Genomic DNA, 205480 nt, shown 5'->3' with positions numbered 1-205480 from the left:
TTGTTGAAATATATGAGGATAATTAGCCATTTATGCGAAAACCCACATAATGCGCCAAATCCCGCGAGCGTTTTGCTGCGCACCTGCCATCTGCGCCTTTTAAAACGTCCGAGCCTTCCCGCGGCGACCGCCATTTTGCCGGTGGCATATCTTCGAAAGCCGCGTGGCCGGCTGTCAAACCATCGTGTCGTGCTTTAAAACAACAAGAAGACGCTCATATGCTACCCTAATACCAGGCTCCTTTGCATGACCAGAACACCAGCGCCAATAAAGACCGACTTACCTGAACTTCCCGTCAGCGCCGTTCTCGCGGAAATCGCAGGTGCCTTGTCGGGGGCGAGACGTGCGGTTCTCTCGGCCCCTCCCGGGGCGGGCAAAACGACGCTGGTGCCGCTTTATCTCCTACAGCAGAGGTGGCGGGGCGACGGAAAGATCATTCTTCTCGAGCCACGCCGGCTTGCGGCCCGCGCAGCGGCTGGACGCATGGCCGATCTCCTGCATGAAGATGTCGGTGACACCGTCGGATACCGCATGCGGCTCGACAATCGTATTTCATCAAAAACCCGGATCGAGGTGGTAACGGAAGGCGTATTTGCCCGGATGGTTCTGGATGATCCCGAGCTTTCCGATGTCTCGACGGTGATATTCGACGAATTTCATGAGCGCTCGCTCGACGGAGATTTCGGGCTGGCGCTGGCCCTCGATGTCCAGACCGGTTTGCGTGAGGACCTGCGGATCCTCGTCATGTCCGCAACTCTCGACGTTGAACGCATCAGCGCGCTTATGGGTGGCGCTCCGGTCATTCAAAGTCTTGGAAGGACCTTTCCGATCGACATTCGTTACGAGGAACGCTGGCAGGGCATGCCGGTCGATGAAAAGGTGGCAAGGGCGATTAGGGAAGCCCATGCATCGGAAACAGGGTCCATTCTGGCCTTCTTGCCCGGACAGTCGGAAATTACCCGGACGGCTGCAAGGCTGGAAGGACATTTCCCCGACGATACGGATATCATCCCGCTTTACGGCAATCTTTCTCAGAAGGAGCAGGACGCCGCGATCAAGCCGGCAGCCTCCGGGCGACGGAAGATTGTCCTTGCAACATCGATAGCGGAGACCTCGATAACCATCGATGGTGTGAGAGTCGTGGTCGATAGCGGTCTGCAGCGGTTGCCGGTTTTCGAACCGGCGACCGGCATCACCAGGCTTGAGACCGTGCGAGCATCACGCGCCTCGGCCGATCAGCGCGCCGGCCGCGCCGGCCGAACCGAGCCCGGTGTTGCCATTCGCCTCTGGCATCAGGGGCAGACGGCAGCACTCAGTGCATTTACGCCGCCGCAAATTTTGGCGAGCGATCTTGCCAGCCTTGCGCTCGATCTTGCCCATTGGGGTGTTCATGACCCCTCGTCTCTCGCCTTTCTGGACGCGCCACCTGAGGCTGCCCTCAAAGAATCGGTCGCACTCCTGAAAAATCTTGGCGCCCTTGATGAAAGCGGCGCACTGACGCCGCAGGGCCGCCTGATGCGAGGCCTCTCCCTGCCGCCGAGGCTCGCAGCGATGGTGATTGCAGCCGCAGGCGAAGGCTCGGGAAAAAAGGCGGCGATGCTTGCGGTCATGCTGACGGAACAGGGCCTGGGCGGAAATGATATCGATCTCGATGACAGACTGCGGCGCTTTCTTGCCGATAGAGGTGAAAGGGCGCAGGCCGCGCGCAAGCTGGCTTTCCGCCTTCTCGACACAGTCGGTGATATGCCGGCGGCAAACGACCTGCCGAGCGAGGCGGGACCGCTTCTGCTGCACGCATATCCGGACAGGATCGCGCTTCAGCGCGGCGCGCGCGGCCGGTATGTCATGGCGAATGGCCGCGGGGCTGAACTGGCTGAAACGGAGCGGCTGGCGGCGAGCCGAATGCTTGTTGTCGCTGACATTACGGGACGGGCCGCGCAGCCGCGCATCCTTGCGGCGGCCGGCATCGACAGGGCCGATATAGAAGAGCGTATGCCGCATCTTATCGTTCAGCAGGATCAGCTGCTGTTCGACAGGGCGAGCGGACAGGCGCGGGCGCGCCGGGTAGTGCGTCTGGGCGCCATCATTCTGGACGAAACGCCCCTGCCCCGTCCCGACGGTGAGCAGGCAGCGCAAGCGCTCGCCAACGGCGTTCGGCATTTCGGCATCGGCATACTTCCTTTTTCGAAAGAGACCGCGCAATTGCGCGATCGGATCGGATTTCTGAATGCCAGCATCGGAGAGCCCTGGCCGGATGTCAGCGACGAGGCGTTGCTTTCGCGGCTGGACGAATGGTTCATCCCTTTTCAGCATGGCGTCCGGAGCCTTCAGGACATCCGGCCCGGCAGTCTTTCCGAAGGGATTCTGTCCCTGGTGCCACATGAGGTCGCCCGAGATCTCGGCAGGCTGGCGCCGACCCATTTCGAAGCGCCGACGGGCCAGCGGCATCCCATCCGCTATGACGCCAGCGAGCCGACGCTTTCCATTCGCGTGCAGGAGCTTTTCGGGCTGAAGGCGCACCCGGCCATTGCGCAGGGGCGGTTGCCGCTGCTCCTGGAATTGACGTCGCCGGCGCACAGGCCGATACAGACGACGCGTGATCTTCCCGGCTTCTGGGCGGGATCGTGGAAGGACGTGCGGGCAGATATGCGTGGTCGCTATCCGCGTCATCCGTGGCCGGAGGATCCCGCCGATGCCCTGCCGACCAGCCGTGCGAAACCGCGCGGAACGTGATGATGACAAGGGTAAAGGAGACGAAGGTGGCTGGCCATCCGATCGAAACCACCAGGCTTGGCCGCGCCAGCCGCAGGATAAGGTTGCAGACCATTGTGTGGCTTCGCTGGCTGGCGGTTGCGGGACAGACGGCGACGATCCTGCTTGTCGCCTTCGGGCTGAATTTTCCGCTGCCACTTTTGGCCTGCGGCCTTTTGATCGCGGCGCTGGCGCTCGCCAACCTTTTTCTCACCGCCCGTTTTCCCTCCACCTACCGGCTGGAGCCGTGGGAAGCGACATTGCTGCTGGCCTTTGACCTTTTGCAATTGGCGGCGCTGATCTATATCACAGGCGGACTTTCCAATCCTTTCGCGCCGCTGATCTGCGTGCAGGTCATCATTGCCTTTGCCTCCCAACCGTTGCGGCATTCCCTCATTCTCCTCGGCTTTGCCGTCATCTGCTCGACGGCGATCGCCTTTTCGCCCTTTCCGGTTCCCTGGTATCCCGGTGAGGTCTTGCCGATCCAGCTTCTGCTGCATGTCGGCACCTGGGTGGCGATCATTGCCACCACGTCTTTCGCAGCTTTTTATGCCTATCGCGTTTCCCACGAAGCAAATCAGCTCGCGGATGCGCTGGCTGCGACCGAACTGGTGCTGGAACGGGAAAAACATCTTTCACAGCTCGACGGCCTGGCGGCCGCCGCAGCGCACGAGCTGGGTACGCCCCTTGCGACGATCAGCGTCGTCGCCAAGGAGATGGAGCGGGAACTTGGGGATGATGAGAAATATGGCGAGGACATAGCGCTGCTGCGCAGCCAGAGCGAAAGATGCCGCGACATTCTGCGTCGTCTCACCTCCCTGTCCGCCGACAATGAGGAGCACATGCGCCGCCTGCCGCTTTCATCGCTGATCGAGGAGGTAATGGCGCCGCATCGCGAATTCGGCATTCGTCTGGAACTGGTTGAAAAGAACAATCGCGCCGACGAGCCGGTCGGAATCCGCAATGCCGGCATCATCTACGGCCTTGGCAACGTCATTGAAAATGGCGTGGATTATGCGCGCGAAAAAGTCACCGTAACGGTGGATTACGATCATCAGAACGTCGCAGTCATCATTGAAGACGATGGGCCAGGTTATGCCCATGACGTGCTTGCCCGTATCGGCGAGCCCTATGTGACCGAACGTCACAATGACACACGTGCAGGTGGGCTCGGGCTCGGGCTCTTTATCGCCAAGACCTTGCTGGAGCGCTCCGGCGCCACCGTCGCGTTCGAAAATCGCGGCACAACCGGAACCGGCGCGCGGGTCACAATCGTCTGGCCTCGGGCGCTCATGGAGGATAAAAGAAGCCGTTGACTTTACCATTGACGCTGAAGCGGCAATAAGAACAAGAAAAGCCGATGACGTTGCCGGAAGGCCGGAGACATGAAGACAGAAGACCAGACCTCATCCACAAGCGCGCCGGCGGACGATATCGATCCTATCGGACCTGACAAATCTCTGCTGATCGTTGATGACGATGGCCCTTTCCTGCGGCGGCTTGCCCGGGCCATGGAGACACGTGGCTTTATTGTCGACACTGCCGAGACCGTGAGCGAAGGCATCGCGCGTTCCAAGGCTGCGCCGCCGAAATATGCGGTTGTCGATCTGCGGCTTGCGGATGGCAACGGGCTGGAGGTGATCGAAGCCATCAGGCAGAACCGCGACGACACGCAGATCGTCGTTCTGACCGGCTACGGCAATATCGCCACCGCTGTTACCGCCGTAAAGCTGGGGGCGCTGGACTATCTGGCCAAGCCTGCCGATGCAGACGACGTGTTCAACGCCCTGACGCAGCGCAAGGGTGAAAAGACGGAAGTGCCCGAAAACCCGATGTCAGCCGACCGGGTTCGGTGGGAGCACATTCAGCGCGTTTATGAGATGTGCGAGCGCAACGTCTCGGAAACGGCGCGGCGACTGAACATGCACCGAAGGACGCTGCAGCGTATTCTCGCGAAGCGCGCGCCCAAATAAGCGCCTATTCGCCAAAGCTGCGCCCGGTGGTCCATTCCGCCAGCATAAGCCGGGTCGCAGCGGTTCTGGAAAAATCCAGCATGACAGATTTGCGGGTCGCCGGCGGCAATTTATGTTCCGGCGCGTCGCGAAGCATGTGAGCGCCATACCCATCCGACAGTATCAACCCGCATTCCTCCGGGAATATATCGGTTGGAACTTCCGGATGGGTGGCAAAAAACAATCGATCGCAATGCAGGCGGTATTCCGGCCATTTGCGATCGACGCGGAAATCCTCGATCGAGGATTTGATCTCGATGATCCAGATTTCACCCTTGACCGACAGGCTGATGAGATCTGCCCTTCGCCCGCTTGCAAGCGGCAGTTCCGGCAAGACCGAGTGGCGCATTTCGTGCAACAGCACCTGCACGCCGCGGCGCACCAGCATCGCCTTGTCCGACTGGCGGCCGTCGATTAACGGATTATTGTTGGTAACGGAAAGAATAGTCATGGATAAAGGCTGCTGAAGCGTTTGGCCTATTGTTGCAAAAAAGGCAATCAACCGGCAATTTTAAATGCGGTGCCGTTTCGCGGCTGCACAACGGCTTGCCAAGAGCGGCTGAATGGAAAATAACCGATTTATCCTATTAAGCCTACTCCTTCGCACAATTTGGCGAATTTTCCGCGAGAACGACATGCGCATCCGTACCCCATTGACCATACTCGGTCTGACGGCAGCACTGGCACTGGCCGGCTGCGCCGAAACTACCTCCCAATCCGCCACTCCAACATCAGGCAAGATCGCAGCCTCCGTACCGGTTGCTGATCCCGTTCCGGCGAAAGTCGAGACGGTGCAGATCTTCAATGATGTTTATGGTCCGGTGACCGATGCGGGCTATGCGCTGCCGGCCATTCCGATCAACCGTGTGAATGAGAAGTACCGTCGCCAGATCGTCGAGTTCCAGACCAACGAGCGTCCCGGCACGATCATCGTCAATACGCGCGATCGTTTCCTTTATTATATCCTCTCCGGCAACCGCGCCGTGCGTTACGGCATCGGCGTCGGCAAGGCTGGTTTCGCCTGGGCCGGTGAAGCCTATGTGGCCTGGAAGCAGGAATGGCCGATGTGGCATCCGCCAAAGGAAATGGCAGACCGCAAGCCGGAAGTGGCGAAATATGTCGAGGCCGGCATGGGCCCCGGCCTTTCCAACCCGCTCGGCGCGCGCGCCATGTATCTCTTTAACGAAAAGGGACAGGATACGCTGTTCCGTATCCACGGTTCGCCCGAATGGGCCTCGATCGGCACTGCTGCTTCTTCCGGCTGCATCCGCATGATCAACCAGGATGTGATCGACCTTTACAGCCGCGTCCGCCCAGGCCGCAGCACCAAGGTCGTCGTGATCCAGTAAGGGCCGCAACAGCAGATCAAGAAAAAGCCGCCGGGAAACGTCCCGGCGGCTTTTTTATTGATGAAAAGGGCGGAGATTACGCCGCCTGCTTTGCCTTCAGCTCGAGGCGGCGGCGGTGCAGGACCGGTTCAGTGTAGCCGTTCGGTTGCTCCCGGCCCTTCAACACCAGTTCGATAGCAGCCTGAAAGGCTACCGATCCTTCAAAGTCGGACGCCATCGGCAGATAGGCCGGATCGCCTGCATTCTGCGCGTCGACCACAGCGGCCATGCGCTTCATGGTCTCGACGATCTGCGCCTCTGTCACGACGCCGTGGCGCAGCCAGTTCGCCATGTGCTGCGCTGAAATGCGAAGCGTCGCGCGATCCTCCATCAGACCGATATTGTTGATGTCTGGTACCTTGGAGCAGCCGACACCCTGATCGACCCAGCGCACCACGTAGCCGAGAATGCCCTGCGCATTGTTGTCGAGTTCACGCTGGATTTCTTCCGGCGTCCAGTTGGGACGCGGCGCAACCGGCACTGACAGAATGTCGGAAAGCTTCGCACGGCCGCGGCTTTTCAGCTCTTCCTGAACAGCGGCGACATCAACCTTGTGATAATGCGTGGCATGCAGCGTCGCCGCCGTCGGCGACGGCACCCATGCCGTGTTGGCACCGGCCTTTGGATGCGCAATCTTCTGCTCCAGCATCGCCGCCATCAGGTCGGGCATGGCCCACATGCCTTTGCCGATCTGCGCATGGCCGGAAAGACCGCATTCTAGCCCGATATCGACGTTCCAGTTTTCATAAGCGGCGATCCAGGCGGCCTGCTTCATGTCGCCCTTGCGGATCATCGGACCCGCTTCCATGGAGGTATGGATTTCGTCGCCGGTACGGTCGAGGAAGCCTGTATTGATGAAGACCACACGATCCTTCGCTGCGCGAATGCTTTCCTTGAGGTTAACAGTGGTGCGGCGCTCCTCATCCATGATGCCCATCTTCATGGTGTTTGGCTGCATGCCGACAAGCTCTTCGACCCGCGTGAAAATCTCGTTGGCGAAGGCCACTTCTTCCGGCCCATGCATCTTCGGCTTCACCACATACATGGAGCCGGCCCGAGAGTTCTGGCGTCGCCCGGAAGGGCCGACGTCATAAAGTGCAATGAGCGCCGTGACGACAGCATCCATGATGCCCTCGGGTACTTCACGCCCATCCCGGTCAAGGATTGCCGGATTGGTCATGAGATGACCGACATTGCGCACCAGCATCAGCGACCGGCCCGGCAGCGTCAGCGCGGAGCCATTGGGCGCTGTATAATAGCGATCCGGGTTGAGGCGGCGCGTGAAAGTGTGGCCGCCCTTGGAGACCTCTTCCGCCAGGTCTCCACGCATCAGGCCGAGCCAGTTACCGTAAACCAGAACCTTGTCCTCGGCATCGACGGCGGCAACCGAATCTTCGCAATCCATGATGGTCGTCAGGGCAGATTCAAGAATGACATCAGAGATGCCCGCCCTGTCGCCCTTGCCGATTTCGGTCGAGGGATCGATCACGATTTCGGTATGCAGACCGTTCTTGCCGAGCAGGATTGTCGCGGGCTTTGCCGCTTCCCCGGTGAAACCCTTGAATTGCGTTTCGTCCTTGAGACCGGTTCCGCCATTGCTGGCAACAAGCTGCAGAAGCCCATCGACGATCTCGAAACCGGTGACATCAGACCAGCTGCCGCTCAAAAGCGGAGCGGTTTCATCGAGGAAGTTGCGCGCCCAGGCGATGACCTTTTCACCGCGCTTCGGGTTATAGGCCCTGCCCTTCTCGGCACCATCGGCATCGGAAATGGCATCCGTGCCGTAAAGTGCATCGTAAAGCGAACCCCAACGGGCATTGGCGGCGTTCAGCGCATAACGGGCATTCATGACGGGAACAACGAGCTGCGGACCGGCGACGGCAGCAATTTCCGGATCGACGTTGTTGGTTTCCACCTTGAAATCAGGACCTTCCGGCAAAAGGTATCCGATTTCCCTCAGGAATGCCTCGTATACATCGAAATCCGAGGGGGCACCGTTCTCTCGGTACCAGCCGTCGATTTTTTCCTGCAGCGCATCGCGCTTGGCGAGCAGTTCACGGTTCTTCGGAGAAAGCTCGTGAACAATGGCCGAAAAGCCTTCGAAGAACGCCTCGCTGTTTAGACCCGTGCCCGGCAGGACATCTTCAGTCAAAAAGGCATAAAGCCTGTCATCGATGGAAAGGCCGAATTTATTCGTGCGGCTCACATGCGCCTCCTCTATTCTGGAAACACAGATTGGACGCGGAGGCGGGCGCTCGTCAATTGTGGCAGCCAGCCAAATATTATTTCCTTTTTGGAAACAATGCAGCCGATAGTCGCCGTTTTCTACAAAAGCGCCTGGAGATCCTTGATGCGGTCATTCACCAGCCAGCCGTAATAATTTTCCTCCGGCAACAGTGGCTGTTCCCCGCCTGCGGCGCGCTGGCGGTTCTTTTGGGCCAGAATGGCAGCGCGCTGTTGCGACCCACCGACATTATAAAGCGTGGAGGTCACGCCCGGATTCTTCGAAATGTCCATATCGGCAATCGACCGGTAATCATCGATCGATTTGCGGATAGAGGCCGCCATGAAAGCCAGCGAGCGGTCGGGGTCCATGATGGCGGTGTAGACCGCGGTGGCGTCGTTCTCATCCAACTTCTCATAACCCGACGTTCTCGCCACCATGTCGGACAGCATCAGCGCCGTCAGCGGATTTATCTGGCCGAGGCCGAAGGTCTGGCCGGCATAAAAGGGCTGGAAGAACACAGCACTGAAACGGTTGTTCGGATAGGTCACGCCATCGACGGTCTTGCCGCGGAAACTGTCATCCCATACATCTTCCCGGCAGTTCCAGAGACTGTAAGAATCCCTCTTCGACTGGCATTTGGAAAATTGCGAATGCGTCAGAAACTGCGCAATCGTTTCATCCTTATAGCCGAAACGGAAGCTGCTACCCGCGTAAGAAGCTGCCTTGACGTAATAAGACTGCAGCCGGTCATAGGCATCGACATTATAAGTGTGTTCGCCAACGATCGCGCCGATCATATGGATCGGATCAATCCCGTAACGCCCGGCCGTCGACTTGATCTTGGCGATCAGCGCCTTGTCGGAAGACAAAAGATCGATGACCTTCTGGTATTTGCGCTCAAAAGACGTGTTGGACGCCTTGGTTCTTTTTGCGGAAGCACCGGGAACACCCGGTTGCTCGGCATTGCGATTGCCCGGCGGCACGACCGTTGCGGCCTGCACATAAGAAGACGCGGTGACGGTAAACGTCAAAGCAGCGGCAAATGCCAGAAGAGTTTTGCGCACGAGCGAATGCCTTTTCTCAAGCCTGCGGCTTCTGCCAGCGAAAGGTGCTGGAAAACCTGATCATTCCACTAAAACGGTTCCAACCGGAATGCAGCCCTTCCCATAAACAAAATGCGGGCTGAATGCGAGATGAGGCAGATAAAATAAAAGAGTGCGGCAAATATGGCCGCACTCTTCTTTCCTCGATCCCTGAAGTCTTCAGAGAATATAGCGCGAGAGGTCCGTATCGGCGGCGAGGTCGCCGACGTGTTTACGGACATATTCCTGGTCAATCTTGACGGCGGAACCGCCACGATCCGGCGCGTTGAAGGAAATTTCGTCCAAAACACGCTCCATTACCGTCTGCAGACGGCGGGCACCGATATTTTCGACCGACGAGTTGAGATGAACGGCCACATCAGCCAGAGCATCGATGGCATCGTCGGTGAAGTCGAGATCCAGTTCTTCCGTCGCCATCAGCGCCTTGTACTGGCGGATGAGGCTTGCTTCCGTCTCCGTCAGGATACGGCGGAAATCTTCCCTCGTCAGTGGCTTCAGCTCAACGCGGATCGGCAGGCGGCCCTGAAGCTCCGGCAAAAGGTCCGACGGCTTCGCCACATGGAAGGCGCCCGATGCGATGAACAGGATATGGTCGGTCTTGACCGGCCCATATTTGGTCGAAACCGTCGTGCCTTCGACGAGCGGCAGCAGGTCGCGCTGCACGCCTTCGCGCGAGACGCCGGCGCCCATGCCGCCATCGCGGGCGGCAATCTTGTCGATCTCGTCAAGGAAGACGATGCCGTCATTTTCCACCGACTTGACCGCTTCGCGCTGGATCATGTCATTGTCCAGCAGCTTGTCGGATTCGTCGCGGATAAGGTCGGCATAGGATTTCGACACCGTCGTGCGCACCTTCTTGGTGCGTCCGCCCATGGCTTTGCCGAACATTTCCGACAAGTTGAGCACGCCAATATTGGCGCCCGGCATGCCCGGGATTTCGAAACCGGGCATGCCCGATCCGCTATCGGCCACCTCGATGTCAATTTCCTTGTCGTCCAATTCACCATCGCGCAGCTTCTTGCGGAAGCTCTCGCGCGTGCCTGGTGACGCGGTTGAGCCGACCAACGCGTCGAGCACGCGCTCTTCCGCGCTCTGATGCGCCTTGGCCTGCACTTCGGCGCGCTTCTTTTCGCGCACGAGGCCGATACCAATCTCTACAAGGTCACGAATGATCTGCTCGACATCGCGGCCCACATAACCGACTTCGGTGAACTTGGTGGCTTCAACCTTGATGAAAGGCGCGCCGGCCAACTTGGCGAGGCGGCGCGAGATTTCCGTCTTGCCGACACCGGTCGGCCCGATCATGAGAATATTTTTTGGCATGACTTCGTCGCGCAGGCTCTCATCGAGCTGCTGGCGACGCCAGCGATTGCGCAGCGCAATCGCGACCGCCCGTTTTGCATCGTGCTGACCGATGATGTGGCGGTCCAGTTCCGAGACGATTTCCCGGGGAGAAAAAGTGGTCATTCTGTCCTCTCGGCTTTCCTGCTCCGGCCGGCCATTCGGCCCGGCCCACAGGACCCATTGGTGAGAAATACGCTTACTCGGCGTCGAGCGTTTCCACGACGAGATTGTGGTTGGTATAAACGCAGATATCGGCGGCGATATCGAGCGCCTGCCGGGCCACGTCTTCGGCCGACTTGTCGGTATCCATCATGGCGCGGGCGGCGGCGAAAGCATAATTGCCGCCGGAACCGATGGCGATTGCGCCGTGTTCGGGCTCCAGCACATCGCCATTGCCGGTAATGGCAAGCGTGGTGGATTTATCGGCGACCAGCATCATCGCTTCGAGATTGCGCAGATATTTATCCGTGCGCCAGTCTTTTGCGAGTTCCACGGCGGCGCGCATGAGCTGGCCGGGATATTGCTCGAGTTTCTTCTCGAGGCGGTCAAGCAAAGTAAAAGCATCGGCCGTCGCGCCTGCGAAACCGGCAATCACTTCACCCTTGCCGATGCGGCGAACCTTGCGGGCGTTGCCCTTCATGACGGTCTGGCCGAGGCTCACCTGCCCGTCGCCAGCCATGACGACCTTGCCGCCCTTTCTGACTGTAATGATTGTTGTCATCAAACACCTGTCTGCCCTGCCGGGCCTGGAGTTAACGGACCGGGTTGCGGCCCTTTTCGGGTTCTATGTAAGTCTGGTTTTTGCGATTGCAATCATCGGGATCACACCGGGTTTTCCGCAGGTCAGCCAAGACGATGGAACAACTGGATATTTGTGTCCCGTGCTGATAAGGAACGGCGACATTTTCACGGAGCGGCCAAAATGGCAGAACGTAAAGGCGAGATTATCCGCAAGACCAACGAAACCTCGGTTTCGGTGCGTGTGGATATCGACGGCACCGGCAAATCGAAAATTTCCACCGGCGTGGGATTTTTCGACCATATGCTGGACCAGCTGAGCCGCCATTCGCTGATCGACATGGAGATCGAGGTTCAGGGCGACCTGCACATCGATGATCATCACACCGTGGAAGATACCGGTATCGCCATTGGCCAGGCGATCGCGAAGGCGCTTGGCGACCGGCGCGGTATTACCCGCTACGCCTCGCTCGACCTTGCCATGGACGAGACGATGACCAAGGCCGCCATCGATATTTCCGGCCGGCCGTTCCTCGTCTGGAACGTCAATTTTTCCGCGCCAAAGATCGGCACCTTCGACACGGAACTGGTGCGCGAATTCTTTCAGGCGCTCGCCCAGAATGCCGGCATCACGCTGCATATCCTGAACCATTACGGCGCCAACAACCATCATATCGCCGAAACATGCTTCAAGGCCGTTGCCCGCGTTCTTCGCACGGCAACCGAGATCGACCCCCGGCAGGCAGGCCGCGTTCCCTCGACAAAGGGCATGCTGGCCTGACGCCAAAGCTGTCAGGAAGCCCATGACAAGCTATCTCGTTCTGGAAGCCCCCAACGGGCCGGACAGGGACCACAAGACGACCCGATTCATTGCCGATCGTTTCGTCTGGCTGGCTCTCTTTGCGCCATGGTTATGGCTTGCGATCAACCGGCTGTGGCTGGCGACGGCTATCGTTGTCATCGCACTCGTTGCGGCCGGACAAGTCTCGATGTTAGCCGGATTCGAACCTGCTGGAATTCTTGTTGGTTTCACGATTGGGCTCATAACAGCGCTGGAGGGACGCAATTTTCTCGTCCGGCACCTGATCCGCAAAGGTTGGACGCTGAAGTCAGTCGTTTCCGCCCCTGATCTTTCGAGCGCCGAAGACATATATTTCTCCGGTCTCTCCGAAAACGCTGACGCTGAAGAACAGCTGTCACACCCGGTCTGGACCCCTTCGCCGCAAAAGAGCGGCGGCAAAAACTTCGTCAACGATCCCGCCGGATCGTTTCTTTTCGACTTGAATGGAAGGCGCTGACATGCGTGTCGCGATCATCGACTACGGTTCGGGCAATCTGCGTTCGGCCACCAAAGCTTTCGAGCGTGCCGCGCGTGAAGCCGGCATCAACGCAACCATCGATTTGACCGACAAGCCGGATCACGTCGCCTCGGCAGACCGCATCGTGCTGCCTGGTGTCGGCGCTTATGCCGACTGCCGCGCCGGTCTGGATGCCGTTCCCGGAATGCATGAGGCGCTCCTTGAAGCCGTCGAGAAAAAGGCGCATCCATTCCTCGGTATCTGCGTCGGCATGCAGCTCATGTCCTCGCGCGGGCTGGAAAAGACTGTTAGCACCGGGCTCGGCTGGATCGAGGGTGACGTCGTGGAAATGACGCCTGCCGATAAGGACCTGAAGATTCCGCAGATCGGCTGGAACACGCTGGAGATTCGTCACGCGCATCCGCTGTTCGACGGCATCAAGACTGGCGCGGATGGCTTGCACGCCTATTTCGTGCATTCCTATCATCTGGCGGCAAAGCATTCTACGGATGTCATCGCCACCACAAATTACGGTGGCGCGATGACGGCTTTCGTCGGTCGCGACAATATGGCCGGCGCGCAATTCCACCCGGAAAAAAGCCAGACGCTCGGCCTTGCCCTGATTTCCAATTTCCTGCGCTGGAAGCCCTGACATGATTCTTTTTCCCGCAATCGACCTTAAAGACGGCCAGTGCGTTCGCCTGAAACTCGGCGATATGGACCAGGCCACCGTCTATAATACAGACCCCGGCGCACAGGCGAAGGCTTTCGAGGATCAAGGCTTTGAATGGCTGCATGTCGTTGATCTCAACGGTGCGTTCGCCGGCCAGACGGTCAATGGCGCGGCGGTTGATGCCATTCTGAAGGCGACGAAAAACCCGGTGCAGCTGGGCGGCGGCATCCGCACGCTCGATCATATCGAGGCCTGGCTGAGCCGTGGGCTTGCTCGCGTCATTCTCGGCACCGTGGCGGTGCGCGATCCGGTTCTGGTCATTGAAGCCTGCAAGCGTTTTCCCGGACAGGTCGCCGTCGGCATTGATGCCAAGGGCGGCAAGGTTGCGGTGGAGGGCTGGGCGGAAGCCTCCGAACTCGGCGTGATCGAGCTTGCCAAACGTTTCGAAGGCGCTGGTGTTGCCGCGATCATCTATACCGATATCGATCGTGACGGCATTCTGGCCGGTATAAATTGGGCCTCAACGCTGGAACTGGCCGACGCCGTCTCCATCCCGGTCATCGCGTCCGGTGGTCTCGCCTCCATCGACGACATCAAGCGCATGTTGCAGCCGGATGCGGTAAAGCTCGAAGGCGCGATTTCCGGCCGCGCGCTTTATGACGGCCGTATCGATCCGGCCGAGGCGCTCGCCCTCATCAAGGCCGCAAGGGAGGTACGCGTATGACCCTAAAAGCCCGCGTTATTCCCTGCCTGGACGTGAAAGACGGCCGTGTCGTCAAGGGCGTGAACTTCGTCGACCTGATCGACGCCGGCGACCCGGTCGAGGCAGCGAAAGCCTACGATGCGGCGGGAGCGGACGAACTCTGCTTCCTCGACATCACCGCCTCTTCGGATAATCGCGACACGATATTCGATGTGGTTTCGCGCACGGCCGATCATTGCTTCATGCCACTGACCGTCGGTGGCGGAGTTCGCGCCGTCGCCGACATCCGCAAGCTGCTTCTGTGCGGGGCCGACAAGGTCTCGATCAATTCCGCAGCCGTCAAGGATCCGGATTTCGTGGCGCAGGCGGCCGACAAGTTCGGCAACCAGTGCATCGTCGTTTCCATAGACGCCAAGCGGGTTTCGAAGGATGGGGAAGAAGGCCGCTGGGAAATATTCACCCATGGCGGACGCCAGCCGACCGGGATTGACGCCGTGGAATTCGCCATCAAGATGGTCGAACGCGGCGCCGGCGAATTGCTTGTCACCTCGATGGACCGCGACGGCACAAAGAGCGGTTACGATATCGGCCTGACGCGCAGCATTGCCGATCAGGTTCGAGTCCCCGTCATCGCCTCGGGGGGCGTCGGCACGCTGGATGATCTGGTGGCAGGCGTTCGTGATGGCCATGCGACTGCGGTGCTTGCCGCTTCGATCTTCCACTTCGGCACTTATTCGATTGGTGAAGCCAAGAACTACATGGCCGAGCATGGCATCGCCATGCGTCTCGACTGATTGCAGGATTCCCCCATGAGCGCATTTTCCCTTTCCGATCTGGAGCGCATCGTCGCAACCCGCGCCGCTGCCTCTCCTGACGAATCCTGGACGGCCAAGCTGGTTGCGGCCGGCCAGGAGCGTGCGGCGAAGAAACTCGGCGAAGAAGCCGTGGAAGCCGTCATTGCGGCCATCGCAAAAGACCGCGACGGGCTGAAGAACGAAGCGGCGGACCTGCTTTACCATCTGCTGGTGGTTTTGAAGATCGCCGACATCCCGCTGAATGAGGTTTTCGCCGAGCTGGAGCGCAGGACCGGGCAAACCGGTCTTGCGGAAAAGGCAGCGAGGCCGACATCATGAAGATCGAGGCAGGCAGCGGGGAGAGAGGCATGCCGAGCACACTCGATCATTTCCGACCGGATGAATATTCGCCCTACCACTTCTTCAGTTCGGAAGAATGGTCGAAGTTTCGTGCCGACACGCCATTGACGCTTTCTGCCGACGAGGTCAAACGGCTGCGTTCGCTGGATGATCCGATCGATCTGGATGAGGTGCGGCGCATCTACCTGTCTCTGTCGCGCCTGCTGTCTTCCCATGTGGAAGCATCGCAGCTGCTGTTTGAGCAGCGCAACCGCTTCCTCAACATGGCTGACGTCAACAAGACGCCCTTCGTCATCGGCATCGCCGGCTCCGTTGCCGTTGGCAAATCCACGACGGCACGTATTCTGAAAGAGCTTCTGGCGCGCTGGCCTTCCAGTCCCAAGGTCGACCTCATCACCACTGACGGATTTCTCTATCCGAACGAGGTATTGCGGCGCGAGAATCTGATGGAGCGCAAAGGCTTCCCGGAGAGCTACGATATCGGCGCGCTCCTGCGTTTCCTGTCGGCCATCAAGGCGGGCCAGCCCAATGTCAAGGCGCCGCGTTATTCGCACCTGACCTATGACGTTCTGCCGAACGAGTTCACTGTCATCGACCAGCCGGATATTCTCATCTTCGAAGGCATCAACGTGCTGCAATCGCGCGACCTGCCGGCAGGCGGGAGGATCGTGCCGATCGTTTCCGACTTCTTCGATTTCTCGATCTATATCGACGCTGATGAAGGCCTTATTCACAACTGGTATGTGAACCGGTTCATGAATCTGAGAAAAACCGCCTTCCGCGATCCCAATTCATTCTTCAACCGTTATGCCTCGATCAGCGAAGAAGCGGCGCTCAGCATTGCTGAAGGCCTCTGGCAGAACATCAACCTGAAGAACCTGCGGCAGAACATCGTGCCGACCCGCCCGCGCGCCGACCTTATTTTGCGCAAGGGCAAAAACCACCTGATCGACACGGTCGCGCTTCGCAAATTGTGAAAGATGCCGCGAAGGCGGCATCTCCGTCGCAGCGATTACAAGGCGTTATCAGGCAAGGTCTGGAATGCGCAGAACCTGGCCGGGATAAATCTTGTCGGGGTGCGTCAGCATCGGCTTGTTGGCTTCGAAGATGATGTTGTTCTTCGCGCCATTGGCCTTGCCATATTGCGCTTCCGCAATCTTCCAGAGATTGTCACCTTTTTTGACCGTATAGAAGACCGGTTCTTTCGCCGGCGCTTCGGCCACTTTTAACTCGCCGGCCTCGACCTTGGAAATGCCGAGCGTGTTGCCGACCGCGATGACCGCCTTTTCGAAAATCGATTGATCAGCCACTTCGCCCTTCAGGACAACCTTGTCATCCACCACCTCGACCTGAACCTTATCGGTGCCGAGATCGTGGGAAGCGAGTTCCTTCTTGACCGCTTCGACATCCGGCGCGTCGTCGCCGCCGATACCAAGCTTCTTTCCCGCTTCCTTGATGAAATTGAACAGACCCATAGCACCCTCCTTGGTTGTAGGGAGGCTTACCAGACGATATTTGAAGCTCTATGACAAGGGCGAGAGATTCGTCGTCTGATCGTCGCTTATTCGCCCGAAGGTTTGCCGCGCATCTTCTTGATATCGGAGCGACCGGACTTCGCCTTGAGGCGGCGCTCGACGGAGCCCTTGGTGGGTTTGGTAGCCTTGCGCACCGGCGGCGGGGGGGCGGCGGCTTCGAGGATCAGTTCCTTCAGGCGCTCGCGCGCATCCTCACGATTGCGCTCCTGGCTGCGAAACCGGCTCGCTTCGATCATCAGCACGCCTTCTTTTGATACGCGCCTGCCACCGAGCCGCAACGCATTGACCTTCACCCTTTCCGGAAGGGAGGGTGAATTCGCAATGTCGAAAAATAGCTGAACCGCTGTCGAAACCTTGTTGACGTTCTGGCCGCCCGGCCCGCCGGCCAGCACGAATTGCTCCGTCAGCTCCCAGCCGGCAATGGTGATGCGGTTATTGATGTAAAGCGGGTCGCTGGCCATGTTTTCTCTCCGCGCCGGTGATGCCACAGATCGTGAAAAATGAAAACAAGGACAAAACGAAAGAACCCGGCAAAAAGAAACCCGGCACTTGGGCCGGGTTCCCCTCCTCCTCATAAACGAGGCTTATTCATTCTGCCGCGAGCAAAAGGCCCGGCGCTGCGTCACGAACCTTGCTGTCGACGTGGTCTTCGAACTTGGTGAAGTTCGTGACGAACATCGACACCAGCTTCTTGGCTTGCGCGTCATAAGCTGCGCCATCGGCCCAGGTGGAACGCGGATCGAGGATCGCGCTGTCAACACCTTCAAGCGACTGAGGGACGGCGAAGCCGAAATTCGCGTCGGTGCGGAACTGTGCGTTCTTCAGATCCCCAGTGAGAGCGGCGGTCAGAAGCGCGCGGGTGGCCTTGATGGGCATACGTTTGCCGATGCCGTAAGCGCCGCCGGTCCAGCCGGTATTGACCAGCCAGCAATCCACACCGTGCTTGCCGATCAGCTCACGCAGCAGGTTGCCATATTCGGCTGGATGGCGCGGCATGAAGGGGGCGCCAAAGCAGGTAGAGAATGTCGCTTCCGGCTCGGTCACGCCCTTTTCCGTACCGGCGACCTTGGCGGTGTAACCGGAGAGGAAGTGGTACATGGCCTGCTCCGGTGTCAGCCGGGCAATTGGCGGCAGCACGCCGAAGGCGTCAGCCGTCAGCATGATGATCGTCTTCGGATGACCGGCAATGCCCGTCTCCGATGCATTCGGAATGAAGTGCAGCGGATACGCACTGCGGGTGTTTTCCGTCAGCGAATTGTCGTTGAAATCAGGAACGCGGTTTTCATCCAGCACGACGTTCTCGAGAACCGTGCCGAAACGGCGGGTTGCGGCGTAGATTTCCGGCTCGGCCTCGGCCGAAAGCTTGATCGCCTTGGCGTAGCAGCCGCCTTCGAAATTGAAGATGCCGTGTTCGCCCCAGCCATGTTCGTCATCGCCGATCAGCGTGCGCGACGGATCAGCCGACAGCGTGGTCTTGCCGGTGCCGGAGAGGCCGAAGAAAACGGCGGAATCACCTTGCGGACCGACATTGGCCGAGCAATGCATGGGCATGACACCCTTGGCCGGCAGCAGGTAGTTCAGCACCGTGAAGACCGATTTCTTGTTTTCACCGGCATAGGACGTGCCGCCGATGAGAACGAGGCCGTTAGTAAGGTCGCAGGCGATGACTGTTTCCGAACGGACACCATGACGGGCCGGATCTGCCTTGAAGCTCGGCAGATTGATGATGGTGAGCTTCTGCTTGAAGCCCGCCAGTTTTTCCTGCTTCGGACGGATCAGCAGATTGCGGATGAACAGCGAATGCCAGGCAAGCTCGGTGACGACGCGTGTCGGCAGAGCGTTTTCCTCATCGGCGCCGCCGATCAGGTCCTGAACATAGAGCGTCTTTCCGGCGGCATGGGCCAACATGTCCTGGCGCAACAACTCGAAGTTTTCCGGCGACAGCGGCTTGTTGTTGTCCCACCAGATGGTGTTCTCGGTGGACGCGTCGCGCACGACGAATTTGTCCTTCGGAGAACGGCCCGTGTGCTGGCCGGTGACGGCGCGCAGCGCACCATCGATGGTCAGCTCGGCCTCGCCGTTGCGGATTGCCTCTTCGTATAGTTCGCTCTCATTGAGGTTATAAAAGACGCGGGAAGCCTTGCCCAATCCGAGTTCTGCAACTCCGTTGGCAGGATTATGAACCCCAATCTCGGTCATGACGCGTTCCTTGTTAATGACGATAAGGCCGTTGAAATTTTCACGGAAAATACGTGGCACCTCTTGGAAACGCAAGAGCCGAAGTTTTAAAAACTTAGTAATTTCAATATATTAATCGATTTAAAAGATTTTATTTCTTTTTAAATCGGTTGAAGACGCATTAAAATTCAGCTGCGGCGTCTCTACGAAATCTCCTCGTCCTACCCTTGCGATTTTGGGGTGAGTTTTCCTTTGCCACAATTTGTTCCACCTTTATACTCAAGAGAGTGGCTCGCGGCGCACAACCTGGCTGGGTGAATGTCGGGAGTTACGAGAAAATGACGATGGAGACCAACTACATGCAGACGATCGCGCTTGTCGACGATGACCGGAATATTCTCACTTCGGTATCGATCGCGCTCGAAGCCGAAGGCTACCGGGTCGAAACGTATACGGACGGCGCTTCCGCGCTTGACGGGTTGATCGCCCGTCCGCCGCAGCTCGCCATTTTCGATATTAAGATGCCCCGCATGGATGGCATGGAGCTTTTGCGGCGCCTTCGCCAGAAGTCGGATCTGCCGGTCATCTTCCTCACCTCGAAGGATGAAGAGATCGACGAATTGTTCGGCCTGAAGATGGGCGCGGACGACTTCATCACCAAGCCGTTCTCGCAACGCCTTCTGGTGGAACGCGTCAAAGCCATCCTGCGCCGCGCCAGCAGCCGCGAAGCATCCGCCGCAACCGGCAACGTTCTGAAGCCGACGGCAGACCAACAGGCGCGCACACTGGAGCGCGGGCAGCTCGCCATGGATCAGGAACGCCACACCTGCACCTGGAAGGGCGAACCGGTAACACTGACGGTGACCGAATTCCTCATCCTGCATTCGCTGGCACAACGTCCAGGTGTCGTGAAAAGCCGCGACGCGCTGATGGATGCCGCTTATGACGAGCAGGTCTATGTGGACGACCGCACCATCGACAGCCACATCAAGCGTCTTCGCAAGAAGTTCAAACTGGTCGATGGCGACTTCGATATGATTGAAACGCTTTATGGCGTAGGATATCGCTTCCGCGAAGCGGCTTGAACGAGCCGACTCACGCAGAAGGGACCGCCCGGTATGGGGTGGTAAGGACTTGAATACGTGTTGAAAAAAACGCCGGAAACCGTCTCGGACAGTGACGATGCCGAAGAACGCGGCAGCGAACGCCGCCATCGTATCCATCCGCTGACGATCATCCGGCGCATTTTCGGCAATGCGGTGTTTTCCAGCCTCACGCGCCGCATCCTGTTCTTCAACGTCGCCGCGACGGTGGTTCTGGTCGGCGGCATTCTCTATCTCAACCAGTTCCGTGAGGGGCTGATCGATGCGCGCGTGGAAAGCCTGCTGACGCAGGGCGAAATCATAGCCGGCGCGGTTTCCGCTTCCGCCTCTGTCGATACCAACTCGATCACCATCAATCCGGAAAAGCTGCTCGAGTTGCAGGCGGGCCAGAGCATCACGCCCGCACCAAACGATGAGGATTTGAGTTTCCCGATCAATCCCGAACGGGTGGCACCAGTGCTGCGGCGGCTGATTTCGCCGACGCGCACCCGCGCGCGGCTGTTCGATGCCGATGCCAATCTGCTGCTCGATTCCCGCCATCTTTATTCGCGCGGGCAGGTGCTGCGCTTCGACCTGCCGCCAGTAACGCCCGAGACGCAGACCTGGGGCGACTGGTTCACCAGCATGTTCAACCGCATGCTGCAGCCGAGCAGCCTGCCGCAATACAAGGAAGCGCCTGGCGGCGATGGCTCTATCTATCCGGAAGTGATGAACGCGCTGACCGGCGTGCGCGGCGCGGTCGTTCGTGTCACCGAAAAGGGCGAGCTGATTGTTTCCGTGGCCGTACCGGTACAGCGTTTCCGGGCCGTGCTCGGCGTTCTGCTGCTTTCGACACAAGCGGGCGATATCGACAAGATCGTGCATGCCGAGCGCCTCGCCATCATGCGCGTCTTCGGCATCGCGACGCTGGTCAACATCGTGCTGTCGCTGCTCCTCTCCTCCACCATCGCCACGCCGCTGCGGCGGCTGTCGGCGGCCGCGATCCGCGTGCGCCGCGGGGCGAGAACCCGTGAGGAAATACCGGATTTCTCGGCGCGCCAGGATGAGATCGGCAACCTCTCTATTGCGCTGCGTGAAATGACGACGGCGCTTTACGACCGTATCGATGCGATCGAAAGTTTCGCCGCAGATGTCAGCCACGAGCTCAAGAACCCGCTGACCTCGCTGCGCAGCGCCGTGGAAACTCTGCCGCGCGCCAAGACCGAAGAGTCCAAACAGCGCCTGACGGAGATCATCTTCCACGATGTGCGCCGTCTCGACCGCCTGATCAGCGATATTTCGGACGCCTCACGGCTTGACGCCGAACTGGCGCGCGCCGACGCCGCGCCGCTCGATCTTGATGTGCTGATGAAGGGTCTGGTGGATATATCCCGCCAGATAAGCACCAAGAAGAAAAGCGTGACGATCGACTATGTTGTCGACCGGAAAGCGGGCGCAAAGACCTCCTTCGTGGTGAATGGCCACGATCTGCGTATCGGCCAGATCGTCACCAACCTCATCGAGAATGCGCGCTCCTTCGTTGCCGAAGAAAGCGGCCGCATCACGGTACGCCTCTCCCGTCACAAGGATCGTTGCATCGTGCAGGTGGAGGACAACGGGCCCGGCATTCAGGCCGAAGATATCGACCGGATTTTTGAGCGTTTCTACACCGACCGGCCGGCGAGCGAAGGTTTCGGACAGAACTCCGGCCTTGGCCTTTCCATCAGCCGCCAGATCGCGGAAGCCCATGGCGGCAGCCTGCGGGCAGAGAACGTCGTCGACAAATATGGCGTGATATCAGGCGCGCGCTTCACTCTGTCGCTGCCGGCGGCTGAAACCCATGAACGCTGAACGCTTCAACCTGCACGCAACCGCGATCGTTGTTCAAAACACCGGCATCCTTTTCACGGGGCCGTCGGGCAGCGGCAAAAGCGAACTCGCCTTCAGCTTCCTGACGGAGGCGGAACGGTGCGGATTGCCGGCCGCATTGATCGCGGACGATCAGATTTTCGTGTATCGCGATGGCGAGACCATCATCGCCGAACGGCCGAAAGCCATCGCCGGCCTGTTGGAATTACGCGGCAGCGGCATTGTTTCACTTAAAAGCATTGCGCGCGCGCCACTACATTTCGCCGTCACGACAGTTGTTTCACCCGAAAATCCAAGACTTCCCGAAGATGACGAGATGTTATCGCTGCCGTGCGGCGGGCATCTTCCGCTTCTGCGTATTCCGCTTTCAAGTCTCACGCCCTATGGAAAATTTGCTGCACTTGCTCAGAATCTTTTCAAAACGAATGTGAAGTGACGATGATTCGGGCGATTTTAGGCTTGCGATTCGCATTTTCCTCATCAAGATGAAATCCCACCGATGGACAGGATTGCCGCGTTGCGATAGTCGGCAATGAGAGTGCGTGTGCAAGGGAGCATTTCATGATCGGACTAGTGCTTGTCACCCATGGCAAGCTGGCTGAGGAGTTTCGTCATGCGTTGGAGCATGTCGTCGGTCCCCAGAAATTGATCGAGACGGTCTGTATCGGTCCCGAAGACGACATGGATCAGCGCCGGCAGGATATCATCGACGCTGTCGCGCGCGCCAATGACGGCAATGGCGTCATCATTCTGACGGACATGTTTGGCGGCACGCCTTCCAATCTTGCGATTTCGGTCATGAATAACGGCAATGTCGAAGTCATCGCCGGGGTTAACCTGCCGATGCTGATCAAACTTGCCGGCGTTCGCAGCGAAGACAATATGGACAAGGCCCTTCAGGACGCATCCGATGCCGGCCGCAAATATATCAACGTCGCCAGCCGCGTTTTAAGCGGCAAATAAGAAGTCAGCCCATGTCGCCACTCTCCCGGGAACTACCGATCATCAACAAACGCGGTCTCCATGCCCGGGCATCAGCGAAATTCGTTCAGATGGTTGAAGGCTTCGACGCGACCATCACGGTTTCGAAAGACGGCATGACCGTCGGCGGCACCTCGATCATGGGTCTCATGATGCTGGCGGCCAGCCCCGGATGCAGTGTCTATGTCGAGGCGAGCGGCAATCAGGCCGAAGAGGCGCTCGCCGCACTTGAGGCCCTGGTCGCCGACCGGTTCGGCGAAGAAGCCTGAGCCAGCACCATATAAAGACATAAAGACTTCTTTATATCATTATTGCCAGATCGTTCGTGGCCTGCTAAACCGCTGCTACGTAAAAAGCCGGGCCGCAATGTGCGGCGTTTCTGATCTGGAGAATCTCATGAGCCTTGAGAAGGACTACATCGTCGCCGATATCAACCTTGCCGCATTCGGCCGCAAGGAACTCGACATCGCCGAAACCGAAATGCCGGGCCTGATGTCCTGCCGCAAGGAGTTCGGTGAAAGCAAGCCGCTGAAGGGCGCCCGCATTTCCGGTTCGCTTCACATGACGATCCAGACTGGCGTTCTCATCGAGACGCTGAAGGAACTCGGTGCAGACATTCGCTGGGCCTCCTGCAACATCTTCTCAACCCAGGACCATGCTGCAGCGGCCATTGCGGCAGCCGGCATTCCGGTCTTTGCCGTCAAGGGTGAGAGCCTGACGGAATATTGGGAATATACCGACAAGATCTTCCAGTGGACCGACGGCGGTCTCTCCAACATGATCCTCGACGATGGCGGCGATGCCACCATGTACATCCTGCTGGGCGCACGCGCGGAAGCGGGCGAAGACGTGCTCTCCAATCCCGGCTCCGAAGAAGAAGAAATTCTCTTCGCGCAGATCAACAAGCGCCTCAAGGCTTCGCCCGGCTGGTTCACCAAGCAGCGCGACGCGCTGAAGGGTGTCACCGAAGAAACGACGACCGGCGTGCACCGCCTCTACGACCTCAGCAAGAAGGGCCTGCTGCCTTTCCCGGCGATCAACGTCAATGACAGCGTCACCAAGTCCAAGTTCGATAACAAATACGGTTGCAAAGAATCGCTGGTTGACGGCATTCGCCGTGCAACCGACGTGATGATGGCCGGCAAGGTTGCCGTGGTCTGCGGATACGGCGATGTTGGTAAGGGTTCGGCCGCTTCGCTGCAAGGCGCCGGCGCCCGCGTGAAGGTGACCGAAATCGACCCGATCTGCGCACTGCAGGCCGCCATGGACGGTTTCGAAGTCGTTCGCCTGGAGGACGTTGTTTCCTCCGCCGATATCTTCATCACCACGACAGGCAACAAGGACGTCATCCGCATCGAGCACATGCGCGAGATGAAGGACATGGCGATCGTCGGCAATATCGGCCACTTCGACAACGAGATTCAGGTCGCATCGCTGCGTAACCTGAAGTGGACGAACATCAAGCCGCAGGTCGACATGATCGAGTTCCCGAAGGGCAACCGCATCATCCTGCTGTCCGAAGGCCGTCTTCTGAACCTAGGCAACGCCACCGGTCACCCCTCTTTCGTCATGTCGGCCTCCTTCACCAACCAGGTTTTGGGCCAGATCGAACTCTTCACCAAGCAGGGCGAATACAAGAACGACGTTTACGTGCTGCCGAAGCACCTCGACGAGAAGGTCGCACGCCTCCATCTCGAGAAGCTTGGTGTGCGCCTGACTGAACTTTCCGACGTTCAGGCAGATTATATCGGCGTCTCGAAGCAGGGCCCGTTCAAGGCGGACCACTACAGATATTAATTTCATAGTTAATATCCACTGAAATTACACAATATCTAGATGCCGCGCGCTTGACAAAGCGCGCGGCATCTTTTTTGCGCGCTCCCTTTTCGCAGATTTATGAAGGCGGTATTGTCATCAGACTTGATTCGGACGCACCACAGGGCGGTGCGGACGAAATGGGATGTCTTGTCGAAGATGCGGCACATAGGACGGAGACAGACCGGGGATGTCGGTTCAAAATTCGGATCTGCGCAAGCAGACAGTTCAACGCGTTGAAAACACGCAAGCGGGCGTGGCATTGAGCGCACAGACTCTGGTGCGTTTTGGCGCATCTGCGGACGGCAAACCGGTGTTCACTTTTCTTGGAAACGCTCTGGCACGTTGCCGGCTGGCAATCCGTGCGATCCGGACCGGCTTTTCACGGCTTCCCTTCCTGCTTTCCGGCACGTTTTTGGCCGGTTCAGCCACCGTGGCGCTGGCGCAGGATGGACTTGCGGCCAAAGCCGGCGCTCGGCTGTTTTCATCAGGTGAAACCATAACCTATTCGCTTTTCGTGGGTATGCTTTCCGCGACGCTGTTTTCAGTCGTCTGGCTGGTGCGCCAGCGCGGCAATATAGAGGCGGAGAGCAGCGAATTTCGCCAGGCGCTTGCCCAGTCTCACCACAAGATCGCCAAATACGAGGCGCTGATTTCCGACAAGAGCCGCCGCATCGTCATCTGGGATGGCGCAGAAAACCGTCCGGAATTTCTGGGGCAGCTGCCGGCCGAGACAGGCGTGCCGCAGGCGGACCAGGATTTTCTGGCCTTTGGCCGCTGGCTGAAACCGGCATCCGCCAGCCAGCTTGAGAAATCCATTGAGAAACTTCGTAGCCACGCACAGAGTTTCGATCTCACCATCGAAACGCATCGCGGCGAAGTTATCGAGGTTCAGGGCCGGGTTTCCGGCGGCAATGCCTTTGCACGCTTCATCGCCCTCAACAATCTGCGTGCGGAGCTCGCCGAACTGCAGGTGGAGCGTGAACGGCTGATCGCTTCCGTCTCGACTTTTCAGGAACTTCTCGATTCCATCGAGCAGCCCGTCTGGCGTCGCAATGGCGAAGGCGAACTAATCTGGGTGAACCATGCCTATGCACAGGCAGTGGATGCGCGGAATGCGGAACAGGCCATTCAGGAGAACCGAGAACTTCTGAACACGGTTACCCGGCAGAAGATACGGGCGGCCGCGACCCCGGAATCGCCCTATCACGACCGTATTTCCACGGTGGTTGCGGGTAATCGCAGCTTCTTCGATGTCGTCGACATCAAAACGGCGGGCGGGTCTGCCGGTATCGCCATCGATGCCACCGAGGCCGAAACCATCAGCGAGGAACTGAAGCGGGTTCTGAAGAGCCACGCTGAAACGCTGGATCATCTGGCAACGCCCGTCGCCATTTTCGATGGCCGGCAGCGGCTGCAATTCTATAATCAGGCTTTTGCGACCCTGTGGGGCCTCGACCTGGTGTTCCTCGAATCCGGGCCTGACAATTCAGAGCTTCTCGACAGGTTGCGCACCGCCGGCAAATTGCCCGAGCAGCTCAACTGGAAGAACTGGAAGGAGATGGCGCTCTCCGTATACCGTTCGCTCGATACCAAGACCGATCTCTGGCACCTGCCCAACGGCCAGACACTGCGGGTGATTGCGACGGCCCATCCGCAGGGTGGCGCAACCTGGGTTTTCGAAAACCTGACCGAGCAGGTCGATCTGCAAATGCGCTACAACACATTGGTGAAAGTGCAGGGCGAAACCATCGACCATCTGGCCGAGGGGGTCGCCGTGTTCGGTGCGGACGGTCGTATTCGCCTGTCGAACCCGGCATTCCGGGCGCTGTGGGGCGTGACTGCCGAACAGGCCGAAACCGGAACGCACATCCGCGCCATCGAAACCGCCTGCGCACCATCCTACGACGGGCCGGACGGCTGGCGCGCCTTCAGCCAGTTCATAACCAGTTTCGATGATGAGCGGCCATCCCGGCAAGGCACACTGGAACTGCTTTCCGGCCTCGTCCTCGATTATGCGATCATTCCGTTGCCGGATGCGCAGACCATGCTGACCTTTGTCAACATGACGGACAGCGTACGGGCTGAGCGCGCCCTTATGGAAAAGAACGACGCTCTTCTCAAGGCAGATGAGCTGAAGAATGATTTTGTGCAGCATGTTTCCTATGAGCTGCGTTCGCCGCTGACAAACATTATCGGCTTCACCGATCTCCTGAAGACCCCGGGCCTTGGGGAATTGACGGAGCGGCAGGCGGAATATCTCGACCATATTTCCACATCCTCCTCGGTCCTTCTGACGATCGTCAATGATATTCTCGATCTTGCGACTGTCGATGCCGGCATCATGCAACTCAATTATTCGGATAATGACCTGAACGAATTGCTGGAAGATGTTTCGGTGCAGATCGCGGACCGGCTGCAGGAAAGCGGCATTTCACTTCAGATCGTCGCCCCGGCTCATCTCGGCAGCCTGGTGGCAGACCACCAGCGCCTGAAGCAGATCCTCATCAAGCTCCTGACCAATGCGATCAATTTCGCGCCGGAAGGGTCTTCAGTTACGCTTTCCTGCCAGCGCAGCGAAGGTGACTTCATATTCTCTGTGGCGGACAAGGGACCGGGCATCCCGGAAGACATGCTGAAAACGGTCTTCGATCGTTTTTCGACCCGCGGCAATGGCGGCCGGCGAACCGGCGCCGGGCTTGGCCTTTCCATTGTCGAAAGTTTCGTCAGTCTCCACCACGGAACGGTTAGCATAGACAGCCGGCCCGGCAACGGCACCACTGTCACCTGCCGCATTCCTTCCGCCACGCGTCCGCACTCCATTGCCGCAGAATGAGCGAAAATGTCTTGCCGATCACCATTCCTCTTGCGGGGGAAAAGGACACCATCAGGCTCGGTGAAGACCTCGCGCTGGCGCTGAAGCCCGGCGATTGTCTGGCGTTGGTCGGCGACCTTGGCGCCGGTAAATCGACGCTTGCCCGCGCCTTCATCCGGGCGATGGCGGACGAGCCGGATCTTGAGGTTCCGAGCCCCACCTTCACTATCATCCAAACCTATGCCACCCGCATTCCGGTCGCCCATCTCGACCTCTACCGGCTTTCGGATGTTTCCGAACTGGATGAGCTCGGCATCGATGAGATGCTGGAGGATGGCATCTGCCTGATCGAATGGCCGGATATAGCAGGAGAGATTCTGCCACCCGGCCAGACCGTAACCCTGACGCTGACACATTCCGGCGAAGGGCGGATCGCCTCCATCGAGGCTCCGGCAAAACCGAAAGCGCGGCTTGAGCGGGTTTTTGCCATCCGGGAATTCCTCGCCAGAAATGGCAGAGGTGACGCGGTCCGCCGCTTTCTGAGCGGCGATGCTTCCACCCGTGCCTATGAGACCATTTCCACCGATGGCCCGGACCTTATCCTGATGGATTGGCGGCGCCCCTTGAAAGGCGCCATCGTCGCCGACGGCAAGACCTATGCGGAGATTGCCCATCTCGCCCAGGATGCCCGTTCCTTCGTGGCGATCGGTAATTATCTGCGGAATCGCGGCTTTTGCGCGCCGGAGATCATCGCGGCGGACATCGACCAAGGCATTCTCCTGTTGCAGGATCTGGGGCGAGATGGAGTGTTAGCCGCCGATGGCGCCCCGATCGAGGAGCGCTATTTGGAAAGCGTTGCCTTTCTGGCGGCACTTCATCAAGCGTCACAACCCGGTCCCCTGCCCGTGGGTGATGGCAGCACCTATGAGGTTCCACCCTTTGACCGGCAGGCGATGAAGATCGAGGTCTCGCTGCTGGTGGAATGGTATCTGCCCTATAAGCGCGGCAGGCCACTGTCCGATGGCGAGAAGCAGGAATATTACGCCATCTGGGACGCTCTGATCGACTCGCTTGCGGATTGCGAAAACGGGCTGCTGTTGCGCGACTTCCATTCGCCAAATATCCTCTGGCAACAGCAGAACGCCGGCATACGACACGTCGGCCTGATCGATTTTCAGGACGCGATGATTGGCCCGACCGCCTATGATCTCGCTTCCATTGTTCAGGATGCCCGGGTTACAATCGAGCCCGGATTGCAGGCACGCCTGCTTTCGCATTATCTCGAGAGCAGGCGACACACGCCTTCTTTCGATGAGGCTGCTTTTCTCAAGGCCTTCTCCATCATGTCGGCGCAGCGCAACTGCAAGCTTGCCGGTATCTGGGTCAGGCTGATGGAACGGGATGGCAAACCCGGTTATATGAAGCATATGCCGCGGACGTTCCGCTATCTCGCCGCAGCGCTTTCGCATCCGGAACTTGCGCCGCTCAGAGACTGGTGCCTGCGCATGGGCATGGACTTTAACGACTGAAAGACGGTTGACCACGATGACGATCACAAACGCGATGGTGCTGGCCGCCGGGCTCGGTACTCGGATGCGCCCGATCACCGATACGATCCCGAAGCCACTCGTACAGATCGCCGGCAAGCCAATGATCGATTATGTGCTCGACGCTCTTGTGGAAGCCGGTGCCGAAAGAATTGTCGTCAATGTGCACCACCACGCCGAGCAGATGGTCGCCCATCTTCAGCGCCGCGCCGATGCCGAAATCCTGATTTCCGACGAACGCTCCCAGCTGATGAATTCCGGCGGCGGTCTCGCCAAGGGTCTGAAGCTTCTGGAACCCGGCCCGGTCTTCGTCATGAATGCCGATCTCTTCTGGATCGGTGAGCAGCTGCACGTGGCCAGCAATCTGCGCAAGCTCGCACAGTTCTTCGATCCCGGTCGGATGGATATGGCGCTGCTCTGCGTCGACATGCATCGGACCACCGGCCACAATGGCAAGAGGGATTTCAACCTCGCCGCGGACGGAAGACTGACCCGCCATCGCGAGGGCGACACGAACCCCGTCGTCTATGCCGGCGCCATCGCCATGGACTCGCGGCTGCTTGACGACGCACCCGCGGACGCTTTCAACCTGAATATTTACTTCGATCGCGCGATTGAAAAGGCCCGGCTTTACGGGCTGCCGCTGGATGGTCACTGGATTACCGTCGGCACGCCGGACGCCATAGACGATGCTGAGAACATCATCCGGCAATTCAGGGAAAAACGCTCTGCATGACGGGCTCCCACCACGCAAAGCGCGTTCTGACGATCGCCGCGGGAACACCGTTCCTCAAAACGCTTGCGGAAACGCTGTGCGACGGAAGACTGGCGGCAGGCTATCGATATGACCCGGCCGATCCCCTGTCGCTTGCCAAGGTGACGATATATGTGCCGACGCGGCGTTCGGCCCGCGTGCTGCGCTCGGAATTCGTCGATCTTCTTGGCGGCCGTTCCGCCATTCTGCCGCTCATCCGGCCCCTTGGCGAAACGGATGACGACAGCGGTTTCTTCGATGTCGAAAACCCTGAAGTATTGGATCTCGCGCCGCCGATTTCCGGCACCGGCCGACTGATCGAACTCGCGCGTCTCATCCTTGCATGGCGCAACAGCCTGCCGGACGCCATCCGGGCGATCCATTCCGATTCGCCGCTGGTCGCCCCCGCCAGCCCGGCCGACGCGATATGGCTCGCGCGTGCGCTGGCAGAGGTGATCGACGCAATGGATACGGAAGAAAAAGATTGGGAAGCGCTTCAGCATCTCGATACCGGTGATCACGCTCAATGGTGGCAGCTCACGGCCGATTTTCTAAAGATCGCCAGCATCTTCTGGCCCGCCCGGCTCGCCGAACTCAACAGATCTTCGGCCGGACGGCACCGCAACGCCATCCTCCGGGCAGAAGCGAACCGAATTGCCACATTGCCGGACACCGGTCCGATCATCGTCGCTGGCTCGACAGGCTCCATTCCCGCCGCCGCCGATCTCATCGCCGCCGTTGCAGCTTTACCGCAAGGCGTGGTGGTGCTTCCGGGGCTTGATCTTGCCATGCCGGAAGAGCAATGGCAGGCGATCGCCGAGGACCCCACCGATCCTTCGAGCCGCACTCACTCGCAATACGGGCTTTATGTCCTGCTGCAGAAACTGGGCATCCTGCGTGACGATGTGGTTCCGATCGGTGTCCTCGATAACGATCTGGAAAAGCGCGCCGCGGTATTTTCGGCAGCGCTCGCGCCGGCCAAATCCACCAGTGACTGGAACCGATGGCGTGAAGACCGGGATTCCGCAATTTTTGACGATGCCTTTGCAGCGGCCACGCTGATTGAAGCTGCCAACGAGCGCGAAGAGGCCACCGCCATCGCAGTGGCACTCAGGCTTGCGCTCGAAGCACCAGCCTCGGGACGGCCTTCGCAGGCGGCCCTGATAACACCCGACCGCGGGCTGGCGCGGCGCGTGGCAACGGAGTTGCAACGCTTCGGCATCGAAGCCGACGATTCCGCCGGCACGCCGCTTTCGGCAACCGCCCAGGCCGGCCTCACGCAACTCGCGCTGGAGGCGATCCTGAGACCCGGAGACCCGGTGCCGATTATCTCCCTTCTGAAACACCCGCTCGCCCGTTTCGGGCTCTCGAGCGAAGCTTTCACCAGAGCTTCGAAGGCGCTTGAGCTGATTGCGCTGCGAGGCGGCCGCGTCGAAACTGAAGTGGGCAATCTGGAAACGGTTCTTGACACCCAACTCCTTGCGCAACGCGAGGACAGACATCCGCCCGCCTGGCGGCTGGCCCTGCCTGACGGAAGCGTTGACGCCGCGCGCGATCTGGCGCGACGGATTGCAATGGCCACAGAGCCGCTGCGCTCCGCCTTCGTCCGCCGCGACCGATCTGGCCGGGCCTTTACCGACAGGTTGCCTCTTTCCGACTGGGCGGAACGGACCGGCCGCGTGATGGAAGCCATCTGTGGGGATGAAAATACAGATCTTGCCGCTCTCTGGTCTGGCGAGGCCGGAGACAAGCTTTCCAGCCTCTTTGCCGAACTGATGGAAAGCGGAGATATTCTCGACGCGGACGGTCCGCAATGGATCGATATATTCGCGGCGCTTGTGGCAGGGGAATCAATCAAGCCAAGATCGATGCGTCATCCGCGCATCTTCATTTTCGGCGCGCTGGAAGCGCGGCTGCAAAGTGTCGATACGGTCATCATCGGCGGTCTCAATGAAGGCCTCTGGCCGGGCCAAACGGCGAATAATCCGTTTCTTTCCCGCACCATGAAGACTGCGATCGGGCTGGAGCCGCCGGAACGGCGTATCGGCCAGCTCGCGCATGACTTTGAGATGGCCAACGGCACGCGACACATTTTCTACACCCGGGCGCTCAGGCAGGGCTCCACGCCTGCCGTCGCCTCACGCTGGCTACAAAGGCTGCTGGCCTTGGGCGGCGAGGATTTTGCCAAGGTCCTTAAAAAACGTGGCGAGACATATCGCCATTGGGCGGGTCTGATGGATGAGAGCATCGAGCAGGAGGCGGCAAAGCGCCCTTCCCCGAAACCGCCGGCTGAATTGCAGCCGACGCGTTACTCCTTCAGCGAAGTGGGCCGCCTGCGCCGCGACCCCTATTCGATCTATGCGCGGCGCATTCTGAAGCTCGACGCGCTTGACCCGTTCAACCGCGACCCGAACGCAGCCGATCGTGGCACGCTCTACCACACGATCATCGAGCGCTATTCCCGTGAGGGGCACATTCCCGGTACGTCGGCCTCGCTTTCGGCCATGCAGCGCATTCTCGACGAATGTTTCGATGCTGAAAACCTGCCTCCCCATGTGGATGTGATCTGGCGGCCACGTTTTGCAGCGGTGGCGCGCGCCTTCATCGACTGGGAAAAAGAACGTCATCCATCCATTCGTCACAGCTTTTTCGAGGCGCGCGCGGGCCAGGAAATCGTCGAAGCAGGCATAAGGCTCACCGGCGTCGCCGACCGCATCGACATCAAGACAAACGGACAGGCGGATATTATCGACTACAAGACGGGGCTCGCGCCTTCCGTCAATCAGGCGCGCGCTCTGCTTGATCCACAGCTTGCGCTGGAGGCGGCGGCCTTGATGCGCGGCGCCTTCCGCGAAGCCGGTTCACCCACGCCTGAAAACCTCATCTATGTTCGCCTGCGGCCGGGCGAGCGTTTTTTCGCCGATCAGGTCAATAACGAACATTCCAGCCGAAGCGGGAAAAGACCGCCAAAATCGGCAATTGAGCTCGCGACGGAATCGATAGAACAGCTCACCAAATTCGTTCATTCGCTGCGCAACGGGGAAAACGGCTTCGCCTCGCGGCTGGTGCCGGAAGAACAGCAATCCTACGGCGGGGAATATGATCACCTCGCCCGCGTTTCGGAATGGTCGACGGCAGAACCGGGAGACGGCGATGACGATTGATCCCTTCGACGCCGGCCCCGCCGCCGACACACCTGAAAGCTGGATCGACTGGACCAGCGCCCGGCAGCGGCTTGCTTCCGATCCCGCCAGTTCCGCCTGGGTGTCGGCCAATGCCGGTTCCGGCAAGACCCACGTACTGACCCAGCGCGTCATCCGCCTGCTTCTGGCTGGCTGCCGGCCTTCGGCGATCCTCTGCCTCACCTATACCAAGGCTGCAGCGTCGGAAATGTCGAGCCGCGTCTTCGACCGTCTGGCGGAATGGGCTACTTTGCCGGATTCCGATCTCAGCGACCGCATCGCCGCCATCGAAGGCAAGGCGCCGGATCGCATCAAGCTCGCCGAAGCGCGCAGGCTCTTCGCCAAGGCGCTGGAAACGCCCGGCGGTTTGAAAATCCAGACGATCCACGCCTTCTGCGAGGCGCTGCTGCATCAGTTCCCGCTGGAAGCCAATGTCGCCGGCCATTTCTCCGTTCTCGACGACCGCGCCGCAACCACGCTGCTGGCTGAGGCGCGCCGTTCGCTCCTGACCGCTGTTTCGACGGAAAGCGATGCGGACCTGGCGCAGGCGCTGGCCTATGTTCTCGATCTCGCCGATGAAAGCGGGTTGGAAGCGCTGCTCTCCGCCATCATCGCCAATCGCAGTGCCTTGCGGGCCTTCCTTCTGAACGCCAAACAGTCAGGCGGCATCAATGCCCGGTTGCGGCAGGCGATGCAGATTGCAGATGGAGAGACCGAAGAAACTGCCGCGGCCGCTTTCTGGCCTCTGCCCGGCCTCTCCGGCCTCGCGCTCGATACGTATCTCACCCTTGCCGACGAGGTGGGTGGATCACGCGTCATTGATGTCGCCTATGCACTCAGGGAAGCAAAACGACAACCAGACCCCGTGCGGCGGATGGAATTCATCGAAGCCGCCCTGCTGACGGCCAAGGGTGAAAAGAAATCGGATGCCTATGTCATCAACAAGGGCATGCAGAAATCCGCCCCCGAACTTCTCGATGCGCTGACGCTGGCGCGGGACCATGTCGTTTCCTGCCGCAACCGTTATCGTCTGGTGCGAATGCTGGCGGCGACCAAATGCGCCCTTGTTCTGGCGGAAAGGCTGATCGGTGATTTCGAAGACCTGAAGAAACAGCGAAGCCAGCTCGATTTCGAAGACCTGATCGAGCGCGCGGCCAACCTCCTCAACCGCGATACGGCGGGTGCGTGGGTGCATTACAAGCTGGATCAGGGCATCGACCATATTCTGGTGGACGAAGCGCAGGATACGAGCCCCGTGCAATGGTCGATCATCCAGTCGCTTGCGGCGGATTTCTTCACTGGCGAGAGCGCCCGCATGGGGCGGCGTACGCTGTTTGCCGTGGGCGATGAAAAACAGTCGATCTATTCATTCCAGGGCGCGCGGCCGGAACGGTTTTCGCAGGAGCGCGAAGAGACCAAGAGACGGGTCGACTCGGTCGAACAGGCCTTTCACCGCATTCGCCTGCCGCTATCCTTCCGATCCACGGAGGATGTGCTGGCGGCTGTCGACCAGGTGTTTTCGGACCCGAATAACGCAAGCGGCCTCAGTGCCGATAACGAGCCGGTGGAGCACCGGTCCAACCGCGCTGGCCATCCCGGCACCGTGGAAGTGTGGGATATGGTGGCACCGGAAACCACCGAGGACGAAGAGGATTGGACAGCGCCCTTCGATGCGCTGCGGGAAAGCGCGCCGGCCACCATAATTGCCCACCGGATCGCCGCGCGCATCGCCGCTATGATCGGACGCGAGACCATCATCGAAAAAGGCGTGGAGCGCGCCATCGAACCGGGCGACATTCTGGTGCTCGTCAGAAAACGTCATGCCTTCGTCAATGCACTGACCCGGGAGCTGAAACGGCGCAAGAACATACCCGTCGCCGGCGCTGACCGCCTTCGTTTGACCGACCACATTGCCGTGCAGGACCTTCTGGCGCTCGGTCATTTCGTCGTCCTGCCCGAAGACGACCTTTCCCTTGCCGCACTTTTGAAAAGTCCACTCTTCAACCTGACGGAAGACGATGTTTTCGAAATTGCCGCCATGCGATCGGAAACGGAGAGCGTCTGGAAACGGCTGCAAATCATTGCGCAGGAAGAGAATAGCCATCTTTCCAGCGTTACCGCCAAGCTGGAAGGTTTTATCGCGCTTTCTAAAACGGCCACCGTGCATGATTTCTTCGCAGCGGTGCTTACACTGCATGACGGACGCAAAAAATTTCTCGGCAGGCTTGGCAACGAGGCAAGCGACGTTCTGGATGAATTCCTGTCCTTCGCGCTGGATCACGAAAGGACCGGCCTGCCCGGCCTGCAGGCCTTTCTCTCCGTTCTGGAAACTGACTCACCGGAGGTGAAGCGGGAGCAGGATAAGGATCGCGGCGAAGTGCGCATCATGACCGTGCACGCCTCCAAAGGGTTGGAAGCACCGGTCGTTTTTGTCGTCGATGGAGGTTCGAAGGCCTTCAATCACAGCCATGTGCCTAAACTGCGTTTTGTCGAAGCGGGTGAAGACGCCTTCCCGGTCTGGTTGCCCGGCAGCGGATTTTCAAACCACCTTATCCGATCAGATGAAGAGCGGCTGAAGACCGCCGCAGAAGATGAATATCGGCGGCTGCTTTATGTGGCCATGACGCGCGCCGCCGATCACCTCGTCGTCTGCGGTTATCGCGGCCAGAAGGAAAATCCCGAATGCTGGCATGCCATCGTCAAAAAGGCGCTTGCCAACAACGAAGACCATTGCAAGCCCCAGCTTTTCACGGCGGATGGTGAGGAATGGCAGGGGCTTGTCTGGCGCAAATCCGAACCGCGCTCGACACCTGTCCCACAAAGGCCGTCGGAAACGCCGCAGCAGGAAGACTATGCCCTTCCAGCGGGACTTCTTACCCCTTTGCCGGTCCTGCCCTCTCTACCGAGACCACTCAGCCCTTCCGGCGCGGGCACCATCATCGATGACGGTGCGGATGATCTCGCCGTGCGCTCACCACTGTTCGGGGAGAAAGCCGAGGTCTCTTCATTGGCGCTGCAGCGCGGACGGTTGGTGCATCGCATGCTTCAGGCGCTGCCCGATTTTCCGGAGGTCGAACGGGAAGAGGCGGCGCGCCGTTATGCTGAACGCGCGGCGCGGTTCTGGCCTGTTACCGAGCGCGAGCAATTGGTACGGGCCGTTTTGCGTGTCATGTCCGAACCCGCTGTGCAGCCGGCCTTCTCTGCCAACAGTCGCGCGGAAGTGTCGATCATGGGTACGATGGCCCTCGGCCGGCAGCAATATGCAGTCTCCGGCCGCATCGACCGGCTGGCGGTCGAAGGAGATCGCGTCATCCTGATCGATTACAAGACTAACCGAGTGCCGCCTCGTGAAGCGCGTGAAATTCCCTTCTCCCATACGGCGCAGCTCGCCATTTATCGTGAAATTCTGGCACCTCTTTATCCCGGCAAGGAATTTGTCTGTGCGCTGATTTATACGGAAAATGCTGCCTTTATAACGGTTGGCGACGATGCGATGAGAGAGGCCCTTGCCGCAATAAAGACAAAGTGAGATACCGGGGGCATTGAAATTTCGACGCGCCCGCATCACATCGATAGTGGAAAAGATTTACTGAAAGGAGAGCCAGATATGGCTACCGTAAAAGTCGATGCCGCCAACTTCCAGTCCGAAGTCCTTGAATCCTCCGAACCCGTCGTGGTGGATTTCTGGGCCGAATGGTGCGGCCCGTGCAAGATGATCGCGCCGAGCCTTGAGGAAATTTCCTCCGAGCTGGCCGGCAAGGTCAAGGTCGCAAAGCTGAATATCGACGAAAACCCGGAACTGGCCGCTCAGTTCGGCGTTCGCTCCATCCCGACGCTCGCCATTTTCAAAAGCGGTGAAGTGGCTGACATCAAGGTTGGCGCTGCTCCCAAGACAGCGCTTTCGGCCTGGATTTCCGGCGCCGCATAAGCAATATCAACGGAATGAAAAAAGCCCGGCATCGCTGCCGGGCTTTTTTATTGCGGAACCGTGCCGTTGAGGGCAAGTGCATTGCCAGCAAGGTAAAGCGAACCGCCGATCAGGATGCGCGGCGCCGGTCCTTCAGGGTCGAAGCGGCGCGACAACTCTTCCAGGGCATGTGTCAGAGACGATGTTGGCGCTGCAACGAGGCCAGCATCGAAGGCGGCATGGGCGAGTACCACAGGGTCGATCGCGGCATCCGTGCCACCGATCGGCACGGTAAAGACATATTCGGCGATATCGGCGAAGGCCTTGAAATAGCCCACCGGATCCTTGGTGTTGATGAGGCCGGCAATGATGAAGAGCGGCCGCGGCGTCTTTTCCTCAAAGCCCGCCATTGCCTCTGCAATCACTTCACCCGCACCGGGGTTATGGCCACCGTCGATCCAGATTTCCGCATCTTTCGGTGCCATTTCAGCGATTTTTCCAGTCAGGATGCGCTGAAGACGACCGGGCCATTCCACCGTGGTCATGGCCTTTTCGATCATCCGCTCCGTCACCTCAAAACCGGCAGCCTTGACGGCGCGGATCGCGGCGGCGGCATTTGCAAGCTGGTGACGGCCCGGGAGCCGTGGCAGCGGCGCATCCGTCAGTCCGAACTCGTCCTGATAGACCATGCGGCCGAATTCTTCATGGGCGGAAAAATCCTGGCCATAGACGGACGCCGGGCAACCGAGACGCTCCGCCGTGGCGACAAGTGTTTCGAGCGCCGCATCATATTCCTGATGGCCAATGACGACGGGTGAGCCCTTTTTCATGATTCCCGCCTTTTCGGCGGCAATCAGTTCCACGCGATCGCCGAGATAAGCCTGGTGATCAAGCGAAATCGGCATGATGACGGAAACCGCCGGGTTATTGATGACATTGGTCGCATCGAAACGGCCGCCCAAGCCAACCTCAACGATCGCGGCATCGGCGGGCTGTTCCGCAAAAAGCACGAACATAGCCGCAGTCAGGATTTCGAAAACCGTGATTGTCTGACCTGCGTTGGCAGTTTCAATGCGGCGCAGCGCGTCCGCAAATATCTCGTCTTTGACGTAACGGCCTTTATCGCCCGCCACGCCTATACGGTATCGTTCGTGCCAATTTACCAGATGCGGTGAGGTGTGAACGTGGACGGAGAGTCCTGCAGCCTCGAGGAGGGCACGGCAAAAGGCAGTAACCGAACCCTTGCCATTGGTGCCGGCTACATGGATCACCGGTGGCATTCTGTTTTGTGGATTGCCGAGTTTTTCGAGAAGACGGGAAATTCTGTCGAGTGAAAGATCAAAGCCCTTGGGGTGGAGCTGCATCAGCTCTTCAATGATCTTTTCTGCCTCACCGATCGCGGGCTTCGTCATGTCTTCCGTTCGCCTTTCAGGCGTTTTGCTTGTCATTTGTCCGCCGCCCCAAAAATGAAATCAGGCAACGTATAACATCATCCCGGAGGCAATTTATGCCTCCGGGCGACATATTTTTTTTCTCAGGCCGAAACGGCCAGGGGGACGACGGCGTTTGCGTTGTCAGCGGGCGCCTTGGTCATGATTTTGAGCAGATTAGCCAGCGTGTCCGGGATTTCGCGACGATCAATGACCATATCCACCATGCCGTGCTCCAGCAGGTATTCCGAGGTCTGGAAGCCTTCCGGCAGCTTTTCGCGAATGGTCTGCTCGATGACGCGCTTGCCGGCGAAGCAGATTTCAGCGCCCGGTTCGGCAATATGCACGTCGCCGAGCATGGCATAGGAGGCCGTGACACCGCCTGTGGTCGGGTTCGTCAGAACCACGATGTAAGGCATGCCAGCTTCCTTCAGCATGTTTACCGCAACCGTGGTGCGGGGCAGCTGCATCAGAGAAAGAATGCCTTCCTGCATGCGGGCGCCACCGGAGGCCGGGAACATGACAAGCGGGCAGCGCTCGGAAATGGCGCGCTCAAAGGCCTTGACGATGGCTTCACCGGCGGCGATGCCGAGCGAACCGCCCATGAACTGGAATTCATGCACGACGGCGACGATCTTCAGACCCTTCAGCAGGCCAACGCCGGCGAGGATCGTATCTTCCTGCTCGGTCTTCGCGCGGCTATCACGCAGGCGATCGGTGTATTTCTTGGAATCGCGGAACTTCAGTGGGTCCTGCGCCACCTTCGGCTGCGGCAGAGCCTCATAAACGCCGCCATCGAAAAGATCCGCAAGACGCGCCTTGGCCGGCATCTTCATATGATAGCCGGAGGCCGGAATGACCCACTTGTTGTCTTCCAGATCCTTGTGGAAGACCATTTCGCCCGTTTCCGGGCACTTGATCCACAGGTTTTCCGGAACCTCCGGGCGGCGGCCGAGCATGGAATTGATCCGCGGCCGAACGTAATTGGTGATCCAGTTCAACTGTCTACTCCTGACTGGGCCGCGCGCTTATTCTGCAGCGGCGAGGCGCGATGCACGTACGCCCGTTGAAAGTCCTTTTACCAGCGTCGTAACCGCCGGCACGGTGTCTGCGGTTGCCTGTCCATCCTTGGTCAGGCTGCCGGCAATCTGGTTGACGATGGCGGAACCCACCACCACACCGTCCGCCACGGCACCGATTGCCTTGGCATGATCAGCCGTCTTGACACCGAAACCGACACAGACCGGCAGTTCCGTATGCGCCTTGATACGACCGACAGCGCCCGAGATCAACGACGGATCGGGAAGCGCTGAACCGGTGATACCATTCATCGAGACGTAATACACGAAACCTGAGGTATTTTTAAGGACGGTCGGCAGGCGTTTGCCATCGGTGGTCGGCGTTGCAAGACGGATGAAGTTGATGCCGCGCGCAAGCGCCGGAATGCAGAGCTCATCATCCATTTCCGGTGGCAGATCGACCACGATCAGGCCATCGATGCCTGCCGCCAGTGCGTCGTCGAGAAATTTTTCGACACCATATATGTAAATCGGGTTGTAGTAGCCCATCATCACAATCGGCGTTGCATCGTCTTCCTTGCGGAACTCCCGAGCAAGATCGAGCGTGGTTTTCAGCGTCTGTCCGCCCTTCAGCGCGCGCTGGCCAGCGAGCTGAATGGCCGGGCCGTCCGCCATGGGGTCGGAAAACGGCATACCGAGTTCGATAACGTCGGCACCGGCTTCCGGCAGCGCCTTCATGATGCCAAGCGAGGTCTGGAAATCCGGGTCGCCGCCCATGAAATAGGTAATCAGGGCCGGGCGATTTTCCGCGCGCAGATCGGCGAAGCGCTTGTCCATACGTGCAGTCATGATCTTATACATCCATTCCAAGGAACTTGCTGACGGTGTGGACATCCTTGTCGCCGCGGCCGGAGAGATTCATCAGGATGATCTCGTCCTTGCCCATTTTCGGCGCACGCTTGATGACCTCGGCCAATGCATGGCTCGGCTCCAGAGCCGGAATGATGCCTTCAAGGCGGGTCAGCATCTGGAAGGCATCCAGCGCCTCATGGTCCATGATCGGCACATATTCGACGCGGCCGATGTCGTTCAGCCAGGAATGTTCAGGGCCGATACCGGGATAATCGAGGCCTGCGGAGATCGAATGGCCTTCCTTGATCTGACCATCCGCATCCTGCAGCAGATAGGTGCGGTTGCCGTGCAGCACGCCCGGCGAACCGGCAGTGATTGAAGCGCAATGCTCTTCGCCCGAAAGGCCCTTTCCACCCGCCTCGACGCCGACGATGCGGACGCTCTTGTCATCAAGGAAAGGATGGAAGATGCCGATGGCGTTCGAGCCGCCGCCAACTGCCGCAATGACCATATCCGGCAGACGGCCTTCCGCTTCCAGCATCTGCGCCTTGGCTTCCTCGCCGATAACGGCCTGGAAATCGCGGACCATTTCCGGATAGGGGTGTGGGCCAGCGGCAGTACCGATCAGGTAATAAGTGTCGTCGACATTGGTGACCCAGTCACGCAGTGCCTCGTTCATGGCATCCTTCAGCGTGCCGTGGCCGGCCGTGACCGGCTTTACCTCGGCACCGAGAAGCTTCATACGGAACACGTTCGGGGCCTGACGCGCAACGTCCGTCGCGCCCATGTAAACGACGCACGGCAGGCCGAAGCGCGCCGCAACGGTCGCCGAGGCAACGCCGTGCTGGCCGGCACCGGTCTCCGCGATGATGCGGGTCTTTCCCATGCGCTTGGCAAGCAGGATCTGGCCGAGGCAATTGTTGATCTTGTGTGAACCCGTGTGGTTCAGTTCTTCGCGCTTGAAATAAATCTTCGCGCCGCCGAGTTCCGCCGTCAGGCGCTCCGCGAAATAAAGCGGGCTTGGACGACCGGTATAGTGTGCGCCGAGATGCTTGAGTTCAGCCTGAAACTCGGGATCGGTCTTGGCCTTGTCCCATTCCGCCTGCAAATCCAGAATGAGTGGCATCAGCGTTTCAGCAACGAAGCGACCTCCGTAAATGCCGAAACGTCCGTCCTCATCAGGACCAGCGCGAAAAGAATTGGGTGTTGGCGCGTCGTTCACTTCAAGCTCCCTTTGGGCCTTTCGACCAATCATTCACCACATCGAAAAAAGCGTCGATCATGGACAGATCCTTGACGCCCGGCGCGCTTTCGACGCCAGATGACAAATCTAGTCCGCTCGCCCGGGTTTCTGCCAGAGCCTCGGCGACATTGTCCTTGTTCAGCCCCCCGGAAAGCATGTAATCGATGCTTCCGTCAAGGGAGCGCAGGATGGTCCAGTCGAAGGAAACACCGTTGCCGCCCGGAAGCTCCGAACCAGCGGGCGCCTTGGCATCCAGCAGAAAACGATCGGCTATCCCGTTATAAGGACCAATTTTGGCAAGATCAGCGGCATCGCGAATGGAAATCGCCTTCATGACCGGCAGGCCGTAAAGCGCCTTGATGGTCAACAGCCGCTCCGGGCTTTCACTGCCGTGCAGCTGCAGAATGTCAGGTTTTACAAGATCGACGATTTCATCGAGATAATCATTATCGGCATTGACGGTGACGGCGACCACCTTGGCTGCGCCACGGGCGGCTTCGGCCAGCTTACCGGCTAAATCGGGCTCGATGTTGCGTGGACTTTTTTCAAAGAAAATAAAACCGACATGCGACGCGCCGCGCCTGATGGCGCGCTCCAGCGCTTCCGGTGTCTTCAATCCGCAAATCTTGATATCCGGTTTCATATCCGCGACCTGACACGAAATGCGACGAGAGTCGAGCCAAATCGCATCCGTTATTGATGGAATGTTTCACGTGAATCCAGATGGCGATCGACGCCCTAAGTTTCAATCGAAATCGATGGCGTGGAGTTTGGAGCCATTATGTTTCAGCCAGTCCTTGGCTTCATCGGTGTGCAGGCAGAGTTTTTCGCACAAAGCCCAGAATTTCGGTCCGTGGTTCATTTCCCTCAAATGCGCGACCTCGTGGGCGGCGAGATAATCGATGACCTTTTCCGGAGCCATGACTATGCGCCAGGAAAAGCTCAGGTTTCCATCATGGGAACAGGAACCCCAGCGGCTGCGTGTATCCTTCATGCTGATCGATCGCACCGGCCGGCCGGCCGCTCTGGCATGAACGGCCACAAGCCGCTCCAGGTCGGCCTTCGCCTCCTTTTTCAGGAAGGCCGCTATCCGCCGTCTCAGATGCTCGGGCGCGCCGCTGACTTTTAGAACGGGCGTGCCATCAGCGTCTTTCGCGACATGCGTCAGGCCGCGCAGGCTGCCCGTATGGTCAATACGGTGGGCTATGCCCCTGATATCGATGGTCGTGCCGGAACGCAGACCGTCATCAGGACTGAACTTCGGAAGTTTGCCTTCCAGCCAGCCCTGATGTCTCTCGAGAAAATCATCCACCTGGCGATGATGCAGACCCATCGGGATCGTCAGCTTCAGCGCCCGGCCGCCCGGCTCGATGCGCAAGGTAATGCGCGTCGCCCGCGGGTTCTCCCTGACCGTGATCGGCACCTGCCGGCCTGCCACCGAGACGGTGCGCTGGCTCGGCACGACCTTCTTTGGCGCCGGGGACTTCAGGGATTTTCTGAGAAGCGAAAACATGAAGCCTTCATAACCGATTCGTCCATCCCTTGGCCACGCAAATGCGCGGCGTCACCTACCGTTCTGCCGTTAGGTCGTCTTGTGTTTGGCAATGAAATCCAGCATACGCGGCACGATTTCCTTGCGGAAGCGCGAACCGTTGAAGACACCGTAATGCCCTACATCCGGCTGCATGTAGTGCGCGCGTTTATCTTCAGGGATGTTACGGCAGAGATCGTGCGCTGCCTTTGTCTGGCCGACACCGGAAATATCGTCATTCTCCCCTTCGACAGTGAATAATGCGACCTTGCGGATGGCCGCGGGATCGACCGCCCTGCCCCGATGCAGCATTTTTCCCTTTGGAAGCGCATGGTCGATGAAGACGGTTTCCACCGTCTGCAGATAAAATTCCGCCGTCAGGTCCATGACGGCCAGATATTCATCGTAAAATTCGCGGTGTTTTTCGGCGGAATCGCCATCATTCTTGACCAGGTTCAGGTAAAAATCCTTGTGCGCCGTCATGTGCTTGTCGAGGTTCATGGACATGAAGCCCGACAGCTGCAGAAAACCCGGATAGACGTTGCGCCCAAAGGCCGGCTGCGGCCACGGCACCTGCATGACCACATTGTCGCGGAACCATTCGATCGGCTTGGCCTTCGCGAGACCGTTGACGGCGGTGGGGTTGATGCGCGTATCGATCGGTCCGCCCATCAGCGTCATGGAAGCGGGTGCAAACGCATCACCATCCGCCTCCATTAGCGAAACGGCGGCCAAAACCGGCACGGATGGCTGACAGACAGCAACCACATGTGCGCCCGGCCCGATCTCGTGCAGCATCTCGATGATATAGCTGATATAATCGTCGAGATCGAAAGTTCCTTCGCTCACCGGCACCGTACGGGCATCGGCCCAATCGGTGATATAGATATCCGCAGATGGCAGCAGGGCCTCCACTGTCCCCCGCAACAGGGTGGCGTAGTGACCGGACATCGGAGCCACCAGCAGTATCTTCGGATCGGACTGACGGGGCGTATCGAACTCTCTTTCGAAATGAAGAAGATTGCAAAACGGACGAGACCAGACGACCTCTTGAACAACATTTATGCTCTGGCCATCGACAATCGTGTTGCCGAGACCGAATTCCGGCTTCGCATAACGGCGCGTCAGCCGTTCGAAAACCTCGAAACCGGCATCGAGGCTTCTGCCGAAGGCCGTACTGGACAGCGGATTAAGAGGATTGTTGCAGGCCTGGCGCATCATATCGGCACCGGCACGCAGCGGTGCCATGGCCGCATGGTTCATTTCATAGAGGTGGTAGAACACTGATGACGCCTCCCTCGCGATCACGCTCTTTTTTTCAACCATAGCAGCTTTTCGCAGGTGCACAAAATCGAAGGCGCCGGCGGTTTCCCGCCAGCGCCTCACTTTCCGTTGAACGCCGTTTAATCAGATGTCGGCGACGAAGGTCTGCTTCTGGGAACCGAGACCCTCGATACCGAGTTCCACGACATCGCCAGCCTTCAGGTAACGCGGCGGCTTCAGGCCCATGCCGACGCCGGGAGGCGTGCCGGTGGAAATGACATCGCCGGGGTGCAGCGACATGAACTGGCTGAGATAGGAGACAACGTGGGCCACGCCGTAAACCATGGTCTTGCTGGAACCGTCCTGCATGGTCTGGCCGTTGACCTGCAGCCACATGCCGAGGTTCTGCGGATCGGTGATTTCGTCCTTCGTCACCAGCCACGGGCCGATGGGGCCGAAAGTGTCGCAGGACTTGCCCTTGGTCCACTGGCCCGCGCGCTCCGTCTGGAAGGCGCGCTCGGAAACATCGTGCGAAACGCAATAACCGGCGACATAATCGAGAGCATCCGCTTCGGAGACATATTTGGCGGTCTTGCCGATGACGACGCCAAGCTCGACTTCCCAGTCGGTCTTTTCCGAACCGCGCGGAATGGTGACGTTGTCGTTCGGACCAACAATGGCCGAGGTGGCCTTCATGAAAATGACCGGTTCCGGCGGTACGGTGGCACCCGTTTCAGCGGCATGGTCGGAGAAGTTAAGGCCGATGCAGATGAATTTCCCGGTTCCCGCAACGCAGGCGCCGATGCGCTCTTCGTTCAGCACCGGAAGTGTGCCGACATCGATCGCGGCGATCTTCTTGAGGCCCTCGGGAGAAATGGCTTCGCCGCCGATATCTTTGACATGGGCGGACAGATCGCGGACTTTTCCTTCCGCGTCGAGGATTGCAGGTTTTTCCTGGCCGGGTTGGCCGACACGCATCAATTTCATGGAACTCTCTCCCGGTTGTCAGACAAGGTGATGCATATATGAACGATGCATTCATACTTGTCACCCCTTGACTGTGCCAAGTTTCGAAAAATACCTTTTCCTTCCCGTCAATCAAAAGGACATGGCCCGTGACGAACAGCAATAACCGGCAATCAGAATACCCCGTTGATCCCCTCTTCCTCGATCGCTGGTCTCCGCGCGCCTTCGATGGTCACGCCATGCCGGCGCAGCATCTGATGACCATTCTGGATGCGGCGCACTGGGCGCCCTCCGCCTCCAATCATCAGCCGTGGCGGTTTGTCTATGCACACAAGGATAGTAAAGACTGGCCGCTCTTCGTGGAACTGCTGATGGAGGGAAACCAGCGCTGGGCAAAAAACGCCTCCGTGCTGCTTTTCGTCATTTCCCGAGACCACAATATCTCGCACGACGGCGAGAAGAAACCGTCAACAACCCATTCCTTCGATGCCGGCGCCGCCTGGTTTTCACTTGCCATGCAGGCGCACCTGCTCGGTTACCATGCGCACGGCATGGCCGGCATATTCAAGGACAAGATCGTCGAAAAACTGAATATACCGGAAGGCTACAAGGTGGAGGCAGGGGTCGCCATCGGCACGCTCACCGACAAGTCCGTTCTTCCTGATGATCTGGCGGAACGGGAGGTGCCAAGCAAACGCCTGCCCCTTTCCGATGTTGCCTTTGAAGGTCGCTTCACCGGCAAGGCTGACTGATCTCCATTATCCGCATAAAATCAAAAGGCCCGGCGGAGATTACCGCCGGGCCTTTTGTTAAAGTTTCGTTTCACGTGAATCGTTACGCGAAACATTCCCCAAATTTAAATATCCAGGTTAGCGACGCTGAGTGCATTTTCCTGGATGAAGTCGCGGCGTGGTTCGACTTCGTCACCCATGAGGCGGGCAAACAGGCCGTCGGCATCAGTCGCGTCACTTACTCTTACCTGCAGCAGCGAGCGAACGTTGGCATCGAGTGTGGTTTCCCAAAGCTGCTCGGCATTCATTTCGCCAAGACCCTTGTAGCGCTGCATGGAGAGACCCTTGCGTCCGGCAGCGAAAATCGCATCCAGAAGCGCGCGCGGGCCGGCCAGCTCCATCGTGCCATCCTTGCGTTGCAGAACCGGTGGCGTGGCGTAGATATCACGCGTGCGGGATGCAAGCTGGTCGATGTGCCGGGCATCGGCAGAACCGAGCAGGCCCATATCCAGCGTCGAGACTTCCTTGACGCCGCGCACCATGCGTTCGAAGCGCAAACCGCCGTCTTGCAGCACAGTGCCGGACCAGCCGCGTTCGGTCTCTTCAGCAATCATGTCGAGACGCCGGGCCACTTCGGCAACAGTTTCCTCCGCACGCGCTGCGTCGGCGGAAAGCTCCGGGTTGAGTGCGCCGGCAATGGCCGCCTGCTCCACGATGGAACGGCTGTAGCGGGAATGCAGCCCGTCGATCAACGAGCGCATGCGCAGCGCATCCAGAATGACTTCGCGAAGATCGGCGCCAACACGCACTTCGCCAGAGCCGAGCGTCAAAGATGCTTCCTCGATACCCATGGAAATCAGGTACTCTTCCAGAGCTTTCTCGTCCTTCAGGTACTGAACGGATTTACCGCGCGTCACCTTATAAAGCGGCGGCTGGGCGATATAGAGATGGCCGCGTTCGATCAGTTCCGGCATCTGGCGGAAGAAGAAGGTCAACAGCAGTGTACGGATGTGGGCGCCATCGACGTCAGCATCCGTCATGATGATGATCTTATGGTAACGCAGCTTATCGGCGTTGAACTCGTCCTTGCCGATGGAGGTGCCGAGCGCCGTAATCAGCGTGCCGATTTCCTGGCTGGACAACATCTTGTCGAAACGGGCGCGTTCGACATTGAGGATCTTGCCGCGCAGTGGCAGGATCGCCTGGGTTTCGCGCGAGCGGCCCTGCTTGGCCGAACCGCCGGCGGAGTCACCCTCGACGAGGAACAGTTCTGATTTTGCCGGATCGCGCTCGGAGCAGTCGGCGAGCTTGCCGGGCAGAGAGGCAATATCGAGCGCACCTTTGCGGCGTGTCAATTCGCGCGCCTTGCGGGCGGCTTCTCGGGCGACAGCGGCTTCAACCACCTTGCCGACAAGGATTCTCGCGTCGGATGGATGTTCTTCGAGCCAGGTGGAGAGTGCTTCGTTGACGAGGCTTTCGACAACCGGACGCACTTCAGACGACACAAGCTTGTCTTTCGTCTGCGACGAAAACTTGGGGTCTGGCACCTTGACGGAAAGGATGGCCGTCAGACCTTCACGGCAGTCCTCACCCTGAAGGCTTACCTTTTCCTTTTTCAGGATGCCGGAGGTTTCGGCATAGGAGGTGACCTGGCGGGTCAGCGCGGCGCGGAAACCTGCCATATGGGTGCCACCATCGCGCTGCGGAATGTTGTTGGTGAAGCAAAGCACGTTCTCGTGGTAGCTGTCGTTCCACCAGAGTGCGACCTCAACCGTAATGCCGTCCTTTTCACCCTTGATGGCGACCGGCTTATCAACCAGCGGCTTCTTGGCGCGGTCGAGATAACGGACGAAGGCCTCGAGGCCACCATCATACAGCAGTTCTTCCTGCTTGACGTCGGAATGGCGCTTGTCGGTGAGCAGGATGCGCACGCCGGAGTTCAGGAATGCGAGTTCGCGCAGGCGATGCTCCAGCGTTCCATAATCATAGTCGGTCATGGTGAAGGTTTCAGGGCTTGCTAGGAAGGTGACTTCCGTGCCCGAACGGCCTTCATATTCGCCGATAACGGAAAGCGGCGCGTCGGCGATACCATGAGTAAAGCCAATCTCGTGCACCTTGCCATTGCGGCGGATGCGGAGCTTCAGCCAGACGGAGAGCGCGTTGACCACCGAAACGCCGACACCGTGCAGACCGCCCGACACCTTGTAAGAATTCTGGTCGAACTTCCCGCCCGCATGCAGCTGGGTCATGATGACCTCGGCGGCAGAAACGCCCTCGGAGGAATGGATGTCAGTCGGAATGCCGCGTCCGTTATCGGTCACCGTCACGGAGCCGTCGGCATTCAGGGTCACCGTCACCAGGTCGGCGTGGCCCGCAAGCGCCTCATCGATGGCGTTGTCGACGACTTCGTAGACCATGTGATGTAGGCCGGAACCGTCATCGGTATCGCCGATATACATGCCGGGCCGTTTGCGCACGGCATCAAGGCCCTTGAGGACCTTGATCGAATCGGCTCCATATTCCGCGTTCGCGCCGACTTCGCTTGACGATGTTTCGGTCATAAGTACTCTTTCCAAAGTTTTCCTGGCCAGGTTTCCAGTGAGAGGGCCTGAAGCCAGCGAATCACTCAAATCCGACATGCGACTATAGAAATTCTATACCCAATCCCAAAGGCCGCATGCTTCAGGATGCTGCATAAAGCAGGGGATAGAGGGGTTTCAATCGCAAGAACGGCTTTTTTGCAGCACGGCTGACAGTTCCTCTACCACACTCGGCGGCAGCTTGCGAATATCCCGTGCCAACCGGTTGGCGAAAGCCGTATATTGCGGCGGCAGGCCGACTGTGTCGATCACCACCTTCGGGTCGGATGAGCCGGCAAGGAAGAACAGTTCCTCGGCCTCGTCCCAGATGATGTTGAAATATCCGGCAATGCGCTGGAGGAGATCGAAGCTCGGCTTGCCGCGCTTGCCATGCTCAAGCGCTGAAAGGTAGGCCGGAGAGACGCCAATGGCGGCGGCCATTTGCTTCTGCGTCACACCCTTGCGCTCACGAAGCTGCCGCACGGCCAGCGCAAAGGGCGTCATGACTTTTCACCTCGCCGGCGCGAAAGCCGCACATAAAGCGCGCCATCGCCGCCGTGATTGGCCGACGCATCCTCATAGGAGGAAATCAGGTGGCGATATTCGGGTTTGGAAAACCACATGGGCACCGCCCTTTTCAAAGCCCCGTCACTGCCAATCGATCGACCTTTGCCGGTAATGACCAGCACATGTCTTAGACCCCGCTCATGTGCGCGCAACAGAAAATCGAGCAGTACGGCGTGGGCCTCGCTCTGGAACATGCCATGCAGATCGATCCGTCCTTCCAATGGCAGGCGGCCGCGGGTCAGCTTACGCTTGACCGGTTTTTCCATCGGCTGGTGGATTTTCGGCTTTTTATCCGGAGCTGGAGGTGGCGGCTCAGCCGGCTCCGCAAGGATGCGCGGAAAGGTGTCTTTACCGGTCAGAGAAACATCTGGTTCCCCCGCAGGGTCCTCCACGTCATCGAAAGCCAGCAAGTCTTCGAGCCTGCCGGAGATCGGCCGCGTGGTTTTTGCGACCTTTCCCCACAGAACGCGTTCTTCCTTGCCGAGCTTGCGACTGTTCTTCATCGCCGATACCTCTGCGCAGCAACCCGCGGTATCAGTATATAAAAATCTGCCTCATTGCGCACCGTGCCGGCAAGTTCTCCGGCTTCGAAACTCGAACCGGTAAAGATATCGCCGCGGGCGGGGCCAATGATGGCCGACCCGGTATCGAGCGCCAGCATCAGCCGCGCAAAAGGCTTTCCATCATCGAGATGGGTAAGCGACGGCGAATGGATGAAAAAGGGAAGCCCGAACGTGTGGATGAGCCTGTCCACAGCAAGCGAGCGCCCAGCGACGAGCGGTACTTTTGCGGCGGCGACCGGTCCCATATCCTCGTCGGCAACATCCGCCTCCCGGAAAAAAATGTAGGAGCGGTTATGCCATAGTACTCCATCCACCTGGTCGGGATGGTCAGCGAGCCACTTGCGGATCGTCTGCATCGACACGGTTTTCGGATCGAGTTCTCCGCGATCGAGAAGCAGACGTCCGATCGGTGAAAAAGCATGGCCTGCCTTGGCCGCATAGGTAATGCGCTTTATCGCACCACCGGGAAAAACCAGACGTGCCGCGCCCTGCACATGGACAAAAAACAGATCTACCTTCGATTTCGCCCAGGCGATCTCAAGTCCCCTGCCCTCCAGATAGCCTTCATCGATCGCGCGGCGATCGGGGAAGCAAGAAATCCCGTCTTCATCCTGCCTGCCGAAAGCATAGGATGTATCGAAGCCGACGGGCCGATTGGTATCGTCGATATCCACCAATTCGGGTGGTCGGCGGTAAATGGGATAACGCCAGATGTCGTCAGGTTCAGACGAGACTTCCAGTTCAGGCTCGTAGAAGGCGGTCACAAAACCGCTTTTTCCCTGCGACGGAAAAATCCTGAAAGGCACACAGTTGGTTTCAAAGAACCGGCGCGCCTGTTCGGGACTGTCTGCCTCGCATTTCTCAGCGACCTCCAGCAGCGAAACCAGTTCCGCCGCCGTGACGCCGAGTGCGCCAGTGCGATAGGGTTTTGCGCTCCGAAGATGCGACAGAATTGCGGTCATCGCCGGAAAAAGGCTAGCGGGATCGTCTTGCCGCCACCCCGGCAGGTCGCTGAAAGAAACTTCTTCGATCGAAAAGGGCGCGGTCATTGCTCGGATTCGGTGGCGATCAGCTTCCAGTTCGGATCGCGTGAGCGGATATCGCGCGAGAAGGTCCAGATGTCATCCACCTCCGCAACCGCATCCGGATCACCATCGACCAGCTTGCCATCCTTGTCATAGGTCGCCGAGATGAGCTGGCTGACGATCCGGAGCGTTATCTGCACCTCGGAATCGCGAATACCCGCCTGGGTGATATCGGCTTTCTCAATGCCAACAAAAGTCGATTTCACCACCTCGCCGCGGCCTTCCCTTTCGGAAATCGCTGCGTCGAAACCTTCAAACACCTCTTTGGACAGCAGGTTCTTGAGCGTCTTGCGGTCGCCATCGGCAAAACCCATCACGATCATCTCGTAGGCCATGCGGGCACCGTTCAGGAATTCCTTCGGGCGGAAGGACGGATCCTTCGTCATCACCTCACGCAGGGAGGCATTGAGTGCGCTGTCTGCAGGCGCCAGTGCATCCACCTCGGCGAAGCGGTTTTCATCTTCCGCCTCGGCGCGCTTCGGCAGTGTCACGACCTTGTTATCATCCGTGACGGGACCCTTCGCGACATCGCGCGGGCTATAAGGATCAAAAGGCGGCTTTTCATTGCCCGTGCGACGACCAAGGACGCTGCGCAGCTGAAAGAAGATCAGCACCGCTGCAACGAGAAAAAACAATGTGATAAAGTCGCTGAAGCCCATCTTTTACCAAAACCGCCATTTAAATTCGAAAACCACACCATCATATAGTCTGCATCTTACCATCATTCAAATATGCAGATTCAATCATCGGTGTCCCGGGAACCGGCAATCTGCCAGAGATGCACACGCAAGGCTAGAAGATGCGTTTTTCCTTTCTCCCAATCATCGTCCTGATGATGCCCATCCTTGAAATTGCCGGTTTCATTATTGTCGGCAAGGCAATAGGCCTGTGGCTGACACTGGCTCTCGTCCTGTTCACGTCTTTCCTGGGATTGCTCATATTGCGCCTGGGCGGTCTCGGCATGGTGAGAAATCTTCAGGATGCGGGCCGCACGGGCGCACAGCCTGCGGACGAACTCGTCAATGGCGCGATGCGCGTCGTGGCGGGCATCCTGTTGTTCATTCCGGGTTTCATCACCGACATTCTTGGCCTCCTGCTTCTGTCGCCGGCCATTCGCCGGTTCTTCTGGAAAGCCTTCGGACCGCGCGTCGTCGTGGCTGGTTCATTCAGACAGCCCGGCGCCCGGCCGGGCGATTATTCCGGTTTCAGCAATGGCCCGGGATCTCATGGCAATTCGAAGGTGGTGGATCTGGATGAAGAGGAGTTTCACCGCGACGGGCCGAAAGACTCTCCCTGGTCGAACAGGCCCGATGATCGCGACCTGCCCAAGCCCTGACGCCGCGTCAATTGCATGGCGACGACCCGATCACGAAGGGTTGTAAGCCCGGAGTCGAAATGATAGACCGCCTTCCACGAATTCACGCCGCGAGGAACCGTAATGACCGCTGAAAATGGCGCACAGGGCGCAGTTAGCCCTTCTCTCAACATTCTTGCCCAGTACATCAAGGACCTTTCCTTTGAAAATCCGGGTGCTCCTCGTTCGCTGCAGGCCCGTGAGAATGCGCCGTCGATCAACATCAATGTCAACGTCAATGCAAATCCGATTTCCGGTTCGGATTTTGATGTCGTGCTGACACTGAATGCCGAAGCCAAGGATGGCGATAAGGTTCTGTTTGCGGCCGAGCTGGTCTATGGCGGTGTCTTCCGCATCGCCGGCTTCCCGCAGGAACACATGCTGCCGGTGCTGTTCATCGAGTGCCCGCGCCTGCTCTTCCCCTTCGCCCGCCAGATCATTGCCGACGTTACCCGCAACGGCGGTTTCCCGCCGCTCATGATCGATCCGATCGATTTTGCGCAGATGTTTGCGCAGCGCGTTGCCGAGGAACAGGCAAAAGCTCAGGTTCAGGCTGTCCCGAACTAAGCAGCGGCCATCTTCCATTACAGACAAACAAAACCCGGGTTCTTGGCCCGGGTTTTTCTTTACGCAGATTTGCGATTTAAGTATCTGAGCAGGCTTCAGTTCTGGTACCGGTTCCAGATCGCCTTGTCCCCCATGCCGAGAACGAGTTTGCCGTGGGCGGCGACCGTCTCCGCATCCAGCCGCGACGGCAGGGGGCGGGGCCGTCGCAGGGGCTCCAGCGGAATGTCTTCCTCAATGACAATGGTTTCCTGCCTGGCGGCAGAGCCGAAGCCGAGCGCGGTCTGGCGGCCGCCGATCATTTCGATATAGACTTCGGCCAGAAGCTCGGAGTCAAGAAGCGCGCCATGCTTGGTGCGATGGGAATTGTCTATTCCATAACGGCGGCAAAGCGCGTCCAGCGAATTCGGTCCCATCGGGTGCTTGCGGCGGGCAAGCGACAGCGTATCCGTCACCAGATCAGCGGCGACCGGTTCGATCCCGAGACGGGCGAATTCCGCGTTGATGAACCCCATATCGAATGTTGCATTGTGCGCCACCCAGCGCGCACCTTCGAAGAAATCCCGAATCTGGTCGACAACTTCAGCGAATTTGGGCTTATCCTGCAGGAACTCGTCGGTAATGCCGTGAACGGCAAGCGCATCGGGATGAACCTTGCGATCTTCGGGATTGATATAAAGATGCAGGGTGCGGCCAGTCGGGAAGTGGTTGATCAGTTCCACGCCGCCGATTTCGATGATCCGGTCCAGCTTCGACTCCAGACCTGTGGTTTCCGTATCGAAAATGATCTCACGCATGCATCTCTCCACGGCGCGACTCAGCGGTCAGCTTCTGCAAAATGTCTCTTACCTGATCCCGGGCCGCTTCGACACCATTTCCGGAATCGATGATAAAATCGGCACGTCTACGCTTCTCCGCATCGGGCATCTGCCGGGCAAGGATCATTTCGAATTTTTCTTCGGTCATTCCTGGTCGTGACAGGACTCTTTCGCGCTGGATCTCTGGTGCACAACTCACCACAACGACTTTATCGACACGTTTTTCCGCACCCGTTTCGAACAGCAGCGGAATATCCAGAAGCGCAAATTTCCGGCTGTTTTTCCTTGCTTTCGACAGAAAGGTTTCCTGTTTTTTCCGAACCAGTGGATGGACGATTTCTTCAAGCCTTCTGAAATTAGCCGGATTCTTTCTCAAGATGTCACCGAGTTTTTCCCGGTCTACGACACCGGAAACGGTGGTGCCCGGAAAAGCTGCCTCGATCTGAGCTACGGCCTCCGCCCGATAAAGACCATGAACGACCTCGTCCGAGTCCAGAACCGGAACGCCTTCTTCGGCAAACAATTTCGCGGTTGTCGTTTTTCCCATTCCAATCGAGCCGGTGAGACCGATCACAATCATCAATGTTTCTCCATGTCCGCGATGATCAGAGAACGCAGGGTCTCATCCACCTCCGGCATTTTGCCGAACCATCGCCTGAACCCTGGTTTTGCCTGATGAAGCAACATGCCGAGACCATCGACGGTCGTGATACCCTGCTCTTCCGCCATTTGAAGGATCGGTGTTCGTAATGGCACGTAGACGATATCGGTCACCACCGCCTTGGCAGCGAGCTGCGAAAAATCGAGATGCGGCGCCTCAGCGCCATCCATACCGAGCGATGTCGTATTCACGAACAGCCCGGCGCCCTGCATGACCTCCTGCAGCGCTGCCTGGGGATGGGAAAAGACGCGTGGGCCAAAACGATCAGCCAGTTCGCGAGCACGTTCGAGGGTCCTGTTCAGGACGTGGATTTCCGCGATGCCCCGGTCGCGCAGCGACTGAATGACGGCACGGCTTGCGCCGCCGGCACCAAAAACGACCGCCCGGTCCGTTTTGTCCCAACCGGGATGCCGCTCATCCAGGTTAGACACGAACCCGTAACCATCGGTATTGGTGGCATGGAGTTTACCCTCCTCCATCCAGATGGTGTTGGCGGCACCCAGTTCTTCCGCCAGAGCATCAGGACGATCCGCCAACCGGTAAGCGGCCTCCTTGTGAGGGATGGTGACGTTGCCGCCCACGGCCGTACCGGGCTTACCTTCCTTCACGGTTGCAATGAAATTCGCAAAATCGTCCGATGCGACCTCGACTGCCTCATAGTTACCGGTGATACCGAATTTCTTGAGCCAGTATGAATGAATGATCGGCGACCGGGAATGCTTGATCGGGTAACCAACAACGAAAGCGTTTATGGTTAATGTTTCACGTGAATCAGCCATCGATGACACCCAGGTCGCGCAGTTTCGATAAAAGCGGCAGAAGCGGCAGGCCGAGGATCGTGAAATAATCGCCTTCAATCGAAGTGAATAGCTGGATTCCCTCTCCCTCGAGCTGATAGGCGCCCACGCTGCTTAGAGCTTTTTCACCCACTCTCTGGAGGTGACGGGAGACAAATTCGGGGCTCAATGTTCGCACGGCAAGTTCAGCACTGGAAACCACCTTCCATATCACCTCCCCGCCGCGAACGAGGACAGCCGCGCTGTTCAAGCGGTGAACCTTACCGGACAATGACAGCAGATGTGCTTCGGCCTCGGACATGGTCTTCGGCTTGTGATAGACCCGCGCACCGAGTGCCATGGTCTGATCGCAGCCCAGAACCAGTGCGTCCGGATGAAGCGAACCGACGGCGAGAGCCTTGGCAGTCGCGAGTTGTTGTGCAACTTCCTCCGGGCTGGCGCCCGTACGTTCCAGCCGCTCATCGAGCGCGCGCTCATCAATATCCGCTGGTATCGCCGAAAATGTCAGCCCCGCATTGCGCATCAGCATCTGGCGGGATGCGCTGGACGAGGCGAGGATCAACTCTTGTTTCATCGACTGTCTGCTCCTGATGGTGCGATCCGGATTATCGCGTCCTCGGGCGAAGGGCAAGGATGGCAGCAGCCGTTTCCTCAATGGAACGGCGTGTGACGTCAATCAGAGGCCAATTGTTGCGGGCGCAGAGCGCACGCGCATATTTCAGCTCTTCCATGATCGTGGTGCGATCCGTGTAACGGCGGCTGTCAAATCCGCCGGTTGCGCCCAGTTCGCGGTTCTCGCGAACCTGCGATATGCGATCCGACGTCGCCACGAGACCGACGATCAGAGGCCGGGTGGCGGCATAGAGGCTTTCGGGCAAAGGCACGTTGGGTACAACCGGAATGTTTGCGGTCTTTATACCCCTGTTGGCGAGATAGATGCTGGTCGGAGTTTTCGACGTGCGGCTGATGCCGATGATAACGACATCCGCCTCGTCATAGGTCTCCGGCATCTGACCGTCATCGTGATCCATTGCAAAATTGAGCGCTTCGATCCGCGCGAAATAATCCGCATTGAGGGCGTGTTGCGCACCGACCCGCCGTCTTGATGGCGCGCCTAGATAAGTCTGAAAGATGCCGATAATGGGTTCAAGCACGTTGACACAGGGCACGCCGATCGCGTGACAGCGCAAATCCAGGAATTCTGCCAGTTGCTGATCGACGATGGTGTAGAGGACAATGCCCGGTTCCTTGTCGATGAGGTCAATGACCTGCGCGAGCTGCTTCTGGTTGCGGATCATCGGATAGACGTGTTCCACCGGCATGGATGCGTGAAACTGTGCCGAGACCGCGCGGCCGGCAGACATGAGAGTCTCGCCTGTTGAGTCCGAAATCAGGTGCAGATGGAAGAAGCTTTTTTTGTTCTCCACGCTGTTTTTCTCCCGCTGTTGATAACCCGGGACAAATGTCCGAACGAGCCTGCGGGTCGAACCGCGCCGTGAATAAAGTGGTGTTTTTCCACAATCCGCAAGTGGCTTTCACCATGCTCCGGGCAGCCTGTGAATTGCTGGAAGAGTTGACACTTGTCCAACCCGATTCACAGCCTGTCCACAGGTCAAGAACTTTCCAATAAGAACATAATCCATTGAAAATTCGAGATAAATTACGATTTTTCCAGGTTGTTCAAGATCGCTGCCGAAATTTATCCGACCACCGTGCTGAAAAGATGCGGCTGCGGCATTTCGACTGGAATGATTTTAATCCTTGCTACCCACAGACTCTAAGAAATAGAAAATCTTTTAAATCTCTTTGATTTTATTTTTTTAGAAGCTGGGTGTGATGAGCGAACGCAAGGTTATGACTGTTTTGAACGGGAAGACGGTCACGCCGCCGCCCATATGGCTGATGCGTCAGGCTGGACGCTATCTTCCGGAGTACCGGGAAACGCGGAAGAGCGCCGGAAGTTTCCTGGATCTCTGTTATAATCCCGAGTTGGCAACCGAGGTGACGCTTCAGCCCATTCGCAGGTTCGGGCTGGATGCAGCGATTCTTTTTTCCGACATTCTGGTGATACCCGACGCGCTTCACCGCAATGTGTCCTTCACCGAAGGCAGGGGCCCCGCCATGGACCCGATCGATGTCAGCGGTATTGAAGAACTCGATGCGTCTGATGTCATGGCGCATCTTTCGCCTGTCTTCGAAACGGTGTCGCGCCTACGCAGTTCATTGCCGGATGAAACGACGCTTCTTGGCTTTTGTGGCGCACCGTGGACGGTCGCGACCTATATGATTGCCGGTCACGGAACGCCCGATCAGGCGCCGGCGCGGCTATTCGGTTATCAGGAGCCCGCCGCGATGGAAAAGCTTTTGGCTTTTCTCGCTGAGGTTTCTGCGGATTATCTTGTGGCGCAGATCGATGCAGGGGCAGATGCCGTGCAGATTTTCGATTCCTGGGCGGGCGTGCTCGGCGAAAAGGAGTTCGAGAATTACGCGATAAAACCGGTTGCCCGTATCATTGCTTCGGTGCGCGCGCGGCGTCCCTCCGCGAAAATAATCGCTTTCGCGAAGGGGGCGGGTTATCTTCTCAAGGACTATCGTCGTAAGACCGGTGCCGACGCGATCGGGCTGGATTGGTCCGTGCCGCTCAGCTTCGCCACGGATTTGCAGAAGGAAGGGCCCGTGCAGGGCAATCTCGACCCAATGCTGATGGTGGCGGGCGGGAGGGCTCTGCAGGATGGTATCGACGCCGTGCTGCAGGCCCTTGGGCAGGGTCCGTTGATCTTCAATCTCGGTCACGGAATCACGCCGCAGGCTGATCCGGACAATGTCACCCGGCTGGTCGAGCGGGTGCGTGCGGGTGGGACCGTGCCATGAATGACGAAAAACAGACTTCTGCGCGATCAGGAAACAGGGCCGCCCTGCGGGCTGGCGTCGGGCTGGGCGTTTTCATCGCAGTCGTCGCCCTGTTCTTTTACGTGGATCCTGCCGATCTCTATCTCTGGATCAAGGCGTTTCACATTATTGCTGTGATCTCATGGATGGCGGCGATCTTTTATCTGCCAAGGCTCTTCATCTATCATACCGATGCGCCGGCAGGTTCGCAGCAATCCGAAACTTTCAAGGTAATGGAGCAGCGGCTGATCAAGGTCATCATGAACCCGGCGATGATGATAAGCTGGGTGCTCGGACTTTATCTCGCCTGGTCGGCCTACGGTTTTTCTGGTGGCTGGCTGCACGCAAAAATCGCTATGGTCGTGCTTCTGACTGCGACCCATGTTTATTTCACGCGTAGTGCGAAACGTTTCGCCCGAGATGAAAATACCAGGCCTGCCCGTCACTGGCGGTTGATGAATGAGGTTCCAACGTTGCTGATGATCCTCATCGTCATACTTGTGGTTGTGAAACCCTTCGGTTAGAGCGGTGTAACGATAAATTTCGCGGAATTCGTGCTTTCCTCTTGCAGCAGCGATGTTCAATCGCTATTTTCGTGCCACTCATCTTCGTGGCATGTGAATTATTCAGTCATCTGCGGTCTTTCCCACAGCATCTGATTCGCGAACACGCCCTCCCCCGACATTACATTATTAAACGGTCTTCTCTTCATGGCTGAAATGAAGCTTCAGGAACTTAAGAGCAAATCGCCTACCGACTTGCTGACTTTTGCCGAATCCCTGGAAGTTGAAAATGCGAGCACCATGCGCAAGCAGGAGCTCATGTTCGCAATCCTCAAGGTTCTCGCGAGCCAGGACATCGAAATCATCGGCGAAGGCGTCGTTGAAGTCCTGCAGGACGGTTTCGGGTTCCTGCGATCCGCAAACGCAAACTATCTGCCGGGTCCGGACGATATTTACATCTCTCCCTCGCAGATCCGTCGGTTTTCGCTGAAGACCGGCGATACGGTTGAAGGACCGATCCGCGGTCCCAAGGAAGGTGAGCGCTACTTCGCCCTTCTGAAGGTCAACACGATCAATTTCGACGATCCCGAAAAGATCCGCCACAAGGTCCATTTCGATAATCTGACGCCGCTCTATCCGAACGAGCGGTTCAAGATGGAGCTTGATGTTCCGACATCCAAGGATCTGTCGTCGCGGGTTATCGATCTCGTCGCACCGCTCGGCAAGGGCCAGCGTGGCTTGATCGTTGCACCGCCACGTACCGGTAAAACGGTTCTGCTGCAGAACATTGCCCATTCGATCACGGCAAATCACCCGGAATGTTACCTCATCGTTCTTTTGATCGACGAGCGTCCGGAAGAAGTCACCGACATGCAGCGTTCGGTCAAGGGAGAGGTTGTATCCTCCACCTTCGATGAACCAGCGGTACGCCACGTACAGGTCGCTGAAATGGTCATCGAAAAGGCGAAGCGCCTCGTTGAACATGGCCGCGACGTCGTCATTCTGCTTGATTCCATAACCCGTCTTGGTCGCGCCTATAACACCGTCGTTCCCTCTTCCGGCAAGGTTCTGACCGGTGGTGTGGACGCCAACGCCCTGCAGCGGCCGAAGCGCTTCTTTGGCGCCGCCCGCAATATCGAAGAAGGCGGCTCGCTGACGATCATTGCGACGGCGCTGATCGACACCGGCAGCCGGATGGATGAGGTCATCTTCGAAGAGTTCAAGGGTACGGGTAACTCGGAAATCGTGCTTGACCGGAAGGTAGCAGACAAGCGTATCTTCCCGGCGCTGGATATTCTGAAATCTGGTACCCGTAAGGAAGACCTTCTGGTGCCGCGCCAGGATTTGCAGAAGATTTTTGTTCTTCGCCGTATTCTCGCGCCGATGGGAACGATGGACGCCATCGAGTTCCTCATCGATAAGCTGAAGCAGACTAAAAACAATTCGGATTTCTTTGAATCGATGAACACCTGAACCGGAAATTAGCCGGATTCATCTGAGATCGTTAAAGCCGCATTCGTTTATTCGAATGCGGCTTGACTGTTTTGATCGAGGTGCGCCATGCCTTCCCCTGATACGATATATGCACTTTCGAGCGGTGCCCTCCCGGCCGGGGTGGCCGTCGTGAGGATCAGCGGACCCATGTCTTTCGCCATGCTGACAGAATTGACCGGACGAGAGCTTCCGGCACCACGAAAAGCCAGGCTGAGTTTGGTTCGGAAACGAAACAATGAGACCATCGACCAGGCGCTCGTAATGTCTTTCCCTGCACCACATTCCTTCACAGGTGAGGACTGCGTTGAAATCCAATGCCATGGAAGCCGGGCAGTAATTGCCTCGATTTTTGCTGAGTTCGAGCGGTTCCCGGATGTACGTCCCGCGGAGGCCGGGGAGTTTTCGCGCAGAGCCTTCGAGAATGGCAAGATGGACCTGCTTGAAGTCGAAGGTTTGGCTGACCTGCTCCAGGCTGAAACAGAGATGCAGCGTCGCTTGGCTGTCGAACAGAGTACAGGCAATCTCTCGGCTCTTTATGATGGCTGGGCTCAGCGGCTGACCCGTGCGCGTGCGTTGATCGAGGCGGAGCTCGACTTCGCCGACGAGGAGGACGTCCCAGATTCCGTATCTGGACAGGTATGGGAGGCGATGAGACAGCTGAGAGCGGAAATTGCCTCCCATCTAGAGGCCGGCGGAAACGGCGAGATTATTCGGGATGGTTTCAAGGTGGCGCTCATCGGAGAACCCAATGCCGGGAAATCCACCCTGCTGAATTCGTTAGCTGGCCGGGATATCGCCATCGTCACCGACATTGCCGGTACGACCAGGGACGTATTGAGCGTGGACATTAACCTTGAGGGCTATCTGGTACGAGTATTCGATACGGCGGGCCTGAGGGAAACCTATGATGTGGTGGAACAGGAGGGTGTGCGGCGCGCTGTTTTGACAGCGGAGACTGCGGATCTCATTCTGGTGCTGCAGGATAACGATTCGTTTCCGAAACAAACCATCGCATCACTGTCTGCAAAGACGCATCTGCGCGTCAGGACCAAGGCGGCGTTGTCGTCGTCGACGCCTAGAGCTGAGTTCGATCTGTCGATCTCGGCGAAAGAAGGGATTGGTCTCGATGAATTGCGGTTCTTGATAAAGCGGGAGATTGAATCGCGATTGCAAGGGGTCCAGACTTTGATGCCCGCCCGGGCGCGCCATAAAAAACGACTTGAAGAGACGCTTAACTATGTTAGTGATGCGCTCGATTCTGAAGCCATGGACCTTGCTATAAGGTCGGAATATTTGCGGCTCGCAGCGACATCGCTTGGTCGTATTACAGGACGCGTCGATGTTGAAGATTTGCTGGGCGTCATCTTTTCAGAATTCTGCATAGGAAAATGATTCACGTGAAACATGGGCCGTGGACGCGCGGTTAGATCAGAACAGAGCGCAGATAGATGCACCAGTCATTTGATGTCGTTATTATAGGTGGTGGACATGCCGGTAGTGAAGCGGCCGCGGCTGCGGCTCGCCATGGTGCAAAAACCGCACTCGTGACCCATAAACGCGACACCATCGGTGTCATGTCCTGCAATCCAGCAATTGGCGGGCTTGGAAAAGGCCATCTCGTTCGCGAGATCGACGCCCTGGATGGTCTGATGGGGCGGGTGGCTGACGCTTCCGGTATTCAGTTTCGCATGCTCAATCGCAAAAAGGGTCCGGCAGTGCGCGGTCCCCGCACCCAGGCGGATCGCCGTCTTTACCGTGAAGCGATGCAGGGTGAAATTGCAAATATCGAGAATCTTACCATTATTGAGGGCGACGCTTTTGATATTGAGATGACGAATGAGCGAGTGGCTGCTGTCGTCATGGCGAATGGTAGCCGGATTCTCTGCGGTGCCGTGGTACTGACAAGTGGTACCTTCTTGCGTGGCCTTATTCATATCGGCTCCGAAAAGGTACCGGCCGGCCGTGTGGGTGAGGAACCGTCAATCGGCCTTTCCAACACTCTATCGCGGCTTGGCCTTCGCATGGGGAGACTTAAGACCGGCACGCCTGCCCGTCTGGACGGCCGTACAATCGACTGGAGCGGTGTTGATCGACAAGGCGCAGACGAAGATCCTGTGCCCTTCTCCTTCATGACCGACAATATCGTGAATCCGCAAATCGAATGTGGAGTTACCAGAACCACATCAGCCGGGCACAGGGTCATTCAAGAGAATATCCATCTTTCAGCAATGTATTCGGGTCAGATCGAAGGCGTCGGTCCGCGTTATTGTCCGTCGATTGAAGACAAGATTACCCGATTTGGCGAGCGTGATGGTCATCAGATATTTCTGGAGCCCGAGGGACTGGACGATCATACGATCTACCCTAACGGAATTTCAACGTCACTTCCGGCGTCTGTTCAGGAACAGTTCATCCACACCATACCGGGTCTCGAGCGGGTTGCGATCTTGCAGCCGGGTTACGCGATCGAGTACGACTATGTCGACCCGCGAGAACTCAAGCCCTCCCTCGAGTGTCGCAAGATTGCGGGACTATTCCTTGCGGGGCAGATCAACGGCACAACCGGTTATGAAGAAGCAGCTGCTCAGGGGCTCGTCGCCGGCCTCAATGCCTCTCTTTATGCAAGCAACAGCGATCCGCATTATTTCAGCCGGACGGAATCCTACATCGGCGTCATGATCGATGATCTGACATCCAAGGGTGTCAGCGAACCCTACCGAATGTTTACGTCAAGAGCGGAATATAGGCTGTCGTTACGGGTCGATAATGCCGATCTGCGGCTAACGCCAGTCGGTCAGCGGGCGGGAATCATCGGTTATCACCGTCAAAAGCGATTCGATAATTTTATAGAAGAACTCGGTCGGGGTCGTGACTTGCTGAAGACCCTCACGATCAGCCCTTCGCAGGCAGCAAAGCAGGGATTAAAGCTCAATCAGGACGGACAACGCCGCTCCGTTTATGAATTGCTTGCCTATCCTGATATGTCGCTTGATGTCCTCAAACAGCACTGGCCCGAGTTAGGTACGCTTCCCGAGAAAATTGCGGATGTGCTGCAAATCGAGGCTGGTTACGCTGTGTATATGCAGCGCCAGAGCGCCGACATCGTGGACATCAAACGCGACGAAGATCGAAAGATTCCTGACGATTTCGATTTTCAAAGCCTGTCCGGCCTTTCCAATGAGTTGAAACAAAAGTTGGAAAAGGCCCGTCCAGAAAACATCGCCCAGGCCGCACGTGTTGACGGTATGACGCCGGCTGCGATATCGCTGCTTCTCGCGCTTCTGCGGAAAAACTCTTCTACGCAGAATGAAAAATTGCGTCTGCACCAATAGCGAGTCGGATTATGAAGATAAACGGCCAGAGTGTTTCACGTGAAACACAGGAGAAGCTCGAGCATTTTGTCGAGCTCTTCAAGAAGTGGAATAACACCACCAATCTTGTGGCTCCCTCCACTCTTACAGAACTCTGGAGCCGCCACATCGCCGACAGTGCCCAGATATTTAATCTCTCTCCTCATCCGCAAAGATGGGTGGATCTGGGCAGCGGTGGGGGTTTTCCCGGTGTCGTCACTGCCATATTCCTCTCTGAAATTGGCGGCGGCTGGGTCGATCTGGTGGAAAGTAACAATAAGAAGGCCGCATTTCTCCGGATAGCGCTAAAGGACACCGGTGCGCGTGGAGCGGTTCATCCCGTGCGAATTGAGAAAGCACCTGCCATTCTCGAGACGTGCGATTCTGTGTCGGCCCGCGCACTGGCGGAGCTGGATTTGCTTTTCGACTATATTCATCCCTGGGCCACAAAAAATCCGGATCTCAAGGCATATTTCAATAAAGGCCGGGATTATGAATCCGAAGTGCAGAAAGCACATGGTCGCTGGCAATTTGATCTGGTAAAACATCGGAGTGCCATTGAGGCAGATTCTGTTGTTCTTGAAATCAGCAACCTCGCTCTGAGGCGCTGACAAGCTGGCCAGGTGCGGCATGACTTTGGAAAAAAACCGGATTATCGCAGTAGCAAACCAGAAGGGTGGTGTCGGTAAAACAACGACTGCTATCAATCTGGCCACAGCGCTGGCAGCCATTGGTGAGCGGGTATTGATAGTTGATCTGGACCCGCAGGGTAACGCCAGTACCGGGCTGGGGATTGACCGGCGAGAGCGGAAGCTCTCCTCTTATGATCTCCTGGTCGGTGATCACAATATTGCGGAAGTCGCTGTCCCAACCGCCGTTCCAAATCTCGATATCGTGCCGTCGACGATGGATCTGCTTGGTTTCGAGATGCAGGTTGCTACCGTTGCCAATCGAGTCTTTCTTCTGCGTGAAGCGATGGAGACGACAGAGGCTAGAGGCTATTCTTATATTCTTGTCGACTGCCCCCCGTCCTTCAACCTCCTGACGATGAACGCAATGACGGCCGCGCACTCCGTGCTGGTGCCATTGCAATGCGAGTTTTTTGCGCTGGAAGGCCTTAGCCAGTTGCTCGATACGGTCAGCCAGATAAGAGGGTCGGTCAATCCGCAGCTCGATATCCAAGGGATTGTTCTGACGATGTTCGATGCGCGCAATAATCTGGCGCAACAGGTTGTCTCGGATGTCAGGACGCATCTCGGAGAAAAGGTTTACCATACGCTCATTCCGCGCAATGTTCGCGTTTCCGAGGCCCCATCTTATGGTAAGCCGGCAATTCTTTATGATTTGAAATGTGCTGGTAGTCAGGCCTATCTGCAACTCGCATCGGAAGTGATCCAGAGAGAGCGTTTGCGTAAAGCCGCCTGACGTCTGCCGCAATCTACGGAGTGATATCTTATGAGTGATGATCTTTCCAAGCGCCGGCTGGGACGTGGTCTCGCGGCCTTGATCGGTGAAATGGACCAGCCTGTGCCCGTGGGTGAACCCCAGCGTACTGTCAGCGCTGATCGCACCATTCCGATAGAGTTCATTGCTCGTAGCCAACGGAACCCACGTCGTCACTTCGATGAAAATGAGTTGCAGGATTTGGCCGCGTCCATTCGGCAGCATGGCATTGTTCAGCCTGTGGTGGTGCGGACGGTCGGGGTGAATCGATACGAGATTATTGCCGGTGAAAGGCGCTGGCGCGCTGCGCAGTTGGCTGGTTTTACCGACGTGCCTGTTATCGTTCGTGATGTGGATGATCGAACGGCGCTCGAGTTGGCCATCGTTGAGAACGTCCAGCGCTCAGACCTCAATCCGCTGGAAGAGGCGATGGGTTATGAGCAGCTGATCGCGGAACACGGTTACACTCAGAACGATCTCGGTGAGATTATCGGCAAGAGCCGAAGCCACGTCGCCAACAGCCTTCGGCTATTGAAACTTCCGGACCCGGTACGCGACATGCTCGCGGATGGGTCGCTTTCCGCAGGTCATGCGCGGGCGCTTGTTTCCACTTCCGATCCGGCGAATCTCGCACGCATGATTGTTTCCAAGGGCTTGTCGGTCCGTGATGCCGAGAGGTTGGCTCAGAACGACATCAAATCGCAGGGCGAAGCTACGGAAAAGCGCCCTGCCGCGGAAAAAGATTCAGATACAGTCGCACTGGAGCGCAGTCTTTCTGATGCCCTCGGTCTCGACGTAAAGATTAACCACAAGGGGGGATCCGGGCAAATCCGTATCGCTTACCGCACGCTCGAGCAACTTGAGGCAGTGTGTCGCTTGTTGGAAAATAAACAATAAGTACTTGTTTTAGTTGAAAAATACCCGCCTTTGGCGGGTATTATCGTTATGGCGACCGCCTAAAAATCTATTGCGCGGCCCTTTATTTCGTAGTCGCCGAAACGAACCGGTTCGGCGCCGCCGCGGCCACCGGTTTCCGGCGGTAACTGTAGATCTGCCTGTTGTTTGCGCCGTTCTTCTGCTTCTTTCAGGGCCCGCTCAGCCGCGGGCGATAGCCGCCTCCGCTGCTCCGCGCCGTTGTCGTTATCCGCATCCTGCATGAGAAACCCTCCCTATAACGGGATATTGAAATATGTTTGCCGTTTCCCAGATTATATACCCATAGGGATTTTTTAAACCCCGGAATAATCCGGCGATGAGAATTCCGGCCACGACAGGGAGATTTCAGCGGATGAACATGATGCGCACGGCAATGCTTCTGGCCTTCATGACGGCATTGTTCATGGGCGTCGGTTTTCTGATCGGGGGCAAGGGCGGCATGATGATTGCTCTCGTCATGGCTGCCGGCATGAATCTTTTTTCCTACTGGAATTCAGATAAGATGGTTCTCTCGGCCTATCATGCCCGGGAAATCGATGAGGCGAATGCGCCTGAGTTCTTCCACATGATCCGCGATCTCTCACATAATGCCGGCCTGCCGATGCCGAAAGTCTATATTTATGACAGCCCGCAGCCAAACGCCTTTGCGACGGGAAGGAACCCGCAAAACGCCGCTGTTGCTGCTTCAACGGGTCTGCTGGAGCGTTTGACGCCCGAGGAAGTGGCAGGTGTGATGGCACATGAACTGGCGCATGTGCAAAACCGGGATACGCTGACAATGACAATTACCGCTACGCTGGCGGGTGCGATTTCCATGCTCGGCAATTTTGCGTTCTTCTTTGGCGGCAATCGGGAAAACAATAATAACCCTCTCGGATTCATCGGCGTCCTGGTTGCGATGATCGTCGCACCGCTTGCCGCAATGCTGGTCCAGATGGCGATCAGCCGAACTCGCGAATATTCCGCCGACCGGCGTGGCGCTGAAATCTGTGGCAATCCTCTCTGGCTTGCATCGGCGCTGCAAAAGATTTCCGGCATGGCGCAGCGTATCCACAATGACGACGCGGAGCGCAATCCGGCAACAGCGCATATGTTCATCATCAACCCGCTCTCGGGTGAACGTATGGACAATCTCTTTTCCACGCACCCGAATACGGAAAACCGGGTGGCGGCGTTGCATGCGATGGCACAGGAGTTTTCCCCGCGAGGATCGACGCCGCCGCCATCGGGTGATAGACCTCAGCGCAAATCGGGTTCGGTTCCCAAGACAGGCTGGGGACGGGGCAATGAAAATGAGCGCAAGGGACCTTGGTCTTGACATCAGATATTCAAAATAGGCCGTCACGGTCCAAAAAACCGAGGTTGGCGCAAGGCAGGGGCCGTGAAGACGGCCCTTCGTCTTTCCAGGACAAACCCGGACTTCCTGCGCGCATAGCTGCCGCCCGCATATTGGCCGCCGTTCTGGAAAAGAAAACCTCGCTGGACGGTATGCTGGACAGCGAAAATGGCAATCCTGTTTATCGCGCGCTGTCGCCCGCGGACAGAGCGCTGGTGAGAGCCATCGTCAATAGCGCGCTTCGTCACCTCCCTCGGATCGAAACGGCGCTGTCAATGCTGCTGGATGGCCCGTTGCCACAGGGTGCGCGGTCATTGCACCACATTCTCGTCGTTGGCGCGGCGCAGATGCTCTACCTTGATGTCCCTGATCACTCGGCCGTCGATCTCGCTGTCGAGCAGGCGCATCGTGATCCACGCAACAGGCGCTTCGTAAAGCTGGTCAACGCGGTTCTGCGAAGGCTGGGTCGTGAGAAGGCCGAAATCGAAAAGGCCGTCGCCAGTGTGTCGGTCCTGCCGGACTGGTTCTACGCAAGGCTGGTTTCGGCCTATGGGCATGAGGTGGCGCAACGCATCTCTCACGCGCAGCTCACACCTTCTTCCATCGACCTTACCGTCAAGGCCGATCCTGCCCTCTGGGCTGAGAAGCTGGGCGGAACCGTCATGCCGAATGGCAGCGTGCGCCTGGGTGAATTTGAAGGCCAGATACCTTCTCTTGAAGGTTTTGCGGAAGGTGCCTGGTGGGTGCAGGATCTTGCAGCCAGCATGCCCGTGCGATTAATGGGAGATATCTCAGGCAAGCGTGTCGCCGATCTCTGCGCCGCTCCGGGCGGCAAGACGGCCCAGCTTGCACTTGCGGGTGCGAAAGTGACGGCGCTGGATCAGTCTGGCAATCGTCTTCGTCGCCTGAGGGAAAATCTCGACCGGCTTGGCCTTCAGGCTGAAACGGTTGAGGTCAATATGTTGAAGTATCAGCCGGAGCAGCTTTTTGACGCTGTTCTTCTCGACGCACCCTGCTCTTCAACCGGGACATTGCGCAAACATCCCGATGTTTGCTGGACGAAGGACGAGGCCGATATTGCCAAGCTGGCTGCCCTGCAGGGCCAGATGTTGCGGCACGCGCTGACGCTGGTTGCACCAGGCGGTATTGTGGTGTTTTCCAATTGCTCGCTCGATCCTTCCGAAGGTGAGGCGATGATTGCCGAAGTCCTGGCGGAAAATCCCGATGTAGAACGTCTCGCCGTCCACCGTGAGGATTGGCCGGGAATGGAAGCGGCGATCAACGCCGAGGGTGACTTTCGCACCACGCCCGACATGTTCGGGGGGGTCGATGGGTTTTTTAGCAGTGTCTTGCGTAAGAAGTAGAAAAAAGCCAAGCTTTCGCGAATCATTGGATAATTGTCGATAACGTTCCGGTCATCACGGTTCACTGATAAAAACAAAACATGTGAAACGGGAAACACAGCTTGTTAGGGTCCTTTGCAGGCAGCATGAATGCCGCCGGTCTTCTTTCGCGGATGGCGTATCGCCATCTGTGTGTCGGCCTCACGCCGCTACGTCTGCATGTTTCACGTTTTGCTAATCGTGCGCCGGAGGGGCTGGTTGCGGCACCGACGGATCTTCGGGCAATCGATCCCTATTTTGCCGAGGAGTTGCTGCGCGGCCGTATCGCGCTTGCCGGCCGTGTCATGGAAACCGGTGGCCACTCGCCTTTTCAGGTGGAATATCCTTCGCTTGTTTTTGAAGAGCGGCTGCATGCGTTTAGCTGGCTGCGCCACATCCGTTCCGACAGATCGAGCGAGGCATGCAGGAAGGCCCGCCGTATCGTCGCCGAATGGATGGCCATCCATGGCAAAAAGCTTGCGGGGGTTGCGTGGGCTCCGGAAATCGCGGCGCAGAGATTGATCGCCTGGCTTTCCCACTCGCCCGTGGTCCTGTACGAAGCAGATGCGGGGTTTTATCGCCGGTTTCTGAAAAGCCTGGTCTTTCACGTGCGTTACCTCGAGAAAATCGTCAGGCACGCGCCGGATGGGGAGGTGAGACTGCGGATCAGGATCGCGCTTGCCATGGCTTCTATCGCCATGCCCACCCGGATGTCGCGGATCGCGCGGCACGGAATGAAGCTGGCTCAGGAAATGGAGCGGCAGATCCTGCCCGATGGCGGGCATGTGTCCCGCAATCCGCGCGTGATGCTGGATCTGCTGCTCGACCTTTTGCCCCTTCGACAAAGCTATATCAATCTCGGCCATGACCTGCCGTCCGGGTTGGTTCCTGCGATAGACCGCATGTTTCCGGCGATACGGTTTTTTCGGCACCAGGGCGGCGATCTCGCCTTGTTCAACGGCGCGACGGCCACGCTCGCCAATGAGCTTGTTTCGGTGCTCCGTTATGATGAGACAGCGGGCCGGCCTTCAAAGGTGTTGCCGGATGTGAATTATCACCGCCTTGCCGCGGGCGAAACGGTGGTTATCGTGGATACGGGCTATCCTGGCTCGGCCGAGCTTTCACGTAACGCGCATTCGGGCTGCCTCTCTTTCGAAATGTCATGCGGAAAAAACCGCTTCATCGTCAATTCCGGGTTTCCGCGAAACGCGGCGCCTGAATATCAACGGGCTAGCCGGTCGACCGCTGCTCATTCCACCGTCACGCTCGCCGACACATCTTCATGCAGACTGTCGCGGTCCAGATTGCTCGGACCGATCATGGTTTCGGGTGTCAGCCAGGTCGATAGCCGGCGCGAAACGGGTGCAAACGGCAATGATGTCCTGTGGGCGGCGCATGACGGATATCTTCACAACTTCGGCTGTTATCACGAACGGGAGATGGAGCTGAATGCCGCTGGCACCAAGATAAAGGGTCGTGACCTGCTAAGGGCCGATCACAATGCCGCAAACGCGCAGACCCAGTCGGTCTCGGCGGTTTCGCGTTTCCACATCCACCCCCATATCCAGCTGCACCAGCGGGATGATGAGTCAATTTATCTTGAGGCCGCGGACGGAACCACTTGGCTGTTGACGGCACCGGGGTTGGAGCTTTTCGTGACCGAGGACGTGTTCATGGCCGATGCGTCCGGCATGCGGCCATCGCAGCAGATCGAGCTACCGTTCAATCTCGCCAACACGCGGGAGATTCGTTGGCTTATCGAGCGTCAGGCCTGAGCGTTTCCCCTGGAATTCGGCAAAAATACCCTAGTTTTTATCCTTCGACGTCCCCGCTGTTTATTCTTGCGGTAAGCTGTGTTAACGCGGCGGCAATTGCTGGAAAACCCGTTCCAGCCTGTCCTCCCCGTTTAACGGAGTATATTCGATGGCCGTCGTATCCAAAAAAATTCCCGCTCCCGACAAGGTCAAAATTCGCACGGCGCTGCTCTCCGTGTCCGACAAGACCGACATTATCGAGCTGGCGACAGTTCTGTCCAAACTCGGCGTCAAGCTGCTCTCGACGGGCGGAACGGCAAAGGCTATTGCCGATGCGGGTCTGCCGGTGACGGATGTCTCCGAGGTCACCAATTTTCCCGAGATCATGGATGGCCGCGTCAAGACCCTGCATCCCAACGTGCATGGTGGGCTTCTGGCAATCCGGGATGATGCCGAACATGTGGATGCGATGAAGGCTCACGGTATTGAGGCGATCGATCTTTCTGTCATCAATCTTTATCCGTTCGAGGACGTTCGCGCCAAGGGCGGCGATTATCCGACCACGGTGGAAAACATTGACATTGGTGGTCCGGCCATGATCCGGGCATCGGCGAAGAATCATGCCTATGTGACCGTGGTGACCGATCCGTCCGATTATCCTGATCTGGTTGAAGCCCTGCAGGCCGATGACGGACAGACAAGCTATGCGCTGCGCCAGCGCTTCGCCGCCAAGGCCTATGCCCGCACGGCTGCTTATGACGCAATGATTTCCAACTGGTTTGCCGAGGCGCTCGCTATCGAAACCCCTGACTACCGCGCCATTGGCGGCGTGCTGAAGGAAAAGATGCGTTATGGCGAAAACCCGCACCAGAGCGCCGGTTTTTATCTGACCGGAGAAAAGCGGCCTGGCGTGGCAACAGCGACGCTTCTTCAGGGCAAGCAACTGTCCTACAATAATATCAACGACACCGACGCCGCCTACGAACTGGTTGCGGAGTTCCTGCCGGAAAATGCGCCGGCCGTTGCAATCATCAAGCACGCCAATCCCTGTGGCGTCGCGACCGGTCCGACGCTTGCAGAAGCCTACCGGCGAGCGCTGGCATGCGATTCCGTCTCGGCCTTCGGTGGCGTCATCGCTCTCAACCGCACGCTTGATGCGGAAACGGCGGAAGAGATCGTCAAGCTTTTCACTGAAGTCATTATCGCACCTGATGTTACAGAAGAAGCAAAATCGATCATTGCCCGCAAACCTAACCTGCGACTTCTGGCAGCCGGCGGCCTGCCTGACCCGCGCGCGGCCGGCATTACCGCAAAGACGGTTTCGGGCGGCCTTCTGGTCCAAAGTCGCGATAATGGCATGGTCGAAGATCTGGATCTCAAGGTCGTCACCAAGCGCGCGCCGACGGCGCAGGAACTTGAAGACATGAAGTTTGCCTTCAAGATCGCCAAGCACGTGAAATCCAACGCCGTCATCTACGCCAAGGACGGTCAGACAGCGGGTATCGGCGCCGGCCAGATGAGCCGTGTCGACTCAGCCCGTATCGCGGCTCAGAAGGCCGAAGATGCCGCCAGGGCTCTCGGTCTGGCTGAACCGCTGACCCGTGGCTCTGCCGTCGCTTCGGAAGCCTTTTATCCCTTTGCCGATGGCCTGCTTGCGGCGATTGCCGCTGGTGCGACTGCCGTTATTCAGCCCGGCGGTTCCATGCGCGATCAGGAAGTGATCGACGCAGCCAATGAGCACGATGTTGCGATGGTCTTTACTGGCATGCGTCACTTCCGCCATTAAGCGCAATATGATCAGAAATGAACAAGGCCCGAAGAATCGCTCTTCGGGCCTTTTTTGTTTCACGTGGGACAGTGGGGTGAGGGCTCAGGTCACTGCGCCGACCTGCCAGGGCACGAATTCATTATCGCCATAGTCGTAGATCTCGCTGACAGTCTTGTTGCCGGAGGCCACCGCTATGATGTGTTCGAAAATTCTTTCGCCGGATTCTTCGATTGTTTCGTTCCCGGTAACGATCTCGCCGCAGTTCAAATCCATATCTTCCTTCATGTGTTCATACATTTCGGAATTTGTGGCGATCTTGATGCATGGTGCAGGCTTGAAGCCGGAAACCGAGCCGCGGCCGGTGGTGAAACAGATGACGTTACAGCCGCCGGCAACCTGCCCTGTCACGGCAACAGGGTCGTAACCGGGTGTGTCCATGAAGACGAAACCCTGCTCCGTTACTGTCTCCGCAAATTCGTACACCGCCTTCAACGGCATGGATCCGCCCTTGGCGACCGCGCCCAGCGATTTCTCCAGAATGGTTGTCAGGCCGCCAAGCTTGTTGCCGTGAGAGGGGTTGTTGTTGAGTTCATCGCCGTTACGAGCCGTGTAATCACGCCACCAGTCGATGCGCTGCAAAAGCTTTTCGGCGACGGCAGGGGTGATGGCGCGCTTGGTCAAAAGATGTTCGGCGCCGTAAATCTCCGGCGTTTCGGAGAGAACTGTGGTGCCGCCATTGCGGACGATGAGGTCGGAGGCATATCCGAGGGCCGGGTTGGCGGAAATGCCGGAGTATCCGTCGGAACCGCCGCATTCCAGCGCCACTTTCAGCTTTGAAAGAGGCTGTTCAGTACGGCGTGCGGCATTGACCATCGGCAGCATGGCCTTAATCTCTGCAATTGCCGCGTCGATCGTTTTGCGGGTGCCGCCATGCTGCTGGATTGTCATGGTGCGCAGCCGGTCGCCCTCCTCCATCTTGTAATGTTCGAGGATAGGCGCGATCTGGTTGGTCTCACAGCCCAAGCCGATCAACAGGATGCCACCAAAATTGGGATGGCGGGCATAGCCCTGGATGGTGCGGATCAGCAGACGGTAGCCTTCCGATTTTGTATTCAGCGCGCAGCCGCCGCCGTGGGTCAGCGCCACGACGCCATCGACGTTGTCGAAACCATCAAGGCCGCCCTGCTTGTTGAAATAATCGGCGATATAGCGCGACACCGTGGCGGAACAGTTCACAGAAGCGATGACGCCGATATAGTTTCTCGTTCCGACACCGCCGAGGCCACGGTCATATCCCATGAAGGTACGGCGCTCGGCCTCCGGCACCATGCCCTTCTCCTCAATGTCGACGCTGAACTGATGCGCGTGTTCGGAAGGCACCATGGCAAGATTGTGCAGGTGCACGTGCCGGCCAGGTTCGATGTCCTGGGTGGCAATGCCAATCACCTGCCCGTATTTCAGCACCTCATCTCCGGATCTGATGAATTTAAGGGCCACCTTGTGCCCGCGCCCAATCAACTCCAGCGCCGCCAGATCGCCCCTGCCCGTCGCGCCGCCCGCCGGGATGGACCGACGCGCCACCGCAACGTTGTCGTTGGCGTTCAGCAAAATGGTTGCCTCGGAATTCTTACTCACGGATGTTCCTCCTCCCGGTATATTGCCTGCTATGTTCCTGAATTAGTTTTCGACCCAGCGTCTCTTAGAACCTTCCAGATGGGTATGCATGGCGGCCTGCGCCAACAGCGGGTCTTTCAGTTCAAGCGCGGCGAGAATGGCCTCGTGTTCCTGAAGAGCATGGGTCCAGGTATCGCGGTCTTCAAACTTCACGCGGAGCTGGGCCGAAATGGGGCTATGGCGCTCATCGAAAAGGTTGGCCACCATTCGGGCTAAAACGCTGTTACCGGATTGCTCGGCTATTGTGACGTGAAACAGCCGGTCCTGATCCAGCGGCTTGCGACCGGCCTCTATTTCCCTCCGCATGGTGTTGAGTATCTGGCGCAGGGTCGCGATCGTTTCATCGGTCATCCAGCTTGCCGCCAGCACGATGGTGGCACCCTCCAATGCGGCGCGCGCCTGCATCAGTTCGGAGGGGCTGTCGCCAAGCGATTTGGTATGGTGGGTCGTCTGCAGCGCTTCCGCCGAAACATAGACGCCGGAACCCATACGAATTTCTACTGTGTTGTCGATCTCAAGCGCAATCAGGGCCTCGCGCAGCGAAGGCCTCGATACACCGAGCTTCTGAGCCAGTTCCCGCTCAGCGGGAAGCCGCGTACCGGGCAGGAATTCACCCAGATCGATGAGTTCGCGTATCTGGTCTGCAATCTGCTGATAAAGCCTGCGCGGCTCCGCTATTTTGGCCTGACCACTCATGAGTTTTACGACAAGTCCTGTCTGAAGATCATATTTGGCCTTACCGTAGCGCCAAGCGTATCAATACGCAAGGAATTACTTAAATACTTGTAATTAAATATTTTTTTCCGATATAGTTTAGATATAATATTTTCGCTCTGGGTCTAGATTCGCAAATTGTCAGCTAATTGGCTTGACCATTTTAAAAAACCGGCCTAACCATTTGACCTGTTCATGACCCCGGTGGAGCGGGGATACGGGTGGGAGGTTTCCAGATGTCGCAGGGCGCATCGACAATTCGGGGCGGGTACTCGCCTGAGGAGATGGCGCGCGCGGAGCGTTCGGCCCTTCTGCGTCTCGAAAATATCAGCAAGGAATTCCCGGGCGTCAAAGCCTTGTCGAATGTGCATTTCGATCTGCGCAGCGGCGAGGTGCATGCTGTCTGTGGTGAGAACGGGGCGGGAAAATCGACGCTGATGAAAATCATCAGCGGTGTGTACCAGCCAAGTGATGGCACCATCCTACACAAGGGCGTGAAGGTACAATACGCCTCCCCGCTCGAGTCCGAAGCTGCCGGCATCGCCATCATCCACCAGGAACTCAATCTCGTTCCGCATCTTTCTGTCGCCGAAAACATCTATCTTGCGCGCGAACCGCGTCGCGGTTTCCTGGTTGACCGCAAGAAGCTGCGCCTCGATGCCAAGCGCTGTCTTGACCGGCTAGGTGTCGATATCGATCCGGATCAGATCGTCCGCGGCCTCTCCGTCGCCCAATGCCAGATGGTGGAAATCGCCAAGGCGCTCTCTCTTGATGCTGAAGTGCTCATCATGGATGAGCCGACTTCTTCTCTGACGGAGCAGGAAACCCGCCTTCTCTTCAAGGTCATCAGAGACCTCAAGGCTTCCGGCGTTGGCATCGTCTATATTTCTCATCGTCTCGACGAAATGGCCGAGATCGTCGATCGTGTGACGGTCTTGCGCGACGGACGTTATATTTCGACCGACGACTTCGCCTCCATCACCGTTGATGACATCGTCACGCGTATGGTCGGGCGTTCGCTGGAGGATAAATTCCCCGAGCGCACGTCGCGCCCGACGGAGGATATCATCTTCTCCGTTGAAAGGCTGACCCGCAATGGCGTGTTCAGCGATGTCAGTTTTTCGCTTCGGCGCGGCGAAATCCTGGGTTTTGCCGGCCTTATGGGCGCAGGTCGAACAGAAGTCGCGCGGGCGATTTTTGGGGCGGATCCGCTCGATGCCGGCAAGATCACCTTCAATGGGCGCGAGCTTTCGATCAGCTCACCGCAGGATGCGATTGAAGAAGGCATCGCCTATCTCTCGGAAGACCGGAAAAGCGACGGCCTCGCCATCAAGATGTCGGTGGCGGCCAATACGACGCTCGCCAATCTCGGCGAACTTTCCAACCGTTTTGGGCTGATCGACTTCAGGAAACACGACGAGGTCACCAAGCGATACGTCGACCTCTTGAATATCCGCACGCCTTCCATCGAGCAGACCGTGCGCCTGCTATCGGGGGGGAATCAGCAAAAGATCATCATCGGCAAGTGGTTGTTCCGCCAATCCCGTATCCTGTTCTTCGATGAGCCTACACGTGGCATCGATGTCGGTGCGAAATTCGCGATCTACAAGATCATGGATGAGCTGGCCGCTCAGGGCATCGGCGTCATTCTCATCAGTTCGGAGCTGCCGGAAATTCTGGGGCTGACGGATCGCATCGCGGTTTTCCACCAGGGCCGGATTACGGGCGTGCTCGAAACCGCCAAGACCAATCAGGAAGAAATCATGCGGTATGCGTCCGGTTACGGCCGGGCCGCGCAGTGAGGAACGACATGGCCAATATTGCAGAACCCAAAAAGGGCTTCGCTGTCAGCGATCGCCAGAAGGACATCATCCAGAAATTTGCCGCGCTCGGCAGCCTGTTCGCCCTTGTCGCGGTGTTCTCCGCCACCAGCAGCGCCTTTTTTACCGTCAATAACGGCATGACGATCGCGTTGCAGGTCACGTCCATCGCTCTGCTCGGCATTGGCGCCACCTGTGTCATCATCACCGGCGGCATCGACCTTTCCGTCGGTTCGGTGCTGGCTCTTGCAGGGGTTGTTGCCGCTCTTGCGGTGAAGGAACTCGGCATGCCGGTGCCGGTCGGCATGTTGCTCGGCATTCTGACGGGTTCGCTCTGCGGGCTGATCAACGGGCTGCTGGTCACGCGCTTCAAGCTGCCGCCCTTCATCGCCACGCTCGGCATGATGTTGATTGCCCGCGGTGTGGCGTTGCAGATCACCGGTGCGCGCGCCGTGTCCGGCCTCGGCGAATCCTTCGGCGAACTTGGCAACGGCGCCCTTTTCCGCATCGTCAATATCGGTGATGACGGCTTTCCGAATGTCGTATTTCCAGGCATCCCCTACCCTGTCATCCTGATGGTGGTGATTGCGCTTGCGGTGTCCTTCATGCTCAACCGCTCGATCCTCGGCCGCCACATCTATGCCGTGGGCTCCAATGCAGATGCCGCACGTCTTTCCGGCGTCAACGTCGCCCGCGTCACCAACTTCACATACATCCTCTCCGGTACGCTTGCCGGGTTGACGGGCTGCGTTTTGATGTCGCGCCTCGTTACCGCCCAGCCCAACGAAGGTGTGATGTATGAGCTGGATGCCATTGCCAGCGCGGTTATCGGCGGCACATCGCTGATCGGCGGCGTGGGCACGATTTCAGGCACGGCCATCGGCGCCTTCGTCATCGGCATCCTGCGCAACGGTCTTAATATGAATGGCGTCTCTGCCTTCACGCAACAGATCATCATCGGCCTCGTCATTCTGGTCACCGTCTGGATAGACCAGTTGCGCAACCGCCGCTGATCAAAGGGCTGCGGACCCTTTCCGCAAAAAAGATCGGCAGGGGAGGCCCGGTATGCCGACATCACGGAGGAAGAAATGAAGAAAATTGCGACTGCCCTTCTGACATCCGCAATCGCGCTGTGGAGCGTCTCCACCGTGCAGGCCGGTGAAATCGCCGTCATCGTCAAGACCGTCAATTCGACCTTCTGGCAGAACGTCCAGAAGGGCGCCGATGCGGCCATGAAGAATTCTTCAGGCAACACCATGACCTTCCAGGGTCCGGCTGCGGAATCGGCCATTGCCGACCAGGTTAACATGGTTGAGAACGCCATCAACCGTAAGGTCGCCGGCATCGTGCTTGCACCTTCCGATCCGGACGCGCTGGTGCCTGCTGTCAAGAAGGCCTGGGAAGCCCGTATCCCCGTCGTTCTCATCGACTCGCAGCTCGCCAAGGGCTCTGAGCAATATTACCAGTCGTTCCTCGCGACCGATAACAAGAAAGCCGGCGAACTGGCAGCGCAGGCGTTGATCGACAAGGTGGGCAAGGAAGGCAAGATCGCCGTCATGTCCTATGTCGCCGGGGCTGGTTCTGAAATCGGCCGTGTCGGCGGTTTCACCGATTACATCCAGATGAACTCAAACCTGAAGATCGTCGGCCCGTTCTACTCGCAGTCGCAGATGGCGACCGCGCTGAACCAGACGACCGACGTTCTGGCCGCCAATTCGGACCTGAAGGGCATTTTCGGCGCCAATGAGCCGACGGCCATCGGCGTTGGCCGTGCGCTCGCCCAGTCAGGCAAGGCCGGCAAGGTCGTCGCCATCGGCTTCGACGGCAACCAGGATCTGCAGAACTTCGTGAAGGACGGCACGCTCGCCGGAATCGTGGTTCAGGGCTCCTATCAGATGGGTGAAAAGGGCGTCGAAACCGTCACCAAGCTCATCAACAAGGAAAAGGTCGAGAAGTTCGTCGACACCGGCGTCGTTGTTGTCACCAAGGACAATATCGAAAAGCCGGAAGCAAAGAACGTTCTTTACTGATCAAGCGATGACGCGCCGCTTCACCGGCGGCGCGTCTTTCCAAAGGCAAGCTGGAAAGTCTCCGCGATGAAAGTCTCCGATACACGTAAATTGCCGCGCCGCGCCGTCGACGTTACCGTCATGGGTCTCGGTTGCGCCCAGATGGGCAATCTCTACCGCGTTACGCCCTATGGAGAGTCCAAGGGTGCGTTTGACAAGGCATGGGAAAGCGGCATGCGTTATTTCGATACCGCGCCGTTTTATGGATATACGCGGTCGGAGCGTCGCCTGGGGACCATGGTGACGGAGCATGACCGGAGCGAATATTCGCTGAGCACCAAGGTCGGTCGCGTCATGGTTCCCGATGAGACCGTCGGCCCGGAAGAGGATGCCTATATTGCGCCGCTACCCTTCCGCCCGTTCTATGATTATTCCTATGATGGCATTCTACGCTCTTTCGAGGCCAGCCAGCAGAGGCTCGGCGTTCTGAAGCCGGATATTCTTTATGTGCACGATATCGGCTCCTACACCCATGGCGAAAAGCACCAGCATTACTGGGAGCAGCTGACCGCTGGCGGCGGCTTCCGGGCGCTTGGCAAGCTGCGTGAGGAAGGTTCAACTGGCGCTATCGGCCTTGGCGTCAACGAGTGGGAAATTGTCAACGACGCCATGGATGTCTTTGACATCGACGTCGCCATGCTTGCCGGCCGCTATACGCTGCTGGAGCAGCAGAGCCTTGCTTTCATGAACCGCTGCGCCGAAAGCGGTGTCGGCATCGTTGTCGCCGGTGCTTTCAATTCCGGCATTCTCGCGGGCAACCGCAAATTCAATTATGCCGATGCGCCTGCCGATATCCTTACGCGGGTTGATGCGCTGCAGGGTATCTGCGAAGAAGTCGGTGTGTCGCTGCAGGCGGCTGCATTGCAATTTCCGCTGGCCCATCCGGCTTCGGTCACCGTCGTCTCGGGCGCGCGGAATGCGCAGCAGCTCGCTTCCAATATCGAATGGTTCGAACAATCTATTCCGGATGAGTTCTGGGCGGAACTGCACAGACGCGGTCTGATCGCCGAAGGTGCGCCGGTGCCGGGCGGAGAGGCCTGAGGCAATGCTTATCGACGCCCACCAGCATTTCTGGTTAATGAAGGACCGTGCCGGCCAATGGCCGCCGCCGTCGCTCGCCGTCATCTACCGGGATTTTCTTCCAGCGGATCTGTCGCCATTGCTGGCCGCGGCCGGAATTTCCGGCACCGTGCTGGTCCAGACGATGGAGACGGCTGCCGATACGGATTTCATGCTGGCGCTGGCGGAAGAGACAGATTTCATCAAAGGTGTGGTCGGCTGGGTGGACATGAAGTCTCCCGATGCTGCAACGGAAATCGCCCGCCGGGCAAAACATCGGGCGTTCAAAGCCGTGCGCCCGATGCTGCAGGGCATGGAAGACGTGGCATGGATCGATGATCCGCTGCTCGATCCCGCCGTGGCGGCGTTGGTGAACCACGGCCTGGCGTTCGATGCGCTGGTCCTGCCGCCCAATCTGCCGCATCTCCTCGCGTTTGCCCGGCGTCACCCGCAATTGCCTGTTGTCATCGACCATGGTGCCAAGCCGCTGATTGCGACCGGCCACTACAGCGCCTGGCGCAAGGATATGGGCGCTTTGGCGGCTCTTCCCAATGTCCATTGCAAGCTCTCCGGCCTCCTGACCGAGTGCGGCGATCAGCGACCGGAAGCAGTGCGGCCCTATGCCGAAACCATTCTGGAGCTGTTCGGCGCAGACCGGGTGATTTTCGGCAGCGACTGGCCGGTTTTGCGACTGGCGGGCGATTATCAGGAATGGCTGGACTTCTGTCGCGATATCGTGCCGGCAGCGGACCATGCGGCAGTCTTCGGCGGTAACGCCATTCGTTTTTACTCCCTTTCCCACAGGTGATGCATGCTGGCGATTTTCTGCGACACTCCCGGTCAACTCAGCGCCAAGGATCTGCCTAAACCTGTGCGTGGCGAAGGTGAGGTGCTGGTGCGCGTCCGTCGCATCGGGGTTTGCGGTACGGATCTCCACATCTTCACCGGCAATCAGCCCTACCTCTCTTATCCGCGGATCATGGGCCATGAGCTCTCCGGTACGGTTGAAGAGGCGCCGCAGGGCAGCCATCTGTCCGTTGGCGACGTTGTTACCATCATTCCGTATATTTCTTGCGGAAAATGTAGCGCCTGCCTTAAGGGCAAGAGCAATTGCTGCCGCAATATCGGCGTGCTCGGCGTTCATCGTGACGGCGGAATGGTGGAATATCTGAACGTGCCGCAGCAATTCGTGTTGAAGGCTGAAGGGCTGAGCCTCGACCAGGCGGCGATGACCGAATTTCTGGCTATCGGCGCGCATGCGGTGCGCCGTGGCAACGTCGAAAAAGGACAGAAGGTTCTGATCGTCGGCGCCGGACCGATCGGCATGGCGGTAGCGGTTTTCGCGGTTCTCGATGGCGGCGAAGTCACGATGATCGATGGCCGTACCGACCGGCTGGATTTTTGCAAGGAGCATCTCGGCGTCGCCCATACAGTGTCGCTTGGGGACGGCGACAAAGATCGTCTTTCCGAGATTACCAACGGTGATTTCTTCGATGCGGTCTTCGATGCGACCGGTAATCCTAAAGCCATGGAGCGCGGCTTTTCCTTCGTCGGCCATGGCGGTTCGTATGTGCTTGTTTCCATCGTCGCGAGCGATATCAGCTTCAACGATCCGGAGTTCCACAAACGTGAAACGACGCTGCTCGGCAGCCGCAATGCGACGCCGGAGGATTTCGAACGCGTGTTGCAGGCATTGCGGGAAGGGAAAGTACCTGAGGCGCTGATTACGCACCGTATGGCGCTTGCCGACGTTCCATCGCAGTTCGCAGGGCTGACAGATCCGAAAGCCGGAGTCATCAAAGGCATGGTGGAGGTCGCATGACGCCTGAGACGCCCATCCTGCAATTCGGTACCAGCCGCTTTCTTCTCGCGCATGCGGACCTCTTTGTCTCGCAAGCGCTGGAAAAGGACGAGGCTATCGGTCGCATCGCGATTGTCCAGACAACCGGCAATGCGGAAAGCCTGAAGCGTGTCGCGGCGCTGAATAGTGGCGCGCCCTACCCCGTGCGCATTCGCGGCATCCGTGACGGGCGGAACGTGGATGAGGAAATTGAGGGCAAGGCTGTCGCGCGGGCCCTGACCTCGGCAACCGAATGGGAGGAAGTACGCCGCCTCGCCTGCGAAGCTGCTGTCATCTTGTCCAATACCGGAGACCGCGGTTATGAGCTTGATTCTGCGGATGGCGCAGATCTCGCGGCGGATTTTACGGCCGTCCCGAGGAGCTTTCCGGCGAAACTCTGCATTTTGCTGCTCGAACGTTTTCAGCGCAATCCGGAAGCGCCCGTGTCCATCTTTCCTTGTGAACTTGTGCCGCGTAATGGCGAAAAGCTGAAAGAGGTCATTCGCCGGCTTGCCGATGAATGGCAATTGCCAGCGGGTTTTGCCTTTTACCTGAACGAAAAGTGCCGTTTCGCCAATAGCCTGGTCGATCGCATCGTTTCCGAGCCTATCGATCCGGTAGGTGCAGTGGCGGAGCCTTACGCGCTCTGGGCGATCGAAAAGCAGGACGGGCTTGTCCTGCCCTGCACTCACCCTGCCGTGGTGCTGACGGACGATCTCGACCACTATGAAAAGCTGAAGCTCTTCCTGCTCAATCTCGGCCATTCCTATCTGGCGGAACGCTGGTTACAGGATGCGCGGGCGAAGGACGAGACGGTGCGCCAGGCAATGGACGACAGTGCACTCGTCGCGGATCTGGAAACGTTATGGCGCGACGAGGTTCTGCCGGTCTTTATTGCTGAAGGCATGGGAAATGATGCGCAGGCCTATATCGGCGTGCTGCGGGAGCGTTTGTGCAATCCCTTCCTTGCCCATCGACTGGCCGATATCGCCGGTAATCACGATGAGAAGAAGCGCCGACGCTTTGCTCCGGTCATTGCCGCAGCGGACCGGCTGGGATTGAGCCTGCCGCAATCAAAGCTGCGTGCGGCGCTTGCCACAATCAGAAAGTAACGGAGTTTTTCATGCAGCGTATGGGAATGGTCATAGGCGTCAAGCCGGAGATGATCGCGGAGTATAAAAGGCTGCATGCCGCCGTCTGGCCGGAAGTTCTGGCGCTGATCAGCGATTGCAATATCCGTAACTACACGATTTTCCTGCGGGAGCCGGAAAACCTGCTGTTTGGCTATTGGGAATATCATGGCACCGATTTCAGCGCCGATATGGCGAAGATGGCGGCCAGCCCCAAGAACCAGGAATGGTGGTCTTTTACGATTCCCTGCCAGAAACCGCTCGAAAACCGCAGGGACGGCGAGTGGTGGGCTATGATGGAAGAGACCTTCCACCACGACTGAACGATTTCCATAGGCACTGACCGCGAGTAAACGGCCATGACAAAAATTACTGATCTTCGTGTTTTCGACCTGCGTTTCCCCACATCCCAGAGCCTGGACGGCTCCGATGCGATGAACCCCGACCCGGATTATTCGGCGGCTTATGTCATTCTCGACACGGATGAGCCGGGTCTTAAAGGCCACGGGCTGACCTTCACCATCGGCCGGGGCAACGATATTTGCTGCATGGCCATCGAAGCGATGCGTCACCTCGTCGTCGGCACCGATCTTGCCACGGTCACTGAGAACCCCGGCAAATATTGGCGGCATCTGACCAGCGACAGCCAGCTGCGCTGGATCGGCCCCGACAAGGGTGCGATGCATCTCGCCACCGGCGCCGTTGTCAACGCGGTGTGGGATTTGCTGGCCAAGAAAGCCGGTAAGCCTGTGTGGCAACTGGTGGCTGATATGAGCACTGAAGAAATCGCCGATATCGTTGATTACCGTTATCTCACTGACGTGCTGACCCGGGACGAGGCGCTCGCAATTCTCAAGAAAGCCGAAAGCGGCAAAAAGGAACGCATCGAGACGCTGAAGAGCGAAGGTTACGCCTGCTATACGACTTCCGCAGGCTGGCTCGGTTATGACGACGCCAAGCTGCGCCGTCTTTGCCAGGAAGCCATCGATGCCGGTTTCAACCATGTGAAGATGAAGGTTGGACGTGATCTGGAGGATGACATTCGCCGTCTCACCATTGCCCGCGAGGTGATCGGCCCCGACCGTTATCTGATGATCGATGCCAATCAGGTGTGGGAAGTGGACCAGGCAATCGAGTGGGTGAATAAGCTCGCCTTTTCCAAGCCCTTCTTCATCGAAGAACCGACCAGCCCGGATGATGTCGCCGGCCATCGCAAGATTCGCGCAGCCATTGGTTCAGTGAAGGTGGCGACGGGCGAAATGTGCCAGAACCGCATCATGTTCAAGCAGTTCATCGCTGAAGGCGCGATCGATGTGGTGCAGATCGACAGCTGCCGTATGGGTGGCCTCAACGAAGTGCTGGCGGTGCTGCTGATTGCCGCCAAATACAATCTGCCGGTCTGGCCGCATGCCGGCGGCGTCGGGCTTTGCGAATATGTGCAGCACCTGTCGATGATCGACTATCTGGTGGTTTCAGGCACCAAGGAAGGTCGCGTCATCGAATATGTGGATCACCTACACGAGCATTTCATCGAGCCCTGCGATATCAGAAACGCCGCTTATATGCCGCCGAAACTGCCGGGTTTCTCCATCGAAATGAAGCCGGAGTCGATTGAAACCTACACTTTCGAGGGATGATCGAAAGAGAGCAGCGCCGCTTGAAGGCGCTGCCACTCAGCGTCGTTACCCGGAAGGCCGAAACGGATGTCGTGCGGCCTTTCATCGAAAATGCGCACGAGTATTCCGAGACGGCCGAGATGATCGAACAGGGCCTTGGAACGCTCGTCCCGCACCAGTGTGAACAGAGGCGTGCCGCCAACCCCGTTCAGACCCGCTTTTTCCAAAAGGCGATTCATGCGCTGTGCTTCATCCGCGAGACGCAGCCGCATCGCAGATTGCCACGTTCCATCCGCCAGGGCTTCCGTTGCAATGTGCAGCGCCGGGCCGGAAACCGCCCATGGGCCGAGCCTCGCCTCCAACCCCGCAGCGATATCAGGGTGCGCAATTGCAAAACCAAGCCGGATTCCCGCCAGGCCATAAAATTTGCCGAAGGAACGAAGGACGACCAGAGCATGCCGATCAACGCTATCCGCAAGGCTCTCGGCGCCTCCGGTTTCGATGAAGGCTTCATCCACAACCAGCAGGCCGCCGTTTCGATGCATTGAATCGGCGAGCCGCAAAAGAGTTTCGCGATCGATGATACGTCCGTCGGGGTTGTTGGGATTGACCACCACCACGTAGTCGTGAGCGATCAGGTCGCTGACATGCTCCACTTCCCTCATGATCAGCCCGGCCATGCGTGCGGTGCGGGCATGTTCCGCGTAGGCAGGTGACAGCACCGCGCCGCTCTTGGCGCTCCGGGCAAGTGCGGTTTGAGCCAGCAGCGGCATGAGCATCTGGGTGCCGGGCGATAGCGTGACATGTCGGGCGGAGGGTGCGCCGAAATGGAGTGCGGCCAGCCGTTTCAGATAGTCGGCCGTCTCGGGCTCCGGCAGGCGAGCGAATGCGCTGGCGGGAACGGCAGAATACGGATAGGGATGCGGGTTGATTCCGGTCGAAAGGTCGATCCACGGTTCAGACGCGTCTGGAAACATCAGGCGCGCTCTGCCGAGATTGCCGCCGTGGCGGATCGCAGCCTGTGCCATTTCTGATATTGTCTCGCCCATGTTCCTCGCTCTCGCTTTCCTGTCGCTCGTGATCGAACGCCTGACCGGTTATCCGGACTGGCTGTTCAAACATATCGGCCATCCTGTCACCTGGGTCGGTTCGCTTATCGCGCTGCTGGACCAAAAATGGAACCGGGACAGCGCGTCATTTTCACGGCGCAAGGCCGCCGGTGTTGTGGCGCTGGTTGTTTTTGTCGGGCTGACGGTGATCCTTGCATGGTTTGCGCAATCTGTTCTGCTTTTCCTGCCCTTCGGACTTCTGGCGGTCGCCATCCTCGGTGCTTCGCTTCCGGCACAGAAAAGTCTGGAGCAGCATGTGGAGGCGGTTGCGACTGCGCTGGAGCGTGAAGGAGTTGAGGGTGGCCGCAAGGCTGTCTCGATGATCGTCGGCCGCGACCCGCAAAAGCTGGATGAGGCGGCGATCTGCCGGGCGGCGATCGAAAGTCTCGCCGAGAACTTTTCCGATGGCATCGTCGCCCCTGCCGTCTGGATAGGGCTTCTGGGCCTGCCAGGTGGTGCGGCTTATAAGGCGGTCAATACGGCCGACAGCATGATCGGTCATCGTTCGCCTCGCCATGAAGCGTTCGGCTGGGCTTCGGCCCGGCTTGACGATCTCATCAATCTGCCCGCTTCGAGATTGAGCGGCAGCCTGTTTGTGGTCGCCGCATTTTTTGTCGAGGGCGCGTCGCCAAAAGCGGCCATTGCCGCGATCCGTCGCGATGCGCGCCACCACCGCTCTCCCAATGCGGGCTGGCCGGAAGCGGCGCTGGCCGGCGCGCTGGGTTTTGCGCTTGCCGGACCGCGTTCTTACGGCGGACAGATGATCGAAGCGCGTTTCATGGGGGACGGCGGAAGGTCTGCGCTGGTCGCCGGCGATATTCGCACGGCGTTGCGGCTGGCACGGATTGCGGACCTGTTGCTGATCGGCCTATTCGGGCTTCTGGCGATCCTTATCGCGCTATAGCCAGCAGCCCGTCGAGATCGAGGTGCTGTTCCATATGCGCAGCCAGACGGTCAAGAACCGCATCCACCTGCGCATCATAGTTCAGGTCGGTGCCGCACCCGCCGAGACGCTCCAACCATGCGCCGCGCTGGCTATCATGAGCAAAAAGGCCGTGAATATAGGTGCCGAAGACACGGCCGTCGGGTGAGATGCTTCCATCGTAATGCCCGTCGATCGTCGAAAACACCAGATTGCCTGCTGCTCCCGTGGTTTTCCCCACATGCATTTCGTAGCCGGATAAACCAACACCATCAAAGCTCGCGCCTTGAACAGAAACGAGTCGCTTGTCACCCGTCAAAACCGTGTCGACATCAAGCAGGCCGAGCCCGTCGACAGTCGCAGGTGATCCCTCGATACCGTCAGGATCCGCAACGGTTTTTCCGAGCATCTGGTAGCCACCGCAAAGGCCGAGAACGTAGCCGCCGCGGCGCACATGCGCCTTTATGTCGACGTCCAGACCCGCATCTTTCAGCGCGGCGAGATCGGCAATGGTGGATTTCGAACCGCACAGCAAAACCAGCCGGCAATCGGCGGGAATGGTCTCGCTCGGCCGCACGCGGATCAGTTCCACGTCCGGCTCCATGTCCAGAGGGTCGAGATCATCGAAATTGGAAATGTGCGGCAGGATCGGCACGGCGATGCGGATCTTTGCGCCGGGTTTTCGCTCAGCCGGGCCGGAAAGACCGAGCGCGTCTTCAGCCGGCAGTTTCGTGGCATCGGAGAAATGTGGCAGAAGGCCTATCGAGGCCCAGCCTGTCCTTTTCTGAATTATCCGCATGCCGTCCGAAAACAACGCGGGATCACCGCGAAAGCGGTTGACGATGAAACCTTCGATCATCGCCGCATCGTCAGGTTCGAGGACGGCTTTGGTACCGACAAGGCTGGCGATGACGCCGCCGCGGTCGATATCGCCGATGAGGATCACAGGCGCGTCAGCAGCTCTCGCAAACCCCATATTGGCGATATCATTGGCACGCAGATTGATTTCGGATGCGCTGCCCGCCCCCTCCACCAGCACCAGATCGGCCTGTTGTTTCAGGCGGTTGAAGCTATCCAGCACGCGCGGCATCAACCCGGCTTTCAGGTGCTGGTAATCGGCTGCTCTGGCATTGCCGGCGATTTTGCCCTGAACCACCACCTGTGCCCCGGTCTCGCTCTGCGGTTTCAGAAGAACCGGATTCATGTGGACAGAGAGGGGTACGCCAGCGGCCCGCGCCTGCAGCGCCTGTGCTCGGCCGATCTCGCCGCCGTCGGCGGTAACGGCCGCATTATTCGACATGTTCTGTGGTTTGAACGGCATGACGGACAGGCCGCGCCTGACGAAGGCGCGGGCTAGACCGGCCACCATCAGCGATTTGCCGACATCCGAGCCGGTTCCCTGAAACATCAGAACCCGTGCGGCCATGTCAGAATTCTATTCCTGGCTGTGCTTTCACGCCCGCCTTGAAATGATGTTTTACCAGCGTCATCTCCGTCACCATGTCGGCGGCGTCGATCAGCGGTTGCTTGGCATTGCGGCCGGTGACGATGATGTGCAGATCGGGCCGACGGCTGGCCAGCGTCGTCACGACCTCGTCAAGCGGCAGGTAATCATAACGCAATGCGATATTCAGTTCGTCGAGTATCAGCAGGCCGATCGTCTGGTCAGCCATCAGTGTCACGGCTTCTTCCCACGCCTTCGCGGCAGCGGCAACATCGCGTTTCAGATCCTGCGTATCCCAGGTGAAGCCTTCACCCATGGTACGCCACACCACCTTGTCACCGAACAGAGCCAGCGCCTGCTGTTCGCCGGTCGACCATGCACCCTTGATGAATTGCACGACGCCGACCCTGCGCCCGATGCCGAGCATACGCAACGCAAGGCCGAAGGCGGCCGTGGACTTGCCCTTGCCGGGGCCGGTATTGATCATCAGCAGACCTTTTTCGATGGTCTTTGCCGCGACTTCGGCATCCTGCACCGTCTTGCGGTTGACCATTTTCTGCCGATGGCGCTCGGCTTCGTTGTCGCTGATGTCGCGTGTCATCGCATATTCCTTCTTCACTCCAGCAGCCGGGAACTTATCCCTGCCCTTCGGAGCGGCGACTATACCCAATTTGCCGCACCCGGCAATGCGCGAGCCACGGGGGCGGCATTGACCCCAAAGCCCGTTCGGCCTAAGGGTAAGGAACTGACGGTCTTTCCCCGGCAACGGGAAAAGCTAAGAGGGAACACGGTTCCACCCTGAAACGGGTCATTCCGTGGCTGCCCCCGCAACTGTAAGCGGCAAGCCCGCACCGTAAAGCCACTGGACCAGGGAGACGGTTCGGGAAGGCGGTGTCCGGGCGCTCATCGAGCCGCAAGCCAGGAGACCTGCCGTTTCAGGAAAAACGTCTACCGGGCGGGGTGCTCCGGTCAGTCGATAACGTCGAACAGCCGGTCTGTGCCTGTGCGCATACCGTTTTCGATATCCGCACCCCAAAGAATTTGACTTGGCGCGGGAACGATACGGTTTGGATATTTCAGCGACATCTTCATTTGCTGGTGGAAACGCGCAGGATGAAACGGCGTCCGGTGTGGTCGTTTTCGTTTGCCGAAGCTGTCGCGACGAAGCTGATCCCAGCGCCGAGCCACGTGCCGGCTCGCGTCTTGCCGAGGCCGTCACCGCAGCGGCGGAAGCGTCCGGCATCGCGGTCCGTTCCGTCAATTGTCTCGCCAACTGCAAACGTGGCCTCAGTGCCGTGCTGCGCAGCGCCAATGGCTGGTCCTATGTGTTTGGCGGGCTGACACCCGACGATGCAGGGGACCTGCTGACCGGCGCGCGGCTTCTTTCTGCGTCTTCAGATGGCCTGATGCCCTGGCGCGGCCGCCCCGAACCATTAAAGCGCGGCATGATGGCGCGCATTCCCCCATTCGATTTTACCGAGGAGAGATCATGAGCAACCATCTGGACCGCGTTCCCTGCACCATCGTCACCGGTTTTCTAGGGGCGGGAAAAACGACGCTGTTGCGGGGTCTTCTGGAAAAGCTGGACGGCAAGCGGCTCGCAATCATCGTCAATGAATTCGGCGATATCGGTATCGACGGCGAAATCCTGAAAGGCTGCGGCATTGAAAGCTGCCCCGAAGAAAACATCGTCGAACTGGCCAACGGCTGTATCTGCTGCACGGTGGCTGACGATTTCCAGCCCGCGATCGAACAAATTCTCAGCCGCCAGACGAAGGTGGAGCATATCCTGATCGAGACCTCTGGTCTTGCCCTGCCTAAGCCGCTGGTCCAGGCTTTCCAATGGCCGGCCATCAAGAGCCGCGTGACCGTGGACGCCGTCGTGGCCGTGGTGGATGGCGCCGCCCTTGCTGAAGGAAAGGTCGCGCACGACATGGAGGCGCTCGCTGCTCAGAGGGCCAATGACGAGGCGCTTGATCACGATGATCCGGTTGAGGAAGTTTTCGAGGACCAGGTCGCCTGCGCCGATCTCATCGTTCTCACGAAGGCCGATCTCCTTGATGAAGCCGGCCTCGACAAGGCGAGGGCGCATGTGCTCGAACATCTGCCGAAGGCCGCGAAGATCGTTGTGGCCTCCAATGGCGCCATCGACCCCGCCGTGCTGATCGGTCTTGGTCTTGCCGTTGAAGAGGATATCGAAAACCGCCGCACCCACCATGACGGTGAACTCGACCATGAACACGACGATTTCGACAGCTTCGTCATCGACCTGCCGGCTGTGGCCGATCCGGAAGCACTGGCGGCGCGCATTGCCGAAACGGCTGCGGCTGAAAACGTCCTGCGCATCAAGGGCTTTGTCGAAGTTTCCGCCAAGCCCATGCGTCTGCAGGTGCAGGCGGTCGGAAGCCGGGTCAATCATTATTACGACCGCCCCTGGGCAGCGGGCGAGCAGCGCCGCAGCCGACTGGTCATTATCGGCGAAAAGGGCATCAATCGCGAAAAGATCGAACAGATGCTGGCCGCCTGACGATGCATATTCTTGCCACCACATCCTCGTCTCTCGACGATCTGATCGAGCCGGTTGACCTCAACCAGCCTCGATCGGATGTGGTGATGCTGTCGTTTTCGACAAGCGATCTTGCCGGGCTTGAGCAGGCGTGGCGACAGGCGGACAGTGTGCTCCCCAGCCTGTCCGCCGCAAACCTCGCCGAGCTTCGCCATCCCATGTCGGTTGACCTGTGGATCGAAAAGACGGCGGAGCATGCCACGGTCATCCTTGTCCGAATCCTCGGTGGAGCGGAACGCTGGCGTTATGGAGTCGATCAGCTTTCCAGCATGGCGCGCCGACGTGGGATAAAGCTTCTGCTTCTGCCCGGCGAATGCAGTGAAAGGGACGAAAAGCTCGAAGCGGCGTCGACCGTGGACACACACATCCTGGCATCCGTCCTTTCCTTTTTCCGCGAAGGCGGAAGAGATAATATGGGTCGTCTTGCCGGTGGCCTCGCCGCTCTGGCAAGAGATGACGCATGGCCGATGATAGAAGCTGAACCATTGCCGAAAGCCGGCTTTTATCGGCCGGGGGTGGGGGTGTTAGGGAAAATGGAGGCCTGCTCTGGCTTCCCGGCTGCCGCGCCCGTTCTGCCTATTGTCTTTTATCGCTCCATGTTGCTGGCTGCGGATGCAGCGCCGGTGGATGCGCTCTTTCACGCGCTTTGCGAGCGCGGTTTCTCCCCGGTGCCGATTTTTGTCAGCGGCCTGAAGGATGGCGATGCCCTTCGCTTTCTCGAAAAGGCGCTGAGAGATATTCAGCCCGCTGCCATCCTTGCTGCGACGGCCTTTGCCAGTCAGAGCGATGCCGATGGCCATACGCTGTTCGATCGGCTTGGCGTTCCCGTTTTCCAGGTCGCCATGGCGACGACCCGCCGCGACGGCTGGGCGGCGAATGCGCGTGGACTAAACCCGTCCGATCTAGCCATGCATATTGTGCTGCCTGAACTGGATGGCCGGATTTTCGCAGGCGTGATTTCATTCAAACAGCCTTGGACCGATGGCGGTATCAGTCTCGTAAACATGCCGGAGGCGGATCGTGTCGAACAGGTGGCAAGCCGCATCGCGGCCTTCCTGCGTCTGAAAAATACCTCGCCGGAGGAGCGGCGCATTGTCGTTCTGATGCCGGATTATCCGGGTGCAGCCCCGGGGCGAACCGGTTACGCCGTTGGTCTGGATGTGCCGCAAAGCGTGCTCGAAATGCTGCGAGATCTTGCAGATGCCGGCTATTGCGTCGAAGATATTCCCGAAACGGCAAGGGCGCTGCTCGGTCGCCTTGAGCAGCAGGAAGCGACGATCGATCTTGCCGATTATCGAGGTTTTCTTTCGGGTTTGCCTGACGATGCCGCGGCCTCCTTGAGTGCGACATGGGGAGCTGCGGAAAGTGATGAAGCTTTCGCCGATGGCGGGTTTCGTTTTCGCGTCGCGCGTTTCGGCCAGGTCTTCGTGGCGCTTGCGCCGGACAGGGGGCGCAATGAGGACCGCCGGGTTGACTATCACGATCCCGCCCTGCCACCGCGCCACGCGCTTGTTGCCTTCGGCGCATGGATGCAGCGCGTGGCATCCGCCCATGCCATCGTGCATGTGGGCGCGCACGGTACGCTGGAATGGCTGCCCGGCAAGACAGTGGCGCTTTCCCGCAAGTGCTTTCCGGAAATTGTCACTGGTCCGCTGCCGGTGATTTATCCGTTTATCGTTTCCAATCCCGGTGAGGCGGCGGTGGCGAAACGGCGTATTGCAGCCGTCACCATCGGCCATATTCCGCCGGTGCTGGTTAATGCCGGGCTTTCGCCGGAACAACTGGCGCTTGAACAGCTGGTCGACGAATATGCGCAGGCCGATGGGCTCGATCGGCGCCGGCGCGACCGGCTGGCGAAGCTGATCATTGAAAAAGCGCAGGAAACCGGGCTTGCAACCGAGGCCGGCGTGAATACGAAGGACGATGCCGACGCCGCCCTCTCACGCATCGACGCCTTTCTCTGTGATCTCAAGGATTTTGCGATCAAGGACGGCCAGCACATTTTCGGCCGCTGCGCCGAAGGTGAGGCTGATCCTCTGAGACTTCAAAGCGCCCGGGCCGAGAAGGCGGCCTTGCTTGCCGCACTCGATGGCCGGCACGTTGCTCCCGGTCCTTCCGGCGCACCGGCACGGGGCCGGATCGATGTACTTCCAACGGGCCGCAATCTTTATGCAGCGGATCCGCGCACGATGCCGACGCCCACCGCTTTTGAACTAGGGCGCATGGCCGGCGAAGAGGTGCTCCGTCATCATCTGCAGAGCCACGGGGATTGGCCGAAACATCTGGTGTTCGATCTCTGGGGAAGTGCCAGTCTCCGCAACGGCGGCGAGGATGTGGCGCAGGCGCTGCACCTGATGGGAGCGCGGCCGATTTACGACGCCGGCACCGGCCGCGTGACCGGCATCGAGGTGCTGCCGCCGGCCAGCCTCGGCCGTCCACGCGTTGATGTGACGTTCCGCATTTCCGGCCTGTTTCGGGATATGTTTCCTGCGCTGATCGCGCTTCTCGATGCTGCCGCCAAGGCCGTGGCGCGGCGTGAAGAAGCGCCGGGCGACAATCCGCTTGCGGAAGAGGCGGCTCTGCTCGGTCATATACCACCGCGGATTTTCGGCTCCGCGCCCGGCACCTATGGTGCTGGTATTGAGGAGAAGCTCGCCAGCGGCAAATGGGACGAACGCGAGGAACTGGGTAAAGCCTACTTAGATGCGGCAAGTTACGCATTCGGAGGTGCGGACGGGCTGGAGATTTTCGAGGATGCCGGATTTGCGCAGGCGGTGCGCCGGGCTGATCTTCTGGTTCACACCGGCGATGATCCCGGCCGCGATCTTCTGGACGGTTCTTCCGATGTCGCTTTCATTGGCGGCTTTTCCGCTGCCAAGGCTGCACTTGGAGGCGTTGCCGATATCGTGGCGCTGGATACGACCGATCCGGCGCGCCCACGGGCAAGATCGATGACACAGGCCCTGACGCGGGTGGTGCGGGCCCGGGCCGTCAATCCGCGCTTCATCGAAGGCCAGATGCGACATGGTCCACGCGGTGCGGCGGAGTTTGCCGAGACGGTGGACCGGCTGGTCGGCTTTGCCGAAACCACCAATGCGGTGTCGTCATCGTTGATCGAAGCCCTTCACGATGCCTATTTCGGCAATGAAGCGGTGCGCGATTTTATCCTGCGCGAAAACCCGAAGGCAGCGCGGGTGATGGCGGAACGTTTCTTGTCCGCCCGCCGCCGCGGCCTGTGGCACAGTCGCCGAAACGCGGTGGATGCGGAGCTTGAAATGCTGCTTTTGCCCCGTCCGGAAAGGGTCGGCGCGTGATGACGGCCTTATTCAATCCCGTTCAGCCAGTCAGCCGCCGCGGCGCATGCCCGGCTCTCTCTGCACCCATGCCCACCGGCGATGGTCTCCTGTCACGGATCGCATTCGAAGAGGATATCACGCCCCTTGAGATGAAGAGGCTTTGCGATCTTTCGGATTTCCATGGCAATGGCTTGATGGACATTACCGCCCGGGGCAGCCTGCAATTTCGCGGTCTGTCGCCCGAGAGCGCGCGCTTTCTGGAAAAAGAGGTTCTGGCGCTTGGTCTACCGCTTCGCGATGGGCTGGCGGTTGAGGTTTCGCCCTTATCCGGTCGCGACGAGACGGAAATTGCCGATGGCCGTTCTCTTGCAGACGAGATTCGCCGGGAGGCAAAAGCGCTGGGGCTTGCTGAAAAACTCGCCGCCAAAATGTCTGTGGTGATCGACGGTGGCGGATATGTCTCCATGGGAGATTTGCTCGCTGACATCCGCCTGAAAGCACAGCGTCTGGAAGGGCAGGTCTTCTGGCGCCTGTTTGTGGGCGGTCCGGAAAGCAGCTCGGTGGATGCGGGGCTGGTTGGCGCCGGCGCCGCAGCTGGTGTCGTCCTTGAATTACTCGCGCTTCTGGCAAAAAAAGGTCCGCTCGCCCGCGGTCGCGATCTGGATCGGAAGATGATTGAAGCGATCTGCGGTGATCATCTGGTGGATTGGGCCGGAAGCGAGGCATCCCCGTCCTTCGTGCCTTTGGGTTTGATGGCCGCAGGCGGGGCCGGTTTTGCTGCAGGCGTCGCGCCTGCCTTCAGTCAGATCAAAGCCGCTGATATAGCGCGTCTCTGCGAAACGGCCGCCATGCTCGGTATTCAGTCTCTTCGGCCAGCGATAAATCATAGCCTGCTGTTTTTCGGTTCCCAGCGCGCGTGCGGCGCACTACTTGCAAGTGCCGGAACATCGGGTTTCGTCACGGCTGCCGGCGACGGGCGATCTTCCATAGCAGTCTGTCCCGGCGCTCCCGGTTGCGCGTCGGCCTTTTATCCTACTCACGAACTGGCTTCCTTTGCGGCAGGCGCTTGCGCCCCGCTGCTCGACGGTTCCGTGACCCTGCATATTTCCGGATGCGGCAAAGGCTGCGCCCATCCCGCGCCGTCGCTTCTCACCTTTTCAGGTTCCGATAATGGCATGGCTTTTTCGATTTTTGGCTGCGCCGGTGATTCGCCGGACGGCATTTTACCCTTTGCACAACAAAGAGCGGCGCTTTCGCGGCTTGCCCGTCTTTATGAAAAAGAACATAAGCCCGGGGAAAACGCCGCTGGCCTGTTTGCCCGTCTGGGCAGGCAGGCAATTGTCGCGGCGCTTCGACAGGATGACCGATGACCGACTATGACTATATTCGCGATGGCAATGCGATCTATGAGCGCTCCTTCGCCATAATACGCGAGGAAGCGGATTTGTCCGCTTTTGCCGAGGATCAGGCGGACATCGCCATTCGCATGATTCATGCCTGCGGGCTGGTTGAGGCCGCCGCCCATTTCCGTTTCTCCCCGGATTTTGTCTCTGCCGCGCGTGGCGCACTCCTTGCGGGCAAGCCCATCCTTTGCGATGCGGAAATGGTCGCCCATGGTGTGACGCGCGCGCGCCTGCCAGCCGCCAATGCGGTCATCTGCACACTTCGTGATCCGCGCACGCCCGACATTGCGAGGTCCATCGGCAATACACGTTCGGCCGCCGCGCTTGATCTCTGGGCGGAGCACATGGACGGTGCTCTGGTGGCGATCGGCAACGCGCCAACAGCCCTGTTCTATCTTCTGGAGATGCTCGAAAAGGGCGCGCCTCGCCCCGCCGCCATCATCGGCATGCCGGTCGGTTTCGTCGGCGCAGCGGAATCGAAGGATGCGTTGGAAGTCAGTACGCTCGGCATTCCCTACGCCATCGTCAAGGGACGCATGGGCGGCTCGGCCATGACGGCTGCCGCCGTCAACGCTGTTGCGAGGGCGGGCCTGTGAGCGCGGCTCTTTTTGAACATCGTAAGGGGAAACTCGTCGGCGTCGGCACCGGTCCCGGCGATCCTGAACTGCTGACGCTGAAAGCGGTGCGCGCCATCGAGGCAGCCGACGTTCTGGCTTTCTTCTGCAAAAAGGGCAGTAGCGGCAACGGCCGTGGTATCGTCGAGGCCTTTATCCGTCCGGGCACGCTTGAAATGCCGTTGGTTTACCCCGTCACGGTCGAAAGCGACAAGAACGGTGAGAATTATCGCGATGCGATCGCCCGATTTTTCGATCAGTCGGCGAAGGACATTGCAGCACATCTCGAAGCCGGCAGGAATGTTGCCGTGCTCTCGGAGGGCGATCCGCTGTTCTATGGCTCCTATATGCATCTGCATCTGCGGCTTGCGCCGTCCTATCAGGCGGAAGTCGTAGCCGGCATCACCGCCATGTCCGGCTGCTGGTCCATGGCTGGGCTGCCGCTGGTGCAGGGAGACGATATTCTGAGCGTGCTTCCTGGAACGCTTGCAGAAGATGTTCTTTTTGACCGTCTTTCCGGCACGGACGGGGCGGTCATCATGAAAGTCGGGCGCAACCTGCCCAAAATCCGCCGTGCACTGGAAAAGGCCGGCAAGCTCGAACAGGCGCTTTATGTCGAGCGCGGCACCATGGCCAACAGCCATGCAGTGCGGCTCATCGAGCGGGATGCTTCGCCTGCGCCTTACTTTTCGCTGGTTCTTGTACCTGGCTGGAAAACGAGGCCCGGCGCGGGTGAAGCACCATGACCGGCAAGCTCGTCGTCGTCGGACTGGGTCCCGGTAATGCTGCACAGGTGACGCCGGAGGCGCTTGCGGCTGTCGCGGCATCCGACGATTTTTTCGGCTATATTCCTTATCTCGACCGGCTCTCGCTTGGTCCCCACCAGCGCCGCCATGCCTCCGACAATCGTGAGGAAATCTCCCGCGCTGAACAGGCCCTTCGGCTTGCGGCCGAAGGTGGCAGGGTCTGCGTGGTTTCCGGTGGTGATCCCGGTGTTTTCGCCATGGCGGCGGCCATCTGCGAGGCAATCGAAAATGGTCCATCCGAATGGCGCGATATCGATGTTTCCGTCGTGCCGGGCGTGACGGCGATGCTGGCGGTGGCGGCAAGAGCGGGTGCGCCGCTCGGGCATGATTTTTGCGCCATTTCACTGTCGGACAATCTCAAACCCTGGGGAATCATCGAGAAACGACTGATCGCGGCGGCGCAGGCGGGTTTCGTGATGGCCTTCTATAATCCTGTCAGCAAGGCGCGGCCGCATCAGCTCGGCACGGCGTTTGACCTGCTGCGGGTGCATCTGCCCGGATCGGTGCCGGTGATCTTCGGCAGGGCGGCAGGCCGCCTGGATGAGCGCATACGGGTCGTGCCGCTATCGGAGGCGTCGAGCGACATGGCAGACATGGCGACCTGTGTCATTGTCGGTTCGGAAGAAACGCGTTTGATCGAACGTCCCGGAAAAGAACCGATCGTTTATTCGCCTCGTTTTTCGAAAAGAGAAAACTGATGGTGGATGGCGGTGAGCGCAGTCGCTATATCCGGCACCGTTACGCTTGTGGCGGCCGTGTCGTGCGACTGCCTCGGCCGCTCGATCATGATAACCGGCAGATGGAGTTGTCTGGCCGCTTCGATCTTGCCGTAACTTGCTGCGCCACCCGAGTTTTTCGATATCACGACCTCAATGCGGTTTTCTTCCAGCATACGGATTTCGTCCTCCGTTGCGAAAGGACCGCGTGCAGTGATGTAACGCGCATCCGGCAACTTCAGCGGCGGTTCCACGGGATCGACGCTGCGGATGAGATAGTTGTGCTGGGGCGCGGCCTCAAAAGGAAGAAGCTCCTGTCGACCGAGCGCCAGAAACACGCATCTGCCTTGGCCGCCAAGCGCGACGATCGCCTGATAGATGCTCTCGACACTTTGCCAGTTATCGCCCGGCTGAAGCTGCCAGGCAGGACGCGAAAGCCTGATGAGCGGAACGCCTGCTCGCTTCGACGCCTCCACGGCATTGGCGGAAATTCTGGCGGCATAGGGATGGGTCGCATCCACCAGAATATCGAAATTCCCGGCGCGGATGAAATCCGCCAGCCCCGCCGCACCGCCGAAGCCGCCACTGCGCATGGGTACGGGCTGTTCCACCGGGGAGATCGTGCGCCCTGCCATGGAGAGCAGGATACGATAGCTGGAATCTTCGCCCAGCCGGCCGGCCAGGAGGCGGGCATCGGTCGTGCCGCCAAGAATGAGTATGGAGCGTGTCATGACCTCTGAATATTCCGGAACGGGCAAGGCTTCCACCGAAAAGGAAGCAACGCGCTGGCTTTCCATCGTCGGCATCGGCGAGGACGGGCTTGACGGGCTCGGTAAAAATGCGCTGCGGGCAATCGAGGCCGCCGAAGTTGTCTTTGGCGGCAGACGTCATCTGGACCTGGCAGCTGCGGCGATTCAGGGCGAGGCACGGGCCTGGCCCGTGCCATTCGACGTAGAGATGAGGGACGTTCTGGCGCTGCGCGGCAGGAGGGTTTGCGTGCTGGCATCCGGTGATCCGTTCTTCTACGGTGTGGGCGTCACGCTTCTGAGAAGCGTCCCTGTCCAGGAGGCTGTCTCGTATCCTTCGCCTTCGGCCTTTTCTCTCGCGGCTTCCCGGCTCGGCTGGCCGCTGCAATCGGTCGAGTGCGTTTCGCTGCACGGCCGACCCATCGACCTTTTGCGGCCGCATCTCCATCCCGGCACCCGCATCATAGCGCTGACGTCGGACGAGCGCGACCCGGTTTTGATCGCAAAATTGCTGTCTGCCTCCGGTTTCGGCCGGTCGGAATTCACTCTGCTCGAGGCTTTGGGAGGAGAACGGGAAAGATCGCGCCGCCTCCCGGCGAGCGATTTCGCCGTTGAGGACGTCAATGCTCTGAATGTCGTGGCAATTGACGTTGTTGCGGATCAAGGCGCACGTGTCCTGCCCTTTGCGCACGGACTTGACGATGGCCTGTTCGAACATGACGGGCAGATCACCAAACGCGAAATCCGGGCTGTGACCCTGTCCTCGCTGGCGCCACGCCGCGGCGAACTGCTTTGGGATATCGGTGCGGGTTCCGGCTCGATCGGTATTGAATGGATGCTGTCGCACCCTTCGCTTCGCGCCATTGCCATAGAGCAGCACCCGGCAAGGGCGGAACGCATAACGTTTAATGCCGACGTCTGCGGTGTTCCCGGGCTTGAGGTCATGATCGGTTCCGCTCCCGACGCTTTTGAAGGGTTACCCCGTCCGGACGCAATCTTCATTGGCGGCGGCGGCAGTGAAGCGGGTGTATTCGATGGGGCCGTGGGGGCATTGAAATCCGGGGGGCGTCTGGTCGCCAATGCCGTGACGTTGGAAATGGAGGCAGTTCTGCTGGCCGCGCATGCGAGGCTCGGCGGTTCGATCGTAAGGCTGGATGTGTCGCGGGCGGCGGCTGTCGGTTCAATGTCGGGGTGGCGTCCGGCCATGCCGGTGACCCAGTGGAGCTGGGTGAAGCCATGGTGATCGTGGCTGGCATAGGCTGCCGCAAGGGAGCGACGGTGGGGATGATCATCGCTGCCTTGCGCGCTGCCGAGCAGGATTTTGGCGTCAAGGCCGACCGTCTGGCAACTGCGCCACTTAAATCGCGGGAAGCCGGCCTTGCGGAAGCGGCGAAAACCCTTTCCCTGTCGCTCGAAATCGTCGCGCAGCACCGGCTTGACGCGGTTATCTCGAAAACGCTGACGTTTTCACGCGCGAGTTTCGAGCGGTCCGGTTTGCCGAGCGTGAGCGAAACCGCGGCGCTTGCGGCAGCGGGAGAGAATGCAAGGCTGGTCGCGCCGCGGCTCGTACACGGCGATGTGACGGTGGCCATCGCAACCGCTGACGGTACCGCCCCAGAGGATGGCGGCTGCGCGATCGAACATGGAGAACACGAATGACGGTTCATTTCATCGGTGCCGGTCCGGGCGCCGCCGATCTCATTACGGTGCGCGGGCGCGATCTTATCGCGGCGTGCCCGGTCTGCCTTTATGCCGGCTCGCTGGTTCCGAAGGCGCTGATCGACTATTGCCCGCCGGGCGCGCGTATTGTCGATACGGCCGCACTTTCGCTGGATGAGATCGAGGCGGAATTCATCGCGGCAGCAAGGGAAGGCAAGGACGTTGCACGGTTGCACTCCGGCGACCTTTCCGTCTGGAGCGCAATGGGCGAACAGATCCGCCGGCTGGAGCAGTTGGGGCTCGATTACAGCGTGACGCCCGGGGTTCCTTCCTTCGCCGCCGCCGCGGCAGCCTTGCAACGCGAACTGACGGTGCCGGAAGTGGCGCAGAGCCTTGTGCTGACGCGGATTTCCGGGCGTGCATCGAAGATGCCTGATGGCGAGACGCTGCAGGCTTTCGGTGCGACGGGCGCGACGCTTGCCATCCATCTTGCCATTCATGCCATCGGCAGGGTCGTGGAAGAATTGACGCCGCTTTATGGTTCCGATTGCCCCGTCGCCATTGTCGTGCGGGCGTCCTGGCCGGATGAGCGGGTCATTCGCGGTAGCCTGTTCGATATCGAAGGCAAGCTTGCGGCCGAGCCTGTCGAGCGCACGGCGCTGATCTTTGTCGGCCGTGGTTTGGCCTCGACGGATTTTCGTGAAAGCGCACTCTACAGTGCAGACTATGTACGCCGCTTCCGGTCTCCAAAGGAGGATGCGGCGGGCTGATGCGACGGGGTGGAGGCGGTGCGTCCCTTCAACGCGCCCTGACGATCGAAAACCAGGATATCCAGTGCTATGGCCGGCGTCCTCAGCGCCGCCGCCGCGGTCACCCAGGCTTTTTCCGCAACGATCGCGCCAAGATCGATAGCGTTGCGATCGGCCAGCTGGAAGGCATGGGCGACGGTGTTGGCGCTGCGAATGGCGTCAGCGAGTTCCCCATCGCCACCTGCCTCCCCTGCCAGCGCCGCCAGCGCATCGAGATCGGCAAGACCTTTTTTGGAGTGCACGTCGAGCATCCCCTGGGCGAGCTTCGTCATCTTGGCGACGCCACCAGCAATCGTTACCCGCTCGACCGGGTGGCTGCGCAGATATTTCAACATCCCGCCGATGAAATCCCCCATGTCGATCAACGCGGTCTCGGGCAGTTCATACAGCGCCTGTCCCGCTTTTTCAGAGGTGTTCCCGGTAGCGCCGAGCACGTGAGTGCAGCCGGTCGCACGCGCCACGTCAATGCCTCGCCAGATGGAGTGGATCCAGGCCGAGCAGGAAAAAGGGATAACGACGCCCGTGGTGCCGAGAATGGAGATACCTCCGAGAATGCCGAGTCTGCCGTTGAGGGTTTTTTCCGCAAGTTTCTCGCCGTCTCGAACGGAAATTTCAACTTCGAAATCAGTCTCCGCACCAGCCACCTCGTGAATGGCGGTTTCGATTATCTTGCGTGGCACGGGATTGATGGCGGGTTCTCCTGGCGGCAGGGGCAGTCCGGGCCGCGTGACGGTGCCGACGCCCGTGCCGGCCTTGAAGGTGATACCGCTTCCCGGCTGACCGCGCCGCACCGTGCTTTCGATCAGTGCGCCGTGGGTAACATCAGGGTCATCGCCCGCATCCTTGATGACACCTGCGCGGGCGAAGTTTTCACCCTTTTCCTCGGTCGCGAGGGAAAATGCGGGCCTCGCGCCGCTTGGAAGTTCGACCTCGACAGGGTAAGGAAACTCGCCGGTCAGAAGGGCGGCGCAGGCCGCCTTCGTGGCGGCTGCCGCGCAGGTGCCCGTGGTCCAGCCGCGGCGAAGGGTCTTTCCATCCGTTTCCATATGAATTCCTATAGCCGGGACGGCTTTTTCCGTCATCGTTAAAAAGCAGCCAAGAGAATGTCGATACCGCAGATTTTGAACAGTATTGCCGCAAAAAGTCCGGCCTTCGAAGCGGGGCACGTCTGGCTCGCGGGCGCAGGGCCGGGCGATGTGCGTTATCTGACGCTCGAAGTGGCGCTGGCACTCTCCCAGGCCGAGATCATCGTGCGTGATGCGCTGGTGAGTGACGATGTCGTGGCGCTCGGTCCCCAGGCGGAGATCGTCTTTGCCGGCAAGCGCGGTGGCAAGCCCTCTGCGACGCAGGACGATATTACCGCCTCGCTGATCGATTTCGCCCGGCAGGGAAAAAAGGTGCTGCGGCTGAAGGGCGGCGATCCCTTCATTTTTGGCCGTGGCGGCGAAGAAGCGGAGGCGCTGGTCCGTGCCGGCGTTCCGTTTCGCATATTGCCGGGCATGACATCTTCGCTGGCGGCGCTGGCTTCTGCGCGTATTCCAGCCACGATGCGTGGGATCAGTCGCGCCGTGACGCTCGCCACCGGTCATGCGGCTGGCACGGAGGAGGACCTGGACTGGCTGGCGCTGGCAAAAACACAGGAGCCCATCGTCGTTTATATGGGTCTGAAGAATATCGGCGCGATTGCAAAGCTTCTGATGCAGGGCGGACGTGCGTCAACGACGCCGGTCGCTGTCATCATGTCGGCGACAACTGAACAAGAGCGCATTTTTATTAGCAAGCTGGAAAGTATAGCTGGCGATGCAATGCGGGAAGATTTCGAAGCGCCGGCCTTGATCGTCATCGGAGAGATTGTGTCGATGCGCGAGCGGCTGGGAGTTTCGCAGGCATGACGGCGCGGGCGATCATCATCGGCGCGCCGCGCTCGGGATCCGGCAAGACCAGCGTGACCATCGGCCTGCTGCGGGCTTTCGCCAGACGCGGCATCAAGGTACGCGGCATCAAGACGGGACCAGATTACATAGACCCGGGTTTCCATGCCTTCGCCACCGGCTCATCAGGTCTTAATCTGGATAGCTGGGCAATGAGGCCAGAGCTGCTGCGGCACCTGTTTTCACAGCACACGCAGGACGCCGATCTCATTCTGATCGAGAGCGCGATGGGCCTGTTCGACGGCATTCCGGTGGCGGAAAACCGTACCGGTTCGGCTGCGGATCTGGCACGGCTATTCGGCATTCCCGTGCTGCTGGTCCTCGATGTGTCCGGTCAGTCGCAGACCGCCGCCGCCGTTGCTCACGGTTTTGCCCATTACGATCCCGCCGTAACCATGGCGGCGGTGGTGCTGAACCGGGCCGGCAGCGAAAGGCACAGGCTCCTGTGTACGGAAGCCATCGAAAAAATCGGATTGCGGGTTGCCGGATGCGTGCTGCGCGATCCCTCCCTCATCCTGCCGGAACGTCACCTGGGTCTCGTGCAGGCGAGCGAACATCCGGAAATCGATGCTCATATCGAAAGGCTCGCGGACGCGATGGAAAAATCCATCGATCTCGATGCCGTGTTGTCACTTGCTGCACCGGTCGAGCTGCCTCCGGGTTCGAAAGCAGCAGCCATCGCGCCGCCCGGCCAGCGCATTGCGCTGGCGGAAGATGCAGCTTTCACCTTCCTTTACCCGCATCTCAAGAAGCACTGGCATGCATCCGGCGCCGAAATCGTGCCTTTTTCTCCGCTCGCCGATGAGGCTCCGGATGGGAGCTGTGATATCTGCTGGCTGCCCGGCGGGTATCCCGAGCTTTTTGCCGGAAAACTCGCGAATGCCGCTGTTTTCAAGGCCGGCATTACCCGCTTTGCCGCGACAAAGCCCGTGCATGGCGAGTGCGGTGGTTACATGGTGATGGGGGCGGCGCTGGAGGATGCCGATGGGGTGACCCATGCCATGACAGGTCTGTTGTCGCATGCCACCAGCTTTGCCACGCGCAAGATGAATCTCGGCTACCGGCAGGCAACAATTGCGGTGAATGGTCCGCTCGGATCGGCAGGGGAAGTTCTGCGCGGCCATGAATTCCATTATGCGCGGGTCATCGACCCCGGCCAAGACGCGCCTTTTGCTGAGATAGCCGACGGGCAGGGTCGCCCGCTCGGGCCATCGGGCGGCAGGCGAGGCCTCGTTTCGGGCACGTTTTTCCACGCCATTGCCCGGGGCGTTTGATCCCGGTGCGGCAAAGTGGAGCAAGCTGTGAAAGTTTGTAGGCTCCGACCGTTAGAAAGTGTTATAGGGTCCTCTCAGAGGGCATGGAAAGACGGAAATACTTCCGGCGCTCCATGTTCCGTGAAGTCCGGGCCGGAAGCCGTTCTGTCTGCCGCGGCCCGGATCTGCTATCGCGCATTTATCTCGAGCGTGCCTACCGATGATGAAACCCGGATTTTTTCTCTCCGCCGCTCTGGCTGCATCCGTTCTGCTCGCTCCTTTCGGTGTCGGGTTCGATGGTGTGGCTGCTCATGGCGGCGAAGATTATGCGACGTTGGAAAAGCTCGGCGCGGCGCTCTTTGACGATCCCAATCTTTCCATGAACCGAACGATGGCCTGTTCCACCTGCCATATGCAGGCGGCCGGTTTTTCCGATGGACGGGAAAACGACAAGGTTGGGCGCGATGTTTCGCTCGGCGATGACGGTTTCTCACTGGGCGACCGCAACGCGCCGACCGCGGCCTACGCCCGGTTCTCACCGCCTTTCGGCAGGAATGCGGCGGGAGAGTATGTGGGTGGCCAGTTCTGGGACGGCCGCGCCTCGCTGCTGGAGGATCAGGCAGGTGGACCGCCGCTCAACCCCGTCGAAATGGGTATGCCGGACAAGCCCTCGGTCGTGAAGCGACTCAAGGAGAATCCGGATTATGTCGCGGCGTTCGGCACGCAGTTTGGCAAGGATGTTTTTGAGAACGACGACACCGCCTATGCCGCAATGACGAAGGCGCTGGCGAGCTTTGAGCGATCGGACGAGTTCTCGACCTTCGATTCCAAATATGACCGCTTCCTGCGTGGCGAGGAAAAGCTGACTGATCAGGAAGAGCTGGGGCGGGTTCTTATCTCCTCGACGCAATTCACCAATTGCAATACCTGCCACGAAATCCGGGGCGCCAAGGGTCTGGAAGACGGCCTCTTCACCAACCACAAATATTTCAACATCGGTGTGCCCGCCAATACACCTGTCCGGGCCGTAAATGGCTCGAAGCCGGGCGCAGTCGATCTCGGTCTTGCGCAGAATCCGATCGTCGCCGGTGATCCGGCTGAGCGCGGCAAATTCAAGGTGCCGACGCTGCGCAACGTCGCCGTGACCGGCCCTTACATGCACAATGGCGTGTTCAAGGATCTGCGCACGGTCGTGCTGTTTTACGTGAAATATAAGAGCAAGAAGCCGAGCCGTCAGATCAATCCTGAAACCGGCAGAGCCTGGGACGCGCCTGAGGTGCCTGAGAATATCGCCATGGCGGAACTGACATCAGCGCCGGCGCTGGACGACAAGCGGGTCGACGCCATTGTCGCCTTTCTGAAGACACTGACCGACAGGCGCTACGAGCATCTTCTTACGAAGGAAAACGGGCAGACGGCTATGTCGCCTGCCCAGCCTGTATCAAGCCTTACGCCGAAAGCGCCTTGAATTCGGCAAGAACCGCATCACCCATTTCGGACGTGCCGACCTGGCGGCTGCCTTCTGCCATGATGTCGGCGGTGCGGATGCCCTTGTCGAGCACGTTTGCAATCGCTGTCTCGAGTTTAGTTGCCTCATCCACCATGTTGAACGAGTAGCGAAGGCACATGGCGAAGGACGCGATCATCGCGATGGGGTTGGCGATGCCCTTGCCGGCAATGTCAGGCGCCGAGCCGTGGACCGGCTCGTACATCGCCTTGCGTTTGCCGGTCTTGGCGTCCGGTGCGCCAAGCGAGGCAGAAGGCAGCATGCCAAGCGAGCCAGTGAGCATGGCGGCGACGTCGGAAAGCATGTCGCCGAAGAGATTGTCGGTGACGATAACGTCGAACTGCTTGGGTTTGCGCACCAGCTGCATGCCGCCGGCATCCGCCAGCATATGCTCCAGCTGAACATCCCTGTACTTTGCAGCATGGGTTTCGGTGACCACCTGGTTCCACAGCACGCCCGACTTCATCACGTTGCGCTTTTCCATCGAGCAGACGCGGTTGTCGCGGGTGCGGGCCAGCTCGAAAGCGACACTCGCGATACGCTCGATCTCGAAGGTGTCATAGATCTGGGTGTCGATACCGCGCTTCTGGCCGTTGCCGAGGTCGATGATCTGCTTTGGTTCACCGAAATAAACGCCGCCCGTCAGCTCGCGAACGATGAGGATATCGAGACCTTCGACAAGTTCCGGCTTCAGGGAGGAAGCGGCGGCGAGTGCCGGGTAGCAGATGGCGGGGCGCAGATTGGCGAAAAGTTCAAGATCCTTGCGCAGGCGAAGAAGGCCGGCTTCCGGGCGATGCTCATAGGGAACGCCATCCCATTTCGGGCCGCCGACGGCGCCGAACAGGATAGCATCGGCGGCGAGCGCCTTTTCCATGTCCGCATCGGAAATCGCAACACCATGGGCGTCATAGGCGGAACCCCCGACCAAGCCTTCGGAGACTGTGAAACCGGCACCTTTAGCGCTGTTCATATAGTCGATCAGCTTGCGGACTTCGGCCATGGCCTCAGGGCCGATACCATCACCGGGCAGAAGGAAAAGCGAACGGACTGTCATAGGAACCCTCCTTGGGCGGCGCGCCGGAAAACATCCAGAAGGGTTTTTCGATGGCGGCGAGCACGGCGTCAAACTCGTTCCGTCCTGCATTTGCAAAGTCTTATTGCAGCCGGACGGGATCGGGGGCTTCTTATCTCTGCCTCAGGGGCTTTTCAAGCAAAGCAAAAGCCGATCCGGTACGGTTTTGTACGGGATCGGCTTTTTAGTCTTTTACCTTGACGCATTTTCCTGACGGGCCCGCTTGTGCGAATGCCCGACGTAGAAAGTGGGATCAGGCCCAGGGCCGCGCGGAGGCGTTGGTCTTTTCGAAGGTATCGATTGCGCCGCGATGTTCCAGCGTCAGGCCAATATCGTCGAGGCCATTCAGCATGCAGTGACGCTTGAACTCATCGATTTCAAAACTGATCGTACCGCCGTCGGGACCGCTGATCTCCTGACGTTCAAGATCGATGGAAAGAACGGCGTTTGATCCGCGCGATGCGTCGTCCAGCAGTTTTTCCAGGTTCTCGGGGCTGACGACAACCGGAAGAATGCCGTTCTTGAAACAGTTATTGTAAAAAATATCCGCAAAGCTGGTGGAGATCACGCAGCGGATGCCAAAATCGAGCAGCGCCCAGGGTGCGTGTTCGCGCGATGAGCCGCAGCCGAAATTATCGCCAGCGACGAGGATCTGGGCGTTCTGGTAGGCGGGCTTGTTCAGCACGAAATCGGGATTGGGCGAACCGTCTTCGAGATACCGGGATTCAGCAAAAAGGCCCTTGCCGAGACCGGTGCGCTTGATGGTCTTCAGATAATCTTTCGGAATGATCATATCCGTGTCGATATTGACGACCGGCATGGGCGCGGCAACGCCTGTCAGCTTGGTGAATTTTTCCATCTGTCGCTTCCCGTGTTTCCCTGAACAAAATCTGGCGCTGGCTAAAGCCGGCCGGAGTTAACTGGGGAAATACTGCAAAAAGGGTCGCTTTAGAAGCGCAAACCCGCATTCATCGGTACGCCTTGCGCGCACCGCCGGTGCTTTTTCCGAATTCATCGACCTCAGAGATCGATAATCGTACCCTTGCCGTCGTTCCAGACGCGCATGTCGCGCTGACTGCGGGGCTTCACAGGGATCGGAGCTGGCTTCAGACGCACGGACAGGAGGCGGGCTGCGCTAAGGACCGCGAGCACGCCAATGAAAGCGACCGTAAGCGACGCCGTGAAAAGAGCGGCCATGGCCAGAATTGCAATGCCGGATGCGGCGATGAAAAACGAACGTATGCCTTGCATGATCCAAACCTTTCTTTCCAGACGAATGTGGGCCTTCTTCTTCCGGCTTGCAAGAGGATTCAGTGGATTGTCGGCTTGCAGATGTCACAAAAGCTTGACACAAGTGCGGCATGGTCAGTTTTTCCGAAAATATTCCTGTCCGACCGCGCCGTTCGCTGCTTTCTGTCCCCGCGATCAACGTCCGGGCGCTGGAAAAAATTCGCGATCTCGATTGTGACGGGGTGATCCTCGATCTGGAAGATTCGGTAGCGCCCGACATGAAGGGCAAGGCGCGGGAGAATCTGAAAACCTTGTTTTCGGAAGCCCCTTTTTTCGGCGGCGAGACCATTATTCGCATCAATCCCCTCTCCACACCTGAGGGGAAGGCGGATCTGCAGCTTGTTCTTTCCTGTCGGCCGAACGCAGTCCTGCTGCCGAAGGTGGAACAGCCGGCGGATATCAATGACGTGGCTGATCTTCTGGCCGAAGCAGATGCGCCCGAAGCCCTGAAAATCTGGGCGATGATCGAGACGCCGCTCGGTGTCCTGAACGCCGCCTCGATTGCAGACGCGGCCCACACGCCGGATGCACGGCTGGCGGCTTTTGTCATCGGGCTGAACGACCTCCGCAAGGAAACGCGCGTTCCAGCGCTGACAGACCGCATGTATCTCGTACCCTGGATGATGCAGGTTGTGCTTGCCGCCCGTGCGTACCGTCTGGAAGTCATCGACAGCGTTTCAAACGACTTTCGTGACATCGAGGCCTTCGAAGCTGAATGCGAACAGGGGCGCGCCATGGGGTTCGATGGCAAGATGCTGATCCATCCTGCTCAGATCGAGCCGGCTAACCGGCGTTTCGCCCCGGACGAGACTGCGGTCGCGGAAGCGCGTGAGATCATTGCGGCTTTCGCAAAACCGGAATATGCGAAATTGAATGTCATCAACATGAATGGTCGGATGATAGAACGGCTGCATGTAAACCAGGCCGAAAGGCTGGTCGCCATGGCCGATATCATCGCACAAAGAAAGGCAAATAAGACGTGAAGGTCTATCGTTTCATCACCGGACCGGACGACGCGAAATTCTGTCACCGGGTTACCGAGGCGCTGAACAAAGGCTGGGAACTCGCGGGTTCGCCAAGCTATGCCTTTAATGCGGCAAGTGGCGTCATGCATTGCGGCCAGGCCGTGACCAAGGTGGTCGAGGGCAAGGAATACCATCCCGACATGAAGCTCGGCGAGCAGTAAGCAGTCATGGCCGCCCCGATCAGCGATCGGCGGCGGCCTCGTCGGCGCTTTCTTCGATCCGCTCCATGTCGTCATCAGACAGGCCGAAATGATGGCCAATCTCGTGGATGAGGACATGAGTGATGATATCACCCAGTGTTTCCTCGTTCTCGGCCCAGTAGTCTAGAATGGGACGTCGATAAAGCGTGATACGGTTTACCATCTCGCCCGTTTCCATGGTGAAACGTTCGGAGATGCCCCGGCCCTCGAAAAGCCCCAGGAGATCGAAAGGGGTTTCGAGTGCCATGTCTTCGAAGACATCGTCGGTCGGGAAATCGGCGATCTCGATGATGAGATCTTTCGTCAGTGCGCGAAATTCTTCCGGCAGGTGGCCATAGGCCTCGATCGCAAGCGATTCGAAGGCGGAAAGTGTCGGCGCATGGCGGTCCCGCCAATCGTCGGTCTGGTCTATGCGGGCCATTTCTGCTCCTTGTTGGAAGGCCCATATAAACACTTGCTGGGCAAATTTCGAGACCTGACTGCCGCGCCTGCCGAAAAAGCATGAAATTCTTGGCGTTACAGTTACTTTCAAGCCGTCTTCATCTTGACATAAACCGGCGTCTCGCGTAATCGGCACCCAAATTGATGGCGTAGTGCGCCTTCTTTTAAATACCGCCCCCAAAAAGGCGGCTTCACCGGCAGACATTCAAAGGGACATCCTGTCCCGACGGGTTTCTACCAAATTCCGACTGATAAAAAGACGGCCAGCTTGCGTAGGCGGGCAGAGCCGGAACGAACATGAAAGGATAAAAAATGTTCGCAGTCATCAAGACCGGCGGTAAGCAGTACCGCGTAGCGGCCGACGCCGTGCTGACCATCGAAAAGCTGGAAGCAGAGGCAGGCGCAACTGTAGAATTCACCGAAGTTCTCGTTGTTGGCGAAGGTGCCGACGCCAAGTTCGGTGCTCCCTTCGTCAAGGGTGCCATCGTAAAGGCAGAAGTTGTCGAGCACAACCGCGGCAAGAAGGTCATCGCCTTCAAGAAGCGTCGTCGTCAGAACTCCAAGCGTTCGCGCGGCCATCGTCAGCATCACACTGTCGTCCGCATCACGGACATCGTTGCTGCCTGATCGGCACGACACGGGAAACAAGGTTTAAAGGAGAACTCCAATGGCACACAAAAAAGCTGGCGGTTCCTCGCGTAACGGTCGCGATTCCGAATCCAAGCGCCTTGGCGTAAAGAAGTTCGGCGGCGAAGCTGTCATTCCAGGCAACATTATTCTGCGTCAGCGCGGCACGCAGTGGCATCCCGGCGCCAATGTTGGCATGGGCAAAGACCACACGATTTTCGCACTGACCGCAGGTAACGTGAACTTCCGTACGAAGGCCAATGGCCGCGTATTCGTATCCGTGGCACCGAAAGCGGAAGCCGCAGAATAAGCCGGTAAGCGTCATATGCAGCCGGTGTCCCATCGACCCGGCTGAGGCGTATCAGGTTCAGTCAAGAAAACAGGGGAGATGGGGCACCACCCAACTCCCCTTTTTCTTTAACCCCAAGGAGGGACTGAACCATGCAAGCTGAATTGTTGAGGGTTGACCAATCACGGTCACCCGAGGAACGGCCGAGGCCCGATCGGTCGAGGAGCGATTGCCCCGTTTTACTGTCGCAGAGGCTGGTTTTGCGCAAGCCTCACGAAGAAGACATCGACGCCCTTGCCCATCTTGCCAACAATGCCAATATCGCGACCATGGTATCGCGTATGCCGCACCCCTACACGGCCAAAGACGCCGCGGATTTTGTGCGACGCTCCAAAGCTGGCGAGATTGGCAAGTGCGTCTATGCGATTACCCGCATGGACAATGGCGAGTTTCTGGGCTGCTGCGCGCTCGAACCCCAGGAAGACGAAAAGACGCTGGAGATCGGTTACTGGCTGGGGGAACCCTACTGGAACCGGGGATACATGACCGAAGCGGCGCATGCGCTAATCGACATGGCCTTTCGCACGCGTGAAATCGACCAGATCGATGCCCGTTGCCGGGTCACCAACATCCCGTCGCGCCGTGTCATCCAGAAGTGCGGTTTCCAGTTCCAGGGCTCCGGCATGGTCGGTTCGCTGGCGCTCGGTGGCATGGTGCCGGTCGAATGGTACAGGCTGGACCGCAAGACCTGGGTTTCGCTGAAGAGCTGGGGGGACATGGGATGAGCACGCTCGAACTGAGCCGCCGCCGGGCGGCCCCTGCGATAGCGCCACCAGGCCCCTGCCCCGTCATCGAGACATCGCGTCTGGTGCTGCGCCCACAGCGCCTTTCCGATGCCGGCAGCATTGCGGAATCGCTTGGCGATTTTGCGGTAACGAAAATGCTGGCCCGCGTTCCCGCGCCTTACCACAAGCAGGATGCGCTGGAGTGGCTGGTGTTGCGCACCTCCGGCACCCTGCCTGACTGGGATTTCGCCATCACCAGCGGTGACGACACGCTGATTGGCGTCGTCTCGGTGGAATTGCGGCATGGCGAGTGGCATTTGGGCTACTGGCTCAACCGCTTCTACTGGGGCAAGGGTTACATAACCGAGGCGGTGGCCGCCGTCGTCGAGCGGTTCTTTCGCCGCATGCCGGGAGTGACCCTTCACTCCGGCGTGTTTGCGGATAACCCCGCCTCGCTGCGTGTGCAGGAGAAGCTCGGCTTCCGGGTGACCGGTTGTCACCAGATCTACGCCACGGCGCGTGCCGCCATGGTGGCGCATATCGACACGATGGTCACGGCTGAAGATTTCATTAAGCCGCATCGCATTTGAGGAGCATTACAAGGCCGGTTTGATCCAGACCGGCCTTGTCTCGCGCATGAGCTTCCCGCACGATAGTCTTTGACCTTGTGAAGAAGCGCTTGTATTCGAAACGACGATATTTTTGTTTGGCGCAGCACGATTGGTTGTTGTGCCCGCAAACCGACAGAACGGCAGTCCGATGAAATTTCTCGATGAAGCAAAAGTCTATATCAAGTCCGGTGATGGCGGCGCGGGTGCCGTGTCGTTCCGGCGTGAAAAATTCATCGAATTCGGCGGCCCTGATGGTGGCGATGGCGGACGCGGCGGCGACGTCTGGGTTGAGGTGGTCAACGGTCTCAACACGCTGATCGACTTCCGTTTCCAGCAGCATTTCAAGGCCTCGATCGGCCAGCACGGCATGGGCAAGACCCGCACCGGCGCCAAGGGTTCCGACGTGGTGCTGCGGGTGCCTGTTGGCACGCAGATTTTTGAGGAAGACAACGAGACGCTGATCGTAGACCTCACCAAGGAGGGCCAGCGCTTTCGCCTGGCCGCGGGCGGCAATGGGGGTTTCGGCAATGCCTATTTCAAGTCATCCACCAATCAGGCGCCCACTCATGCCAATCCGGGTCTTCCGGGTGAAGAAAAGACGGTCTGGCTTCGTTTGAAGCTGATTGCCGACGCTGGTCTCGTTGGCCTGCCTAATGCGGGCAAGTCTACATTCCTTGCAACCGTGACGCGCGCGCGGCCAAAGATTGCCAACTATCCGTTCACGACGCTGCATCCGAACCTTGGTGTCGCGACCATCGATGGCCGTGAATTCGTGCTGGCCGATATTCCCGGATTGATTGAAGGCGCGCATGAGGGGGTCGGCATCGGTGACCGTTTCCTCGGCCATGTCGAGCGCACCCGCGTGCTTCTGCATCTCGTTTCCGCGCAGGAAGAGAAGGTCGGCAAGGCCTACAAGACCGTCAAAGCTGAACTCGATGCCTATGGTGGCGGACTGACAGACAAGCCGGAAATCGTCGCGCTGTCACAGATCGACGTGCTGGATGAAAAGGAACTGAAAAAGAAGGCCAAGGAACTGGAAAAGGCCTGCGGCCGTCCGCCGCTTCTTCTGTCCGCTGCCGCGCATATCGGCATGACGGAAGCCCTTCGCGCCCTTCGCGACATCATCGTGTCGGCAAGCAATGGCGGCGAAACCGCCCTTCCCGATCGGTCCATGCCGCATGAGAGCGAGGTCGAGGAAGAGGACGACCGCCTATGAGCCTGACGCGCAAGCCGCTGGGCAGCCACCACCAGATCGTCATCAAGATCGGATCGGCGCTTCTGGTGGACCGCAAAAGCGGCCTGAAGAAAGACTGGTTGGATGCCATCTGCGAAGACATCGCGGCGCTGAAGAAAAACGGTGCGGATGTTCAGGTGGTGTCTTCGGGCGCTATCGCTCTTGGCCGCACCGTGCTCGGCCTGCCTTCGGGCGCGTTGAAGCTGGAAGAAAGCCAGGCGGCGGCGGCTGTCGGCCAGATTGCGCTGGCGCGGGCATGGTCGGAAAGCCTGTCGCGGCATGACATTGTTGCCGGCCAGATTTTGCTGACGCTCTCCGACACCGAAGAGCGTCGCCGTTATCTCAATGCGCGCGCCACCATCAACCAGCTTCTGAAGATCGGCGCTATTCCGATCATCAATGAAAACGACACGGTTGCGACTACCGAAATTCGTTATGGCGATAATGATCGTCTGGCGGCGCGCGTGGCGACCATGACGGGCGCCGATTTGCTGGTTCTGCTGTCGGATATTGACGGCTTGTACACAGCTCCGCCGCATCTCGATCCAGACGCCAAATTCCTTGACACGATTGCGGACATCACCCCCGAAATCGAAGCCATGGCGGGCGGTGCAGCTTCCGAGCTTTCGCGCGGCGGCATGCGCACCAAGATCGATGCGGGCAAGATTGCCACCGCTGCCGGCTGTGGCATGATCATCGCGTCAGGCAAGACGCTCAATCCGCTCAAGGCCATCGAAAACGGTGCGCGCTCCTCATGGTTCGCGCCATCCGGAACCCCGGTGACGGCACGCAAGACCTGGATTGCCGGGCAGTTGCAGCCCGCTGGCGAAATCCATGTGGATGCCGGCGCGGAAAAGGCCCTTTATGCCGGTAAAAGCCTGCTTCCCGCTGGCGTGCGGCAGGTCAAGGGCAATTTCGGGCGCGGCGATGCCGTTGCCATCATCGGCTCGGAAGGCCGTGAGGTCGCGCGCGGTCTCGCGGGTTACGATGCGGAAGAGGCACGTCTCATCATCGGCCACAAGTCCAATGAGATCGAGGCGATCCTCGGTTATGTCGGACGGGCGGCGATGATCCATCGCGACGACCTCGTCATGACCGGGGCCGCCGTGAAAGTTAAGAGTGCAGAGAAGGATGAGGTCCATGCCTGAACAGGCCGTGAAGCAGAGCCATGATATTGACGCGCTGATGATGACCATCGGCGCTCAGGCGAAAGCTGCTTCACGACCGTTGTCCATCGCTGGCGCGGACCAGAAGAACCGTGCGCTGCTTGCCATGGCCTCCGCCATTGAAGCCTCGAAAGAGGCGATCCTTGCTGCTAACCGCAAAGATCTAGCCGCGGCGGATCAGGCTGGTCTTGTGCCCTCCTTCATCGACAGGCTGACGCTCAATGATGACCGGATTGCCGGTATCGCTGAAGGCATTCGTTCCGTCGCGGCGCTGCCCGATCCGGTCGGCGAAGTCATCGCCGCATGGGACAGGCCCAATGGCCTGAAGATCGAGCGCGTGCGCACGCCGCTTGGCGTCATCGGTGTGATTTATGAAAGCCGCCCGAACGTGACGGCGGATGCCGGCGCGCTATGTCTCAAGGCGGGTAATGCCGTGATCCTGCGCGGCGGCTCGGATTCGCAACATTCATCGCGTGCTATCCATGCCTGCCTCGTGGAAGGTCTGAAGATCGCGGGTCTTCCCGAGCATGCCATTCAACTGGTACCGGTGACCGACCGCGCCGCCGTCGGCGCGCTTCTCAGCGGCCTGAATGGCACGGTTGACGTTATCGTGCCGCGCGGCGGCAAGAGCCTCGTGGCCCGGGTACAGTCGGAGGCCCGCGTGCCGGTTTTCGCGCATCTTGAGGGGATTTGCCACATCTACGTCGATAAATCCGCTGATCTCGACATGGCGAAACGCATCGTCGTCAACGCCAAAATGCGCCGTACCGGCATTTGCGGGGCGGCCGAAACGCTGCTGGTGGATGCTGCTGCCGTTTCCACCCATTTGCAGCCGCTCGTCAAGGCTCTGATGGAAGTCGGTTGTGAAGTGCGCGGTTCGCAGGCCGTACGCGAAGTGATGGCGGGTCTCGCGCCGGCAACGGAGGAGGACTGGTGCACCGAATATCTCGATGCAATCATTTCGGTCGCCGTGGTGGATGGCATCTCCGGTGCGATCGAACATATCGGCACCTACTCTTCCAACCATACCGAGGCCGTTATCGCCGAGGATGCCGAGGTGGTGGCGCGATTCTTCAACGAACTTGATTCAGCCATTCTGCTGCACAATGCCTCGACCCAATTTGCCGATGGCGGTGAATTCGGCATGGGCGCTGAAATCGGCATCGCCACCGGCAAGATGCATGCGCGAGGCCCCGTCGGCGTCGAGCAGCTTACCTCGTTCAAATACCGTGTGCACGGCACCGGCCAGACACGGACCTGATATTTGCCGGCCGATAAGCGCCTCGACAGACGTTATCTCACCATGCCGCATGTGGAGCGCGGCATGGTTGTCGGGCTGTTCGGCGGTTCTTTTAATCCGCCGCATGCCGGTCACGCGCTTGTTGCAGAGATTGCGCTGCGCAGGCTCGGTCTCGATCAGCTGTGGTGGATGGTGACGCCAGGCAATCCGTTGAAAAGCCGCTCAGAGCTGGCCTCTCTCGAAGATCGCATCGCTGCCTGCGAAAAGCTCGTTCACGATCCTCGCATCAAGGTCACGGCTTTCGAAAAATCGCTAGGCATAAGCTATACCGCTAATACGCTCGCCAAGGTGAAGGCGAAAAATCCGCACGTGCGCTTCATCTGGATTATGGGTGCCGATAATCTCAAGAGTTTCCATCACTGGCAGAAATGGCGCACGATTGCTGAGACTTTCCCGATTGCGGTGATCGACAGGCCGGGTTCGACGCTTTCCTACCTCTCCTCCACCATGGCGCAGGCCTTCAGCCAGGCGCGGATCGATGAGGACGATGCCGGTGTTTTATGGAAAAAACCAGCGCCCGCCTGGGTTTTCATTCATGGACCGCGTTCCACGCTCAGCTCCACTGCGCTACGTAACGGCCGCAAATGACACGGCCGATCACAAATGATGTATGTGGCCGCCGTCGAAGGCTCCATATCTTGAAAAGTTAATGCTTTGATGCCACCTTCATTGTGTGACGCAGAGAATCGCGTCGCATAGTGCCTGTTTTGTCATTCTTGGAAAGGAAAACCTCTGACAACAGTACACGCCAAGGGAAGAGCATTCGTTGCTATCCCGAAGGGCCAGGACAGTGGCGCCGATGCCGCCGGCCATGCCCTCGACACCGTCCTCGCGAGCCTCGAGGACTCCAAGGCTGAAGATATCGTCTCTCTCAACATTGCCGGAAAATCGGCGCTTGCGGACTACATGGTTGTGGTGTCCGGGCGGTCGAACAGGCATGTCTCGGCGATTTGCGAGCATCTTCTCAAAGACATGAAGGATGAAGGGTTCGGAAACGCCCGTGTCGAAGGTCTTGAGACCGGCGACTGGGTGCTCATCGATACCGGCGATATCATCGTTCATGTGTTCCGACCGGAAATCCGCGCTTTCTACAACATCGAAAAAATGTGGGCGACGCCGGACATACCGGAAGAGACGTTGCATTGATGCGGTGAGCCTTTGAGCGAAGGCATCGTTTTTGCCGAAGATCGCCTGTGACTTCGGAGCGATGCTTCTGGCCGGAAATCAGGTCGGCCGCATAGGAATCCGCGCGCTATGCTGTTAAGAGCGTGGCCTATCGGGCTACGACACGTGCAGGTTTGCGATGCGGATTTCAATTTTTGCGGTGGGACGGCTGAAATCCGGCCCCGAAAAGGATCTTGCGACCCGTTATATCGAGCGCCTCGCCAAGACTGGCCCGGCGGTCGGGCTGGAATTTTCGCGGGTCATCGAAGTCGCGGAAAGTCGTGCATCAAACGCAGAAACCCGCAAGCGCGAAGAGGCGGCGATGCTGGAAAAGCATCTTTCCGATGGCGCAGTGCTCATCTTACTCGATGAGCGTGGCAAGGCGCTCGACAGCCCGGCCTTCGCGTCCTTTTTCGGTGATCTGCGCGACAGCGGCAAGCGCGAACTTGTTATCGCCATCGGCGGGGCCGATGGTCTCGATCCCGGCCTTTATGACAGGGCGACAGCCGTTCTCAATCTCGGCAAACTGACATGGCCGCATCAGATTGTCCGCATCCTGATTGCCGAGCAGCTTTACCGCGCCGTTACCATCCTATCCGGTCACCCCTATCACCGGGTATGACGCGTGGACGGATGCGGGTGCCGTCGCAATTTCAACATGAAGCTCGGCGACACGGCTGACATGTGGATGGTCGTCGGCCGCCTTAAAGGCCTCTTGGAAGATCGCGGTAAAATCCCTAATATCGGCGCTCCCCGCTTCGGCATCAAAGAAAGTTCAGATGGACAAGAAGTCTCCAGGAAAACGGCACGCGGCCCTTGCGGGCGCGGTTCTCGCTGCTTTCGTTGTGGGGATCGGTCCGACCTATTCGCGCGATGATGCAGGCGCAGTTCCCACGGAGAATGGCGATTTATCTCCAGATGAGTTGCAGTCGCTGGAGAAGCGTCGTGACCAGAACCGTCAGGATCTGGAGGAGCTGGTCGACAGTATCGGACTTTCCGAGGACAAAACAAGGAAGCTCGAGGAGAGCATTGCATCCCTCAATCAGGACAGCGCCCGTATCCGGGAAGAGCTGATTGCGTCGGCTGCGAGACGCAAGGCGCTGGAAACCAAGATCAGCGATGGTGAGGATCGCCTGGCCAAGCTTTCGGTGCGCGAGGACGGCGTCAAGGCGTCTCTACGGGAGAGGCGCGGTGTACTGGCTGAGGTTCTGGCCGCGTTGCAGCGCATGGGCAGAAATCCGCCGCCCGCCCTGCTCGTTTCGCCGGAGGATGCACTTGCTTCCGTTCGCAGCGCCATTCTTCTTGGCGCCGTTGTGCCCGGCATTCGCGGTGAAACGGACAAGCTGGTCGCCGCTCTCAAAGAATTGACCGATCTCAGACAGGCAATCGCTCGCGAAAAGGACGATCTTACGGGTATGATGACGGCAAGTCTTGAAGAGGAAAAACGCCTCGACCTGCTGATTGCCGAAAACGACCGCAAGAATTCCCAGACGGCGGCGGAGCTGGAGGCGGAGCGCAAGCGGTCCGAAGAACTTGCGAGCAAGGCGACGAGTCTTGAAGGGCTGGTCAGTTCGCTTGAAGGCGAAATTACCTCGGTACGGGAGGCGATGGAAAAGGCGCGTGCGGAAGAGCAGCGTCTGGCCCGTCTTTCGGAGGCGGAACGCGAAAAGCAGCGCGCCGCGGCCGAGGCTGGAATGCCCGATAAAAACCGTATTGCGCCCGCATATCCCTTCGCGAGTTTGAAGGGAAAGCTGGAGTTTCCGGTGGCGGGCGAAGTGCTGCGGCGCTTCGGCGATGCGGATGGTACGGGCCATTTTTCCAAAGGAGTTGTCGTCGCGAGCGGCCCGGAGGCCATCGTGACGGCGCCTGCGGACGGTTTCGTGGTATTTGCCGGCGATTTTCGCAGCTACGGTCGCATGGTCATCCTCAATACCGGCGATGGGTATCACGTGGTCATGACGGGCATGGATAATGTAAGAACCCGGCAGGGCATGTTCGTGTTCTCCGGAGAGCCGATCGCCTCCATGGGGGCAAAAAGAGTAGCGAGTGCAGCAGCATTGGCGCTGGAAACCGACAGGCCAACGCTCTACATTGAGTTCAGGAAAGATGGTGTACCGGTTGATTCCCAACCGTGGTGGACCGCAAAAAATACCGGAAGGGCGCACAATGATTCGTAAGGTTTCGCTTCTCCTTATCGGTGGGCTTATGGGCGCCACGGCGATGAGCGTGATTTATTCGGCGAGCATGCCGGCACAGGCGGCCGGGCCTTCGACCTATAAGGAGCTGTCGATCTTTGGCGACGTGTTCGAACGCGTGCGTGCGCAATATGTGACGCCGCCGGATGACGAGAAGCTGGTGGAAAATGCCATTAATGGCATGCTCAGCTCGCTCGACCCGCATTCAAGCTTCATGAATGCGAAGGACGCCAACGACATGCGCACCCAGACCAAGGGTGAGTTCGGCGGCCTCGGCATTGAAGTGACGATGGAAAACGAACTGGTCAAAGTCATCTCTCCGATGGATGATACGCCAGCATCCCGCGCGGGCATTCTTGCCGGCGACTTCATCTCCGAAATCGATGGTACGCCGGTTCGCGGACTGAAGCTGGAGCAGGCGGTCGAAAAGATGCGCGGCGCAGTCAAGACGCCCATCAAGCTGACCGTCATCCGCCAGGGCGCCGACAAGCCGCTTGAAATTACCGTTGTGCGCGACGTGATTGCCGTTCGCGCGGTCAAGTCGCGTGTCGAGGGCGATAATGTCGGTTATTTGCGCGTCATCTCCTTTACCGAGAAGACCTACGACGATCTCGAAAAGGCGATCAAGAAGATCAAGGCGGATGTTCCTGCCGACAAGCTGAAGGGTTACGTGCTCGACCTGCGCCTCAACCCGGGCGGTCTGCTCGATCAGGCGATCAATGTCTCCGACGCCTTCCTTGAGCGTGGTGAGGTCGTTTCAACCCGTGGCCGTAACCCCGACGAGACCCGCCGCTTCAACGCAACGGCCGGCGATCTGACCGACGGCAAGCCGGTGATCGTGCTCGTCAACGGCGGTTCGGCTTCGGCGTCTGAGATCGTTGCCGGCGCTCTGCAGGATTTGCGTCGCGCGACCGTTGTCGGCACGCGCTCCTTCGGCAAGGGTTCGGTTCAGACGATCATTCCGCTCGGCGAGGCCGGTGCGCTGCGTCTGACCACCGCGCTCTATTACACGCCGTCTGGCAAATCGATCCAGGGAACAGGTATCGAGCCCGATATCAAGGTAGAGCAGCCTTTGCCCCCGGAATTGCAGGGTCGCGTCACGGCAGAGGGCGAATCCAGCCTCTCCGGGCACATCAAGGGTCAGAGCGAAACGGACGAAGGTTCGGGTTCTTCGGCCTATGTTCCGCCGGAGGCCAAGGACGACATCCAGCTTAACTATGCGCTTGACCTGTTGCGTGGCGTCAAGACGGATCCGTCTTTCCCGCCCAACCCGGAAAAGGCTGTGGTCAACAAGCAATAAGAGCGTTGTGCCGGCTTCCGGCACTCCATCTCGATTGACAAACCCTCTGGACGGATCGTTCATTGCCTTCGGACCTGCGAAAACCGCTTCTGGGTCGTCAGAAAAAAAGCGCCGGTATCAACCGGCGCTTTTCCGTCATTATGGTTCTGGCGGCGCTTGCAGTTCTTTCCATCGGCGGACTGTCAGTCTATACGGCGCTCTCGCCCGGCAATCTGCAGAGGACGGCGACCGGGCCGGACCTTGAACTGACGCCTGCGCAAAACAAAGCTGAACCATCCGTACCGGACGGGGAGGCCGAAACGGCTGGTCTGCAACCGGAAAGTGGCCGATCTGGCGCGAACATCAATCGTGCGACCATGCCCGATGGTAATGTTGTCTCAGTCTATTCTCCTCGGCCCCGTGATAATGACGGGCCTGTGTTGATGAGCGGCCAGACCTATGGCCAGGACCCGCGGATGGCCACGCGGCCCAACGAGGAATTGCTCGAGGATACGGCCTTTGGCAGGTTGCCAGTGGTGGGCGCCGACGGATTGCGGCCGATGGAGCAATATGCGCGGCCCTGGTCGGGAGCGCGGGGCACGCGGGTGGCGATCGTGGTCGGTGGTCTCGGCCTCAGCCAGACAGGCTCGCAAAAGGCGATACGGGAACTGCCGCCGGAGGTGACGCTTGGCTTTGCCGCCAGCGGCAACAGCCTTCAACGCTGGATGCAGGAAGCACGCCGTGAGGGGCACGAAATTCTTCTCCAGATACCGCTGGAGCCCTTTGGTTATCCCGGCACCAATCCCGGCCCGGATACATTGATTGCCGCCGATCCCGCCAAGGTAAACCTCGACCGGCTGCATCGATCCATGGCCAAAATCACCAATTATACCGGCATCATGAATTATCTCGGCGGGCGCTTTCTCGCCGAGCAGGCGGCGCTGGAGCCGGTGATGCGTGATATCGGCAAACGTGGTCTGCTATTTCTGGACGATGGTTCGTCAGCGCAGTCCCTGAGTGGCGGGATTGCAAAGGCCATCTCTGCCCCCCAGGGTTTTGCCGATATTCTGCTTGATGGCGAAGTGACCGAAGCTTCCATCTTGCGGAAGTTGGACGAATTGGAGCGGGTCGCGCGCCGCAATGGTCAGGCGATCGGGGTGGCTTCTGCTTTTGATGAAAGCATTGCGGCGATCTCGCGGTGGTCCCGGGAGGCGGCGGGCCGCGGTATCGAGATCGTCGGCGTTTCCGCCCTTGTTTCGGAGCCGGCGGGGCAGTAAACCTTGCCTGCGGCCATTTCCGCGCCCTTGTGGCGCTCAGACAATGCGGGAAACCCATGACAATCAAAGCAGAAGATTTGCCCTATCGTCCCTGTGCGGGGATGATGGTTCTGAACGCCGAAGGCCTGGTGTGGGCCGGCCGGCGCATCAAGGAAGGCAATTCCGAATATGATGGCTCGCCGCATTTGTGGCAGATGCCACAGGGGGGGATTGATGAGGGCGAGCGGCCTCTGGCTGCGGCCATTCGCGAGCTTCACGAAGAGACGGGAATGAAAACGGTGCGGCTGCTGGCGGAAGCGAGCGACTGGATCCACTACGATCTTCCGCCGGAACTGATCGGCATCGGATTGAGGGGTAAATATCGCGGCCAGGCACAGCGCTGGTTCGCATTCCGGTTCGAAGGCGACGAAAGCGAAATCCAGATCGATCCGCCACCGACGGGGCACGCAGCCGAATTCGATGCCTGGGACTGGAAGCCGATGGAGAGCCTGCCTGAACTCATCGTTCCGTTCAAGCGCGGCGTCTACGAGAAAGTGGTTGCCGAATTCCGGCACCTTTCCGATAAATAAAAAGGCGGCCGCCGGCCGCCTTTTCCGTATTTTAGTGGTCTTCCGCTTCGTTGGCGGAATCCGCATTGAGCTGGCCGTATTTTTCTTCGCCGATCTTGCCGAGCAGTTCGAGTTGGGTCTCGAGGAAGTCGATATGACCCTCCTCGTCGATCAGCAGCGTTTCGAACAGCTTCATCGAAACGTAGTCGCCGGCCTCATGACAGATATCGCGGGATTTCTTATAAGACGCCCGTGCATCATATTCACCAGCAAGGTCGGCTTCGAGCACTTCCTTGACATTCTGTCCGATGCGCAGGGGAGCAACGGTCTGGAGGTTGGGATGGCCCTCCAGGAAGATGATCCGGTCGATAAGCTTGTCTGCGTGCTGCATCTCTTCGATGGATTCCGCACGCTCCTTCTTGGCAAGCTTGGTGTAACCCCAGTCATTCAGAAGCCGGTAATGAAGCCAATACTGGTTTACTGCACCGAGTTCGAGAAAAAGGGCTTCGTTAAGCCGCTCGATGACTCTTTTGTCGCCTTTCAATGTCCGCTCTCCTGTTCTCTTCGTGGAATCGCTTCAGGCGGGACATAAAATCAAAAACATCGGCCTCAGTCGAGTGCCGACGGGCGTGATATTCTTCCGTGGTTTTGATAATCAGGTCGACAACGGTCGGAAAGCAGCCACAGCAGCGACCGCGCTTTTCCATGGCATGATACACTTTTGCGGGAACGATAAGCTGCCAACAGTCCTCATCGAGGAGCTCGTTGATAACGTCCTTGATCTCATGATCGGTGATGTAATTGCAGCTGCAAACCAGCATGATGGACTGCCTGTATGACGCAACACGTTGTTTTCGTTCTTAAACCAAAACAGGACAGCGAATGTCAAGAAAAACCTCTTTTCAAATTCATAACGATTTTCTAGACTCGTTCTAAACTATACGAAAAATGTCGTATTTTCATTGGTTTAGCTGCTTCTTTTTTACGTCCTGTTTTGCTCAAGTTTTCGTGCGCGCCAAAATGTGCTGTCACGATATCACGAGAAGTTTACTGATCTGAACCGGCCGGAGCAGCAGGCGTGTAAATGTCAGGCGAAATATTGACCGCCATTCGCCGTCATTGTGGAACCGGTGATAAAGCCAGCCTCGTCCGAGACGAGAAACAGGACGCAACGCGCGATCTCCTCCGGTTCCCCAAGCCGTCCGATGGGGATTTGTGGCACGATCCGCTCGGCCAGAACCTTCTCCGGGATCGCTCTCACCATTTCCGTGCCGATATAGCCGGGGCAGATGGCGTTGACGGTGATATTGCGGCTTGCGCCCTCCTGCGCGAGCGCCTTGGTGAAGCCGATGTCACCGGCTTTCGACGCGGAGTAATTGACCTGGCCCGCCTGACCCTTCTGTCCATTGATGGAGGAAATATTGACGATGCGGCCGAAACCGCGCTCCCGCATGCCCGGCCAGACGGGGTGGGTCATGTTGAAGACGCCGGTGAGGTTCGTGTCGATGACATCACGCCACTGCTGCGGTGTCATCTTGTGAAACATGGTGTCACGGGTGATGCCGGCATTGTTGACGAGGATTTCGACCGGCCCGAGGGTTTCCTCCACCTTCGCGATACCGTTGACGCACGCGTCGTAGTCGCGCACGTCCCACTGGAACGCAGGAATGCCTGTCTCCGTCTGGAATGTCTCGGCCCGGTCCGTCGTGAAGGCATAGTTGACGGCCACCCGATAGCCGGTTGCCTGCAGGGCGCGGGCGATGGCGGCACCTATACCGCTCGTCCCGCCGGAAATCAAAGCAACCCGGCTCATCTAGGCCTCCATGACCTGTCATTGAAGCGCCTGCAGTTGTGCAGGTGCTTGTTCATCGTGCTCAACCGCCACAGAAATGCGGCCAATGGGAGGCCGCTTCTATCCTATTGTCCGCTGAACCGGAATTGCTTTTTGGCAAGTGCGGGCGGCCCGCGCGTCAGAGCGCCTCGATGCACATGGCTACACCCATGCCGCCGCCGATGCAGAGTGTCGCAAGACCCTTGGATACGTTACGGCGGCGCATCTCGTAAATCAGGGTGTTCAGGACGCGGGCGCCCGAAGCGCCGATCGGATGGCCGATGGCAATCGCTCCGCCGTTGACGTTGACGATATCAGGATCAAGGCCAAGCTCGCGCACGACGGCACAGGACTGGGCTGCAAACGCTTCGTTGGCTTCGACGAGGCCGATATCGCCTATCGACCAGCCGGCCTTGGCCAAGGCCTTGCGGGAGGCGGGAATGGGGCCGGTACCCATGATCTGCGGATCGACGCCCGCCGTCGCCCAGGAGGCAATACGGGCCAGTGGCTTGATGCCGCGCTTTTCTGCTTCCTGTTCCGACATCAAAAGCGTGGCGGCTGCGCCGTCGTTCAGACCTGAGGCGTTCCCCGCCGTCACGGTGCCCTCCTTGTCGAAGGCAGGGCGCAACTTGGCCATCGTTTCCAGCGAGGCGCCGGCGCGGATATGTTCATCGGCGTCGATGACGATATCGGCCTTGCGGCCCTTCACGGTGAAAGCGACGATTTCGTCCACGAAACGTCCGGCAGCCTGTGCGGCTTCAGCCTTGTTTTGCGATGAGACCGCAAACTGGTCCTGCTCATCCCGGGAGAGTTGCCACTGGCGGGCTATGTTTTCAGCGGTGATGCCCATGTGATAGCCGTAAAAGGCGTCGGTCAGGCCGTCCTTCAGCATGGTGTCGATCATCTTGAAGTCGCCCATTTTCACGCCGCCACGCAAATGGGCGCAGTGAGGTGCCATGGACATGGATTCCTGACCGCCGGCGATGACAATGCCCGCATCACCCGTCAAGATTTGCTGCATGCCGAGGGCCACGGCGCGCAGTCCCGAGCCGCAGAGCTGGTTGAGGCCGAAAGCGGTCGCTTCCTGCGGAATGCCTGCCTTCATTGCCGCTTGCCGCGCCGGGTTCTGCCCTTCGCCCGCGGTTAGCACCTGACCGAGAATGACTTCATCAATTTCGTTCGCCGCAACGCCGGCACGTTCAAGCACAGCACTGATAACGGTCGCGCCGAGTTCGTGGGCTGGCGTATTGGCAAAGTGGCCATTGAAAGAACCGACGGCGGTGCGCGCAGCGCTGGCAATCACGATTGAAGGCAGGGTCATTTGTTTTCTCCTCACTTGTGGGCGGAGACTGGCAAAGCTTTCAATCCAAGTCAAATGACGAAAGTTGCTTTAAAAGATATTGCTAAATCACGTTGGAATCTTGCTAAAAATTGCTGCGCAAAAAACAAACTGTTGCGATGCACAAAACATTTGTCAGACAGCGCATTTTGCGCATACACTTTGCGCCGGGAAGAGCAATAACACCAAAAAACAAAAAAATACCATCATCGCGAGGAGGCGGGCATGGCGAAACACGACGGCGAAACGATCATTAAAAAATACGCCAATCGGCGGCTCTACAATACGGGCACCAGCACCTATGTGACGCTTGATGATCTGGCGCAGATGGTCAAGCGTGGTGAAGACTTCAAGGTTCAGGACGCGAAGTCATCCGAAGACATCACGCACGCCGTGCTGACGCAGATCATCGTCGAACAGGAGGCCAAAACCGGCAATACGCTGTTGCCGACGGCGTTTCTGCGTCAATTGATCTCCTATTATGGCGACCAGATGCAGATGGTCGTGCCGACATTTCTCGAACATTCCATGAAGACCTTTTCCGACCAGCAGAGCCAGATGCAGGAGCATATGGCCAAGGCTTTCGGTGACGGCTCGCTCGCCCGCAATTTTCAGGCGCCATTGCAGATGATGGAAGAGCAGATCCGCCGTAATACGGAACTGTTCCGGCAGGCGATGCAGGGTTTTACGCCTTTTGCAATGCCACAGGCGCCGAAAGAGGCCCGCAAGCCGAATGCATCCGAAATCGATGAGCTGAAGGCGCAGCTGCGCGCATTGCAGCAAAAGCTCGACCAGCTCTGACGCTATCCTCTGCGCGCCGATGCCGGATTGACCAGACCGCATCGGCTGCTGCCTCGCGCTTTCAGCTTGCCGTTCTTTCCGGCACGCGCAGCAAAAGCAGAAATCCGGACCCCAGAAACAGGATGAGCGAGGCCATGCCAATGTGAGCAGAGCCGCTCATATAGGTTGCCATGGAAAACGACAGCGTCGCCATGAAGCTGGTCGCGCGTCCGGAGAGCGCGTAAATTCCAAAGTAGCGGCCTGCCTCCGCCACGGTGATATTGCGGGCGAGATAAGAGCGGGACGACGCCTGAACCGGGCCGAAGGCAAGGCCGATCAGTACTCCATACAACAGATAGGCTTTTTCGGCGCCCGTCGCGAAAATACTGCCATCGTCCGCCGTCGACAAGTGTATCAGGCCGAACAGGGTGGAGCCCTTTTCGGTGGAGACGATGCCGAGCGTGGCTGCGAGCAGAAGCACGAGGCTGATGAGGATGGTGACGCGCGATCCAAGTCTCTGGTCAACTCGCCCGGCGGCAAAGCACCCTGCGATGGCGACGACGTTGAGCAGAATTCCAAAGAGGCCGATTTCCATCGTCGCCCAGCCGAACATGCCGGCGGCGAAGGCGCCGCCGAGAATGAGAACGCCGTTGACGCCATCCTGATAAAGCATGCGTGCGATCAGAAACCGCGACAGCATCGGGCGGTGGCGCAATTCGCGCAACGTGGTCTTCAGTTCCCCCAATCCCGAGCGGATTGCCGCTGCAAAGGGCAGACCTTTTTCAGCATCGGGGGTCAGCAGAAACATCGGCAGGATGAAGATGAGATACCAGAGCGCAGCGAGCGGACCGGTTATTCTCGCATCCTCACCGGTTGCGGGATCGAGGCCGAACAGAGGCTTGATGCCGGCGATGGTTACACCGGTTTGTGGATTGGCCGCCAGCAGCGTCACCACGGCGATCAGCACCACCATACCGCCGAGATAACCGAGCCCCCAGGCGAGATTGGAAATGCGCCCGACATTTTGCGGGTTGGTGAGCCGCGGCATCATGGAATCGTTGAAGACGATCGAGAACTCCGCCGCGATGGAAGCGAGGATCATGCAGACGATTGGCAGGATGAGCGGCGAACCGGGTGCGGCAAGCCAAAGGAAAGAGAGGCTGACGATCTTGATGGCGGCAAAAAAGGCGATCCACGGCTTGCGTGCGCCGGACTGGTCGGCAATGGAGCCAAGGATAGGGGAGAAGAGGGCGATGATGATCGACGATACCGTCGCCACATTGCTCCATGTCGCCTGCGCCGCAATGGGATCGTCGGTGAGGCGGGCGACGAAATAGGGCCCGAAAACGAAGGTCGTGACAACCGTGAAAAACGGTTGCGCCGCCCAGTCGAACATCACCCAGCCCCAGATGCCGCGTTTGGCAGTGACTGCTTGCGCATTTGGGGCTGGGCTAGTCATTCATCGTCCTATCGGAAATTGGGACATAAACGGCGCGATGCCGGTGCATCGTCTTGTCTGGCGCCATCCGGGTGGTGACCGGATGGCGTTTTTAAAGGCGGCCAATCAGCGTGCCTGAACGATATCGCCAAGCAGGCCCGCCGCCACGGTGAGCCGCGCGAGGTTTGTATCGCCGCTCTCGCTGAGTGCGCCGAGTTCGGAGACGATACGATTGACCCGCACGCGATCCGCCGCATACCAGGCCTGAACCGGATCCTTTTCCCTGGCATATTCTGTCAGGGCGGAGATAACGATCCGGCGTCTCGATGAGGAAATCTGGTCCTGGCTGCGCAGGAGAGCCAGGCTCTCGTAGTGATCCGCCGGTGTGATGCGCTGGCTGGCATCCAGCAGGCGCGCGACACGGAAGGTCGAGGAGACGGTGGCGTAGCTTTCAGCGGCGCGCGCGAGCGTTGTGCCCGCACTCTCGGCGATGCGCATGATTTCAGGCACATAGACGAGCAGCGAGAGCGTATCGAGTTCCTCCAGAAGAGCGGAAGGAACCCCGTCGATTTCCGTGATGCCGAGTTCGCGGCGATATTTCGCCGCTGCCGGTGACAGCGTCTTGATCGCGGTTTTCAGGCGCTCGATTTCCGTCGCCATGTCGCCCGGGGTCGCACCCGCGCTCCCGGTTTGCAGATAGAGCCTGCTCGCATCCGTGAAGATACGCGTGATCGTGGCATAAAGCCCATTCTGAACTTCGCCCCCGATCTGGCCGTCAAGCGCATCGACCTCGCTCCACAGTCGTTTGAGACCGAAGCCATCTTCAACGATTACCGCTGCCTTGACGACATCGGCCGCAAGCAGACCACTTGCATCGGCAAGTTTCTGCACGAAGCCGGGGCCGCCGCGATTGACCACGGCATTGGCAAGTGCGGTCGCGACGATTTCGCGATGCAGGCGATGCGATTTGATATCATCGGCATAGTTCTTCTGCATCTTGGCCGGAAAATAATCGACCAGCAGATGCTGGAGATAGGGTTCGTCGGGAAGCGTGCTTGCCACCAGTGCATCAAACAAAGTGAGCTTGGCATAGGACAGGAGCACCCCGATCTCTGGCCGGGTCAGCGGTTTGCCGGTGGCGTATCTCTCGCTGAACTCGGCATTGTTGGGCAGGGTTTCGACCTTGCGGTTCAGTTGCCCGGTTGCCTCCAGTGCGCTCATCAGGCGGCCAAGTTCTTCCCGGTTTGAAAGGCCCAGCCGCTCGGTCAGCGAGATCGCCAGCGATTGCAGGTAGTTGTTGCGCAATACCAGCTGCGCCACCTCAGGCGTCATGGAGGCGAGAAGCTGGTTACGCTTCGGCATCGTCAGGCGACCGCTATTGACGGCGGAGGCGAGTGCGATCTTGATATTGACCTCGACGTCTGAGGAGTTCACGCCTGCCGAGTTGTCGATGGCGTCGGAATTGCAGCGCCCGCCCGAAAGCGCATAGGCGATGCGCCCCTTCTGGGTGATACCGAGATTGGCGCCTTCGCCGATGACCTTGGCGCGCACCTCCGTGGCGTTGACGCGGATGGGGTCGTTTGCCCTGTCGCCCACCTCGGCATTCGTTTCCACCGCCGCCTTGATGTAGGTGCCGATGCCGCCGAACCAGAGGAGATCGGCCGGGGCCTTGAGGATGGCGGTCATGATTTCGAACGGTGTGGCGACTGACTTGTCGATGCCGATGGCCGCCACGGCTTCCGGAGTCAGCGTCACCGATTTTTCTGAGCGCGAAATGATCATCGCACCGGCAGAGAGAGCCGAACGGTCATAATCCTGCCAGCTGGAACGCGGCAATTCGAACAGCCGCCTGCGCTCGGCGAAGGATTTGTCGGTATCGGGATCCGGATCAATGAAGATATCGCGGTGGTCGAAGGCGGCGATAAGCCTGATCTTCTCCGACAGCAGCATGCCGTTACCGAAGACGTCGCCGGACATATCGCCCACACCCGCCACCGTGAAGGGTGTGGTCTGGATGTCGGTGTTCATCTCCCGGAAATGGCGCTTGACCGTCTCCCACGCGCCACGCGCGGTGATGCCCATCTTCTTGTGGTCGTAACCGGCCGAACCGCCCGATGCAAAGGCATCGTCCAGCCAGAAGCCGGCTTCATGGGCAAGGCCGTTTGCCGTATCGGAGAAGGTGGCCGTTCCTTTGTCGGCGGCGACGACGAAATAGGGGTCGTCACCATCGAGCCGCAATGTGTCAGCCGGCGGCACGATGGCGTCGTCGACAATATTATCGGTGATGGACAGCAGTGTGCGGATATAGGTCTTATAGGCCTCGCGGCCGGCATTGAAGACCTCGTCGCGGGAGCCGCCGGCGGGCAGGTTCTTCGGGAAGAAACCGCCCTTGGCGCCGACGGGAACGATGACCGCGTTCTTTACCTGCTGCGCCTTGACAAGACCGAGCACCTCCGTGCGGTAATCCTGGCCGCGATCCGACCAGCGCAGACCACCGCGTGCAACCTTGCCGAAGCGCAGATGCACGCCTTCGACCTCCGTTCCGTAAACGAAGATTTCGCGGAAGGGGCGCGGATCGGGCAGGCCGTCCAGATGTTTGGGATCGAATTTGAATGCCAGAATGTCACGCGGCGTGCCGTCGGCATTTTTCTGGAAGTAATTGGTGCGCAGGGTTGCATCGATGGCGTTGACGTAACGCCGGAGGGTGCGGTCCTCATCGAGATTGGGAACGCCGCTCAGGGCTGCTTCGATTGCCTTATGAATTTCCGCGAGTTTCTTCAGCCGCTTCTTCTCTTCGATGGATGGATCGAAGCCGGCCTTGAACAGTGCGAAAATATTCCTGGAGATGTCAGGATATTTATAGAGCGTTTCGGAGATATGTTCCTGCGAATAGACGATTCCGGTCTGGCGCAGGTACCGCGCGTAGGCGCGCAGCACCGAGACTTCGCGCACTGTGAGACCGCAGGCAAGGATCAGGCGGTTGAAGTTGTCATTGTCCACCTCTCCTGAAAAAGCAGCAAGGAAAGCTTCTTCGAGTTTCTGTCCGTAATGCGGCAGGTCGAGTGTCGTGCTGGCCGCGACCGATAGTTCCATGTCGTGCAGCACGATGTCGTGCTTTTCGCCATCCGCCACGACGCCGATATCGAAAGTGCGCTCGCTGATGACGTTAAAACCAAGATTTTCGAGCAGCGGAACACGTCGTGAAAGCGGAAGATGGCCTTCGCGGTGGAAAATCTTCAGGGATAGCGTTCCCGCCGGCTGGCCTTCCTGCTGATAGAATTCAATGCGGACCGGGTCGCCTTTCACGGCGGCCAGAATATCAGGCATGTCGCCGATCGCCTCTTCGGGCGTGAAAGCTTCCTGATAGGCCTGATCCACTTCCAGCACCGGTGCGCCCGGTTCGGACAGGGAGACGAAGTGATCTATCCAGCGTGCCGCAATATCGCTGACGGCATCTTCGAGCTTGTCCTGGGCGATGCGGGGCGTCTTGCCTTCCGTGCGGCCGACAATGAAATGGACGCGAGCAACGGCGCCTTCGGGGAAGGCAGGATAATAGGCCGATATATGCCCGTCATAGACCCTGCTCAGATAATCGCCGATCTTCTCGCGCACATAGGAATTATACTCCTCGCGCGGAACGAAGATGATGGCCGAAACGAAGCGGTCGAAACGGTCTATACGTGCGAGCACGCGCACACGCGGACGGTCGCTGAGCTCCATGATCTGCTCGATGAAGCGGATCAGAAGGTCGGTTTCGATCTGGAAAAGATCGTCACGCGGATAGGCTTCCAGCGTGTTCTGCAGGATGCGGCCCGAATGGCTGTTTGGATCGAAGCCGAAATGCCGCTCGACTTCCGAGACCTTGGCGCGCAGCAAGGGAATTTGCTTGACCGAACGCGTATAGGCGGTGGCGGTGAAAAGGCCGACGATGCGCAGCTCACCAACGACATTGCCGTCCTCGTCGAAGCGCTTGATACCGATATAGTCCATATAGGCGCGACGATGCACGATGGACTTCACATTAGCCTTGGTAACGATGAGGAAATCCGGGCCATCGAGGAAGGCAAGGATTTCCGGTGTCGTCGTCACGGCATTCTTGCCGAGTCGCAGCACGCGGACATCCGGGTCGCTGAGGCTGCCGAGGCCGACGCCGTCACCGCGCTCGATCTTCGCGTTCTTCCCCTTGCCGGAATAGGTGTAGTCACGCATGCCCAGGAAGGTGAAATTGTCGTTGCGAAGCCAGTTGAGGAATTCGACCGCCTCCGTCCGTTCGGCCTTGCGCCGCGACGAGCCGCGTTTCGACAGTTCATCCAACGCCTCGTCTAGCTTCGCCAGCATGGGCCGCCAGTCGCGATAGGCCGATTCCACCTGTTTCAGCACGAAGCGAAGCCGCTCTTCCAGAGCCGAGGCTCCCTGCTGCGAAAGCGGTGCGATGTGCAGCTGGATAAGACTTATATTGCCGGCCGGATCATCATCGGGCTCGGCAAGGCGGTAACCACCCTTCGCATCATCGTCTCGGACGAGGATCGGGTGCACGGCAAGATAAAGACCACGATAACTGCTGGTGACTTCGCCCATAACAGAATCGTAGAGGAAGGGCATGTTGCGGCCGATAATGGTCAGAACCGTTACCGGCACGTCCCGCGGGGAAACACCCTCGACTTGGGAAATGCTGATATGAGGGGTGTCCCCGGTCCATCGCGAAAGCGCCTGGAAACTGTGGGCGGCACTCGCCGCCAGCATCTCGGCGGAATAATATTCTATATCGTCGACACTTGCCCTTCCATAAAGAATACCAGGATCAAGAAATTCGACATTTTCGGCAATTGCCTGCTGGCGCGCTTTTTCGATCTGTTTTTCGCGTTTTGGATTGTTTCTGTAGCCCATTTGACGTGGATTCCTCCAAAAATCACACTTTAATATAAAAAAGCATCGCCAATTTGCGGATTTTGCCTTTTCAGTCGAATCGGATATTGGCGTGGAATTACGAAGAGTTTAAGAGGCTATCGTGTTTCTTCAGGCGGTAAGTGAAATTTTTTTGCTTCTTTTCTCGCGAGGCTCAGTTTAGAAGCATACGACAGTATTTTTGCGGCTAATTTTTAAGCGGTTCTTGAGCCGCAATGTGATGTTGCGGCCACGGTTGAAGCAAATTATTGATTTGCGCCTATTTTTGTGGTACACCAACAACACTGATCCACAGCGCGGCATTTGTGTGCCCAAAAACACCACGAAAGCAACACCTCTTTTGCACGCGGTTTCCGTGACATATCGAGCGTTTACGTTATCGAACCCCGCGAGGCGGGAAGGTGTATTTTTGCGTGCATGGCTGGACCAGTGCGGAATCACCTGACGGTTCCCCCGTCTCATCAGGGCCTGACCGACCCAACCCCGGCATCCCCGGGTATGTAACAGGGAGTTTTTAGAACGAATGACGACCCAGCAGAAGAAATCTCCAGCACATCACGGCTTTAAAACCGGTGAAGCGATTGTGTATCCCGCTCATGGTGTCGGTACCATTTCTGCCATCGAGGAACAAGAAGTCGCCGGCATGAAGCTTGAGCTTTTTGTCATTGATTTCGAAAAAGACAAGATGCGTCTTAAAGTTCCCGTCGCCAAAGCCGTCAGCATCGGCATGCGCAAGCTTTCCGAAGGCGATTTTGTCGAGCGGGCGCTGAAAGTGGTGCAGGGCAAGGCACGTGTGAAGCGTACCATGTGGTCGCGCCGTGCGCAGGAATATGATGCGAAGATCAACTCCGGCGATCTCATCGCGATCGCGGAAGTCGTTCGCGATCTCTACCGCGCGGAAAACCAGCCTGAGCAGTCCTATTCCGAGCGCCAGCTTTACGAAGCCGCTCTCGACCGCATGGCGCGCGAAATCGCCGCTGTCAACAAGATGTCCGAAACCGAGGCTGTTCGCCTGGTGGAAGTTAACCTTGCCAAGGGCCCCAAGCGCGGCAAGGCTGTCGAAGAAGACGATTCTCAGGACGAAGCCGCGTAATCGCCGGCCTCTTCCTTCTAAAAAAACCCGCCTTTATGGCGGGTTTTTTGTTGTCAAAGTGCCGGCTTAATTCACAAGATGCGGATTTTCGTGCCTTTGCGCAGATGCGGCAGGACGCGCCGCATGTCGCGGGGATGCAGTGCTACGCAACCTGCTGTCGGTTCATATCCCGGCCTAATCATATGCATGAAGATTGCCGAGCCGCGATTGCGGCTTCTTGAGCTGACGTTCCAGTCCAGCACGAGACAGACATCGTAAAGGCCATCTGTGCGCATCATGTCCTCGTGGCTCGGCGCGAAAGGTGCTTTGACCAGCCTGTTATAATTGGGGTTGCCGGGCTCATCACACCACAGCATCGATTTCCGCGTGCGTTGCATCGGCAGGGCAGTCGTGATGGCGGACATGCGGTCGCCGCGATAAAAGCCATGCAGCAGGCGGGTCACGGAAATCGGCGACTTTCCGTCACCTTCCCGTTTTCGTGCAGTCCGGCCATTGCGCCCGATGGCAGCCGGAAATGTGAGATGGCCGAGCTGAACGATGGCCCGGTTGATTTTCAAAGGAGCTGGCCGAACCATGAGCGTTGATGCGCGTTTACGTTGTTCTACGGGACGTTTGCTCATGTTTTTCACGAGATTTTGCTTTGCAGGTTATTTAACGTGAAGTCATAGCACTTCATCATGTGATGGCAATGGGTTGACCTTTTACCGGCAAACCGCTGAATTGGCTGACGATTAAAGTAAGAAAGGCTGAGAATCCGAATGACGGCTCGCACTATCCTTCTCGTGGACGATGACGACGATCTTCGGGAGACGCTGACCGAGCAATTGTCTCCCTATGAGGAATTCTCGCTGTTGAGCGGCGCAAACGCCGCACAGGCGATGCAGACCGCCAAAACTTCGCAGGTCGATCTACTCATCATGGATGTCGGCCTTCCCGACATGGATGGCCGCGAAGCCGTGAAGCTTTTGCGCAAGGGCGGCTTCAAGGCGCCCATCATCATGCTCACGGGTCACGATACGGATTCGGACACGATCCTCGGCCTTGAGGCTGGCGCCAATGACTATGTGACAAAGCCTTTCCGCTTCGCCGTGCTTCTCGCCCGCATCCGGGCCCAGTTGCGTCAATATGAACAGAGCGAGGATGCGGTCTTCACCGTTGGTCCTTATCAGTTCAAGCCCAGCCAGAAGCTCCTGACGACCGAAGACGGCAAGAAAATCCGGCTGACGGAAAAAGAGGCCGCGATCATTCGTTATCTCTACCGGGCAGGCAGCACGGTCGTGACGCGTGACGTCCTGCTGGAAGAGGTCTGGGGTTACAATTCCGGGGTCACGACCCACACGCTCGAAACGCACGTTTATCGGCTGCGTCAGAAGATCGAGCGGGATCCTTCCAATGCCGAGATTCTCGTAACCGAGAACGGCGGCTACAAGATCGTCCCCTGATAGACCCCCGGGGAGTCCCCCCGAGTTGTTGAGCATTGCTCTAGCACCTTGTGTTTTGAAGGCCGATATTGGAAAACCGCTATAGCAACGCAGGCGGTTTTCCGGAGTAACAATCGACATGGCCTTGACCGACGATATCATGCTGCTGGGGCAAGTGCCGTTGTTTGCGGGCTTCAGTGATGATCAGCTGCGGCTCATCGCCTTCGGCGCAGAGCGCCGGCGTGTCGCGGCGGGACAGACCTTGTTTCGCGAACACTCCCCTGCCGAATGCGCCTTTGCCGTGACGTCAGGTCATTTCGAGCTTTTTTCAGCCGGCCGGGACGGTAAGCCTGTGCTGCAGGCAACGCCCGGAAAGGGCGCCCTGCTTTCGGAACTTGCGCTTTTTACCCTTTGCGAAAGAAAATTTACTGCCGTGGCTGCGGAGGATTCCGAAGTCATCCGGATAACGCGCATTCTCTTTCACCGCCTGGTGGAAGAGTTTCCTGAGGTCGCCGACATCGTTTCGGCGCGCATTCGCGACAATATCGCGTCTCTGGCCGCCGGTGCCGCCCGTTTGCAGAACCGCTTCATGTGACCGCGCGCCAGATTACCGCGTCCGGCATTGGTTCAAAACCGGAAATGGGCGGTGACTGGAACGTGATCCGACGGTCGGTTCCAGCCGCGGGCTTCCCGCAATATCTCGATCCTGTCAAGCGACGGGCCGAGATCCTGAGACGACCAGATGTGATCGAGGCGGCGGCCGCGATCAGCCGCTTCCCAGTCCTTGGCGCGGTAACTCCACCACGTATAGATTTTTTCCGTCGCCGGCACATTCAGCCGCATCAGATCAAGCCAGTTGCCCTTCTTCATGATGTCCAGCATACCCTCGGTTTCCACCGGCGTGTGGCTGACGATCTTGAGAAGCTGCTTGTGCGACCAGACATCATTCTCGAGCGGCGCTATATTGAGGTCGCCGACGAGGATGGAAGAGGTACCGGGCACGCCATCGGCACGCAATGCCTTCATTTCCTCAATGAAATCCAGCTTGTGGCCGAATTTCGGATTGATTGAGCGATCAGGTTCGTCGCCGCCTGCCGGAACATAAAAATTATGGAGCCGGATGCGGCGCGATCCCACCTGGACAATCGCGGAAATATGGCGCGCGTCGCCAATTCCGCAGTAATCCTGCCGATGATCTTCCGTCAGCGGGATTTTCGAGGCGATGGCGACGCCATGATAGCCCTTCTGGCCGTGAATGATCACGTGCTCGTAACCCAGCGCCTTCAACGGCTTCATCGGAAACTCGCCATTCGGGCACTTGGTTTCCTGCAGGCAGAGAATGTCGGGTTTGTAACGCACCAGAAACTGCTCGACGATTGGCATTCTGAGCCTGACGGAGTTGATGTTCCAGGTGGTTATCGAAAACGACATACATGAGCTCCGCTTTTATCGCCTCGAAGCATGGCCTCAAGGCTGTTTCCGGGGCGCAGGCTTATAACATCGTGATGAAAACGGGAATGTATTTTAGCGGCAAAATCAAAAAGGCGGCCTGAGAGCCGCCTTCACAGAGCATACATCGACAGGAAGCGTCAGCCGCGCTTGCGTACTTCTTCATAATTGATGTTGAAGACGCGTTCATCGAGGTTCACGCCGGTTTGAACGTTGAAGATCATGACGGTCGTGTCCTTGTTCTGGGCGTCCGTCGTGGTCCATTGCCGCAGATCGAACGTCTTCGGGTCGAACATCAGCGTGATGGTGGAATCGCCGAACACGCTCTTGTCACCGAGGACGATGGTGGTCAGGTCAGATTCTTCCTTCACATCCCGGACCTTCTGGTTGCTGAGATCGATCTTGTCGGAGAGAAGCAGGCTGAGCGGAGTCTTCGACAGTGGATAGAGATCCCATGTCTTCAGCTTCATATTGCCGATGACGACATTCTTGCCGTCGGAGATGACGCGCATCGGCGAGGGGTCTTCATAATTGAAGCGGAGCTTGCCTGGCCGTTCGATGTAGAACTTGCCGCCGGTCTGTTCCCCGCGCGGGCCGAACTGCACGAATTCACCCATCATGGTTTTTACCGACGAAAAGTGGTTCGCGATCTTCTGTGCCGTTGCGGTATTGCCGGCTGCCTGGGCAAAGGCGTCGAGCGGCGAGATGCCAGCGATCACGGCAGCCATGGAAAATGCCGTCAGCACCCCACGCCGCGTCACGCCATTTTGCGCTGGGCTTGCATTGGCCGTTTCGCCGGTGGTCAGGTCGTTCATTCTGTTCTCCTTCATCGCAGCGATTGTCCGCGAAAAACGCGGCGGCTTCATGACGTGAAAGCGTGTAATAACGCTTCTCGGCGCCGCTTGGTTGCGGATTAGCGCTCGATGATATCTGCTTCCGTGGGAACGAGGATTTCGCGTTTCCCGGCGTGGTTGGCGGGGCCGATAATGCCTTCCTGCTCCATGCGTTCGATCAGCGATGCCGCGCGGTTGTAACCGATGCCGAGACGACGCTGCACATAGGAGGTGGAGGCTTTGCCATCGCGAAGTACGACGGCCACGGCCTGATCGTAGGGGTCCTCGGAATCCGAGAAGCTGCCGCCGCCGGCCGGGCTTGCGCCAGCGCCGTCCTCGTCTTCTTCTTCGGTAATCGCTTCGAGATACTCAGGCGACCCTTGTGTCTTCAGATAGGAAACGATCTCTTCCACTTCATTGTCGGAAACGAAGGGCCCGTGCACACGCTGGATGCGTCCGCCGCCCGCCATGTAAAGCATGTCACCCATGCCGAGCAGCTGTTCGGCGCCCTGCTCTCCAAGGATCGTGCGACTGTCGATCTTCGAGGTGACCTGGAACGAGATGCGGGTCGGGAAGTTGGCCTTGATCGTGCCGGTGATGACATCAACGGAGGGGCGCTGGGTGGCCATGATGACATGGATGCCGGCAGCACGCGCCATCTGCGCCAAACGCTGCACCGCGCCTTCGATATCCTTGCCGGCGACCATCATCAGGTCGGCCATCTCGTCGATGATGACGACGATATAGGGCAGGGGCTTCAGATCGAACTCTTCCGTTTCGTAGATTGCCTCGCCGGTCTGGCGGTCGAAACCGGTCTGCACCGTGCGGGTGAGGATTTCGCCCTTGTCGAGCGCCTGCTGCACGCGGCTGTTAAAGCCGTCGATATTGCGCACACCGATCTTCGACATCTTCTTGTAGCGTTCCTCCATCTCGCGCACCGTCCATTTGAGCGCGACGACCGCCTTTTTCGGATCCGTTACGACGGGAGAAAGCAGGTGCGGAATGCCGTCATAGATCGACAGTTCCAGCATTTTCGGGTCGATCATGATCAGGCGGCACTGTTCCGGCGACATGCGGTAAAGCAGCGACAGGATCATGGTGTTGATGGCAACGGACTTGCCCGAACCGGTGGTGCCTGCAACGAGCAGGTGCGGCATCTTGGCGAGATCGGCGATGACGGGTTCGCCGCCGATGGTCTTGCCGAGCGCCATGGCAAGCTTGGCTTTGCTGTTTTCGAAATCGCGGCTGCCGATCAGTTCGCGCAGGAACACGGTTTCGCGGGTCTGGTTCGGCAGTTCGATGCCGATGGCATTGCGGCCGGGAACAACGGCCACGCGGGCGGCGATCGCGCTCATGGAGCGGGCGATATCATCCGCGAGGCCGATGACACGCGACGATTTGATGCCGGGGGCCGGTTCCAGCTCGTAAAGTGTGACGACCGGGCCGGGGCGGACATGAATGATTTCACCCTTGACGCCGAAGTCTTCAAGAACCCCCTCGAGAAGACGGGCGTTCTGCTCGAGCACCTCTTCGCTTAGCGTATTGTCGCGAACAATGTTCTTGGGCTCCGCCAGAAGATGAACGGTAGGAAGCTGGAAACCGTCTGCGGCGATGAAAGAGGCCTGTGCTTCGCGTGCCACACGCTCACTGGGCTTCGGGCGTGCCGAAGGAGCGGTTATTTTCGTCTGTCCGCGTCCCGGCGCCTGTCGGGCAGTGAATTTCTGGTCGATGTCGTCATCGGAAAGGATGCCACTTGGCAGGCGGGCCTCGTCAGTACCGAAGGACGACTCGCCGTCCCCATCGTCTTCATGACTGGGCGCGATGGAGGGAGGAGACATCTGGCGACGCGATGCAGTTCGTTCTTCGAAAGAGGGTTCCGCGCGCTGGTCGAGACGGTTGATCGCAGTCTTGAGGCGCGACGGCTCGTTTAGCGTGCCGAATTCATACTCGTTGAAATCATAGGGGTGTTCGAATTCGTCATGCAGCGATTTCGACTTCAGGCCGAACAGGCGACGAAAACGGGCCTGGGTGATGTACCAGTAGTGCGTCAGTGCGCCGAAGGCGAGAATATTGGCGAAGAAACCCTCGCCATCATCCTCGTCGTCCTCTTCCGCCTCGCGGACGGCGCGGGCCTTGCTGACGGCCGGTGCGGGTTCTTCACGCTCCAGTTCATCGTCCAGACCGCCGACAATGCCCGCGGCAAACAGCATGAGCCAGGCAGCCGGCGCGGCGAATATTACCCCAAGTATCGTCGCAACGGTGCCAGTGGGATAAGCGCCGATGAATAGGGCGGGGAAGCGAAGGATCATGTCGCCGATCACGCCGCCGATGCCGTTCGGCAGCGGCCAGGTGACGGGAGCCGGAAAGCAGCCGAGGGACGCGGCGCAGACGATCGCGCCTGCGATCCAGGCCACGAGGCGGGCGGGTATGCGCTGCAGTTTGCGGCCGGCGATCAGGGCGATCGCCCATGCAATGACCGGCAGCAGGGATATGATGGCCGAAAGCCCGAGGAACTGCATAACGATGTCCGCGAAGATCGCGCCGCCGTAGCCCAGGAGATTGGTTGGTTGGTTTCCTGTGGCATAGGACAGGCTCGGATCCGCCACATTCCACGTCGCGAGCGCGGCGATACCGAGTGCAATCGTGGCAAGCAGAGCGAAACCGGCCAGAGCCATAATCTGCCGCACGAAAAACGCCGTCAGCACAAAACGTGTGTGACGACCATCGAATGTCGGAGAATGCATTCTGCCCATGTCCCTGAACCCGTCATTTTTTGGTTTCGGCGAGATCCGGCACACGGCCTGATCCCGGATTGACAGGGAAAACTAACCGCCAGCTGGTTAATGTCGTGTTAACCATGCGGTTTTTTGAGGATGCCAGAGCGTTTTAGGGTGAGCGTTTGAGCGGATTTCTGCTTTGAAGCGGTTGCGTTACGGCAGATTGGCGGCAAAGAAAAAGGCCCGTCGAAACGGGCCTTTCTTTTGGGAATGGGGATGGAGAACCCCATTTTCCCGGTATCAGGAATGGTAAGCGGCTTCGCCGTGGGTGGCGAGGTCCAGACCTTCGCGCTCGGCTTCGACCGGGACGCGGAGCCCGACAATCACATCGACGATCTTGTAAAGGATTGCCGAGACGATGGCGCACCAGACGATGGTGATGGCGACGGCCACGAACTGCGTCCAGAGCTGCGAGGCGATGGAGAATTCGGGCTTGCCGGTGCCGCCGAGTAGCGGCGAGGTGAAGATGCCGGTGCCGAGTGCGCCGATGATGCCGCCAATGCCGTGAACGCCGAAGACGTCAGCGGTATCGTCGTAACCGAACTTGTTCTTCACCACGGAGACGAAGAAGTAGCAGATCGGCGAGACGATGAGGCCGAGAACGATGGCACCCATCGGGCCAACCGAGCCTGCAGCAGGTGTGACGGCAACGAGGCCGGCGATCATGCCCGACGCGGCGCCCAGCATGGATGCCTTGCCACGGGTGAAGCTTTCAACCAGCGACCAGGAAACAATGGCGGCTGCGGTTGCGAGGAAGGTGTTCATGGTTGCGAGAACCGCACCACCCGATGCTTCGAGGTTGGAGCCGGCGTTGAAACCGAACCAGCCGAACCACAGCATGGCTGCACCGACGAGTGTCAGCGTCATGGAGTGAGGAGCCATCATGTCCTTGCCGAAGCCGGTGCGCTTGCCGACCATGATCGCGCCGATCAGGCCTGCGATACCGGCATTGATGTGGACGACCGTACCGCCTGCGAAGTCAAGAGCGCCCATGCCGAAGATCAGGCCGTTTGCGTCCCAGACCATATGGGCGACCGGGAAATACACGAAGGTGGCCCACAGGATGGTGAAGAGGATGACGGCGGAGAACTTCACGCGTTCCGCGAAGGCACCGATGATCAGCGCCGGGGTGATGGCCGCAAAGGTCATCTGGAAGGCGATGAAGGTGTATTCGTAGATCACGACGCCCTGCGAGAAGGTTGCCGAGGTGCTGTCAAGCGAAACGCCCGACAGGAAAAGCTTGCCGAAGCCGCCGAAATAAGGGCCGGTGCCGCCGCCGAAGGCGAAAGAGTAACCGTAGATGACCCAGATGAGCATCATGACAGCGGTGATGACCGTGCACTGCATGAGAACGGAGAGCATGTTCTTCGTGCGGACGAGACCGCCGTAAAACAGCGCCAGACCCGGGAGGATCATGAAGAGCACGAGGATGGTGGCGACATACATGAAGGCTGTGTCGGCCTTTTCCGGAACAGGCGCTGCGGCTGCGGCCGGCGCTGCATCCTGGGCAAAGGCGATGGCCGGGGCCATCAGGGCCGTCGCTGTTGCGCCCAGCTTGCCGAGCGTCAAAAACTTGTTGAGTTGCATAGCTAGAAAACTCCCCTGTCAGCCGTGCTTCAAAGCGCTTCTGTGTTGGTTTCGCCGGTACGGATGCGCACGGCCTGTTCAATTGAGTAAACGAAGATCTTGCCGTCGCCGATCTGCCCGGTCTTTGCCGCAGATGCGATCGCTTCGACGGCCTTGTCCACGACGTCGGATGGAACAGCGATCTCGATCTTTAGCTTGGGAAGGAAGCTCACCGCATATTCCGTGCCGCGATAAATCTCGGTATGTCCCTTCTGGCGCCCGTAACCCTTTACTTCGGTCACGGTCAGGCCCTGGATGCCGACGCCGGTGAGTGCTTCGCGCACTTCATCCAGCTTGAACGGCTTGATAATGGCCATCACAATTTTCATCTGGTTTCCCATCCTTTGTTTGTCCTCGGCACGGAGCCGACTCTCCTGCCGCTGGCAGATCAGTAACAGCGACTGCGGACATACATTCAAAGGGCGTGCCAGTTTTGAGTGTGTAACTAACTTATTGAAATGTAATGTTTATATGACGGACGTCTGAAAAAGGGGCATTTGTCGGCGAATTTTGCGTCTATAAAATGTGCGATTTTTGGAAAACGCACTTTATTTAATCATTTGCCCTTTTGCGGATCAAACCTTCCTGCGCCACGGAGGCGACCAGTTCACCCTGTCTGGTGAAAATATTGCCACGGGTCAAACCACGCGCGCCCGAGGCGCTGGGGCTGTCCTGTGTATAGAGCAGCCAGTCATCCAGCCGGCAGGGACGATGAAACCACATGGCGTGGTCCAGGCTTGCCACCTGGATCGAAGGATCGAAGATCGTCGTGCCATGGGCATAGAGCGAGGTGTCCAGCAGCGTCATGTCGGAGAGATAGGCGAGAATGGCGGATTGCAGGCGCGGATCGTCAGGTACGCTTCCAACGGCACGGACCCAGATATCCTGCTGCGGCTCCAGCTTTTCTTTTGAGATGTAGTGGGTCAGCGAGACCGGCCTGATCTCGATCGGCCGCTTGTTGCTCCAGTAGTTGCGGATTGAAGCGGGCGCTTTTGCGAGGAAAGCCGCCTGCATCTGTTCCTCGCTCATCAGTTTTTCAGGCGGCGTCACATCAGGCATCCTGATCTGATGGGTAAAACCGTCCTCGAATATCTGGAACGACGCCGACATGGAAAAAATGGCTTTGCCGTGCTGGATGGCGACCACGCGACGGGTGCAGAAACTGGCGCCATCGCGGATACGCTCGACCTGGTAGACGATGGGCACCAGCGGGTCGCCGGGACGCATGAAATAGGCGTGCAACGAATGCACGAAGCGATCGTCATCCACGGTTCTTTGCGCGGCGATCAGGGCCTGTGCAATGACCTGACCACCAAAAACCCGTTGCCAGCCGATCTGCGGGCTTTCGCCCCGGTAAAGGTTCTCTTCCAGCTTCTCAAGATCGAGCGTGGCGATGAGATTTGCCATCGGGTCTGACGATTGCAAGGGATGCGACATTTTTTCGGCCTGCTCCGGCTGTAGGAAGACGTCACATGGTCTATAGTGCGCCGATGATGCATGCACAAGATTTGAGGAGAAGCGCGATGCTGGACGTTGTGGTGGCAGGCGGCGGATATGTCGGTCTTTCCGTTGCTGTGGCAATCAAGCAGGCGGCCCCGCATCTGAATGTGCAGGTAATTGAAGCCGCTCCTGAGGATGTCTGGGCAAAGGATGTTCGCGCGTCCGCCATTATCGCAGCGGCTACCCGCATGCTCGATGTTTTCGGCATCTGGAACGAGATCGAGCCGGAAGCCCAGCCGATCCACAAGATGATCGTTACCGATTCGAAAACCGCCGATCCGGTACGTCCCGTGTTCCTGACGTTTGACGGCGGGGTGGAAGAGGGCCGGCCCTTTGCCCATATGGTTCCAAACGTCGCTCTGGTAGGCGCGTTGCGGGGCCTTTGCGCACGCCTGGGCATAGAAATCCGCCACGGCCTCAGTGTTTCCGATTTTACTGCAGGACCGCAGTCGACGGCTATTCACCTTTCCGAAGGATCGATGCTCGAAGCGCGATTGCTGATTGCCTGTGATGGTGTTCGCTCGGCTCTTCGGGATATGGCTGGCATCAAGACGGTACACTGGGCCTACAATCAGTCGGGCATCGTGACGACCGTTGAGCATGAGCGACCGCACGAAGGCTGCGCCGAGGAGCATTTCCTGCCATCCGGACCCTTCGCCATTCTGCCGTTGAAGGGAAACCGGTCTTCGCTTGTCTGGACCGAACGCACCGCCGACGCCGACAGGCTTGTGGCCGCCGACGACCTGGTGTTCGAGGAGGAGCTTGAGCGCCGGTTCGGCCACAAGCTCGGCACGATCCGCCCTGTCGGTCCCCGGCGCGCCTTTCCGCTTGGTCTCACTTTGGCACGGTCCTTCGTCGCGTCGCGTTTCGCGCTCGCCGGTGATGCGGCGCACGGTATTCACCCGATCTCGGGTCAAGGCCTCAATCTCGGTTTCAAGGATGTGGCGGCTCTGGCCGAAACCGTGGTTGAAGCTGACCGTCTTGGCCTCGACATCGGCTCCCTCAATGTTCTGGAGCGGTATCAGTCCTGGCGCCGGTTCGACACCTTGCGGATGGGGGTGACCACGGATGTGCTGAACCGGCTGTTCTCCAATGATGTCGGTCCCATTCGCATCATGCGCGATTTCGGTCTCGGCGTGGTGGATCGTTTGCCGGGTCTCAAATCCTATTTCATTGGCCAGGCCGCCGGTACCACGGATGCAAATGCGCCGCGTTTGCTCACCGGTGAGGCACTCTGATCTCGGCTTGTGGTGCTGGCTTCGGAACGGCTTTTCCGGGATTGGCGCTTGACAGCCGATTCCCGGATTTTCCGACTGGCGGTTTTACCGTAATGCCGAAGCCGGCCAAGGACTTATCCGGATTCATAATCTGGTAGAGGCCGTCACTTCGCCAACCAGATATTGCGGAGAACAAAAGCTGAATCACGAGGAGTCAGCGATTCGTATTCGATTCGTTCGCAGACTGTTCCGCAGCCGAATCGATTTCATTTTCGCCGGATTCTTTTTTCTTGTTCAACTATCTGAATCGAAATGGAAAATTTCGTTGACTGGTTGCCTTGTAGCACTTTGCGGGCGAGGCCTATTGCCTTTGTCGGCAGGCGTTGCCATGTGTGGTGCGTGCGGCCCATACCGTTGATGTGGGTGGCACGCCAAGCAGATGAAGTCGATTCGCGGATAGTACGTTGAATTTTCGCCCCATGATCCTGAGCGGCCGCGGTGTCACGGCCGTTCTCGGCCCCACCAACACCGGCAAGACCCATTACGCGATTGAGCGTATGGTGGCGCATGGCAGCGGTGTCATCGGCCTGCCGCTGCGCCTTTTGGCGCGCGAGGTCTATACCCGTCTGGTCGAAAAGGTGGGGGCGCCCAATGTGGCGCTGATAACCGGCGAAGAAAAAATCTCACCCCCAAAAGCCAAGTATTCCGTTTGCACAGTGGAAGCCATGCCGCGCGAAACGACGGCCGCCTTCGTTGCAATCGATGAGGTGCAGCTGGCAGGCGATCTCGAACGCGGGCATATCTTTACCGACCGGGTTCTGCATCTGCGCGGTCGGGAGGAAACGCTGCTGCTGGGGGCGGGCACGATGCGCCCGATCCTCGAAAAGCTGCTGCCGGGAATTACCGTGGTGGAGCGACCGCGTCTGTCGCAGCTTTTTTATGCCGGCCAGAAGAAGATAACCCGCCTGCCGCAGCGCACGGCGATTGTCGCTTTTTCCGCCGATGAGGTCTATGCCATTGCCGAACTGGTGCGCCGCCAGCGGGGCGGCGCGGCCGTTGTGCTAGGCGCGCTTTCGCCCCGCACGCGCAATGCGCAGGTGGGTCTCTATCAGTCCGGCGATGTCGAATATCTGGTCGCGACGGACGCTATCGGCATGGGCCTTAACCTCGATGTCGATCACGTCGCTTTCGCGCAGGACCGAAAATTCGACGGTTATCAATTCCGCAATCTCAATCCGGGCGAAATCGGCCAGATCGCCGGCCGCGCCGGCCGCCATCTTCGTGACGGCACCTTCGGGGTGACAGGCCGTGTCGACCCGTTCGATCACGAACTGGTGGAGCGGATCGAGACGCATCAGTTCGATGCGGTGAAGGTGTTGCAGTGGCGGACGAAAAACTTCGATTTTTCCTCTATCGCCAATCTGCGTGCGAGCCTTGACGCTGCGCCGGCGATCCAGGGGCTTTCGCGCGCCCTGCCGGCCATCGACCAGCAGGCGCTTGAGTATCTGTCCCGTTATCCCGAAATCATCGACGTGACGACGACCGATGAACGGGTGGAAAAGCTCTGGGAGGCCTGCGCGCTTCCGGACTATCGCCGTATCGCCCCGGCGCAGCATGCGGATCTGATCTCCACGCTCTATTTCGACCTCGTCAAGCGCGGGACGGTGAACGAGGATTTCATGGCCGAACAGGTGCGTCGCGCCGACCGCACGGATGGAGAGATCGATACCTTGTCTGCGAGGATTGCGCAGATCAGAACATGGACTTATGTATCGAACCGCCCAGGATGGCTTGCCGATCCGACACACTGGCAAGAAAAGACTCGGGAAATCGAGGATCGATTGTCCGATGCGCTACATGAAAGGTTGACGAAACGCTTTGTTGATCGCAGGACATCTGTGCTCATGAGGCGCCTGAGAGAGAATGCGATGCTTGAAGCTGAAATCAGTGTAAATGGTGATGTCTTCGTAGAAGGTCATCACGTCGGCCAATTGGCCGGGTTCCGGTTCACGCCGGTGCCGGGAATGGAAGGGCCGGATCAGAAGGCCGTGCAGGCTGCGGCGCAGAAGGCGCTCGCGCTCGAATACGAGGCGCGTGCCGCGCGTCTGCACGCCAGTGGAAATGGCGATCTCGCTTTGAGCTCCGATGGTCTGGTTCGCTGGCTGGGCGAGCCGGTTGCCCGTCTTTCGGCCGGCGACAATATCATGAAGCCGCGGGTGATCCTGCTGGCCGACGAGCAGTTGAGCGGTAATGCCCGTGATCACGCGCTCGCGCGGATCGAGCGTTTCGTCAACCACCAGATCGCAACCGTGCTGAAGCCGCTGGATGATATCTCCCGCGCGGAAGACCTTCAGGGTCTCGCAAAGGGTCTCGCTTTCCAGCTGGTTGAAAATCTCGGCGTGCTGTTCCGTCGTGACGTCGCGGAAGACGTGAAGTCGCTGGATCAGGACGCGCGTGCTTCCATGCGACGTTACGGCGTGCGTTTCGGCGCCTATCATGTCTTTTTGCCTGCGCTCCTGAAGCCTGCTCCGGCAGAACTTGTGACGCTGCTCTGGGCCTTGAAGAATGATGGTCTTGGCAAACCGGGTTATGGCGACCTTATTCCCGTGCTGGCTGCAGGCCGCACCTCGGTCGTTACGGATGCCAGCTACGAGCGCATGTTCTACAAGCTTGCCGGTTTCCGTTTCCTCGGAAAGCGCGCGGTGCGTATCGACATTCTCGAGCGTCTGGCTGATCTCATCCGTCCGCTGCTGCAGTGGAAGCCCGGCCAGCAGCCGCGTCCCGAAGGTGCTTATGATGGCCGTCGTTTCACGACGACGACCGCGATGCTTTCCATTCTCGGCGCAACGCTCGATGACATGGAAGAAATCCTCAAGGGCCTCGGTTACCGTGCCGATCAGGTGACGGCGGAAGAGGCGCAGGCCTTCCTCGCCAGCCAGGCAGGCGCCACTGTGCCGGCTGCCCCAGAAACGACGGCGGGCGAAGAGGATAGCGCTGAGACCGAGCAGGACGAGCCGGCTTCCGAAGAGCAGGCCTCCGAAACGATTGCTGTTGTGGAAGGCGACGTTACCGAGGCGCCGGTCGCGGAAGCCGCCGGTGAAGAGGCTGCTGCAAATGAAGCGGCTCCGGCGGAAAGCGGTGAGGCCGCCGAGCCGAAGCCCGTGCTTCTGTGGCGTCCGGGTGGCCGCAATGAAAACCAGCGTGGTGAAAACCGTCGTCCCGGCAATCGTGGCCAGGGTCGTGAGCAGACAGCGCGCGAGCAAGGCGAGCGACGCGGCGAAGGCCGTCGTGACAATCGCGACGGGGCAAATCGCGATGCAGCCAATCGTGGCGGCGAGGGCGAGCGCAAGCGTGACGGCGGCCGTCCCGATCGCGGCAACAACCGCAATAATGATCGTCATGATCGTGGCGAGCGCAAGGACAGGCCGGAGCGCAGCGACCGTGGCGGAAAGCCGCAGGGCCAGCAGCGTTTCGAGGCCAAGCCACCGCGCAAGGAAAAGCCGCTGGACCCGGATTCGCCTTTCGCAAAGCTCGCTGCCCTCAAGGAGCAGCTGAAGAAGTAAGCCTATGGGAAACAGCGAACAGCCACTGGAAAGCACGCGCCAGCGTCTGGACAAGTGGCTGTTCTTTGCCCGCATGGCTAAATCCCGTTCGCTCGCCCAGAGCTACGTTCAGTCGGGACAGGTGAAGATCAATGGCGTCGTCGTCCGCCAGCCCAGTCATGCGGTGAAGCCCGGCGACAGGCTGGAAATAAGCTTCGAGCGGATGGACAGGGTCGTGGTGGTGAAGTCGGGCGGGACGCGGCGCGGCCCCTATGAAGAAGCCAGACTTCTCTATGACGATCAGACGCCGCCGAAGGAGCCTTCCGACAGGCTGACACTCCTTGAGCAGGCAATGCGCCAGCCGGGCAGCGGACGCCCGACGAAAAAGGAGCGCAGAGCGCTCGACAGGTTTCTGTCCGACAGCGACGGCAGTACAGATTAGAATAAACCTCCAAGTCAGCCCCGTTTTTCAGAATTGTTTATCCTTGCTATCTGCAAGCAAAGGCATTACGTCACTTGCGAAATTGCCCTGTCTGAATTCCGGGCGACGGCTTGTGTTCCGAAGCCCAAAGACCCGGCCTGCATATTCTGGAGTTCATCATGACATATGTCGTGACCGACAATTGCATCCGCTGCAAATATACCGATTGCGTTGAGGTCTGCCCTGTCGACTGCTTTTACGAGGGCGAAAATTTCCTCGCCATCAATCCCGACGAATGCATCGACTGTGGTGTGTGCGAACCGGAATGTCCTGCCGAGGCCATCAAACCCGATACGGAGCCGGGTCTCGACAAGTGGCTGAAGCTCAATGCGGAATATGCCGCGATCTGGCCGAACATCACCATCAAGCGCGACCCGATGCCGGAAGCCAAGGAAATGGATGGTGTCGAAGGCAAGCTGGAGCTTTATTTCTCTGCTGAGCCCGGCAAGGGCGACTGACCGCAGATTTGCGACGGTCTCGCACTAACATTTGAAAAGCCCTCGTCTGCACGAGGGCTTTTGTTTATCCGCCGCGGCCGGATTGCAGCGTGGTGGATAATAGTGTCAGTAGGGCCACGCTTTCCTCCAGACTTTGACGCTGGCGGCTTTGCAGGATGGCCGCCTGCAGTCGGTTCATCTCGCGCGCGATCGCCGCTGGCTGCCATGTGCGTAGCGCTCTTTCGATGACCGGTTTCCGGCGAAAATGGATATGGCGTCCAAGCGTCTGCATGACCTGACCGGCCTGCTGCTTTTTCTCGTCCATCTCGGCGCGCATCTGATCGAGCAGCTGGAATTGCTTGAGGCACCCCTGAAGCACGAGGAAGATCGGCGTCTTGGAAGAAATGATCTTCTGAGTGGCATGAAAAAACGCGTTTCTGTCACCCTTCAGGATGGCGTCAACGGCGTCATCGGCTGAAACCGTACTGGCATCACCGATGATGGCCAGGACATCGTCTTCCTCGATTACCTCTGCGCCGCGGCAATAAAGTGCCAGCTTGCGAATTTCGTTTCGTGAAGCGATACGGTCGCCCCCCAACGATTCGATAAGCCGTTGCCGCGCGGCAGGCGCGATACGCAAATTGTCGCCCGAAAGTTCCTGGTCTATCAACGCGTTCAGTGCGCGCGCATCGTCCGCGTAACAGGGAATGGCTGCGATGGATCGAGCCGGTTCCGCGATCTTGCGCAGCCCCGTGCCCTTCTTGATGTCGCCTGCTTCGATGATGAGAAAGCTCGCTTCCGGCGGCGTTTCCGCCAGAATCTGGAGGGCATCCACCAGCGCCTTTTCAGCTGACGCGCCCTTGATCCAGACAAGTTTCTCGCCGCCGAAAAGACCAATGGCGTTCACCTCATCCAGCAAACGCCCCGGGTCGCCCTGGAGATCGGACGCAGTCAATTTCAGCGACGCAAAAGCGTCGTCGGGATCTATCCCCGTCTTTTTGGCGATGAGGGTTGCGCGTTCTGATACGAGACCGCGATCCGGCCCGTAGAGTACGAAAACGCGAAAGCGCTCCGCCGGATTCTCGGCGAAGCGCTCGAATTCATGGGACTTTATCTCCGCCACGGCCGCCGCTCTCAGCGGCCGAGGGTGGCGGCGATGTCGGTGCGGATGATTTCGGCAAGTTCGCGCGCCGCACGGTTTTCGGCGTCGCGGGTCGCCCGGATCTTGGCGAATTCCTGCTGTGGCAGATCCACCTGCGCCGTCACGCTGCGGCGTGCGGAGCGCAGGATCTGACCGTCGGAAATGCGCGTCAGCACGTATTGGCCGCTCATGATGACACGGCCTGGATACGGCCCGTCGTAGTTGTTGTTCGTCCGTGTGGTTAGGTCGTAATTCTGCACCTCTGTCGAGGAAGCGCTCGAGCTGACCGAAACCTTGACGTTATATTGCGCCGTCGTCGGCTGCCCAGCGCCGCCAGCCAGAAGGAAGATTAGCTGGTTGCGAACTTCCTGTCCAACTCTGCCGCCGATATCGGAGACGCTGACGGCCGCCAGCCTTTCCTTGGTGCCGGAAGCCTCGCCATAGAGCGGGCGCACCTGGCAGCCCGCCAGAAGACCAGCCATCATCACGACGGAAATTGCTGCCGCGACGCGGCTCCATCTCGAAAAAACGTCAGACAACAATGTTCACAATCCTCTGCGGAACCACGATGACTTTCTTGGGCTCGCCGCCGGCAAGAAGAGATTTGACGGCATCCAGAGCAAGGGCAGCCGCGCGGACCGCATCTTGATCCGCATCGCGCGCGATTGTCAATTCACCGCGCTTCTTCCCATTGACCTGCACGGGCATGACCACATCGTTTTCTTCCACCAGCGAAGGCACGAAGGTCGGCCATGACGCTTCAGCCACCAAGCCTTCATTGCCCAGCGCCGCCCAGCATTCTTCCGCCAGGTGTGGCGTCATGGGGGCGATGATGCGGATCAGGATTTCGACGGCGTCACGCGCTGCTGCCTTGACGTCGTCGGATTTGCCGCCCGCAGCGACATCCGCAAGCGGACCGGCGAGCGCGTTGACCAGTTCATAGATGCGGGCAATGGCCTTGTTGAAGGCGAGCTTGTCCAGATCTTCCTGAACAGCCTTCAGCGTCTTGTGGGCCGCCTTGGAGGCCGCCAGCCCTTCACCCTCGGTTGCAGGCTTCGGCCTGACGGATTTCAGCTCCTCGGCAGCTTCACCGATGATGCGCCAGACGCGTTGTACGAAGCGGTTCGCGCCCTCGACGCCCGATTCGGACCAAATCACATCACGATCCGGCGGCGAGTCCGAAAGCACGAAGAAGCGTGCGGTATCGGCGCCGTACGATGCGATGATATCATCGGGATCGACCACGTTCTTTTTCGACTTCGACATCTTCTCGATCGAGCCGATCTTCACCTCTTCGCCTGATGACAGCAGGAAGGCGCGGCGTGTGCCGTCGGTTTCCTCAATCCGCAGATCTGCAGGTGGCACCCATTCGCGTGCAGTGCCTTCACCACGGCTGTAGGTCTCATGAACCACCATGCCCTGGGTGAACAGGCCCTTGAAGGGTTCCTTGACATCGACATGACCTGTTTCGCGCATCGCACGGGTGAAGAAGCGCGAATAGAGCAGGTGCAGGATCGCGTGCTCGATGCCGCCGATATACTGATCCACAGGCAGCCAGTGATTGGCGACCTTCGGATCGGTCGGTGCATCTTCCCACGGCGCGGTGAAGCGCGTGTAATACCAGCTGGAATCGACAAAGGTGTCCATCGTGTCGGTTTCACGACGCGCGTCATGGCCGCATTGCGGGCAGGAGACATGACGCCACGTGGGGTGGCGATCCAGCGGGTTGCCGGGCACGTCGAAGGTCACATCGTCGGGCAGCTTGACGGGCAGGTCCTTTTTCGGAACCGGCACGACGCCGCAGACTTCGCAATGGATGACCGGGATCGGGCATCCCCAGTAACGCTGGCGGGAAATGCCCCAGTCGCGCAGACGGAAATTGACCTTGCGCTCGGCCTGAGGCGCGTTGCCCAGCGTCTGCGCCGACAGCTTCTGCACGACTGCCTCGAAGGCATCCGTCGTTTTCATGCCATTCAGGAAGCCGGAATTGATCATCACGCCGTCGTCGGTGTAGGCGGTGTCATCGACCGTGAAGCTTTCCGCATCCGGGCCCTCAGGGGCGACGACCGCCACGACCGGCAGGCCGTATTTGCGGGCGAAATCCAGGTCGCGCTGGTCGCCGGAAGGGCAACCGAAGATCGCGCCGGTACCGTAATCCATCAACACGAAGTTGGCGACATAGACTGGCAGTTCCCAGGTCGGATCCAGCGGATGGACGACTTTGACGCCGGTATCGATGCCCTTCTTTTCAGCCGTTTCCAGCGCGGCCAGAGACGTGCCATGGCGGCGGCATTCATCGCAGAATTCGGCGATCGCAGGATTTTTTTCCGACAGTTCTTTCGCCAGCGGGTGGTCGGCTGCAATGGCCAGGAAGGAGGCACCGAACAGCGTGTCGGGGCGTGTGGTGTAAACCGTGATGTCAGAGAAGCCATCCGGTGCCGTGTCAGCAACAGTCTGCCAGCGCAGCGACAGGCCTTCGGAACGGCCGATCCAGTTCTTCTGCATCAGGCGCACTTTTTCCGGCCACTGATCCAGCGTGTCCAGCTCGTCCAGCAGGTCCTGGCTGAAATCGGTGATGCGGAAGAACCATTGCGTCAGCTCGCGCTGTTCGACCAGCGCCCCGGAGCGCCAGCCACGGCCGTCGATCACCTGCTCGTTGGCCAGAACCGTATGGTCGACCGGGTCCCAGTTGACCTTGGACTGCTTGCGATAGACCAGACCCTTTTTCATGAAATCGACGAACAGCGCCTGCTGGCGGTGGTAATATTCCACGTCGCAGGTCGCGAATTCGCGTGTCCAGTCCAGCGACAGACCCATGGATTTCAGCTGGCCGCGCATGGTGGCGATGTTCTGGTAGGTCCAGTCCTTGGGGTGAACCTTGTTCTGCATGGCGGCGTTTTCGGCAGGCATACCGAAGGCGTCCCAGCCCATCGGGTGCAGGACATTGAAACCGCGGGCGCGCTTGTAGCGGGCGACGACGTCACCCATGGCATAGTTGCGGACATGGCCCATGTGGATGCGACCCGACGGATAGGGAAACATCTCCAGAACGTAATATTTCTCACGCGGATCGCTGTTGTCTGTCACGAAGACCTTGTCTTCGTTCCATTTTTGCTGCCAGCGCGGCTCGGCGTCGCGAGGATTGTAACGTTCGATGGCCATTGTCTAAAATTCCGGGTATCGAGGGGAAAAATGTGCGCTGACCTTCACCATGAAACGACCGGGGCGTCAAGTTTGGCGGGGCGTTCGGACGTTCAATCTTGGCCAGCGTGCCTCAAATGGTGCTAAAGCCGCTTGGCATCAAGGCGATCGGCGTCTAGTTAGCGGTTCGAACGGTTAAAAAAGGTCTTGTGATGGAAATCGAAGCACGACTTCAGGATGTCAGGCAGCGCATTGCGGATGTGGCGGAAAAATCCGGCCGCAAGGCGGCAGATGTTGCCCTCGTCGCGGTATCGAAGACCTTCGAAGCGGAAGCGATCCAGCCCGTCATCGATGCCGGCCAGCGCGTGTTCGGGGAGAACCGCGTGCAGGAAGCGCAGGGCAAGTGGCCGGCGCTGAAAGAGAAGACTGATGGCATAGAACTGCATCTGATCGGCCCGTTGCAGTCCAACAAGGCTGCGGACGCCGTGGCATTGTTTGATGTCGTCGAGAGCGTCGACCGCGAAAAGATCGCCCGCGCGCTTGCCGAGGAATGCAGCAAACAAGGCCGCAGCCTTCGTTTTTATGTGCAGGTCAATACCGGGCTCGAGCCGCAAAAGGCGGGCATCGATCCGCGTGAGACCATCGCTTTCGTGGCCCTTTGCCGGGATGAGTTGAAATTGGCTGTCGAGGGGCTGATGTGCATTCCGCCGGCAGATGAAAATCCCGGTCCGCATTTTGCGCTGCTGGCGAAGCTTGCCAAGCAATGTGGCCTGGAAAAACTCTCCATGGGCATGTCCGGTGATTTCGAAACGGCCGTCGAATTCGGCGCGACCAGTGTTCGTGTGGGCTCGGCGATCTTCGGCACACGATAAGGCCATAAACAAAAAACCCGGCACTCAGGCCGGGTTTCAAGCATTCGAAAACGTCGATCAGTACTGATCGTCCTCGTCTTCGTCCTTCTGCGTGGATTTCAGCGAGGAGAGCTTCTTGAAGACCGCATCGGCGTCGATCTGTTCGTCTTCTTCGCGCTGGAAGTTGTAATCCAGACCTTCCGTTGCCGTCGCCGGCTGCAGTGTGTTGTCCAGCTCTTCGGCGGTCGGCAGCGGACGGCCACGCGAGGCGCGCTCGACTTCGAGGTCGAGATCGATCTGGCTGCAGAGGCCGAGTGTGACCGGGTCCATCGGCGTCAGGTTTGCCGAGTTCCAGTGGGTACGGTCGCGGATTTGCTCAATGGTCGACTTCGTGGTGCCGACGAGACGCGAAATCTGCGCATCCTTCAGTTCCGGGTGGTTGCGAACGAGCCAGAGAATGGCGTTTGGACGGTCCTGACGCTTGGAAACCGGCGTGTAACGCGGACCGCGACGCTTGGATTCGGGCACGCGCACCTTTGGCTCGGAAAGCTTCAGCTTATGGTTCGGATTGGCTTCAGCGCGGGCAATCTCGTCGCGGGAAAGCTGTCCGGTGGCGATCGGGTCGAGGCCCTTGATGCCCTGCGCGGCTTCACCGTCGGCAATTGCCTTGACTTCAAGCGGGTGCAGTTTGCAGAACGTGGCGATCTGATCGAACGACAGCGCGGTGTTGTCAACCAGCCATACAGCCGTTGCCTTTGGCATGAGCAATTGTTGAGCCATAGATACAGTCCTTCTGTCCGTCCGCGCCGGTGTCGCGGGCGTGGTATCAACCACTGATTTCCGGGATATTGCCGCTCTATAACCGGATTGCATCATAATTGCAATTCTTTGCGAAACAAATGACCTTTGTCTAATTGCCGTGCGCAATTGACCTGCTATGAATTCAACACATGCCTGAGGTGGGAGTCTCGGGCCGCGTCAGAAGCCATACCCGGTTCCAGGAGGAGTTCATGTCTGCCAAAATCTACCCGGTGCTCAAGTCGGCGAAAGCCCGCACGCTCATCGACAATGAGCGTTACCAGAAATGGTACCAGGAGAGCGTCGAGGATCCAGAAAAATTCTGGGACAAGCATGGCCGTCGGATCGACTGGTTCAAGCCTTACACCAAGGTCAAGAATACGTCCTTCAAGGGCAGGGTGCCAATCAAGTGGTTCGAGGACGGCCTCACCAACGTCTCCTACAACTGTATTGACCGGCATCTGAAGACGCATGGCGAGCGCACGGCGATCATCTGGGAAGGTGACAACCCCTATATCGACAAGAAGATCACCTATAACCAGCTTTATGATTATGTCTGCCGTCTGGCGAATGTGCTGAAGAAGCACGGCGTCAAGAAGGGCGACCGCGTCACCATCTATATGCCGATGATACCGGAGGCAGCCTATGCGATGCTCGCCTGTGCGCGCATCGGGGCGATCCATTCGGTCGTCTTCGGCGGTTTCTCGCCGGAAGCGCTGGCGGGCCGCATCGTTGACTGCCAGTCTACCTTCGTCATCACCTGCGATGAAGGTGTGCGCGGCGGCAAGCCGATACCGCTGAAAGAAAATACCGACAAGGCGATCGATATCGCCGCCAAGCAATATGTCATTGTCAACAAGGTTCTGGTGGTGCGCCGAACCGGCGGCAAGACCGGCTGGGCGCCGGGCCGCGACATCTGGTACCACCAGGAAATCGCCACGGTGAAACCGGATTGCCCGCCTGTGAAGATGCGCGCGGAAGATCCGCTGTTCATCCTCTATACGTCGGGCTCTACCGGCAAGCCAAAGGGCGTGCTGCACACCACGGGCGGCTACCTCGTCTATACGTCGATGACGCATGAATATGTCTTCGATTACAAGGATGGCGAGGTCTACTGGTGTACGGCCGATGTCGGCTGGGTCACGGGACACTCTTATATAGTCTATGGACCGCTGGCCAATTGCGCGACGACGCTGATGTTCGAAGGTGTTCCCAATTTTCCGGATCAGGGCCGTTTCTGGGAAGTCATCGACAAGCACAAGGTCAATATTTTCTATACGGCGCCGACAGCGCTCAGATCGCTGATGGGTGCGGGTGACCAGTTCGTCCAGCGCTCGTCGCGCTCCAGCATCCGTCTTCTCGGCACCGTGGGCGAGCCGATCAACCCGGAAGCATGGGAGTGGTATTACCATGTTGTCGGTGAGGACAAGAGCCCGATCGTCGATACATGGTGGCAGACGGAAACCGGCGGCATTCTCATCTCGCCGCTGCCGGGTGCGACCGATCTAAAACCCGGCTCGGCGACAAGGCCGTTCTTCGGTGTGCAGCCGCAGCTTGTCGATGCCGAAGGCAATGTGCTGGAGGGGCCGGCGGACGGCAATCTCTGCATCATCGACAGCTGGCCGGGCCAGTCGCGCTCCGTCTATGGCGATCATCAGCGCTTCATCGACACCTACTTCTCCACCTACAAGGGCAAGTATTTCACCGGTGATGGCTGCCGGCGCGATGAGGATGGTTATTACTGGATCACCGGCCGCGTCGATGACGTGCTGAACGTTTCCGGTCATCGTCTCGGCACGGCCGAGGTGGAATCGGCGCTGGTGTCGCATCATCAGGTTTCGGAAGCGGCCGTGGTGGGTTATCCGCATCCGATCAAGGGGCAGGGCATCTATTGTTATGTCACGCTGATGGCGGGGCAGAACGGCGACTATGCGCTGCGCGAAGAGCTGGTAAAACACGTGCGCAACGAGATCGGACCGGTTGCGACACCCGATAAGATCCAGTTCGCGCCCGGCCTGCCGAAGACCCGTTCCGGCAAGATCATGCGGCGCATCCTGCGCAAGATCGCCGAGGATGATTTTGGTGCGCTGGGAGATACGTCGACGCTCGCTGATCCTGCTGTCGTCGAGGACCTCATCGCCAACCGGCAAAACCGCACGGCGTGAACTGAGAGGCTGCTTCGGCAGCCTTTTTCTATTGACTGTCCTCACAAACAAAAACACCCGGAGGCGAACCTCCGGGTGTTTTTCATCGTAGGCTGTAAGGCTTACTGGCCGCGGATCTTCTTGAGGTCCGCCAGAACGGCGTCAACGACGTCGGCGCCGATTTCAGCCTTGTGCTTTTCGTAAACGACCATCGACTTTTCGCGGATACGCGCCTGCTCTTCGGCAGACAGCGAGTTCACCTCGAGGCCGGCAGCCTTGATCTTTTCCAGCGACTTCTGGTTCAGTTCGCGGATGACCTTGCGCTCTTCGTCACGGCCGACAACTGCGCATTCGCGCAGGGCTGCCTGTTCTTCCGGCGTATAGCTGTCGAAGATCGGCTTGGAGAAGAGGAAGAGGAACGGCGTGTAAGCGTGGTTCGTCTCCGTGATGTACTTCTGCACCTCGTAGAACTTCGAGGTGTCGATCGTCACATAGGGGTTTTCCTGGGCATCGATCGCGTTGGTCTCAAGCGCCGAGAAGACTTCGCCGAAAGCCATCGGCGTAGCGTTTGCACCGAGGTTCTGGAAGGTGTCGAGGAAGATGTTGTTCTGCATCACGCGGACCTTGAGGCCCGAGAAATCTTCCCACTTGTTGACGGCATGCTTGGAGTTCGACAGGTTGCGGAAGCCGTTTTCCCAGTAAGCGAGGTTTACGAGGCCCTGTTCTTCCAGCTTCTTGTTCATCATGTCGCCGAAGGCGCCGTCCATGACGGCATCGGCTTCCTTGGCATTGGCGAAGAGGAATGGCAGGTCGAAGACGCCCAGCGACGGGATGAGACCGACGAGCGGCGAGGACGACGTGACGACCGCTTCCTGAACGCCGGAGCGCAGGGCCTGTGTCGCCTGAAGGTCACCGCCGAGAGCGCCACCCCAGAATGCCGTCAGTTTCAGCTTGCCGCCGGACTTGTCGTCGAGGCAGGCCTGCATGGCCTTGATGCCGTTGCCGACGGGATGATCCTGGTTGATACCGTTCGAAACGCGGATGTTGCGGCTGTTGAATTCGGCCATTGCCGGCGCTGCCGCGCCAACTGCGAAGGCGATTGCCGTGGTGGTCAGAAGAAGCTTTCTCATAATATCCTCCCTTGGATTGTGGTCGAGAAAAAGTTTCACTTAACGTAGGTACTGCAGAGGCACGAGGACGATGTCCGGGAAAATCACCAGCATCGCCAGCACGATGGTTTCGGCGACGAGGAACGGCCAGACACCGATCGTGACCTTGCCGAGCGGGATGCGGCCGACGCCGCTGACGACGTTCAGCACCACGCCAACCGGTGGGGTAATCAGGCCGATGGCGTTATTGATGATGAAGAGAACACCGAAATAGACCGGGTCGATGCCCGCCTGCTTGATGATGGGCATCAGAACTGGCGTCAGGATCAGGATGGTCGGCGTCAGGTCAAGCGCGGTGCCGACGACGAAGACCAGCACCATGATGACAGCCATCAGCAGCATCGGACGGTCGATCAGCGGCTCGATGTAACCGGCAACTTCGTTCGGAATGTTCGCAGCTGTGATAAGCCATGCGGAGACGAGGGCCGCGCAGACCAGGAACATGATGATCGAGGTGCTCTTGGCGGCGCGCAGGAGCACGTGGAACAGGTCCGCCGGCTTCAGTTCGCGGTAGATCACCATGCCGACGAAAAGCGCATAGGCGGCAGCCACGACGGCGGCTTCCGTCGGCGTCATGATGCCGGCCTTGATACCGCCGAGGATGATGACGGGCATGCCGAGCGCCCAGCCGGCGCGGGCCGTGGCTGTAACGCGTTCCTTGGCCGTGGTTTTCGGCAGCGGCTTGACGTTATCCTTGCGCACCACGATCAGCCAGGCGACGATCAGTGAGATGCCCATCAGAATACCGGGCACGATACCGGCAAGGAAAAGCTGGGTGATCGAAACGTTAGCGGCGACACCGAAGACGATGAACGCCATGGACGGCGGAATGACCGGGGCGATGATACCGCCGGCTGCGATCAGGCCGCCGGAGCGCGGAATATTGTAACCGGCCTTCGCCATCATCGGGATGAGGATTGCGGCAAGGGCTGCGGTATCGGCTGCGGCCGAACCGGAGATGCTGGCCATGATGATGGCAGCGACGATGGCCACGATGCCGAGGCCGCCCCTGATATGGCCGACCAGCGCGATCGCAAAGTCGATGATGCGGCGGGACAGGCCGCCGGAATTCATCAGTTCGCCAGCGAGAATGAAGAAGGGGATGGCAAGCAGGGTGAAGGTGTCTGCGCCCGAGATCATGTTCTGCGCGATGATAGCGGTGTTGAACATGCCCATGTACCACATGAGCACGACGCCACAGAACATCAGCGAGAAAGCAACGGGAACGCCAATGGCCATGGCTCCCAGAAGAGAGCCGACAAAAACGAAAAGTGTCATGGTATCAGCGCTCCGAAAGCTGTTCGATCGTCAGGTTCTCGCCCGCAAACTGGGCGATTTCGTCTTCCGTCACGCGTCCCGTCAGAAGGCGGTACAGGCGTTCCAGCGCGATGACGAACATCAGGCCGCCGGTGAACATGCCGATGCCATAGACCCAGATCATGGAGAGCTTGGTGACCGGCGCGTGCATGCTGGCGTTGATGCCAGACTGTTTCCAGGTGCCCCAGAAGAAGATGGCGGAACAGGCCAGGATGATGATGTTCGAGATGATCATGCAGACGATTCGGGCGCGGCGCGACAGAAACATCACGAGCGTTTCAATGCCCATATGGCTGTTCTCGCGGAAGGTCAGTACCGCGCCGAGGAAGGTCAGCCACACAAAAAAGTAGCGTGACAGCTCTTCCGAGACATTGATGCCGGAATTCATCGTGTAACGCATGACGACGTTGACGAAGACCATGATCGACATGCCAGCAAGCAGCGCGACGAGAATGATTTCGAGAATCCGGTAAAAGAGATTGATGGTCTTTTGCATTTTCCCCTCCCGAAGAAATATCTAGAGCAGCCCTCGTTTCGCCAGGTTGCGCATCAGTGCCGCGGTGCCGAACGTCCATTCCGGGCATTCGTCAGTCGTCGTGACCCAGTTGATCAGCTTACCGAGCTTGGGCGTGGAGATTTCGACACGGTCACCCTTTGAATGGGTGAAGCCGAGACCTGGGCCATGGCGGTCCTTTACCGGCGCGAACATCGTGCCAAGGAAAAAGACTGCGCCGTCAGGATATTGGTGGTTACGGTTCAAGAGCTGCGAAGCGAGGTTTTCCGGCGTGCGGCTGATCGCCTCCATGGGGCTGATGCCCGTCATGGTGAAACCATCCTCTCCTTCGACCAGAAGAGAAATCTGCGCCTTCTTCACATCTTCAATGCTGAAGTTGCCATCGAACAGGCGGATGAACGGGCCTATTGCGCAGGAGGCATTGTTGTCCTTCGCCTTGCTGAGCAGCAGGGCGGAGCGGCCTTCGAAATCGCGCAGGTTGACGTCGTTGCCGAGCGTCGCGCCGACAATGCGACCGTCAGAGGTGATGGCCAACACCACTTCCGGCTCAGGGTTGTTCCACTGCGATTTGGGATGGACGCCGATCAGGGCACCGCAGCCGACGGAGGCCATGGCCTGCGCCTTGGAGAAGATTTCCGCATCCGGGCCGATGCCCACTTCCAGATATTGCGACCAGAGGCCCATTTCCTGGAGCAGTTTTTTCACCTCGGCGGCTTTTTCTGAGCCGGCCTCAAGTCCCTTGAGATTGTCGCCAAGAACAGGCGCCAGCCGTCCGCGAATTTCCTGCGCACGCAGCGGATCGCCCTTGGCCTGTTCCTCGATCACGCGTTCCAGCATGCTGTCGGCGAAGGTGACACCTGCAGCCTTGACGGCCTGAATATCGTTGGGAGCGAGGAGATCGCCGGCTGAGCCGTCCAGAAACGCGTCCAGCGCGCCTAAGGCGACGAAAGTACCGGTGTCCTTGAGCTGCTCCACCAGGTCGGTCTTCTCCAGAAGCTCTGACATGGTTGGAGAAACAGACGTGAGGTCATAAAGCACGCCATCCTTGAGGAGGACGGGGCAGGGGCCGCCTTCGCTTTTCGACCAGACGCGGCCGACGAGCAAAGCGTTTTCATAATCCTCAGGCAAAATTGCGGTAGCGTCGATCGACCTTACGCCGGCCATGTATATCCTCCCCTTTCAGACTTCCGACAGGCCGCCTCCTGCGGTCTTATTGTCTGGATGTCTGACAACCTAATCTTATTCTTCTTAGTATGACTTTTCGAGCGAGTCTAGCGGTCTCGCGGACAAATTTATCATGTATCGCTCATGAAGCGCGGAAACCTGTCCTATAGCTTGACTGCCAGTGACTTTTTGCAGTCAAAATATATCCAGCTCCAGATTGACGCGGCTTGCCGCACCGATCAGATGCTTGCGCATCGCGTTCTTGGCCGCGGGCGCATCAGCTTTTTCCACGGCCTCGTAAATTGCCACATGTTCGGCAATCGTTACCTCGAGAATTTCCCCAAAAACCGCCCGGGAGAAAGCGATGTTGATGGCGGAACTGATGCGCTCCGCAATGAAGCCGAGGAACATCAGGAAATATTCGTTTTGTGTGGCCTCAGCCAGAATACGGTGGAAGTCCAGATCGGCGGCAACGCCTTCCGTCGACCAATCGTCAGCGGTTTTCATCTTTTCCAGTGCCGCGGCCAGTCGCGCCAACTGCTGCGGGCTACGATGCAATGCCGCCAGCCCTGCTGCTTCTATTTCCAGCGGCATGCGAAGCTGGAAAAGATCGCGGAAGTTCTCCGGATCGTTCAGCCGGGAGCGCTCGATACGGATGGACAGTCTCTGCCGGGGATCGGTGACGAATGCGCCCACGCCCTGCCGGGTTTCGACGAAACCTTCATTGCGCAATTGTGCTATCGCCTCGCGGATGACAGAGCGGCTCACCCCGAAGGTTTTTGCCAGCACATGTTCAGTCGGCAGCCTGTCGCCCGGCCCGAGTTTCGAATCGTTGATCTCGCGTGCGATCTCTGCGGCGATGCGGCCGGGGAGATGATCGTTGCGATGTATCTGATTGAACTCCAGCGTCATGGTTGCTCCCGTTCCACAGAAACGATTGGTTCGTTTTTCCCGCTGCAGACGACTTCCTCCTTCGCCGTCAGCGGGGTTTTTTAAGGCGGCGTTTTTCAGCCGCCTCTGCCGTGCCTTGATTAGCTATCCGGTTGCAGGGTTATCTGGCAACCGGGATTCATCCGCAAATCAGGGTCGAAGGTGTTTTTCAGGCCAGTGATCATCCGCCGCTGCACGTCAGATAGCCGGCTTTCGAAATCCGAGCGTTTCAACCGGCCGATGCCGTGCTCGGCGCTGATGCTGCCGACGTAACGGTCGAGCACCTCATTGACGAGCGTTTTGGACTTGTAGATGAATGCTTCGCGCTCTTCCGGCGTCGAACCGTTTGGCGGCAGCACGTTGAGGTGGACGTTTCCGTCTCCCACATGGCCGTAGGAAACAGCGAGGCACTCCGGCAGTTTTTCCGCCAGTTCCGCCTCGGCTTCGGCCACGAAAGCCGCGAGTTTTGACAGCGGTACGGAAATATCGGTGCGCATATGGCTGCCGCGCAGCGCCTGGCCTTCGTTCATGCCTTCGCGGAATAGCCAAAGCGATTGCGCCTGCGCCCGTGACGATGCGATGACGCCATCCAGCACCAGCCCGTCTTCCATGACGCCTTCGAGGAAGCGGCCCATCAGGTCTGCGGTGTCGACCAGGCCGGAGCCTGAAATTTCCATCAGTACATAGGCCGGGTAGTCACCGGCGATCGGCATTTTAAGGTCGGGGATTGCCTCGATCGCCAGCGTGAAGGCGACCGGCGGCATAAATTCGAAGGCAGACATCAGGTCGCAGCATTCGCGACGGGCGCGACGGTAAAGCTTGATGGCATCGTCAAGCGAATTGAGGCCGAGCAGCGCCGTTTCGACGTGTTCCGGATTGGGGTAAAGCTTGACGGCAACGGCGGTGATAATGCCGAGCGTTCCTTCCGCACCGATGAAAAGCTGCTTCAGGTCGATGCCGCGATTATCCTTGCGCAGCGTCGACAGCCCATTCCAGATAGTGCCATCCGGTAGCACCACTTCGAGACCCAGGACCAGTTCGCGCGTCATCCCGTACCGCAGCACATTGATGCCGCCGGCATTTGTGGAGACATTACCGCCTATACGGCAGCTACCCTGGGCCCCAAGTGATAGCGGGAAGAACATACCCTTGTCCTGCACCGCGTCCTTGAATTCCGAGAGAATGCAGCCCGCTTCCACGACGGCGGAAAAATCATCGCTGTCTATGGTGCGGATGGCGTTCATGCGCTCGAGGCTCAGAACGACTTGGCGTTTAGGCGCATCAGGAATGCCGCCGAGTACAAGACCGGTATTGCCGCCCTGAGGGATGATGGCGAGTCCGAGTTCGGCGCAGGCGCGCACCGTATCAGATACTTCCTCCGTCGACCGGGGACGGATCACGGCTACAGCCGAACTGGTGACGTCGCCATGCCAGTCCCGGCAATAACGCAGCATGTCCTCCGGCGACGTGAGCACCAAAGCCTCGCCCAACCTGTTCTTCAGCGAGAATCGCAATTCCCCGATATCGTGTTCGCTGACGATCGTCATTCCACCCTCTCCGCTCAATCCGCCCTGAAATGTCCGGGCAAGGCTTCTTCGCCCTTGCTTTTGCCGGTTTGTGAAAAAATACTATTTTCAACTCGATCATATAAGGTTATCAGACAACCTTACAAGCTAATTTATCGGTCGGTTGGCTGATGATGTTTTTTCGGTCTCGGGAGAACGACCGGGACAAAGAGGAGGAAGACATGCATATCGCAATTATTGGCGCCGCTGGCATGGTGGGCCGCAAGCTGACGCAGCGTCTCGTCAAGGACGGGTCACTGGGTGGCAAGGCGGTGGAGAAATTCACGCTTATCGACGTGTTCCAGCCCGAAGCGCCCGCCGGTTTTTCCGGTGCCGTCGATGCGCGCGCGGCCGATCTTTCCGCACCTGGCGAAGCCGAAAAGCTGGTCGAAGCCCGTCCGGATGTCATCTTCCACCTTGCCGCTATCGTCTCCGGCGAAGCCGAACTCGATTTCGACAAGGGCTACCGCATCAATCTCGACGGCACGCGTTATCTCTTCGATGCCATCCGCCTTGCCAACGGCAAGGATGGCTACAAGCCGCGCGTGGTCTTCACCTCCTCGATTGCCGTCTTCGGTGCGCCGCTTCCCTATCCGATCCCGGACGAATTCCACACCACGCCGCTGACCAGCTACGGTACGCAGAAGGCTATCTGCGAATTGCTCCTGTCCGACTACAGCCGCCGCGGTTTCTTTGACGGCATCGGCATTCGCCTTCCCACTATCTGCATTCGTCCCGGCAAGCCGAATGCGGCTGCCTCCGGCTTCTTCTCCAATATCCTGCGCGAGCCGCTGGTTGGCCAGGAGGCGGTTCTGCCGGTGCCGGAAAGCATTCGCCATTGGCACGCCTCGCCGCGTTCCGCGGTCGGTTTCCTTATTCATGGTGCCACGATCGACGTCGAAAAGGTCGGCCCGCGCCGCAACCTGTCGATGCCGGGCCTCAGCGCCACCGTCGGCGAACAGATTGAGGCACTGCGCAAGGTGGCGGGGGAAAAGGCCGTCGCCCTCATCCGTCGCGAGCCGAACGAGATGATCATGCGCATGTGCGAAGGCTGGGCACCCAGTTTCGAAGCCAAGCGTGCCCGCGAACTGGGCTTTACGGCGGAAAGCTCCTTCGAAGAGATTATTCAGGTTCATATTGAGGACGAACTGGGAGGTTCACTGAAATGAGTGGCGGCGGGGAGGAGAAGAAGCGCTCGGTCGCCTTTATCGGCACCGGCCTGATGGGAGGGCCGATGGCCCGGCGCCTGCTGGGTGCGGGCTTTTCGGTCACGGTCTGGAACCGCAGTGTCGATAAGGCCGAGGCTCTTGTTGCCGATGGCGCGGTCGTCGCGGCATCGCCGGCAGATGCAGCCAAGGGCGCCGATATTGTCATCACCATGCTGAGTGACGGCAAGGCCGTGGGCGAGGTGCTGTTCGAGGCCGGTGTGGCCGAAGCGCTGAAAAAGGGGGCTGTCGTCATCGACAGCAGCTCGATTGCGCCGCCGATCGCGCGTGAACACTCCTCCCGGCTTCAGGCGCTTGGCATCCATCACGTCGATGCACCGGTTTCGGGCGGTGTGCCGGGCGCGACGGCCGGTACGCTCGCCATCATGGCCGGTGGAGACGAGGCGCTGATCGCGGATCTTGCTGATGTCTTTGCACCGATGGGCCGGCTCACCTATGTGGGTCCCTCGGGTGCCGGCCAGCTCTGCAAGCTCGCCAACCAGCAGATCGTCGCCATTACGATCGGCGCGGTTGCCGAAGCGATGATGCTGGTGGAAGCGGGAGGAGCCTCTCGCGAAGGTTTCCGCAATGCCATACGTGGCGGCTTTGCCGAAAGCCGGATACTGGAATTGCATGGCGAACGCATGGTGAAGCGCAATTTCGTGCCGGGTGGTCCATCCAAATTCCAGCTCAAGGATCTGAATGGCGTGTTGGCAACCGCGAAGGACCTGTCGCTTACCCTGCCGCTTACGCAGCAGGTGACGCGGGAATTCGACGACTTCGTTGGTGACGGCGGTGCCGATATCGATCACAGCGGCATCCTGCTTTACCTCGAAAAACTCAACAACCGCGAACAGGGCTGAGGCAGGCTTATGAGCGACGAGAAGACACCCATGCGCCGGCTGCGATCGCAGGACTGGTTCGACAACCCTGATCATCTCGACATGACGGCGCTCTATCTGGAGCGCTTCATGAATTATGGCGTAACGCCGGAAGAACTGCGTTCCGGCAAGCCGGTGATCGGCATCGCCCAGAGCGGCAGCGATCTTACGCCCTGCAACCGCGTCCATGTGGAATTGGTGAAGCGTGTGCGCGACGGCATCCGTGATGCGGGCGGTATTCCTATCGAATTCCCGACCCATCCGATGTTCGAAAACTGCAAGCGCCCGACGGCGGCGCTCGACCGCAATCTTGCCTATCTCAGCCTCGTGGAAGTGCTTTACGGCTATCCGCTCGACGGTGTCGTGTTAACGACGGGCTGCGACAAGACCACGCCCTCGGCACTGATGGCGGCAAGCACGGTCGATATTCCGGCCATCGTGCTCTCCGGCGGGCCGATGCTCGACGGTTATCATGAGGGCGATCTGGTCGGTTCCGGCACTGTGATCTGGCGCATGCGCCGCAAATATGGCGCTGGCGAAATCACCCGGGAGGAATTTCTGCAGGCGGCTCTGGAATCCGCGCCATCGGTCGGGCATTGCAACACCATGGGCACGGCGTCGACCATGAACGCCATGGCGGAAGCGCTCGGCATGTCGCTTACCGGCTGCGGTGCAATCCCCGCCGCTTACCGTGAACGCGGCCAGATGGCCTATCGCACCGGTCGCCGCGCCGTCGAACTGGTTGTTGAGAATATCAAGCCCTCGGACATCATGACGCGCGAAGCCTTCCTGAACGCGATCCGCGTCAACTCGGCAATCGGTGGCTCCACCAATGCCCAACCGCATCTCGCGGCGATGGCGAAACATGCGGGCGTTGAACTCCGTGAAGAGGACTGGCAGGTCCACGGTTACGATATTCCGCTGTTGGCCAACATACAGCCGGCCGGCAAATGGCTCGGTGAGAAATATCACCGCGCCGGCGGCACGCCCGCCATCATGTGGGAGCTTCTGCAGGCGGGCAAGCTCGATGGAAGCTGTCGGACCGTGACCGGTAGAACAGTGGCTGAAAATCTGGAAGGTCGGGAATCGACCGACCGAGATGTGATCCTTCCTTATGAAAATCCGCTGAAGGAACGGGCAGGTTTCCTGGTTCTCAAGGGCAATCTGTTCGATTTCGCCATCATGAAGACGAGCGTGATCTCGGCGGAGTTCCGGCAGCGCTATCTCAACGAGCCGGGGCACGAGGGAATTTTCGAGGGCAGATGCGTGGTTTTTGACGGTTCGGAAGACTATCACGCCCGCATCAATGATCCGTCCCTCGATATTGATGAGCGTACCATTCTCGTCATTCGTGGTGCGGGGCCGCTTGGCTGGCCCGGCTCGGCCGAGGTCGTCAACATGCAGCCGCCGGATGCGCTTTTGAAAAAAGGAATCACCAGCCTGCCGACGATCGGCGACGGCCGGCAATCGGGAACGGCGGACAGCCCATCCATTCTCAACGCCTCGCCCGAAAGTGCGGCCGGCGGTGGCCTGGCCTGGCTTCGCACGGGCGATGTGATCCGCATCGACTTCAACAAGGGCGAGTGTAACGCGCTGGTGCCGGATGAGGAGCTTGCAGCCCGCAAGGCAGACGGCATTCCCGCTGTTCCCGCGGATGCGACGCCCTGGCAGCGCATTTATCGTCAGTCGGTAACGCAGCTTTCGGACGGCGCGGTTCTGGAAGGCGCTGCGGATTTCCGCCGCATTGCCGAGAAGATGCCCCGGCACAATCATTGATCACACGACCAGAATCCCCGGCCACGTCCGGGGATTTTTCTTTTCGGGCGGTTTCGTAAATGCGTGTGACCTCATAAGGTGCCTGCACATCCGCATTATAGGGGCAGGACATGACTGATATTTCGATGATAGAAGCCGCGCGGGAGCGCATCGGCACTCAAGCGGTTCGCACGCCGCTTCTCTCATCACCTTTTCTGGACGAGATTGCCGGGCGAAAGCTCTTCGTAAAAGCTGAATGCCTGCAAAGAACGGGTTCCTTCAAGTTTCGTGGCGGCTGGTCGGCCGTCTCAGGCCTGCCTGCGGAGGTCCGCGCCAAAGGCGTCATCGCCTTTTCCTCCGGTAACCATGCGCAGGGCGTGGCGCTTGCCGCCAGCTTCCACGGCGTTCCCGCCGTCATCATCATGCCGATGGATGCACCGAAGATCAAAATCGACAATACCCGTGCTTATGGCGCGGAGGTGGTGCTTTATGACCGCGCGAATGAGGATCGCGATGCCATTGGGGACCGCATTTCGCGCGAGCGCGGGTTGACGCTGATCAGGCCTTATGACGAACCGCTGGTCATTGCCGGGCAGGGGACGGTGGGGCTCGAGATTGCTGAACAGGGCGCGGAACTGGGTATCGATTCAGCCGAGATCCTGGTGCCGTGCGGCGGCGGTGGCCTTACATCCGGCATATCCCTTGCGCTTGCAGCGAAAGCACCGAACTATAAGGTCAGGACTTCGGAACCGGAGCGGTTCGATGATGTGGCACGCTCTCTTGCCTCGGGCAAGATCGAGCGGAACGCCACGACCTCGGGTTCGATCTGCGATGCGATCGTTACGCCGCAGCCCGGTAACATTACCTTCCCGATCATGGTTAGGCTTTGCGGGAAAGGCATCGCCGTGACTGAAGAGGAAGCGCTGCGGGCAATGGTTCTCGCCTTCAACCGGCTGAAGATCGTCGTTGAGCCCGGTGGGGCGGTGGCCCTGGCGGCGGCCCTCTTCCATGGCGATGAACTGGAGAGTGAAACGGTGATCGCAGTCGCTTCCGGCGGCAATGTCGATCCGGAGGTCATGACGGGTGCGCTGTCCCGTTTCGGCTGAGCGGGTTGGGATCAAGCCCCAAGCCGCGCCGCGACCTCGTTGGCGATGGCCAGCGAGGCAGTAAGGCCGGGGCTTTCGATGCCGAAGAGATTGACGAGACCGTTGACGCCATGCGTCTCCGGCCCGTCAATGCGGAAATCCATAGCGGGTTCGTCCGGACCTGAAATCTTCGGCCGGATTCCAGAATAGGCCGGGATCAGCGCATGGTCGGGAAGGCGCGGCCAATAACGCCGTATCGCATCATCAAAACCTTCCATGCGTTGGGGATCGACGGCGTAATCGATGGCGTCCACCCACTCCACATCCGGGCCGAAACGAGCCTGGCCAGCAAGATCGAGGGTGAGATGTACGCCAAGGCCATGAGTATGAGGTGCCGGATAGATGAGCCTTGAAAAGGGTGACTTGCCGGCCAGCGAAAAATAGCTGCCCTTGGCGAAACGCGCCTGCGGGATACCATCCTCCGGCAATCCCTCTATCTTTCTTGCCACCATCGGCGCAACAAGTCCGGCGGAATTGATGAGCAGCCGGCACGTCAGGCTGGTGGGCTCCGCGCCGCCGACGTGGATCCGAAAACCATCGCCCGCCACTTCCGCCCTTTCGAAGGGGGTGTTGACGGCCATGGCTGCGCCGTGATCCTGTGCGTCTCCGAACAGCGCCAGCATGTATCCGTGACTGTCGATGATACCGGTCGAAGGTGACGTAAGGGCTGCAACGCAGGTGAGCGCGGGTTCGAGTAAAACCGCCTGTCGTTCATCAATCAGCTCAAGATCGTTACATCCGTTGGCCTTGCCCTTCTCCTGGAGAGTGGCGAGCATGGCCGTCTCTTCATGGCTCGTGGCGACGATGAGTTTGCCGCAGCGGCGATGAGCAACGCCGTGGCTCTGGCAGAAAGCATAAAGACGCTCCTTGCCCTCCACGCAAAGTCGGGCCTTGAGGCTTCCAGGCGGGTAATAAAGGCCTGCGTGGATGACTTCGCTGTTGCGGGAGGAAGTGATCGAGCCAAATTCCCTTTCGCTTTCCAGGATGACGACGAAGAGGCCGCGCATAGCGAGTTCTCGCGCTGTCGCCAGGCCGATCACACCGGCTCCAATGATGATGGCGTCGATATCTGTCATGGTATTTTCCGTGTCCGCATTGCCTTCAGACGGAAAGCGCCCCGTCGCGCTGATGCAGCGCAATGGGTAGATTGATGCTTGCTGCCCGGCAAGTTGCAATCCGTATTTTTCCCGATGCACCTATCTTATGGAATATTATCTCTACTGAAACGGTGGAGAATAAAGCTATTCTACGAGTGAAATAAGCAATGCCCGCTTTGAAGGGCCGAGCAGGAAGGGAGTGTACAATGTCTTATTCCAAGGCAGGAAAAGTAAAAGACTTTGTTTCGCAGCCCCAGTCGCCGCGCAACTGGAAAGATTCGGTTCATGCGGCTCTCGTCGGCGTTTGCATGGCCTTTGTCGCTGCCGTCATATTCGGTCTCGTTCCCTGATCCTCCCGATCTTCTCATCAGGTAATTTGAGAACAAAAGGCCGGTCGCTCCTCCGACCGGCCTTTTTCATTCCCATTCACGACTTCAGGTAATCTTCCGCAAGATCGACCCAGAAAGCGGTTCCGATTGGCAGGATTTCGTCGTTGAAATCAAATTTTGGATGGTGCAACGGCGGGTCGTTGTCGGTTCGTGCGGTGCCGAGGAAGAAATAACAGCCCGGTCGTTTCTCCAGCATGTAGGCGAAGTCTTCCGCGCCCATCGACGGGCGCTGCATTTCTGCGACCTTTTCAGGCCCGGCAAAACGGCGGGCGAGATCGGCGACATAATCCGTTTCCGCCCTGTGGTTGACGGTTGCATTATAACCGCGTTCGTAATCGATGGTGACGCTCATGCCGTAGCTGGCCGCCTGGCCTTCGGCTATCGCCCGAATGCGCTTTTCCAGCTCATCGCGCACGCCCGGATCGAAGGAACGGATGGTCAGTAGCATTTCCGCCGTTTCGGGAATGACGTTGCTGGCAGCACCGGCATGGAAGGCGCCAACGGTGACGACCGCCGACAGCTGCGGATGGATGTTGCGTGAAACCACCGTCTGCAGCGCCATGATGATGCTTGCCCCGGCAACGATAGGGTCAGCGGCATCCTGCGGTTCGGCACCGTGGCCGCCATAACCGTTGACGGTGATCTTGCACTCGTCGACCGCGGCAAGGATCGGCCCGTCGCGCAGCACGAACTGCCCGAAGGGCAGGCCGGGGTCGTTGTGGAGTGCAAAAACCGCATCGCAGGGAAAGCGGTCGAACAGGCCGTCCTCGATCATGATGCGGGCGCCGCCGAAATTTTCCTCCGCCGGCTGGAAGATCAGATGCAGTGTTCCGTTAAAATTCCTGCGCTCGGCTATGATCTTCGCTGCGCCGAGCAGCATGGCAGTGTGGCCATCATGGCCGCAGGCATGCATCACGCCCTGATTGGCGCTCGCATATTCCGTCCCCGTTTCTTCGTGGATCGGCAGGGCGTCGATATCGGCTCGAATGCCAAGCGTGCGCGTGCTGTCACCATTGCGCAGCGTGGCGACAACGCCAGTGCCGGCGAGCCCGCGCGTTACCTCGTACCCCATCGCCAGCAATTGTTCGGCAATGAAATCCGAGGTCTTGAACTCGGAGAGCCCTATTTCAGGGTGACGGTGCAGGTGGCGGCGGATTGCCACCACATCCGGCATATGATTGGCAAAAGACGTCATGGTGGCGGTCTGTCTGGTCATTTTCGAAGTCCCGAGTTTCGCCGTTTTTTACGGTGCTTTTTCAAAATGACATAGCAGCATATGCATGGGCATGTAAGGGGCGCCGCAGGCACTCAGACAGCCTGAAATTCAGCGCTTGCATCGGGTCGCGACAGGTGGCATGGAACTATTGATGTCCTGGGGCATTAGCGTCTTTCGGATGTAGCGCGAACCGTTCCGGTTTCGTGTTGCCCTTCAGGTTATCAACGGGGGACCATCGGGCGTTGCGCGCACAAATTTCGCCGTCGGGGAGGGTGCGAAATCCGGTCGGAACGGCGTTGCCGGGCCGCAGGATGAGATCTTTCTGTCACCGGAAGCTCCCTGCACGCGCTGATCTCAAGCCCCGCAAACAGATTGCAAACATTGTGCAGCAGTATGCGGCGCCTTCCTGCCGGACGGTCCTCTCATCCAGGCGTCCGGTCCGGTTCACCGAAGGTTCAGGATAAGTCATAAATATAGCGTGGCCGATTTTCGTGTGTGTTCCCGCCACGGACGAAATGCCGGCCAAGTCGAACAAGTCTCCATAAAGTTCAGAATACGAGCCCGATGTCATTTCATATCACCCCGACCGCCGCCGCCCGTGATTCCGAGACGAAGCAGATCGATCATAATGATTCGATCCGCGCGTCCTATATGACGGTCGAGGAACTGCATGATGCGGGCGCCGCGCTTTCCCGCGATGGCGCCGACAGCCTTCCCGGCTTCATGGAGTTCGATTTCTTCGAGCGTCATCGCGAGAATGAAAAGGAAATCCTCAGGGTCTATCGCACAACGGCGGTCGACGCGGAAAATGGCGCGACGATAACGCCAGCGGCGGAATGGCTTCTCGACAACCATTACGTCATCGAAGAGGCGATCCAGGAAGTCCGCCGTGATTTTCCGCGCAAGTTCTATCGCCAGCTGCCGACAATGACGGTGGGCGGCGTGACGATCCCGCGGGTCATGGCGCTCGGCTGGCTTTATGTCGCCCATACCCACAGCACGGTATCGCGCGAAAACATGACGGCGCTGGTGGATGGCTACCAGACCTCGAAGACGCTGCAGATCGGTGAATTGTGGGCGCTGCCATCGATCATCCGTTTTGTCCTAATCGAAAATCTTCGCCGCATCTCCATCCGTGTGGAGCGTTCGCGCCGCATGCGCCAGAAGGCGAATGAGGTGGTCGACGAGATTATCCGCCTGAACGATGCGGAAGCGTCGGCAGCACTTCTCAAGCAGGTCGATTCGCTGGTCGATGACCCGACTTTTGCGACGCAGTTCCTTTATCGTCTCCGGAACGGTTCGCAGACCTCCGGTTTTGCCGTTGCCTGGCTCGAAGAGCGTCTTCACGCTGCCGGCACCGACGCTGAAAACGTGATGATGTCGGAGCATAATCGCCTTGCCTCCGGCAACGTGACGATGGGCAACATCGTCAAGAGCCTGCGCGAGATCGATGATACCGAATGGTCGGTGTGGTTCGAGGAAGTCAGCCATATCGACAAGGTTCTGCGCGAAGAAACCGATTACGAAACGCTCGATTTCGGCTCCCGGAACACCTACCGCAATACCATCGAACTTCTGGCGCGTCGTTCTCCCAAGACCGAAGTTGAGGTCGCCCGTGCCGCTGTCGAAATGGCGCGTACCGATATGCCCGTAGGGGCGGACGAGACGCATCCCGTCAATGTCGGCTCCGTGCTGGTGGGTCAGCGTCGTTTCGAGCTCGAAAAGGCGCTGGGATACCGGCCCCTGGTATCGCAGCGTATCGTCCGGGCGATGCGGAAGTTCAACTGGCTGGCAATTGCAGCGCCGGTGCTTCTCATCACCGCGGTCGCCATGCTGGCGGTCGGGTGGTTCCTCGCCGAAGCGGGCATGCCCTGGTATGTTGTCACCGCTTTCCTGCTGATGTTCGCTCTGCCCGCCTCGGAGGGCGCGACCGGCCTCTTCAACACCCTTGTCACCTTCTTCGTGAAACCGTTCCGGCTGGTCGGATACGAGTTCAAGAATGGAATTCCCGAGGACGCGCGCACATTGGTCGCCGTGCCCTGCATGCTGACCAGTCGCGACAGCGTTGACGAGATGATGCGCAATATCGAGGTGCATTATCTCGCCAATCCGCATGGTGAGATCTATTTCTCGCTGGTGAGCGACTGGCGCGACGCGCAATACGAGCAGTCCGAGGATGATCTTGAGATACTCGAATATGCCAAGCGCGAGCTGGCAACACTGAACAGCCGCTACGCCTTTGACGGCAAGACACGATTTTACCTTCTGCATCGTCGTCGCATCTACAATCCGGCCGAAGGCTGCTGGATGGGCTGGGAGCGCAAGCGCGGCAAGCTGCATGAGCTGAACATGCTGCTGCGCGGCGACAAGGACACGACGTTCCTCGGCGGCGCGAATATAATTCCGGAAGGTGTGAAATATGTCATGACGCTGGACGCCGATACGCGCCTGATGCGCGATGCGGTGACGAAGCTGGTCGGCAAGATGCACCATCCGATCAACCGCCCCAGGATCGATCCTGAATCCGGTCGGGTGGTCGAAGGTTACGGTCTGCTGCAGCCGCGCGTCACACCTTCCCTGACCACGGGCAAGGATGCTTCGGTTTTCCAGCGTGTCTTTTCCATCAACCGCGGTATCGATCCCTACGTCTTCACGGTTTCCGACGTTTACCAGGACCTGACCTCCGAAGGCACCTTCACCGGTAAGGGTCTTTACGACGTGGATGCTTTCGAGGCGGCGCTGAAGGGCCGTATCGAAGAAAACTCCGTCCTCAGCCACGATCTGCTTGAAGGTTCGTTTGCGCGTTGCGCGCTGGTGACCGATGTGGAGCTCGTGGAGGACTTCCCGACGCGCTATGAGGTGGAAGTTTCGCGTCAGCATCGCTGGGCGCGTGGCGACTGGCAGCTGCTTCCCTATATTCTCGACCGCGCCCGCGGCGTCACCGCTATCGGACGGTGGAAGATGGTCGACAATCTGCGTCGCTCACTGACGCCGATCGCCTGGTTCTTCGCCTCGATCCTCGGCTGGTATTTCATGGATCCGCTCGGGGCGCTGATCTGGCAGATCCTGCTGATCTTCTCGCTCTTCGTTGCACCGACGCTTTCGCTGCTTTCCGGCCTTGTGCCGCGTTCGACAGACATCGTGCCGCAGGCGCATTTCCACACCATCTGGTCTGAAATCCGCGCCACCAATGCGCAAGTCGCGCTGAGAATCGTCTTCATCGCCGATGCCGCCTGCATGATGACAGATGCGATTGCGCGTTCGCTCTACCGCCTGCTCGTCAGCCACAAGTTGATGCTGGAATGGCGCACCGCCGCCAGTATCCAGTCCAGTGCGCAGGGCAGCATCATCGATTATTATCGTCAGATGTGGCACGCCCCCGTTGTGGCGATGCTCGGCCTTCTGTTCGCGGCGCTGCCGGGCGACAATGCCTTCCTGATCGGCATTCCCTTTACGCTGCTGTGGGTGCTGTCGCCCGCCGTTGCCTGGTATGTCAGCCAGTCAGCCGAGACCGAAGACCGGCTGTTCGTTTCCGAGCACGTCTCGTTCGAACTACGCAAGATCGCGCGCCGTACCTGGCGTTATTACGAGACCTTCGTGACACCGCAGGAAAACCACCTGCCGCCGGACAATTTCCAGGAGACGCCGGAGCCGATCGTTGCCTCGCGCACGTCTCCCACCAATATCGGCGTCTATTTGCTCTCCGTCATCTCCGCGCGTCAGTTTGGCTGGATCAGCTTTGCCGACACGCTGGAGCGCATCGAGAACACGATCCAGACCGTTGAGAAGATGGAAAAATATCGTGGCCATCTCTACAACTGGTATCACACCGATACCTTGCAGACGCTTGGACCGCGTTACGTTTCGGCCGTGGACAGCGGCAACCTCGCTGGCCATTTGATTGCGGTTTCTTCCGCTTGCCGCGATTGGGCGGAAGCGCCGTCGGCGCATCTTCAGGGCAACCTCGACGGTATCGGCGACGTGGCCGGTATTCTGCGCGAAACGCTGAAGGCCTTGCCCGACGACCGCAAGAACCTGCGGCCGCTGCATCGCCGTCTCGAAGAGCGTATCATCGGCTTCTCGAACGCGCTGGCATCCGTCAAGCGCGAGCACGAATTCGCCTCCATTCGCGTCATCAATCTGGCGGTGCTTGCGCGTGACATTCAGAAGCTCGCCACCAATGTCGACCACGAGGTGAAGTCCACACAGAGCACGGAAGTGACGCGTTGGGCGCAGTTGCTGGTCGAGTGCTGCGAAGCCCATATTTCCGACAGCGCCATCGACCTGACCAATGTCGAGCCCTTGCGCCAGCGTCTCGCTTCGCTGCGCGACCGCAGCCGCAATCTCGCTTTCTCGATGGATTTCACGTTCCTTTACCGCAAGGATCGCCGCCTTCTGTCCATTGGCTATCGCGTCGAAAGCAAGGAGCTGGATGAGGCCTGCTATGACCTTCTGGCGTCGGAATGCCGTCTGACCAGCCTCTTCGCCATCGCGAAGGGCGATCTGCCGACTGAGCACTGGTACCGCCTTGGCCGTCAGGTCGTGCCGATCGGTGCGCAGGGCGCGCTGGTGTCCTGGTCGGGCTCCATGTTCGAATATCTGATGCCGCCGCTTGTGATGCAGGAGCGTCAGGGGGGTATCCTCAACCAGACCAACAATCTGATCGTCAAGGAACAGATGAATCACGGTCGCCGTCTCGGCACGCCATGGGGCATTTCCGAAGCGGCGTTTAATGCCCGCGATCACAACATGAACTACCAGTACACCAACTTCGGTGTGCCGACGCTGGGCCTCAAGCGTGGCCTTGGCCAGAATGCGGTAATCGCGCCCTATGCATCGATCCTCGCCAGCCAATACGATCCGGATGGTGCACTTGAAAACCTCGACAAGCTGCGCAAGCTTGGCGCACTTGGCCAGTATGGTTTCCACGATGCGGTGGATTTCACGCCAACGCGTGTGCCGGATGGCAAGGTCTGTGCGGTAGTCTACAACTATTATGCCCACCACCATGGCATGTCGATTGCGGCCGTCGCCAACGTCGCCTTTGACGGCGTGCTGCGCGAGCTCTTCCATTCCGATCCGGTGATCGAGGCGGCTGAACTGCTGCTGCAGGAAAAGGCGCCGCGCGAAGTGCCGGTCATGAGCGCCAAATACGAGCCGGAGACCCCCGGCAAGGAACAGGCCGACCTGCTGCGGGCGGAAGTGCGTTCCATTGCCGATCCGGCGGTACGCGACCGTGAGGTGGTGTTCCTGTCAAATGGTCACTACTCGACTATGCTTACCTCGACGGGTGCAGGTTATTCGAAATGGAACGGGCAGGCGATTTCCCGCTGGAAGGCCGATCCGACCGAAGACCGCTGGGGCACCTTCATCTTCCTGCGCGACACCACCAACGGGCAATGGTGGAGTGCGACTGCGGAGCCGCGTGTCTTCGAGGGTGAAAAGACCAAGACAGTCTTCACCGACGACAAGGCCGAGTTCCACAAGACCACCGGCGACCTGCAGAGCGTTGTCGAATGCATCGTCGCCACCGAGCACGATGCAGAAGGCCGCCGCGTCACCCTGCTCAATGTCGGTTCCGAGGATCGCTATATCGAAGTGACTTCCTATATGGAGCCGGTCATTGCGTCTGAGGATGACGACAACGCCCATCCGCTCTTCTCGCGCATGTTCGTGCAGACGGAGATCGGCCGGCGTGGCGACGTCATCCGCGCCTGGCGCAACCGTCGCAGCCCGAACGAGCCGGGCACCGTCATTGCGCATCTGGCCGCCGATAATGCCGGCCCGTCGCGCCCGACGGAATTCGAGACGGATCGCGCCAAATTCATCGGTCGTGGCCGTTCGCTGCGCGAAGCGGCGGCTTTCGATGCCGGTGCGACGCTTTCCAGCACTGACGGCTTCACGCTCGACCCCATCCTGTCGCTGCGACGCACCGTGCGCGTGCCGGCAGGCAAGAAGGTGAGCGTGATCTTCTGGACGATTGCCGCGCCGAGCCGCGAGGAAGTCGACAAGGCGATCGACCGTTATCGTCATCCTGATGCTTTCGCGCATGAACTCGTTCATGCCTGGACGCGTACACAGGTGCAGATGCGCCATGTGGGCGTCACCTCACAGCAGGCGGCCGCCTTCCAGCATCTCGGCCGATATCTGACCTATCCCGACATGCATCTGCGTGCGGATTCGGAAACGCTGAAAACAGGACTCGCTTCGCAGCGCGCCTTGTGGCCGCTTGCGATTTCCGGCGATTTCCCGATTTTCAGCCTGCGCATCAACGACGATATGGACATGGACATCGCCCGTGAGGCGCTGAGTGCCCATGAATATCTGCGTTCGCGCGGCGTGATCTTCGATCTCGTTATCGTCAACGAACGGGCCGCATCCTACGCGCAGGACATGCAGCATGCGCTGGATCATATTTCCGAAGCACAACGCCGCATCAATCCCGCCGATGGCGGTCGCCCGCACGTCTTCTCCGTGCGCCGTGACCTGATGGATGAAGAGACGTGGAGCGCGCTTCTGGCCGCTTCCCGCGTTGTACTCCATGTGCGCAACGGCAAGATCGTGGACCAGATCAACCGCGCGGTATCGCTGTTTGCGGCCCATCGTGGTCCCGATGGCACAAGCGACGCCGCACAGGCCCGTCTGCCGGTCCCGGCTTTCCCGGTTGCGGAGCCGGTCGAAGACGCGGGCGATCTCGATTTCTGGAACGGATTCGGCGGCTTCGCCAGGAACGGACAGGAATATGTGGTGCGTCTCCATGGTGGGCAGTCCACCCCGCATCCGTGGATCAACGTCATCTCGAACGAGAATTTCGGCTTCCATATTTCGGCCGAAGGCGCAGGTTTCAGCTGGAGCCGCAATTCGCGCGATTATCAATTGACACCGTGGAGCAATGACCCTGTCATCAACCGGCCGGGCGAGGCCTTCTATGTCGCCGATGTGGACACAGGAAAGCTCTATACGCCGTGTGCCGCGTTGTCGCGTGATCCAGAAGCCATGTTCGAAACCCGTCACGGCCTGGGTTACTCCATCCTGACCGGCGTTGCCGACACACTTGAAGTCGAGGTGACACAGACCGTCGATCGTGAAAAGCCGGTCAAGTTCTCGCAGGTCATCGTTCGCAACAAAGGGTCCAAAAGCCGCAGGCTGAAGGTTTATGCCTATGTCGAATGGGTGCTGGGCAATAACGGACAGAAATCAGCGCCGTTCATTCTGAGCAGACATGATGCGGGCAACAACGCAATCTTCGCGTCGAACCCCTACAGCATCGACTACAGCGCACGCACGGCGTTCCTGACGCTTGATACGGAGGCGAGCGGTTTCACTACCAGTCGTCGGGAATTCATTGGCCGCTTTGGTTCGGCACAGGCTCCGCAGGCGATCGTGTCGGGTAACGCACTCAGCGGCAGCACCGAGGTTGACGGCGATCCCTGTGCGGCGCTGATGCAGGAAATCCACCTTAAGCCCGGCGAAGAACGACACATGACCTTCATTCTGGGCGATGCCGATAATGCGGAAGAGGCCGAGGCGCTGGTGAAGGATGTCCGCCGTGTGGATTTCCAGTCCGTGCTGGAGGAAAGCAAGGCGTTCTGGACCGGTTTTACCGGCCAGTTACAGGTGTCCACGCCGGATGCCGGCTTCAACCACATGGTCAACAATTGGCTGCCCTACCAGGCGCTGGCGTGCCGCATTCTGGCGCGCACGGCCTTCTATCAGTCGAGCGGCGCCTTCGGCTTCCGTGACCAGCTTCAGGATACCCTGGCGTTCCTGCTCTACCAGCCGGATCTCGCTCGCAAGCAGATCCTGCGCGCAGCCGGCCGGCAGTTCCCGGAAGGCGACGTTCAGCACTGGTGGCTGCCGCTGACAGGCGCCGGTGTCCGCACCACTATCTCGGACGACGTGGTATGGCTTGCTTATGCGATCAACCAGTATGTTTCGGCGACCGGCGATATCGCCATTCTGGATGAGAGCATTCCATTCCTGAAGGGGCCGGCGCTGATGCCCGGCCAGCACGACGCTTTCTTCCAGCCGGAAACCAGCGACAAATCCGCGACGCTCTACGAACACGCGGCGCTGGCGCTCGATCTTGCCATTCATCGCACCGGGGAGAACGGTCTGCCGCTGATCCTCGGCGGTGACTGGAACGACGGCATGAACCGCGTCGGCGTTGGCGGCAAGGGTACCAGTGTCTGGCTCGGCTGGTTCCTTTCCGGCGCCTTGCGCGATTTCATTGAAATTGCGGAAAAGCGCGGTGATGCGGATCGGGTCGGCAGATGGGCCTCGCACCGCGAAAAACTGCGCAATGCGCTCGAAACCTCAGGGTGGGATGGCAGCTATTATCGTCGCGGCTATTTCGACGACGGCACGCCGCTGGGTTCCGCCGGAAGCGAGGAATGCCGGATCGATTCGCTCGGCCAAAGCTGGAGCGTTCTCTCCGGCGAAGGCGAAGAGGCCCGGTCGCGGCAGGCAATGGATGCGGTCATGGAGCATCTGGTGGATGAAAAGACCGGCATCATCCGGCTATTCACGCCGCCATTCTCGCGTGCGCCGCACGATCCGGGCTACATCAAGGGATATCCGCCAGGTGTGCGCGAAAATGGCGGACAATATACCCACGCGGCGACCTGGGTGGTTCTCGCTCTTGCCAAGCAGGGCAGGGCGCAGGAGGCCTGGAACTGCTTCAAGCTGCTCAACCCGGTCAACCACGCGCTCGATGCGGCAGCGTCGGAAACCTATCGGGTCGAACCCTATGTGGTGACCGCGGATGTATACGGTGAAGGCGCTTATGCGGGCCGTGGCGGCTGGAGCTGGTACACCGGCTCGGCCGGCTGGCTCTACCGTGCCGCTGTCGAGGGTATTCTCGGCATCACCCGCATTGACGGCAGGCTGCATATTTCACCGTCGCTGCCGGATGACTGGAGCGGTTTCTCGGTGAAGATCACGCTCGACGGCAAGGCTAGAGACATTGCCGTCAGCCGCAAGCCTGGCACGGCGGAGATTTCGGTGTCTGTCGATGGCAAGGACTTGGCGGCCGGCGAGAGGGTGATCCCCTTCGACTGAGACGGGCGGGCCTTCGGTTTGCTTTTTAAGTCGGGCTCCTGCGGTGACGCAGGGGCCCGAATTTTGTTGGGAGGTTCCCCGCCTTCGATGTTGTTTGGCGTTTGGGGCATGGCGCCTGTACGGCGATACAGCGCCGGCAAGAACGCTCAACGGGCGGTCAATGCGAAGCAAAGGCACGATGGCAGCAAATCGAGACCGATAGACCATTTCGCATATTTTCCGACGCATGAAGGGCAGATGCTGTACAGAGACTTCTTGGTCCCCCGTGGCTACAGCATCACCCGTGAGGCGCTGGATGCAACGCAGACAGCGCGGCGGGGTATAGAGTTTTCCAAGCCGCAAGCTCCGAACGAGATCGACCGAGAAATTGAGCTTCTCAGCACAACGGCTGCAAAAATTCGGTGGTGAATAAGACGGTTGGGGGACTGAGGTAGAAGCTTCGTGATGTCCCGATATTTTCGAAGCAGACAACGAAAAAGGGCGGACACGACAGTGCCCGCCCTTTTGGCATTCCATTCGTTGAGCCTCAGGAGGCTATCGCCTTTGGCCGGGGCTGCTGGCCTTCGTCTTCCGTCAGCAGGCCGCTGGTGCGCAGCAGGGAGGTAAAGCGACCGCCGCGTTGGCTTAGCTCATCGAAGGTGCCCTTTTCGATGATCCGGCCCTGATCGAGGAACAGGACGAGATCGGCATCGCGGACAGTGGAAAGGCGATGGGCGATGATGAAGGTCGTGCGGTTCTTTCTCAGCGCATCCACTGCGGCCTTCACACGGGCTTCGGTTTCCACGTCGAGTGCACTGGTTGCCTCGTCGAGAACCAGAATGGGGGCGTTCTTCAGGATCGCACGGGCGATGGCGATACGCTGGCGCTCGCCGCCGGACAGGCGGTTGCCGCGTTCACCAACCTGGGTCAGATAGCCGTTGATGCGGCTGTCGATGAAATCCGTCGCCGCAGCGGCCGCCGCTGCTTCCACCACTTCGGCATCGGTGGCCGATTCACGGCCAAGGCGGATATTTTCGCGGATCGAGCGGTTCAGCAGGCCGGCATCCTGAAAAACCGTGGCGATGGAGTTGCGGAGCGAATTTTTCGTCACCGTCGAAATATCGGTCCCATCGATCAGGATCTGGCCGGAATCGGGATCATAGACCCGCTGCAGCAAGTTGATGAGCGTCGTCTTGCCGGCACCTGTCGGTCCGACGATCGCGATCGTCTCGCCGGCCCTTGCCGTAAAGGAGACATCGTGAACGCCCTGCTTGGTGTTGGCAAAACCGAAATTGACATTGCGGAATTCCACGGTGCCGGAGACATTCGACAATTCACGGGCATCGCCCGGTTCTTCTCGTTCCTTGACGGAATCCTCGAGGACGAAGAAGTCCTCAAGCTTGGCGCGGGCTTCGAAAATCTGCGTCACGAACTGGCGCATCTGGTCCAGACGGCCTATCAGGAGATTGGCGAAACCGATGAAGGCGATGACATCGCCGACGCGCAGCTCGCCGTTCTTCACCAGCACGGTGCCGATCACGAGAATGATCATCATCGAAACGGTGGAGGCCGTGCGGTTCAGAGCGCTCGCAAAGGCCCACCAGTCGAGCACGGGATATTGCGCACTTAGCAGCTTTTCGGTGAAGGATTTCAGCGCTTTGGTTTCAGCCTCGATGCGGTTGTAGCTGTGCAGCACGGAAACGTTGCTGATGGAATCGCTGACATGGGCAAAAACGCTGTGATAATGCTCTTCGACCGAAGCCTGGCCATCCTTGGTGCGGCCCATCACCCATTTGCCGATGAACCAGTAGACGATGCCGAGGCCAATCAGCACGAAGCTGAGGCGCAGGTCCATGGACATGGCGGTGGGCACAAGCAGCACCAGCGCAACGAAGGTCGCGAGATGGGTGCGCATGAATTCCAGCCATAGGCCGAAGAGCGTTTCGCTGGCGCGCAGGAGGGTGTGCAGGGCATTGGACGTGCCGCGCTGATGGTGCCAGGAAAGCGGCATCGAGATGATGCGCCCGAAGGCCTCCGTCAGGAGCGAAGCGCGCCTGCCATGCGCCAGCCGGTCGGCTTCGCGGGCGACGGCTACGTAAGCCACGGTGTTGAAGACGCCGAATCCCGCCCACAATATGAGAATGGACGTGACATTGGAGCCAGAAGAAATGGCGTCGATGATCCGGCCGAACAGCACGGGTTCGGCAATGGTGATCGCTGCAAGAATGACGTTGGCGATGACGACGACAGCCACACGCCATTTATGAACGGTCAGATAGCGCAGAGCGCGTGTGTAAACCTGAAACAAGGTCAAATTTTCAATCCAGTCCGGGCGTCTTTTCGAGCGGTTGATTGTTCGGCCTCAATACGATGCTACTTTAGCAAGGTTGCATGAGACGGCGAATTTTGTGTAATTATCGCTCTTTCTGTCTGAATGGCGGCTTAACAGATTGGCCGCCATGCGAACCGAAAAAACCTCCAGGTGTTTCCCGGGGCCTGCCGTCACAAGATTTCGCATCTTCGTTTCAGGGATTGCTAACGACGATATGTTCAATCTCACCCGACCGGCGCCCGAGTAACATGACGTCATCGCGGGACCATGTCCTTCGTGTCATCCCCTTCAAGCCAAGTCCGGACCATGTGTCTTTATGCATGATATTCTTCACTTCATCTCTGCGTGTTACCAGGCGGGAAACGCCGAACGTGTGCGTTCAGAATTTGCAACGCTCATTCGGGAATATGGTTTCGAATATTTCCTTGTCAGCAGACGCATGACCGGCGAGCTGGCCTCCACCGGCCAAATCCTTGCGCAACATTTGCCGGAAGGCTGGATAGAGGTCTACAGGGCCAAGAAATACAACCTCGTCGATCCCGTCCGCAAAGTCATCGGCATGGTGCACAAACCCTTTCATTGGAAAGAGGCGCTGGAGGGGCTTCCCCGCGCCATGCATCGGAAAAGGGCGAGCGTGTTTTTCCACGATGCCGGCCGTTACGGCTTGCAGGGCGGTTATGCTTTTCCCGTGCATGGACGGGCGGGATTCATAGGTGCCGTGTTCATAGGTGGACAGGACCGGCAATTGCCCTCCTTGCAGGTGGAACTGCTCGATGCAGCGACCCGGGCGGTCTTCTGGCGCCTGCTCGATCTTTCAGGTCAGGCCCATGATCTCAGCAATATTCCAGACGGTTCCGCTCTTGAGCTCACACGGCGTGAGACGGAAGTGCTGGCGCTGATGGCGGATGGCATGACATCGGCGGAGATCGGCCGCAAGCTATCCATCTCCAACCATACGGTCGACTGGTATATAAACGGGATTCAGCGTCGTTTCAGCGCCAAGAACCGGCAGCACACCGTCGCACTCGCGTTCCGCCATGGCTTGCTGAGCTAGCGCAAACAGAACAGTTCTCGCCGGAATTGCCCTTTCCAAGACCGGGTTTTGCTGCTTAATTCCGCAGTGCAGCAGAATTTTGTTTTGGCGTGTGGGGAGACCGTCTTGAAAATATCGAAAATACTTGTTGCCAACCGATCCGAAATTGCGATCCGCGTTTTCCGGGCAGCCAACGAGCTCGGGATTAAAACCGTTGCGATTTGGGCGGAAGAGGACAAGCTGTCTTTGCACCGCTTCAAGGCGGACGAGTCCTATCAGGTCGGCAGGGGGCCGCATCTCGCCAAGGATATGGGGCCGATCGAGAGCTATCTTTCGATCGAGGAGGTTATCCGCGTTGCGAAGCTCTCCGGAGCGGACGCGATTCATCCCGGTTACGGTCTTCTGTCTGAAAGCCCCGAATTCGTGGAGGCCTGCAACAAGGCGGGCATCACCTTCATCGGACCGACGGCTGATACGATGCGCCAGCTCGGCAACAAGGTCGCCGCCCGTAATCTGGCGATTTCGGTTGGCGTTCCCGTCGTTCCCGCCACCGACCCGCTGCCGGACGACATGGCGGAAGTGGAGCGTATGGCCGAGGAGATCGGTTATCCCGTCATGCTCAAGGCCTCCTGGGGCGGTGGCGGCCGTGGCATGCGCGCCATCCGCAAAAAGGAAGACCTTGCTCGCGAGGTGACGGAAGCCAAGCGCGAGGCCAAGGCCGCCTTCGGCAAGGACGAAGTCTATCTCGAAAAGCTGGTCGAGCGTGCGCGCCACGTCGAAAGCCAGATTCTCGGCGACACGCACGGCAATGTCGTGCATCTGTTCGAACGTGATTGTTCGATTCAGCGGCGTAATCAAAAGGTCGTCGAGCGTGCGCCTGCGCCCTATCTGTCGGAAGCGCAACGTCAGGAACTGGCCGCCTATTCCCTGAAGATCGCCGCCGCGACCAGTTATATCGGTGCAGGCACGGTCGAATATCTGATGGATGCCGACACCGGCAAATTCTACTTCATCGAGGTCAATCCGCGCATTCAGGTGGAACATACCGTTACGGAAGTCGTCACCGGTATCGATATCGTCAAGGCACAGATTCACATTCTGGAAGGCGCCGCCATCGGCACGCCGGAATCCGGGGTGCCGAGGCAGGAGGATATCCGCCTGAATGGCCACGCCCTTCAGTGCCGCATTACGACGGAAGACCCGGAACACAATTTCATTCCGGATTATGGCCGTATCACCGCTTATCGCTCCGCTTCAGGCTTCGGTATCCGTCTGGACGGCGGCACGTCCTATACTGGCGCTGTCATCACCCGCTACTATGATCCGTTGCTTGTGAAGGTGACGGCCTGGGCGCCGCGGCCTGACGAGGCGATCAACCGTATGGATCGCGCTTTGCGCGAATTCCGTATTCGCGGCGTGGCGACCAACCTCACATTCCTAGAGGCCATCATCGGCCATGACAGTTTCCGCAACAATACCTATACAACGCGCTTCATCGATTCGACGCCCGAGCTTTTTGCCCAGGTCAAACGGCAGGACCGCGCTACCAAGCTTTTGACCTATCTCGCCGATGTGACCGTGAACGGCCACCCGGAAACCAAGGGACGCGCAAGGCCCTCGGACAAGGCGGCAAAGCCCATCGTGCCCTATATCGATGCGCCGACGCCCGACGGCACCAAGCAGTTGCTGGACAAGCTCGGCCCGAAGGGTTTCGCAGACTGGATGCGCAACGAAAAGCGGGTACTCGTCACGGACACGACGATGCGCGACGGACATCAGTCGCTGCTTGCGACCCGTGTCCGTACCCATGATATCGCCCGCGTCGCCAGCGCCTATGCCAAAGCATTGCCACAGCTTCTGTCGCTGGAGTGCTGGGGCGGTGCGACATTCGACGTTTCCATGCGCTTCCTGACCGAAGACCCGTGGGAGCGTCTGGCGCTGATCCGCGAAGGTGCTCCCAACCTGCTGCTGCAGATGCTTCTGCGCGGGGCAAACGGCGTCGGGTACAAGAACTACCCGGACAACGTCGTGAAGTATTTTGTCCGTCAGGCCGCAAAGGGCGGCATTGATCTTTTCCGTGTCTTCGATTGCCTGAACTGGGTGGAGAATATGCGGGTCTCGATGGACGCCATCTCGGAGGAAAACAAGCTCTGTGAAGCGGCCATCTGCTACACCGGAGACATCCTCAATTCGGCGCGTCCGAAATACGACCTGAAATATTACACCAATCTCGCCCAGGAACTGGAACGCGCAGGCGCGCATATTATTGCCGTCAAGGATATGGCGGGCCTGCTGAAACCGGCTGCCGCCAAGGTTCTGTTCAAGGCGCTGCGGGAAGAAACGGGTCTGCCGATCCATTTCCACACCCATGATACGTCAGGAATTGCGGCAGCGACGGTTCTTGCCGCCGTGGATGCGGGTGTCGACGCTGTCGATGCCGCGATGGACGCCTTCTCCGGCAATACGTCGCAGCCGTGCCTTGGTTCGATCGTGGAAGCGCTTGCCGGGTCGGAACGCGATACGGGCCTCGATACCGAATGGATTCGCCGCATTTCCTTCTATTGGGAGGCCGTGCGCAACCAGTACGCGGCTTTCGAAAGCGATCTCAAGGGGCCGGCGTCGGAAGTCTATCTGCACGAAATGCCGGGTGGTCAGTTCACCAACCTCAAGGAGCAGGCGCGTTCGCTGGGTCTCGAAAGCCGTTGGCACGAAGTGGCGCAGGCTTACGCCGATGCCAACAGGATGTTCGGCGATATCGTCAAGGTGACGCCGTCTTCGAAAGTCGTCGGTGACATGGCGCTGATGATGGTCAGCCAGGATCTGACAGTGGCCGACGTACAGAATCCCGAGCGCGAGGTCTCTTTCCCGGAGTCCGTGGTTTCCATGCTGAAGGGCGATCTCGGACAATCGCCCGGCGGTTGGCCGGAAGTCTTGCAGAAAAAAGCGTTGAAGGGCGAAGCGCCCTATACCGTTCGTCCGGGTTCACTATTGGCGGATGCCGATCTCGATGCCGAACGGAAGACCATCGAGACCAAGCTGGAGCGCAAGGTCGATGATTTCGAGTTCGCGTCCTATCTGATGTATCCGAAGGTATTCACGGATTTCGCGCTCACCGCCGAAACTTATGGTCCGGTCTCGGTGCTTCCCACCCATGCCTATTTCTACGGAATGGAGGATGGCGAGGAACTGTTTGCCGATATCGAGCGCGGCAAGACGCTGGTCATCGTCAATCAGGCTTCATCCGGCGTTGACGACAAGGGCATGGTGACGGTGTTTTTCGAAATCAATGGTCAGCCGCGCCGTATCAAGGTGCCGGATCGGACGCATGGTGCTTCCGGCTCTGCCGTGCGCCGCAAGGCCGAACCTGGCAACGTGTCGCATGTCGGGGCACCGATGCCGGGTGTCATCAGCCGCGTCTTCGTCAATCAAGGCCAGGAGGTCAAGGCTGGCGATGTGTTGCTCTCCATCGAGGCGATGAAGATGGAAACGGCGCTTCACGCCGAGCGGGATGGCAAGATCGCGGAAGTTCTGGTGCGCCCAGGCGACCAGATCGATGCGAAGGATCTACTGATCGCTTACGCGGAATAAATACAGTCGTCGATTGAACAGTCAGACGCCCGCCTTCCCGGCGGGCGTTTTTTATTGCGCTTCCCCGGAAACTCGAATATGCATGTTCATGCACGTTTATTCCTGTTTATGCATGAGTCTGCATGAGTGATCATTTCGTCAGCGAGCGGCAGGCGCTCATCCTCGAACAGTTGCGGCAGAGCGGCCGTGTGCTGGCGCAGGACCTCGCCCAAAACTTTGGCGTTTCTGAAGACACGGTTCGCCGCGACCTGCGAGAGATGGCGGCCCGTGGGGAATGCATGCGCGTTTATGGCGGCGCCCTGCTCTCGGATGGCAAGACGGTGCCGCTGAAGACGCGGATCGCCGAGGATGCGGACCGCAAGGCTCTGCTGGCCCGCGCCGTTGTCCCGCTTCTCAAGCCGGGCATGGTCGTTTTCATCGATGCCGGTTCGACGAACCTCGCCATTGCCAGGGCGATCCCGGCTGGTCTCAATGTAACGGTGGTGACGAACACGCCCGCCATTGCCGCCGAACTGACGGGGCGGGCGGATATCGATCTCGTACTGATCGGTGGCAAGGTTGATCCCGCCGTTGGTGCGGCAATCGATGCAATGGCGCTGCGGCAGCTCGAATTGATGCGACCCGATCTCTGTGTTCTCGGGGTCTGTGGTGTCGCTGTCGAGACCGGCCTGTCGGCCGATGTCTTCGAGGATGCCGTTTTCAAGCGGCTCGCTTGCAGCGCCAGCCAGCGGATTGTCGCTGCAATCACCACCGAGAAGCTGGGGCATAAGGCAGCGTTCCACGTGCATGATTTTTCCCCGCCGCTTTCCCTTGTGCTGGAACGGGATGCCGACCGCGTATTGGTCGAGGGCGTGTCCAGCCGAGGCGTAGACGTTTATTGCGGCGACGATGCCGTCGCCTGATTTTCACATGGTCAAGTCTGAAGGATATAGCCGATGAATGGCCCCACCACATTTTCGCAGACGGGTGCACGCTCGTCCTATCTGACGCGTCATCGTATCGGCGTTTCCCTGCTGTTCTTGATGAACGGGTTCATGATGGGATCATGGGCGCCCAAGATTCCCGAATTTGCGGCGCGTCTTTCCCTTAGTGAAAGCGCGCTTGGTCTCATCATCCTGGTCTTCGGTATCGGCTCGCTGGTTTTCATGCCGATCGCCGGCTCGCAGATCGCCCGTTTTGGCTCCCGGACGGTCAGTCTCGTGACCGCGGCGATCTTTCTGCCCACACTGCTTTTCATTTCCTGGGCGGGAACCGTCTGGGCCGGGGTAATCGCGGTTTTCCTGTTTGGCGGCCTGACGGGAGCGATGGATGTCGCCATGAATGCCAATGCGGTAGCGGTTGAGCGCGATATGCGCCGCGCCATCATGTCATCCTGCCACGCTTTCTGGAGCCTCGGCGGCCTCATCGGGGCCGGTCTCGGCGGTTATCTCATCACGGCCATCGGCGTACAGGGGCATGCCATTGCGCTGACGGTCATCGCATTCGTGCTGCTGATCGTGGCATGGCCGCGTGTGCTTGCAGATCGTCCGCACCCGGAGGAAGAGCGCCCGAAAGGCGGCCTGCCGCTGACGCCGCTGCCGTGGATCATCGGCCTGATGGCCCTTTTCTCGATGATCCCGGAAGGCGCAATCCTCGACTGGGGCGCTCTTTATCTGCGCAACGAGCTCGGAGCTTCGGTGTCACAATCCGGCTTCGCCTTTGCGGCTTTCTCGATGACCATGGCGGCCATGCGTTTTGCCGGCGATCTGGTGCGCGACCGCTTCGGGGCTGTGACGACCCTGCGCTTTTGTTCGGCCATGTCGATTATCGGTCTTCTTATCGCCGGTATTGCGGGAAATTCCACCATCGCGATCGTTGGCTTCGCGATTGCGGGCATCGGCATCTCCAACATGGTGCCCATTGCCTTCTCGGCGGCGGGCAATATGCCGGGTCTGGCACCGGGAATCGGCCTTTCGGTCGTCACCACCATGGGTTATTCCGGCATTCTGGTGGCGCCATCGGCGATTGGCTTCATTGCGGAACATACCGGTCTCGCCAGCGTCTTCCTGTTTCTCCCGTTACTGCATGTGGTGGTTCTGCTACTTTCGCGGCTCGCCCGTCATGCCGACGGTGCGGGCAAGGAATAGGCGTATCGAATTTTGCCATGATTGCGGTAAAGTAGAAGCTCCAGCGCGTTGGGTGTTGACAAGAAGTCCCCCTTGTTTCACCTCAATTGCAAGACCTTGCCGCAAGCTCCAGAGACCGCCATGACGTCACATGCCGATTACGACCCGAAGCCCCGCCGCGCCTCCGTAGCCGTAGACGTCGGCGGCGTCATCGTCGGTGGCGGCGCACCCGTCGTCGTGCAGTCGATGACCAATACCGATACGGCTGATATCGACGCCACCGTCAGCCAAGTGGCGGCGCTGTTCCGGGCCGGTTCGGAAATCGTCCGTATCACCGTAGACCGTGATGAGAGTGCGGCCGCCGTGCCGAAAATTCGTGAACGGCTGCTGCGTCTTGGGATGGATGTGCCGCTGGTCGGTGATTTTCATTATATCGGCCACAAGCTTCTGGCCGACCATCCGGCCTGCGCCGAAGCGCTGGCGAAATACCGCATCAATCCGGGCAATGTCGGTTTCAAGGACAAGAAGGACAAGCAGTTCGGCGAGATCGTCGAAACGGCGATCCGTTACGACAAGCCCGTTCGCATCGGTGTCAACTGGGGATCTCTGGATCAGGAATTGCTGACTACGCTGATGGACAGGAACAAGGAAGAGGGCTTTCCGCTTTCCGCCCGTCAGGTCACGCGGGAGGCCATTGTTCAGTCGGCGCTGATTTCCGCCGAGCTTGCCGAAGAGATCGGCCTGCCGCGCAACCGTATCATCCTCTCGGCCAAGGTCAGCCAGGTGCAGGACCTGATTGCCGTCTATTCGATGTTGTCTGAACGCTCCGACCACGCCCTCCATCTCGGTCTCACGGAAGCCGGCATGGGTTCAAAGGGTATCGTCGCCTCGTCCGCCGCCATGGGTTATGTGTTGCAGCATGGTATTGGCGATACGATCCGCGTTTCGCTGACGCCTGAGCCGAATGGCGACCGCACCCGCGAGGTGCAGGTGGCGCAGGAATTGCTGCAGGTCATGGGTTTCCGTCAGTTCATTCCGGTGGTTGCGGCATGTCCCGGCTGCGGGCGTACCACGTCGACGGTATTTCAGGAACTGGCCCAGAACATCCAGAACGATATCCGCAAGAATATGCCGGTCTGGCGTGAAAAATATCCCGGCGTCGAGGCATTAAATGTCGCCGTCATGGGTTGCATCGTAAATGGTCCCGGTGAAAGCAAGCACGCGGATATCGGCATTTCGCTGCCCGGAACGGGCGAAAGCCCGGCGGCGCCGGTCTTCATCGACGGGGAGAAAGCCCTCACCCTGCGTGGCCCCAACATAGCCGCTGATTTCGAAGCGCTTGTGACCGATTACATCGAAAAGCGTTTTGGCCGGAAAGACGCGGCGGAGTAACGAGTAGCGTGAAAAGGCCGCAATTCCACTGTCATACCTCCTGACCCTTTCGGAGCATCAAAACACATGATCAAAAAAATCGCGATCGTCGCCCTTTGTGGCACCTATCTTTCCGCCTGCACCACCACCGATCCCTATACGGGCGAGCAGAAGATGTCGAACACGGCCGGCGGCGCGGGTATCGGCGCTGTTGTCGGTGCGCTCGGCGGTCTGGCTGTGGGCGGTTCGCCGGTCGGACGCCGTAACGCTGCCCTGATCGGTGCCGGCATCGGCGCGCTCGCTGGCGGCGCCATCGGCAATTACATGGATGGCCAGGAAGCGGAACTCCGCGCGCAGCTTCAGGGGACCGGCGTTTCGGTGACCCGCCGTGGCGACAGCATTGTTCTCAACATGCCGTCGAATATCACCTTTGCCACGGATCAGGATCAGGTCATTCCGCCCTTCTATCAGACGCTCGATTCCGTTGCGATCGTGCTGAACAAGTTCAACCGCACGCTGATCGACATCAACGGCCATACCGACTCGACCGGTAGCCTCGCCCACAATCAGGGGCTTTCGGAACGCCGCGCCGCGTCGGTTGCCAACTATCTCGGCGCACGCGGTGTCGATCAACGACGCATTTCAACACTTGGCTTTGGGCCTTCGCAGCCCATCGCCTCGAACGCAACGTCTGATGGTCGCGCCCAAAACCGCCGTGTGGAAGTGTTGATTTCGCCGCTCAAGGGCTGATCGACTGGAGAGGCTGAGCGGGAAAACCCACTCAGCTTTTTCGTTCTGCGATAAATCTGGCGGCCGCGATGAGAATCGCGGCCTTTTCGCCATAGGGAGCCAGGAGTTCGCTGGCCTCTGCCACCTGTTCCTGAAGTTTGCGACGCGCCCAGTCTTGGCCGCGCAGCGCCACCAGCGTTCCCTTGCCGCGTGCGGCATCCTTGCCGGTCGCCTTGCCCATGGTGGCGGCGTCGGCCGTCAAATCCAGGAGATCGTCTGCCAGCTGGAAGGCGAGGCCGATTTTTTCTCCAAAGAGGCGTAGCCTCTGCCTTTCGCAATCATCGCTACCGGCGATGATTGCGCCCGCCTCGCAGGCGAAGCGCAGCAGTGCGCCGGTTTTCATAGCCTGCAATGTAATAATGCCGGTTTCGTCCGGTGCGTTCTTTTCCGCGGCGAGATCAAGCGCCTGCCCGCCGGCCATGCCGCCGATGCCCGCTGCGCGGGCAAGCGAAAGCACGAGCGCGGCCTTGCGCCCGGCCGCGAGCGGATTTCCTTCCGATGCAATGATATCAAAGGCCAGCGTCAGCAGGCTGTCGCCAGCGAGGATGGCGGTCGCCTCGTCGAATTTGCGATGCACCGTTGGCTGGCCACGACGCAGGTCGTCGTCATCCATAGCCGGCAGATCGTCGTGAACCAGCGAATAGCAATGGAGGCATTCCAGCGCGGCACCGGCAAAAAGCGCAGCTTCTCCATCTCCGCCGAGGAGTGCGGCGCTTTCGATGACGAGGAAGGGCCGCAGGCGTTTACCGCCGTTCAGCACGCCGTGGCGCATGGCCTCGAGCAGGTTCTGCGGACGCGCGATCTCGTCCGCGCGTGTCTCGCCGGAGAGCAGGCGGCCAAGCAGGGCTTCGGTCCTGGCGGCGTTCTCACGCAGCCGTGTTTCGAAATTCGTCATCTGAGCGTCCATGCCGCGCTCTTTGGCACGCCGCGCGAATGCAGGCAAACCTTTTCGTGATTCCCCAACTCAACTGTCGCGCCGGACTCGCCTTGAAGACGGCAATGGACTATGAAAGGCTTCAATTGGCGTGGGGTGCGGGGACGGATAGTGAGCAGTACGCCTGAAAGCGACGCAGATTACGCCATGCTGGCGGAAGACCGGAGCAGTCCGAAGGTGGATTTTCGCACGTTGGCCAAGCGCATCATCATGACCTTGCTGGCATTGCTCATCCTGCCTTATCTGCTGATTCCGGTTTATGCGTTGCCCTTCATCCGGCCCGTGTCGACGCTGATGCTTGCCGATCTGGTCACGCTGCAAGGCTATGACAGGCGCTGGGTGCCACTAGAGGATATTTCGCCGCGCCTCGTGCAATCGGTGATGATGTCCGAGGATGGGCAATTCTGTTTTCACGGCGGGGTTGACTGGAACCAGATGCAGTCCGTGGTCAGCAATGCGCTCGACGGGGCCGCGACGCGCGGCGCCAGCACCATCCCGATGCAGACGGCCAAAAACCTGTTTTTATGGAACGGTCGTTCGTTTCTGCGCAAGGGACTGGAATTGCCGCTGGCGATTGCCGCCGATTTCGTATGGTCAAAAAAACGGATGATGGAGATTTATCTCAACGTCGCCGAATGGGGACCGGGTATTTACGGCATCGAGGCTGCCGCCCAGCACCACTTCAAGGTGCCGGCCGCCAAGCTCAGTTCCCGACAGGCCGCACTTCTGGCCGTTTCGCTTCCCAATCCCATTGATCGTGTGGCCAGCAAGCCGGGGCGCGGGTTGCAGAGGCTCGCCGGCCTTATCGAGCGCCGCGCCCGCGCCTCGGGCAGCTATGTCGGCTGCGTGCTGGATTGATACCAGCGCGCCGCTTCAGCCCTTCTTGAAAATATAGTCGGTTTCCTGGCGCAGCGTTTCGCCCGGCCGTAGTATGGCATGCGGAAAATCCGGGTGATTGATGGCATCCGGCCAGATCTGCGTTTCCAGGCAGAAACCGGCAAAGGGACCGTAGTGACGGCCATCGAGGCCCGGAACGGGAACGTCCAGTTTGAAAGCCGAATAAAACTGCACACCGGGTTCGGTGGTGTGAACCTCTAGAGCTATATCAGAGGCTGGAGAATAAGCGCGGGCGACCTTGCGCTTGGCGCGGCGCTCGGGCGAAAGGCAGAAATTATGGTCGTAGAGAACCTGCTCACCATTTTCGCTGCGCCGCATCGGCGTCGGGTGGCGAAGGTCGAAGACGGTGCCTTCGACGGAGCGGATTTCGCCGGTCGGTATCTGCTTGTCGTTGGTGGGCAGGTAAAAGTCAGCCGCGATGCTGATCTCATGCCCAAGTGCGGTGCCGGCGCCATCGAGATTGAAATAGGAATGCTGGCACACGTTGGCGATGGTCGGCTTGTCGGTCACCGTTTCATAGACCACCGACAGCACGCCGCCGTCACGGATCGTGTAGGTGGCTGTGACCGTGCAGTTGCCGGGATAACCGGCACGGCCATCGGGGTCGATGATCTGCAGAACCGCGTGGCTTTCGCCGTGTTCCATCAGCATCCAGTTGCGTTTGCCCATGCCGTCGCTGCCGCCGTGCAGGTGGGTTACGCCCTTTTCATTCAGCTCCAGCTGGTATTCGTGACCGTCGATCGAAAATCTGCCATTGCCGATGCGGTTGGCGTTACGGCCGGGTGTGGCGCCGAAATAGGAGGAATATTTATAATCCTCGAATTTGTCGAAGCCGAGAACGAGCGGCGGCTGGTGACCCTCAAGGCGCAAATCCTGGATGACGGCACCCCAGGTAATGACCTTCGCTGTAAGCCCACCTTTCGAAATGGTGACACGCTCGACCTTTTCGCCCGTTGCCGTGAAACCAAAATTCTCCCGTGCTGCCCCGTCGCTCATAACATCATTCTCCCGGTTGCCATGAATTGCCGGGCGGACGTTGCGTCATTTCCCGGCAATTCGCAATCCCGCAAATTCAGGCCGCCAGCTGGCCGATGGCCTCGAGTTCATACGGTGTGGTCTGGTATATCTCGTTGATCCAGTTTCCGAAAAACAGATGGGCATGACTGCGCCAGCGGTTAAGGGGCGCGAGTTCGGGGTCGTTATGCGGAAAATAATCATGCGGCAGCTTGATCGGCACGCCGGCGTGAACATCGCGGAAATACTCTTCCGAAAGCGATGTCGAATCATATTCGACATGATTGAACATATAGAGACGGTTGCCTGCCTTCTCATGTACCAGACATACACCCATTTCCTCCGACTCCATGAGGATTTCGAGTTCCGGATGTTTTTCGATGTCGGCGCGGCGCACTTCCGTCCAGCGTGACACGGGAACCTGGAAATCGTCCGAAAAACCATTGAGGTAGATCGACGAGGGGCAAAGATTGCGGTGGCGGTAAACACCGAAAGCCTTTTCCTTCAGCTCGTATTTAGGCACGCCGTGGAAGTGATAGATGGCGGCCATCGCGCCCCAGCAGACGTTGAGGGTCGAATGGACATTGGTCCGCGTCCACTCGAAAATCTTTTGCATTTCATTCCAGTAGGTCACGTCCTCATAGTCCAGCAGCTCAATGGGAGCACCGGTGATGATGAAACCGTCGAACTTGCGGTGACGCACCTCTTCCCACGTCTCGTAGAAGGAGAGGAGATGTTCTTCCGGTGTGTTCTTGGCGCGATGACCGCCGATGCGCACGAGCGACAACTCAACCTGAAGCGGCGAGGCGCCAACGAGGCGCGCCATCTGGATTTCCGTCTTGATCTTGTTCGGCATGAGGTTGAGAAGCCCGATCTGGAGCGGGCGGATATCCTGCCGGATGGCCGCCGTTTCGGTCATGACCCGCACGCCCTCGTGAACGAGGGTCTCAAAGGCGGGAAGCGTATCGGGAATCTTGATCGGCATGTCGAACTCTCTTTTCCGGATCACGTAAAGAACGTTGCGAAAACAAAAAAACCGGCAGCGGAAATCGCGACCGGTCCCAGGAAATTGCCTTTTTCCTCGACCCTTTAGCGACTTCTTTAAAGTGGCTGCAAGCCGGTCGGCAAATCACCACTAAGGCGTTTCATAATCCCGAAGCCGACGAAAATCAATATGGACGGTTTTCGGAGGCTTTCGGCTTTCCATTTTCGGCCGAGGTGCGATAAGGCAGGGCATGGATAAAGCGCACTTCACCATTCTGCTCGGCGGCGATGTTTCGGTTACTGATCGTCTCAGGGACGCGGTCGCGGGTAGCCGCGTGATCGCGGCTGATGGCGGCATGCGCCACGCCCGGCCGCTTGGCCTCACACCGGAGTTGTGGGTCGGGGATTTCGATTCCGCCAGCAAAGAGTTGCTGGATGCCTGGCCCGGTGTGACGCGGCAGCCTTACCCGGCCGCAAAGGCGGTGACCGATGGTGAGATAGCGGTCTCGGAGGCGCTCGCTCGCGGCGCCGGTACGCTGGTGCTTGTCGGCGCGCTCGGGGGTGCACGAAGCGACCATGCCCTCCAGCACTTCCTTTACGCCGTCGCGCTTGCGGAACGTGGTCTCGATGTTTCGCTCACCTCCGGCGAGGAAGAAGCCCGGCCGCTGCTCCCGGGCTCGCTTGATGTCGATCTACCCGCAGGCTCGCTTTTCTCGGTGGCCGGCTTCACAGCCCTGGAGGGGCTGGATATCGGCAATGTGCGTTACCCGCTGGAGGATTTCGCGCTTGCTTTCGGTTCCTCCCGCACTATTTCCAATGTCGCGAATGGCGGCCCTGTGCATTTTTCGCTTAAAAGCGGAAAAGCCATCGTGCTCGCCCGCCCTTATGATCTGACCGGAGCCTGACGCCTTGGCACCCCCTATTTTGAAACTCGATGACATCAAGCTGACCTTCGGCGTTACCCCGCTGCTGGACGGCGCCAATCTCCAGGTGGAGCCGGGCGACCGCATCTGCCTTGTTGGACGCAACGGTTCCGGCAAGTCCACGCTGATGAAGATCGCAGCGGGCCTTGTCGAGGCCCAGTCGGGCGAGGTTTTCCGTCATCCCGCTGCAACCATCCGTTATCTGGAACAGGCTCCGGATTTTGCCGGTTACGATACCGTTCAGGCCTATGCCGAGGCGGGGCTCGGGCCTGGCGACGATGCTTATCGGGTTACTTATCTTCTCGAGCATCTCGGGCTTACGGGTCAGGAAAATCCGGCAAACCTTTCCGGTGGTGAAGCGCGCCGCGCCGCGCTTGCCCGTGTCATGGCGCCGGAGCCCGATATTCTGATGCTGGACGAACCCACCAACCATCTGGATCTGCCGACAATCGAATGGCTTGAAAGCGAACTCCAGCAGACGCGCAGCGCGCTGGTGCTGATTTCGCACGACCGTCGTTTTCTCGAACGGGTTTCGACCTCGACCGTCTGGCTCGATCGCGGCCAGTCCCGCCGTCTCAATCGTGGTTTTGCCCATTTCGAGGAATGGCGAGACAAGGTGCTTGAAGAGGAAGAGCTTGAACAACACAAGCTCGGCAAGGCCATCGAGCGCGAAGAACACTGGATGCGTTACGGCGTGACCGCAAGGCGCAAGCGCAACATGCGCCGCGTCGGCGAGCTTCAGGCCATGCGCGCGGAATATCGTGGCCACAAGGGGCCGCAGGGGACGGTGCAGGCGACCGTCACGGAAGGCCGGGAGTCCGGTAAGCTGGTCATCGAGGCGGAGGCTATCACCAAGGCTTACGGTGAGCGCATGATTGTCGCGCCGTTCTCACTGCGGGTGCATCGCGGCGATTGCATCGGTCTCGTTGGACCGAATGGCGCGGGCAAGACAACGTTGCTGAAGATGCTCACCGGCCAGCTTGAACCAGACAGCGGCTGGGTGAAGCTCGGCACCAATCTCGAGATCGCAACGCTTGACCAGAAGCGCGAGGAGCTCAATCCCAACGATACGCTCGCACATTATTTGACCGACGGCCGGGGCGACAATCTTCTCGTCAATGGCGAGGTGAAGCATGTCACGGGTTATATGAAGGACTTTCTGTTCCAGCCGGAACAGGCCCGCACGCCCATCCGCAACCTTTCCGGCGGCGAGCGTGCAAGGCTCATTCTGGCGCGTATTCTCGCCCGGCCGACCAATCTTCTGATTCTCGACGAACCGACAAACGATCTCGATATCGAAACGCTCGATCTGTTGCAGGAGATCGTTGCCGGGTTTTCCGGCACGGTCATCCTTGTCAGCCACGACCGTGATTTTCTTGACCGTACGGTCACTTCCACCATCGCGCCGGCCAATCCCGATCAACCGGACGGACGCTGGATCGAATATGCCGGTGGCTATTCGGATATGATGGCGCAGCGCAAGGGAGCTGCGGAAGAGAAACGAAAAGCTGAGAGACAGGAAAAGGCGAAAGCCGCACCTTCAGCCCCGTCTTCGCAGGAGCCTGGAAAGGCCAAGGCCAAGCTTTCGTTCAAGCAGAAATTCGCCCTCGAAAATCTCCCCAAGGAGATGGAGAAGGCGCAGGAAGAGATTGCAAAACGCGAGCAGCGCATGGCCGACCCGGAACTCTTCGCCAAGGATCAGGCGGCCTTCAACAAGCTGGCGCAGGAAATGGAAAAGCTGCGCGAAAAGCTTGAGGCCATGGAAGAGGAGTGGCTGGAGCTGGAGATGCTGCGCGAGGAACTGGAAGGCTGAGCCGATCTTTCCGGTCGCACCGCCATCTGCCTTTGACAGGACGGCGGAAATGCCGTTTGCTGTCCCGGTTCGGAGGAGTTCAACACCATGCGCATGATCTTCGTCAACCTGCCCGTCAAGAATATCGAGACATCGAGAGCCTTCTTCACGACACTGGGTTTCACCTTCAATCCGGAATATTCCGATGACCGCACGCTCTGCATGATTGTCGAGGAGAACATCTTCGTCATGCTCCTTCAGGAAGAGCGTTTTCGTGATTTCATCAACGGCGACATCGCCGACGCCAAGCGGAGTACCGAGGTACTGACCTGTCTTTCCGCCGGAAGCAGGGAGGAAATCGACCGTATGATCGAGGCCGCGCTCGCGTCAGGCGGCAGCCGCTGGAAACCCGTTCAGGATCACGGATTCATGTATGCAGGCAGTTTTCAGGATCCCGACGGCCACGTCTGGGAACTGGTGCACATGGCGCAGCAGGGTTGATGGCAGCCATCTTGCCAAGATGGGTCGGCGGGACTACACCATTATCTTGATCTAACGGGGTGTCTTTCGCGCTTGGGCGCAAAAGGCTGAGAGGCTTGCCAACCCGAAGAACCTGATCCGGTTCATACCGGCGGAGGGATTAGACGGCTTTCATGCAGGCGGCTATTTCCCTCCTCGTTTTGAGGAGATATTCGTGCGCCGTCGTCTTTTTGTAAATTCCATCATTGCCGTTTCCATGCTTCTGCCCGGCCTCGCCGTTGCGCAGGAAAAACCGGAACTGACGGTCTATACCTATGAGAGCTTCGTTTCTGAATGGGGTCCGGGTCTCAAAATAAAGGAAGCTTTCGAGAAGGTGTGCGCTTGCACCGTCAATTTTGTCGGCGTGGCGGACGGCGTGGCGCTTCTCAACCGGCTGAAATTGGAAGGTCCGGGGTCCAAGGCGGATGTCGTCGTGGGACTTGATACAAATCTGGTCGCGGAGGCGAAACAGACCGGCCTTTTCGATGTCAGCGGCGTTGATGCATCAGCGGCCAAGGTACCCGGCGGCTATGAGGACGATGTGTTCGTTCCCTATGATTACGGCCATTTTGCTATCGTCTATGACACCCAGACGCTGAAAAGCCCACCAACGAGCCTCAAAGAACTCGTGGAAGGCGACCCTGCCCAGAAGATAGCCATTCAGGACCCGCGCACCTCGACGCCGGGACTGGGGCTGCTTCTGTGGGTGAAATCGGTTTATGGCGACCAGGCGCCGGAAGCCTGGGCAAAGCTCAGGAAGCGGATCCTTACCGTTACGCCGGGCTGGTCGGAGTCCTACGGGCTCTTCACCAAGGGGGAGGTGCCGATGGTGCTTTCCTACACGACTTCGCCCGCCTATCATATGGTCGCCGAAAAGACGGATCGTTATCAGGCTGCAGCTTTCTCCGAAGGACATTACATCCAGATCGAAGTGTCAGGCCTTCTCAAAAACGCGCCGCACAAGGATCTCGCAAAGCAGTTTCTCGCATTCACCCTCACCTCCGGTTTTCAGGATACCATTCCCGAAAACAACTGGATGATGCCGGTTGCGGCAAACTCCGCCCCCCTGCCGGAGGCCTTTTCCAGACTCGTCGTGCCGCAGAAGACTTTCCTGATGCAGCCGGAAGAGGTCGCGAAAAACCGCAAGGCATGGATAGACGAATGGCTGACGGCCATGAGCATGAATTGAAGAAGAGGCCCGTCCACGCATGATGCTGCGTCGCGATTACCGGCGGTCAATCATTTTCGGGACGGCGGCTTTTGCCGCCGTTTTCCTGTTCATGGCGCTCGCCGTGTTTGCGCTTCTGTCCTTTGATGCGGGTGCATCCGCTTCCGGCATTTTGGACCCTTATACATTGCGTATTCTGCGCTTCACGGTTTATCAGGCGACGCTCTCCACCCTTCTTTCCATCATTCTTGGTCTTCCCGTGGCCTTGGCACTCTCCCGGCAGCGGGAGTTTCCGGGAAGGATCTGGATCATCCGGTTGATGGCAGTGCCGATGGGGCTGCCGGTGATCGTCGGCGCCTTCGGTATCATTACCATCTGGGGGAGGCAGGGTGTCCTGAATACGCTTCTTGTTTTCGCCGGCGCGGAAGAACCTTTCAGCATTTACGGTCTTTCCGGCATCCTCATTGCTCATGTGTTTTTCAATCTGCCGCTTTCCGTCCGGTTATTGCTGGCCGGGCTGGAGCGTATTCCGGGCGAATATTGGCGCATGGCGGCGAGCCTCGGCATGGGGCCGATCTCGGTTTTCCGTTTTGTCGAATGGCCGGCCGTGTCCCGGCTTGCTCCGGGTATCGCCGGCCTCATCTTCATGCTTTGCGCCACCAGTTTTACGCTCGTGCTCCTTTTGGGCGGCGGGCCGGCGGCGACCACCCTGGAGGTCGCAATATACCAGGCGCTGCGGTTCGATTTCGATCCGCAGCGGGCGATCGCGCTCTCGGTTCTGCAGATCGTCCTCACCGCGGCCCTGCTCGGCCTTCTGGCCTTCCTGCCGTCGCCGGAAGCGGAAATCGCTTCACTTGGCCGGCCTGTGCGCCGTTTCGATGCGGGCCGGGCGGCGGCCCGCCTGTGGGATGGTCTAATCATCGTTTCCGCGGTGCTTTTGATCGGACTGCCGCTGGTCGCCATTGTCTTCTCGGGCGTCCAGGCAGACCTGCCGCGCCTCATCACAGCACCGGTCTTCCTGCGCGCGGCGACGACAAGTCTTGGGATTGCCGCGTTCTCGGCAATTTTCGTGATCATCGTCAGCATGGCGATCATCCGCGCACGTCAGGCGGTCAGCGCGAAACGGCGGGCCGCGCGGCCTCTTCACCTCTTGTCCAGCGTTCTCGGCGCGGGATCGTCTCTGGTTCTGCTGGTTCCGCCTGTCGTGCTCGGAAGCGGATGGTTCCTTCTCTTGCGGCCTTTCGGTGACGTCGCTGTTTATGCCCCGGTTCTCGTGGCGCTCATCAACATGCTGATGGCCCTGCCGCTTGCCATGCGGGTGCTGGAGCCGGCCGTCACCAGCCATTTTCTCCGCACCGGCCGACTTTCCGCCAGCCTCGGGCTTCAGGGTCTGCCGCGGCTGCGGTTCGCCGATCTGCCCGTCCTGTGGCGGCCGCTGGCCATGGCATTTTCCTTCGCGATGGCCCTGTCGCTTGGCGATCTCGGCGCGGTTGCCCTGTTCGGTTCAGAGAATTTCGTCACCTTGCCGTGGCTCGTCTATAGCAATATGGGCAGCTACCGGACCAACGATGCCGCCGGTTACGCCTTTCTTCTCGGTGTGGTCTGCCTCGTGCTTGCTGCAACCGGCATGTCGCGACATTCACAACCAGAGCGGGTAAAAGCGGCAGAGGCGATGACATGAAGGGCGACGATTTCGCAGTGCAGCTTGACAGGGTCAGGCTGCGGCTTGGAATGCAGGATTTCGACCTCGACTGTGCGTTTCCGCAGGGGCAGGTCACCGCTGTCGTCGGTGCATCCGGTTCGGGAAAATCGACACTGCTTAACCTCGTTGCCGGTTTCGAGTTGCCGGATTCCGGCCGCGTGATGATCGGCGGACGGGACGTGACGACGCTCGACCCTTCCGAAAGGCCTGTCTCTTCGATCTTTCAGGACAATAATCTTTTTACCCATCTCGACGTTTTTACCAATGTCGCGCTTGGCATAAGCCCCACGCTAAGATTACGCGCGGAAGACCGGCAAAGGATAAATATTGCGCTTGCGCGCGTTGGTCTTTCGGGTTTCGGCAAGCGTTTGCCGGGCACGCTCTCCGGAGGAGAAAGGCAGAGGGCGGCGCTTGCGCGCGCATTGGTCAGGAAGAAGCCCGTCATGCTGCTCGATGAACCTTTCGCCGCACTTGATCCAGGGCTACGGGCGGGCATGAGTTCTCTGTTGCTTGACTTGCATCAAGAAACAAATAATGCGGTGATTATTGTGAGCCATCACCCGGAAGACATAAAAAGATTAGCGCGGCGGGTGGTTTTTCTTGATCGTGGCCGTGTCGTTTTTGCCGGAGCGACAGCGGATTTCTTTGCCACACAAAATGTGAAGGCCGTGGACAGTTTCCTGAACGGGTGACCGCCTTATTTTCGACGCGCGCCGCTGGCAATCGCTTTAGATGACTTCAATGGCGCTAATTTGCACTTGCCAGTTTCAAGTTGTTGCCCGAGAAAAGATGAGAATTATTGCGTTCTTCAGGAATATTCCGGATTTGATGGATCGATTTTACCGTCTCGGCATTCATCGCCCGTTGGGGCGAATCTGTTATTCTGGTCTGCAATTAACGGATGATCAGGAACGTTAAGGGGCAGGCATAGAGAATGAAAAATAGCATGACTGCACAGCGGAGGCTCTTCTCCGGTTCAGGCCTTCGCCGTTCCGGCCGGCTCGCTGCGGCGTGGTCCGCGCTGACCGCTTCTGCCGTGTTGCTGTCATCGTGCCAATCTCTTTTCAGCCCGGCCTACCAGTCCACATTGCGTCCCTCGGACAATCCGCAGACGGTGGAAGAGGTTCAGAAGAACGATCCGCGCGCGCAGATGGGCGCACGCGAACATCCACGCATCGTGGCAAGCTATGGCGGCGAATATCGTGATGCCAAGACGGAGCGGCTTGTCGCACGGATTGCCGGAGCGCTGACGGCCGTCTCCGAAAATCCGCAGCAATCCTACCGCATCACCATTCTCAATTCGCCCGCCATCAACGCTTTCGCTTTGCCCGGCGGGTATCTTTACGTGACGCGCGGGCTTCTGGCGCTCGCCAATGACGCCTCGGAAGTGGCGGCCGTGCTGTCGCACGAAATGGGCCACGTCACCGCCAACCACGGGATCGAACGTCAGCGCCGCGAAGAAGCGGAAGTGATTGCGAGCCGCGTGGTTGCAGAGGTCCTGTCCAGCGATCTCGCCGGCAAGCAGGCGCTGGCCCGTGGCAAGCTGCGGCTTGCAGCTTTTTCGCGCCAGCAGGAGTTGCAGGCGGATGTGATCGGGGTACGCATGCTTGGCGAGGCGGGTTACGATCCTTACGCATCGCCGCGCTTTCTTGATTCCATGGCGGCCTATGCGCGGTTCTCTTCGGCCGATCCGGAAAACGACCAGAGCCTCGACTTCCTTTCGAGTCACCCCAATACACCACAGCGCATCGAGCTTGCGCGCCGGCATGCCCGTGCCTTCGGCCAGGAAGGCCAGGTCGGAGATCGTGGCCGAGACTGGTTTCTCGATGGTATAGACGGGCTGCTTTACGGCGATAGCCCGCAGGAAGGTTATGTCCGCGGCCAGACATTCCTGCATGGAACGCTCGGCATTCGTTTCGACGTGCCGGAAGGTTTCGTGATCGACAACAAGGTTGAGGCTGTGCTGGCGACAGGGCCGGGCGAGGTCGCAATCCGTTTCGACGGCGTCGCCGATCCGAAACAGACGAGCCTTGCCAATTACCTGACGAGCGGCTGGGTCGCCGGCCTGCTGCCTGAAACGGTAAAGGAAACGCAGATCAACGGACTGGAGGCCGCGACAGCCCGGGCAAGCGCGGATAAATGGGATTTCGACGTCACGGTCATCCGCGTCGGCCAGCAGATATTCCGGTTCCTGACCGCGGTGCCGAAGGGCAATACGCAACTCGATTCCATCGCCAATACCTTGCGCACCAGCTTCCGCAAGATGACGCCGCAGGAGATCGCCTCCCTGAAGCCGCTAAGAGTGCGGGTGGTGACGGTGAAGCCGGGTGAAACCGTGGCCACGATGGCGGCGCGGATGATGGGAACGGAGCGGAAGCTTGACATGTTCCGCATGATCAACGCGATGGGCGCCACGGCCACGATTCAGCCCGGGCAAAGGGTAAAGATCATCTCTGAATAACAAAAACCCCGGATCACCCCGGGGTTTTATGTTCAGACCTTCACCCGGCAATCACTGCCACTCACGAACGTCAACAAAATGACCCGCAATGGCTGCCGCCGCCGCCATGGCGGGGGAGACGAGGTGGGTACGGCTCTTATAGCCCTGACGGCCTTCGAAATTGCGGTTCGAGGTGGACGCGCAGCGTTCGCCGGGTTTCAGGCGGTCGTCATTCATGGCAAGGCACATGGAGCAGCCTGGCTCGCGCCATTCGAAACCGGCTTCGAGGAAAATCCTGTCCAGACCTTCCTTTTCCGCCTGTTCCTTCACGAGACCGGAGCCGGGCACGATCATGGCCGAAACGGTGGGAGCGACTTTACGGCCGTCAACGATCTTCGCCGCCGCGCGCAAATCCTCGATGCGGCCATTGGTGCAGGAGCCGATGAAGACACGGTCGATGGCGATATCGGTGATGCGCGTGCCGGGCTTCAGGCCCATGTAGTCAAGCGCACGCCACTTGGAGGCGCGCTTGTTTTCTTCCTCGATGTCGTCGGGATTGGGAACAATGCCTTGAACAGAGGTTACATCTTCCGGAGAAGAGCCCCAGGAGACGATAGGCGGAAGATTGGCCGCATCGAGGATGACGACCTTGTCGTAATGGGCGCCCTCGTCGGATTTCAGAGTCTTCCAGTAGGCGATCGCCTGTTCCAGCGTTTCGCCCTTCGGCGCACGCGGCTTGTCCTTGATGTATTCGAAGGTCGTTTCGTCAGGCGCAATCAGGCCGGCGCGGGCGCCGCCCTCGATGGTCATGTTGCAGACCGTCATGCGACCTTCCATGGAGAGCGAACGGATCGCCTCACCAGCAAATTCGATGACATGGCCGGTGCCACCGGCGGTGCCTATCTCGCCGATAATGGCGAGGATGATGTCCTTGGCGGTAACGCCCTCGGGGATTTTGCCATCGACACGCACCAGCATGTTCTTGGCTTTCTTCTGGATCAGCGTCTGTGTGGCCAGAACATGCTCAACTTCGGAGGTGCCGATGCCATGCGCCAGTGCGCCGAATGCGCCGTGGGTGGAGGTGTGGCTGTCGCCGCAGACGATCGTCATACCCGGCAGGGTGAAACCCTGTTCGGGACCGACGATGTGAACGATGCCCTGGCGCTTGTCGCGTTCGGAATAATATTCAACGCCGAAGTCCCTGGCATTCTGAGCCAGCGCTTCCACCTGAATGCGGCTTTCTTCGTTCTTGATGCCTTCCAGCCGGTCGGCGGTGGTCGGCACGTTATGATCGACCACAGCGAGCGTGCGGGCCGGCGAATGCACCGGACGGCCGGCGATGCGCAGACCTTCGAAGGCCTGGGGGCTCGTCACCTCATGAACGAGGTGACGGTCGATATAGAGAAGACAGGTTCCATCCGGGTCGCGATTGACGACGTGGTCGTCCCAGATCTTGTCATACAAAGTGCGGGGTGCGCTCATGGCTCTGTGCCTTGTCATGGAAAAGGATAATAGGGTTCAGTAAGGCGGTGGACAGCGGTGCTGTCAGGCGAGCCTAAGTCGGCTGGTGAGCGCCCCGGAAACGCGCGCAAAGAAGCGTGCCGGCAGACGCTTGTGGTCCTGCAGCACATACACATTCTGAGCGAGACATCCGAATTTAGATCCCATGGCAACTTTCATAGCAGATCGATGGTTTTACGGCAACATGAATGCGCAGGAGACAGGCTGAAGGACAGGATCGTGCCAGCACTATGCACTGCATCACGGCGAGACGGCCTGCCCAGCAACGCTTTGCAATTGTTATGATGCAACGCAACTTGCCTATTTTGCAGCGCACATATAGATGGGTTCCCTTATCATTTGCATTCGACGAGAAATCGAAGGGAGGAAAGCATATGGTATCCGAAAAGGCCCTTATCTCGAAGATCACCTGGCGGCTCATGCCGTTTCTTGGCCTTCTCTATCTCATCGCCTATATCGACCGACAGAATGTCAGCTATGCCAAGCTGCAGATGGTCGATGCGTTGAGCCTCAGCGAATACGCCTATGGTCTTGGCGCGTCGCTGTTCTTCATCGGCTACTTCATCTTCGAAGTGCCGAGCAACCTGTTCCTCAACCGCTTCGGCGCCAGCAAATGGTTTGCCCGCATTCTGGTTTCCTGGGGGGCCGTCACAATTGCGCTTGCTTATACGCAGAACGCCACGATGTTTTACATCCTGCGCTTCCTGCTCGGGCTTTGCGAGGCGGGCTTCTTCCCGGGTGTGCTGTTCCTGATGACGCTCTGGTTCCCGCGCGATTATCGCGGCCGCATGATCGGCCTGTTCATGATCTTCAGCGCGCTCGCCAATGCCATCGGCGCGCCGCTCGGCGGCATGTTGCTCGATCTCGACGGTTTCCTCGGTTATGCCGGGTGGGAATGGGTATTCCTTGCCACTGGTATTCCGGCTGTGATCGCTGGCATAGCCACCTTCTTCTATCTGGATGATACGCCCGAAAAGGCCAAGTTTCTGTCGCAGGACGAGAAGGACTGGCTGAAGAACCGGCTTGCCGAAGAGAACAAGGGCATGGAAGAGCATGCGGAAGATGGCTTCAAAGCCCTGATCAATCCGCGGGTTCTGT

Annotated in this window: 177 protein-coding genes and 3 riboswitches (1 of these 180 running past the window's edge); of the genes, 109 read left to right on the top strand and 68 right to left on the bottom strand. The window is 58.9% G+C overall.

Annotated elements, in window-relative coordinates:
- The 4 genes from WA845_RS22940 to WA845_RS22925 form a co-directional block, all read left to right on the top strand.
- On the top strand, positions 1–198 hold a 198-nt coding region (locus WA845_RS22940), incomplete at its 5' end, for a hypothetical protein (protein WP_337322581.1).
- 48 nt (positions 199–246) lie between these two features.
- On the top strand, positions 247–2733 hold the full coding sequence (gene hrpB / locus WA845_RS22935; RefSeq protein ID WP_112553001.1) for an ATP-dependent helicase HrpB: 2487 nt from the start codon (positions 247–249) through the stop codon (positions 2731–2733).
- A gap of 26 nt (positions 2734–2759) precedes the next feature.
- On the top strand, positions 2760–4067 hold the full coding sequence (actS, locus tag WA845_RS22930; protein WP_337322586.1) for a two-component system sensor histidine kinase ActS: 1308 nt from the start codon (positions 2760–2762) through the stop codon (positions 4065–4067).
- A 69-nt stretch (positions 4068–4136) separates the two neighbouring features.
- Positions 4137–4724, top strand: a complete 588-nt coding sequence (locus tag WA845_RS22925) for an ActR/PrrA/RegA family redox response regulator transcription factor (RefSeq protein WP_004444351.1) — start codon at positions 4137–4139, stop codon at positions 4722–4724.
- 4 nt (positions 4725–4728) lie between these two features.
- Here the strand turns inward: WA845_RS22925 and WA845_RS22920 are convergent, their stop codons facing one another.
- Positions 4729–5214, bottom strand: a complete 486-nt coding sequence (locus tag WA845_RS22920; RefSeq protein WP_004444350.1) for an MmcB family DNA repair protein — start codon at positions 5212–5214, stop codon at positions 4729–4731.
- Positions 5215–5398: 184 nt separating this feature from the next.
- Between WA845_RS22920 and WA845_RS22915 the strand changes: the two genes are divergently transcribed.
- Positions 5399–6112: a L,D-transpeptidase gene (locus WA845_RS22915; protein WP_006700126.1), complete on the top strand. Its 714-nt coding sequence runs from the start codon at positions 5399–5401 to the stop codon at positions 6110–6112.
- Positions 6113–6188: 76 nt separating this feature from the next.
- Here WA845_RS22915 and WA845_RS22910 read toward each other — a convergent pair whose 3' ends face one another.
- From WA845_RS22910 to hslV, 4 genes are all read right to left on the bottom strand, one after another.
- Complete coding sequence (locus tag WA845_RS22910) at positions 6189–8357, bottom strand: malate synthase G (RefSeq protein WP_162719090.1); 2169 nt, start codon at positions 8355–8357, stop codon at positions 6189–6191.
- 119 nt (positions 8358–8476) lie between these two features.
- Positions 8477–9442 (bottom strand): DUF1402 family protein, encoded by a 966-nt coding sequence (locus tag WA845_RS22905; protein WP_112553005.1) that lies wholly within the window; start codon positions 9440–9442, stop codon positions 8477–8479.
- 198 nt (positions 9443–9640) lie between these two features.
- Positions 9641–10948, bottom strand: a complete 1308-nt coding sequence (gene hslU / locus WA845_RS22900) for an ATP-dependent protease ATPase subunit HslU (RefSeq protein ID WP_112553007.1) — start codon at positions 10946–10948, stop codon at positions 9641–9643.
- Between the two features lie 73 nt (positions 10949–11021).
- Positions 11022–11546, bottom strand: coding sequence for an ATP-dependent protease subunit HslV (gene hslV / locus WA845_RS22895; RefSeq protein ID WP_004444336.1), 525 nt, complete (start codon positions 11544–11546; stop codon positions 11022–11024).
- A gap of 201 nt (positions 11547–11747) precedes the next feature.
- Here hslV and hisB point away from each other — a divergent pair, with 201 nt between their 5' ends.
- From hisB to coaA, 7 genes are read left to right on the top strand one after another with little or no spacing between them, the layout of a single operon-like run.
- On the top strand, positions 11748–12344 hold the full coding sequence (hisB, locus tag WA845_RS22890) for an imidazoleglycerol-phosphate dehydratase HisB (protein WP_112553009.1): 597 nt from the start codon (positions 11748–11750) through the stop codon (positions 12342–12344).
- 22 nt (positions 12345–12366) lie between these two features.
- A complete protein-coding gene (locus WA845_RS22885) occupies positions 12367–12861 on the top strand; it encodes a DUF2628 domain-containing protein (protein ID WP_037090013.1) in 495 nt (164 codons plus the stop codon).
- Position 12862: 1 nt separating this feature from the next.
- Complete coding sequence (gene hisH, locus WA845_RS22880; protein WP_112553011.1) at positions 12863–13513, top strand: imidazole glycerol phosphate synthase subunit HisH; 651 nt, start codon at positions 12863–12865, stop codon at positions 13511–13513.
- A gap of 1 nt (position 13514) precedes the next feature.
- Positions 13515–14258 carry a 1-(5-phosphoribosyl)-5-[(5-phosphoribosylamino)methylideneamino]imidazole-4-carboxamide isomerase gene (hisA, locus tag WA845_RS22875; protein ID WP_112553013.1) on the top strand — a complete coding sequence of 248 codons (744 nt, stop codon included), beginning with the start codon at positions 13515–13517 and terminating at the stop codon, positions 14256–14258.
- On the top strand, positions 14255–15031 hold the full coding sequence (hisF, locus tag WA845_RS22870; protein ID WP_004444327.1) for an imidazole glycerol phosphate synthase subunit HisF: 777 nt from the start codon (positions 14255–14257) through the stop codon (positions 15029–15031). The genes hisA and hisF overlap by 4 nt, the downstream gene beginning before the upstream one ends.
- 15 nt (positions 15032–15046) lie before the next feature.
- Positions 15047–15370, top strand: coding sequence for a phosphoribosyl-ATP diphosphatase (locus tag WA845_RS22865; protein ID WP_004444325.1), 324 nt, complete (start codon positions 15047–15049; stop codon positions 15368–15370).
- On the top strand, positions 15367–16368 hold the full coding sequence (gene coaA / locus WA845_RS22860) for a type I pantothenate kinase (protein WP_004444323.1): 1002 nt from the start codon (positions 15367–15369) through the stop codon (positions 16366–16368). The genes WA845_RS22865 and coaA overlap by 4 nt, the downstream gene beginning before the upstream one ends.
- Before the next feature lie 48 nt (positions 16369–16416).
- Here the strand turns inward: coaA and lysM are convergent, their stop codons facing one another.
- From lysM to WA845_RS22845, 3 genes are all read right to left on the bottom strand, one after another.
- Complete coding sequence (gene lysM, locus WA845_RS22855) at positions 16417–16866, bottom strand: peptidoglycan-binding protein LysM (protein ID WP_006700119.1); 450 nt, start codon at positions 16864–16866, stop codon at positions 16417–16419.
- Positions 16867–16952: 86 nt separating this feature from the next.
- Positions 16953–17387: an alternative ribosome rescue aminoacyl-tRNA hydrolase ArfB gene (arfB, locus tag WA845_RS22850; RefSeq protein ID WP_004444320.1), complete on the bottom strand. Its 435-nt coding sequence runs from the start codon at positions 17385–17387 to the stop codon at positions 16953–16955.
- A 127-nt stretch (positions 17388–17514) separates the two neighbouring features.
- Positions 17515–19125, bottom strand: coding sequence for a phosphoenolpyruvate carboxykinase (locus WA845_RS22845; RefSeq protein ID WP_035208087.1), 1611 nt, complete (start codon positions 19123–19125; stop codon positions 17515–17517).
- A 338-nt stretch (positions 19126–19463) separates the two neighbouring features.
- On the opposite strand from WA845_RS22845, the gene chvI reads away from it, so the two are divergent.
- From chvI to trxA, 12 genes are all read left to right on the top strand, one after another.
- Positions 19464–20189, top strand: coding sequence for a two-component system response regulator ChvI (gene chvI, locus WA845_RS22840; protein ID WP_006700117.1), 726 nt, complete (start codon positions 19464–19466; stop codon positions 20187–20189).
- A gap of 57 nt (positions 20190–20246) precedes the next feature.
- Positions 20247–22037, top strand: coding sequence for a two-component system sensor histidine kinase ChvG (gene chvG, locus WA845_RS22835; protein ID WP_004444315.1), 1791 nt, complete (start codon positions 20247–20249; stop codon positions 22035–22037).
- Positions 22027–22491, top strand: a complete 465-nt coding sequence (locus WA845_RS22830) for an HPr kinase/phosphorylase (RefSeq protein WP_112553015.1) — start codon at positions 22027–22029, stop codon at positions 22489–22491. Before chvG ends, WA845_RS22830 begins: the two co-directional genes overlap by 11 nt.
- 125 nt (positions 22492–22616) lie before the next feature.
- The gene (locus WA845_RS22825) at positions 22617–23018 is read left to right on the top strand and encodes a PTS sugar transporter subunit IIA (RefSeq protein WP_003505374.1); all 402 of its coding nucleotides are present in this window, start codon (positions 22617–22619) and stop codon (positions 23016–23018) included.
- An 11-nt stretch (positions 23019–23029) separates the two neighbouring features.
- Positions 23030–23305, top strand: coding sequence for an HPr family phosphocarrier protein (locus WA845_RS22820; protein ID WP_004444304.1), 276 nt, complete (start codon positions 23030–23032; stop codon positions 23303–23305).
- Positions 23306–23432: 127 nt separating this feature from the next.
- Positions 23433–24833: an adenosylhomocysteinase gene (ahcY, locus tag WA845_RS22815; protein WP_004444302.1), complete on the top strand. Its 1401-nt coding sequence runs from the start codon at positions 23433–23435 to the stop codon at positions 24831–24833.
- 208 nt (positions 24834–25041) lie between these two features.
- Positions 25042–27687 (top strand): ATP-binding protein, encoded by a 2646-nt coding sequence (locus WA845_RS22810; RefSeq protein ID WP_112553017.1) that lies wholly within the window; start codon positions 25042–25044, stop codon positions 27685–27687.
- Positions 27684–29195: a tRNA (adenosine(37)-N6)-threonylcarbamoyltransferase complex ATPase subunit type 1 TsaE gene (gene tsaE / locus WA845_RS22805; protein WP_112553019.1), complete on the top strand. Its 1512-nt coding sequence runs from the start codon at positions 27684–27686 to the stop codon at positions 29193–29195. Before WA845_RS22810 ends, tsaE begins: the two co-directional genes overlap by 4 nt.
- A 16-nt stretch (positions 29196–29211) precedes the next feature.
- Positions 29212–29949, top strand: a complete 738-nt coding sequence (locus WA845_RS22800; RefSeq protein ID WP_112553021.1) for a nucleotidyltransferase family protein — start codon at positions 29212–29214, stop codon at positions 29947–29949.
- The gene (gene addB / locus WA845_RS22795; protein WP_112553023.1) at positions 29946–33131 is read left to right on the top strand and encodes a double-strand break repair protein AddB; all 3186 of its coding nucleotides are present in this window, start codon (positions 29946–29948) and stop codon (positions 33129–33131) included. The genes WA845_RS22800 and addB overlap by 4 nt, the downstream gene beginning before the upstream one ends.
- Complete coding sequence (addA, locus tag WA845_RS22790) at positions 33121–36678, top strand: double-strand break repair helicase AddA (RefSeq protein WP_112553025.1); 3558 nt, start codon at positions 33121–33123, stop codon at positions 36676–36678. The genes addB and addA overlap by 11 nt, the downstream gene beginning before the upstream one ends.
- Before the next feature lie 78 nt (positions 36679–36756).
- Complete coding sequence (gene trxA / locus WA845_RS22785; protein ID WP_003516334.1) at positions 36757–37077, top strand: thioredoxin; 321 nt, start codon at positions 36757–36759, stop codon at positions 37075–37077.
- Positions 37078–37124: 47 nt separating this feature from the next.
- On the opposite strand, the gene WA845_RS22780 is transcribed toward trxA, so the two are convergent.
- From WA845_RS22780 to WA845_RS22745, 8 genes are all read right to left on the bottom strand, one after another.
- Entirely contained in the window at positions 37125–38504 is a 1380-nt protein-coding gene (locus tag WA845_RS22780; protein ID WP_373887380.1) for a bifunctional folylpolyglutamate synthase/dihydrofolate synthase, read from the bottom strand.
- Between the two features lie 86 nt (positions 38505–38590).
- Complete coding sequence (gene accD, locus WA845_RS22775; protein ID WP_006700113.1) at positions 38591–39487, bottom strand: acetyl-CoA carboxylase, carboxyltransferase subunit beta; 897 nt, start codon at positions 39485–39487, stop codon at positions 38591–38593.
- Positions 39488–39514: 27 nt separating this feature from the next.
- Positions 39515–40354 (bottom strand): tryptophan synthase subunit alpha, encoded by an 840-nt coding sequence (gene trpA / locus WA845_RS22770; protein ID WP_004444282.1) that lies wholly within the window; start codon positions 40352–40354, stop codon positions 39515–39517.
- Between the two features lie 4 nt (positions 40355–40358).
- A complete protein-coding gene (gene trpB / locus WA845_RS22765) occupies positions 40359–41579 on the bottom strand; it encodes a tryptophan synthase subunit beta (protein ID WP_004444279.1) in 1221 nt (406 codons plus the stop codon).
- 1 nt (position 41580) lies between these two features.
- Entirely contained in the window at positions 41581–42243 is a 663-nt protein-coding gene (locus WA845_RS22760) for a phosphoribosylanthranilate isomerase (RefSeq protein WP_004444276.1), read from the bottom strand.
- A 102-nt stretch (positions 42244–42345) separates the two neighbouring features.
- Positions 42346–43113, bottom strand: coding sequence for a M48 family metallopeptidase (locus WA845_RS22755; protein ID WP_112553027.1), 768 nt, complete (start codon positions 43111–43113; stop codon positions 42346–42348).
- Between the two features lie 69 nt (positions 43114–43182).
- Positions 43183–44415 carry a polyhydroxyalkanoate depolymerase gene (locus WA845_RS22750; RefSeq protein WP_337322585.1) on the bottom strand — a complete coding sequence of 411 codons (1233 nt, stop codon included), beginning with the start codon at positions 44413–44415 and terminating at the stop codon, positions 43183–43185.
- A 123-nt stretch (positions 44416–44538) separates the two neighbouring features.
- On the bottom strand, positions 44539–45381 hold the full coding sequence (locus WA845_RS22745) for a fumarylacetoacetate hydrolase family protein (protein WP_112553032.1): 843 nt from the start codon (positions 45379–45381) through the stop codon (positions 44539–44541).
- A 128-nt stretch (positions 45382–45509) separates the two neighbouring features.
- Between WA845_RS22745 and WA845_RS22740 the strand changes: the two genes are divergently transcribed.
- A complete protein-coding gene (locus WA845_RS22740) occupies positions 45510–46112 on the top strand; it encodes a nitroreductase family protein (RefSeq protein WP_004444268.1) in 603 nt (200 codons plus the stop codon).
- A gap of 104 nt (positions 46113–46216) precedes the next feature.
- On the opposite strand, the gene gyrB is transcribed toward WA845_RS22740, so the two are convergent.
- From gyrB to WA845_RS22715, 5 genes are all read right to left on the bottom strand, one after another.
- Positions 46217–48652: a DNA topoisomerase (ATP-hydrolyzing) subunit B gene (gyrB, locus tag WA845_RS22735; protein WP_112553034.1), complete on the bottom strand. Its 2436-nt coding sequence runs from the start codon at positions 48650–48652 to the stop codon at positions 46217–46219.
- Positions 48653–48808: 156 nt separating this feature from the next.
- Positions 48809–49174, bottom strand: coding sequence for a helix-turn-helix domain-containing protein (locus tag WA845_RS22730; RefSeq protein ID WP_004444265.1), 366 nt, complete (start codon positions 49172–49174; stop codon positions 48809–48811).
- The gene (locus WA845_RS22725) at positions 49171–49740 is read right to left on the bottom strand and encodes a Smr/MutS family protein (protein WP_004444262.1); all 570 of its coding nucleotides are present in this window, start codon (positions 49738–49740) and stop codon (positions 49171–49173) included. Before WA845_RS22725 ends, WA845_RS22730 begins: the two co-directional genes overlap by 4 nt.
- Entirely contained in the window at positions 49737–50849 is a 1113-nt protein-coding gene (mltA, locus tag WA845_RS22720; RefSeq protein WP_112553036.1) for an MltA domain-containing protein, read from the bottom strand. Before mltA ends, WA845_RS22725 begins: the two co-directional genes overlap by 4 nt.
- A complete protein-coding gene (locus WA845_RS22715) occupies positions 50846–51544 on the bottom strand; it encodes a Tim44/TimA family putative adaptor protein (RefSeq protein WP_004444258.1) in 699 nt (232 codons plus the stop codon). The genes mltA and WA845_RS22715 overlap by 4 nt, the downstream gene beginning before the upstream one ends.
- A 140-nt stretch (positions 51545–51684) precedes the next feature.
- Between WA845_RS22715 and WA845_RS22710 the strand changes: the two genes are divergently transcribed.
- Both WA845_RS22710 and secB read left to right on the top strand, forming a co-directional pair.
- The gene (locus tag WA845_RS22710; protein WP_022555304.1) at positions 51685–52221 is read left to right on the top strand and encodes an FxsA family protein; all 537 of its coding nucleotides are present in this window, start codon (positions 51685–51687) and stop codon (positions 52219–52221) included.
- A 102-nt stretch (positions 52222–52323) separates the two neighbouring features.
- Complete coding sequence (gene secB, locus WA845_RS22705) at positions 52324–52806, top strand: protein-export chaperone SecB (protein WP_004444254.1); 483 nt, start codon at positions 52324–52326, stop codon at positions 52804–52806.
- Positions 52807–52901: 95 nt separating this feature from the next.
- Here secB and dnaQ read toward each other — a convergent pair whose 3' ends face one another.
- Genes dnaQ through WA845_RS22680 form a run of 5 tightly spaced genes read right to left on the bottom strand, consistent with a single transcriptional unit; the run spans position 52902 to position 56506 of the window.
- A complete protein-coding gene (dnaQ, locus tag WA845_RS22700; RefSeq protein ID WP_004444252.1) occupies positions 52902–53600 on the bottom strand; it encodes a DNA polymerase III subunit epsilon in 699 nt (232 codons plus the stop codon).
- On the bottom strand, positions 53593–54201 hold the full coding sequence (coaE, locus tag WA845_RS22695) for a dephospho-CoA kinase (RefSeq protein WP_037090046.1): 609 nt from the start codon (positions 54199–54201) through the stop codon (positions 53593–53595). Before coaE ends, dnaQ begins: the two co-directional genes overlap by 8 nt.
- Positions 54201–55061 carry a shikimate dehydrogenase gene (locus WA845_RS22690; RefSeq protein WP_037090048.1) on the bottom strand — a complete coding sequence of 287 codons (861 nt, stop codon included), beginning with the start codon at positions 55059–55061 and terminating at the stop codon, positions 54201–54203. Before WA845_RS22690 ends, coaE begins: the two co-directional genes overlap by 1 nt.
- Positions 55054–55653: a Maf-like protein gene (locus tag WA845_RS22685; RefSeq protein ID WP_004444244.1), complete on the bottom strand. Its 600-nt coding sequence runs from the start codon at positions 55651–55653 to the stop codon at positions 55054–55056. Before WA845_RS22685 ends, WA845_RS22690 begins: the two co-directional genes overlap by 8 nt.
- A 31-nt stretch (positions 55654–55684) precedes the next feature.
- Entirely contained in the window at positions 55685–56506 is an 822-nt protein-coding gene (locus tag WA845_RS22680; protein ID WP_004444241.1) for a pyruvate, water dikinase regulatory protein, read from the bottom strand.
- Positions 56507–56915: 409 nt separating this feature from the next.
- Here WA845_RS22680 and hemE point away from each other — a divergent pair, with 409 nt between their 5' ends.
- The 8 genes from hemE to WA845_RS22640 all read left to right on the top strand — a co-directional run bounded on the left by hemE (position 56916) and on the right by WA845_RS22640 (position 65655).
- Entirely contained in the window at positions 56916–57950 is a 1035-nt protein-coding gene (hemE, locus tag WA845_RS22675; protein WP_004444239.1) for a uroporphyrinogen decarboxylase, read from the top strand.
- On the top strand, positions 57947–58492 hold the full coding sequence (hemJ, locus tag WA845_RS22670) for a protoporphyrinogen oxidase HemJ (protein ID WP_035208036.1): 546 nt from the start codon (positions 57947–57949) through the stop codon (positions 58490–58492). Before hemE ends, hemJ begins: the two co-directional genes overlap by 4 nt.
- Positions 58493–58678: 186 nt before the next feature.
- Positions 58679–59944 (top strand): transcription termination factor Rho, encoded by a 1266-nt coding sequence (gene rho, locus WA845_RS22665; RefSeq protein WP_004444236.1) that lies wholly within the window; start codon positions 58679–58681, stop codon positions 59942–59944.
- 87 nt (positions 59945–60031) lie between these two features.
- A complete protein-coding gene (gene mnmE / locus WA845_RS22660) occupies positions 60032–61357 on the top strand; it encodes a tRNA uridine-5-carboxymethylaminomethyl(34) synthesis GTPase MnmE (protein WP_112553040.1) in 1326 nt (441 codons plus the stop codon).
- A 56-nt stretch (positions 61358–61413) separates the two neighbouring features.
- A complete protein-coding gene (mnmG, locus tag WA845_RS22655; RefSeq protein WP_112553042.1) occupies positions 61414–63297 on the top strand; it encodes a tRNA uridine-5-carboxymethylaminomethyl(34) synthesis enzyme MnmG in 1884 nt (627 codons plus the stop codon).
- A gap of 11 nt (positions 63298–63308) precedes the next feature.
- Entirely contained in the window at positions 63309–63926 is a 618-nt protein-coding gene (rsmG, locus tag WA845_RS22650; RefSeq protein WP_112553044.1) for a 16S rRNA (guanine(527)-N(7))-methyltransferase RsmG, read from the top strand.
- A gap of 19 nt (positions 63927–63945) precedes the next feature.
- A complete protein-coding gene (locus WA845_RS22645; protein WP_006700257.1) occupies positions 63946–64740 on the top strand; it encodes a ParA family protein in 795 nt (264 codons plus the stop codon).
- A 30-nt stretch (positions 64741–64770) separates the two neighbouring features.
- Positions 64771–65655: a ParB/RepB/Spo0J family partition protein gene (locus tag WA845_RS22640; protein WP_004444225.1), complete on the top strand. Its 885-nt coding sequence runs from the start codon at positions 64771–64773 to the stop codon at positions 65653–65655.
- 59 nt (positions 65656–65714) lie between these two features.
- Here WA845_RS22640 and WA845_RS22635 read toward each other — a convergent pair whose 3' ends face one another.
- Positions 65715–65915 (bottom strand): DUF1674 domain-containing protein, encoded by a 201-nt coding sequence (locus WA845_RS22635; protein ID WP_004444223.1) that lies wholly within the window; start codon positions 65913–65915, stop codon positions 65715–65717.
- 131 nt (positions 65916–66046) lie between these two features.
- Between WA845_RS22635 and htpX the strand changes: the two genes are divergently transcribed.
- The 4 genes from htpX to purH all read left to right on the top strand — a co-directional run bounded on the left by htpX (position 66047) and on the right by purH (position 71952).
- A complete protein-coding gene (htpX, locus tag WA845_RS22630) occupies positions 66047–67012 on the top strand; it encodes a zinc metalloprotease HtpX (protein WP_004444222.1) in 966 nt (321 codons plus the stop codon).
- Positions 67009–68394, top strand: coding sequence for a transcription antitermination factor NusB (locus WA845_RS22625; protein WP_112553046.1), 1386 nt, complete (start codon positions 67009–67011; stop codon positions 68392–68394). Before htpX ends, WA845_RS22625 begins: the two co-directional genes overlap by 4 nt.
- Before the next feature lie 125 nt (positions 68395–68519).
- Positions 68520–70187, top strand: a complete 1668-nt coding sequence (locus WA845_RS22620) for a heparinase II/III family protein (protein WP_034500007.1) — start codon at positions 68520–68522, stop codon at positions 70185–70187.
- A gap of 148 nt (positions 70188–70335) precedes the next feature.
- Entirely contained in the window at positions 70336–71952 is a 1617-nt protein-coding gene (purH, locus tag WA845_RS22615; protein ID WP_006700260.1) for a bifunctional phosphoribosylaminoimidazolecarboxamide formyltransferase/IMP cyclohydrolase, read from the top strand.
- 84 nt (positions 71953–72036) lie between these two features.
- Here the strand turns inward: purH and WA845_RS22610 are convergent, their stop codons facing one another.
- Together WA845_RS22610 and WA845_RS22605 are read right to left on the bottom strand one after the other, a co-directional pair.
- Positions 72037–73569 (bottom strand): UxaA family hydrolase, encoded by a 1533-nt coding sequence (locus WA845_RS22610; RefSeq protein WP_112553048.1) that lies wholly within the window; start codon positions 73567–73569, stop codon positions 72037–72039.
- 42 nt (positions 73570–73611) lie between these two features.
- Entirely contained in the window at positions 73612–74304 is a 693-nt protein-coding gene (locus WA845_RS22605) for an FCD domain-containing protein (protein WP_112553050.1), read from the bottom strand.
- Positions 74305–74558: 254 nt separating this feature from the next.
- Between WA845_RS22605 and WA845_RS22600 the strand changes: the two genes are divergently transcribed.
- The 9 genes from WA845_RS22600 (at position 74559) to WA845_RS22560 (ending at position 83877) form a co-directional block, all read left to right on the top strand.
- On the top strand, positions 74559–76124 hold the full coding sequence (locus WA845_RS22600; protein WP_337322580.1) for a sugar ABC transporter ATP-binding protein: 1566 nt from the start codon (positions 74559–74561) through the stop codon (positions 76122–76124).
- Positions 76125–76132: 8 nt separating this feature from the next.
- Positions 76133–77155, top strand: coding sequence for an ABC transporter permease (locus WA845_RS22595; protein WP_004444206.1), 1023 nt, complete (start codon positions 76133–76135; stop codon positions 77153–77155).
- A gap of 75 nt (positions 77156–77230) precedes the next feature.
- The gene (locus tag WA845_RS22590; protein WP_004444202.1) at positions 77231–78172 is read left to right on the top strand and encodes an ABC transporter substrate-binding protein; all 942 of its coding nucleotides are present in this window, start codon (positions 77231–77233) and stop codon (positions 78170–78172) included.
- A 66-nt stretch (positions 78173–78238) separates the two neighbouring features.
- Positions 78239–79252, top strand: coding sequence for an aldo/keto reductase (locus WA845_RS22585; protein ID WP_112553054.1), 1014 nt, complete (start codon positions 78239–78241; stop codon positions 79250–79252).
- Positions 79253–79256: 4 nt separating this feature from the next.
- Positions 79257–80078, top strand: coding sequence for an amidohydrolase family protein (locus tag WA845_RS22580; protein ID WP_112553056.1), 822 nt, complete (start codon positions 79257–79259; stop codon positions 80076–80078).
- Between the two features lie 3 nt (positions 80079–80081).
- Entirely contained in the window at positions 80082–81092 is a 1011-nt protein-coding gene (locus tag WA845_RS22575) for a zinc-binding alcohol dehydrogenase family protein (RefSeq protein WP_112553057.1), read from the top strand.
- Positions 81089–82222 (top strand): mannitol dehydrogenase family protein, encoded by a 1134-nt coding sequence (locus tag WA845_RS22570; RefSeq protein WP_112553059.1) that lies wholly within the window; start codon positions 81089–81091, stop codon positions 82220–82222. Before WA845_RS22575 ends, WA845_RS22570 begins: the two co-directional genes overlap by 4 nt.
- Before the next feature lie 11 nt (positions 82223–82233).
- Positions 82234–82563 (top strand): L-rhamnose mutarotase, encoded by a 330-nt coding sequence (locus tag WA845_RS22565; RefSeq protein ID WP_022557029.1) that lies wholly within the window; start codon positions 82234–82236, stop codon positions 82561–82563.
- Positions 82564–82599: 36 nt separating this feature from the next.
- Positions 82600–83877, top strand: a complete 1278-nt coding sequence (locus WA845_RS22560; RefSeq protein ID WP_112553062.1) for an enolase C-terminal domain-like protein — start codon at positions 82600–82602, stop codon at positions 83875–83877.
- Here the strand turns inward: WA845_RS22560 and cobD are convergent.
- A complete protein-coding gene (gene cobD / locus WA845_RS22555; RefSeq protein ID WP_112553064.1) occupies positions 83859–84905 on the bottom strand; it encodes a threonine-phosphate decarboxylase CobD in 1047 nt (348 codons plus the stop codon). The two genes, WA845_RS22560 and cobD, sit on opposite strands and share 19 nt — an antisense overlap.
- Between cobD and cbiB the strand changes: the two genes are divergently transcribed.
- Positions 84904–85869 (top strand): adenosylcobinamide-phosphate synthase CbiB, encoded by a 966-nt coding sequence (gene cbiB, locus WA845_RS22550; protein ID WP_112553066.1) that lies wholly within the window; start codon positions 84904–84906, stop codon positions 85867–85869. The two genes, cobD and cbiB, sit on opposite strands and share 2 nt — an antisense overlap.
- Here the strand turns inward: cbiB and WA845_RS22545 are convergent.
- Both WA845_RS22545 and cobO read right to left on the bottom strand, forming a co-directional pair.
- Positions 85856–87313: a cobyric acid synthase gene (locus tag WA845_RS22545; protein WP_112553068.1), complete on the bottom strand. Its 1458-nt coding sequence runs from the start codon at positions 87311–87313 to the stop codon at positions 85856–85858. The genes cbiB and WA845_RS22545 overlap by 14 nt on opposite strands.
- 1 nt (position 87314) lies before the next feature.
- Positions 87315–87932, bottom strand: coding sequence for a cob(I)yrinic acid a,c-diamide adenosyltransferase (cobO, locus tag WA845_RS22540; RefSeq protein WP_004444179.1), 618 nt, complete (start codon positions 87930–87932; stop codon positions 87315–87317).
- Positions 87933–88063: 131 nt separating this feature from the next.
- A riboswitch (cobalamin riboswitch) is annotated at positions 88064–88280 on the top strand.
- A gap of 118 nt (positions 88281–88398) precedes the next feature.
- On the opposite strand from cobO, the gene WA845_RS22535 reads away from it, so the two are divergent.
- The 7 genes from WA845_RS22535 to WA845_RS22505 are packed head-to-tail and all read left to right on the top strand — an operon-like array spanning position 88399 to position 96714.
- Positions 88399–88824: a DUF1636 family protein gene (locus tag WA845_RS22535; protein ID WP_337322579.1), complete on the top strand. Its 426-nt coding sequence runs from the start codon at positions 88399–88401 to the stop codon at positions 88822–88824.
- On the top strand, positions 88821–89858 hold the full coding sequence (cobW, locus tag WA845_RS22530) for a cobalamin biosynthesis protein CobW (protein ID WP_112553072.1): 1038 nt from the start codon (positions 88821–88823) through the stop codon (positions 89856–89858). Before WA845_RS22535 ends, cobW begins: the two co-directional genes overlap by 4 nt.
- A 2-nt stretch (positions 89859–89860) precedes the next feature.
- Positions 89861–93211 (top strand): cobaltochelatase subunit CobN, encoded by a 3351-nt coding sequence (gene cobN / locus WA845_RS22525; protein WP_112553074.1) that lies wholly within the window; start codon positions 89861–89863, stop codon positions 93209–93211.
- Positions 93211–94563 (top strand): precorrin-3B synthase, encoded by a 1353-nt coding sequence (cobG, locus tag WA845_RS22520; RefSeq protein WP_112553076.1) that lies wholly within the window; start codon positions 93211–93213, stop codon positions 94561–94563. Before cobN ends, cobG begins: the two co-directional genes overlap by 1 nt.
- Complete coding sequence (locus WA845_RS22515; protein WP_004444167.1) at positions 94560–95192, top strand: precorrin-8X methylmutase; 633 nt, start codon at positions 94560–94562, stop codon at positions 95190–95192. The genes cobG and WA845_RS22515 overlap by 4 nt, the downstream gene beginning before the upstream one ends.
- Positions 95189–95956, top strand: a complete 768-nt coding sequence (locus tag WA845_RS22510) for a precorrin-2 C(20)-methyltransferase (RefSeq protein ID WP_112553078.1) — start codon at positions 95189–95191, stop codon at positions 95954–95956. The genes WA845_RS22515 and WA845_RS22510 overlap by 4 nt, the downstream gene beginning before the upstream one ends.
- Positions 95953–96714 carry a precorrin-3B C(17)-methyltransferase gene (locus WA845_RS22505; protein WP_004444163.1) on the top strand — a complete coding sequence of 254 codons (762 nt, stop codon included), beginning with the start codon at positions 95953–95955 and terminating at the stop codon, positions 96712–96714. The genes WA845_RS22510 and WA845_RS22505 overlap by 4 nt, the downstream gene beginning before the upstream one ends.
- On the opposite strand, the gene WA845_RS22500 is transcribed toward WA845_RS22505, so the two are convergent.
- Positions 96681–97463 carry a cobalt-precorrin-6A reductase gene (locus WA845_RS22500; RefSeq protein WP_004444161.1) on the bottom strand — a complete coding sequence of 261 codons (783 nt, stop codon included), beginning with the start codon at positions 97461–97463 and terminating at the stop codon, positions 96681–96683. The two genes, WA845_RS22505 and WA845_RS22500, sit on opposite strands and share 34 nt — an antisense overlap.
- Between WA845_RS22500 and cbiE the strand changes: the two genes are divergently transcribed.
- From cbiE to cobM, 3 genes are read left to right on the top strand one after another with little or no spacing between them, the layout of a single operon-like run.
- Positions 97462–98721 carry a precorrin-6y C5,15-methyltransferase (decarboxylating) subunit CbiE gene (gene cbiE / locus WA845_RS22495; protein WP_112553080.1) on the top strand — a complete coding sequence of 420 codons (1260 nt, stop codon included), beginning with the start codon at positions 97462–97464 and terminating at the stop codon, positions 98719–98721. The genes WA845_RS22500 and cbiE overlap by 2 nt on opposite strands.
- Entirely contained in the window at positions 98715–99137 is a 423-nt protein-coding gene (locus WA845_RS22490; protein WP_112553082.1) for a cobalamin biosynthesis protein, read from the top strand. Before cbiE ends, WA845_RS22490 begins: the two co-directional genes overlap by 7 nt.
- Entirely contained in the window at positions 99134–99907 is a 774-nt protein-coding gene (gene cobM, locus WA845_RS22485; protein ID WP_004444155.1) for a precorrin-4 C(11)-methyltransferase, read from the top strand. Before WA845_RS22490 ends, cobM begins: the two co-directional genes overlap by 4 nt.
- On the opposite strand, the gene WA845_RS22480 is transcribed toward cobM, so the two are convergent.
- Positions 99862–100992, bottom strand: coding sequence for a cobalt-precorrin-5B (C(1))-methyltransferase (locus WA845_RS22480; RefSeq protein WP_162719092.1), 1131 nt, complete (start codon positions 100990–100992; stop codon positions 99862–99864). The two genes, cobM and WA845_RS22480, sit on opposite strands and share 46 nt — an antisense overlap.
- 57 nt (positions 100993–101049) lie before the next feature.
- On the opposite strand from WA845_RS22480, the gene cobA reads away from it, so the two are divergent.
- The 3 genes from cobA to WA845_RS22465 all read left to right on the top strand — a co-directional run bounded on the left by cobA (position 101050) and on the right by WA845_RS22465 (position 104598).
- Positions 101050–101838, top strand: a complete 789-nt coding sequence (cobA, locus tag WA845_RS22475; protein ID WP_112553084.1) for a uroporphyrinogen-III C-methyltransferase — start codon at positions 101050–101052, stop codon at positions 101836–101838.
- Positions 101835–103151 carry a cobyrinate a,c-diamide synthase gene (locus WA845_RS22470; RefSeq protein ID WP_112553086.1) on the top strand — a complete coding sequence of 439 codons (1317 nt, stop codon included), beginning with the start codon at positions 101835–101837 and terminating at the stop codon, positions 103149–103151. The genes cobA and WA845_RS22470 overlap by 4 nt, the downstream gene beginning before the upstream one ends.
- A gap of 199 nt (positions 103152–103350) precedes the next feature.
- Positions 103351–104598: a cytochrome c peroxidase gene (locus tag WA845_RS22465; RefSeq protein ID WP_112553088.1), complete on the top strand. Its 1248-nt coding sequence runs from the start codon at positions 103351–103353 to the stop codon at positions 104596–104598.
- On the opposite strand, the gene leuB is transcribed toward WA845_RS22465, so the two are convergent.
- From leuB to WA845_RS22450, 3 genes are all read right to left on the bottom strand, one after another.
- Positions 104579–105691, bottom strand: coding sequence for a 3-isopropylmalate dehydrogenase (leuB, locus tag WA845_RS22460; protein ID WP_022557015.1), 1113 nt, complete (start codon positions 105689–105691; stop codon positions 104579–104581). The two genes, WA845_RS22465 and leuB, sit on opposite strands and share 20 nt — an antisense overlap.
- Positions 105692–105962: 271 nt before the next feature.
- Positions 105963–106568 carry a 3-isopropylmalate dehydratase small subunit gene (gene leuD, locus WA845_RS22455; RefSeq protein ID WP_006698323.1) on the bottom strand — a complete coding sequence of 202 codons (606 nt, stop codon included), beginning with the start codon at positions 106566–106568 and terminating at the stop codon, positions 105963–105965.
- Positions 106569–106729: 161 nt separating this feature from the next.
- The gene (locus tag WA845_RS22450) at positions 106730–106960 is read right to left on the bottom strand and encodes a hypothetical protein (protein WP_112553090.1); all 231 of its coding nucleotides are present in this window, start codon (positions 106958–106960) and stop codon (positions 106730–106732) included.
- A gap of 110 nt (positions 106961–107070) precedes the next feature.
- Here WA845_RS22450 and WA845_RS22445 point away from each other — a divergent pair, with 110 nt between their 5' ends.
- Together WA845_RS22445 and WA845_RS22440 are read left to right on the top strand one after the other, a co-directional pair.
- Entirely contained in the window at positions 107071–107982 is a 912-nt protein-coding gene (locus tag WA845_RS22445; RefSeq protein ID WP_035208012.1) for an HpcH/HpaI aldolase/citrate lyase family protein, read from the top strand.
- A complete protein-coding gene (locus WA845_RS22440) occupies positions 107979–108185 on the top strand; it encodes a DUF1737 domain-containing protein (protein WP_003505258.1) in 207 nt (68 codons plus the stop codon). The genes WA845_RS22445 and WA845_RS22440 overlap by 4 nt, the downstream gene beginning before the upstream one ends.
- A gap of 19 nt (positions 108186–108204) precedes the next feature.
- On the opposite strand, the gene WA845_RS22435 is transcribed toward WA845_RS22440, so the two are convergent.
- Positions 108205–108645, bottom strand: coding sequence for a metallopeptidase family protein (locus WA845_RS22435; RefSeq protein ID WP_003520258.1), 441 nt, complete (start codon positions 108643–108645; stop codon positions 108205–108207).
- A 332-nt stretch (positions 108646–108977) separates the two neighbouring features.
- Here WA845_RS22435 and rplU point away from each other — a divergent pair, with 332 nt between their 5' ends.
- From rplU to WA845_RS22365, 14 genes are all read left to right on the top strand, one after another.
- Positions 108978–109292, top strand: coding sequence for a 50S ribosomal protein L21 (gene rplU / locus WA845_RS22430; RefSeq protein WP_003492690.1), 315 nt, complete (start codon positions 108978–108980; stop codon positions 109290–109292).
- A 40-nt stretch (positions 109293–109332) separates the two neighbouring features.
- On the top strand, positions 109333–109602 hold the full coding sequence (gene rpmA, locus WA845_RS22425) for a 50S ribosomal protein L27 (protein ID WP_004444127.1): 270 nt from the start codon (positions 109333–109335) through the stop codon (positions 109600–109602).
- 131 nt (positions 109603–109733) lie between these two features.
- On the top strand, positions 109734–110366 hold the full coding sequence (locus WA845_RS22420; RefSeq protein ID WP_004444125.1) for a GNAT family N-acetyltransferase: 633 nt from the start codon (positions 109734–109736) through the stop codon (positions 110364–110366).
- On the top strand, positions 110363–110956 hold the full coding sequence (locus WA845_RS22415; protein ID WP_112553092.1) for a GNAT family N-acetyltransferase: 594 nt from the start codon (positions 110363–110365) through the stop codon (positions 110954–110956). Before WA845_RS22420 ends, WA845_RS22415 begins: the two co-directional genes overlap by 4 nt.
- A 169-nt stretch (positions 110957–111125) precedes the next feature.
- Positions 111126–112193, top strand: coding sequence for a GTPase ObgE (obgE, locus tag WA845_RS22410; RefSeq protein WP_004444121.1), 1068 nt, complete (start codon positions 111126–111128; stop codon positions 112191–112193).
- Positions 112190–113359: a glutamate 5-kinase gene (gene proB, locus WA845_RS22405; RefSeq protein ID WP_006698318.1), complete on the top strand. Its 1170-nt coding sequence runs from the start codon at positions 112190–112192 to the stop codon at positions 113357–113359. Before obgE ends, proB begins: the two co-directional genes overlap by 4 nt.
- Positions 113352–114638: a glutamate-5-semialdehyde dehydrogenase gene (locus WA845_RS22400; RefSeq protein WP_162719093.1), complete on the top strand. Its 1287-nt coding sequence runs from the start codon at positions 113352–113354 to the stop codon at positions 114636–114638. Before proB ends, WA845_RS22400 begins: the two co-directional genes overlap by 8 nt.
- Positions 114639–114680: 42 nt before the next feature.
- Positions 114681–115265 carry a nicotinate-nucleotide adenylyltransferase gene (locus WA845_RS22395; protein ID WP_077987177.1) on the top strand — a complete coding sequence of 195 codons (585 nt, stop codon included), beginning with the start codon at positions 114681–114683 and terminating at the stop codon, positions 115263–115265.
- A 114-nt stretch (positions 115266–115379) separates the two neighbouring features.
- Positions 115380–115823 (top strand): ribosome silencing factor, encoded by a 444-nt coding sequence (gene rsfS, locus WA845_RS22390; RefSeq protein WP_112553094.1) that lies wholly within the window; start codon positions 115380–115382, stop codon positions 115821–115823.
- Positions 115824–115980: 157 nt separating this feature from the next.
- Entirely contained in the window at positions 115981–116463 is a 483-nt protein-coding gene (gene rlmH / locus WA845_RS22385) for a 23S rRNA (pseudouridine(1915)-N(3))-methyltransferase RlmH (RefSeq protein ID WP_004444109.1), read from the top strand.
- Positions 116464–116620: 157 nt separating this feature from the next.
- Positions 116621–118018, top strand: coding sequence for a murein hydrolase activator EnvC family protein (locus WA845_RS22380; protein WP_034500115.1), 1398 nt, complete (start codon positions 116621–116623; stop codon positions 118016–118018).
- Complete coding sequence (locus WA845_RS22375; protein ID WP_004444102.1) at positions 118008–119336, top strand: S41 family peptidase; 1329 nt, start codon at positions 118008–118010, stop codon at positions 119334–119336. The genes WA845_RS22380 and WA845_RS22375 overlap by 11 nt, the downstream gene beginning before the upstream one ends.
- A gap of 62 nt (positions 119337–119398) precedes the next feature.
- Entirely contained in the window at positions 119399–120592 is a 1194-nt protein-coding gene (locus WA845_RS22370) for a divergent polysaccharide deacetylase family protein (RefSeq protein WP_042936056.1), read from the top strand.
- A gap of 56 nt (positions 120593–120648) precedes the next feature.
- A complete protein-coding gene (locus WA845_RS22365) occupies positions 120649–121161 on the top strand; it encodes an RNA pyrophosphohydrolase (RefSeq protein WP_022557006.1) in 513 nt (170 codons plus the stop codon).
- Between the two features lie 31 nt (positions 121162–121192).
- Here the strand turns inward: WA845_RS22365 and bfr are convergent, their stop codons facing one another.
- From bfr to WA845_RS22345, 4 genes are all read right to left on the bottom strand, one after another.
- Complete coding sequence (bfr, locus tag WA845_RS22360) at positions 121193–121684, bottom strand: bacterioferritin (RefSeq protein WP_004444094.1); 492 nt, start codon at positions 121682–121684, stop codon at positions 121193–121195.
- On the bottom strand, positions 121650–121961 hold the full coding sequence (locus WA845_RS22355) for a (2Fe-2S)-binding protein (protein ID WP_004444092.1): 312 nt from the start codon (positions 121959–121961) through the stop codon (positions 121650–121652). Before WA845_RS22355 ends, bfr begins: the two co-directional genes overlap by 35 nt.
- A gap of 266 nt (positions 121962–122227) precedes the next feature.
- Positions 122228–122953, bottom strand: a complete 726-nt coding sequence (gene phbB, locus WA845_RS22350) for an acetoacetyl-CoA reductase (protein ID WP_112553098.1) — start codon at positions 122951–122953, stop codon at positions 122228–122230.
- A gap of 157 nt (positions 122954–123110) precedes the next feature.
- The gene (locus WA845_RS22345) at positions 123111–124292 is read right to left on the bottom strand and encodes an acetyl-CoA C-acyltransferase (protein ID WP_112553100.1); all 1182 of its coding nucleotides are present in this window, start codon (positions 124290–124292) and stop codon (positions 123111–123113) included.
- 243 nt (positions 124293–124535) lie between these two features.
- On the opposite strand from WA845_RS22345, the gene phaR reads away from it, so the two are divergent.
- Positions 124536–125111 (top strand): polyhydroxyalkanoate synthesis repressor PhaR, encoded by a 576-nt coding sequence (phaR, locus tag WA845_RS22340; RefSeq protein ID WP_004444083.1) that lies wholly within the window; start codon positions 124536–124538, stop codon positions 125109–125111.
- 61 nt (positions 125112–125172) lie between these two features.
- Here phaR and WA845_RS22335 read toward each other — a convergent pair whose 3' ends face one another.
- Both WA845_RS22335 and WA845_RS22330 read right to left on the bottom strand, forming a co-directional pair.
- The gene (locus WA845_RS22335; RefSeq protein WP_337322578.1) at positions 125173–126549 is read right to left on the bottom strand and encodes an MFS transporter; all 1377 of its coding nucleotides are present in this window, start codon (positions 126547–126549) and stop codon (positions 125173–125175) included.
- A 105-nt stretch (positions 126550–126654) separates the two neighbouring features.
- Positions 126655–131415: an NAD-glutamate dehydrogenase domain-containing protein gene (locus WA845_RS22330; protein WP_112553104.1), complete on the bottom strand. Its 4761-nt coding sequence runs from the start codon at positions 131413–131415 to the stop codon at positions 126655–126657.
- 541 nt (positions 131416–131956) lie between these two features.
- Here WA845_RS22330 and WA845_RS22325 point away from each other — a divergent pair.
- Complete coding sequence (locus WA845_RS22325; RefSeq protein WP_004444078.1) at positions 131957–132526, top strand: CarD family transcriptional regulator; 570 nt, start codon at positions 131957–131959, stop codon at positions 132524–132526.
- 71 nt (positions 132527–132597) lie between these two features.
- Here the strand turns inward: WA845_RS22325 and WA845_RS22320 are convergent, their stop codons facing one another.
- Positions 132598–133101, bottom strand: a complete 504-nt coding sequence (locus WA845_RS22320; RefSeq protein ID WP_112553267.1) for a L,D-transpeptidase family protein — start codon at positions 133099–133101, stop codon at positions 132598–132600.
- Between the two features lie 183 nt (positions 133102–133284).
- On the opposite strand from WA845_RS22320, the gene WA845_RS22315 reads away from it, so the two are divergent.
- The gene (locus WA845_RS22315; RefSeq protein ID WP_004444073.1) at positions 133285–133968 is read left to right on the top strand and encodes a response regulator transcription factor; all 684 of its coding nucleotides are present in this window, start codon (positions 133285–133287) and stop codon (positions 133966–133968) included.
- 118 nt (positions 133969–134086) lie between these two features.
- Complete coding sequence (locus WA845_RS22310; RefSeq protein ID WP_004444071.1) at positions 134087–134542, top strand: cyclic nucleotide-binding domain-containing protein; 456 nt, start codon at positions 134087–134089, stop codon at positions 134540–134542.
- Between the two features lie 32 nt (positions 134543–134574).
- Here WA845_RS22310 and WA845_RS22305 read toward each other — a convergent pair whose 3' ends face one another.
- The 6 genes from WA845_RS22305 to tesB all read right to left on the bottom strand — a co-directional run bounded on the left by WA845_RS22305 (position 134575) and on the right by tesB (position 142069).
- A complete protein-coding gene (locus tag WA845_RS22305) occupies positions 134575–135378 on the bottom strand; it encodes an exodeoxyribonuclease III (RefSeq protein WP_004444069.1) in 804 nt (267 codons plus the stop codon).
- Positions 135379–135536: 158 nt separating this feature from the next.
- Positions 135537–136262 (bottom strand): outer-membrane lipoprotein carrier protein LolA, encoded by a 726-nt coding sequence (locus tag WA845_RS22300; RefSeq protein WP_162719094.1) that lies wholly within the window; start codon positions 136260–136262, stop codon positions 135537–135539.
- A gap of 47 nt (positions 136263–136309) precedes the next feature.
- A complete protein-coding gene (locus WA845_RS22295) occupies positions 136310–138973 on the bottom strand; it encodes a DNA translocase FtsK 4TM domain-containing protein (protein WP_162719095.1) in 2664 nt (887 codons plus the stop codon).
- A 273-nt stretch (positions 138974–139246) separates the two neighbouring features.
- On the bottom strand, positions 139247–140593 hold the full coding sequence (locus tag WA845_RS22290) for an ammonium transporter (RefSeq protein ID WP_004444059.1): 1347 nt from the start codon (positions 140591–140593) through the stop codon (positions 139247–139249).
- A gap of 29 nt (positions 140594–140622) precedes the next feature.
- Positions 140623–140973, bottom strand: a complete 351-nt coding sequence (locus WA845_RS22285; protein WP_004444057.1) for a P-II family nitrogen regulator — start codon at positions 140971–140973, stop codon at positions 140623–140625.
- 211 nt (positions 140974–141184) lie between these two features.
- Entirely contained in the window at positions 141185–142069 is an 885-nt protein-coding gene (gene tesB / locus WA845_RS22280; RefSeq protein WP_004444049.1) for an acyl-CoA thioesterase II, read from the bottom strand.
- Between tesB and WA845_RS22275 the strand changes: the two genes are divergently transcribed.
- The 4 genes from WA845_RS22275 to fdxA all read left to right on the top strand — a co-directional run bounded on the left by WA845_RS22275 (position 142033) and on the right by fdxA (position 147830).
- Positions 142033–143370, top strand: a complete 1338-nt coding sequence (locus tag WA845_RS22275; protein ID WP_443111974.1) for a ubiquinone biosynthesis hydroxylase — start codon at positions 142033–142035, stop codon at positions 143368–143370. The genes tesB and WA845_RS22275 overlap by 37 nt on opposite strands.
- Before the next feature lie 458 nt (positions 143371–143828).
- Entirely contained in the window at positions 143829–146912 is a 3084-nt protein-coding gene (locus tag WA845_RS22270; RefSeq protein ID WP_337322583.1) for a helicase-related protein, read from the top strand.
- 4 nt (positions 146913–146916) lie between these two features.
- Positions 146917–147333, top strand: coding sequence for an RNA-binding S4 domain-containing protein (locus WA845_RS22265; RefSeq protein ID WP_004444041.1), 417 nt, complete (start codon positions 146917–146919; stop codon positions 147331–147333).
- Between the two features lie 158 nt (positions 147334–147491).
- Positions 147492–147830, top strand: coding sequence for a ferredoxin FdxA (gene fdxA / locus WA845_RS22260; RefSeq protein ID WP_004444038.1), 339 nt, complete (start codon positions 147492–147494; stop codon positions 147828–147830).
- A gap of 64 nt (positions 147831–147894) precedes the next feature.
- Here fdxA and holA read toward each other — a convergent pair whose 3' ends face one another.
- The 3 genes from holA to leuS are packed head-to-tail and all read right to left on the bottom strand — an operon-like array spanning position 147895 to position 152112.
- Positions 147895–148932 carry a DNA polymerase III subunit delta gene (gene holA, locus WA845_RS22255; protein ID WP_112553110.1) on the bottom strand — a complete coding sequence of 346 codons (1038 nt, stop codon included), beginning with the start codon at positions 148930–148932 and terminating at the stop codon, positions 147895–147897.
- A gap of 11 nt (positions 148933–148943) precedes the next feature.
- Positions 148944–149489 carry an LPS assembly lipoprotein LptE gene (gene lptE / locus WA845_RS22250; protein ID WP_006698300.1) on the bottom strand — a complete coding sequence of 182 codons (546 nt, stop codon included), beginning with the start codon at positions 149487–149489 and terminating at the stop codon, positions 148944–148946.
- The gene (gene leuS, locus WA845_RS22245; RefSeq protein ID WP_337322577.1) at positions 149482–152112 is read right to left on the bottom strand and encodes a leucine--tRNA ligase; all 2631 of its coding nucleotides are present in this window, start codon (positions 152110–152112) and stop codon (positions 149482–149484) included. Before leuS ends, lptE begins: the two co-directional genes overlap by 8 nt.
- Positions 152113–152303: 191 nt before the next feature.
- On the opposite strand from leuS, the gene WA845_RS22240 reads away from it, so the two are divergent.
- Positions 152304–152963, top strand: a complete 660-nt coding sequence (locus WA845_RS22240; RefSeq protein ID WP_072495178.1) for a YggS family pyridoxal phosphate-dependent enzyme — start codon at positions 152304–152306, stop codon at positions 152961–152963.
- Between the two features lie 57 nt (positions 152964–153020).
- On the opposite strand, the gene WA845_RS22235 is transcribed toward WA845_RS22240, so the two are convergent.
- A complete protein-coding gene (locus WA845_RS22235; protein ID WP_006698297.1) occupies positions 153021–153722 on the bottom strand; it encodes a DUF1013 domain-containing protein in 702 nt (233 codons plus the stop codon).
- A 230-nt stretch (positions 153723–153952) separates the two neighbouring features.
- Here WA845_RS22235 and acs point away from each other — a divergent pair, with 230 nt between their 5' ends.
- Complete coding sequence (gene acs / locus WA845_RS22230; protein ID WP_004444026.1) at positions 153953–155905, top strand: acetate--CoA ligase; 1953 nt, start codon at positions 153953–153955, stop codon at positions 155903–155905.
- Between the two features lie 101 nt (positions 155906–156006).
- On the opposite strand, the gene WA845_RS22225 is transcribed toward acs, so the two are convergent.
- The 6 genes from WA845_RS22225 to WA845_RS22200 all read right to left on the bottom strand — a co-directional run bounded on the left by WA845_RS22225 (position 156007) and on the right by WA845_RS22200 (position 162525).
- A complete protein-coding gene (locus WA845_RS22225; protein WP_004444024.1) occupies positions 156007–157014 on the bottom strand; it encodes a TRAP transporter substrate-binding protein in 1008 nt (335 codons plus the stop codon).
- Positions 157015–157053: 39 nt separating this feature from the next.
- Positions 157054–158331, bottom strand: coding sequence for a TRAP transporter large permease subunit (locus tag WA845_RS22220; RefSeq protein ID WP_112553114.1), 1278 nt, complete (start codon positions 158329–158331; stop codon positions 157054–157056).
- 4 nt (positions 158332–158335) lie between these two features.
- Positions 158336–158866 carry a TRAP transporter small permease gene (locus WA845_RS22215; protein WP_004444021.1) on the bottom strand — a complete coding sequence of 177 codons (531 nt, stop codon included), beginning with the start codon at positions 158864–158866 and terminating at the stop codon, positions 158336–158338.
- A gap of 21 nt (positions 158867–158887) precedes the next feature.
- Positions 158888–160048 carry a fumarylacetoacetate hydrolase family protein gene (locus WA845_RS22210; RefSeq protein ID WP_112553116.1) on the bottom strand — a complete coding sequence of 387 codons (1161 nt, stop codon included), beginning with the start codon at positions 160046–160048 and terminating at the stop codon, positions 158888–158890.
- A 195-nt stretch (positions 160049–160243) separates the two neighbouring features.
- Positions 160244–160960 carry a FadR/GntR family transcriptional regulator gene (locus WA845_RS22205; RefSeq protein WP_035207984.1) on the bottom strand — a complete coding sequence of 239 codons (717 nt, stop codon included), beginning with the start codon at positions 160958–160960 and terminating at the stop codon, positions 160244–160246.
- 119 nt (positions 160961–161079) lie between these two features.
- Complete coding sequence (locus tag WA845_RS22200; protein ID WP_035207983.1) at positions 161080–162525, bottom strand: FAD-binding oxidoreductase; 1446 nt, start codon at positions 162523–162525, stop codon at positions 161080–161082.
- A 200-nt stretch (positions 162526–162725) separates the two neighbouring features.
- Between WA845_RS22200 and denD the strand changes: the two genes are divergently transcribed.
- The 4 genes from denD to WA845_RS22180 all read left to right on the top strand — a co-directional run bounded on the left by denD (position 162726) and on the right by WA845_RS22180 (position 167490).
- Positions 162726–163712 carry a D-erythronate dehydrogenase gene (gene denD / locus WA845_RS22195; protein ID WP_112553118.1) on the top strand — a complete coding sequence of 329 codons (987 nt, stop codon included), beginning with the start codon at positions 162726–162728 and terminating at the stop codon, positions 163710–163712.
- Complete coding sequence (locus WA845_RS22190) at positions 163709–164611, top strand: NAD(P)-dependent oxidoreductase (protein ID WP_004444009.1); 903 nt, start codon at positions 163709–163711, stop codon at positions 164609–164611. Before denD ends, WA845_RS22190 begins: the two co-directional genes overlap by 4 nt.
- 9 nt (positions 164612–164620) lie before the next feature.
- A complete protein-coding gene (locus tag WA845_RS22185; RefSeq protein ID WP_112553120.1) occupies positions 164621–166405 on the top strand; it encodes a dihydroxy-acid dehydratase in 1785 nt (594 codons plus the stop codon).
- A gap of 110 nt (positions 166406–166515) precedes the next feature.
- On the top strand, positions 166516–167490 hold the full coding sequence (locus WA845_RS22180) for a pyridoxal-phosphate dependent enzyme (RefSeq protein ID WP_112553122.1): 975 nt from the start codon (positions 166516–166518) through the stop codon (positions 167488–167490).
- A gap of 11 nt (positions 167491–167501) precedes the next feature.
- Here the strand turns inward: WA845_RS22180 and WA845_RS22175 are convergent, their stop codons facing one another.
- On the bottom strand, positions 167502–168605 hold the full coding sequence (locus WA845_RS22175; RefSeq protein WP_112553124.1) for an FAD-dependent oxidoreductase: 1104 nt from the start codon (positions 168603–168605) through the stop codon (positions 167502–167504).
- A 227-nt stretch (positions 168606–168832) separates the two neighbouring features.
- On the opposite strand from WA845_RS22175, the gene WA845_RS22170 reads away from it, so the two are divergent.
- Positions 168833–168976: a hypothetical protein gene (locus WA845_RS22170; RefSeq protein WP_004443999.1), complete on the top strand. Its 144-nt coding sequence runs from the start codon at positions 168833–168835 to the stop codon at positions 168974–168976.
- A 76-nt stretch (positions 168977–169052) separates the two neighbouring features.
- On the opposite strand, the gene WA845_RS22165 is transcribed toward WA845_RS22170, so the two are convergent.
- Positions 169053–170231, bottom strand: a complete 1179-nt coding sequence (locus WA845_RS22165) for an amidohydrolase (protein ID WP_162719096.1) — start codon at positions 170229–170231, stop codon at positions 169053–169055.
- 564 nt (positions 170232–170795) lie between these two features.
- On the opposite strand from WA845_RS22165, the gene WA845_RS22160 reads away from it, so the two are divergent.
- On the top strand, positions 170796–179291 hold the full coding sequence (locus tag WA845_RS22160) for a GH36-type glycosyl hydrolase domain-containing protein (RefSeq protein ID WP_112553126.1): 8496 nt from the start codon (positions 170796–170798) through the stop codon (positions 179289–179291).
- 526 nt (positions 179292–179817) lie between these two features.
- Here the strand turns inward: WA845_RS22160 and WA845_RS22155 are convergent.
- The gene (locus WA845_RS22155; RefSeq protein ID WP_004443992.1) at positions 179818–181584 is read right to left on the bottom strand and encodes a glucan ABC transporter ATP-binding protein/ permease; all 1767 of its coding nucleotides are present in this window, start codon (positions 181582–181584) and stop codon (positions 179818–179820) included.
- 334 nt (positions 181585–181918) lie between these two features.
- Here WA845_RS22155 and WA845_RS22150 point away from each other — a divergent pair, with 334 nt between their 5' ends.
- The 6 genes from WA845_RS22150 to WA845_RS22125 all read left to right on the top strand — a co-directional run bounded on the left by WA845_RS22150 (position 181919) and on the right by WA845_RS22125 (position 190449).
- Positions 181919–182656 (top strand): helix-turn-helix transcriptional regulator, encoded by a 738-nt coding sequence (locus tag WA845_RS22150; protein WP_004443990.1) that lies wholly within the window; start codon positions 181919–181921, stop codon positions 182654–182656.
- 105 nt (positions 182657–182761) lie between these two features.
- A complete protein-coding gene (gene pyc, locus WA845_RS22145; RefSeq protein ID WP_337322576.1) occupies positions 182762–186223 on the top strand; it encodes a pyruvate carboxylase in 3462 nt (1153 codons plus the stop codon).
- 122 nt (positions 186224–186345) lie between these two features.
- Positions 186346–187125: a DeoR family transcriptional regulator gene (locus WA845_RS22140; RefSeq protein WP_112553132.1), complete on the top strand. Its 780-nt coding sequence runs from the start codon at positions 186346–186348 to the stop codon at positions 187123–187125.
- A gap of 33 nt (positions 187126–187158) precedes the next feature.
- On the top strand, positions 187159–188349 hold the full coding sequence (locus WA845_RS22135) for an MFS transporter (protein ID WP_004443984.1): 1191 nt from the start codon (positions 187159–187161) through the stop codon (positions 188347–188349).
- 120 nt (positions 188350–188469) lie between these two features.
- The gene (ispG, locus tag WA845_RS22130; RefSeq protein ID WP_004443981.1) at positions 188470–189720 is read left to right on the top strand and encodes a flavodoxin-dependent (E)-4-hydroxy-3-methylbut-2-enyl-diphosphate synthase; all 1251 of its coding nucleotides are present in this window, start codon (positions 188470–188472) and stop codon (positions 189718–189720) included.
- 66 nt (positions 189721–189786) lie between these two features.
- On the top strand, positions 189787–190449 hold the full coding sequence (locus tag WA845_RS22125) for an OmpA family protein (RefSeq protein ID WP_004443979.1): 663 nt from the start codon (positions 189787–189789) through the stop codon (positions 190447–190449).
- A gap of 31 nt (positions 190450–190480) precedes the next feature.
- On the opposite strand, the gene WA845_RS22120 is transcribed toward WA845_RS22125, so the two are convergent.
- The gene (locus WA845_RS22120) at positions 190481–191395 is read right to left on the bottom strand and encodes a farnesyl diphosphate synthase (protein WP_112553134.1); all 915 of its coding nucleotides are present in this window, start codon (positions 191393–191395) and stop codon (positions 190481–190483) included.
- A gap of 174 nt (positions 191396–191569) precedes the next feature.
- Here WA845_RS22120 and mtgA point away from each other — a divergent pair, with 174 nt between their 5' ends.
- The gene (gene mtgA, locus WA845_RS22115) at positions 191570–192280 is read left to right on the top strand and encodes a monofunctional biosynthetic peptidoglycan transglycosylase (protein ID WP_034500053.1); all 711 of its coding nucleotides are present in this window, start codon (positions 191570–191572) and stop codon (positions 192278–192280) included.
- Between the two features lie 15 nt (positions 192281–192295).
- On the opposite strand, the gene WA845_RS22110 is transcribed toward mtgA, so the two are convergent.
- Positions 192296–193315, bottom strand: a complete 1020-nt coding sequence (locus tag WA845_RS22110) for an aldose epimerase family protein (protein WP_112553136.1) — start codon at positions 193313–193315, stop codon at positions 192296–192298.
- A 76-nt stretch (positions 193316–193391) separates the two neighbouring features.
- Entirely contained in the window at positions 193392–194318 is a 927-nt protein-coding gene (gene metA, locus WA845_RS22105) for a homoserine O-acetyltransferase MetA (protein ID WP_022556978.1), read from the bottom strand.
- Between the two features lie 84 nt (positions 194319–194402).
- A riboswitch (SAM riboswitch) is annotated at positions 194403–194479 on the bottom strand.
- An 89-nt stretch (positions 194480–194568) separates the two neighbouring features.
- On the opposite strand from metA, the gene WA845_RS22100 reads away from it, so the two are divergent.
- The 7 genes from WA845_RS22100 to WA845_RS22070 all read left to right on the top strand — a co-directional run bounded on the left by WA845_RS22100 (position 194569) and on the right by WA845_RS22070 (position 202882).
- On the top strand, positions 194569–195222 hold the full coding sequence (locus WA845_RS22100; RefSeq protein WP_112553138.1) for a thiamine diphosphokinase: 654 nt from the start codon (positions 194569–194571) through the stop codon (positions 195220–195222).
- A 4-nt stretch (positions 195223–195226) separates the two neighbouring features.
- Positions 195227–197053 (top strand): ABC-F family ATP-binding cassette domain-containing protein, encoded by a 1827-nt coding sequence (locus WA845_RS22095; RefSeq protein WP_004443966.1) that lies wholly within the window; start codon positions 195227–195229, stop codon positions 197051–197053.
- Positions 197054–197140: 87 nt separating this feature from the next.
- The gene (locus WA845_RS22090) at positions 197141–197533 is read left to right on the top strand and encodes a VOC family protein (RefSeq protein WP_035207966.1); all 393 of its coding nucleotides are present in this window, start codon (positions 197141–197143) and stop codon (positions 197531–197533) included.
- A gap of 45 nt (positions 197534–197578) precedes the next feature.
- Positions 197579–197689, top strand: a riboswitch (TPP riboswitch).
- 37 nt (positions 197690–197726) lie between these two features.
- The gene (gene thiB, locus WA845_RS22085; protein ID WP_112553140.1) at positions 197727–198740 is read left to right on the top strand and encodes a thiamine ABC transporter substrate binding subunit; all 1014 of its coding nucleotides are present in this window, start codon (positions 197727–197729) and stop codon (positions 198738–198740) included.
- A 19-nt stretch (positions 198741–198759) separates the two neighbouring features.
- Positions 198760–200400, top strand: a complete 1641-nt coding sequence (gene thiP, locus WA845_RS22080) for a thiamine/thiamine pyrophosphate ABC transporter permease ThiP (RefSeq protein WP_112553142.1) — start codon at positions 198760–198762, stop codon at positions 200398–200400.
- Positions 200397–201113 (top strand): ATP-binding cassette domain-containing protein, encoded by a 717-nt coding sequence (locus WA845_RS22075; RefSeq protein WP_112553144.1) that lies wholly within the window; start codon positions 200397–200399, stop codon positions 201111–201113. Before thiP ends, WA845_RS22075 begins: the two co-directional genes overlap by 4 nt.
- A gap of 254 nt (positions 201114–201367) precedes the next feature.
- A complete protein-coding gene (locus WA845_RS22070) occupies positions 201368–202882 on the top strand; it encodes a M48 family metalloprotease (RefSeq protein WP_034500057.1) in 1515 nt (504 codons plus the stop codon).
- Positions 202883–202933: 51 nt separating this feature from the next.
- Here WA845_RS22070 and leuC read toward each other — a convergent pair whose 3' ends face one another.
- The gene (gene leuC, locus WA845_RS22065) at positions 202934–204343 is read right to left on the bottom strand and encodes a 3-isopropylmalate dehydratase large subunit (protein WP_045533396.1); all 1410 of its coding nucleotides are present in this window, start codon (positions 204341–204343) and stop codon (positions 202934–202936) included.
- A 413-nt stretch (positions 204344–204756) separates the two neighbouring features.
- Between leuC and WA845_RS22060 the strand changes: the two genes are divergently transcribed.
- Positions 204757–205480, top strand: the 5' portion of a protein-coding gene (locus tag WA845_RS22060) for an MFS transporter (RefSeq protein WP_022556971.1). The gene runs 554 nt beyond the window's last position; 724 of the gene's 1278 nt are visible here — the first part of the coding sequence; the start codon lies at positions 204757–204759; the stop codon falls past the right edge of the window.

This window comes from Agrobacterium sp. CMT1 (assembly GCF_037203725.1).
Lineage (GTDB): Bacteria > Pseudomonadota > Alphaproteobacteria > Rhizobiales > Rhizobiaceae > Agrobacterium > Agrobacterium pusense.
Note: the sequence above shows the minus strand (reverse complement) of the source record. Positions and strands in the feature narration are given on the sequence as shown.

Bases quoted from the DNA above. Each gene is read 5' to 3' on its own strand.
- hrpB (WP_112553001.1), top strand. From the start codon at position 247: ATGACCAGAACACCAGCGCCAATAAAGACCGACTTACCTGAACTTCCC.
- WA845_RS22925 (WP_004444351.1), top strand. From the start codon at position 4,137: ATGAAGACAGAAGACCAGACCTCATCCACAAGCGCGCCGGCGGACGAT.
- WA845_RS22920 (WP_004444350.1), bottom strand. From the start codon at position 5,214: ATGACTATTCTTTCCGTTACCAACAATAATCCGTTAATCGACGGCCGC.
- WA845_RS22915 (WP_006700126.1), top strand. From the start codon at position 5,399: ATGCGCATCCGTACCCCATTGACCATACTCGGTCTGACGGCAGCACTG.
- hslU (WP_112553007.1), bottom strand. From the start codon at position 10,948: ATGACCACTTTTTCTCCCCGGGAAATCGTCTCGGAACTGGACCGCCAC.
- hslV (WP_004444336.1), bottom strand. From the start codon at position 11,546: ATGACAACAATCATTACAGTCAGAAAGGGCGGCAAGGTCGTCATGGCT.
- hisB (WP_112553009.1), top strand. From the start codon at position 11,748: ATGGCAGAACGTAAAGGCGAGATTATCCGCAAGACCAACGAAACCTCG.
- WA845_RS22885 (WP_037090013.1), top strand. From the start codon at position 12,367: ATGACAAGCTATCTCGTTCTGGAAGCCCCCAACGGGCCGGACAGGGAC.
- hisH (WP_112553011.1), top strand. From the start codon at position 12,863: ATGCGTGTCGCGATCATCGACTACGGTTCGGGCAATCTGCGTTCGGCC.
- hisA (WP_112553013.1), top strand. From the start codon at position 13,515: ATGATTCTTTTTCCCGCAATCGACCTTAAAGACGGCCAGTGCGTTCGC.
- hisF (WP_004444327.1), top strand. From the start codon at position 14,255: ATGACCCTAAAAGCCCGCGTTATTCCCTGCCTGGACGTGAAAGACGGC.
- WA845_RS22865 (WP_004444325.1), top strand. From the start codon at position 15,047: ATGAGCGCATTTTCCCTTTCCGATCTGGAGCGCATCGTCGCAACCCGC.
- coaA (WP_004444323.1), top strand. From the start codon at position 15,367: ATGAAGATCGAGGCAGGCAGCGGGGAGAGAGGCATGCCGAGCACACTC.
- lysM (WP_006700119.1), bottom strand. From the start codon at position 16,866: ATGGGTCTGTTCAATTTCATCAAGGAAGCGGGAAAGAAGCTTGGTATC.
- arfB (WP_004444320.1), bottom strand. From the start codon at position 17,387: ATGGCCAGCGACCCGCTTTACATCAATAACCGCATCACCATTGCCGGC.
- WA845_RS22845 (WP_035208087.1), bottom strand. From the start codon at position 19,125: ATGACCGAGATTGGGGTTCATAATCCTGCCAACGGAGTTGCAGAACTC.
- chvI (WP_006700117.1), top strand. From the start codon at position 19,464: ATGCAGACGATCGCGCTTGTCGACGATGACCGGAATATTCTCACTTCG.
- WA845_RS22830 (WP_112553015.1), top strand. From the start codon at position 22,027: ATGAACGCTGAACGCTTCAACCTGCACGCAACCGCGATCGTTGTTCAA.
- WA845_RS22825 (WP_003505374.1), top strand. From the start codon at position 22,617: ATGATCGGACTAGTGCTTGTCACCCATGGCAAGCTGGCTGAGGAGTTT.
- WA845_RS22820 (WP_004444304.1), top strand. From the start codon at position 23,030: ATGTCGCCACTCTCCCGGGAACTACCGATCATCAACAAACGCGGTCTC.
- ahcY (WP_004444302.1), top strand. From the start codon at position 23,433: ATGAGCCTTGAGAAGGACTACATCGTCGCCGATATCAACCTTGCCGCA.
- WA845_RS22810 (WP_112553017.1), top strand. From the start codon at position 25,042: ATGTCGGTTCAAAATTCGGATCTGCGCAAGCAGACAGTTCAACGCGTT.
- tsaE (WP_112553019.1), top strand. From the start codon at position 27,684: ATGAGCGAAAATGTCTTGCCGATCACCATTCCTCTTGCGGGGGAAAAG.
- WA845_RS22800 (WP_112553021.1), top strand. From the start codon at position 29,212: ATGACGATCACAAACGCGATGGTGCTGGCCGCCGGGCTCGGTACTCGG.
- addB (WP_112553023.1), top strand. From the start codon at position 29,946: ATGACGGGCTCCCACCACGCAAAGCGCGTTCTGACGATCGCCGCGGGA.
- addA (WP_112553025.1), top strand. From the start codon at position 33,121: ATGACGATTGATCCCTTCGACGCCGGCCCCGCCGCCGACACACCTGAA.
- trxA (WP_003516334.1), top strand. From the start codon at position 36,757: ATGGCTACCGTAAAAGTCGATGCCGCCAACTTCCAGTCCGAAGTCCTT.
- WA845_RS22780 (WP_373887380.1), bottom strand. From the start codon at position 38,504: ATGACAAGCAAAACGCCTGAAAGGCGAACGGAAGACATGACGAAGCCC.
- trpA (WP_004444282.1), bottom strand. From the start codon at position 40,354: ATGACTGCACGTATGGACAAGCGCTTCGCCGATCTGCGCGCGGAAAAT.
- WA845_RS22760 (WP_004444276.1), bottom strand. From the start codon at position 42,243: ATGAAACCGGATATCAAGATTTGCGGATTGAAGACACCGGAAGCGCTG.
- WA845_RS22755 (WP_112553027.1), bottom strand. From the start codon at position 43,113: ATGTTTTCGCTTCTCAGAAAATCCCTGAAGTCCCCGGCGCCAAAGAAG.
- WA845_RS22745 (WP_112553032.1), bottom strand. From the start codon at position 45,381: ATGAAATTGATGCGTGTCGGCCAACCCGGCCAGGAAAAACCTGCAATC.
- gyrB (WP_112553034.1), bottom strand. From the start codon at position 48,652: ATGACCGAAACATCGTCAAGCGAAGTCGGCGCGAACGCGGAATATGGA.
- WA845_RS22730 (WP_004444265.1), bottom strand. From the start codon at position 49,174: ATGACGCCCTTTGCGCTGGCCGTGCGGCAGCTTCGTGAGCGCAAGGGT.
- WA845_RS22725 (WP_004444262.1), bottom strand. From the start codon at position 49,740: ATGAAGAACAGTCGCAAGCTCGGCAAGGAAGAACGCGTTCTGTGGGGA.
- mltA (WP_112553036.1), bottom strand. From the start codon at position 50,849: ATGACCGCGCCCTTTTCGATCGAAGAAGTTTCTTTCAGCGACCTGCCG.
- WA845_RS22715 (WP_004444258.1), bottom strand. From the start codon at position 51,544: ATGGGCTTCAGCGACTTTATCACATTGTTTTTTCTCGTTGCAGCGGTG.
- WA845_RS22710 (WP_022555304.1), top strand. From the start codon at position 51,685: ATGCGTTTTTCCTTTCTCCCAATCATCGTCCTGATGATGCCCATCCTT.
- secB (WP_004444254.1), top strand. From the start codon at position 52,324: ATGACCGCTGAAAATGGCGCACAGGGCGCAGTTAGCCCTTCTCTCAAC.
- dnaQ (WP_004444252.1), bottom strand. From the start codon at position 53,600: ATGCGTGAGATCATTTTCGATACGGAAACCACAGGTCTGGAGTCGAAG.
- coaE (WP_037090046.1), bottom strand. From the start codon at position 54,201: ATGATTGTGATCGGTCTCACCGGCTCGATTGGAATGGGAAAAACGACA.
- WA845_RS22690 (WP_037090048.1), bottom strand. From the start codon at position 55,061: ATGGCTGATTCACGTGAAACATTAACCATAAACGCTTTCGTTGTTGGT.
- WA845_RS22685 (WP_004444244.1), bottom strand. From the start codon at position 55,653: ATGAAACAAGAGTTGATCCTCGCCTCGTCCAGCGCATCCCGCCAGATG.
- hemE (WP_004444239.1), top strand. From the start codon at position 56,916: ATGAGCGAACGCAAGGTTATGACTGTTTTGAACGGGAAGACGGTCACG.
- hemJ (WP_035208036.1), top strand. From the start codon at position 57,947: ATGAATGACGAAAAACAGACTTCTGCGCGATCAGGAAACAGGGCCGCC.
- rho (WP_004444236.1), top strand. From the start codon at position 58,679: ATGGCTGAAATGAAGCTTCAGGAACTTAAGAGCAAATCGCCTACCGAC.
- mnmE (WP_112553040.1), top strand. From the start codon at position 60,032: ATGCCTTCCCCTGATACGATATATGCACTTTCGAGCGGTGCCCTCCCG.
- mnmG (WP_112553042.1), top strand. From the start codon at position 61,414: ATGCACCAGTCATTTGATGTCGTTATTATAGGTGGTGGACATGCCGGT.
- rsmG (WP_112553044.1), top strand. From the start codon at position 63,309: ATGAAGATAAACGGCCAGAGTGTTTCACGTGAAACACAGGAGAAGCTC.
- WA845_RS22645 (WP_006700257.1), top strand. From the start codon at position 63,946: ATGACTTTGGAAAAAAACCGGATTATCGCAGTAGCAAACCAGAAGGGT.
- WA845_RS22640 (WP_004444225.1), top strand. From the start codon at position 64,771: ATGAGTGATGATCTTTCCAAGCGCCGGCTGGGACGTGGTCTCGCGGCC.
- WA845_RS22635 (WP_004444223.1), bottom strand. From the start codon at position 65,915: ATGCAGGATGCGGATAACGACAACGGCGCGGAGCAGCGGAGGCGGCTA.
- htpX (WP_004444222.1), top strand. From the start codon at position 66,047: ATGAACATGATGCGCACGGCAATGCTTCTGGCCTTCATGACGGCATTG.
- WA845_RS22620 (WP_034500007.1), top strand. From the start codon at position 68,520: ATGAATGCCGCCGGTCTTCTTTCGCGGATGGCGTATCGCCATCTGTGT.
- purH (WP_006700260.1), top strand. From the start codon at position 70,336: ATGGCCGTCGTATCCAAAAAAATTCCCGCTCCCGACAAGGTCAAAATT.
- WA845_RS22605 (WP_112553050.1), bottom strand. From the start codon at position 74,304: ATGAGTGGTCAGGCCAAAATAGCGGAGCCGCGCAGGCTTTATCAGCAG.
- WA845_RS22600 (WP_337322580.1), top strand. From the start codon at position 74,559: ATGTCGCAGGGCGCATCGACAATTCGGGGCGGGTACTCGCCTGAGGAG.
- WA845_RS22595 (WP_004444206.1), top strand. From the start codon at position 76,133: ATGGCCAATATTGCAGAACCCAAAAAGGGCTTCGCTGTCAGCGATCGC.
- WA845_RS22590 (WP_004444202.1), top strand. From the start codon at position 77,231: ATGAAGAAAATTGCGACTGCCCTTCTGACATCCGCAATCGCGCTGTGG.
- WA845_RS22585 (WP_112553054.1), top strand. From the start codon at position 78,239: ATGAAAGTCTCCGATACACGTAAATTGCCGCGCCGCGCCGTCGACGTT.
- WA845_RS22580 (WP_112553056.1), top strand. From the start codon at position 79,257: ATGCTTATCGACGCCCACCAGCATTTCTGGTTAATGAAGGACCGTGCC.
- WA845_RS22575 (WP_112553057.1), top strand. From the start codon at position 80,082: ATGCTGGCGATTTTCTGCGACACTCCCGGTCAACTCAGCGCCAAGGAT.
- WA845_RS22570 (WP_112553059.1), top strand. From the start codon at position 81,089: ATGACGCCTGAGACGCCCATCCTGCAATTCGGTACCAGCCGCTTTCTT.
- WA845_RS22565 (WP_022557029.1), top strand. From the start codon at position 82,234: ATGCAGCGTATGGGAATGGTCATAGGCGTCAAGCCGGAGATGATCGCG.
- WA845_RS22560 (WP_112553062.1), top strand. From the start codon at position 82,600: ATGACAAAAATTACTGATCTTCGTGTTTTCGACCTGCGTTTCCCCACA.
- cbiB (WP_112553066.1), top strand. From the start codon at position 84,904: ATGTTCCTCGCTCTCGCTTTCCTGTCGCTCGTGATCGAACGCCTGACC.
- cobD (WP_112553064.1), bottom strand. From the start codon at position 84,905: ATGGGCGAGACAATATCAGAAATGGCACAGGCTGCGATCCGCCACGGC.
- WA845_RS22545 (WP_112553068.1), bottom strand. From the start codon at position 87,313: ATGGCCGCACGGGTTCTGATGTTTCAGGGAACCGGCTCGGATGTCGGC.
- cobO (WP_004444179.1), bottom strand. From the start codon at position 87,932: ATGACACGCGACATCAGCGACAACGAAGCCGAGCGCCATCGGCAGAAA.
- cobW (WP_112553072.1), top strand. From the start codon at position 88,821: ATGAGCAACCATCTGGACCGCGTTCCCTGCACCATCGTCACCGGTTTT.
- cobN (WP_112553074.1), top strand. From the start codon at position 89,861: ATGCATATTCTTGCCACCACATCCTCGTCTCTCGACGATCTGATCGAG.
- cobG (WP_112553076.1), top strand. From the start codon at position 93,211: ATGACGGCCTTATTCAATCCCGTTCAGCCAGTCAGCCGCCGCGGCGCA.
- WA845_RS22515 (WP_004444167.1), top strand. From the start codon at position 94,560: ATGACCGACTATGACTATATTCGCGATGGCAATGCGATCTATGAGCGC.
- WA845_RS22505 (WP_004444163.1), top strand. From the start codon at position 95,953: ATGACCGGCAAGCTCGTCGTCGTCGGACTGGGTCCCGGTAATGCTGCA.
- cbiE (WP_112553080.1), top strand. From the start codon at position 97,462: ATGACCTCTGAATATTCCGGAACGGGCAAGGCTTCCACCGAAAAGGAA.
- WA845_RS22500 (WP_004444161.1), bottom strand. From the start codon at position 97,463: ATGACACGCTCCATACTCATTCTTGGCGGCACGACCGATGCCCGCCTC.
- WA845_RS22490 (WP_112553082.1), top strand. From the start codon at position 98,715: ATGGTGATCGTGGCTGGCATAGGCTGCCGCAAGGGAGCGACGGTGGGG.
- cobM (WP_004444155.1), top strand. From the start codon at position 99,134: ATGACGGTTCATTTCATCGGTGCCGGTCCGGGCGCCGCCGATCTCATT.
- WA845_RS22480 (WP_162719092.1), bottom strand. From the start codon at position 100,992: ATGGAAACGGATGGAAAGACCCTTCGCCGCGGCTGGACCACGGGCACC.
- cobA (WP_112553084.1), top strand. From the start codon at position 101,050: ATGTCGATACCGCAGATTTTGAACAGTATTGCCGCAAAAAGTCCGGCC.
- WA845_RS22470 (WP_112553086.1), top strand. From the start codon at position 101,835: ATGACGGCGCGGGCGATCATCATCGGCGCGCCGCGCTCGGGATCCGGC.
- WA845_RS22465 (WP_112553088.1), top strand. From the start codon at position 103,351: ATGATGAAACCCGGATTTTTTCTCTCCGCCGCTCTGGCTGCATCCGTT.
- leuB (WP_022557015.1), bottom strand. From the start codon at position 105,691: ATGACAGTCCGTTCGCTTTTCCTTCTGCCCGGTGATGGTATCGGCCCT.
- leuD (WP_006698323.1), bottom strand. From the start codon at position 106,568: ATGGAAAAATTCACCAAGCTGACAGGCGTTGCCGCGCCCATGCCGGTC.
- WA845_RS22450 (WP_112553090.1), bottom strand. From the start codon at position 106,960: ATGCAAGGCATACGTTCGTTTTTCATCGCCGCATCCGGCATTGCAATT.
- WA845_RS22445 (WP_035208012.1), top strand. From the start codon at position 107,071: ATGGTCAGTTTTTCCGAAAATATTCCTGTCCGACCGCGCCGTTCGCTG.
- WA845_RS22435 (WP_003520258.1), bottom strand. From the start codon at position 108,645: ATGGCCCGCATAGACCAGACCGACGATTGGCGGGACCGCCATGCGCCG.
- rplU (WP_003492690.1), top strand. From the start codon at position 108,978: ATGTTCGCAGTCATCAAGACCGGCGGTAAGCAGTACCGCGTAGCGGCC.
- rpmA (WP_004444127.1), top strand. From the start codon at position 109,333: ATGGCACACAAAAAAGCTGGCGGTTCCTCGCGTAACGGTCGCGATTCC.
- WA845_RS22420 (WP_004444125.1), top strand. From the start codon at position 109,734: ATGCAAGCTGAATTGTTGAGGGTTGACCAATCACGGTCACCCGAGGAA.
- WA845_RS22415 (WP_112553092.1), top strand. From the start codon at position 110,363: ATGAGCACGCTCGAACTGAGCCGCCGCCGGGCGGCCCCTGCGATAGCG.
- obgE (WP_004444121.1), top strand. From the start codon at position 111,126: ATGAAATTTCTCGATGAAGCAAAAGTCTATATCAAGTCCGGTGATGGC.
- proB (WP_006698318.1), top strand. From the start codon at position 112,190: ATGAGCCTGACGCGCAAGCCGCTGGGCAGCCACCACCAGATCGTCATC.
- WA845_RS22400 (WP_162719093.1), top strand. From the start codon at position 113,352: ATGCCTGAACAGGCCGTGAAGCAGAGCCATGATATTGACGCGCTGATG.
- WA845_RS22395 (WP_077987177.1), top strand. From the start codon at position 114,681: ATGCCGCATGTGGAGCGCGGCATGGTTGTCGGGCTGTTCGGCGGTTCT.
- rlmH (WP_004444109.1), top strand. From the start codon at position 115,981: ATGCGGATTTCAATTTTTGCGGTGGGACGGCTGAAATCCGGCCCCGAA.
- WA845_RS22380 (WP_034500115.1), top strand. From the start codon at position 116,621: ATGGACAAGAAGTCTCCAGGAAAACGGCACGCGGCCCTTGCGGGCGCG.
- WA845_RS22375 (WP_004444102.1), top strand. From the start codon at position 118,008: ATGATTCGTAAGGTTTCGCTTCTCCTTATCGGTGGGCTTATGGGCGCC.
- WA845_RS22365 (WP_022557006.1), top strand. From the start codon at position 120,649: ATGACAATCAAAGCAGAAGATTTGCCCTATCGTCCCTGTGCGGGGATG.
- WA845_RS22355 (WP_004444092.1), bottom strand. From the start codon at position 121,961: ATGCTGGTTTGCAGCTGCAATTACATCACCGATCATGAGATCAAGGAC.
- phbB (WP_112553098.1), bottom strand. From the start codon at position 122,953: ATGAGCCGGGTTGCTTTGATTTCCGGCGGGACGAGCGGTATAGGTGCC.
- WA845_RS22345 (WP_112553100.1), bottom strand. From the start codon at position 124,292: ATGACCCTGCCTTCAATCGTGATTGCCAGCGCTGCGCGCACCGCCGTC.
- phaR (WP_004444083.1), top strand. From the start codon at position 124,536: ATGGCGAAACACGACGGCGAAACGATCATTAAAAAATACGCCAATCGG.
- WA845_RS22335 (WP_337322578.1), bottom strand. From the start codon at position 126,549: ATGACTAGCCCAGCCCCAAATGCGCAAGCAGTCACTGCCAAACGCGGC.
- WA845_RS22330 (WP_112553104.1), bottom strand. From the start codon at position 131,415: ATGGGCTACAGAAACAATCCAAAACGCGAAAAACAGATCGAAAAAGCG.
- WA845_RS22325 (WP_004444078.1), top strand. From the start codon at position 131,957: ATGACGACCCAGCAGAAGAAATCTCCAGCACATCACGGCTTTAAAACC.
- WA845_RS22320 (WP_112553267.1), bottom strand. From the start codon at position 133,101: ATGGTTCGGCCAGCTCCTTTGAAAATCAACCGGGCCATCGTTCAGCTC.
- WA845_RS22315 (WP_004444073.1), top strand. From the start codon at position 133,285: ATGACGGCTCGCACTATCCTTCTCGTGGACGATGACGACGATCTTCGG.
- WA845_RS22310 (WP_004444071.1), top strand. From the start codon at position 134,087: ATGGCCTTGACCGACGATATCATGCTGCTGGGGCAAGTGCCGTTGTTT.
- WA845_RS22305 (WP_004444069.1), bottom strand. From the start codon at position 135,378: ATGTCGTTTTCGATAACCACCTGGAACATCAACTCCGTCAGGCTCAGA.
- WA845_RS22300 (WP_162719094.1), bottom strand. From the start codon at position 136,262: ATGAAGCCGCCGCGTTTTTCGCGGACAATCGCTGCGATGAAGGAGAAC.
- WA845_RS22295 (WP_162719095.1), bottom strand. From the start codon at position 138,973: ATGCATTCTCCGACATTCGATGGTCGTCACACACGTTTTGTGCTGACG.
- WA845_RS22290 (WP_004444059.1), bottom strand. From the start codon at position 140,593: ATGCAACTCAACAAGTTTTTGACGCTCGGCAAGCTGGGCGCAACAGCG.
- WA845_RS22285 (WP_004444057.1), bottom strand. From the start codon at position 140,973: ATGGGAAACCAGATGAAAATTGTGATGGCCATTATCAAGCCGTTCAAG.
- tesB (WP_004444049.1), bottom strand. From the start codon at position 142,069: ATGTCGCATCCCTTGCAATCGTCAGACCCGATGGCAAATCTCATCGCC.
- WA845_RS22270 (WP_337322583.1), top strand. From the start codon at position 143,829: ATGATCCTGAGCGGCCGCGGTGTCACGGCCGTTCTCGGCCCCACCAAC.
- WA845_RS22265 (WP_004444041.1), top strand. From the start codon at position 146,917: ATGGGAAACAGCGAACAGCCACTGGAAAGCACGCGCCAGCGTCTGGAC.
- fdxA (WP_004444038.1), top strand. From the start codon at position 147,492: ATGACATATGTCGTGACCGACAATTGCATCCGCTGCAAATATACCGAT.
- leuS (WP_337322577.1), bottom strand. From the start codon at position 152,112: ATGGCCATCGAACGTTACAATCCTCGCGACGCCGAGCCGCGCTGGCAG.
- WA845_RS22240 (WP_072495178.1), top strand. From the start codon at position 152,304: ATGGAAATCGAAGCACGACTTCAGGATGTCAGGCAGCGCATTGCGGAT.
- WA845_RS22235 (WP_006698297.1), bottom strand. From the start codon at position 153,722: ATGGCTCAACAATTGCTCATGCCAAAGGCAACGGCTGTATGGCTGGTT.
- acs (WP_004444026.1), top strand. From the start codon at position 153,953: ATGTCTGCCAAAATCTACCCGGTGCTCAAGTCGGCGAAAGCCCGCACG.
- WA845_RS22225 (WP_004444024.1), bottom strand. From the start codon at position 157,014: ATGAGAAAGCTTCTTCTGACCACCACGGCAATCGCCTTCGCAGTTGGC.
- WA845_RS22220 (WP_112553114.1), bottom strand. From the start codon at position 158,331: ATGACACTTTTCGTTTTTGTCGGCTCTCTTCTGGGAGCCATGGCCATT.
- WA845_RS22215 (WP_004444021.1), bottom strand. From the start codon at position 158,866: ATGCAAAAGACCATCAATCTCTTTTACCGGATTCTCGAAATCATTCTC.
- WA845_RS22210 (WP_112553116.1), bottom strand. From the start codon at position 160,048: ATGGCCGGCGTAAGGTCGATCGACGCTACCGCAATTTTGCCTGAGGAT.
- WA845_RS22205 (WP_035207984.1), bottom strand. From the start codon at position 160,960: ATGACGCTGGAGTTCAATCAGATACATCGCAACGATCATCTCCCCGGC.
- WA845_RS22200 (WP_035207983.1), bottom strand. From the start codon at position 162,525: ATGACGATCGTCAGCGAACACGATATCGGGGAATTGCGATTCTCGCTG.
- denD (WP_112553118.1), top strand. From the start codon at position 162,726: ATGCATATCGCAATTATTGGCGCCGCTGGCATGGTGGGCCGCAAGCTG.
- WA845_RS22190 (WP_004444009.1), top strand. From the start codon at position 163,709: ATGAGTGGCGGCGGGGAGGAGAAGAAGCGCTCGGTCGCCTTTATCGGC.
- WA845_RS22185 (WP_112553120.1), top strand. From the start codon at position 164,621: ATGAGCGACGAGAAGACACCCATGCGCCGGCTGCGATCGCAGGACTGG.
- WA845_RS22180 (WP_112553122.1), top strand. From the start codon at position 166,516: ATGACTGATATTTCGATGATAGAAGCCGCGCGGGAGCGCATCGGCACT.
- WA845_RS22175 (WP_112553124.1), bottom strand. From the start codon at position 168,605: ATGACAGATATCGACGCCATCATCATTGGAGCCGGTGTGATCGGCCTG.
- WA845_RS22170 (WP_004443999.1), top strand. From the start codon at position 168,833: ATGTCTTATTCCAAGGCAGGAAAAGTAAAAGACTTTGTTTCGCAGCCC.
- WA845_RS22165 (WP_162719096.1), bottom strand. From the start codon at position 170,231: ATGACCAGACAGACCGCCACCATGACGTCTTTTGCCAATCATATGCCG.
- WA845_RS22160 (WP_112553126.1), top strand. From the start codon at position 170,796: ATGTCATTTCATATCACCCCGACCGCCGCCGCCCGTGATTCCGAGACG.
- WA845_RS22150 (WP_004443990.1), top strand. From the start codon at position 181,919: ATGCATGATATTCTTCACTTCATCTCTGCGTGTTACCAGGCGGGAAAC.
- WA845_RS22140 (WP_112553132.1), top strand. From the start codon at position 186,346: ATGAGTGATCATTTCGTCAGCGAGCGGCAGGCGCTCATCCTCGAACAG.
- WA845_RS22135 (WP_004443984.1), top strand. From the start codon at position 187,159: ATGAATGGCCCCACCACATTTTCGCAGACGGGTGCACGCTCGTCCTAT.
- ispG (WP_004443981.1), top strand. From the start codon at position 188,470: ATGACGTCACATGCCGATTACGACCCGAAGCCCCGCCGCGCCTCCGTA.
- WA845_RS22125 (WP_004443979.1), top strand. From the start codon at position 189,787: ATGATCAAAAAAATCGCGATCGTCGCCCTTTGTGGCACCTATCTTTCC.
- WA845_RS22120 (WP_112553134.1), bottom strand. From the start codon at position 191,395: ATGGACGCTCAGATGACGAATTTCGAAACACGGCTGCGTGAGAACGCC.
- mtgA (WP_034500053.1), top strand. From the start codon at position 191,570: ATGCTGGCGGAAGACCGGAGCAGTCCGAAGGTGGATTTTCGCACGTTG.
- WA845_RS22110 (WP_112553136.1), bottom strand. From the start codon at position 193,315: ATGAGCGACGGGGCAGCACGGGAGAATTTTGGTTTCACGGCAACGGGC.
- metA (WP_022556978.1), bottom strand. From the start codon at position 194,318: ATGCCGATCAAGATTCCCGATACGCTTCCCGCCTTTGAGACCCTCGTT.
- WA845_RS22100 (WP_112553138.1), top strand. From the start codon at position 194,569: ATGGATAAAGCGCACTTCACCATTCTGCTCGGCGGCGATGTTTCGGTT.
- WA845_RS22090 (WP_035207966.1), top strand. From the start codon at position 197,141: ATGCGCATGATCTTCGTCAACCTGCCCGTCAAGAATATCGAGACATCG.
- thiP (WP_112553142.1), top strand. From the start codon at position 198,760: ATGATGCTGCGTCGCGATTACCGGCGGTCAATCATTTTCGGGACGGCG.
- WA845_RS22075 (WP_112553144.1), top strand. From the start codon at position 200,397: ATGAAGGGCGACGATTTCGCAGTGCAGCTTGACAGGGTCAGGCTGCGG.
- WA845_RS22070 (WP_034500057.1), top strand. From the start codon at position 201,368: ATGACTGCACAGCGGAGGCTCTTCTCCGGTTCAGGCCTTCGCCGTTCC.
- leuC (WP_045533396.1), bottom strand. From the start codon at position 204,343: ATGAGCGCACCCCGCACTTTGTATGACAAGATCTGGGACGACCACGTC.